162 protein-coding genes and 2 tRNA genes are annotated in these 167,056 nt (G+C 60.8%); 73 read left to right on the top strand and 91 right to left on the bottom strand.

Translation table 11 applies throughout. From position 1 onward, the window contains the following. Nucleotides 1-1,837, bottom strand: a 1,837-nt coding sequence (locus NW846_RS00820) for a DUF4347 domain-containing protein (RefSeq protein WP_414515109.1), incomplete at its 3' end; no start/stop codon positions are given. A gap of 1,121 nt (nt 1,838-2,958) precedes the next feature. Beyond that, complete coding sequence (locus NW846_RS00815) at nt 2,959-4,035, bottom strand: vWA domain-containing protein (protein WP_414515107.1); 1,077 nt, start codon at nt 4,033-4,035, stop codon at nt 2,959-2,961. Nucleotides 4,036-4,478: 443 nt separating this feature from the next. Between NW846_RS00815 and NW846_RS00810 the strand changes: the two genes are divergently transcribed. Next, nucleotides 4,479-5,180, top strand: a complete 702-nt coding sequence (locus NW846_RS00810; RefSeq protein ID WP_011430909.1) for a hypothetical protein — start codon at nt 4,479-4,481, stop codon at nt 5,178-5,180. Between the two features lie 67 nt (nt 5,181-5,247). Here the strand turns inward: NW846_RS00810 and tyrS are convergent, their stop codons facing one another. Together tyrS and psbU are read right to left on the bottom strand one after the other, a co-directional pair. Continuing rightward, nucleotides 5,248-6,501 (bottom strand): tyrosine--tRNA ligase, encoded by a 1,254-nt coding sequence (gene tyrS, locus NW846_RS00805; protein ID WP_414347016.1) that lies wholly within the window; start codon nt 6,499-6,501, stop codon nt 5,248-5,250. 408 nt (nt 6,502-6,909) lie between these two features. Further along, nucleotides 6,910-7,272, bottom strand: coding sequence for a photosystem II complex extrinsic protein PsbU (gene psbU / locus NW846_RS00800; protein ID WP_041438474.1), 363 nt, complete (start codon nt 7,270-7,272; stop codon nt 6,910-6,912). Nucleotides 7,273-7,486: 214 nt separating this feature from the next. Between psbU and gcvP the strand changes: the two genes are divergently transcribed. After that, the gene (gene gcvP, locus NW846_RS00795) at nt 7,487-10,417 is read left to right on the top strand and encodes an aminomethyl-transferring glycine dehydrogenase (RefSeq protein ID WP_414347015.1); all 2,931 of its coding nucleotides are present in this window, start codon (nt 7,487-7,489) and stop codon (nt 10,415-10,417) included. Nucleotides 10,418-10,425: 8 nt separating this feature from the next. Here the strand turns inward: gcvP and NW846_RS00790 are convergent, their stop codons facing one another. After that, the gene (locus tag NW846_RS00790; RefSeq protein WP_099834815.1) at nt 10,426-11,208 is read right to left on the bottom strand and encodes a hypothetical protein; all 783 of its coding nucleotides are present in this window, start codon (nt 11,206-11,208) and stop codon (nt 10,426-10,428) included. 283 nt (nt 11,209-11,491) lie between these two features. Here NW846_RS00790 and NW846_RS00785 point away from each other — a divergent pair, with 283 nt between their 5' ends. Next, nucleotides 11,492-11,674 (top strand): hypothetical protein, encoded by a 183-nt coding sequence (locus NW846_RS00785; RefSeq protein ID WP_168174230.1) that lies wholly within the window; start codon nt 11,492-11,494, stop codon nt 11,672-11,674. Here the strand turns inward: NW846_RS00785 and NW846_RS00780 are convergent. From NW846_RS00780 to NW846_RS00770, 3 genes are all read right to left on the bottom strand, one after another. Continuing rightward, on the bottom strand, nt 11,671-11,832 hold the full coding sequence (locus NW846_RS00780; protein WP_414347014.1) for an AtzG-like protein: 162 nt from the start codon (nt 11,830-11,832) through the stop codon (nt 11,671-11,673). The two genes, NW846_RS00785 and NW846_RS00780, sit on opposite strands and share 4 nt — an antisense overlap. A 139-nt stretch (nt 11,833-11,971) precedes the next feature. Next, nucleotides 11,972-12,535: a hemerythrin domain-containing protein gene (locus NW846_RS00775; RefSeq protein WP_414347013.1), complete on the bottom strand. Its 564-nt coding sequence runs from the start codon at nt 12,533-12,535 to the stop codon at nt 11,972-11,974. A gap of 146 nt (nt 12,536-12,681) precedes the next feature. Continuing rightward, nucleotides 12,682-13,554 carry a tRNA (5-methylaminomethyl-2-thiouridine)(34)-methyltransferase MnmD gene (locus tag NW846_RS00770; protein WP_041438476.1) on the bottom strand — a complete coding sequence of 291 codons (873 nt, stop codon included), beginning with the start codon at nt 13,552-13,554 and terminating at the stop codon, nt 12,682-12,684. Nucleotides 13,555-13,691: 137 nt separating this feature from the next. Here NW846_RS00770 and accD point away from each other — a divergent pair, with 137 nt between their 5' ends. The 3 genes from accD (at nt 13,692) to NW846_RS00755 (ending at nt 16,071) form a co-directional block, all read left to right on the top strand. Further along, nucleotides 13,692-14,636: an acetyl-CoA carboxylase, carboxyltransferase subunit beta gene (gene accD, locus NW846_RS00765; protein ID WP_011430918.1), complete on the top strand. Its 945-nt coding sequence runs from the start codon at nt 13,692-13,694 to the stop codon at nt 14,634-14,636. Between the two features lie 279 nt (nt 14,637-14,915). Then, complete coding sequence (locus NW846_RS00760) at nt 14,916-15,290, top strand: STAS domain-containing protein (RefSeq protein WP_011430919.1); 375 nt, start codon at nt 14,916-14,918, stop codon at nt 15,288-15,290. An 82-nt stretch (nt 15,291-15,372) separates the two neighbouring features. Beyond that, complete coding sequence (locus NW846_RS00755; RefSeq protein WP_099812983.1) at nt 15,373-16,071, top strand: class I SAM-dependent methyltransferase; 699 nt, start codon at nt 15,373-15,375, stop codon at nt 16,069-16,071. On the opposite strand, the gene NW846_RS00750 is transcribed toward NW846_RS00755, so the two are convergent. Further along, nucleotides 16,068-18,260, bottom strand: coding sequence for an NAD-binding protein (locus NW846_RS00750; RefSeq protein WP_011430921.1), 2,193 nt, complete (start codon nt 18,258-18,260; stop codon nt 16,068-16,070). The genes NW846_RS00755 and NW846_RS00750 overlap by 4 nt on opposite strands. Before the next feature lie 401 nt (nt 18,261-18,661). On the opposite strand from NW846_RS00750, the gene NW846_RS00745 reads away from it, so the two are divergent. The 3 genes from NW846_RS00745 (at nt 18,662) to NW846_RS00735 (ending at nt 22,068) form a co-directional block, all read left to right on the top strand. Continuing rightward, a complete protein-coding gene (locus NW846_RS00745) occupies nt 18,662-19,714 on the top strand; it encodes a Fe(3+) ABC transporter substrate-binding protein (protein WP_414515104.1) in 1,053 nt (350 codons plus the stop codon). Nucleotides 19,715-19,887: 173 nt separating this feature from the next. Beyond that, a complete protein-coding gene (locus NW846_RS00740; protein WP_414515103.1) occupies nt 19,888-20,253 on the top strand; it encodes a hypothetical protein in 366 nt (121 codons plus the stop codon). A 93-nt stretch (nt 20,254-20,346) separates the two neighbouring features. Further along, nucleotides 20,347-22,068 (top strand): ABC transporter permease, encoded by a 1,722-nt coding sequence (locus tag NW846_RS00735; RefSeq protein ID WP_414515102.1) that lies wholly within the window; start codon nt 20,347-20,349, stop codon nt 22,066-22,068. A 115-nt stretch (nt 22,069-22,183) separates the two neighbouring features. Here NW846_RS00735 and NW846_RS00730 read toward each other — a convergent pair whose 3' ends face one another. From NW846_RS00730 to NW846_RS00695, 8 genes are all read right to left on the bottom strand, one after another. Further along, nucleotides 22,184-23,128 (bottom strand): F0F1 ATP synthase subunit gamma, encoded by a 945-nt coding sequence (locus NW846_RS00730; RefSeq protein ID WP_011430926.1) that lies wholly within the window; start codon nt 23,126-23,128, stop codon nt 22,184-22,186. Nucleotides 23,129-23,173: 45 nt separating this feature from the next. After that, nucleotides 23,174-24,694, bottom strand: a complete 1,521-nt coding sequence (atpA, locus tag NW846_RS00725) for a F0F1 ATP synthase subunit alpha (RefSeq protein WP_414348066.1) — start codon at nt 24,692-24,694, stop codon at nt 23,174-23,176. A 59-nt stretch (nt 24,695-24,753) separates the two neighbouring features. Next, complete coding sequence (atpH, locus tag NW846_RS00720) at nt 24,754-25,302, bottom strand: ATP synthase F1 subunit delta (protein ID WP_011430928.1); 549 nt, start codon at nt 25,300-25,302, stop codon at nt 24,754-24,756. 16 nt (nt 25,303-25,318) lie between these two features. Next, complete coding sequence (locus NW846_RS00715; RefSeq protein WP_049749774.1) at nt 25,319-25,879, bottom strand: F0F1 ATP synthase subunit B; 561 nt, start codon at nt 25,877-25,879, stop codon at nt 25,319-25,321. A 35-nt stretch (nt 25,880-25,914) separates the two neighbouring features. After that, nucleotides 25,915-26,388, bottom strand: coding sequence for a F0F1 ATP synthase subunit B' (locus tag NW846_RS00710; RefSeq protein ID WP_011430930.1), 474 nt, complete (start codon nt 26,386-26,388; stop codon nt 25,915-25,917). A gap of 94 nt (nt 26,389-26,482) precedes the next feature. After that, complete coding sequence (atpE, locus tag NW846_RS00705; protein WP_011430931.1) at nt 26,483-26,728, bottom strand: ATP synthase F0 subunit C; 246 nt, start codon at nt 26,726-26,728, stop codon at nt 26,483-26,485. A 229-nt stretch (nt 26,729-26,957) separates the two neighbouring features. Then, a complete protein-coding gene (gene atpB / locus NW846_RS00700) occupies nt 26,958-27,704 on the bottom strand; it encodes a F0F1 ATP synthase subunit A (RefSeq protein WP_414515114.1) in 747 nt (248 codons plus the stop codon). Between the two features lie 5 nt (nt 27,705-27,709). Continuing rightward, nucleotides 27,710-28,261: an ATP synthase subunit I gene (locus tag NW846_RS00695; protein WP_228375272.1), complete on the bottom strand. Its 552-nt coding sequence runs from the start codon at nt 28,259-28,261 to the stop codon at nt 27,710-27,712. A gap of 345 nt (nt 28,262-28,606) precedes the next feature. On the opposite strand from NW846_RS00695, the gene NW846_RS00690 reads away from it, so the two are divergent. Both NW846_RS00690 and NW846_RS00685 read left to right on the top strand, forming a co-directional pair. Further along, complete coding sequence (locus NW846_RS00690) at nt 28,607-29,191, top strand: DUF3177 family protein (protein ID WP_099812974.1); 585 nt, start codon at nt 28,607-28,609, stop codon at nt 29,189-29,191. Continuing rightward, nucleotides 29,188-29,502, top strand: coding sequence for a hypothetical protein (locus NW846_RS00685; RefSeq protein WP_099812972.1), 315 nt, complete (start codon nt 29,188-29,190; stop codon nt 29,500-29,502). The genes NW846_RS00690 and NW846_RS00685 overlap by 4 nt, the downstream gene beginning before the upstream one ends. Before the next feature lie 13 nt (nt 29,503-29,515). Here the strand turns inward: NW846_RS00685 and gpmI are convergent, their stop codons facing one another. The 4 genes from gpmI to mnmE all read right to left on the bottom strand — a co-directional run bounded on the left by gpmI (nt 29,516) and on the right by mnmE (nt 33,880). Further along, nucleotides 29,516-31,108: a 2,3-bisphosphoglycerate-independent phosphoglycerate mutase gene (gene gpmI, locus NW846_RS00680; RefSeq protein WP_414515100.1), complete on the bottom strand. Its 1,593-nt coding sequence runs from the start codon at nt 31,106-31,108 to the stop codon at nt 29,516-29,518. A gap of 206 nt (nt 31,109-31,314) precedes the next feature. Further along, the gene (locus NW846_RS00675) at nt 31,315-31,839 is read right to left on the bottom strand and encodes a tetratricopeptide repeat protein (protein ID WP_011430938.1); all 525 of its coding nucleotides are present in this window, start codon (nt 31,837-31,839) and stop codon (nt 31,315-31,317) included. A 42-nt stretch (nt 31,840-31,881) separates the two neighbouring features. Then, entirely contained in the window at nt 31,882-32,382 is a 501-nt protein-coding gene (dps, locus tag NW846_RS00670; protein WP_011430939.1) for a DNA starvation/stationary phase protection protein Dps, read from the bottom strand. Nucleotides 32,383-32,500: 118 nt separating this feature from the next. Then, on the bottom strand, nt 32,501-33,880 hold the full coding sequence (mnmE, locus tag NW846_RS00665; protein WP_414515098.1) for a tRNA uridine-5-carboxymethylaminomethyl(34) synthesis GTPase MnmE: 1,380 nt from the start codon (nt 33,878-33,880) through the stop codon (nt 32,501-32,503). 153 nt (nt 33,881-34,033) lie between these two features. Here mnmE and glgP point away from each other — a divergent pair, with 153 nt between their 5' ends. The 4 genes from glgP (at nt 34,034) to NW846_RS00645 (ending at nt 39,186) form a co-directional block, all read left to right on the top strand. Then, complete coding sequence (glgP, locus tag NW846_RS00660) at nt 34,034-36,634, top strand: alpha-glucan family phosphorylase (RefSeq protein WP_414515096.1); 2,601 nt, start codon at nt 34,034-34,036, stop codon at nt 36,632-36,634. Between the two features lie 161 nt (nt 36,635-36,795). After that, nucleotides 36,796-37,857 carry a tetratricopeptide repeat protein gene (locus NW846_RS00655; protein WP_011430942.1) on the top strand — a complete coding sequence of 354 codons (1,062 nt, stop codon included), beginning with the start codon at nt 36,796-36,798 and terminating at the stop codon, nt 37,855-37,857. A gap of 117 nt (nt 37,858-37,974) precedes the next feature. Then, nucleotides 37,975-38,499, top strand: a complete 525-nt coding sequence (gene ilvN, locus NW846_RS00650) for an acetolactate synthase small subunit (protein WP_011430944.1) — start codon at nt 37,975-37,977, stop codon at nt 38,497-38,499. 45 nt (nt 38,500-38,544) lie between these two features. Continuing rightward, the gene (locus tag NW846_RS00645; protein ID WP_414348416.1) at nt 38,545-39,186 is read left to right on the top strand and encodes a hypothetical protein; all 642 of its coding nucleotides are present in this window, start codon (nt 38,545-38,547) and stop codon (nt 39,184-39,186) included. 188 nt (nt 39,187-39,374) lie between these two features. On the opposite strand, the gene NW846_RS00640 is transcribed toward NW846_RS00645, so the two are convergent. Next, nucleotides 39,375-40,121, bottom strand: a complete 747-nt coding sequence (locus NW846_RS00640; RefSeq protein WP_414515094.1) for a DUF3120 domain-containing protein — start codon at nt 40,119-40,121, stop codon at nt 39,375-39,377. Between the two features lie 138 nt (nt 40,122-40,259). On the opposite strand from NW846_RS00640, the gene NW846_RS00635 reads away from it, so the two are divergent. Then, nucleotides 40,260-41,306 (top strand): glucokinase, encoded by a 1,047-nt coding sequence (locus tag NW846_RS00635; protein ID WP_011430947.1) that lies wholly within the window; start codon nt 40,260-40,262, stop codon nt 41,304-41,306. An 85-nt stretch (nt 41,307-41,391) separates the two neighbouring features. On the opposite strand, the gene NW846_RS00630 is transcribed toward NW846_RS00635, so the two are convergent. Beyond that, nucleotides 41,392-41,967: an NUDIX hydrolase gene (locus NW846_RS00630; protein WP_011430949.1), complete on the bottom strand. Its 576-nt coding sequence runs from the start codon at nt 41,965-41,967 to the stop codon at nt 41,392-41,394. 104 nt (nt 41,968-42,071) lie between these two features. Between NW846_RS00630 and trpE the strand changes: the two genes are divergently transcribed. The 4 genes from trpE to NW846_RS00610 all read left to right on the top strand — a co-directional run bounded on the left by trpE (nt 42,072) and on the right by NW846_RS00610 (nt 46,141). Beyond that, on the top strand, nt 42,072-43,568 hold the full coding sequence (trpE, locus tag NW846_RS00625) for an anthranilate synthase component I (RefSeq protein ID WP_011430950.1): 1,497 nt from the start codon (nt 42,072-42,074) through the stop codon (nt 43,566-43,568). 6 nt (nt 43,569-43,574) lie between these two features. After that, entirely contained in the window at nt 43,575-44,381 is an 807-nt protein-coding gene (locus NW846_RS00620; RefSeq protein ID WP_414346701.1) for a phytanoyl-CoA dioxygenase family protein, read from the top strand. Nucleotides 44,382-44,515: 134 nt separating this feature from the next. Next, nucleotides 44,516-45,529 (top strand): chlorophyll synthase ChlG, encoded by a 1,014-nt coding sequence (chlG, locus tag NW846_RS00615; RefSeq protein ID WP_083759168.1) that lies wholly within the window; start codon nt 44,516-44,518, stop codon nt 45,527-45,529. A gap of 156 nt (nt 45,530-45,685) precedes the next feature. Beyond that, the gene (locus NW846_RS00610; RefSeq protein ID WP_011430954.1) at nt 45,686-46,141 is read left to right on the top strand and encodes a hypothetical protein; all 456 of its coding nucleotides are present in this window, start codon (nt 45,686-45,688) and stop codon (nt 46,139-46,141) included. A gap of 22 nt (nt 46,142-46,163) precedes the next feature. Here NW846_RS00610 and NW846_RS00605 read toward each other — a convergent pair whose 3' ends face one another. The 3 genes from NW846_RS00605 to NW846_RS00595 form a co-directional block, all read right to left on the bottom strand. Further along, nucleotides 46,164-47,546, bottom strand: coding sequence for an MFS transporter (locus tag NW846_RS00605; RefSeq protein ID WP_011430955.1), 1,383 nt, complete (start codon nt 47,544-47,546; stop codon nt 46,164-46,166). Nucleotides 47,547-47,629: 83 nt separating this feature from the next. Then, nucleotides 47,630-49,042 carry an aspartate ammonia-lyase gene (locus tag NW846_RS00600; protein ID WP_041438484.1) on the bottom strand — a complete coding sequence of 471 codons (1,413 nt, stop codon included), beginning with the start codon at nt 49,040-49,042 and terminating at the stop codon, nt 47,630-47,632. Between the two features lie 9 nt (nt 49,043-49,051). Next, a complete protein-coding gene (locus NW846_RS00595) occupies nt 49,052-49,318 on the bottom strand; it encodes a hypothetical protein (RefSeq protein WP_011430957.1) in 267 nt (88 codons plus the stop codon). A gap of 295 nt (nt 49,319-49,613) precedes the next feature. On the opposite strand from NW846_RS00595, the gene infC reads away from it, so the two are divergent. The 3 genes from infC to NW846_RS00580 all read left to right on the top strand — a co-directional run bounded on the left by infC (nt 49,614) and on the right by NW846_RS00580 (nt 52,682). Next, a complete protein-coding gene (gene infC / locus NW846_RS00590; protein ID WP_011430958.1) occupies nt 49,614-50,171 on the top strand; it encodes a translation initiation factor IF-3 in 558 nt (185 codons plus the stop codon). Between the two features lie 15 nt (nt 50,172-50,186). Further along, entirely contained in the window at nt 50,187-50,651 is a 465-nt protein-coding gene (gene bcp, locus NW846_RS00585) for a thioredoxin-dependent thiol peroxidase (protein ID WP_011430959.1), read from the top strand. Nucleotides 50,652-50,750: 99 nt separating this feature from the next. Continuing rightward, nucleotides 50,751-52,682, top strand: coding sequence for a serine/threonine-protein kinase (locus tag NW846_RS00580; RefSeq protein WP_414401724.1), 1,932 nt, complete (start codon nt 50,751-50,753; stop codon nt 52,680-52,682). Between the two features lie 51 nt (nt 52,683-52,733). Here NW846_RS00580 and NW846_RS00575 read toward each other — a convergent pair whose 3' ends face one another. The 3 genes from NW846_RS00575 to NW846_RS00565 form a co-directional block, all read right to left on the bottom strand. Next, a complete protein-coding gene (locus NW846_RS00575; protein ID WP_414511372.1) occupies nt 52,734-54,293 on the bottom strand; it encodes a YcjF family protein in 1,560 nt (519 codons plus the stop codon). Between the two features lie 244 nt (nt 54,294-54,537). Beyond that, nucleotides 54,538-54,714 (bottom strand): hypothetical protein, encoded by a 177-nt coding sequence (locus tag NW846_RS00570; RefSeq protein ID WP_011430963.1) that lies wholly within the window; start codon nt 54,712-54,714, stop codon nt 54,538-54,540. 57 nt (nt 54,715-54,771) lie between these two features. After that, the gene (locus tag NW846_RS00565; RefSeq protein WP_414346709.1) at nt 54,772-55,323 is read right to left on the bottom strand and encodes a fasciclin domain-containing protein; all 552 of its coding nucleotides are present in this window, start codon (nt 55,321-55,323) and stop codon (nt 54,772-54,774) included. 157 nt (nt 55,324-55,480) lie between these two features. Between NW846_RS00565 and NW846_RS00560 the strand changes: the two genes are divergently transcribed. Continuing rightward, nucleotides 55,481-57,244 carry a phospholipase D-like domain-containing protein gene (locus NW846_RS00560; RefSeq protein WP_414346710.1) on the top strand — a complete coding sequence of 588 codons (1,764 nt, stop codon included), beginning with the start codon at nt 55,481-55,483 and terminating at the stop codon, nt 57,242-57,244. A 9-nt stretch (nt 57,245-57,253) separates the two neighbouring features. On the opposite strand, the gene NW846_RS00555 is transcribed toward NW846_RS00560, so the two are convergent. Further along, complete coding sequence (locus NW846_RS00555; protein ID WP_414346712.1) at nt 57,254-58,237, bottom strand: acetyl-CoA carboxylase carboxyltransferase subunit alpha; 984 nt, start codon at nt 58,235-58,237, stop codon at nt 57,254-57,256. 147 nt (nt 58,238-58,384) lie between these two features. Here NW846_RS00555 and NW846_RS00550 point away from each other — a divergent pair, with 147 nt between their 5' ends. Continuing rightward, nucleotides 58,385-58,921, top strand: a complete 537-nt coding sequence (locus NW846_RS00550; RefSeq protein WP_414346714.1) for a hypothetical protein — start codon at nt 58,385-58,387, stop codon at nt 58,919-58,921. Nucleotides 58,922-58,944: 23 nt separating this feature from the next. On the opposite strand, the gene NW846_RS00545 is transcribed toward NW846_RS00550, so the two are convergent. The 7 genes from NW846_RS00545 to nrdJ form a co-directional block, all read right to left on the bottom strand. Next, nucleotides 58,945-59,424: a bis(5'-nucleosyl)-tetraphosphatase gene (locus NW846_RS00545; RefSeq protein WP_414346716.1), complete on the bottom strand. Its 480-nt coding sequence runs from the start codon at nt 59,422-59,424 to the stop codon at nt 58,945-58,947. Nucleotides 59,425-59,430: 6 nt separating this feature from the next. Beyond that, nucleotides 59,431-60,654, bottom strand: a complete 1,224-nt coding sequence (locus NW846_RS00540) for a hypothetical protein (RefSeq protein WP_414346717.1) — start codon at nt 60,652-60,654, stop codon at nt 59,431-59,433. Nucleotides 60,655-60,697: 43 nt separating this feature from the next. Next, nucleotides 60,698-60,889: a hypothetical protein gene (locus NW846_RS00535; protein WP_414346718.1), complete on the bottom strand. Its 192-nt coding sequence runs from the start codon at nt 60,887-60,889 to the stop codon at nt 60,698-60,700. 62 nt (nt 60,890-60,951) lie between these two features. Further along, nucleotides 60,952-62,961, bottom strand: coding sequence for an argonaute PAZ domain-containing protein (locus tag NW846_RS00530; protein ID WP_414346719.1), 2,010 nt, complete (start codon nt 62,959-62,961; stop codon nt 60,952-60,954). A gap of 245 nt (nt 62,962-63,206) precedes the next feature. Continuing rightward, entirely contained in the window at nt 63,207-63,674 is a 468-nt protein-coding gene (locus tag NW846_RS00525) for a hypothetical protein (protein WP_414346720.1), read from the bottom strand. Between the two features lie 47 nt (nt 63,675-63,721). Then, entirely contained in the window at nt 63,722-64,822 is a 1,101-nt protein-coding gene (locus NW846_RS00520; RefSeq protein WP_414346721.1) for a hypothetical protein, read from the bottom strand. Between the two features lie 157 nt (nt 64,823-64,979). Continuing rightward, the gene (nrdJ, locus tag NW846_RS00515; RefSeq protein ID WP_414515088.1) at nt 64,980-68,399 is read right to left on the bottom strand and encodes a ribonucleoside-triphosphate reductase, adenosylcobalamin-dependent; all 3,420 of its coding nucleotides are present in this window, start codon (nt 68,397-68,399) and stop codon (nt 64,980-64,982) included. Nucleotides 68,400-68,779: 380 nt separating this feature from the next. Here nrdJ and NW846_RS00510 point away from each other — a divergent pair, with 380 nt between their 5' ends. The 3 genes from NW846_RS00510 (at nt 68,780) to NW846_RS00500 (ending at nt 72,705) form a co-directional block, all read left to right on the top strand. Beyond that, nucleotides 68,780-69,970, top strand: a complete 1,191-nt coding sequence (locus tag NW846_RS00510; RefSeq protein WP_011430984.1) for a site-2 protease family protein — start codon at nt 68,780-68,782, stop codon at nt 69,968-69,970. Between the two features lie 114 nt (nt 69,971-70,084). Beyond that, nucleotides 70,085-71,392, top strand: a complete 1,308-nt coding sequence (locus NW846_RS00505; protein ID WP_414346221.1) for a M16 family metallopeptidase — start codon at nt 70,085-70,087, stop codon at nt 71,390-71,392. Next, on the top strand, nt 71,392-72,705 hold the full coding sequence (locus NW846_RS00500) for a M16 family metallopeptidase (RefSeq protein WP_011430986.1): 1,314 nt from the start codon (nt 71,392-71,394) through the stop codon (nt 72,703-72,705). Before NW846_RS00505 ends, NW846_RS00500 begins: the two co-directional genes overlap by 1 nt. A gap of 229 nt (nt 72,706-72,934) precedes the next feature. Here the strand turns inward: NW846_RS00500 and NW846_RS00495 are convergent, their stop codons facing one another. Beyond that, nucleotides 72,935-73,654 carry a DUF554 domain-containing protein gene (locus NW846_RS00495; RefSeq protein ID WP_011430987.1) on the bottom strand — a complete coding sequence of 240 codons (720 nt, stop codon included), beginning with the start codon at nt 73,652-73,654 and terminating at the stop codon, nt 72,935-72,937. Between the two features lie 174 nt (nt 73,655-73,828). Here NW846_RS00495 and NW846_RS00490 point away from each other — a divergent pair, with 174 nt between their 5' ends. Next, entirely contained in the window at nt 73,829-74,353 is a 525-nt protein-coding gene (locus tag NW846_RS00490) for a GNAT family N-acetyltransferase (protein WP_099812932.1), read from the top strand. A gap of 3 nt (nt 74,354-74,356) precedes the next feature. Continuing rightward, nucleotides 74,357-75,067: an esterase/lipase family protein gene (locus NW846_RS00485; protein ID WP_011430989.1), complete on the top strand. Its 711-nt coding sequence runs from the start codon at nt 74,357-74,359 to the stop codon at nt 75,065-75,067. 6 nt (nt 75,068-75,073) lie between these two features. Here NW846_RS00485 and psb29 read toward each other — a convergent pair whose 3' ends face one another. Beyond that, nucleotides 75,074-75,793, bottom strand: coding sequence for a photosystem II biogenesis protein Psp29 (gene psb29 / locus NW846_RS00480; protein ID WP_414346226.1), 720 nt, complete (start codon nt 75,791-75,793; stop codon nt 75,074-75,076). A 152-nt stretch (nt 75,794-75,945) separates the two neighbouring features. Between psb29 and proB the strand changes: the two genes are divergently transcribed. Beyond that, entirely contained in the window at nt 75,946-77,061 is a 1,116-nt protein-coding gene (gene proB, locus NW846_RS00475) for a glutamate 5-kinase (protein WP_414346230.1), read from the top strand. Between the two features lie 4 nt (nt 77,062-77,065). On the opposite strand, the gene arsJ is transcribed toward proB, so the two are convergent. From arsJ to NW846_RS00455, 4 genes are all read right to left on the bottom strand, one after another. Next, entirely contained in the window at nt 77,066-78,352 is a 1,287-nt protein-coding gene (arsJ, locus tag NW846_RS00470; protein WP_011430992.1) for an organoarsenical effux MFS transporter ArsJ, read from the bottom strand. 37 nt (nt 78,353-78,389) lie between these two features. Further along, nucleotides 78,390-79,400 carry an ArsJ-associated glyceraldehyde-3-phosphate dehydrogenase gene (locus tag NW846_RS00465; RefSeq protein WP_011430993.1) on the bottom strand — a complete coding sequence of 337 codons (1,011 nt, stop codon included), beginning with the start codon at nt 79,398-79,400 and terminating at the stop codon, nt 78,390-78,392. A 245-nt stretch (nt 79,401-79,645) separates the two neighbouring features. Continuing rightward, a complete protein-coding gene (gene murI / locus NW846_RS00460) occupies nt 79,646-80,524 on the bottom strand; it encodes a glutamate racemase (protein WP_011430994.1) in 879 nt (292 codons plus the stop codon). A 150-nt stretch (nt 80,525-80,674) separates the two neighbouring features. Then, the gene (locus tag NW846_RS00455; RefSeq protein WP_011430995.1) at nt 80,675-82,546 is read right to left on the bottom strand and encodes an N-acetylmuramoyl-L-alanine amidase; all 1,872 of its coding nucleotides are present in this window, start codon (nt 82,544-82,546) and stop codon (nt 80,675-80,677) included. 342 nt (nt 82,547-82,888) lie between these two features. On the opposite strand from NW846_RS00455, the gene NW846_RS00450 reads away from it, so the two are divergent. Beyond that, nucleotides 82,889-83,809, top strand: a complete 921-nt coding sequence (locus NW846_RS00450) for a hypothetical protein (protein ID WP_240527338.1) — start codon at nt 82,889-82,891, stop codon at nt 83,807-83,809. A 55-nt stretch (nt 83,810-83,864) separates the two neighbouring features. Here NW846_RS00450 and NW846_RS00445 read toward each other — a convergent pair whose 3' ends face one another. The 7 genes from NW846_RS00445 to sufR all read right to left on the bottom strand — a co-directional run bounded on the left by NW846_RS00445 (nt 83,865) and on the right by sufR (nt 92,547). Continuing rightward, nucleotides 83,865-86,156 (bottom strand): DUF1796 family putative cysteine peptidase, encoded by a 2,292-nt coding sequence (locus tag NW846_RS00445; RefSeq protein ID WP_414346236.1) that lies wholly within the window; start codon nt 86,154-86,156, stop codon nt 83,865-83,867. A 301-nt stretch (nt 86,157-86,457) separates the two neighbouring features. After that, the gene (locus tag NW846_RS00440; RefSeq protein ID WP_011430998.1) at nt 86,458-87,792 is read right to left on the bottom strand and encodes a sensor histidine kinase; all 1,335 of its coding nucleotides are present in this window, start codon (nt 87,790-87,792) and stop codon (nt 86,458-86,460) included. A 25-nt stretch (nt 87,793-87,817) separates the two neighbouring features. Beyond that, entirely contained in the window at nt 87,818-88,423 is a 606-nt protein-coding gene (locus tag NW846_RS00435; RefSeq protein WP_414346238.1) for a tRNA-(ms[2]io[6]A)-hydroxylase, read from the bottom strand. 201 nt (nt 88,424-88,624) lie between these two features. After that, nucleotides 88,625-89,695, bottom strand: a complete 1,071-nt coding sequence (locus NW846_RS00430) for a 3-deoxy-7-phosphoheptulonate synthase (protein WP_011431000.1) — start codon at nt 89,693-89,695, stop codon at nt 88,625-88,627. Between the two features lie 546 nt (nt 89,696-90,241). Then, nucleotides 90,242-91,555, bottom strand: coding sequence for an efflux RND transporter periplasmic adaptor subunit (locus tag NW846_RS00425; protein ID WP_414346241.1), 1,314 nt, complete (start codon nt 91,553-91,555; stop codon nt 90,242-90,244). Nucleotides 91,556-91,642: 87 nt separating this feature from the next. Continuing rightward, nucleotides 91,643-91,768 carry a hypothetical protein gene (locus NW846_RS00420; RefSeq protein WP_255322479.1) on the bottom strand — a complete coding sequence of 42 codons (126 nt, stop codon included), beginning with the start codon at nt 91,766-91,768 and terminating at the stop codon, nt 91,643-91,645. Between the two features lie 50 nt (nt 91,769-91,818). Continuing rightward, nucleotides 91,819-92,547: an iron-sulfur cluster biosynthesis transcriptional regulator SufR gene (gene sufR / locus NW846_RS00415; RefSeq protein WP_011431002.1), complete on the bottom strand. Its 729-nt coding sequence runs from the start codon at nt 92,545-92,547 to the stop codon at nt 91,819-91,821. Between the two features lie 162 nt (nt 92,548-92,709). On the opposite strand from sufR, the gene sufB reads away from it, so the two are divergent. The 5 genes from sufB (at nt 92,710) to NW846_RS00390 (ending at nt 98,992) form a co-directional block, all read left to right on the top strand. Then, the gene (sufB, locus tag NW846_RS00410; RefSeq protein WP_414346244.1) at nt 92,710-94,146 is read left to right on the top strand and encodes a Fe-S cluster assembly protein SufB; all 1,437 of its coding nucleotides are present in this window, start codon (nt 92,710-92,712) and stop codon (nt 94,144-94,146) included. A gap of 126 nt (nt 94,147-94,272) precedes the next feature. Next, nucleotides 94,273-95,046 (top strand): Fe-S cluster assembly ATPase SufC, encoded by a 774-nt coding sequence (gene sufC / locus NW846_RS00405; RefSeq protein WP_099812918.1) that lies wholly within the window; start codon nt 94,273-94,275, stop codon nt 95,044-95,046. Further along, entirely contained in the window at nt 95,043-96,329 is a 1,287-nt protein-coding gene (gene sufD / locus NW846_RS00400; protein WP_414346248.1) for a Fe-S cluster assembly protein SufD, read from the top strand. The genes sufC and sufD overlap by 4 nt, the downstream gene beginning before the upstream one ends. 673 nt (nt 96,330-97,002) lie before the next feature. After that, nucleotides 97,003-97,455, top strand: coding sequence for an AbrB family transcriptional regulator (locus NW846_RS00395; protein ID WP_011431008.1), 453 nt, complete (start codon nt 97,003-97,005; stop codon nt 97,453-97,455). A gap of 136 nt (nt 97,456-97,591) precedes the next feature. Continuing rightward, nucleotides 97,592-98,992: a 1-acyl-sn-glycerol-3-phosphate acyltransferase gene (locus NW846_RS00390; RefSeq protein WP_011431009.1), complete on the top strand. Its 1,401-nt coding sequence runs from the start codon at nt 97,592-97,594 to the stop codon at nt 98,990-98,992. A 321-nt stretch (nt 98,993-99,313) separates the two neighbouring features. Here NW846_RS00390 and NW846_RS00385 read toward each other — a convergent pair whose 3' ends face one another. Further along, nucleotides 99,314-99,739 carry an NfeD family protein gene (locus NW846_RS00385; protein WP_011431010.1) on the bottom strand — a complete coding sequence of 142 codons (426 nt, stop codon included), beginning with the start codon at nt 99,737-99,739 and terminating at the stop codon, nt 99,314-99,316. An 83-nt stretch (nt 99,740-99,822) separates the two neighbouring features. Continuing rightward, the gene (locus tag NW846_RS00380) at nt 99,823-100,062 is read right to left on the bottom strand and encodes a hypothetical protein (RefSeq protein WP_011431011.1); all 240 of its coding nucleotides are present in this window, start codon (nt 100,060-100,062) and stop codon (nt 99,823-99,825) included. A gap of 142 nt (nt 100,063-100,204) precedes the next feature. Between NW846_RS00380 and NW846_RS00375 the strand changes: the two genes are divergently transcribed. Beyond that, nucleotides 100,205-100,393: a hypothetical protein gene (locus tag NW846_RS00375; RefSeq protein WP_011431012.1), complete on the top strand. Its 189-nt coding sequence runs from the start codon at nt 100,205-100,207 to the stop codon at nt 100,391-100,393. On the opposite strand, the gene NW846_RS00370 is transcribed toward NW846_RS00375, so the two are convergent. From NW846_RS00370 to NW846_RS00360, 3 genes are all read right to left on the bottom strand, one after another. Continuing rightward, a complete protein-coding gene (locus tag NW846_RS00370; protein ID WP_011431013.1) occupies nt 100,375-101,445 on the bottom strand; it encodes an SAM-dependent methyltransferase in 1,071 nt (356 codons plus the stop codon). The two genes, NW846_RS00375 and NW846_RS00370, sit on opposite strands and share 19 nt — an antisense overlap. After that, nucleotides 101,442-102,044, bottom strand: coding sequence for a 3-isopropylmalate dehydratase small subunit (gene leuD / locus NW846_RS00365; RefSeq protein WP_414346734.1), 603 nt, complete (start codon nt 102,042-102,044; stop codon nt 101,442-101,444). Before leuD ends, NW846_RS00370 begins: the two co-directional genes overlap by 4 nt. A 138-nt stretch (nt 102,045-102,182) precedes the next feature. Then, nucleotides 102,183-102,509, bottom strand: coding sequence for a phasin family protein (locus NW846_RS00360; protein ID WP_011431016.1), 327 nt, complete (start codon nt 102,507-102,509; stop codon nt 102,183-102,185). Nucleotides 102,510-102,550: 41 nt separating this feature from the next. On the opposite strand from NW846_RS00360, the gene NW846_RS00355 reads away from it, so the two are divergent. The 7 genes from NW846_RS00355 (at nt 102,551) to NW846_RS00325 (ending at nt 107,814) form a co-directional block, all read left to right on the top strand. Next, nucleotides 102,551-102,898 (top strand): hypothetical protein, encoded by a 348-nt coding sequence (locus tag NW846_RS00355; RefSeq protein WP_011431017.1) that lies wholly within the window; start codon nt 102,551-102,553, stop codon nt 102,896-102,898. Then, nucleotides 102,895-103,053: a hypothetical protein gene (locus tag NW846_RS00350; protein WP_011431018.1), complete on the top strand. Its 159-nt coding sequence runs from the start codon at nt 102,895-102,897 to the stop codon at nt 103,051-103,053. Before NW846_RS00355 ends, NW846_RS00350 begins: the two co-directional genes overlap by 4 nt. 393 nt (nt 103,054-103,446) lie before the next feature. Then, the gene (gene pyk / locus NW846_RS00345; RefSeq protein ID WP_011431019.1) at nt 103,447-105,288 is read left to right on the top strand and encodes a pyruvate kinase; all 1,842 of its coding nucleotides are present in this window, start codon (nt 103,447-103,449) and stop codon (nt 105,286-105,288) included. A gap of 297 nt (nt 105,289-105,585) precedes the next feature. Continuing rightward, on the top strand, nt 105,586-106,122 hold the full coding sequence (locus tag NW846_RS00340; protein WP_011431021.1) for a VWA domain-containing protein: 537 nt from the start codon (nt 105,586-105,588) through the stop codon (nt 106,120-106,122). Nucleotides 106,123-106,338: 216 nt separating this feature from the next. Further along, entirely contained in the window at nt 106,339-106,623 is a 285-nt protein-coding gene (locus NW846_RS00335) for a hypothetical protein (protein ID WP_414346732.1), read from the top strand. A gap of 121 nt (nt 106,624-106,744) precedes the next feature. Then, the gene (locus NW846_RS00330) at nt 106,745-107,035 is read left to right on the top strand and encodes a phosphatase PAP2 family protein (protein WP_414346739.1); all 291 of its coding nucleotides are present in this window, start codon (nt 106,745-106,747) and stop codon (nt 107,033-107,035) included. Nucleotides 107,036-107,187: 152 nt separating this feature from the next. Continuing rightward, entirely contained in the window at nt 107,188-107,814 is a 627-nt protein-coding gene (locus tag NW846_RS00325) for a biotin transporter BioY (protein ID WP_414515082.1), read from the top strand. Between the two features lie 772 nt (nt 107,815-108,586). Here the strand turns inward: NW846_RS00325 and NW846_RS00320 are convergent. Together NW846_RS00320 and NW846_RS00315 are read right to left on the bottom strand one after the other, a co-directional pair. After that, nucleotides 108,587-108,763: an AI-2E family transporter gene (locus NW846_RS00320; RefSeq protein WP_011431023.1), complete on the bottom strand. Its 177-nt coding sequence runs from the start codon at nt 108,761-108,763 to the stop codon at nt 108,587-108,589. Between the two features lie 434 nt (nt 108,764-109,197). After that, nucleotides 109,198-110,304 (bottom strand): dockerin type I domain-containing protein, encoded by a 1,107-nt coding sequence (locus tag NW846_RS00315; RefSeq protein WP_099812909.1) that lies wholly within the window; start codon nt 110,302-110,304, stop codon nt 109,198-109,200. Nucleotides 110,305-110,491: 187 nt separating this feature from the next. On the opposite strand from NW846_RS00315, the gene NW846_RS00310 reads away from it, so the two are divergent. Then, nucleotides 110,492-110,854, top strand: coding sequence for a hypothetical protein (locus tag NW846_RS00310; RefSeq protein WP_011431025.1), 363 nt, complete (start codon nt 110,492-110,494; stop codon nt 110,852-110,854). Between the two features lie 24 nt (nt 110,855-110,878). Next, entirely contained in the window at nt 110,879-111,115 is a 237-nt protein-coding gene (gene rpmB, locus NW846_RS00305; RefSeq protein ID WP_011431026.1) for a 50S ribosomal protein L28, read from the top strand. A 73-nt stretch (nt 111,116-111,188) separates the two neighbouring features. On the opposite strand, the gene NW846_RS00300 is transcribed toward rpmB, so the two are convergent. Continuing rightward, on the bottom strand, nt 111,189-111,917 hold the full coding sequence (locus tag NW846_RS00300) for a pentapeptide repeat-containing protein (protein ID WP_414346727.1): 729 nt from the start codon (nt 111,915-111,917) through the stop codon (nt 111,189-111,191). A gap of 218 nt (nt 111,918-112,135) precedes the next feature. On the opposite strand from NW846_RS00300, the gene gshB reads away from it, so the two are divergent. Continuing rightward, nucleotides 112,136-113,083, top strand: coding sequence for a glutathione synthase (gene gshB, locus NW846_RS00295; RefSeq protein WP_011431028.1), 948 nt, complete (start codon nt 112,136-112,138; stop codon nt 113,081-113,083). 397 nt (nt 113,084-113,480) lie between these two features. Here gshB and NW846_RS00290 read toward each other — a convergent pair whose 3' ends face one another. Together NW846_RS00290 and NW846_RS00285 are read right to left on the bottom strand one after the other, a co-directional pair. Continuing rightward, a complete protein-coding gene (locus tag NW846_RS00290; protein ID WP_414346726.1) occupies nt 113,481-115,559 on the bottom strand; it encodes a CHASE2 domain-containing protein in 2,079 nt (692 codons plus the stop codon). A gap of 105 nt (nt 115,560-115,664) precedes the next feature. Next, on the bottom strand, nt 115,665-117,803 hold the full coding sequence (locus tag NW846_RS00285) for a polyribonucleotide nucleotidyltransferase (protein ID WP_414346725.1): 2,139 nt from the start codon (nt 117,801-117,803) through the stop codon (nt 115,665-115,667). Between the two features lie 180 nt (nt 117,804-117,983). Between NW846_RS00285 and NW846_RS00280 the strand changes: the two genes are divergently transcribed. Next, entirely contained in the window at nt 117,984-118,925 is a 942-nt protein-coding gene (locus NW846_RS00280) for an arylamine N-acetyltransferase family protein (RefSeq protein ID WP_414515112.1), read from the top strand. A 43-nt stretch (nt 118,926-118,968) separates the two neighbouring features. After that, entirely contained in the window at nt 118,969-120,609 is a 1,641-nt protein-coding gene (locus NW846_RS00275; RefSeq protein WP_011431034.1) for a 2-isopropylmalate synthase, read from the top strand. Nucleotides 120,610-120,633: 24 nt separating this feature from the next. Here NW846_RS00275 and NW846_RS00270 read toward each other — a convergent pair whose 3' ends face one another. The 5 genes from NW846_RS00270 to NW846_RS00250 form a co-directional block, all read right to left on the bottom strand. After that, nucleotides 120,634-121,665, bottom strand: a complete 1,032-nt coding sequence (locus NW846_RS00270) for an ATP-binding cassette domain-containing protein (protein ID WP_011431035.1) — start codon at nt 121,663-121,665, stop codon at nt 120,634-120,636. A gap of 132 nt (nt 121,666-121,797) precedes the next feature. After that, nucleotides 121,798-122,001, bottom strand: a complete 204-nt coding sequence (locus NW846_RS00265; RefSeq protein ID WP_011431036.1) for a phycobilisome linker polypeptide — start codon at nt 121,999-122,001, stop codon at nt 121,798-121,800. Nucleotides 122,002-122,141: 140 nt separating this feature from the next. Then, complete coding sequence (gene apcB / locus NW846_RS00260; RefSeq protein ID WP_011431037.1) at nt 122,142-122,627, bottom strand: allophycocyanin subunit beta; 486 nt, start codon at nt 122,625-122,627, stop codon at nt 122,142-122,144. Nucleotides 122,628-122,687: 60 nt separating this feature from the next. After that, nucleotides 122,688-123,173: an allophycocyanin subunit alpha gene (gene apcA / locus NW846_RS00255; RefSeq protein ID WP_011431038.1), complete on the bottom strand. Its 486-nt coding sequence runs from the start codon at nt 123,171-123,173 to the stop codon at nt 122,688-122,690. 321 nt (nt 123,174-123,494) lie between these two features. Then, nucleotides 123,495-124,202: a hypothetical protein gene (locus NW846_RS00250; RefSeq protein WP_414515080.1), complete on the bottom strand. Its 708-nt coding sequence runs from the start codon at nt 124,200-124,202 to the stop codon at nt 123,495-123,497. Nucleotides 124,203-124,487: 285 nt separating this feature from the next. On the opposite strand from NW846_RS00250, the gene NW846_RS00245 reads away from it, so the two are divergent. From NW846_RS00245 to NW846_RS00215, 7 genes are all read left to right on the top strand, one after another. Beyond that, nucleotides 124,488-125,732 carry an HhoA/HhoB/HtrA family serine endopeptidase gene (locus NW846_RS00245; RefSeq protein WP_414515078.1) on the top strand — a complete coding sequence of 415 codons (1,245 nt, stop codon included), beginning with the start codon at nt 124,488-124,490 and terminating at the stop codon, nt 125,730-125,732. A 151-nt stretch (nt 125,733-125,883) separates the two neighbouring features. Further along, nucleotides 125,884-126,783 carry a glycine betaine ABC transporter substrate-binding protein gene (locus NW846_RS00240; protein WP_011431041.1) on the top strand — a complete coding sequence of 300 codons (900 nt, stop codon included), beginning with the start codon at nt 125,884-125,886 and terminating at the stop codon, nt 126,781-126,783. Between the two features lie 21 nt (nt 126,784-126,804). After that, nucleotides 126,805-127,773, top strand: coding sequence for an ABC transporter ATP-binding protein (locus tag NW846_RS00235; RefSeq protein ID WP_414346764.1), 969 nt, complete (start codon nt 126,805-126,807; stop codon nt 127,771-127,773). Continuing rightward, nucleotides 127,770-128,387 carry an ABC transporter permease gene (locus NW846_RS00230; protein WP_011431043.1) on the top strand — a complete coding sequence of 206 codons (618 nt, stop codon included), beginning with the start codon at nt 127,770-127,772 and terminating at the stop codon, nt 128,385-128,387. The genes NW846_RS00235 and NW846_RS00230 overlap by 4 nt, the downstream gene beginning before the upstream one ends. A gap of 197 nt (nt 128,388-128,584) precedes the next feature. Beyond that, nucleotides 128,585-129,175, top strand: a complete 591-nt coding sequence (locus NW846_RS00225) for a sigma-70 family RNA polymerase sigma factor (RefSeq protein ID WP_414346762.1) — start codon at nt 128,585-128,587, stop codon at nt 129,173-129,175. 35 nt (nt 129,176-129,210) lie between these two features. Next, nucleotides 129,211-129,963 (top strand): anti-sigma factor domain-containing protein, encoded by a 753-nt coding sequence (locus tag NW846_RS00220; protein WP_168173337.1) that lies wholly within the window; start codon nt 129,211-129,213, stop codon nt 129,961-129,963. 5 nt (nt 129,964-129,968) lie between these two features. After that, nucleotides 129,969-130,628 carry a VanW family protein gene (locus NW846_RS00215; RefSeq protein ID WP_228375280.1) on the top strand — a complete coding sequence of 220 codons (660 nt, stop codon included), beginning with the start codon at nt 129,969-129,971 and terminating at the stop codon, nt 130,626-130,628. 93 nt (nt 130,629-130,721) lie between these two features. On the opposite strand, the gene ubiE is transcribed toward NW846_RS00215, so the two are convergent. Genes ubiE through NW846_RS00195 form a run of 4 tightly spaced genes read right to left on the bottom strand, consistent with a single transcriptional unit; the run spans nt 130,722 to nt 133,276 of the window. Beyond that, a complete protein-coding gene (ubiE, locus tag NW846_RS00210) occupies nt 130,722-131,432 on the bottom strand; it encodes a bifunctional demethylmenaquinone methyltransferase/2-methoxy-6-polyprenyl-1,4-benzoquinol methylase UbiE (protein ID WP_011431047.1) in 711 nt (236 codons plus the stop codon). Nucleotides 131,433-131,483: 51 nt separating this feature from the next. After that, nucleotides 131,484-132,269 carry a hypothetical protein gene (locus NW846_RS00205; protein ID WP_143597179.1) on the bottom strand — a complete coding sequence of 262 codons (786 nt, stop codon included), beginning with the start codon at nt 132,267-132,269 and terminating at the stop codon, nt 131,484-131,486. A 57-nt stretch (nt 132,270-132,326) separates the two neighbouring features. Then, complete coding sequence (locus tag NW846_RS00200; protein ID WP_414346758.1) at nt 132,327-132,605, bottom strand: hypothetical protein; 279 nt, start codon at nt 132,603-132,605, stop codon at nt 132,327-132,329. A 47-nt stretch (nt 132,606-132,652) separates the two neighbouring features. Next, complete coding sequence (locus NW846_RS00195) at nt 132,653-133,276, bottom strand: CatB-related O-acetyltransferase (protein ID WP_414346756.1); 624 nt, start codon at nt 133,274-133,276, stop codon at nt 132,653-132,655. A gap of 179 nt (nt 133,277-133,455) precedes the next feature. On the opposite strand from NW846_RS00195, the gene cobU reads away from it, so the two are divergent. From cobU to NW846_RS00180, 3 genes are all read left to right on the top strand, one after another. Then, nucleotides 133,456-134,019, top strand: a complete 564-nt coding sequence (gene cobU / locus NW846_RS00190) for a bifunctional adenosylcobinamide kinase/adenosylcobinamide-phosphate guanylyltransferase (RefSeq protein WP_414346754.1) — start codon at nt 133,456-133,458, stop codon at nt 134,017-134,019. An 85-nt stretch (nt 134,020-134,104) separates the two neighbouring features. Continuing rightward, nucleotides 134,105-134,593 carry a CRR6 family NdhI maturation factor gene (locus tag NW846_RS00185; RefSeq protein ID WP_011431052.1) on the top strand — a complete coding sequence of 163 codons (489 nt, stop codon included), beginning with the start codon at nt 134,105-134,107 and terminating at the stop codon, nt 134,591-134,593. Nucleotides 134,594-134,640: 47 nt separating this feature from the next. Next, nucleotides 134,641-135,135, top strand: a complete 495-nt coding sequence (locus tag NW846_RS00180) for a dethiobiotin synthase (RefSeq protein WP_240527832.1) — start codon at nt 134,641-134,643, stop codon at nt 135,133-135,135. A gap of 120 nt (nt 135,136-135,255) precedes the next feature. Here the strand turns inward: NW846_RS00180 and NW846_RS00175 are convergent, their stop codons facing one another. The 7 genes from NW846_RS00175 to NW846_RS00145 all read right to left on the bottom strand — a co-directional run bounded on the left by NW846_RS00175 (nt 135,256) and on the right by NW846_RS00145 (nt 140,958). Further along, a complete protein-coding gene (locus NW846_RS00175) occupies nt 135,256-135,741 on the bottom strand; it encodes a YbhB/YbcL family Raf kinase inhibitor-like protein (protein ID WP_240527831.1) in 486 nt (161 codons plus the stop codon). Between the two features lie 88 nt (nt 135,742-135,829). Then, nucleotides 135,830-135,914, bottom strand: a tRNA-Ser gene (locus NW846_RS00170). Between the two features lie 79 nt (nt 135,915-135,993). Then, nucleotides 135,994-136,410 (bottom strand): DUF2358 domain-containing protein, encoded by a 417-nt coding sequence (locus NW846_RS00165; RefSeq protein WP_011431055.1) that lies wholly within the window; start codon nt 136,408-136,410, stop codon nt 135,994-135,996. Continuing rightward, nucleotides 136,407-137,204 carry an MBL fold metallo-hydrolase gene (locus NW846_RS00160; protein WP_011431056.1) on the bottom strand — a complete coding sequence of 266 codons (798 nt, stop codon included), beginning with the start codon at nt 137,202-137,204 and terminating at the stop codon, nt 136,407-136,409. Before NW846_RS00160 ends, NW846_RS00165 begins: the two co-directional genes overlap by 4 nt. Nucleotides 137,205-137,208: 4 nt before the next feature. Further along, nucleotides 137,209-138,549, bottom strand: coding sequence for a TldD/PmbA family protein (locus NW846_RS00155; protein ID WP_011431057.1), 1,341 nt, complete (start codon nt 138,547-138,549; stop codon nt 137,209-137,211). Nucleotides 138,550-138,561: 12 nt separating this feature from the next. Next, complete coding sequence (locus NW846_RS00150; RefSeq protein WP_168174228.1) at nt 138,562-139,482, bottom strand: DUF4351 domain-containing protein; 921 nt, start codon at nt 139,480-139,482, stop codon at nt 138,562-138,564. Between the two features lie 15 nt (nt 139,483-139,497). Beyond that, entirely contained in the window at nt 139,498-140,958 is a 1,461-nt protein-coding gene (locus NW846_RS00145) for a TldD/PmbA family protein (RefSeq protein WP_011431062.1), read from the bottom strand. A gap of 290 nt (nt 140,959-141,248) precedes the next feature. Between NW846_RS00145 and NW846_RS00140 the strand changes: the two genes are divergently transcribed. Beyond that, nucleotides 141,249-141,869 carry a uracil-DNA glycosylase gene (locus tag NW846_RS00140; RefSeq protein WP_011431063.1) on the top strand — a complete coding sequence of 207 codons (621 nt, stop codon included), beginning with the start codon at nt 141,249-141,251 and terminating at the stop codon, nt 141,867-141,869. An 80-nt stretch (nt 141,870-141,949) separates the two neighbouring features. Here NW846_RS00140 and NW846_RS00135 read toward each other — a convergent pair whose 3' ends face one another. After that, nucleotides 141,950-142,798, bottom strand: a complete 849-nt coding sequence (locus tag NW846_RS00135; RefSeq protein WP_011431064.1) for a methyltransferase domain-containing protein — start codon at nt 142,796-142,798, stop codon at nt 141,950-141,952. A 122-nt stretch (nt 142,799-142,920) separates the two neighbouring features. Here NW846_RS00135 and NW846_RS00130 point away from each other — a divergent pair, with 122 nt between their 5' ends. Further along, nucleotides 142,921-144,528: a B12-binding domain-containing radical SAM protein gene (locus NW846_RS00130; RefSeq protein WP_414346749.1), complete on the top strand. Its 1,608-nt coding sequence runs from the start codon at nt 142,921-142,923 to the stop codon at nt 144,526-144,528. Nucleotides 144,529-144,543: 15 nt separating this feature from the next. On the opposite strand, the gene rbsK is transcribed toward NW846_RS00130, so the two are convergent. Beyond that, complete coding sequence (gene rbsK, locus NW846_RS00125; RefSeq protein ID WP_414346747.1) at nt 144,544-145,461, bottom strand: ribokinase; 918 nt, start codon at nt 145,459-145,461, stop codon at nt 144,544-144,546. Nucleotides 145,462-145,581: 120 nt separating this feature from the next. Here rbsK and NW846_RS00120 point away from each other — a divergent pair, with 120 nt between their 5' ends. Continuing rightward, nucleotides 145,582-145,893 (top strand): YbjQ family protein, encoded by a 312-nt coding sequence (locus NW846_RS00120; protein WP_011431068.1) that lies wholly within the window; start codon nt 145,582-145,584, stop codon nt 145,891-145,893. Between the two features lie 5 nt (nt 145,894-145,898). On the opposite strand, the gene NW846_RS00115 is transcribed toward NW846_RS00120, so the two are convergent. Then, nucleotides 145,899-146,648, bottom strand: coding sequence for a YebC/PmpR family DNA-binding transcriptional regulator (locus NW846_RS00115; RefSeq protein ID WP_414346746.1), 750 nt, complete (start codon nt 146,646-146,648; stop codon nt 145,899-145,901). A 95-nt stretch (nt 146,649-146,743) separates the two neighbouring features. Beyond that, on the bottom strand, nt 146,744-147,343 hold the full coding sequence (locus tag NW846_RS00110; protein ID WP_414515073.1) for a hypothetical protein: 600 nt from the start codon (nt 147,341-147,343) through the stop codon (nt 146,744-146,746). 400 nt (nt 147,344-147,743) lie between these two features. Between NW846_RS00110 and NW846_RS00105 the strand changes: the two genes are divergently transcribed. Next, complete coding sequence (locus tag NW846_RS00105; RefSeq protein WP_099812891.1) at nt 147,744-148,454, top strand: hypothetical protein; 711 nt, start codon at nt 147,744-147,746, stop codon at nt 148,452-148,454. Here the strand turns inward: NW846_RS00105 and NW846_RS00100 are convergent. Beyond that, on the bottom strand, nt 148,451-150,568 hold the full coding sequence (locus NW846_RS00100) for a serine/threonine protein kinase (protein ID WP_099883691.1): 2,118 nt from the start codon (nt 150,566-150,568) through the stop codon (nt 148,451-148,453). The genes NW846_RS00105 and NW846_RS00100 overlap by 4 nt on opposite strands. Nucleotides 150,569-150,995: 427 nt before the next feature. On the opposite strand from NW846_RS00100, the gene NW846_RS00095 reads away from it, so the two are divergent. Continuing rightward, nucleotides 150,996-151,955: an NAD(+) kinase gene (locus tag NW846_RS00095; protein WP_011431074.1), complete on the top strand. Its 960-nt coding sequence runs from the start codon at nt 150,996-150,998 to the stop codon at nt 151,953-151,955. Between the two features lie 186 nt (nt 151,956-152,141). Here NW846_RS00095 and NW846_RS00090 read toward each other — a convergent pair whose 3' ends face one another. Next, nucleotides 152,142-153,350: a DUF58 domain-containing protein gene (locus NW846_RS00090; protein WP_099812889.1), complete on the bottom strand. Its 1,209-nt coding sequence runs from the start codon at nt 153,348-153,350 to the stop codon at nt 152,142-152,144. Between the two features lie 95 nt (nt 153,351-153,445). Beyond that, nucleotides 153,446-154,606 (bottom strand): DegT/DnrJ/EryC1/StrS family aminotransferase, encoded by a 1,161-nt coding sequence (locus NW846_RS00085; RefSeq protein WP_011431076.1) that lies wholly within the window; start codon nt 154,604-154,606, stop codon nt 153,446-153,448. A gap of 499 nt (nt 154,607-155,105) precedes the next feature. Between NW846_RS00085 and NW846_RS00080 the strand changes: the two genes are divergently transcribed. Further along, complete coding sequence (locus NW846_RS00080) at nt 155,106-156,119, top strand: glycosyltransferase family 9 protein (protein WP_414346105.1); 1,014 nt, start codon at nt 155,106-155,108, stop codon at nt 156,117-156,119. Between the two features lie 231 nt (nt 156,120-156,350). Here the strand turns inward: NW846_RS00080 and NW846_RS00075 are convergent. From NW846_RS00075 to NW846_RS00055, 5 genes are all read right to left on the bottom strand, one after another. Then, nucleotides 156,351-156,431, bottom strand: a tRNA-Leu gene (locus tag NW846_RS00075). A gap of 74 nt (nt 156,432-156,505) precedes the next feature. Continuing rightward, the gene (locus tag NW846_RS00070) at nt 156,506-157,480 is read right to left on the bottom strand and encodes a M23 family metallopeptidase (protein WP_099812888.1); all 975 of its coding nucleotides are present in this window, start codon (nt 157,478-157,480) and stop codon (nt 156,506-156,508) included. A gap of 21 nt (nt 157,481-157,501) precedes the next feature. Beyond that, nucleotides 157,502-158,323 carry a biotin--[acetyl-CoA-carboxylase] ligase gene (locus NW846_RS00065; protein WP_099812887.1) on the bottom strand — a complete coding sequence of 274 codons (822 nt, stop codon included), beginning with the start codon at nt 158,321-158,323 and terminating at the stop codon, nt 157,502-157,504. Nucleotides 158,324-158,341: 18 nt separating this feature from the next. Continuing rightward, nucleotides 158,342-158,974 carry a DUF3318 domain-containing protein gene (locus NW846_RS00060; protein ID WP_011431080.1) on the bottom strand — a complete coding sequence of 211 codons (633 nt, stop codon included), beginning with the start codon at nt 158,972-158,974 and terminating at the stop codon, nt 158,342-158,344. Next, nucleotides 158,971-159,708, bottom strand: a complete 738-nt coding sequence (locus tag NW846_RS00055; RefSeq protein ID WP_011431081.1) for a pyridoxine 5'-phosphate synthase — start codon at nt 159,706-159,708, stop codon at nt 158,971-158,973. Before NW846_RS00055 ends, NW846_RS00060 begins: the two co-directional genes overlap by 4 nt. A gap of 168 nt (nt 159,709-159,876) precedes the next feature. Here NW846_RS00055 and NW846_RS00050 point away from each other — a divergent pair, with 168 nt between their 5' ends. Continuing rightward, nucleotides 159,877-160,944, top strand: coding sequence for a general secretion pathway protein (locus NW846_RS00050; RefSeq protein ID WP_011431082.1), 1,068 nt, complete (start codon nt 159,877-159,879; stop codon nt 160,942-160,944). A 129-nt stretch (nt 160,945-161,073) separates the two neighbouring features. Here the strand turns inward: NW846_RS00050 and NW846_RS00045 are convergent, their stop codons facing one another. After that, nucleotides 161,074-161,388 carry a hypothetical protein gene (locus NW846_RS00045; RefSeq protein WP_011431083.1) on the bottom strand — a complete coding sequence of 105 codons (315 nt, stop codon included), beginning with the start codon at nt 161,386-161,388 and terminating at the stop codon, nt 161,074-161,076. Nucleotides 161,389-161,548: 160 nt separating this feature from the next. On the opposite strand from NW846_RS00045, the gene lepB reads away from it, so the two are divergent. Beyond that, nucleotides 161,549-162,235 (top strand): signal peptidase I, encoded by a 687-nt coding sequence (lepB, locus tag NW846_RS00040; protein WP_414346106.1) that lies wholly within the window; start codon nt 161,549-161,551, stop codon nt 162,233-162,235. Between the two features lie 15 nt (nt 162,236-162,250). Here the strand turns inward: lepB and sds are convergent, their stop codons facing one another. After that, nucleotides 162,251-163,222: a solanesyl diphosphate synthase gene (sds, locus tag NW846_RS00035; RefSeq protein WP_011431085.1), complete on the bottom strand. Its 972-nt coding sequence runs from the start codon at nt 163,220-163,222 to the stop codon at nt 162,251-162,253. 89 nt (nt 163,223-163,311) lie between these two features. Between sds and NW846_RS00030 the strand changes: the two genes are divergently transcribed. After that, nucleotides 163,312-163,731 (top strand): metal-sensing transcriptional repressor, encoded by a 420-nt coding sequence (locus tag NW846_RS00030; RefSeq protein WP_228375284.1) that lies wholly within the window; start codon nt 163,312-163,314, stop codon nt 163,729-163,731. A 51-nt stretch (nt 163,732-163,782) separates the two neighbouring features. Here NW846_RS00030 and NW846_RS00025 read toward each other — a convergent pair whose 3' ends face one another. After that, nucleotides 163,783-164,220 carry a TerB family tellurite resistance protein gene (locus NW846_RS00025; protein WP_414346108.1) on the bottom strand — a complete coding sequence of 146 codons (438 nt, stop codon included), beginning with the start codon at nt 164,218-164,220 and terminating at the stop codon, nt 163,783-163,785. Between the two features lie 238 nt (nt 164,221-164,458). Between NW846_RS00025 and rpsP the strand changes: the two genes are divergently transcribed. From rpsP to hisF, 4 genes are all read left to right on the top strand, one after another. After that, entirely contained in the window at nt 164,459-164,926 is a 468-nt protein-coding gene (gene rpsP, locus NW846_RS00020) for a 30S ribosomal protein S16 (protein ID WP_011431088.1), read from the top strand. A gap of 63 nt (nt 164,927-164,989) precedes the next feature. Then, nucleotides 164,990-165,250, top strand: a complete 261-nt coding sequence (locus tag NW846_RS00015; protein WP_011431089.1) for a KH domain-containing protein — start codon at nt 164,990-164,992, stop codon at nt 165,248-165,250. Then, nucleotides 165,247-166,350, top strand: a complete 1,104-nt coding sequence (locus tag NW846_RS00010) for an ArsA family ATPase (protein WP_011431090.1) — start codon at nt 165,247-165,249, stop codon at nt 166,348-166,350. The genes NW846_RS00015 and NW846_RS00010 overlap by 4 nt, the downstream gene beginning before the upstream one ends. Nucleotides 166,351-166,377: 27 nt before the next feature. Further along, nucleotides 166,378-167,056: imidazole glycerol phosphate synthase subunit HisF (gene hisF / locus NW846_RS00005; RefSeq protein ID WP_414515071.1), on the top strand; the 679-nt coding region annotated here is incomplete at its 3' end.

Here is a 167,056-nt window from a genome sequence, read left to right as displayed (position 1 = left end):
GTGTCGGCGTTTCCGTCGGCGTCGGCGTGGGTGTCGGCGTTTCCGTCGGCGTCGGTGTTGGCGTCGGTGTCGGGGTAGAGGCAGGAGTGACTGTAATAGTGATGGTTGCTTGGTTAGAAATTAACCCTCCCGTGTCCTTTACTGTGTACTTGATTGGAGTTGTAGTACCTGTGAAACCTGGATCCGGAGTAAAAGTGACTTCCCCAGTGGATAGGTTAACGGTATATGTGCCTTCCCCAAGAACTGTCAGCATGGTTTGCTGTCCAGGAGCGGACGGGTCTAGGTCGATAGTATTGGGATCCAAGTTAAAAACGTAGGCTGTGTCATTGGACAGCACATTGATGGTGACCGGTGTATTGGCTGGGGTGGTGGCTGAGTCATTTTTAGCAACGGGGTTGTAAGCAACAATGCCCCCTCCTGCCGTCATGTCCCAACCGCCAGGGGAGCTACCTGTGTTCGTCGGAAATGTTGAAAATTGCTTGATAGATACCGTTACATCATTCCCGATTACTGAGTATCCATAGAATGTTTGACCAGCAGATATGCCTAGATCCTGATAACTTACAAAAACTCCTGCCAACTTTTGGCTGCCTGTAGAAGCCACTATGTTTGTATTCAGGACTTTAGTTCCACATTGGTCAGAGTGAACGTTCGTCTTAGCTATCGATGTCCCTCCTACCCAGATACCAGCACCAACTCCAACAACAGGGTTATAGGCATATTGTTCAGGATCGGAATCAAGTTTTGTAATAGCAGCAATCTTAAAAGGATCGTTTCCGCCTCTGTCTAGGAGTAAGAAGCCAATCTTATCAAGACCCATGCTCGGAGCGGTTATGCCACCTGGGGTAATGAAATCAACTCTTTCTATGTTGTTAAAAGCATTGGTACCATCAGGAAAGTTTACAAAAATGTTATCTGCACCTGCTTTGATAACTGGATTCAGAGGATTAATTAAAAGAGCTTGCTCCATGGCTGTAATTCCCAAGCCACTGGGAGTGTTTGGGTCAACAACCCAGACTACGTTGCAGGTGCCAGTCGCATTTTTGTTATTAACCCGCCTCAGAACAACCTGAGTGGTTGCATCGAAGAGAGAAAGCTTTTGACCACTGACATCAATATCTATAAGCTTGAAGCTGGCATCTAAGGTGGGCTTGGCTCCTACCTGCAGTGTGTGCGGATAGCTGTGATCAATTACTCCTTCGACCACAATCGTGGGAGCGGTAACGCTGCCAGCCGCGGCTTCTAAAATCCAATCTGCTCCAGCTTTGGCATGTCCTGTGAGGTTGGTAGAAGCAGCGATATCAGCTCCTGTCAGGCGGGCTATTTGCTCTATGAAAAGTCTGCCCTCCAGCCCTGCCGCCACCTCGCAGCCGTAGATTAAAATGTCCGCATCGTCCGCAAGGCTAGATTTCCACTTTGCCAGTAGGTCCGCGTACTCGGGCAAGTTTTCTCGGTTAAGAACTCTTCTGCCCAAGGAGAGTGAGCCTGCCTGCCCGTGAGACAGGATGTGCAGGGTTTTGATGCCTTTTCGTCCTCGCAGTGTCTCTGTGATCTGCTCAATCCCATCTCTATTGGGATCCAGAAAAACAACTTCTGCTCCAGGACGAATGCCTGCCAGCAAGATCGCCAAGTCCGGCAAGGCTTGATCGATAAAGACCAGCTCATCCTGCTTGGGGTGTTGTAGAGACGTTTCCCTAGACGCAGAGAAGCTAGCTTGCTCTACCCCCAAGAGAACCATTAGCAGGGCTGTGGAAACGGTGCCCAAGCTGCGACTAAAAAAGCAAAGCAATCTTTCCAGTTGACCAGGACGAAATGAAGACGGTTTTGAGGTCAGCATTCAACACTCCTCGGCTCTCTCAGCGCGTTCTCTTGAAACACAAAATCAGCTCACATCAAACTTGACTAAAACGAGGCAACCATCAGTTGTCTACCCTCACCGAAACCGTGTTGCTAAAGAGCAACGAGCCCGATGCTGAACGAACAACAGCTCTGTTGGTGATGATGGTGGGAAGAGCGGGAGCTTCAGGAGCAGGCACCCCTGTGGGCGGAGCAGTTGGAAGCTCTATCGGTGGGGTGGGTCGAGGTGTCGGAAAGTCCGTCGGTGCAGGAGGTAGGGGTATGGGAATGCGGAGGCGGCAGGGCTGATCCGATTGATTACCTTCTGGGGCATAGCAAACGCGAATGAGATCCTCCACAAAGCGGAGCTGATTAAGACTAAGTTGATCCGCTTGTCGAATGATGTCAGTGATGATCTCCTCCAAGTTTCGCGCTGTTCTGGAAAGAGGTACGCTGACAAACAGAATATTCTCCAGATCCCTAACTTCGGGGGGAGCTAAGTTGGAGAAAGGTACTCTATCCCGTTCCCGCAGCAAGATGCGATAAAGGGCTTCGCTCCAAGGGGAAACATCCACGGCTGCGCTGAAAACAAATCCCCGCAGGGGTGTAGGCTGGCCGGACTGACGCCCTTGGCCCAGGAGATTGGACTGAACCGATACCAATTTCCCCGGCGGCTGAGTAATCGATCCGGAAAAGGGGATGGTGAACCGCAAGTTGCCCTCCAAGGCAGTGGTTGACAGGGCAGGCAACAAAATGTCCCCTCTTGAGCTTAGGTTGAACAACTCAACCTTATTGCCTCTTGAAAAAAGCGGCCCTCCCGAACAAAGGGCGGCTGTTGAGCCTGAAGGGCAAAGCTGAGCAAAGGGATCCACCACCAATCCCAAAATGGCAGAGGTAGAGCCAGAGCCAGAGCCGGGATCCCTTGGCGGCGACCCCACGGTCGAGAGGCTGCTGGAGGTACCACCACCGCAACCTTTCAGGAAAACCGTTAGGGAACCTGTAAGCACTGCCGCCAGGACAAGCGCAGCCGGTTGCCAAAATCTTCTGAGTATACCGAGTCGTGGAAACATTTGCTTATCGCCTCGCTCTCGATTAGGGATGTTGTCAGCCTGCGGAATGACTCTAGCGGGATCCCACCGTGAGAACAGCGTCGCTGAATGGCGCCACAAAACGACTTCCCTCTCTCTCGACCCGCAGCTCCCCGCTGAGAAGATAAGAACCAGCAGATAGCGGAACGTTGCTTTGCACCCTCACCTGCAGGCGGTGCTCCCCAATGGCAGCAGGGAATAAGTTGGCAAAGGTAGCTTCCAGCCCTTCAGAAAACCGTGCCAGCACAAAAGTCCCCTCAGTAGCTGCAGCCAGATCCTGTAACTCCAGAAGATTCAAATCGACCCCCAATCCAACCACATACACGGTGAGTTTCTGTCCTCGCTCTCTGGCCAGGGCTGTCAGCTCCTGGGTAGTTTGGTTGATGGAGCGGGTGCTTTCGTTGTCGATACCATCGGTAAACACCACCAAACGGCGGTTGAAACGCTCGGTGGGCCGAAAGTCGCTTAAGAAACGCCCCGCTTCCACCGTGGCATCGTAGAGGGCAGTGTTCCCCCCCGGAACAGCGCGCAAAACGCCTCGTCTCAGCAGCTCTTTGTCGCCGGTGAAGTCCTGCAATAGCTGAGCTGTGCGCAGGGGCTGCCCCAAAGCTGTAAGGCCAAAACCTGCCCCCCGGTTGTCAAAGCGCAGAATAGCGCCCAGATCCAGGGGTGCAGGGCGAAATTGATCCAGGAGCCGAAAAACAGCCAGGAAGCGCCGAGATTGGGGATCCAAAACCAGCAAGCTGCCTGAGCCATCCATCAGCACTGCCATGAGCAAAGGCCGCTGAGCCAGATCCGACGGGGGGTTCTCGATCCGGGTGGGTGTCAGGGTCAAGGTTACCGGCTGCGGGATCCCTAGCAAATCGGTTACCCGGTTCACCTGCAAGCTGACCTGGCCGGCGGAGAGCTGGGTTACCGGTTGGGGCGGATCCCCGCCTTGCAGGAGGGCGATGTTGAACTCCATTTCCCCTTGTGTGCCAGAAAAGGAGCGGGTCAGAGCCCCATTGAATGTCAGGCGAGCTTGGGATCCCAAAGAAGCAGGGTCGATCCCCGTGCTACTGGAAGAGCCACAGCCGGCTATAGAGATCCCTAGCAGGATCAGGGCAATCACCCAGCTAGTTTCTCGGTTTTCTGGTCTATTAAGTCGCATTGTCAAGACCTGGCGGGAATTGACTGGAAGCACAGACAAGGTCGAGAGAAAAGGCAAAATCGCGATGTAACGCTACCATAGGGAGAGCCGAAAGAGTATCGTAGAAAGAAACACTTGCAAGTAAAAAAAGATACTAAAAACTTGTCGATCCTCAGGCGATGGCTTTCAGAGGTGACAGTTTTTTTAAAATAAGCGTCCTTGTTTAACTTTGGCTTTAGAAGCATGGCCTGTGGGGTTGGGGAGCTTCAAGAGGCTTGCCGGCCAGCCTAGAAAAAGCTTGGCAGTCCAGTTTTGCCCCCATCTCCTCTCCCGAAGGCGGGCAGACGCCGCCTGAGGTGCATGGGAACCCGTCCACAGGTGTAAGCTCTAATAGGGATCCCTCTGGGTGAGGAGGACGGTCAAACATGGCGGCCAAGCAACTGAAGTTCTACTGGAGCCCTCAGTACCAGATCTTTAGCTGTGACGGGGCCAAGCTGGAGGGGCACGGCTCCATCCAAACCAATCCCTCGCATGACCTGGTTCACTTGTTCATTGCCGCCAACGGCAAGATGCCTTGGCAGCCGGTAGAAAGCCGCGAGCAAACCTGCTTTGCCGAGTACAACGCTGTACTGCTGGAGCACCTTTTGGTCAACTGCTTCAACGCGGCAGCGCTGGGATCCATGGCCCCAGAGCAGATCGTTCCGGAGGCGCGAAAGTTTTTGCAGTGGTTTGTTTCCGAGCATTATGCGCCTTTTCCGGTTTCCGAAGAAGAAGCCTTTCGGCGCTTTGCCGAACACTTGGATATCGAGCGCATGGTGCGGCTATTCCCCTACTTCTACAGCCTGCGCGCCTGGGAGTGCTTCAGCCCCACTTACCGCAACGAGGTTTACGATTTGGAATTCACTTCCGAAGACGATCCGGTCAAAGAAGCCCCGGAATGGGCGGCGGATCCCAATATTTTGGAGACCCAAGAGCTGGTGCGGCAAAAGCTCGCCGAAGCTGTGGCGGAGGCAAGATCGATCCGGCCCCGGCCAGAGCCCGTGTTAGCTTCGCCGCTGTTTAACCCCTCAGCCAAGACCAAGCAGAAGAAAGCCGGGCTCGGCTTTAAGCCCATCCCCACCTGTTGAATAGTTGTGGAACCATCGAGCTCCCCTCATAGAGGGGTTGGGGGTGAGGGGAGAAAACCAAAGCTGACTAGTTTGTGCCGACCACCAAGCGGCAGAAGGCCTTCTTGCCCACCTGCAAAACCCGCCCGTCCAGCTCAGAGGCTTGGGCAAACTCCAGGTCGGGATCCTCCACCTTTTGCCCGTCCAGCCGCACGGCGCCCCCTTGGATTTGCCGACGGGCCTCGGCAGCGCTCTTGCAGAGGCCGGATTCGCGCAGGATGTAGCTCAGTTTTACCGGGTAAGACAAGCACTGGATGGCAAAAGTGGGGATGGATCCCGTTTCAACGAGATTGCCTTGTAACACCAGCGCTTGGGCGGTGCGCTGCGCCTCTTCTGCGGCTTCAGAAGAGTGAAATTGGGCCACGAGGGTCTTGGCCAAGAGGATCTGGCGCTGGCGGGGATCCGCCGGCAGCTCCGAAAGAGGCACTGAGGTGAGCAACTCGAAGTAGCGCTGCACCAGGTGATCCGGCACCTTCTCCAGCTTGGAGTACATGGTGAGGGGATCCTCGGTCAAGCCCACGTAGTTGTTCTTGGACTTGGACATTTTCTGGTAGCCATCTAAGCCCTCCAACAGGGGCACCGTCAGGCAAAATTGAGGGGTTTGGCCCTTCCACAGTTGCAGCTCCCGGCCAACCAGGAGGTTAAAGCGCTGGTCAGTCCCCCCTAGTTCCACGTCGGCTGCCAGGGCCACCGAATCATAGCCCTGCAGGAGGGGGTAGAGAAATTCGTGGAGATAAATTGGCGTCCCCGAGCGGTAGCGCTGGGCAAAGTCCTCTTTGGCCAACATCTGCCCCACCGTCATCTGAGCCTGCAGCTCGATTAGCTCGCTCAAGGTAAGGCGGGCCAGCCACTCGCTGTTGCGGCGCACCTCCAGCCGGCCAGGGGTGGCAAAGTCCAAAATCTTGGCAGCCTGCTCCAGATAGGTGCGGGCATTTTCCTCCACTTCTGCCGGCGTCAGACGGGGACGCGCCTCCGATTGGCCAGTGGGATCCCCGACCAGCGCCGTGAAGTCCCCGATGAGCAAAATAGCCACATGGCCAGCATCCTGGAACTGGCGCAACTTGCGCAAGACCACCGCATGGCCCAGGTGCAGATCCGGCCGCGTGGGATCGATGCCCAGCTTCACCCGCAAGGGGCGATCGGTGGTGGCCAGGCGCTCCGCCAAGGCTGCCGCTCCCCCTGGGAAGACCTCGGCCACTCCCCGCTGCGTGATCTCGGCGATGCGGGGATCTCCCTGGGCTGACGAGACAGCAGTTGGAAATGTTCTCGAAGTTGGCTCCATCCACTTGGCTCGATGAGCACCATGGGCTATTTTAAGCCCATCAAAACCTTCGGGGTACTCTGGCGACGGGGGATAGAGACTGAGGAGGGCAGCTCCCCTTGGGTCTCACAACTAGCGGGGGAATTCCCAAGGCCATTGGGGAACTACTGGGCCCCCCTTTCATCCCCCCGTGTACGAGGGGACAGAGGGGGGTTCGGGAACGCTTGGGGAGATCTGGCGTAGTGACAAGTAGGTGAAGAAGTTAGTGGCCCGTCACTAATTACTAACCACTAGCCACTAGTTAGTAAGTGCTGTCGTGGAACCAAGAACAAGAATCCCCGCCCTTTAGGGATGGGGGGTATGTCGACGCAGGCTTCATAAAAGCTGCAGAGAAGCAGAAAGCTTTCTCCCCTGCAGACCCTGCCAGGATCAGCCGTAGTATCCCTGGTTGATCCGGTTTTCCAGTTGGTTGGCTCCCTCTTGGTACTCCCCAAACACGAAGTTCTCCGCGTTCGCCTTGATCAAGGCCTTCTGTTGCTCCGTCAATTCTGGGATCTGCAGCATGTCCTCCAGGCTGTTGTAGGGAGCATTTTTTACTAGGATGCGGGCCAGGGTGGGATAGAAGCCGGGCAACTGGCGGTAGTTGCGCAGGATGGTGTTGTTCACGTCGATGGGAGTGTCAAGATGTTTCACCGGCGGCAGCTCCGCCGCCACCGCCGGGATCCCCAAGGGGACCAAGCACAGACAGAGCAGCAACAGGATAGACACCAAGGCGGACAGGAGCCGACGCATAGCACCACCTCTCCAGACAGAGTTGAAAGCAGTCATGACAACGCTCAGGGGATAGGTCGCTAACATTCTCCGACCATTTAGTGTCTCATCCCCGCTCCCCCGAATCGAGACCCAGATTCAAATTTGGATCCCGACAGAAACAATTTTTAACAACTATGATCGGGGAATAGCCTTTTGGCGGCTGACCGACTTTCCATCGCTTTTGTTTTGCCCCATGTCCGACTCCACCATCCTCCATCCCCTCAGCCCCTCTGGACGGGAGACGCCTCAACCCCTCTCTGCCGTCGATGCCGAGCTGGAGCTGCTAGAGCAGCGAGAACTCTTCCTCTGGCGGCACATCGGGCCGGACGCCCAGCAAATCCGTCAGATGTTGCACGCCTTAGGGCTGAGCTCTCTACGGGAATTAGTGGATAAGGCGGTACCGGCGGCCATCCGCAGCAGCCGACCCCTGGGCCTGGGATCCCCCTGCAGCGAGCAACAAGTATTGGCGGAGCTGAGGGCGATGGCGGCCCAGAACCAGGTGTGGCGCTCCTTTTTGGGTATGGGCTATTCCAACTGCCTGACGCCGCCGGTGATTCAGCGCAACATTCTGGAGAACCCCGGCTGGTACACCCAGTACACCCCCTACCAGGCGGAGATCGCCCAGGGGCGGCTAGAGGCCCTGCTCAATTTCCAGACGATGGTGATCGATCTAACAGGCATGGAGATCGCCAATGCCTCCCTGCTGGACGAAGCCACTGCCGCCGCCGAAGCGATGAGCCTGGCCTACACCTTAGCGGGCAAGCAATCCCCAGTTTTTTGGGTGGATCGCGGCTGCCATCCCCAGACCATTGCCGTCGTGCAGACGCGGGCAGAGCCCTTGGGGATCCAGGTGCGCGTGGCGGATCCTTCGCAGTTTGAGCTTGAGCATGGCTTTGGCGTGCTCTTACAGTATCCCAACACCTATGGGGAGATCCGGGATTACCGCGACCTAGTGGAGCGGGCCCACCAAAGAGAGATGGTGGTAACGGTAGCCGCCGACTTGCTTAGCCTAACTCTCTTGCAACCGCCAGGAGAGTGGGGGGCGGACGTTGTAGTGGGATCCACCCAGCGCTTTGGGGTGCCCCTGGGCTACGGCGGCCCCCATGCCGCCTACTTTGCCACTCGCGAGGCCCACAAACGGCTGCTGCCGGGGCGCCTGGTGGGGATCTCTCAGGATGCTCAGGGCAGGCCGGCCCTGCGCCTGGCTCTGCAAACCCGGGAGCAGCACATCCGCCGCGACAAGGCCACCAGCAACATCTGCACCGCCCAGGTGCTCTTGGCCGTGGTGGCCTCCATGTATGCCGTCTATCACGGCCCCCGAGGCCTGCGGCAAATCGCCGAACGCATCCACCGCCAGGCCCATCACCTAGCGGCCGCGATTCGCCAGCTGGGCTACAGGGTGGGGCCAGAGTATTTCTTCGACACGTTTTGGGTAAGGGCAGAGTCCCCCGCCCAGGTTGGGCAGATCCAAGAGCGGGCCGCCCAGCGGCGCATCAACCTGCGCCGGATCGACGAGATGACCCTGGGGATTAGCTTGGACGAGGCCACCACCGCTCAGGATCTGCGCGATCTCTGGCAGATCTTTGCCGGCTCTGAAGAGCCAGCCTGGGATGTCGAGGGCCTGGGTTTGGATGCCAACCAAAGCCTGCCCCCCCAGCTCTTGCGCACCACTCCCTACCTCACCCATCCGGTGTTCAACCGCTACCACTCGGAAACGGAGCTGCTGCGCTACATCCACCGCCTGCAGAGCCGGGATCTCTCCCTTGTCCACTCCATGATCCCCTTGGGCTCCTGCACCATGAAGCTGAACGCCACAGCCGAGATGCTGCCGATGACCTGGCCGGAGTTTGCCCAGCTCCATCCTTTTGTGCCCCTGGAACAAGCTCGCGGCTATCAAACCCTCTTTGCCCAGTTGGAGCAGATGCTGGCGGAGATCACGGGCTTTGCCGGCGTCTCCCTGCAGCCCAACGCCGGATCTCAGGGGGAATACGCCGGCTTGCTGGCCATTCGCCGCTACCACCAGGCGCGAGGGGAAAGCCAGCGGCAGGTGTGCCTGATCCCCACCTCTGCCCATGGCACCAACCCCGCCAGCGCTGTCATGGCTGGGATGCAGGTGGTGAGCGTGGCCTGCGACAGGGCCGGCAACATCGACCTCGAAGACCTGCGGGCCAAGGTGGAGCAGCACCGGGAACGCCTGGCTGCCCTGATGATTACCTACCCCTCCACCCATGGGGTGTTTGAGGAAGGGATCCGCCAGATTTGCCAGATGATCCACGAGGCCGGGGGGCAGGTGTACATGGATGGGGCCAACCTCAACGCCCAGGTGGGCCTCTGCCGCCCTGCGGAGCTGGGGGCCGATGTCTGCCACCTCAACCTGCACAAGACCTTCTGCATCCCCCACGGCGGCGGCGGGCCGGGGGTGGGGCCCATTGCCGTTGCCCGTCATCTGCTGCCGCATTTGCCCGGCCACCCCTTTTTGCCCGGCTGCAACGGCCCGGTCAGCGCCGCCCCCTGGGGCAGTGCCAGCATCCTGCCCATTGCCTGGGCCTACATCCGCCTCATGGGATCCGCTGGCCTCACCCTGGCCACCCAGGTGGCCATCCTCAACGCCAATTACATTGCCAAGCGGCTGGATCCCTACTACCCGGTGCTCTACAAAGGGCCGGGGGGATGGGTGGCCCACGAGTGCATCCTGGACCTGCGCCCCCTCAAGAAAAGCGCCGGCATTGAGGTGGAGGATGTAGCCAAGCGGCTAATGGACTACGGCTTCCACGCCCCCACCATCTCCTGGCCGGTGCCGGGGACAATGATGGTGGAGCCCACCGAGAGCGAATCCCTAGAAGAGCTGGATCGCTTCTGTGAGGCAATGATCGCCATTCGCCAGGAGATTGCTGCCATCGAGCGGGGCGAGATGGATCCCGTGCGCAATCCCCTTAAACTTGCCCCCCACACCGCCGAGGTAGTGGCCGCCGACCACTGGGATCGCCCCTACCCTCGCTCCCTAGCCGCCTATCCCCTCCCGTGGGTCAAGGAGCGCAAGTTCTGGCCCAGCGTCAGCCGCATTGACAACGCCTACGGGGATCGTCACCTGGTGTGCAGTTGTCAGCCCTGGCTGGAAGGCTAACCCTCAGATCAAGCCGCTTGTGGTTTCACTTGGACCAGCTCTGAGCAAGAGGAGAGGAGTTGCTCGGCCTCTTGCATAAGGCGCTCAGTCTCTGGCAGCGAGGCCAGCACCAGGGGCAGCACCTCCTCATCGGCCTTGACGGCATTCTCGGTTTCTTGCAGGAGATTGATCGAGTCCTCGGTAAGCAGGTCAGCCACCTGCGACAGTTGCGCCTTCAGCGAGGCGTTCTCTCGCTCCAATTGCGCCAGCCGCGCTTGCAGGCTATCCACTTGCCGATCTCGCTCTCCCAGGGCTGCTTCCAGCTCACGGTTGCGGGCCTCCAACGCTTGGCGGGCTGCCTCTGCTTGGTTCAGCCGTTCTGTCAAGCTTGCCAATTCCTCCTCCAAACTGGTGAGGCGACTCAACTGTTGCAAAAGTTGGGCATTCTCTGCTTCCAGTTTTTCAATCAACGCCTGAGCGCTCAACAGATCTGCTTTGGTGGACTCCAGCTCGTGACAGACTTGGTCATAGTTGGCAATCAGCTCGCCCAGCCGAGCTTCTCTCTCCCGAAGTTCTTCTCGCAGGGAACGGACCAAGCGATCCCTTTGTTCGACGCCCTGTTGTAACTGTTCGACGTCCTGCCGCAGGATAGGCAGTTCATCCAAAGCTTTCCGGGCCGTGACCAGAAGCCTCCTGAAGCTCTTCTGCAGGCGGCTGTGGGAGTGATCTAATTTGGCGAAGGCTTCGTTGAGCGAGAGATAAGCCTCGCACAGTTTCGTGTAGCGCTGGGCCAGAAAAGTAGGGTGATCCATAGTGCAGAGTCCAGGTGGGGGTGCCATGTCCATTTTATGCCGCTCATTCTATCGACCCAAGCCGGAAAAGAGGTTATTCGCTACAACAACCGTGGGATTAATTTTACTTTAAGATTTTCCTCTCTCTGGGCAAACAGCTCACGTCCTGCCCCGGCAAGATTCAAACTCTCTGGCAAAAACAAAGGGGCAAAAGCGGCCCTCAAGAGTGGCACATTTTTACCCCTATCGAGGAGATTATAAATTTAGCGTCTGGAGCAAAGGATTCAAAATTAAAACACTAGATATGGTTCAAACGCGCCTAGAGGGAGCATCTCCTGGCTCAGGCAGGCCGCGCATCCGGGATCCCCAGCGCTTCCAGATGGGCGGCGGCCCGCAACAGGTTGGCCTCTTGGTAGGGGGCAGCCACCAGTTGTACGCCAAAGGGCAGGGATGTTGGCAGGCCGACAAAGGAGAGGGGCTGGGTTAGAGGCTCATCTTCTCAACCGTCGGCAGCAACGGAAGCTCCAGCAGCTGTTGAGCAAGGGGCAAGAAGCGGGCGAAGTTTTCGATCACCTCCGCTCGATGGTCGGGATGCAGGAGTTGGGCCCTCTGATCGATGTAGGTTTCGGGATCCCAAGGTTGCATCGATGCAAGGGGTCGGCTGGGGAAAAAGTACCACAAGCCAGCTTGCCAAAACCAGCAGAAAGTTACCCAAGGCAAAATCCAAAGACAAGACCGTCCTTGGCTAAGGGGTGGCCATCGACGCCGTGCTACCTTGCGGAGGCTAAAGGCGTTCGTGGGGAAAGACAGGGCGAGTTACTGCCTGCCGCTCCCATTCCTCCAAGCTGGGGCGACGACCGGCAGCAGAACTGGAGGCGCTGGCCTGCAGGCGCTTGCGGAACAGGCGCAACTGCTGCTGCTCTGCAGCGGGGGAAACATGCTGGGCAAAGAGGGGATGCAAGAGCTTCTCTTCCTGCTCGAACTGGGCCCGCAACTGCCGATAGAAGTGAAGAGCAGAAGTGGGATCCAACTGCTGCGGGTCGCGCTCCGCCTGGTGCAAAAAGCGCGTCAGCTCCGGGATCTGATCCCGCAACTGCTGCTCCAGCCGGTCAATTTGGGCGCTGCGGTGGGGATCCGCCGCCAGAGCCGTCCTGAGCAGCGGGTAAAGGACATGGCGCTCCAGTTGAATGTGGCGGGAGAGGCGCTGCCGCAACCTTTGCACACAGAGACGCCGCTGCTCCAGATCTAACTCCGGAGCTCGAGAGAGGCGAGCCAAGAACTGCAGGGTAACACGGTGCTGTTCAGCACAAAGGACAACCAGTGTACCGGCAGAGGCCGAAGGAGACATAGCAGCTCACCGGAGAGAGGGCTTCACTTTAGCTTAACTTTGTCAAGACGCGGCAGCTTGCGTAAGGGTACGGGACTGGTGCAGGTGTCTTGGATACACTCAGACAGCAATTCCGGCAAAAGCTGCCCAGATCTGCACTCCGGTCGCTAGGCTTGCACAGGCCAGCGGCGTTTCCAGGCGGAAGTGGGCTCAAGGGGTGAAGTTTGCTGTTCTCGCTGGCGTTGCAGCCGAATCTGGGCTCTATCCCCTTGCAAGGTAGGATCCCGGTAGGGCACCGCGGCGCGGGTTCGCAGGTGCTCCCACTCCATGGGCGAGAGGGGCGGCAGGTGATGCGGTTGGGGCGAGGCCACCGTGCCCGGCCAGGGGCGGCCCACCGGCGGCGTCGAGCCAATGAATAGCCCCGCCTCCAGCAAGGCCGCCCGCACCGCCGCCGCACAGGAATAGGTGGCCAGGATCCCGCTAGGGCGCATTCGCTCGGCCACTGCCCGCAAGAAGTCCACCGTCCACAGCTCCGGGCAAACCGAAGGGGAGAAGGGATCCAAAAACACCGCATCCGCCCATCCCGGCGGCACCTGGAGCAGGGTTTGCCGGGCATCTCCCCACAGCAGGGTTCCCCGCCAGCGCGGCGATTGCCAGGATCCCTGCTCGATCAAGTGTTGCCACTCCTGGCCAAAGCTCCAGGTGGATCCCACCCCCACCTGCCAGGCCTGGCGGGGCACCTCTGGGGATCGCTCCAGGCCAATGACTTCCACAGGGCAATCGGGCCGCACCTGCCAAATCGTCTCCAAGGCCAGGCCGGAGTTGTAGCCGAGGCCAAAGCAAATATCCAAGAGGCGAATGGGATCGTCCGGATCCCGCTCCAACGGCAGGCGATCCAGCCGGCAAGGGCGGACAAACTTCTCCAGCGCTTCCTGGGCAGCGCCGCTGGTGTTATGGAAAGCCTGCCCGAACTCTTGGGAGAAAAAGGTCAGGGATCCATCCCCTGTGGTCAACACCTGCCACTGGGTTTCTGCGGTCATGGGCTATTGCAAGTCTCTATTTCCAGCTTGGCGATTCTTTGATAGCTTGAGAACGTTAAGATGAGTTTCGCAGCTCACCGGCAGGGCTTACAGATTCAGCTCTGGCCATCCCTAGCTAGGGGGGTACCTCAGCGGCTATGTCTTTACTGGATTGGTTTGCCGAGCGGCGCAAGCAGACTTCCCTTAACTTGACCGGCAGCAGCCCCTTCGACAAAGAGCGGCAAGTGCGGGAGATCGCCGACGGCCTGTGGCAGAAGTGTCCGGCTTGCGACGCCCTCACCTACACCAAGGATCTGCAGCAGAACTGGCAGGTTTGCCCGAGCTGCGGCTATCACCATCGCATCACGGCCCCGCAGCGGCTGCAGCAGCTTTTGGATCCCGGCTCCTGGCAGCCCCTTGACGAGCACCTGGCCCCCACCGATCCGCTGCACTTTTTCGACCAAAAGCCCTACGCCGAGCGACTGGCCTCTTATCAGGAGCGCACCCAACTTAAAGATGCCGTCTTGACCGGGCTGGGCAGCTTGGAAGGGATCCCAGTGGCGATGGGCGTGATGGACTTCCGCTTTATGGGCGGCAGCATGGGCTCGGTGGTGGGCGAGAAGATCACCCGTCTTACCGAACGAGCTACCCGCGATCACCTGCCCCTAGTCATCTTCTCCGCCTCGGGGGGAGCCCGCATGCAGGAAGGGATCCTCAGCTTGATGCAAATGGCCAAAACGGCAGCCGCTCTGCAAAGGCACCGCGAGGCCGGGCAATTGTTCATCTCTGTGCTCACCCATCCCACCTATGGGGGGGTGACTGCCAGCTTTGCCATGTTGGGGGATTTGATCCTGGCCGAACCCGGCGCCCAGGTGGGGTTTGCCGGGCCCAATGTTATTGAGCAAACCATCGGCAAGGGCAAGCTGCCGGAGGGCTTCCAGACGGCCGAATATCTGCTGGCCCACGGGCTCATCGACGCAATTGTGCCGCGAACCGAGCTGCGCAGGCGCCTGGCCCAGTTGCTGGCCATGCACCGTCCTCGCCTGCGTATGTCCCTTCCCGCCCTCGAGCCGACTTATGCGCTCGATCCGGCCAGGATCTGAGATGGGGAGCCAAGGTTGGATCCCTCTGCCTGCAGGCGGAGCGGCTAGCTCCCCTCTCCCAAAGGGAGAGGGGTAGGGGGTGAGGGATTGCTCCCCGTCTGAAGAGGAAGTGAGGGTAGCTGCCTCAACGCTGGGCCCCGCAGACAATCTCAACCAGTTGGAAATTGCCATGGCAAAGAGGGATACCCTCTCTTTCTGCATAAGAGGGATTTCCTGCCGAGGGGGTAATAGCAGCAACCGATGGTGCTAAGGTGGGTCATGAGGTCTTGACTGGAAACGATGGATTTTAAGCTGCGCATCCGTACTGCCGAAACCCCCCAGGGGCAAAAGCTGGCAATCGTGCCCTTAGAGGGTCGCTTTGACGCCAAAGCCGCTTCTGAAGTCCGGCAGTTGCTGCAGCAGGTTTTGGATTTTGGCTACCACAACCTGTTGATCGACATGTCGGCGGTTACCTTTATGGATAGCTCCGGCCTGGGAGTGCTGATCTCGGCCTTGCGCAAGTGCCGGGCTGCCGGCGGCAACCTCAGCCTCTGTTGCGTTCCCGAAAGTGTCTCCCTTGTCCTCAGCCTCACCTCCATGGAAAAGGTCTTGACCTGTTTTGACGACCTAGAGACGGGCATCGCCAACTTCTCCACCGCTTCTTCCGCTCGCTAGGCCGACATTCCTTTTTGATTTGCTTCGATGCCCTTCCTGCGCTGCTGACCTGGTTCCCAGGATTCGTTGAGAATGCTCAGCCATGCCCCAAACCGGCCTCGATACCTTTCAGCTTCTTTACCAGCACCACCGTGGCCCCAGCTTTTGCGAGCGCATGCTGGCCACGGCTCCTGGGCGCTTCAACGAGGCCTTTTGGCGGTTTTGGCAGCAGCACGTTGAGCCTTGCTTGCCTGCTGCGCCCTGCCTGCTGGATCTGGGAACGGGGCCGGGGTATGTCCTCCGGCAGTGGGCCCAGCGCTACCCCGGCGGACAGTTGATCGGCGTAGATCTGATGCCCTACATGTTGGAGCGGGCTAAAGCCGACCTCAAAGACATCCCCGGCATCCAACTGCTGCAAGCGGACCTCCACGATCCCCATTTGCCCCTGCCCGATAGCAGCGTTGACGCGGCCCAGGCGGTGGTGGTGATCCACGAGATGGTGCAGCCGGTGCGCCTGTTGCAAGCGGTGCGGCGTCTACTCAAGCCAGGGGGACGATTTTTGCTAGTGGACTGGGTGCGCGCCCCCCTCAGCCTCTACTTCGATGCCGCCACCGAGGCCCAACTGTTTCAGCCGGACACCCCCCTAGATACCTTGGTGGATCAATTTACCCACTTCTACGAGCACAACCGCTTCAGCGCCGAGGACTTGGCCTGGCTGTTGGAGAAGGTTGGTTTAAGAGTCGTGGCCCAGGAGCTCTACGGGCAAAATCGCTTTGTGCGTCTTGTGGCCGAAAAGCCCTAGAGGACTTCAAGGATCCGCCGCTCGCCGGACTGCACCTGGGCAAACACCTGCACCTCGGTGCTCATTTTGCGCAGTTGGCGGGCCAACTTAATCGCCTTGTCGCGGGGGAGAGGGGGGCTCACCACCGCCGGCAGACAGCGCAACAGCGGCTTCAGGGCCGTCTTGGGCAGCCGCGCATAAAACGCCAAGGTGGAGAGGATCTCGTCTTCAAAGTAGGGGTTGCGACATTCCAAAAGGCGCACTTGATACAGCTCCGGCGGCAGAGGGCGTCCCTGGGCCAGGCGAATCAGGGATCCCACCGTCCCCATCACATACAGGCGATCCCCCCGCTTCAACACCGTCTCGCCCTCTTTCTGCCAGATCTTGGGGAAAACACAGGGCCGGCCCGGTCGGGAGTGATGCAGCAAAATTGCCAGGTCGTAATCCTGGGCCAGTTGCCGCAGGGACAGCCCCAGGTAAGGGCTGGAAGGCGAAACCTCCAGCAGCGTCACCAGCAGCGTTTCCCCCTCCCAAGTTAAGGTGCCGTAAACGGATCCCACCAGCGCTGCCGTGGCAAAAGCGCGCGCCCCCAGGGCGGTGGTGCTGTAGCTGGTTCCCAGCGTCTGCAGATGCCGCTGCATCCGCGCCGCCACCTGGGGATCGGTAACCCGCAAGATGGTGCGGATCCCCGGTTGCAGGCTGTGGGCGGTCAGGGCGGTCTCGAGGTTGGTGAGATCGTCAGGCGTCGTGCAGATCAGGCAGCGGCTGCTTTGGATGCGAGCCTGTTGCAGCGTGCTGGCCAGAGCGTAGTTGCCCCGAATCACCACCGCCCCCTCCCGTTCCGCCGCTTCCACCAGAGGGTTGTCGCTGTCGGGCTCCACCACCACCACCTCATAGCCCATCTGCCGCAACAACTGCAGCACCAAGTAGCTTAGCCGCCCCAAACCGGCAATCACCACATGATCCGCTTTGGGCATACGGGCGGCTCGGCCCAAGCCAAAGCGGCTGCTCACCAACTTGTCGGTCACCAACCCGTAGATCAACCCCACCAGGGCAGCTCCCACCAAGGTCATGACCACCGCCACCACCTTCACCCCCAGCGGCGTCTCCGCCTGCTGAAAAGCCTCGATGTCGCCATACCCCCCTGTCAACACCACGATGGTCAGCAGCAGCCCGTCAACCACAGATTTGCCGATAATTCTGAAATTAATGACCCCCAGCACCAACATCGCCCCCAAGGTGAAGGTGAGGGTATGCACGATGGGCTTGACCTGCAGCAGTCCCTGCAGGCTTCTGCGCAGCCAAGATAGGAGGCCCCGCCCGAACGACTTGCCTCGCCGTTGTTGTCGCCTGTCTTGCGCCTGTCCGCTGGCCCAGCGTTGGGCCCGCGAAGAGCCGCGCCGCCCGTTGCGCTCCAACAGTTGCAGATAGGATCTGGGGTCGCAGATCACCAAAATGCGATCCCCCTCCAGCAGCTCTGCCTCGTGGTCGAAATCGTCGAAAACCCGAGACTCGGAAAAGTCGGACAGCCCGTCCACCGGGTAGTGGAACAGCACCCGCGCCCCAAAGGTTTCCTCCAGTTCCGCGAGGGGCATGTGCAGCAGACGGGAGTTGTAGCCGATGGTCAGCTCCACCACGTTCCAGAGGGTGGTCTCTTGGGGGGCGCCCAAATAAAGCGGATCGGCCAGCTCCGGCGGCAGCGTGGCCGGCTGAGCCTCCAACTGGGGCAGCTCGAAGTAGCCGACAAATTCGTCCGAGACAGCCTTGAGGGCAAAGGCCGGAGCCGCTAAGCCGGCAACCGATAGGGAAAAATGCTGCGGCAAAATCGAGTCCAGGTAGCGGGCAAGGCCGGTGTTAAACAGACGAGAGACAATGCGCGCCTGCGGGTTGAGATCTCGAATCAAGAGGGCCAGCTCGAAGTTGGCCTGGTCGTTGTCCTCCAGCAGCAGCGCCACCTTGATCCGCTCGATCCCAGCCCGGCGCAGCACCTCCGGCTGATGGGGATCCCCCTCTACGTATTGCCACGGTTCCTTTAACAAAGAAGGCCGCGGGCCAGGAGCCACCACCACCGCGCGCTGTCCAAAGTCTTCCAGAATCTGCAGCGTCAACGCTGCCAAGTCGTTGTAGCCACAGACTAGGAGGAAAGCACCTGGATCCCGGCCATTGTCTTGCAGTTGCTCATCCGGCCCTTGAGAAGGGGAGCCCACCATACTCCACCATCCACCCTGCTCCCTTTATACCCAAGGCAGCTCTAAAACCCCAACCTACCCAAAATATTCCAGTAAGGGATCCCCTTGCCCGGCCAGCCGCATGAGGAGCGACCTTGGCTCTTGTTTCCAGCGAGAGTTGGCGGATCTGAGGCCAAACGGTTCAAAGATGAGAACAACTCCCAACAGCTTGACTCGGTACTTAGGATCCTCTATCATTGCCCCAGAGCAAAGTTCTTGAATAAAAATCTCAATAAGCTTGGCCTAGACAAAGATCAAAAGGCCGGCATTTGGGAAAACTCCCCTGCTTTCAGGGGAGGGACTTTCAAGTGCTTTCTCGGGTAAAGGCATTGCTGACTGGGTCAATGCAGCAGCCTTTCTTGAAATGTTTTTGAGTTTAGGAGTTGGGTATGCGCTTATCGCGACGGCAATTTGTCAGTGGAGCCACGCTAGGTTCTGCGGCTCTGGCAGCAGGGTCTCTTCTGCGTCCGGCCCATGGCGCCAATCGGGAAGTGAACCTCTACACCTCGCGGCACTACGGCACAGACGAGAAATTGTACGAACTTTTCCAGCAGAAAACGGGCATTACCGTGAATTGGGTGGAGGGCAAAGCCGATGAGATCATCGAGCGCATCCGCAGCGAGGGATCCAACAGCCCCGCCGACATCTTCATGACGGTGGATGCTGCCCGGTTGTGGCGCGCTCAGAACGAGGGCTGGTTTCAACCCATCCAGTCGGAGACGCTCTCCAAAAATATTCCCGAGTCTCTGCGGGATCCAGAGGGCTACTGGTTTGGCCTGACCAAGCGGGCCAGGGTGATCATGTACAACAAGGACAAAGTGGATCCCAAGGAGCTCTCCACCTACGAAGATCTGGCCAACCCCAAGTGGCGGGGCAAGGTGCTCACCCGCTCCTCCAGCAATGTGTACAGCCAATCTCTGACGGCCTCGATCATCTTGGCGCATGGGATCCCGGAAACCGAAAAGTGGGCCCGCGGCCTAGTGGCCAACTTTGCCCGCCCGCCGGAAGGGGGAGACATCGATCAGATCAAAGCCGTAGCTGCTGGCGTGGGGGATGTAGCCTTAGCCAACACCTACTACCTGGCGCGCTTGATCAAATCCGACAATCCTGAAGATCGGGCCGTAGCGGAAAAGGTGGGCGTCTTCTTCCCCAACCAAGAAGATCGCGGCACGCACGTCAACATCAGCGGCGCCGGAATTTTGAAAACTGCTCCCAACAAAGAGGCGGCCATCCAGCTTCTGGAGTTCCTCTCCGGCCCAGAAGCGCAGGCTATCTTTGCCCAAAGCAACAACGAGTACCCGGTGCTGCCGGGGGCTGAGATCGACTCGGTGGTGGCCAGCTTTGGCACCTTCAAGGGAGACACGATCAACGCCGCCAGCATCGGTCGCGTGACCCCCGATGCCCTGATGGTTATGGATCGGGCCGGTTGGAAGTAGATCATGCCTCCAGGACAGGCCCTGAGTGCAGCCTTTCATTGCTTGACGCCGTGAACGTTAAGCAGCTTGATGGTTCTTGGCCAAGCGTCGATACTCCAGGACGGCGTTGCTTCCGTTCGAGGCCGCTCAGGCGTCCTGTCTTTCTTTTTCAAAAGCTTCTGGAGGTTTGCCAAATGAAACAACTGCGAACAGCAGGCTTGTTCTTGCTCCTGCTTTCTTTAGCTTCTTTCTACACCACTAGCCCGGCAAAGGCAATTGAAAACCTTCCCGAAAAGGCTCCTGTTCCAAAGCGGGATCTGCTTTTGAACACAGAAAACAAAGAAGAAGTATTTGACATTATGTCGATCCCCAATTATCCCCACGACAAGCCCGAGGGGTTGGCCATTCTCAACTCAACTACCCTAGCGATAGTTAACGACGACGACTTTGGCATCGTCTTGGAAAAGGGCGCGGTTCAAGAAAAAACTATGCCTTACCTTGGTAACAAGCAAGACGAGAACATCGTTTATTTCGTTAAGCTGCCCAAGAGCTTGTTTTGAGAGAAAACTTGGTTGGGGATCCCTGGAGGATCCCCTTTTCTTCCCCAGGAGTTGCTCAAGAGGTAGCTCCCGCCTGTTGAGATGGACAAAGAGATGAGGTTGAAGTTGTTGAGCAAATCTCTGCCGGGAAGTGGCTTCTTTCCTCTGAACGGCTGGGCGCTTCTGACTCTGACCCTCAGCGGTCTCATTCTCGTTCCTGTCCTTACGGTGTTGCTCAGCCTTTTTGCGGACGAGCGGCAGGTTTGGGAGCACCTGGCCGATACGGTCTTGGGGCTTTATGTGCGCAATAGCCTGGTGATGATGGCAGGGGTGGCGGCGGGGGTCATCCTGGTGGGCAGTGGCACTGCCTGGCTGGTGACCATGTGTCAGTTTTGGGGGCGGGCCTGGCTGGAGTGGATGCTGGTGTTGCCCCTGGCAGCTCCTACTTATGTGTTGGCCTACGCCTACACGGACTTTTTGCAAGTAACCGGCGGCTTCCAGATCTGGCTGCGGCGGGTCACCGGCTGGGGCATCGGCGACTACTGGTTCCCTAACATTCGCTCCTTGTGGGGGGCGATCCTGCTGCTCGTCCTCACTCTTTACCCCTATGTGTATCTCTCGGCGCGGCTGGCCTTCCAGGAACAGTCGGTGGCCTGTTTGGAGGTGAGCCGCTCCTTGGGCTATGGGCCGTGGGCCAGCTTTTTCCGAGTGGCCTTGCCGCTGGCGCGGCCGGGGATCGTGGCCGGCTGTCTGCTGGCTTTGATGGAGACCTTGAACGACTTTGGGACGGTCAGCTACTTTGGGGTCGATACCTTTACCACCGGCATCTACCGCACCTGGACGGCCTTGGGCAATCCGGTGGCTGCCGCCCAGCTCTCGGCGCCGCTGCTGCTGTTGGTGCTGCTGCTGATGGCCCTGGAGCAATTTTCCCGCCGGCGGGCGCGCTACTATCGCCAAGGGTTCAAGCCGTCCCTCACCCGCTACCGTCTGCAGGGGATGCGGGCGGTGGGGGCGTGGCTGGCCTGTGGGATCCCGATTGGGCTGGGCTTTGTCGTGCCGGCCCTGATCCTGCTCAACATGACTCTGCGCCAGGGAGAGTTGAGCCGCCGCTTTTGGAGCTACGCCCAGAACAGTTTTCTCCTCTCGACGATCACGGCGGTGATTGCCGTCTTGGTGGCGGTGGTGGTGCTGTACGGTTTGCGGCTGCAAGGGTTCGAGCAGGCGAGATCTGTCCGGGGCCTGCGGCTGGCGGTGCGGCTGTCTTCTCTGGGCTACGCGCTGCCCGGGGTGGTGATCGCGGTGGGGGTTCTGATTCCCCTAGGGCGGCTGGATCAACTGCTGAGCGACTTGCGGCAGGTGGTACTGCAACAGCCGCCCGGCTTGGTGATCAGCGGCACCATTGTGGCGTTGGTGTTTGGCTACCTGGTGCGCTTTTTGGCCGTTGCCCTGGCCACGGTCGAGGCGACGCTAGCGCGCATTCCTCCCAGCCTGGATGAAGCAGCCCGCAGCTTGGGGCAGGGATCCCTGGGCACCTTGCTACGGGTGCACCTGCCCCTGATGGGAGGCGGGATCCTGGCGGCGATGCTGCTGGTGTTTGTGGATGTAATGAAGGAGCTGCCGGCAACGATGGTGCTACGCCCCTTCAACTTCGATACCTTGGCCGTCCACACCTACCGCATGGCTGCCGACGAACGGCTGGCCGAGGCCGGCGCTCCTGCCTTGGCGATTGTCCTGGTGGGGATTTTGCCGGTGATCCTGCTCAACGCCCAGATAGCCCAGCGACGCAATCTAGGCTCCTCAAATGAAATGAAACGTCTCCCTACTCCCCTCTCCTAGAGGGAGAGGGGTTGGGGGTGAGGGTCGCGGCGCGAGGCGCTTGGCTTTTCTGGGCTAGAGAAGGCTGCCCTCTATGCGTCAGCTTGAGTGCAGGAGTGGGTCACTGGAGGGAAGTTTACAGGGCCTCAGCCCCGGCAACTACCTCCAGGATCTCCTGAGTGATGGCCGCCTGCCGAGCTTTGTTGTAGGCAAGGCCCAGTGTGCGGATAAGCTCGGTGGCGTTGTCGCTGGCGTTGCTCATGGCCGTCATGCGGGCCGCCAACTCGCTGGCCGCTGCTTCCTGCAAAGCCCGCAACAACTGGTTATTCAAGTACAGCGGCAGCAGCGCGTCCAAAATCTGCACCGGATCCTGCTCGAAGATCATGTCCGGCGGCGGAGCGGAAACAGCAGCCACGATCTTGCTGCGCTCGACGGTGAACTCTCCCCCGCGCACCAGAAGGTTAAAAATCTCGTCGTCGCGGGCAGCCAGGCGCGTGGGATCCAGAGGAAGCAGCGACTGCACCACTGGCCGCGAGCTAATCAGCGAGACAAAGCGAGTGTAGATGAGCTCCACCTTATCCACCTTCTCGGAGAGGAAAGCGGAGAGCAGCTCATCCCCAATTTGAGCAGCTTCAGCGGCAGTGGGGATCTGGGACAGATTCACGTAGGTCTTGGCGATGGGGGCAGAGCGGCGCTGAAAATACTGCACCGCCTTGCGGCCCACCAGGTAAAGCCGCACCTGCTGCCCCGTCTCCTGCAGCTCGCGCACCCGCTCCTCGGTGCGCTTGATAACGTTGGCATTGTAAGCGCCGCACAGGCCCCGATCCCCGGCCACCACCAATAGGCCCACGGTCTCAATGGGCCGCTGCTTCAGCAGGGGCAGGTCGACATCCTCCAGCCGCAACCGCGTCTGCAGGCGGTAGAAAACCTGGGCCAGGCGATCGGCAAAGGGACGGGTGGCCATCACCTGCTCCTGAGCCCGTCGCACCCGCGCCGCGGCCACCAGGCGCATGGCCTCTGTAATCTTGCGGGTGTTCTTCACCGCCTTGATGCGGTCGCGAATCCGCTTTAGGTTTGCCATAACCGATCCTCTCTGCTGTGGTCACTGGATGGGGATCCCCGGCAACTAGGCCGCCTTGGCCAGGAAGCTTTGCTTGAACTCCGCGATGGCGGTTTTCAAGATCTCTTCCGCCTCGTCGGTAAGCTGCTTGGTGGAGAAGACGATCTCGCCATACTTGGGATGGGCGGTGCCCAAGTAGGACAGCAGGCCCTGCTTAAAGCTGGAGACTTTCTCCACCGGAATGTCGTCCAAATACCCCCGCGTCCCGGCGTAGATGATGGCCACCTGCTGATCCAAAGACAGGGGCGAGTACTGCGGCTGCTTGAGGATCTCCTGCAGCCGTTGGCCGCGGGCCAGTTGCTTCTGGGTAGCTTCGTCCAGGTCGGAGGCAAATTGGGCAAAGGCTTCCAGGTCGCGATATTGCGCCAGTTCCACCTTGATCGAGCCGGCCACTTTCTTCATCGCCTTGGTCTGGGCTGCCGAGCCGACGCGGCTGACAGAGATGCCGACGTTGATGGCCGGGCGAATGCCGGCGTTGAACAGATCCGACTCCAGGAAGATCTGCCCATCGGTAATGGAGATAACGTTGGTGGGAATATAGGCCGACACGTCGTTGGCCTGGGTTTCCACAATCGGCAGCGCCGTCATGGATCCCTCGCCCAGCCGGCTGTTCAGCTTGGCGGCCCGCTCCAGCAGGCGCGAGTGCAGATAGAACACATCTCCTGGGTAGGCTTCCCGTCCAGGTGGGCGCCGCAACAGCAGCGACATCTGCCGGTAGGCCACCGCCTGCTTGGACAGATCGTCGTAGACCACCAGGGTATGCTTGCCCTGGTACATGAAGTACTCGGCGATGGTGGCGCCGCAATAGGGGGCCAGCCACTGCAGCGGGGCCGGGCTGTCGGCGCCGGCAGCCACCACAATGCTGTAGTCCATCGCCCCTCGCTCGCTCAGGATGTTCACCACCTGGGCGATATTGCTCTGCTTCTGGCCGATGGCCACATAGATGCAAATGACATCCTGTCCTTTTTGGTTGAGGATGGTGTCGACAGCAAGGGTGGTCTTGCCGGTTTGGCGGTCGCCGATGATCAGCTCCCGCTGGCCCCGCCCGATGGGGATCAGGGCATCGATGGCGGTGATGCCAGTCTGCAGGGGCTCGTAGACGGAGCGGCGATCGACGATGCCAGGGGCCGGCGACTCAATGAGGCGCGTCTCGGTGCAGTGAATCGGCCCTTTGCCATCGATGGGATTGCAGAGGGGATCCACCACGCGGCCCAGCAGGGCTTCTCCCACCGGGATGCTGGCAATTCTGCCCGTGGCTTTGACGATAGATCCTTCTTGGATGTTGCGCCCGGAGCCGATCAGCACCGCGCCGACGTTGTCTTCCTCCAGGTTGAGGGCAATGCCCACCGTGCCATCCTCGAACTCCAGTAGCTCGCTGGCCATCACCTTCTCCAAGCCGTAGATGCGGGCAATGCCGTCCCCCACCTGCAGGACGGTGCCGACATTGGAGATCTGCATCTCCTGGTTGTACTGTTCGATCTGTTGCTTGATGATGGTGCTGATCTCGTCTGGGCGAATTGTAGGCATGGCAGTCCTCTCGAGGGAATGGGAAGGGATCCAAAATTAAGGAAAAACGCTCGGCCAATCTAGGCTAACTGCAGCGCCAGCCGGCGCAACTGGCCGCGCAGGCTAAGGTCGATCACCTGGGATCCAATCTTAATGATCACTCCACCCAGCAACGTGGGATCTTGGCTGGTCTGGAGCTCCACGCCGCTGGCTTGTGTGAAGTCCCTCACCCGCTCGCGGATCGACTGCTGTTGCGCCTCGGTCAAAGGTACCGCTGTGGTCACCTCGGCCAGGACGATATTTTTGAGCTTCCGCTGCAGCTCCAAGAACCGCTGGCAGACGGCCCCGAGGAACATAATACGGCGACGGTCGCTCAACAGCTTGAGCGCGTTCAGCAGCAGCGGGTGGATCTGGTCGGCAAACACCTGCTGCAACAGGTTTTTCTTGGCTTCCGCCTTGACCAGGGGACTGGCGAGGAATTGGCCCAGCTCCGGCGTGGCCTGCACAACCGCGGCAATGAAACGGATGTCGGCCTCAAAGGTATCCAATAATCCCTGCGCAGAGGCCAGCGAAACAAGGGCTTCGGCGTAGGGATCCACCACTCTGGCGGCCATGGTGCTGCTGATCATAACTTCCCCTTTCCTCCTAGCGGGCAATCATCTGGATCCCCCGTTCAATCAGGCGCTGGTGCACCTGCTCGTTGAGGTGTTGCGGCAGCTCCTGCTCCACCTTGCTCAGGGCTTGGCGCACGATCTGGCGGCGCAGCTCCTGGAGAATTTGCTCTTGTTCGGCAGAGAGATCCCTTTCGGCGTTGGCGCGCAGCCGCTCGATCTCCCGCTCCGCCTGCTGCAACAGCTCCTGCCGGCGGGCTTCCGCATTGGCCTCCGCCTGTTTGCGAATGCGCTCCGCCTCCTGCTGAGCCTGCGCCAGCTTTTGCTGCTCCTCCGCCAGCCTCTCGATCGCCTCCTGCTTGCGCTGCTCCGCCTGGCGCAGCTCCTCGAGGATGCCTTCTCGCCGTTTGGCCAGAGCTTCCCCCACCACCCGGCGGCCCAAAATGTACAGCAGGCTGAGGATGATGGCGATGTTGATTAAGTTGCTTTCCAGAATCGCATCCAGGATCCCCTTTTCTGCAGAACCCTCAGTGGCTTCCGTCACCGGCTCGGCAACGGCCAAAAGCCAAGCGGGCACAAGGCTCCACACCAGCATCACGCGCTACTCCAAAGGAATGTTCAACTGGCCACTTAACGGGCGCTGCCCAACAGCTTCTCGGTGATCTGGGCGGCAATGGCATCCACTTGCTGCTGCAGTTGTTCGAGCGCCGTCTGCTTTTCCTGCTCGATTTGCCGCCGCGCCGCCTCCAGCTTAGCTTGGATCTCCGCCTGGGCCGCCGCCAGCTTCTCCGAACGGATACGGGCCGCAGCCGCTTCCGCCTCGGCGATCACCTGCTGCGCCTGGAGGCGGGCCTGGCCGATCTCAGCCTCGTACTGGCGGGTCAGGGCCATCGCCTTGTCCAGCCGCTCCTGGGCCTCCGCCTGGGTGGTGCGGATGTAGTCGTTGCGGCTGTCGATAACCCGAGTAACCGGCTCGTAGAAGAGGGAGTTGAGCACGGCCACCAGCAACAGAAATTGGACGGCAATGATGGGCAAGGTGGCGTCGAGATCGAAGAGGCCATTTTTCTCGGCAGCTTCAACGGCCAACAGGGTTGAACAGATCATGGGGCCGCACCAACAGAAACGGGATCCAACATCGAACAAGGCAGGGGGCGAACCGGCGCAACAGAGCTATTGATCCGGGCCGCCCCCAGAGACATCAGGCGAAGGGGTTGGCGAACAAGAGCACCAGCGCCACCACCAGGCCATAGATGGTCAGGGCTTCCATGAAGGCCAGGCTAACCAACAGGTTGCCGCGGATTTTGTCTTCTGCTTCCGGCTGACGGGCCAGCCCCTCCATGGCAGCGGCAGCAGCATTCCCCTGGCCCAGACCCGGGCCCAGGGATCCCAGGCCAATTGCCAGAGCGGCAGACAACACAGAAGCAGCAGAGGTTAACGGATCCATAGCAAGATGCTCCTTGTCGTTACAAAACAGATGTTGACACGAACGCAACAGCGTCTTGAGCTTGAGGTGATCTGACCGGAGTAGTCGAGCCGATCGCCTCTTTGTCGGCGGCCTCCAGGCTCAAGCCCTCGGCCCCAACAAACCTTACCAGAGAAGGGATCCCTTGCGACGACCTTTGAAGGAGAGGGGGCGTTGAACTGGGTAGAAGTCCCCACCTTCCCTCCGCAGGTCAATCGTGGTGATCCCCACCCCCATGACCTTCCAGCGCCTCTCCAATGTAAGCGGCCGAGAGGGTGGAGAAGATCAAAGCCTGAATGGCCCCCGTAAACAGAAATAGGATCATCACCGGCACCGGGATCAACAACGGCACCAGCAACACCAACACCGCAATCACCAGCTCTTCTGCCAAGATGTTGCCGAACAGACGGAAACTCAGGGAGAGGGGCTTGGTGAAGTCTTCCAGGACGTTGATGGGCAACAGAACTGGCGTGGGCTCGATGTACTTCTTAAAGTAAGACAGCCCTCGCTTGCTGATACCGGCCACGAAATACATGATGCTGGTGAGCAGCGCCAACCCGGCAGTGGTGTTGATGTCGTTGGTGGGAGAGGCCAGCTCTCCTTCCGGCAGGGGAATCAACTTCCAGGGGAAGAGATTGCCCATCCAGTTGGAGACAAAAATAAACAGGAACAAGGTGCCAACGTAGGGCACCCAGGGCCGGAAGTTTTTCTCACCAATCTGGGCACGGGCAATGCTTTGGACAAACTCCAGGGTGTACTCGATAAAGTTTTGCAGACCAGCGGGCTCCCGCTGCAGTTGACGAGTCCCCAACAGCACCACGGTCAAGATCAGGGCGATGGCAATCCAACTGGCAATCAAAACTTGCCCGTGAACCGTAAATTTGCCCAGGTGCCAGTAAAGGTGATGACCAACCTCAAGTTCTGCTACCAGAGGAGGAGCGGAGAAGAACAGGTTCATGAGCATCACGCAGAAGAAGATAAACGGGTCAAGGTCTGAACAAGATAAATCAGCAGGGTGACCTTGTAGGTCATGAACCCCAAGAAAATGGGCAAAATCTGCAAAGACTTCACCTGGGTGGCCAGGACGATTAGCCCGACAAACAAAGCCAAACGCGTTACCCCCAGTCGGCTGCGACTTTTGCCCAGTTCCGCGACGCCGCGGCCCAGCATGCGCAGATAGACTACGCCGACGATTGCCCCCAGCAAATAATTGGCAGCCACCGCCGGCGAGTAAACCAAAGCCACCCCCACCGCAATGGCCAGGCTCACCCCCAAGGTGACCAGCACCAACCATAGCTGCAGTGCTTCATAGCTCCTGCCAGCCGTTGTCGCCTTCTCCCGCAAATCCGCTTTGCCCGGGGCAAGCGACGGCTGCAACGCACTCTGGCAGCCCAGACCCGCCTCCTGCTGTGGCGGAGGCGCCGCCTCCTCCAGGGGCGGCAAAGGCTTAGGCTTCCACGGGGTCGCCTTCCAACGGGCAGGACTGTGGGAGAGGAGTCGGGAAGAACGTGCCATGGGAATGAGGTCACCACCTCTGAGGATCTGGCCTTAACCCAAAATAACACGACTAAGTAACAATACTTAACGAGTTGGGCGAGGCCAGGGCGGGATGGAACCTTGCAACTATCGCCTCGAAAGACGACTAGCCCTTCGACAGACGGAGATGTTCCTCTAAGAATTTACCACCTTCGTGGATCGGCAACGGCAAAAATGGAAAACTTTCTGAAAGACCGCGGATGTAAAGTTTTGCCTGGGGTGGCTGAGAAGCTGCAATCTTCTGTTACCTCCTGTTGTTTTGAGGTGGATCCCGCCGATTCTGTTGCTCTATATACTATGGGGCAGTGAGAAGAAAGGGCGAGGATGATCCCAGTGAGTTGGCTGGTCAAGGCGATCTGGGTGGACTACAGCTTGGCTGTAGCGCTGACGGTGGTGCTGCCGTTGGCTCTCCTAATTTGGGCCTTTGCGGTGGGGTTGCGTCCTCTGATTCAGCTCTTGATCGTCTACTGGCGGGTATCCAGCCTATTGGCGGTGACGGTGTATTTGATGATCGGCGGTCTGCCCATCAGTTTCTTGAGCGGGGCGATGGCGCGGCTGTTGATCCCAATGGGTCTGTGGTTCTGGCAGGATTGGAGCACTGCCCTTGAGCAGTCTAGAAGCGGGGCGGCGCGAGCTTTTTTGCTCTGGCGCTGGATCTTGACTGGCTACATGGGGATTGGGATCCTCTTTTCGGGGGCCTTTGTGCCCTGTGCCTTCCGGGCTTCCCTATCGGCAGAGTGTCGAGCTTGGTTTGAGCCGCCGCTGGGGTTTCGAGAAATTTTCCATCCCAATGTGCCGCCGGAGCTGCTGGGGAGCGTGGGGGCCTGGGGCTTGGTGGCCTACCTGCTCTACAGCGTCTACTTTGTCTGGCGGCTGCGGCCTGGCGCAGACAGGGGGGAGCTGGCATGAGTGCTCTGCCCTGGCCGCTGGCTCTGGAGCGCTACAGCCAGGCCCACCCCCAGGAGGTGCTGCGGGTGGAGGTGGAAAGCGAGGGGGAAGCTGATTTGGTGCTGATCTACCGTGGCTATAGCTGCTCCCTGCAGCGGGCTACGCCCCCCGATCCAGAAGTGGCGGTGATCCCTCCCCAGGCTCGCTTTTTGCAACTGGAGCGCCTGAGCGCTCCTTATCACCCTGAGCGCTCGCAGGTTTTGGCCCTCTACCGAACCTGGGAGGAGTTGAGGGCTTGGCTGATCCAAGAAGGGATCCCCGTGGCCGAGTGAGCAATTCCCGGTCTCAGCGCCCCACAGGCGCCGGCTGCCGCTGCAGGATGGTGTATTCTGCCGGCTGCAGAAGAGATTGCCCTGTCATCTCGGGGGGCTGAGGCAGGCCTAGGATCTCGAGCAGGGTGGGGCCGACATCGGCCAGGGTGCCGCCAGAGCGCAGCTTGACATCGCCACCGCGACCAGGGATCTTGCGCCTTTCCCCCTCCACCAGGATGCAGGGCACGGGGTTGGCGGTGTGGGCCGTCCAAGGGTTGCCCTGCTCGTCCCACATCAGCTCCGCATTGCCGTGATCCGCCACGATTAAGGTGGTTCCCCCCACGTCCACCACCGCCGCCAGCAGACGGCCCAGGCAGCGATCCACCGTCTCCAGCGCCCGCACCGTGGCCTTGAAGTTGCCGGTGTGGCCCACCATGTCGGGGTTGGCGTAGTTGAGCACCACCAGGCTGTATTCGCGGCGGGCGATAGCTTCGATGGCTTTGTCGGTCACCTCCACCGCTGACATCTCCGGCATTTGGTCGTAGGTGGCCACCAGCGGGCTTTGCACCAAGATGCGATCTTCGCCGGGAAAGGGCTGCTCAATGCCGCCGTTAAAAAAGTAGGTGACGTGGGCGTACTTTTCCGTCTCGGCAATGCGCAATTGCTTGAGGCCGGCCTCGCTCACCACTTGGCCCAGCAGGTGATCCAGGTTCTGCGGCTTAAAAAGCACCTGCACCGGCAAGGTCGGATCGTACTGGGTCATGGTGATGAAGGTGAGATCCGGAATCAGACGGCGCTGAAAACCGGAAAAGTCGGGACAGACAAAAGCTTGGGTAAGCTGGCGGGCGCGATCCGGGCGGAAATTGAAGAAGATGACCGCATCTCCCGACTGCACCGCCCCCGGAGCTAAGCGAGTGGGGGGAATAAACTCGTCGGTAATATCCTGGGCGTAAAAGTCTTCCATCACCTCGGCGGCGCTGCGGCCACAGCCAGGGCCGTCTTCCGTCAGGATCTCGTAGGCCTTCTGGGTGCGCTCCCAACGGCGATCCCGATCCATGGCGTAGTAGCGGCCGCTCAGGGTGGCGATGACGCCGCTGCCCAGCCATTGCAGCTCTTTTTCCAGAGCGGCCAGAACCCTGGCTCCATCGCGGGGCAAGGTATCGCGGCCATCGGTGATGGCGTGGACATAGGCAGGGATCCCCGCCTGGGCTGCCAGCTTCAGCAAGCCGTAGAGATGGTCGATGTGGGAGTGAACCCCCCCCTCAGAGCAGAGGCCAATGAAATGAAAACGGCCCCCCTGCTCCTTGAGCCGATGACAAACCTCCACCAAGAGGGGCTCGTGAAAAAGGGATCCCGTCTCGATGGCGTCGCTGATACGCACCAACTCCTGCGGCACCACCCGCCCCGCCCCCAGGGTCAGGTGGCCCACTTCTGAGTTGCCCATTTGCCCTGACGGCAGGCCCACGGCTCGCCCCGAAGCTTGCAGCAGGGTATGGGGGTAGGTAGCCCATAGGCTGTCCACGACAGGGGTTCGGGCGGCCAGCACCGCATTGCCCTCAGGGGCTTCGCGATAACCCCAGCCATCCAGGATTACCAGAACCACAGGTGCCACCGATTGTGCATCCATGAAATGGCCTCTCGTTTTTTAAGACATAATACCAGCCCAGGCAATACGATACCGAATCCTCCATTCCCTCTCAAGATTTCACCTTTCTTGTGAGGGGAAAAGAAGCAACTCCAATAGTCGGGATTGAGCAGCTACCGCCAATCATAGGCGAGCTGCCATAAGTATTTATACATATCTGCGCAGACATCTACCCAGATAGAACACGGTCAGCCGCGGGGGCTGGGCCGCAAACGTTTGCGCAGGGACTCGGCGCGGCGCTTGGCAATGGCATTCTTCGGATCCAGTTGCAGCACCGTCTCGTAGGCCTCGAGGCCAGGGCCGTAGAGATTTTTCTTCTCGTAGGCATGGGCCAGATTGTTCCAAGCGGTTACATAGCCGGGATCCGCTGCCACCGCGTCTTTGTAGTAGCGGATGGCCAAGTCGTATTGCCCCTGGCTGAAGTAGGCAAAGCCGAGGGCGTTGCAGACGGGGGGAATGTTCTCCCCAGCCACCTCTAGAGCTTTTTTAAGCTGGACGATGGCCTGGTCGTAGAGGCGCTTTTGCAGATAGACGCTGCCCAACTCGTAGTGCTCCTGCGGGGATCCCTTGCCTTTGCTCAGGCGGGGCTGGAGCTGCCGGATGACTCTTTCCTGGGCCCGTATCCGCAGCACCTCGCGCAGGACGAAGTAGCCCACCACGCTGAGGATACCGGCCAAAGCCACCAGGTACAGGAGGGGAGCGTTGACGCCCATTTTGCCTATCCCGCTTGCCTCTTCAGATTTGCCTTGCCAGCGTTACGCCTGCAGGTGAGCCTCGATCAACCAAAGATCTTTGTCGATCTGGCGCGAGATCTCGGTAAACAGGTCGGCGGTATCGGCGTCCCCCAGTTCGGTACTGCGGTCGATGTTGCGGCGCACCGAAGCGGCATACTGGCCGTAGCGGGCCGCCAAAGCCTGCAGGTGAGCCCGGCCGTCTTCAGCCGTCAGGTCGTACTCCGGCAAGGCTGAGGTTTGGGCGACGATGCGGGCCGTGCCGCGGGCAATGCCCCCCAAAGCTGTAACCCGCTCCGCCAGCATGTCCACGTAGTTCTCCAGAGTGCCGGCAAAGGTGTCGAACATCTCGTGCAGGGCGATGAAGTTCATGCCTTTGACGTTCCAGTGGGCCTGCTTCACCTGAGTTTTCAAATCCAGCGTGTCCGCCAAGGACTGGTTGAGCAGCTCCACCAGTTGCGCGCGGGCCTCCGCCGGCAAGTCGATCTGGGTGGGGTAGAGACGGGTTTTTGCGGCGGTAACCATAGCCAACCTCCTAAGTTGTGTTTCCATTATCTGGGATCCGCCTCGGCTCTGGGGCCTGCTGATTCCCGACTGAGTCCATACTAACACAAACTCGGAATGAGTATGAGTTAGCAAGCGCTTACTTGCCGATGCAGAAGCGGCTGAAGATCTGATCCAGCACCGCTTCGGAGATCTCCTCGCCGGTGATTTGGCCAAGGGCGTGCAGGGCGCCGCGCAGGTCGATGGTCCAAAAATCGAGGGGGAGCTGCGCCTGCATAGCCTGAACGACTTGTTCCAGGCTGGCTTGGGCCTGGCGGAGGGCGGCGGCCTGGCGTTGGTTGAGGCTCACCTCCAGGTTGGGCTGGGGCCGCCCCTGAGTCACAAGCTGCTCCAAGGCCTCTTCCAGCTCCGGGATCCCTTGGCCTTGGGCGGCGACGGCGGGGACGCGGTAGGCGATCTCGGGCGGGAGGCGGATCTTGTCGGCGGGGGCGAGGTCGGTTTTGTTGATCACCAGGATGAGGGGGCGGTGGCGGATGGACGCGTAGATGGCGGCGTCGGCATCCGTCCAGCCGGCCTGGGCGTCGATGACCAGCACCAGCACATCGGCAGCTTGAGCCAGCCGTTGGGAGCGCTCCACCCCTAGCCGTTCCACCGGATCGTCGGTGGCGCGAATGCCGGCGGTATCCAAAAGCTGGACAGGCATCCCTCTGACCACCAACTGGGATTCCACCACGTCGCGGGTGGTGCCGGGCAGGTCGGTGACGATGGCGCGATCCTGGCCTGACCAGGCGTTGAGCAGGCTGGACTTGCCCACATTGGGCCGCCCGACGATGGCCACCTTGACCCCGGTGCGCAGCAATTGCCCCCGCTCGGCGGTGGCCAGCAGGGCCTGCATCTGGGCCTGGATGGCTTGCAGCCGGGCCTGCCAAGCGGGGACGTCCAGGGGGGGCAGATCCTCTTCAAAGTCGAGGCGAGCCTCAATTTCTGCCAACAAACCCAGCAGCTCCTGGCGCAGGGCGCGAATGGATCCCCCTAACTTACCCTGCAAGCCTGCTAGGGCCATCCGGGCCGCCTGAGGGGAGCGGGCCGCCACCAGATCGGCCACGCTTTCGGCCTGGGTGAGGTCGATGCGGCCGTTCAAGAAAGCGCGCAGGCTGAACTCCCCCGGCTGCGCCAGCCGTGCCCCCTGGCGCAGGCATTGTTGCAACGTGGCCTGAACCACCATGATGCCACCGTGGCAATGCAGCTCTGCCACATCTTCGCGGGTGTAAGAACGGGGGGCCTGCATCCAAACGGCCAGCGCTTCGTCTAGAATTTGGCCTTTCTCATCGTGGATCCAGCCGTAGAGGAGCCGATGGCTCTCCCAGACTGCGTTGCGGCGGGCAGGGGTAAAGATGGCTTGGACAATGGGAAGGGCTCGTGACCCGGAAAGGCGCACAATCCCCACGCTGCCCTGTTCAGGCACCACCGCAGTGGCAATGGCAGCGATCGTATCGGCCAGGGGCGCAGTCGGATCCATCCTAAATAGAGCCCTGAGGGAGTTGGAGCAGCCGTTGGATTACAGCTCGGCATCCACTGGATTACAAATCGACATTCAAGTTAAAAAGCCACGCCCTCAGGCTGAGGGCAAGGTAGCCTGACAGTGGAAACAACGCTCTTCCCGGATTCTTTCATGAAGCCGCTACGCACGTTTAAGGTCACTCCCTACCTGCCTACTCCGCTGGAAAGTCTGCGCTTGTTGGCTTACAACCTGCATTTTAGTTGGAACGTAGAAACCCGCAGCCTATTCCGGCGCATGGATCCCGATCTGTGGGATGCCTGTGCCCACAACCCGGTGGCTCTTCTGGGCCGGATCCGGCAGGAACGGCTGGATGAATTGGCGGAGGATCCCGGCTTTTTGGCCCAGTTGGAACGGGCCAGCCAACAACTGCAGAGCTACCTGCAGGAAGACACTTGGTACCGCAAGTATCGTTCGGCCCAAGCGGTGGAAGGGGAGTGCTACGCCTATTTTTCGGCCGAGTTTGGTTTGGCCGATTGTCTGCCCATTTACTCAGGCGGCTTGGGGGTTTTGGCCGGGGATCACCTCAAGGCGGCCAGCGATCTGGGCTTGCCCTTGGTGGGTGTGGGCTTGCTCTACCAAAAGGGCTATTTTCGCCAGTACCTCAACCCCGACGGCTGGCAGCAGGAACGCTACCCAGTTAACGATTTCTTTAACATGCCCCTGGAGCTGCAAAAGGATGCGGAGGGCCGCGAAATTCGCATTGAGGTGGATTATCCCAACCGCAAGGTGTTCGCCCGCATTTGGAAGGTGATGGTGGGGCGGGTGCCCCTCTATCTTCTGGACACCAACATCGAGCCCAACAGCCAGTACGACCAAGACATCACCGATGAGCTGTACGGTGGCGACCAAGATCTGCGCATCCACCAGGAGATCATGTTGGGGATCGGCGGCGTGCGGGCTTTGCGCGCCCTCGGCATCCATCCCACCGTCTACCACATGAACGAGGGGCACTCGGCTTTTTTGGCGGTGGAGCGCATCCGCCTGTTGATGGTGGAGCAGGGGTTGAGCTTTGAAGAAGCCTGGCAGGTGGCCAAGTCCAGCCAGATGTTTACCACCCACACGCCGGTACCTGCCGGGATCGACCTGTTCCCGCCCGACAAAATCGATTACTACCTCGGCTTCTACTACAGCCAGATGGGCCTGAGCCGGGAGCGCTTTTTGGCCCTGGGCCGCGAAAACACCGGCGACTTTCAATCCCCCTTCAGCATGGCAGTGCTGGCCATCAACATGGCCTCGTTTGTCAACGGCGTCAGCAAGCTGCACGGGTCGGTCTCGCGCAAGATGTTCAGCCGCCTCTGGCCCGAGATCCCGCTGGAGGAAGTGCCGATTACCTCCATCACCAACGGGGTGCATGCCCGCACCTGGGTGGGGGAAGAGAACCAGGCCCTCTACGATCGCTACCTGGGGCCGGATTGGGCGGAGGCTCCCCCCTCGGATCCCCTGTGGCAGAAAGTGGATCGGATCCCGGATGGGGAGCTGTGGCGGGCCCACGAGCGCAGCCGCTCGCGCCTGATCAACTTCGTTCGCGAGCGCCTGGTGGAGCAGCTGCAAAAGCGGGCAGCCTCGACGGCTGAGATCCAACGGGCCTCAGAAGCCCTCAACCCAGAGGTGCTTACCATTGGGTTTGCCCGCCGCTTTGCCACCTACAAGCGGGCCACTCTCTTGCTCCACAACCTGGAGCGGCTCAAAGCCTTGATCAACCATCCCCAGTACCCGATGCAGTTTATCTTTGCCGGCAAGGCCCACCCTCGCGATACAGCCGGCAAGGAGCTGATCCGGCAAATTGTGCAAGTGTCGCGCCAGCCGGAGTTTCGCCAGCGGCTGGTGTTTATCGAAGACTACGACATGTACATCACCAGCCTGCTGGTAGCTGGGGTGGATGTGTGGCTAAACACCCCCCTGCGCCCCCGCGAGGCCAGCGGCACCAGTGGCATGAAGGCGGCGGCCAACGGCGGACAGAACCTGAGCATTTTGGATGGCTGGTGGGATGAGGCCGATTACTACCAGACCGGCTGGCCCATTGGCCGCGGCGAGGAATACGAGGATCGCGCCTACCAAGACGAGGTGGAGTCCAACGCCCTCTACGACCTGCTGGAACAGGAGGTTGCCCCTCTGTTTTACCAGCGCGGTAGCGATGGCCTGCCCCACGCCTGGATTCGGCGCATGAAGCAGGCCATTCAGCTCAACTGCCCCCGCTTTAGCACCCAGCGCATGGTACTGGAGTATGCCGAGCGGGCCTACATTCCCCTCAGCAACTACTTCGACCGCATGCGCCGCGATAACTTCGAGTCGGCTCGCCAGTTTACCCGCTGGCGCAGCCATCTGCAGGAGAACTGGTACAACATTCGGGTTGTCAATGTCCAGGTCGAACCCCCCAAGAAAGCTTCCGCCGCCGGCCTCCCCTCGGCGCAAAACGACCAAGTGGTGATGGCCCGCGATCCCCTCACGGTGACCGTTGAGGTGCGGCTGGGATCCCTGCAACCCCAGGATGTCATCGTCCAGGCCTACCAGGGGCCGGTGGACGACAACGGCCAGATCCGGAACGGCCAAGCAACCCCCCTGCGCTACGTGGAGACGGTGGAGGATCGGGCCATCTTCTCCGGCCAGATTCGCTACGAGGCCAGTGGCTTGCAGGGGCTGGCCATCCGCCTGCTGCCCTTTCATCCTGACATGCACGATCCCTATGAGCTGCGGCTGATGCTCTGGGCCTAGAATGTCCGTTCCACCCAAAAGGGAGAAGGAAGGGGAACAGCAGGGATCCCCTTCCTATGCGGATCCAGCCTGAACAAGAGAGACTCCCCAAATTCGTGCGGATGGGTGTTTCTCGCTGCCCAATCAGGCAGAATCAGAGAAACCAGCTCCGGGTTGATGCCATGCTCAAAGCCCACGACTCGGCCGGTTTGCGCCTGTTGCTCGCGGCTGCCCTGCTGTTGGGGGGCTTGGCCAGTTGGCGGCAGGATCGCCTCTCGGCAGTGATGGGTCTGGCCAGTGCGGCAGCCATTTCAGCCTTCACCCGCCCCGCCATCTTGGCTTACAACCGGGGTCGCGAACGGTGGCTGAACCGGGATCTGATAGGGGCTGTCGAGCAGCTCAACCTGGCGCTGCAGCAGGATCCCTGTCTGACCAACGCCCACCTTCTGCGCGGCCAGGTTTACCTCGAACTCGGCCAACTTCCCCAGGCGCTGGCGGACTTCGACCAAGCCACCCGGTTGGCCCCGCGCCGGCCAGAGTCCTATCTCTACCGCGGCCTCCTTCTTCAGTTGCAGGGGGATTTGCAGGGGGCAATAGCCGAGCTTGCCGAGGTAGTACGCCGGCATCCCAGCGCCCCCCACCACCTCCGCTTGGCCAACCTGCTCAGGCAACAGGGATCCCTGCCTTCAGCTCTAGCTCACCTGGACGAGGCCATTTGTCGGGATCCCACCTCGGCGCCTGCCTATGCCTGCCGCGCTACGGTGTACGGCTACCTGGGAGAATGGGAGGCGGCTGTGGCCGATTGGTCCCAGGCCATCCGCTGGGATCCCTGTCCGGCCCACCACTATGGGCGGGGCGTTGCCTATGCTTGGGCCGATTGCTATGACGAGGCCATTGCCGACCTCAGCCGCAGCCTCGAGGCAGAACCCTGCCAACCCCACGTTCTCTACATCAGGGGCAATCTTCTCTACGAGCTGGGGGAGATCAAAGCTGCCCTCGACGATTACGACCAGGCCTTTCGCTTGGAAGCCGACGGCAACCTCGGGGATCCCACCGACGAGTACGGCTTGTACGGTCGGGGGCTGGCTTACGGAAATATGGGAGATAGGGCAACGGCTATTTCCAGTTGGCAAGCCGCTTTGCAGGTCAGCCGCCAACACCACAACCTAGTTTTGCAGGAACAGGCGCATCGATCTTTGCGGCAGCTCCAGGATTTGGACGGAGATCCCGGAGCCTTTGGCTAGCGAGGTCGAAGGGATCCCCTCAGAACATTGCCGCGAAACTGGCGTAAAATTTGCTTATCGCCATCTCAATTCCCCTGATCTGCAGTTGGATTTTTCCCACCTCCTTCTGTGGCTGCCGTGAAACACACCCTCAGCGCTCTTGTGCAGGATCAGCCCGGGGTCTTAACCCGCATCGCCGGCATGTTTGCCCGCCGGGGCTTCAACATCGACAGCCTCACCGTTGGCCCCACCGAGCGGCCTGGCATCTCCCGCATCACCATGGTGGTGCAGGGGGATGAGCACGATGTGGAGCAGATGACCAAGCAGCTCTACAAGCTGATCGACGTGCTGAAAGTAACCGACATTACCCATGTCCCCTGTGTAGAACGGGAGCTGATGCTCGTCAAGGTCAACGCCAGCATCGAAACTCGCTCGGCCATCATGGACGTGGCGCAGATGTTCCGTGCCCGGATTGTGGATGTGGCGGAAGAGTCTTTAACTTTGGAAGTGACAGGGGATCCGGGCAAAATGGTGGCCATCATCAAGATGTTAACCAGCTTCGGCATTCGGGAGATTGCCCGCACCGGCCTGGTAGCTCTCACCCGCGAGTCGGGAGTCAATACCGAGTACTTGAAGCAGCACCCCACCGTGGCAGTCGTCTGAGGGGCTTGGCCACGATGCCAACAGAGATTGCTTAGGGAGGAGGCCATGGCAAAACCGGAGAGAAGCCGGCGCCATAGGGGGCAGGCCCTGCGCAATAGCCTGCGTTGCCTGATGAGCCTCCTGGCCATTGGGCTGTTGGGGTTACTGGGGGGCTGTGGCCCCCGACCTCCCAAGTCGGTTGTGCAGCAGGCTCTGGCCTACCAGATCTCCCACCCGGCTGAGCCGGTTGCCTCGCTGGTGGGCAGCGACCGCTTAGCAGGCCGTTTGGAAGTGCAGGATGTCCAAATTCGTCAGGATCGCCGTGAACCCCTGCTGTTGGCCTCAGGAGAGAAACTGGAAGGCCACCACCTCAGCGGCACCTATACCGTAATTGTCAAGCCACCGGGATCCCGCCGCCCCTACCGCCGCAAGGGGGATCCCTTCCAGCTCACCCTGGCCCACCAGAAGGCGCAAAGTTCCCCTTCCCCTGGGGGAGCGCAGCCCAAAACCCTGCCCGAACGGTGGCTACTGGCCCATCCCTCTCCCGATGCCAAGAGCTGGGAGGTCATCGACTTTTTCCCCCAGCCGGCACCGCTGCCGGAGCTGCCTCCTGCCGAACAGGCGTACCGACACCCGACTGACCTTGACGCTCTCCCCGCCCCTATAGCTGGCTTTCGCCCAGGGGTAAGCCAGAGAACTCTTTCCTAGGCTGGAGGACTGCTCCCACCGGAGAAGTCAGCTACCTTCCCTGGGGAGGAAGAGATCCTTCGCGGCTACCTGGCCACAACAAAGCGCTACGTAGAAACTCCAAACAACGGTAGGCAGGCTCCTCTGCAGACCTCAATGTTGTCCCTTGCGCCGCCATTTTCTGGGTCAGCACCGCAGAGGTGGTTGGCTCAGCGAAGCAAGGCCGCCCCCCACAGAAAGAGCCCATCCACCAACAGGGTATTCAGCACTGCTCCCGCAAAGGCCCAATGGTGCAAGCGGCGGGATCCCTGCACTCTCCACAATCCAACACCCAGCAACAGAAGGCCCAAGCCGATGCCCCAACCCAGGCCCCAGGGGGTAGCCATTTTGTCGAGGGCCGCCCTAAAAGGGACAACCGCCTGCTCCAACCGGTCAAACTGCATCGCCTGCCGCCACTCAGGCAGCAGCCCCACCGAGTGAATGTAGAGATCTGTAACCGCCGTACCCCACAGGGAGCCGAGATAAAACCAGGTACCGATGCGGGCAAACCGTCGCCGTGTCCCCCACCAGACAATCGGGATCCCCAAGGCTTCCACAGGCATGTGCCAAAGAGGCTCAAAGCGCAGCCATCCCCAATACAGGGATCCTGCCAGCCAAGTCAGCGTGAAGCCGTAGAGCAGATCCCCCCAGATGCGGGTGCGGGGCCGCGAGTAGAGCCGCCAGCTAAGGCCCAGCCAGCCTAGAGTCATCGCCAAGCTCAGCCAAGGGCTATAGCGCACCAGGGGCGCTGCCACAAAAACGGGTAGGCACACCAGCACAGCCGCCGCTCCCCCGATGGCGTGGTGAGAGGGAAACCGCCTTCGCAGAGAAGAACGGGGAATCTCCCGTCCGACTGGGCCCTGGGAGGCCAGGGAAGGCTCTTCTTGGAGAGGCGGCGAACAAGAGGTAGGAAACAAAACGCAATCTTAGAAACTTTTACATCAGTTAACATAGCATCTTCCCTGCCCTTTCCCGCCCCGGCCGAGAGGGGCCGGCGTTGCCAGGGTACTGCCGAAAATGTCAGGGTGAGAATAACGCGCTGCCCGGAAAACACTATGGAGTTGCTGTTGGCGGGAGATATCGGGGGCACCAAGACCAGCCTCAGCCTCTTCAATGCCCAAGATCCCGATCACAGCCTCTACCACTGCCGCTACGCCAGCCAGAGCTATCCCAACCTCACCCCGGTGGTGCTGGAGTTTCTGGCCCAGGCACGGCAGGAGCTGGGGCGAGATCCCCAACCGGTTGCCGCCTGCTTTGCTGTGGCCGGCCCCGTAGTGGAAGAAAAAAGCAGTCCAGGAGCCGGGGGACAGAGGGCCAAAATCACCAACCTGCCCTGGAGCCTGCACTCAAGCCAGTTGGCGGCGGAGCTGGGGATCCCCCGCCTAGCGTTGATCAACGACTTCAGCGCCGTAGGCTATGGGGTGCTGGCCCTGCGAGATCAGGATCTGGAAACGCTGCAGACAGGAGAGCGGCAGCCCCAGGCGCCCATCGGCGTCATCGGGGCGGGCACAGGGCTGGGGCAGGCCTACCTCACCTGGGGAGAAGGCGGCTACCAGGTTCATGCCAGCGAGGGGGGGCATGTGGATTTTTCTCCACGGACCCCTTTGGAATGGGAGCTGCTGCGGTATCTGCAACAACGACATGGGCGCGTCTCCACCGAGCGGGTGGTCTCGGGGCAGGGGATCGTGGCCATCTATCAATTTCTGCGGGATAGCCGCTGGGGCCAGGGAGAGGAGCAGTTGCTGGCCCAAATTGCCGCCTGGGAAAGGGGAGCCAGCCCCGTCGACCCAGCCGCCCAAATTGCCAATGCCGCCCTGGAGGGACGGGATCCCTTGGCGGTGGAGTGTTTGCGGCTGTTTACCAGCTTGTATGGGGCCGCTGTCGGCAATTTTGCCCTGCACCTGCTGCCCCGTGGGGGCCTGTTCATCGCCGGCGGGATCGCGCCCAAGCTCCTGCGCCTGTTGCGGGAGGGAGAGTTTTTGCCCTCCTTTTTGGATAAGGGACGGATGCGCACTCTGCTGGAGCAACTGTCAGTGCAGGTGGTGGTGAACGCCCAGGTGGGCTTGATAGGGGCTGCCCACTATGCCGCCACTTTGCTGTAGAGGTTAAGCCTGTTGGCGGCAGGGATCCCCCGCTCCCTTCTCCCAGGGGGAGAGGGGGGCTGGGCAAGGCGCAGGATGGCCATGCCTAGGGCTTGTTCCTGCTCGCAAAGGCCGCATTTTCCGCTGCCAAAAACAACTGGGCCCGCCAAAAGCAGGTGATGGATTTGCTGTCGAAATCCAGGCCAAAACGGGCCATTTCTGTCAGTTCGGCAGGCGAAAGCTCCACCACCGCAATGTCTTCATCTTCATCCTTGGCCGGTGGAGCATCCAGCACTTCCAGATCCCGCGCCAGGTAGGCGTACATGATCTCGCTGGAATAGCCGGGGCACAGATAAAATTGGCCGAGGGGATCCCAGCGGTGGGCGCGCAGGCCGGTTTCTTCTTCCAGCTCGCGGCGAATGGTTTCATCAGGATGTTCCCCTGGCTCGACGGTACCGGCGGGAAACTCGTAGAGGTAGGCGGCGACGGCAAAGCGATATTGGCGAATGCAGACGAACTTGCCTTCGGCAGTGACCGGCACGGCCACCACGCCGCCGGGGTGGAGGAGGTACTCCCGCTCCCCTTCGGTGCCGTTGGGAAAGCGCAAGCGCTGGCTGACAAAGGTGTACTTGTGGCCTTGAAAGCGCAGGCGCTCGCGAAGGATCTGCGATGGGGTGTGCATGGCAAGGTTGCTCAGAGAAAGGCCCCCCTCAGCTTAATCGGTGGCGGTGCTGTTGGAGCTCCCCCCTTAAGGTAAAGTCAGAGGGGCAAGCGAAGGTGCAGGCCATGATCTCCCCTTCTCTGAAGGAGTTCCTCGCCCTCAGCCAACAGGGCAATTTCATCCCGGTCTACCAAGAATGGGTGGCGGACTTGGAAACGCCTGTCTCTGCCTGGTACCGGGTCTGTGCCGGGCGGCCCTACAACTTTCTGCTGGAATCGGTGGAGGGAGGGGAACAGGTGGCCCGCTACAGCTTCCTCGGCTGCGACCCTTTGTGGGTTTTGCAGGTGCGCGGGGATCAGGCCTTGCAGATCCACCGCGATGGGCATCGAGAGCAGCACCAAGGGGATCCCTTTGCCGTTTTGGCCCGCTGCCTGCAGCCCTATGAGCCGGTGCACCTGCCGGAGTTGCCCAGCAGCATCGGCGGGCTCTTTGGCTACTGGGGCTATGAGCTGATTCGCTGGATCGAGCCCAAGGTGCCCATTCACCCCCTGCAGCCGGGGGATCCCCCCGACGCTATCCTCATGCAGGTGGACAGCATCCTGATCTTCGACCAGGTCAAGCGCAAGATCTGGGTGGTGGCCTTTGCCGACACACGCCAGCAGCCGGCGGAGCAGGCCTACGCCCAAGCCTGCCGGCGGGTGGAACAGTTGGTGCAACAGCTCAGCGCCCCCCTTTCTCTTGCCCACCTCAGCCTCGACTGGAAGCCGCAACTGCCCGATGCCATTCCCCCCAGCACCCTCAGCCGCGCCGCCTACTGCCAGGCGGTGGAGCAGGCCAAAGCCTACATCCGGGCTGGCGAGATCTTTCAGGTGGTGCTCTCGCAGCGCTTCACCACCCCTTTTGCTGGAGATCCTTTCCGGCTCTACCGCTCCCTGCGGCTGATTAACCCCTCCCCCTACATGGCGTTTTTCCAGTTTGGCGATCTCTGCCTTGTCGGCTCCAGCCCAGAAGTGATGGTCAAGCTCACTCGGATAGGGGAAGAGCGCATCGCCACCGTGCGTCCCATCGCCGGCACCCGCCCCCGCGGCGCCACCCCCGCCCAAGACCGCCAGTTGGAGCAGGAGCTGTTGGCGGATCCCAAGGAGCGGGCAGAGCATGTGATGCTGGTGGACTTGGCCCGCAACGACCTGGGGCGGGTCTGCCGCCTGGGATCCGTGCAGGTGGACGACCTGATGCAGATCGAGCGCTACAGCCACGTGATGCACATCGTCAGCAATGTGGTGGGGCAGTTGGATCCCCGCTACAGCGCCTGGGATCTGCTGCGGGCCACCTTTCCTGCCGGCACGGTTACTGGCGCTCCCAAGATCCGCGCCATGCAGATTATCCACGAGCTGGAAGGGTGTCGCCGCGGCCCCTACGCCGGCGCCTATGGCTACTACGACTTTGCCGGCCAACTGAACACCGCCATCACCATCCGCACCCTGCTGGTTCAGGGGGACCAGGTGAGCATCCAAGCCGGGGCGGGCATCGTGGCCGACTCGGATCCGGAGCGGGAGTACCAAGAATGCCTGAACAAAGCGCGGGGCATGCTCATGGCAGTGGCCAGCTTGCAGAAGGAGTAAAGGCTCGTGTTAGCCCAGGTGCACTTTAGCCATGCCGAGCGGGAGCGCCGGCAGCCGGATCCAGAGACCGTAGAGCAGGCGTTTTACCTGTTTTCCACCGAGGGCTACCTGGTGCTGCCGGAGATCTTCCCCACGGCGCTCATCGACAAGCTACACAGTAGCTTTCTGACCACCTACAGCCGCTACTGCACCCACGAAAACCACCCCGACGCCCTGTTGGTGGGCAATCGACGAGTGATGGTGACGGTGCGCCTGGAGGGGCCCTTTAACGATCCCCTGCTCTATGCCCATCCCTTAATCCTGCCTATCTTGCAGCGAATCTTGGGATCAAGCCTGATCCTGAGCGGGCTGGGGGTGGTAGTTTCTCTGCCGGGATCCGCCGACCAACAGGTTCACCGGGATCTCTCCCACCTCTTCGGCGACGCAATTCTAGAGGCCATCGTCCCCTGCTATGCCCTGAATTTGCTTATCCCGCTGGTGGAGGTCAACGAAGAGAACGGCATGACCCGCCTCTGGCCTGGCAGCCACGCTGTTTTCGAGGCCCACTACACCGAGCTGGCCCGGCAGATGCCCTTTGTCGATCCGCCGCTGGCCAAGGGATCCTGCCTGCTGTTCGACTACCGCTTGATTCACCTGGGCCGGGCCAATCGTTCTGCTGCTCCCCGGCCCCTCCTCTACAACACTTACAGCCGACCTTGGTTCCGGGATCCCGTCAACTATACCCGACAGCCCCCCCTGGTGATCCCGGCAGCCGAGAAAGAGCGGATCCCGGCCCAGCACCACTCCCTATTCGTGGCAGCGCAGATTGTGTAGAGGAAAGTTTTGAGGAATGTGGGAAGATGCCTCAGAATGGGGGTGGGTATCCCCGTTGTTGAAGTTTGATTGCGCACCCCACCATGAGCGAAAGCACCTCTCAAGAGCCATCTTGGGCGCCGACGGCAGACGAAATGGCCCCTGCTGTGGGTCCTGGCGCAGAAACCGCCCCGGCTCCTGAAGCCGACAAGGGATCCGCCGCCCGGCGTGTCCGCCAACTCTTGGGCATGAAAGGGGCAGAGGTGGAGTCTCGCTCCGTTTGGCAAGTCCACCTGCAACTGATGAAGCCCGTGACCTGGATCCCGCTGGTGTGGGGCCTGATTCCGGGAGCGGCCTCCTCCGGCCACTTCACCTGGACTTGGGAAAACGTGGCCCTCATCTTGGTGGGCATGATCCTGGCCGGCCCCTTGATGACGGGCTACACCCAGACCCTGAACGAATACTACGACCGCGACATCGACGCCATCAACGAGCCCTATCGCCCCATCCCTTCCGGGGCCATCTCCCTGCGGCGGGTGGTCATCCAAATCTGGGTGCTGCTGATCCTGGGGCTGGCGTTGGCCTATGCCCTGGATTGGTACACCGGCCACGACTTTCCGGTGATCACCTGCATTGCCCTGGCGGGAGCCCTAATTGCCTACATCTACTCGGCGCCGCCCCTGAAACTAAAGCGCAACGGCTGGCTGGGGAACTACGCCCTGGGGGCCAGCTACATCGCCCTGCCCTGGTGGACGGGACATGCCCTCTTTGGCGAGCTGAACTGGACAATCTGCATTCTGACCCTGATCTACAGCTTGGCCGGCCTGGGGATCGCCGTGGTCAACGATTTCAAAAGCATGGAGGGGGATAGACAATTTGGCCTCGCCTCCTTGCCGGTGATGTTTGGGGCGATGGGGGCGGCCTGGATCGCGGCGCTGATGATCGACCTGTTTCAGTTCGGCATGGCCTCGTTTTTGCTGGGAGCTGGCCTAAAGCTCTACGCCGCAATTTTGGTGCTGCTGATTATCCCGCAGATCACCTTCCAAGACATGTACCTGCTGCGGGATCCCCTCAACAACGACGTCAAATACCAGGCCAGCGCTCAGCCTTTTCTGGTGTTGGGGATGCTGGTGGTGGGGCTGGCGCTGGGCCGCTTGGGGCTGGGGTAGTCGAGCCGAGGCCAAAGTGCCCATCCTGGCAACCGAGGTGACGGCTTCCGCCCTGGGGTGCTCCCTCTGCCTGGGCCAAGATCAAGTCAGGATCCCATCGGGGATGGCCGATGGATCCCAAAAAGTGGGATGGCCCTGGGCCAAAGGAGATATCCGATGAAGCTGTCTATTCCCCTCCAACTCAGCCTGAGCCTGGCTCTGCTCTTGGGGGCGGTCGTCCCTGCACAAGCCCAGCGGATCGTCATCGACGGGCGCGGGATCCTGGTCGAACCCAGCACCGGTGGCTCGGTCATCCTCAACCCCGACCAGCCGCTCTTGGCTCCGATCCCGCCTGGGGGAGTTCCTTTTTCCCTCGATGCAGAGGGCCAAGTGGTCTCTGCCCCTGGCTACCGCTGCAGCGCCGCCACCGCTGCCGACAACTCTCCCATCATCTGCCGCTCCCAGTTCAACCCCAACGACGTGGTGGTCTACGAGCGGGATGGCCGCTCCAACACCTTCTTCGTCAATACTGACAACCCTGTGATCCAGCCTTCCGGCAGCGGCCTGCGGATTCTGCCCAACTCCGAGCCGGTGCAGCCCTCCGGCAGTGGCTTGCGCATCATCCTCAACTGACAGACGGGAAGCGGCCCCCTGTCTAAGGGGATCCCTCAGGAGCAGCTCCCGCTCGTCTTGCCTCCAATTCCCTTAGGATCTGCCGGTGGCGCTGCCGGGTGATGGGGTACAGCCACACCAGCAGGATCCCACCGATTAAAGCCACTGCCGGCAGGGGGCCGATGGCGAGGCGGATGGCCAGCAAGGCCAATTCTGGCTGGAGGGGTGGGGCTTCTCCGGCCACCGAAGGGATAAAGCCGGCCCAATCCAGAGCTTGTCCCACGAAAAACAGCCCTAGCGCCAGGCCCACCTTTTGCAAGAACACCATGAAGGCATAGAAGATCCCTTCCCGCCGCTCCCCAGTGTGCAGCTCGTCCAGGTCGATGACATCCGGCAGCATTGACCAAGGGCCAAGATACACTGTGGCGGAAACCCCGATCCCTGCCAACAGGGCTAGTGCAATCATGAGCCGCTCCTGGCCGGCCTGCAGGAAAAATAGGCCCGCCTGCGAGATGAGCCAAAACCCCGCCCCGATCAGGTACATGGCGCGCTTGCCCAGCCGAGCGCTCAGGCATGTCCAGGCAAACAGGGTCAGCACGGCAACACTCTGAACCGCCAACACCACCAGAGAAATCCACACCTCGGGCAGGCCCATCCAGAAGACGATGAAATAGGGGATGATCGTGGCTGTGAACTGAAAGGCCAGCCAAGAACACAGGTAGATGCCGCTGACAAACAGGTAGGGGCGGTTGCTGAAGGCCACCCGCAGTTGCTGCAGCAGAGGCAGCGGATCTCGTTGGGATTGAAAACGTTCTCGTACTCCCCAAAAGCAGAGCAGCAGGGGCACAGCCGAGATGGCCCCAAAACAAGCCCCCGCCAGCAGATGGCCGGCAGCCCGATCCGGCAGCAGGTTAAACAGCAGCGGAAAGGTAACCACGGCAACCATGCTGCCCCCCACCGAGAAGGCAAAGCGAAATTGGTTGAGCCGGGTGCGCTCGTCGTAATCCTGGGTTAGCTCCGCCGTCAGGGAGGCGTAGGGGATGTTGGCGGCAGAATAAAAGGTGTTGAACAGCAGGGACACCGCCAGGTAGTAGGCGAAAAGGGGGCCCATCTGACCGGGAAAAGGGATCCACCACTGAGCTGCAAAAGTCAGGCCAAAGGGGATGGCCGAAAACAGCAGCCAGGGGCGGCGACGGCCCCAACGGCTGCGGGTGCGGTCGCTGAGGATGCCGATGATGGGATCGTTGACGGCATCCCAAAAGCGGGTGATGGCGTAGATGCTGCCGGCCAAGCCTGCCGCCATGCCGACGGTATTGGTGAGAAAGGGCAGCAGGAAAAAGATGAGGATATTGGCCGTCATGCCCGTGCCCAGATCCCCCACCCCATAGGCCAGCTTCGTCCGCAAGCTCAGTCGTTCTCCGGTCATGGCCTGCCTTGGCAAAGGAGAGTCTTACTTAGTCTAGGGGGAAGGGGCAGGCGAGAGGGCTAATTGCCCTTTTCGCGGAGGGGCTAAGAGCGCATCTGGCTCATCGCCTCCAGATTCAACGCCTTGGCCACCTGTTCCGGGCTCATCAAGTTGCGCTCCAACACGATCTGGCGGATGGGCTTGCCGGTTTCCAGGGAGATCTTAGCCACCTCTGCCGCCTGCAGGTAGCCAATGTAGGGATTGAGGGCAGTCACCAAAGCCAGCGTCCCCTCAGCATAGCTGCGGCAGCGATCCGCCTGGGCGGTGATGCCGCGGACGCAGCGCTCGGTAAAGACGCGCAGGCTGTTGTTGAGGATCTGCAAGCTATGCAGGAGGTTATAGGCAATCAGCGGCATCATCGCGTTGAGCTCAAATTGGCCTGCCTGGGCGGCGAGGAGAATGGCGGTGTCCAGGCCGATCACCTGAAAGCAGACCATGTTCAGCATCTCGGCCATCACCGGGTTGTACTTGCCGGGCATGATGGAGGAGCCGGGCTGTACCGGCGGCAGTTGGATCTCTTTGAGGCCAGTCTTGGGGCCGGAATCCATCAGGCGTAGGTCGTTGGCCATTTTGATGGCATCTTGGGCCAGGTTGCGCAGGGATCCCGACAGGTGCACAAAGGGGGCCATGCTCTGCATCGCCGCCATGGGATGGGGGGCCGGGGTAAGGGGCAACTGGGTGTACTCTGCCAGCCGTTGCACCACCTTTTGCCGGTACTGGGGATGGGTATTGAGGCCGGTGCCGACGGCGCTGCCCCCCAGCCCCAAGCTGCCCAGAGCCTGGCTGGCCTCCTCGATCCAGCGGCGGTGCTGGGCAAAGATGGCCGCATAGGCGCCGAAGCTATCTCCCAGCCTTATGGGGACAGCATCCTGCAAATGGGTGCGGCCCGCCTTGAGAATGCCGTGGAACTCCTGTGCTTTCTGCTCCAGCGCCGCCACCAGGTTGTCCAGCGTGCCCAAAAGATCCCGCCGCACCCGCAGCAGGGCCGCCAGGCGAATGGCGGTGGGGATGACGTCGTTGGTGGATTGGCCGTAGTTGACATGGTCGTTGGGGCTGACCCGCTCGTAGCGCCCCTTGGGCTCTCCCAGGATCTCCAGGGCGCGGTTGGCCAACACCTCATTGACGTTCATGTGGTGGGAGGTGCCCGCCCCGGCCTGGTACACATCCACCACAAACTGATCCCGCAGGGATCCCTGGAGGATCTCGTCTGCCGCTTGGACAATGGCCTTGGCCACGTCGGGGGGAATGCAGCCCAGCTCGCCGTTGACCTCCGCCGCCGCTTTTTTGATGAGCACGCAGGCCTCCACGTACTCCGGCAGCGGCTTGAGGCCGCTGATGGGAAAATTCTCCAGGGCGCGGGCGGTTTGGATGCCGTAGTACACCGACTGCGGCAGTTGCCGCTCCCCCATCGCGTCCCGCTCGCTGCGCACTTGCAGTGGGTCTGTCTCTGGAACCATGGCACAGCTCTAGCTGGCAGGTTTTTGGGAAGGTTCCTGTAGAGGTAGGGATCCCTTTTCCTGGAGAGCAGCCAACTGCTGGCTAATCCGCTCGTTGTTTTCCGCCAAGACGAGCACCATGGCCGCGCAGGCCAGATGAACTCCTGCCCGGAATTCGGCCGAGGCTTTGTACTGAGCCAGCGCCTCGCTATCTCCTTCTCGCGGGCTCAGGATCAGTTGCACCGACTTTTGGGCCAACTCTTTCAGTTCCCGTTCCGTTAAACCGAGCTGCACCACTTTTGCCCTCCCTGCTAACCGGAAAACAAGCCCCCCCTGCCCTCTCACCGGCAGGAGCGCCACTTTGGTTATCCTACCGCGGTTGCTGCCCCAATCCAGCATCCTTCTTCCTTCCAGTGGGTCGGCGAACCCCTAGAAGAAAACAAAAAATGCCGGCTAGTATAGGTGCAGCATGCCTTGCCCTCCTGGCCGATAGACCACTTGGGGGTGCAAGTCCGTCGGCCAGCAACGGCGCAAAAGAGGCTGCTATTCTCTGAGTACTACCATCTAGGTTGTTGTTCACAGAGAGGAAAACTTGTCCGTAGAACGTCCACTTGACCGCTTGCCCCGCAAGCAGCGCGCAGAGCTGCCGGCCATCAACGAGCGCATCCGCTTCCCCAAAATTCGCCTCATCGACACCGATGGCACCCAGTTGGGGATCATGAGCCCGCGCGAAGCCCTGCGCCTGGCCGAAGAAAAAGATCTGGACTTGGTCTTGGTCAGCGACAAGGCGGATCCTCCCGTCTGCCGCATCATGGACTACGGCAAGTTCAAGTTTGAGAAGGAGAAAAAAGAACGGGAGGCCCGCAAAAAACAACACACCGCCGAGATCAAGGAAGTGAAGTTTCGCTACAACATCGGCGAGCACGACTACCACGTCCGCCTGCGCAGCGCTCAGCAGTTTTTGGGGGATGGAGACAAGGTAAAAGCCACGGTGATGTTTCGCGGTCGCGAGGCCCAGCACGCCGAGTTGGGGGAAGAGTTGCTGCAGCGCTTGTTCAAAGACCTAGAAGGCGTGGCGGAAATGCAGCAGCCCCCCCAAAAGGAAGGGCGAAACATCACGATGATCCTCTCCCCCAAAAAATCCACCTGAGGAGGGATCCCGTCTATGGCTCTTGCTGTTGGGGATCCGGCGCCGGAGTTTACCCTGCCCGATGCCGAGGGCAATTTGGTCAGCCTGAGCCAGCTGCGGGGCCGGCGGGTGGTGCTCTACTTCTACCCGCGGGACAACACTCCCGGCTGCACCCGAGAAGCCTGTGGCTTTCGCGATGCCTACGCCGAGTATCAGGCGCACGGGATCCACGTCTTGGGGGTGAGCGCCGACGACGCCCGTTCCCACCAAAAGTTTGCCCAAAAACTGCAGCTTCCCTTTCCGCTGCTGGTGGACGAGGGGGCCAAGGTGGCCAGCGCCTACGGCGTCTATGGCCCGAAAAAGTTCATGGGCAAAGTCTATAACGGCATTCACCGCACCACCTTTGTCATCGATCCGGAGGGGAAGATCGAGGCCATCATCACCAAGGTCAAGGTGGAGGCTCACGCGGCGGAGCTGCTCAAGCAGTTAACCGGCTCCTAAGCTCTCTGTTGGGGGGTGCAGGGGGAGCAGCCCTGTCGGCAAAGGTGCCTAGGTGTCCAGCGTTCCCGTGCCGAGATTAGGACAAGAAGAGAGCGGGCAATGGATTCCCCTGGGGCCGTGTCCCGACGCACCCGTACCACCAAGTCGATTCACGACAGCTACCAAATTTTGGGTTTGGCCGGCCAAGGGCAGTATGGGCGCGTGTTCTGTGCCCGGCCCCGCCACGGGGGGGATCTGGTGGCCCTCAAGGAGCTGCCGGCAGAGCGCTTTCCCACCCCCAACCTGCTGCGGGAGCTGCGCTACCTGCTGACATTGAACCACCCCAACATCACCCGCTGCTACGCCCTCGAACATGCCCGTGAGGGGCGCTATTTGGTGTTGGAGTACTGCGAAGGGGGCACGCTGCGGGAGCTGATCGACCAGGTGGAGCGGGGGCTGTGGCTGCCGGTCAAGCAGGTTTTGGGCTTTGTGGATCAGATCTTGGCCGGCTTGGATCATGCCCATCGACAGGGGGTAATCCACTGCGATGTCAAGCCAGAGAATATCTTGCTCAAGCCCACGCCCCAGGGTTGGCAACTGAAGCTGACGGACTTTGGCATCGCTCGTCACCCCCAGCCTGCTCCCGGCGAGATCTCTGCCACCGGCTCCCCCGCCTACATGGCGCCAGAGCGGTTCTACGGCCAGTTCAGCCCCGCTTCTGACCTCTACGCGGTGGGGATCATCCTCCTGGAGCTGTTGACGGGCCGGCGACCCTTTTCCGGCTCCCCCAGCCAGTTGATGCACGCCCACCTCAACCAGCCGTTTGTCTGTCCGGAAGGGATCCCGGCCCCGCTGCAGGAACTGCTGGAGATCACGTTGCGCAAGTTGCCCCTGCGGCGGTTTCGCACCGCGGCCCAGATGCGTTCGGCCCTGGCAACCTTTGCCCGGGAGTGGCAGGAGCCAGCCGGTTGTTGGGTCGGCCCTCGCCTGTCCAGGCGGTCACCTCCCGGCCTGCAGGTCTGGGATCTGCCGGATCCGGGTTTTGTTGGCGAGGGCGGGATGGAGTCCCTGCCTGAGCAAAAGTTCTGCATCTGTGAAGATCCGAGCGGCTCCCGATCCCCGCTGCTGCTGCGGGTAACCCCTCAGCGGCTGGAGTGGCTGGATCTGCAGACCCTTGCCTCAGGAGCGCCGCCTCTGGCCTGTTTCTCCTTGGCCGAACCGTTGCAGCAAGTGCTGCCCTTGCCGAGCTTCCCGGAGGCTTTGGCTTTTTCCAAAAGCAACCTTTTGCATCTGAGTCCCGCGCGCGTCCGTACCTTGCTGAGTTTTGCGGAGGATTGGCGAGCCACCTGGCTGGCGGAGCGGCAGGAGTTGGTCTGGGCCACTGCCAAAGAAATTGGGGCAGTGCAATGGCTGCCGGCTGGGCCAACCGTAGCTCAACCTTTTCCGGAGTTCCACTGCTACTTTCGCTGGCCTTGGCAGGTGCCAACGGGATCCCTGCTCCGCTTGCTGGCTCTCTCGGAGCATCTGGTGCTGTTGGCGGGATTGGGGCGGCAGTGGGTGGAAATGACTGTGTTGCCCTATCCGGCGGCCTGGCCTCCGCAGACGGGCTCCCAGCCGCTGCGCTATCGCCTACCCCTGGATCCCAGGGGGAGAGTGCTCAGCTTGGGGGAGCGGCTGCTTTTTGCCGGCGGGGATGGAGGAGGCCAGGGATGCTGCCCCCACCTTTGCTCGGTGCAGGTCAACCCGCTGCGGCTGCGCCGCTGGTTTTTGAAGGGGTGGCCCCTGCAAATGGCCAAGGCCCCTTGGGGCGTGCTGCTCCTGTGTCGCGAGGGGGAGGAGTTCTCTTCCCTCTGGCTGTATAGCGAGGGGGGGTATCCCTTGGCCCAGGTGGCCGTGCCCGTCGGATCCGAGGTGTTGCAGGTGGGGCAAAGGGGACTGGTCTGGCTGCAAGTGCCCAAGGCCGGGAAGCCGCAGCAATTTCAGCTTTGGCAGTTGGATCTCAACCAGTTGCCGGCGAATGGCCATGCCGCCGAGGGGGTTGCTTTGGGCTAGCGACGGGTTTTTTGCTTTTGAAATGGCCCTAGCTGAGCTTGGGCTGTTCGGCTAGCTGCTGGAGTGGGCTTGGCGAGCCAATTGCTTGAGAAAGGCCAGCGGATAACGGCTGTGAAGCTGCTGCTTGAGCCGCTCTTGCAGGAGCTCCTCTTGCCAGGGATCCCCCGATTGCAGCCACTCCAGGTAGCTCAGCCCCGCCACCCGCGTCAGATAGGCTCCGCTGGCCGCCTGCAGCGGGATCCCCATGAGCATCCAGGGACTGGCTTTGAGGGCAGAGCCCAGGGCCTGGGTGGCCAGCTCCAGTCCCCCAAGCTGCACGATCATTTGCGCCAGGCTGTGGGCCATTTGTTGAGCCTGCTGCAGGGTGATGGGGCGATCGAACACCTGATGCAGCTCCCCGATCATGCGCGCCTGGATGACCACCCCCGCCAGCATATCCAAAGCCGGAAGGGGGGTCACGGCCAGGGCAGCAGCGGTGGCCCACTGCATCCGCTCCACGATCTGGCGACCCTGGTGGTAGCGCTCTTCCCGCAGGGCCTGTTGGACGGCCTCGCTCAAGGTTTGGGTTTGCAACAGGGCGTTGGCCAGGCGCAGATGGGATCCCTTTTGCTGCAGCAGGCGGGCCATCTGCTGGACCAGGGCGCCTGTATCGGGGGGCTGCGGCTCCCAGGTTTCTTGTCTGGAGCCATCGGGGAAGCAGTAGCGAACCTTCAAGGGCTCCGGGTCGGCGGCAATGGCCACCACCTGCTCAGGGGGAATGACGCCGGCGGTGCGCTGGCGCAGGTGGGCCAAGATGATCTCCACCTCCTCCGGCAACATCTGATCCGTCTTGTTAAGGGCCAGGATGGTGGATTTCCCCAGCCGGGCCAGCTCGAGCAGCTCGGCATATTCTGAGGCCAGCAGATCCCCGGCCACCACCAAAATCAACAGATCCGCCTTCTGGGCCAGGGCGCGGGCCTCCGCCTCGCCGGCGCCGCCGATGGTCAGCAGGCCAGGGGTATCGGTGAGGGAGATGGGGCCACTCCAGCCCTCCAGTTGATAGGTGTGAATGGATCCCTGCTGGGTGGTGCCCAGGGTGGGAGCGGTTTCCCCCACAGGCTGCCCCAGCAGAGCGTTGATGAGAGAGGTTTTGCCGGCAGAAGCGGTGCCGAACACCACCAGGTGCAATTCTTCCTGGGCCAGCCGTCGATCGATCTCCCGCGCCTTGGCCTGCAAGGCGCGACGGCTAATGTCGTCCTGCAGCTTCTGGATAAGGCGATCGACATCCTGCAGATCTGCTTGCACCTGATCCCGCGTCAACTTAACCCGCCGCCGCGGCTTGGCCGCTGGGGTGGGATCCTGTTGCGGTCGGCGAACCTGTTGCCACCAATGGCGTGCCACCAGCCCTGCCGCCACTGTTCCGCCCAGGATGCCGGCCACCGCCAGATCCGCCAGCGGCACCGAATAGGGAGCCACAAAGCTGTAGATGCCCTCAACCCATTGCAGGTATTGGCTGAGAGCCGCCAAGCCCAGCCCCGTCAACAACCACAGCCAAGTGGAGCGCGACAACACCATGCCAACCCACAGCTTGCCCAAATGCCCAATCGGGAACAGATCCTGATCCCCAGGCAAACCCTGAAGATCTATAGATCTATCTAGTCTAGAGATCTGCAAAGGCGAGAGAAGCGTTCGCGAATTTAGGACGGCTGAACCCTCTCCGCTGGCAACCCCGGCGCAAGCGGGCTCCGCAGCCGCTTCTCTAGCATAGGGCTAGCTGTAGCTGGGCATACAGTTTTTGCAAGAAGCTTTGTTTAGGAACAGCTACCCACCGGCAAAACCAGAAGCTGAAGACAGAAAACGCCAATCGAGATCGCCCTCAGCCCAAGTGGCCAAAAAGGCCAGGGATCCCTGGCAAAACCGCCGGCGGCTCCAGCGGCGCTGGCAAAAACTCGCCCCCCCGGTAGTCCAATAGCTGCACCAACAACAAATAGCCCACCCCCAGGGCAATGGCCAAAGCTCCCGTCATAATGGCTACCCACTTGGGCCGTTCCACGCTGGGCCTCCCAATCACTGCCGGACTTGATCTTCTTTCTTAATAATGCCTGAAGCCTTAGCGAGGTGGGATCAAGACGGTGTCGATGACGTGGATGATGCCGTTGGCAGCTTGAATATCCGCGGTGATCACGTTGGCGTTGTTGATGCGAATCCGTCCGCCCTCAAGAAGGGTGACAGTGACAGGGGATCCCTGCAAAGTCGTCACCTGCTGGCCGGATCTGAGGGCGCTGGAGGGGGCCAAGCCGGGAACCACGTGGTAGGTGAGAATGCGCACCAGCTCTGCCCGGTTCTCAGGCCGCAGCAAGGCTTCCACCGTGCCAGGGGGCAAAGCGGCAAAGGCAGCATTGGTGGGAGCAAAGACCGTGAAGGGGCCTTCTTGCTGCAAAGCCCCCACCAAGCCCGCTGCCTGCAGGGCCGTCACCAAGGTACTGAAGTTAGGGTTAGCAGCGGCAACGGCGACGATATTGGGCAGCGGCGTAGGGCTGGGAGAGAGAGTCGGAGTGGGCGTCGGCAGGGCAATGGCTGTATCGTTGCTGGAACTGTCACAACCGACCAAGGCCAAGCAGGTGGCCGCCGTCAGTCCAAGGGTGAGGGCTTTGTGATTCATAACAAAAGTTAATAACTCAAAACATTCGTCTCCATCTTAGGGTCAAAAGCCGTTCTCGCACGGGTGGCCCTAGAGCAGAGCAGGGGTCACTTTTGCGTAGAAGTGGCTACGGTAAAGTTCGGTATTCTGGGTGTGGTTGCTGGAGGGGAGAAAGGGGATGAACGGGATCGGGATCCCATCTTGGCGGCGGCAACTGCGTCGTTGGCTGCCCTGGGCTGCCCTGCTGCTGCTCCTGGTGGCCATTGGCTACTGGGTGGGCCCCCGACCTCGGCCTTATCCCCAAGAGCCAGAGCTGCCCACCCTGGCCCCTCTGCCGCAGCACCCCCGCATCCGGGTGGCGTTCAACCAAAGCCGCGAGAGCACCTATCGGGATCCCTATCGCCAGGTCTATCGCTACGGCTACAACCTGGAGGAGCTGATCCTCTCCCAGATCCGCTCCGCCCAGCAGTCGCTGGATGTGGCGGTGCAAGAGTTGAACCTGCCCCTGATTGCCCAGGCCCTGGCCGAGCGGCGCCAGGCCGGGATCCCGGTGCGGGTGATTACCGAAAATACCTATGTGCGGGCCTGGCACCAGCTCACCCCTGCCGAAGTGCGGGCGTTGGACGAGCGCAGCCGCCGCAAGTACGAGGAGTACCGCAACTTGGTGGATGTGAACCGGGATGGGCGCCTCTCCCCAGAAGAGATCGCCACGCGGGATGTCTATGCCCTGCTCGATGGGGGGCAGGTGCCCTGGCTGGACGACACCGCCGACGGCTCCAAGGGCAGCGGCCTGATGCACCACAAGTTTGTGATTATCGACGGGCAGCGGGTGCTGACCGGATCGGCCAATTTTACCCTCTCCGATATCCACGGGGATTTCGATGCCCCCGGCAGTGTGGGCAACGCCAACCACCTGCTGCTGCTGGATAGCCCCGAGCTGGCTCGCCTCTACACCGAGGAGTTCAACCTCATGTGGGGAGATGGGCCGGGAGGGTTGCCCGACAGCCGCTTCGGGGTGCAAAAGCTCAAGCGTCCCCTGGAGACGGTTTACCTTGGCGATGCCATCGTGGGGGTACATTTTTCTCCCAGCAGCCGCTCCCTGCCCTACGAGGCCACTTCCAACGGCATCATCGCGGCCACCCTGGCCCAAGCGCAGCAGCAGGTGGATCTGGCCCTGTTCGTCTTTACGGACTCAGGCATTGCCAACCAGCTCAGGCAACTGCGCCAGGAGCGCAACGTGCTGATCCGCGGCGTGTTCGATCCCGGCTTTGCCTTTCGCGACTACAGCCGCACCCTGGAGATGTGGGGGCTGCTGCTCCCGGACGAAAACTGCCGGGTGGACGCGGCCCGCCTGCCTTGGACAGTGCCCGCTTCATCCGTGGGCGTGCCCAACCTCGCCCCGGGAGACAAGCTGCACCACAAGTTCGCCATCGTCGATCCCGGCACTCCTCAGGCCACGGTGATCACCGGATCCCACAACTGGTCAATGGCGGCCAACCACATCAACGACGAAAACCTTTTGATCATCCGTAATGAGCGGGTGGTGGATCACTTTGTGCGCGAGTTCGAGCGGCTCATTGCCGAGGCCCGCTTTGGCCCCAGCCGCCGCCTGCAGCAACAGGCGGAAGAGAGAGCCCGCCTCTGCCCCAGCCCTGTCCCCGTCGCCCTCTCCTCATCTGAAGCAGAGCCGGAGCTGCTGGAAGTCGAGGTGATCTCCGTTCCTGACAGGGGATCCCCTTCCCAGCCGGCTACCCCGCAAGCTTCCCGCGTGAACTTAAACACCGCCACCGCAGCAGAGCTGCAGCAGTTGCCCGGCATTGGCCCGGCCCTGGCGCAGCGCATCATCGAGGCCCGTCCCTTTTCCTCCTTGGAAGATCTACAGCGGGTCAAGGGCATCGGGCCGGCCCGGATTGAGCAACTGCGGGATCGGGTCACCTGGTAGGGATCCGGTCTAGCTCTCTTGAGCCAGCTCCAGAAAGGCCCCCATGCGGCGAAACTTCTGGTAGCGCTCCTCCCGCAGCTCCCGCCCGCTCAGAGCAGATAGCTCCTTGAGATGCCGCAGGAGAGCTTCTTTCAGCGTCTGGGCAGCTTCCAGGGGGGCGCGGTGGGCGCCGCCAACCGGCTCCGGCAAGATCTCGTCAATGACCTCTAGCTGCAGCAGGTCTTGGGCGGTAATGCGCAGGGCTGCCGCTGCTTGCGGCGCTTTCTTGGCATCTTTCCAAAGGATGGCCGCACAGCCTTCCGGCGAGATCACCGAATAGACGGCGTGCTCAAACATCAAGATGCGATCCCCAATGCCAATGGCCAAAGCCCCCCCGGATCCCCCTTCGCCGATGACGGTGCAGATGATGGGGATCTCCAGCCGAAACAGGGTCTGCAGGTTGGTGGCGATCGCTTCCCCCTGGCCCTCGGCTTCTGCCTTAACCCCTGGGTAGGCCCCCGGCGTGTCGATAAAGGTCAATAGGGGCAGGCCGAAGCGGTGGGCATGTTCCATCAGCCGCAGGGCTTTGCGGTAGCCGGCGGGGTTGGGCATGCCGAAGTTGCGGTGGATGTTGTCTTTGGTGTCGCGGCCTTTTTGGTGGCCGAGGATCATCACCGGCTGATCCCCCAGTTTGGCCAGGCCGCCGACGATGGCCGGATCGTCTTGGCCGTGGCGATCCCCGTGCAGCTCAAACCAGTCGTCGCAGATGGTCTGGACGTAGTCCAAGGTGGTGGGGCGGCGGGGATGGCGGGCCACCTGCAGCCGTTCTACGGGGGTGAGCTGGCTGAAGATCTCGCGGCGCAGCTCTTCGGCTTTGGCCTCTAGTTGGCGAATCTGCTCAGAGGCGTCGATGTCGTTTTCTTCGGCCAAGGCGCGAATTTCCTGGATGCGCTGTTCGAGGGCGGCAACAGGCTGCTCAAACTCCAGCAGCAGGCGATCGGTGGGCTTGGTCATACCGGTCGGCATTCGCGTTGGGATCTGGCGGCTGCGACAGCTTGCCCCAGCTTCTGGGGTGGCAGCCCGCTTAGGGCTGGAAGTTGATCTTCTCACATCCAGATTCTTTAAGCTAGAGAAGGCCCTTTTCTGGCTCTCCTTAAACCCGTGTCTTCCTCCTCCCACTCCTCCTCTGCCCCCCTTCCCCCCTGGCTGCGCTGGGGGCTAGTGGGATCCGTCGTCCTGGGCATCGCAAGGGGCGCCTTTTGGCACTACGCTCAGCCGGAGCGGCAAATCCGAGCCCACACCGAGAGGTTGCTGCAAGCCGTAGAACGGCGAGATTGGGCCCAAGTAGAAACCTTAGTGGCCGACACTTATCGCGACGGCTGGGGCCTGGACAAAGAGCAGGCGCTGGCCTACAGCCGCGAGATCTTCGGCCAGTTCTTGCGCCTGCGCATCCGGCCGCAGGAGATGCAGGTGCAGCTCGGCTCTGGGGATCAAGGCCAAGCCACCCTCTGGTTTATTATCGAGGGATCCGGCGGCCCTCTGGCCAACCTGACGCGGGATCAGGTAAACGCCCTGGAGCAGCCTTTCCGGCTGACTTGGCAGCGGCGGAAGCGTTATCGCTGGGAGCTGACCCGCCTGGAGAACCCGGCCCTGGAGTTGCCCCTTCTCCCCGGTCAAGGACAAGCGGGCCAGCGGTGAAGGAAACTCAAGCTGCCCGAAATTTAGAACTTTCCTGCCTGCCAAAGCTGCTCCAAATGGGCTTGGCAGCGGCGCAGGAGCTGGCGACTTTCTTCAAAGCTGATCTGCTCCAACGCCTCGGGGTAGGAGCACCAGCGGTAGGCGGCCACCTCTTCTGGCTGCACCTGCAGCTCAGGGGGAGGAAACTGGGGTGGCAGCAGAGCCACGTAGTAGGTGACGGTCTTGGCCACCGCGTTTCCCTCGGGATCTATAAAAGTGTAGGCCTCTTGCAGCGTCAAAGGGCCAGGCTGGCCGGGCAGGGTCAGGAGCTGGTAGTCGGTTAGGCCGGTTTCTTCCCGCAACTCCCGCTGGGCTGCCGCCAAGTCGCTTTCCCCCTCATCTTTGTGGCCTTTGGGAAAGGCCCAGTGCCCCTTCTGATGCTGGATGAGCAGGTAGAGATGGGATCCCTGGGCGGGCGGGAGGGGCAGGATCGGGATTACGCCGTAGGCGGCATCGGTCAGCATGGGGAGCTAGTCTCCAAAGAGTTTGATGGCGGGCGGCCTGGGATCGAAAACCCCGTTGGGATCCACCCGCGGGCGCTCCACCCCTTGCAGGGGATAGAGAGGGCGACCCGTGTCGAATTGAAAGAGATAAATGGGCAACTGACTGCTCCCCAAAGACAAAAAGGCCATGGTATCGATCTGGGTAAGGGCGTTGCGGCTGGCCGGTCGGGTGAGGTTAAAGGCGGCGATGCGGTCTTCCAAGGGGGTCTTGGCCTCGCTGCGTCGGCCTAGGCCAATGCTAAATTGCTGGTTTCCCTGCTCATCCACCCCCAAAACCTGCACATCTCCTAGCTCCACTGGGGGCGTGCTCTCCGGCAGGCCGGCCACCACCGGCGGCGCATCCACCGGCGGCTGCGAGGGCAAAAAGCGCAGCTGCACCCCCTCCGGCAGGATGCGGTAGTCCTGGTAGTCGTGCCGGATGGAAAGGGATCCCCTGAACAGGCGGCGGGTCAGGCCCTCCAGCGTCCAAAACCCGTAGGCCAAATTGATGCGGGTGCTCTCCGGCAGCCAGTAGCTAACCCCTGCCTGGGGATCCGGCACTGCCGCAAACCCTATCAGGGCATAGGCCTGTCCCCACACCCCCGACAAAAACAAGAGCACCTGCCGCGGCAGCCCCGACTCCGGATCCAGCCACAGCTCCCGCACCTGGCCCTCTTGGAGAGGCTCTAAACGCAGATGTTGGACAGGGGATCCCGCCAGAGTTACCCGTTCTGAGGAGAGGACGCGGTAGCGGCTGGGATCAGCCTCTAGATGAAAGCTCACCGAGGGCAGGAGCGCTTCGGGCCGGCTCACGTACACGGAATACAGCTTGAGCAAGTCCGATTGGTTCACCGCTTCCAGTTGCCGCGAATCCAACAGGCGAACACGATCCCCCTCGGCTACCCAAGCCTGCCAACTGCCGTCGCGGCAATAGAGCACATCCAAGGTGGCTGTAAAGGTTTGGGATCCCTCCACCCGCACCTGCTGGCGGTACTGCAGGTTGGGCGGAGGTGGCAGTTGGCGCAGAGCAGCGTTGTAGCGCTGCAGCCAAGCTTGGGGATCTTGCTCAGAGCTTGGGAGAGAAGCGGGATCCGACTGGGCCAAGGCCAGATCCGCCGCCTGGAGGGCAACCAGCCCTGCTAACAGGAGTACCGCCCCGCCGAGGGATCCCTGCCGTTGCCACCTTCTCGGGTCGGACTGTTTGGGGGACATCAGCTTACCTTACTCTTCAAAGGGATCCCTCCTGTCTGTCCGCCTACTCGATGGAAATAGACTGAGGGCCTTGGGTGGGGGCGGGCGGATCCTCTACCCTCAAGCCCTGGGACTCCAGCCAGCTCCGCAGCGGATCTTGCCTGATGTCCAAGCGCAGCAGGCCGCTTAGGAAGCCCCCGCAGAAGACAACAGGGTTGCTCAGAAAGGTCTTCCAGACCTCGTTGGGAGTAAACATAGTCGGCATCCCAAACCCTTCCCCATCCTAGCAGGGCCCTCAGGGGAGAGCCTCCTTCCTTGCTAGACGGCAATTAACTTCTGGCGATCTATGTTTTGCAGGATACTGAAGATGTTATCGCCAAGGCGCTGGAACTCCTTGCCGCTTTTGTCGGCAAAATGGAGCACCCAGGGCAGCCTACAGGCTTGGAAGCCACTGGCAGGATGAAGTTGAGAGAGGTGATAGGTTTGTAAAGCCAGAACTTCCAAGGGAGTCTTGCCGTGCTCGTGGATCGCTCGCAGAGGTCTTGCACTGCCGAGGGAGTTCCCACCTTTTCTAATGGGCTGGCTTGTTATTAGAGTAAACGACTTTCGCGAGTAGTCGAAAACAACAGTGCCTATTTTGGCATCTTTGTACTTACCTTTTCCTTCTTCTATCCCCATTCTTCCTGTACCGCTTTTGCGTATGCTAACAATATCCACAGCAATCTTTTCTTTTTCTAGCTCCTCAATTGTTCTACTAAATTCGCCTCCTTGAACTAAACCATCCCTCATCAAGAGAACCTTGCTTGGATATCGACTAAGCTTGTCATAAAACCTATTGACAAGTTTGGACACAGTTTGATAAATTGCGTCCCCGGAGAAGGTTTCTCCTCTCTGCACAGCAGGTAGCTCCCAACCTAAGCTCTGCCCATCAGCCAGAACAGCGAAAGCAGAGGCTCCGTAGTATAGCCGCCGATTGGTTCCCACATCGAAGCCGATGATCAGCTCAGGGCCTACAGGATCGTCGAGGGGTTCCAGGAGTACAGGCTGCCATGCTGCCTTGCACAGAAGCCCGAGGACGACGTTTAGAGCCTTGTAGGGATCAGCCTCAGGGATCATAAACTGAGTCGCTATCCCTGCTTCAAGGGCCTCCATGCGGATCCTTTGCTTGCGCTCATTGGGTGACCAAGGCATAACGACCAAAACCGTTTTGATCCCTTGCTCAGCCCAGGTTTGCCAGAACCTTTTTCGGGCGAGATCGCCCTTAGGCAAGTCTTGCTGAGTGGCATAGAAGTCTACTTCAATTTCCGCGCCGCTTTTTTGGGCTACCTCAAGCAAGCAGTTGAGCACTTCGCTAGGGTACTCTCGCTTGTCGTCATAGAGGTTTAGACATGCAAACTTGGTCTCGCCTACCTTCGCACATCCCCGGTATCTAACCCGAGCAGGATTTTCAACTGGTCTGCGACCCGATCCCAATAGCTTTGGCTTGGGCAGGATGTAGCCTTGGGTCTTTAGCGGCTTAATTTCCTCAGGGGAAAGTTTGTAGACTTCCTTTATAATGGTCCTCGCAGTCTCTTCGGACTTTTCGAATCGTTCTTTCAAACTTTTTCTGATGCACTCGATAACAGCGGCGCTAACTTTTCCGCCAGGGCTTCCGTTGTCTTCTAGACTGGCTAGCATCTCCAAGGTTAAAGCAGGCGATAACCTTCGGGAGAGATGGGGATAACGTCTTTCCTTTGATGCTACTTCGACTACCCAAGAGCTCTCAACTTCTTCTACAAGTGCATTGTACTTCTGCAAATGATACTCCGCCAGACTGATGTTCTGCTCTGGTAACCGAATCTCCCGTGGGGATTGGTTAGAAAGAATACCCAGATATTTCCAAGTCAAACGTTTGCCGTTCGCATCAAAGTATGTATTTCGCACAATCTCGATTGGAACGTCCGGATAGCTTTCCAACCATTCATGCAAAGTCCACGGCGTGTAGAAGCGGTAATGAATATCGACTTCTAAGTAAAGCTTTCCGTCTGGTTCGACGGCAACATCTATCATTCTCCCTCTGTGGATTTCCCAGCCTTCTCCGGAAAGTTCTACCCCTTTCTGAGCAGTCACCCACCAGAGCAGGCCGCCTCCTATCCATTCGACTTCAATTTTCTTGTACTGAGATTTAAGGCGCAACCCTATCCTCTTGCGCTCAAAGCTTTCGAGGGCGCTTCTTTCTTGAGCATTGGCACAGGTTAGAACCCTAAGCCCACGCTCTTCCAACTCCCACTCTGGTGTTTTGAGCTGGCTGGGCGAAACTCTTTCCTGCGTGATAATGCGACTTCCCAAACGAGCAGCTATTACATCTAGCCGATTGCAAACCCTAGCGATAGCTCTCTGCTCTTCTCCTAGCTCCGGGGGTGGGTTTGGCCTACAGTCGTACTCATAAAAGGTGAGGTCTTCCTGAGCTAGCTCCTTAACAAGAAAGCGATTGAGGATAACTGGAACTTCTTGCTGAAGCAGTCTCATTAGCAAACTTTGCGTTTAAGCTCCTCTCTAGGATAAGCCCTAATTGTCTCAATCGTGCCCCTAGGTCAGGGCTGAAACAACTCGGGCGGGGCCAGGTCATAGCTAAACGCCTCAGCTTCAAAGTGGCCGCTCATGCCCACCACTTGCCATTCGGCGCTGCGATTTCCCTGCTGGAAGCGCAACCGCTGCGCCCGCAGCGGTACTACCTGGAGGACCTCGGCTGGAAACGCCTGGTACTCTCCCAGGTACTGCCGGGGATCCGGCGGCAGGTCGGCACTGCTTTCGATTTGAATCCAAAACACTCGTCCCGCCTGGTTGCCGTAGGCCCGGATCTGCTCTTGGCCTTGGTAGTGCTCCACGCCGCGCAGCCGCTGCCGCCCCACTTGCATAGACTTAGCCCACTCCGGCAAGGGATCCCCCAAGCTAATCGGCCAGGCTGGTGCACCCAACCCCAGCCAACACAACAGCAGCAGAACCCAGACCCAGGGCCAGCGGCGTGTCCTTCGATGGGCAGGGATCCCTTGGGCAACCATCACTTTCCTCCGCAGTTAACTCGAGGCTTCAGAAGAGGGGATCGGCCTCAGCGCAGGCGAAAGCCGATCCGCCCCCTTTCAATATCAAAGGCAACGTCGGCGTTGAAAAACAGGGGCATGCCCAACAGTTGCACTCTCTGGTTGCCGTTAACAAAAATCCGATCCCGGCTGGGCGTTACCGGAAAGCCAACCCGAATGCGGTAGTCAAAGGCTCCCTCCAAGAGAGCCCGCCATTCCGAGCCTGGGGGTAGGGTTGAGGTGGGAAAGGGAGCTGCTCCCAACAGGCGAACGTTGAGGAAGATGTCGGAAGCGCCGCTATCAAATAGGGTGGGGCTGAGGACATTTTGAATAGAAGTGTTGCCAATGCTGTAGGCCACCTGCAGGGCCTCATCCCGCCAGATGGGTGTGCCATCGGGAAAGCTACCCACCTGGGGCAGTTGCCGGAAACTGAAGCCGGCGGTGTTGGCCTCCGTCAGGCCGACTGTGAAAAGGCCTTGAACAGAGTCGAACCCCCCTGTCTGAACAATGTACCCAGAGCGGAAATTGCCCGGCAGGCGGGTGAGGGGACTAAACAAGTTGCGATCGGGGCTGCGCTCGTCCAAAGAGGTGCCGAGGATCCCGGCAAAGGGGCGCCCTGGCCCAAACAGGTTGTCGGAGCAGGTAGCCACCAGGGGCTCCACACAGGTGATTTGGTCGATCAACTGAATCGTGACCGGCTCTCGACTCTGGATCCCGCCCAAGCTGAAGGGAGCGCGAGCCAGCACTCCGAGAAATTGCGTGCCATCGGCGAAGGTTACCGTGGAAGGGATCCCTGTCCGCTCCAGGCCAAAGCGCCCCGCCGCCGAGGACAGAATGCGCAGACCTGCCGAGCCGCTATCTAGCAAAACTTCAACCTCGCTCCCGGCCACCCCCACCCTCAAACCCAGCAACCTAAAGCGGCTGTTGCCCAGAGTGCGCACCGGCATGGGGAGCGACTGGCTGCCCGGCTCGGGCGGAGGGGGGATCAGTCCGGGAGGGGAGGTCACAGAGCCCTCGGGGCTAGAGCAGGCGATCCCCAGCAGCACCGCCAGCGCCAGCACCAGCCCCCTCAGCCTGCGCCAGGTTTCCCTTGTCCAGGCTTTCCTCGGGAGCTGCGCTCCTGTCTGCATCAGATCCTCCAGCCACCAAGCGCTCGAGCAGGGAAAACCGGACTGTGCCAACCCCCCCTGCCCCTAGCTTGCCGAGGGGGCTGCCAAGGCGCGCAGTGCTCGGATATGCCGGCCAAGAACAGTGTAGCCAGAGCCCGAGGCGGGATCCCCCCCTCTGCTAGCGGGACGGGTTCTCGCCCTGCGGGCTAGCCTCCGGCATCAGACAGCCGAGGGCATCACACCCTGCTGGCCCCTCTGCGGTTAGGGCGAGGTTGCGGTCATAGCGCGCCAGCGCCTCGTAAAAGTTGTCGGTCTTTCGTCTTTGCTTGACCTCGGCCATCAGCCGCTCGTAGGTGGCCTTGTCGATTTTCTCGAAGGGCAAGCGGGGGAAGGGAGCGTCGAAGCGGGCCAGCAGTGCTGCGCTAATGTACCCCTCGTCGTCGCGGATGGCCTCGTAAATGCGGGATCCCAGCGCCTCGATCTCGTCCTCCCGCAGCTCGAGGGTGGCCGAGGTGTTGTGGGTGGTGTAGTACTTTTGCACCTGCATGTAGAAGTCGAACTGGGCCAGGGCAGAAAAGCGCTCAATCTCAATCTCCTCAGCGCCGGGCAAGTTGGCCCACTCCACCTCCACCGGCAGCTCCACCAGCCACTCGGTGCAGCGGGGATCAAAGGGGTCGTTGAGCAGGTTGCCGTTTTCATCCTTATCAGACTGGGCGGGCACCACCGAGTAGCCGTAGTCCAGACAGGCGAGGGCCACGGGGTCGTTTTTGGCAAAGGTGATGCGGCGGATGTAGCGCTGGGCCTTGGGCGGGTGCCAGCCGGGGGAGGCGTTGGTGAGCAGGGACTTGGTGCCGGCGGGCTGAACAGTGGTGCAGCGGTTGGGACGGCGCAACCCGTGGCGGTCGCAGTAGTCCCAGACCACGCGGTGGACGACCTCCCTCCAAAAGCTGAGGTATTCCCGCTCCTGCTGCTTGAACTCCTGCCCCAGGGGCGTATCGGGCCTTCCTGCTTGCCACCAGCGCAGCCAGTCCACCCCAAAGGCTTTGACGCAAAAGTCAAACAGACCGGTAAACGAGACGCCCACGATGGGATCCCATTCCCTTGAGCGCTGGAAGCGGGGCTCAACAAAGCGGTGGTGCAATAGCGCCGCAGCCGACAGGGCCCCTGCCGTAAAGGCCTCCTCTTGCTCCTGGCGGTTGTGGGGATCTAGCCGGTTGAGGTGGATCTCGGCCAGATTGCAGTGGAAGTCGCATCCGATGATCTCACCGCAGTTGTGGACAACCAACCCATTGGCATCAAAGCAGCTTGGGCCGGGCACGGTGCAGTCATAGACCGGTTCCACGCCGTCAGGCTCCAGGGCTGCAACTGTAACCGTAAACCGCTCCCGGTTGAGCCGGCGCTGGTAGCTGCCGAGCAGTTCACCTAGCTTCTGAGCTTTGCGCGGTTCTCGAAAGCCCACCACTGCCTGAAACTGGTGCAGGTTGTCCCCGCTAATGACCAGCTCGTGCTGCACCTGGCAGGCGTAGGGGGCTGGCTGGCGCTTGCTATCAGGCAGCAGACGACACCCAGCGGGACGGCGATTCTCGTAGATGACCGAGACAATCCCTAGACGCGCCAGCATGCGCTGCACAGCTTTGAGGGTGTCCAGGTTGCTTTGGGAAAGCCGCACACTAACTCCCTTCTCTTGACCGCCCTGCACACTGCCGTCTGCGTCAAACAGGCCGCACAAAAAGCCGCGGTGGAAATCAAAGCTTGTGGCTTCCAGTGCCGCAGTCATTTGCTTCTGTCCTGGAGCCATGCCGAACTTAGCTGCCAGTTTCGCCAAGCCGGTGGAATGGATAACCCGGCACTTCAGCTTGGGGTGATAATAGGTCTCTGGCCGGCGAGGTTCGTACCCTACCGCAGCCTGCAACAACTGAGCCGCATGGAGGCTCATCTCCTGCTGCGTATCCTGCCAATAGCGCAGTACAGCCGTGTCATTCCACTGGGTTGTGGCAAGGCTGCCGTCGCCCAGCAAATTCCCCAAGAGCCAGCCTTCCTCCCAGGTTCCCTCACCATCCCAGGGGGTTAGGTCGCGATGGTTGTGCAGCAGAATGCGGTCGCCCGGGCGGAGCCCTTCTGCCGGCACCCATTCCGTGTATTGCGCCTTTGGAGTCTGGGCAATGACTTTGAGAACACGATGGTTGCCCGTCAGCCGAAGAGAAAATCCCTCCTGGGTCACCAGCTTGAGCACGGGCTTGGTGCCGGAGTAGAAAAACCCCTCTGGGGTCGTGCTGAATAGCTCGCCGTTGACGTAGGTGCTGTGCTGCTTGCCAATAAGGTCTTTCACCTGGCGCGGGCCGTCGCCCGTGTGGATCCAAGTGTCTGCGGTAACGCAGGGGTTCAGCCCATACCGTTGCACCCTATGCCACGTTGGCGGTTGGACAGACGGAGAGCTACTAGCTGCCTGCCGCTCCTCTATCCAGCGCCTAGCTCCCTCGGGTCCCTCCGAGGCATAGACGTTGAGGAACTCCCGCTTCAGCTCGGGGGTGTTGATTAGGTCGGCGTTGGCCCGCGCTACGGCTTCCCCAGCCCACTGGATAGCCCCCTCGCCGGAGTAAAACTGCTTGCGCACGGCAGCAATGCACTCTTCCCGCGTTGGCTTGCGGTGAAATACCCGGGTGTGGTTGGCCATGCGCAGGGCATCTCGCTCAGGGTCAATTCTCCAGTTGCCCTGCTCGTCCTGCTGCCAGAGATTGTCTTTGGCGCTAGATCCCAGCTCGTCGTCGGCGGCAAACTGGCGCATACCTGCACTACGGCGGATATTCCCCGCCACCACCGTTGCGGCCGCCTCATCAATGAGCAGGCAGCACTCCACCGAGTTCAGTTGCCTGCCCACGGCTTTGTTGAGGATGGCGGCACAGCGCTGGTACAAGCCGGGCAGCTTGATGGGGTTGGCCACGCCCCCAAACCCTTTTAGCCGCTCCCCAGCGGGGCGCACATGGCTGAGATCCACCGTCACCTCCACCTGACCCCCAAAACTGGGATCCGCCGCCAGCTCCAAGAGAGCTTGGTAAGACTCCACCCAGCCGCGGCGGCTATCGCCCACCTGGATGTGCACGTGAGAGCCCTGGCGCTGGATGCGGGTGTGTTCCTGCCGCGCTTCGGGGGGGGTGGCACCAATGGATCCTACTACCTGCACCTCTAGGCGGTTGAGGATGGGGGGCAACTGGCTGATGAACTGAGGCTCCAGCACCGCCCCCGTGCCGCAGCCCATCATGGCCAAATCCATCATCAGGCCAAAAGAGCGCCAGTCCACCACGGTGAGGCTGGTGCAGTTGTAGGCACCGGAGTAGTTTTCCGGCTTCTGGATCCAGTCGGTGCCCATCACCCACAGGGCCCGACCGGAGATCAAGGCCTTCAACTGCCGCTGCAGACGTTCCACCAGCTCCCGCTCTTGGGGAGTAAAACGCCCTAAGCGGGCAATGTCAGCCAGGGTGCGATCGCAGACGTCGCTCCAGGTCTCGCGGCTGCTATCTGGGCGACGCCGACTGTAGGTACGGTAGAACACGGGGGCAGCCGCCGGGGCCGTGGCTGGAAATTCGCCCAGGGAGCCCATACCAAGTCCCTGGATTGCCGGAGAATGTGCTTCCTTGCTCTGAACCATAGTTACACCCCTTCTGCAAAGCTGCCTTTGGGAAAGCTCCTTTGAGCGCCGGTTTACAACCCTGCCGAGCCAATGCCCAACCACGTTATCACAATCTTCAGAAGCCTGGTGTTGTAGGTGGTGGTGTTCTCTAGGCAACTCCTCAGGATCCCCTAGGGATAGGGCAAGCTCGGTTACCTCCCCCCGCTGTTCCCCTGGGCTGGCGGCGGCGGGTGGGGAAGGAAGACCAGGCAAAAGGGCTACAGTGGAAAAGAGGGATCCCACGTCAAGTCTGCAATGGCACCTTCCTGGGCCTTCTCCCAAGTAAGAGCTTTGTAAGGAGTTGCATCGCCATGACCAGTCGCCTGCGCATCGGTAGCCTGTGGGGGATCCCCCTCTTCCTTGACTACACCTGGTTTCCGGCGGCCCTGTTGCTGGTGCTCTCCTATGGCGTGGTGACGGCCCTGGGGCTGTTTCTCTCTTTGCTGGCTCACGAGCTGGCCCACAGCCTGGTGGCCCGCGCCTATGGGGTACGGGTGAGTTCCATCACCCTGTTCATCTTTGGCGGCATGGCGGCCATTGAGCGGGAAGTCCCCCGTCCCCTGGGCGCTTTTTGGGTGGCCCTGGCAGGGCCCCTTCTCAGTTTGGGCTTGTTTGTCCTCTTTAGCGTGGCCGGAGCTTGGGCTGGGCCGGGGTCGCCCCTGACCTCAACCCTCGCCAGCCTGGCTGCCATCAACCTAATGATTGCCCTGTTTAATCTGCTGCCGGGACTGCCCCTGGATGGGGGGCAGATGCTCAAAGCGGCGATCTGGGGTTGGACAGGGGATCGGCAAAAGGGCATGCTGTGGGCGGCTCGCGCTGGGCAAGGGGTAGGCTGGGGGTTGGTGGCCCTGGGGTTGTGGGTGGTGTTCTTAGGGAGCCTCAACGGCCTGTGGATAGGCCTGATTGGCCTATTTATCGTCAACAGCGCCCGCCGCTATGAGCAGTATGCGCAACTGCAGCAGGTGCTGGCCCGCCTAAAAGCTGCGGATGTGATGACCCGCCGGTTTCGGGTGGTGGATGCGGGCATGAGCCTGCGGGAGTTTGTCGATCGCTACCTGGTGCCTTCTTCCCTCAGGCCGGAAGCCCCAGCTCAGCCAGCGGACGTTTATTTTGCCGAAGAAGATGGCCGCTACCGCGGCCTGGTCAGGCCGGAACTGCTCAACGACATCGAGCGTAGCCAGTGGGATCACCTCACCCTCAAAGCCATTCTCAAGCCGATGGAGCAACTGCAGGGGGTGCAAGAGGAAACCCCCATCCCCCAGGTGATTCAGATGATGCGCCAGGCAGAGCCGCGCCGCATTCTGGTCTTCACCCCCAGCGGCGCCATTGCCGGCTTGATCGACCGCGGCGATGTGGTAGCGGTGGCGGCGCGGGAGTTGGGGGTGGTACTGCCCCAGGAGGTGGTGCAGAGGCTGCGCGACAGCGAAGAATGGCCCCCTGGCTTCCAGGTAGAAGAAAACCTCGCCGGCGAGGGATCCCCTAATCCACAGCAGCAAGCGTGACGAGAGAGGGGCTGTGGCAGGTTTTTGATGAAAGGTGACCTCACATACTGTCTTGAGCGGCTTTCGTCGTTAAGATTTAATAAGATTAAGGATGATCTCTATCGATTAAGAATTTTGAATCGCACACACCGTCTTTTGCCTGCCCATACCTATTGCCTGAGCAACGGGCTGGGCGTCATTCTTCACCCTATCCCAATTGCCGATTCTGCAACTGTCGATGTCTGGGTTCGGACAGGCGGGCGCAACGAGCCACCAGAGTGGCTAGGCATCTCCCATTTTCTGGAGCACATGGTCTTCAAGGGCAGCGAGCGACTGGCCCCCGGCGAGCTGGATCGGGCCATCGAGGGCCGGGGGGGAATTGCCAACGCTGCTACTGGCCAGGATTACACCCACTACTACATGACAGTAGCTGCCGCCGATCTGCCGGAGACTTTGCCCTATCTGGCGGAGGCAGTGTTGCGGGCCGGGATCCCCGATCAGGAGTTTGAGCAAGAGCAGCAGGTGATTTTGGAGGAGATTCGCCGCGCTGCTGACAACCTGGGCTACACCGCCTATCAGCTCCTCATGGAAACTGCCTTTGGGGTGGAGCACCCCTATGGGCGACCTGTGCTGGGCACGCCGGCAAGCCTGATGGGGTTGACCCCAGAGCTACTACGCGCCTACCACCGCGGCTGGTACCGACCCGAATTCATGACGGTGGTGGTGACGGGAGGCATTGATCCTGAGCGAGCTCTGGCCTTGGTGGAAAAGGAGTTTGGCGGCTCCGCCGGTGGCCCTGGTTGGATTGCCCCTCCGATCTTTCCTCAGCCCCGCCCGCAGGGGGTTCTGCGCCGCGAAAGCGCCCACGCCCGCGCAGAAGAGGCCCGCCTGAAATTAGCCTGGCCCACTGTCAGCCTCGACGCCTGGGAGCAGGTGTGCGGCCTAGAGCTGTTGGCCGTAGTGCTGGGGGAGGGCCGTAGTTCGCGGCTGGTGCATCTGTTGCGCGAGCAGCGGGGCTGGGTGAGGGCTATCGGCTGCTCTTCGCTGGTGCTGAAGGAGGGGGGGCTCTTTTGCATCAGCGCTCAACTGGAGGTAGAGGATTTGGCACAGGTGGAGTCAACCATCCTGCACGAGATCGAGAAGTTACAGCAGGACGGCATTGGCCAAGCGGAGCTGGATCGCGCCCGGCGCATGCTCACCCACGAGCTGCTCTTCTCCGCCGAGTCCCCCAGTCAACTGGCCAGCCTCTACGGCTACTACGAGACCCTGGTTGGGGTACAGCGCCTGCAGGAGTACCTGGAGCTGTTGCAAGCGTTTACTCCGGCGCAAATCCGCGAGCTGGCGCAGCAGTATCTCTCCCCTCAGGCTTACGTGGTCGCTCTGCTCAAGCCGGCTGCCTCTGACGCTGCCGCGGCTTCGGAGCTGCAACTGGCCTGCCGTTGATGGCCTTTCAGTCTTGGATCCCTTGCCCAATGCACCCCACCCTGTCCACCACCCAACGCGGCCATCTGCAGCGCCTCTGCTTGACCAACGGCATCACGCTGCTGGTGGGCCAGAACGCGGCGGTGGAGATCCTGGCTGCCCACTGTTTTTTTCGCGGCGGCAGCCGGGTAGAGCAACCGCAGCAGGCGGGCTTGAGCCAGTTGCTGGCCGCTGTCCTCACCAAGGGCACCCGGCAGCGCGACTCCCAAGCTATTGCCGCTTGGGTGGAATCGTTGGGAGCTTCCCTTTCGGTAGACAGCGCCGCCGATCATTTCGAGGTCGCCCTGCGCTGTGTAGCGGAGGATTTTCCGGAGCTGTTGCAGTTGCTGGCGGAGATCCTCCGCGATCCCAGCTTTCCCGAGGCAGAGGTGGCGCGGGAGCGGGACTTGATGCTGCAAGCCATTCGCGCCCGACAGGAACGGCCTTTCAGCTTGGCTTTTGATCAGGTGCGGCGGGCCCTCTATGGGGATCACCCCTACGCCCTGCCAGAGCTGGGAGGAGTGGAAACAGTGGGATCCCTGACCCGCGAGGATTTGCTGGCCTACCACGCCACCTACTGCCGCCCAGAGGGCATGGTGATGGCGGTGATCGGCCCAGAGCCGCCCGAGACAGTGGCGGCCCAAGTGGAAGCGGCTCTGGGAGATTGGGTGAGCGCCGGCCCGCCCGCCCCCGACCCAGCCCTGCCGCTGTCTCCCTTGGAGAGGCCGCAACTGCTGAAGCTGCCCCAGCCCACCCAGCAGACGACGATCTTGATGGGCTTCCGCGGCTCCCCTGCCGCTTCCGCCGACTATCCGGCCCTGAAGCTATTGGCCACCTACCTGGGCAGCGGCCTGTCCAGCCGCCTGTTTGTGGAGCTGCGCGAGCGCAGCGGCCTGGCCTATGAGGTCTCGGCCTTTTTTGCCACCCGCCGGGATCCCGCCCCTTTTGGGGCCTACCTGGGCACGGCACCGGAGAACACTTTGGTGGCCCTGGAGCGCCTGCAAGCGGAGATCCGTCGCCTCCACGACACCCTCCTGAGCGGCGAGGAAGTGGAGATGGCCCAGCGCAAGCTCTTGGGCCAATATGCCCTCAGCAAACAAACCAACGCCCAAGTGGCCCAACTGGCCGGTTGGTACGAGATTTTGGGCCTGGGCCTGGAGTTCGACCAGCAGTATTTGCAGCGAGTAAGGCAGCTCACCCCTGCCCATCTCCATCAGGCCGCAACAACCTACCTGGTCAACCCGGCCATTGCCCTGGTGGGGCCGGAAGAAGCTTTGGCAAAAGTTGAACTGTAGGTGGGTGCCACGAGGCAGGCTGCCGACTTCTGCGCAGCGGCACGACGGGGCTTGCCGCGCACCGGGTCAGTTTCCGGATCAGGCTTTTTCAAGACGCGACCCTTACTGCTGCTGGCCCCCAGCAGCTAGGACGGCGGTCAGGGTAGGGCTCAGAGGATAGAGAGGGAGGTTCCAGACGCTCTTGTGCTGGGTTCCCTTCTCCCCCAGGGCGAGAGCCCCCTCCAGTTCCCTAGAAGTCGAGATCCCAGAGGGGGAAAAATCCCACCAGCAGCTCCACAATCACCAAAGCGGGCAGCAGGTTGGCCACCCGCAGGCGGGCCAGGCCGAGCAGGTTAATGCCAATACCTAGGATGAGGATCCCGCCAGTGGCTTCCAAGGCGGCGAGCAGGTCTGGGCGCAACAGCGGCTGCAGTTGCCGCGCCAGCAGGGCCACGCCTCCCTGAACCAAGAGCACCGGCAGGGCGGAAAACAGCGTGCCCCAGCCGAGGCTGGCCGTAAAGGCAAGGGTGGCAATGCCATCCAAGGCGGCCTTGACCAAGAGCAGCGAGGGATCCCCCAGGCCATCCTGGATAGCTCCCAGCAGAGTCATGGGGCCGACCACAAACAGGATGGTGGTGGTCACGAAGGCGCGGGCGATAGGGCTGGGGCCCAGCCAGGGGCTCACCCGCTTTTCCAGGCCCTGTCCCAGCCGCTCAAAGGCGGCCTCGAGGTCGATCCCTTCCCCCAGCAAAGCCCCCCCGATCAGGGCCAGCAAAACCGTTACCGCCTGGGCAGCGCTGCTGAGGGTGAGAGCCATCTGGATCCCCAAGACCAACACCAGGGATCCCAGGGCTTGCAACAGGGTTTGGCTTATGCGTTCGGGCAGGCGACGGCCCGCCGCCCAACCGAGGCCGCTGCCCACTAGGATCGCGAGGGCATTGACAAGGGTGCCGGTGCCGGGAGGAGCCATACAACGTGCCCAGAGCTAAGCTTTCTCGATTATTTCTCAGTCTCGGATATAAGGTTCGTCCCAAGCCTGCGCGGAAACACCTGGGCAGATGCACCATTTCTGCTGCCGATCCTGGCTATACTGAGGACACGCCCGCCCAGGCTAGAGGTGGGCTTTTACTCGGCAAAAATTCAGATGAGCTTTTGGAAAGGCCTGTTTGGGGCAGCAGGGGCCGCTACAACCAAAGAGCCGGCGCAAACAGCCAAAGCCGACCGTCGCCAGGAAACGTTGGCGGTGGGGGGGGAGACTATTGTCTTTAGCCTGGATCCCAACTTGGATCTGTATGAGCTGGAGGAACTTTGCGATGCAGTAGGGTGGTCGCGTCGCCCCATCCACAAGGTTAGGAAAGCCCTGCAACACAGTTTTCTGGTGGTGTCGATGTGGCAGCAGCGGGGCAGCTACCGTCGCCTCATCGGCTTTGCCCGCGCCACCTCTGACCACGCCTTCAATGCCACCATCTGGGATGTGGTGGTGCATCCTGAGTTTCAGGGCCGGGGGCTGGGCAGGCGGCTGATGGAAAAGGTGATCCACGAGCTGCGCGCCCAAGACATCAGCAACATCACCCTCTTTGCCGACCGCGATGTGGTTAGCTTCTACGAGCGGCTGGGCTTTACGCCCGACCCGGAGGGGATCAAGGGCATGTTCTGGTACCCCCGCTAGCCCATGGCTGCTCTGCCCACGGTGATCTTGCCCGGTTATCTGGCGGGCGCCTCTGAGTATGAGCCTTTGCGTCGGGAGCTGGAGGCCCGCGGTTACCCGGCTCGGGTGGTGCCGCTGCAGGTGCGCAGTTGGCTGCCTACCCTGGGAGGAAGGCCCGTCACGCCCATCTTGCAGGCGCTGCAGGCCACGATTCGGCGTACCCAAGCCGAGTTTGAAGTGGACCGGGTTAACCTGGTGGCCCACTCCGCGGGCGGCTGGATTGCCCGCATCTACCTGGGATCCGTGCCCTACGGGGGGCAGGTCTGGCAGGGGCGGGAGCACGTTTCCACCCTAATTAGCCTGGGATCCCCGCACACCAGCCGGGAGCGCTGGACAAGGCGCAACCTGGACTTCGTTAACACCCACTACCCGGGAGCCTTCTGGCCACAGGTCAAATACGTCTGTGTGGCCGGCAAGGCCATCCAAGGGCGGCGCGTGGGCCTGGGATCGCTATGGCGGCAGGAGCATTATCTGGCTTGGCTGGCCTACAACAGCTACCGGCTTACCGCCGGCCAAGGGGAGCTGTGGGGAGATGGCATCACCCCCATCGAGGCCGCCCATCTGCCAGGGGCCATCAACCTCACCCTTCCCGACTGTCACCATTCTGGTCGAGGCGGGCGGCGCTGGTACGGCTCGCCTGAGGTGGTGGACAGGTGGGCCCCCTATTTGGTCTAGGGGGTTTTAGCCGCTGGACTCCCTGCGATCGGCGGCGGGAGTCTCGGGCAGCGAGGCGGTGGATTGGCGGCGCTCCTGTTGGCGCCGGGCCGCTTTCACCATCTCCTCGACGATGGCCCGCGCCTGCTTCAGGCGATCCAAGTTGCTGCGGTAAAGCTCCAGATCTTTTTTGACTCGCTCCGGCGAAAAGGGTAGGTTGCCGATCACATCCTCCAGAAAGTGGCGGGTGCGCTCTTCCGGCTCCTTGTAGAGCGAGGTGGCCACCGCTTCGTAGGCCGTGTAGAGGCCAACCGCCAAAACTCGGCTGTAGGCGTAGGGGGGCTGGGTCATGCGCTGCAAAATCGCCTTCAGCCCGCCCACATCTTCTGCCTCCGGCTTGAGACAGAGCAGGTTGTATCGCTGGACGAGATCCCCGCTGCGCATCAGCTCCAGCAGGTCGCGGGCGTTCTTGCGCAACACCTCCGGCTTCAGGTGCAGCGCCTTGCAGAGGGCGTTGAAGATGGCCTCGCGCTGCTCTGGGGGATGGTAGGCTTCCATCAGGCTGTCGTAGAGAGTAACCAGACCCAGGGCAAAAAAAGGATCGTAGACGAAGGCGCTGTTGACGGTGGTCAGGTGCAGCTCCACCAGCAACTCCTCCACCACTCGCCGGTAGGCGGCGTTGATCGGACGAGGGTAGGCGCTGAAAAAGGCCGCTTTGGTGGCGGAGAGGGTACGAACAGGGTTCACAGGCAGAGAAAGAGAGACCTTGAGGCAGATTTATTGCTTTCCTCTATTGTCCCCTGCAGCGACTCTGAGGGCAAGCAAGGGCCCCGGTTCCGCTATGGTGGGATACGGATGGGGAACCCTGGCTGGATCGAACAAGTGGATCGAATGAGAAGATGGCAGCAACAGAGAGAACAGTGGTGGTGAAGATCGGCACCTCCAGCTTGACAGACATGCAGACGGGCTCGCTGCGCCTTTCCGTGCTGGGGCCGCTGGTGGAGGTGCTGACTCGGCTGCGCAGCCAGGGCTATGCGGTAATCCTTGTCTCCTCCGGAGCGGTAGGGGTAGGCTGTGCCCGCCTGGGCCTGCGCCAACGACCCACGGCAATTGCAGAAAAACAGGCGGTGGCAGCAGTGGGGCAGGGACGGCTAATTCGCCTATACGATGATCTCTTCTCTGCTCTCAACCAACCCATTGCTCAGGTGCTGCTTACCCGCGGCGACTTTGTGGAGCGCAGCCGCTATGTCAATGCCAATCGCACCTTTGCCCAGCTGTTGCAGATGGGGGTTATCCCTATCGTCAACGAGAACGATACGGTGGCAGTGGAGGAGCTGAAGTTTGGTGACAATGATTCCCTCTCTGCCCTCGTGGCCAGCATGGTACAGGCCAAGTGGCTGATCCTGCTCACCGACGTGGACAGGCTCTATTCGGCGGATCCCCATCGGGACCCCTCCGCCGAGCCGATCGAACGGGTGTGGCGCGGGATGCCGCTGCAGATAAAGGCGGAAGCCCAAGGCAAAAGTGGCTGGGGCACGGGCGGCATGGCCACCAAGCTCACGGCGGCTCAAATCGCCACAGCCGCCGGCGTGACGGTGGTGATCACCAACGGCAAACGGCCCGATCAGATCCCGGCCATCTTGGCCGGAGAGCCCATCGGCACCCGCTTTGAGCCAGCTCCCCAGCCCGTTAGTGCTCGCAAGCGGTGGATTGCCTACGGCCTCATCCCCGAGGGATCCCTGACTCTGGATGAGGGAGCTGTAAGGGCAGTCTGTGAGCAGGGGCGCTCGCTGCTGCCGGCAGGGATCACCGACGTTTCTGGCGACTTTGAGGCAGGGGCAGCCGTGCGCCTGTGCGATCCCGGCGGACGGGAGGTGGGGCGGGGCCTGGTCAACTACAGCGCCGAGGAACTGCGGCGGATCAAAGGCAAGAAAACCGCCGAGATCCCCTACATCTTGGGCTACGAGGGAGTCGATACAGCGGTTCACCGGGATAACCTGGCCCTGCTTGACTAACACCTCAATCCCCCGGCTTAACCACCCACTCCACGGGGGTTTTGCTGGGATCGGGCAATTTCAGCGAAAACAGCCCTGCCATCAAAATCAACAGGGTGGAAAACCAGAGGCAGCCCTCCAAACCGTAAAGCTGGAAGAGGATCCCCGAAGTCACCGTCCCCAGCAGGCGCCCACCGGAGTTGGCCATGTAGTAAAAGCCCACGTTGAGGGCGACATCGTCATCCTCTGTGTAGGCCAGTACCAGATAGGAGTGCACCGCCGAGTTGAAGGCAAAGACGATCCCGAAGAGGATGAGGCCGCCGGTAACCACCCATTGCGGCGGCAGGCCGGCCATAAAAGCGGTAGCAATGAGTGCCGGCACCGCCGTCAAGGTGAACGTCCAGATCTGGATGGTGCGGGCCTTGGGGGCGCGACCCGGGCGACCTCCTCCCAGGAGCTGGGGCGCTAGGAACTGGATGATCCCATAGCCAATGACCCAGAGGGCCATGTAGCTGCCCACCTGCATAAAGCTCCAGCCTAGGCTGTCGTAGAGGAACACCGGCAGGGCCACCACAAACCACACATCGCGCGACCCAAAGAGGAAAAAGCGGGCGGCTGAGAGGAGGTTGATCTCGCGGCTTTTGGAAAACAGCCGCTTGAAGGGGATCTTGGCCTTGACCTTGCCCATGTCCGCCGGCAGCAGGATCCCGGAACAGAAGATCAAAGCCAGCGCCCCCGCCTGGACGAAATTGGCCATGCGGAAGCCCATGGGATCCCCGTAGATCTCAGTGAAGATCTGCAGCAGGGCCGCCCCGACGAAAAACCCTACCCCCTTGAGGGCGTTTTTGGATCCCGTCAGCATGGCCACCCAGCGGAAGAGGCGGGACTCGGCCTCCTTGGGCACCACCAGGCGGATGGCGCTTTTGGAGCTCATCTTGGTGAGATCTTTGGCGATCCCGGCCAGGGCTTGGGCCGTCATCACATAGGCCACCTGGCCCCAGACCGGCCATTGCAGGTTGATCACCCCCAGCATCACCAAGCCGAAGATCTGGATGGCGATGCCCCCGTACAGCGTCAGCCGCAGGCCAAACAGGGATCCAATCCAGCCGCCCAGAAAGTTGGTGATCACCCCAAAGATCTCGTAGAAGAGAAACAGCATGGCAATCTGAATCGGGGTGAAGCCCAACTTGTGGAAGTGGAGCAGCACCAACATGCGGATGGCGCCGTCGGTGAGGGTAAAGCCCCAGTAGGCAGCCGTTACCAGGGCATAGTTGCGCACGGCGGCAGCTTGGGCGCTCGAGACAGCAGTCATGGGCAGGCCTCCAAGGGTGATGCTTCAAAAAACGCTTCTATAAACTGAGGGCCACCTTGCGGGCCAATTCCGCCATGCGGTTGGCGTAGCCCCATTCGTTGTCGTACCAGGCCAGGATCTTCACCTGCGTGCCATCTACCACCATGGTGGAAGGGGCATCCACAATGCTGGAGCGGGGATCCCCCTTGAAATCCACCGAGACCAGCGGCAGCTCCTCATAGCCAAGGATGCCCTTGAGTTCCCCCTCGGCTGCCGTTTTTAAGAGATGATTCACCTCTTCCACCGTGGTGGGCCGCTTTACCTCGAACACCGCGTCGGTCAAAGAGGCATTGAGCAGGGGCACGCGCACGGCAAGGCCGTTGAGCTTTCCCTTCAGCTCAGGGTAGATGAGGCCGATGGCCTTGGCCGAGCCGGTGGTGGTGGGCACCAAAGACAGCAGAGCCGAGCGGGCCCGCCGCAGGTCTTTGTGGGGGGCATCCACCATACTTTGGGTATTGGTGACGTCGTGGACGGTGGTGATCACCCCGTGCAGGATGCCGATCCCCTCGTGGATGACCTTTACCAAGGGGGCCAGGCAGTTGGTGGTGCAGGAGGCGGCTGTGAGCAAATGGTGGCGAGCGGGGTCGTAGAGGTGGTCGTTGACGCCCATGACGATGTTGAGGGCCTCTTCATCCTGGACGGGGGCAGCCACAATGACTTTGCGCACCCCTGCTTTGAAGTAGGCATCCAGCTCTGCCGCCTTGACGAATTTGCCCGAGCACTCCAGCACCAGGTCGATCCCCAGATCCGCCCAAGGGACTTCGCCGGGAGATTTGAACTCGCTGAAGGTAAGGGTTTTGTCTTGGATGCGCAGCCGTTGCTCAGATGCCTCGATGTCGGTGTTCCAGCGGCCCTGCACTGAGTCGAACTTGAGCAGGTGAGCCGCAGTAGCAGGCCCACCTTTGATCTCGTTGATGTGGGCAAACTCCAGCTCCGGCCAACCCCAAGCCGCCCGCAGCACCAAACGCCCAATGCGGCCAAAACCGTTGATACCCACCCGTGCCGCCATAGATCCCCTCCCCCCAGCCGAATCTCGCCTAAAGCCTACCAGAGCTAACTCGGGGTTATCAAGTTAAGGAGAATCGGCCAGGCCCTGGGCAACCTTGCACTCTTCCAATTCCAAAGCCACCCAAAGGGCCTTTCCCTGTCCCTTGCTCCGTGTCGACCTGGCTGCAGGCAGGGAACCTGTGGGATCGCTGCAGCAACAGGGGGGCAAGTAGGGCCAATTTGCCTGGGCTGGCCTGCTGCTCTCGCCTAGGGCCGGCGGGAGTTGTTGACGTCCAAGGCCGGCCATTCCACCCGTTCCACCTGGGGTCGAAAGCCCAGCCAAGGAGTGGCCAACTGGGCAAACCGCTCCGGATCCCCACTCACATAGAAGCGGTGAGGTTCTGCCTGGCTAGCAGTTGAGGGTCGGCGCAGGCCCCAGAGGCTGAGTTCCCGGGCCAGGGATCCCACCAGCGCCACGCCGGGATCCACCCGTCTGACCGAAGAGGGCAGCAAGGACTTCAGGAGAGGATCCAGCAGCGGGTAGTGGGTGCAGCCGTAGACGAGGGTGTCGATCCCCTGTTGCAGGAGCGGCTGCAAATAGCGTTCAGCCGCTTGGCGCAGCTCGGGGCCGTCCAACTGGCCGGCTTCGATGAGGGGGACGAACTCCGGGCAGGCCTGCTCCCAGCACTGGACAGGTTGGGGAAAGCGCCGGGGATCCAGGGCGCTGTACTCTTGAATGGCCTTGGAGTAGGCGCGGCTTTTGACCGTGGCTGCCGTGGCAATGACCCCAATGCGGGATCCCTGGGCCAGGGCCGCCTGGGCGCCGGGCAGGATCAGCCCCAGAATGGGCAGGGCAAACTCCTGCTGCACCTGCTCCAGGGCCAGCGCCGAGCTGGTGTTGCAGGCCATCACCACCACCTTCACCGGCTGCGCCTGCATCCAGCGGAGGATCTGCCGCACAAAAGTCAAGATCTCCTCGGCGGAGCGATCCCCATAGGGCAGCCGCGCCGTGTCGGCAAAGTAGACAAGGCGCTCCTGGGGCAAGCGACGGCGCAGGGCCCGCCAGACGGTGAGCCCGCCCAAGCCACTGTCAAACACCCCAATTGGCCAACTGGGATCCGGATCTGATCCCCACTCCCAACGCATGCTCCGTTCTCCTCAACACCTTGGCTGAAGCTGCTGTATCCTACCCTGCTTCCGAGAGTCTCGGCGACAGCTTCCCTACCCTGGGACTTCGTCCCTTCACGGAGTGGGCCGTAGGGGCGAACGGCTCAAACCAAAGATCCGACCGAGTCCCTATCTTTGGCGGCTACGCAGAAAGGCCTCGATGCCCTCGGCAATGGCCCGCGCCAAAATGGCCTGGTATTCGGGGGTAGCCAACTTTCGCCCTTCGGTTGGGTTGGTTACATACCCCAGCTCCAGCAGCACCGAAGGCATGCCCACCGGCGTTTCCCGCACCATGAAGAAGCGGGCCCGTCGCACCCCCCGGTCGGCGGCGCCGCTGGCCCTCACCAAGCTGCGGTGCAAGACCACAGCCAGCTCGGCGCTGTCGGGCCGCAGGTAGTAGGTCTCAATGCCGTGGATGCTGGAGCGCTCTAGAGCATTGGCGTGGATGCTCACCAGCAGAGTGGCGTTGGCCTGCACGGCCATATCCACCCGCGGCTGCAGCAGCACTTCCCGGTCGTCGGTGCGGGTCATCACCACCTCATACCCCCGCTCTTGCAACAGGTGTCGTACCTGGTGGGAAACGGAGAGCACGATGTCCTTTTCCTGGATCCCACCCACCCCAATGGCACCGGGATCCCGTCCGCCGTGGCCTGGATCGATGGCGATGACCGTCCGGCCCCGGCGGGAAGGAAGGGAAGCTTGGGCAGGCGGTTGCGGCTGGGGTGCGGACGGCGGAGCGTGGAGGGGGCGCAGCTCCAGGGTGATGCGGCGGGATCCCTGGCCGGGATTGGGCTCAAAGACGTTGAACTCTTCGGCAGGTTGCACCAGAATGCTGACCGTGCGGGCATCTTCCTGCACAAAGCGGATCCGCTGCACCGGCCCTCCAATTGGCAAGCCGGGATCCGGCAAGGACTCGGGTAGGCGGGCCGGTGCCACGTTGATGCGGTAGCCGCCGCTTTCCGGATCCCAGCCGGCCCGGTAGAACATGAACCCATCGGCGCTGATGATGAGCTGATTCCCCCGCAGCTCCACAGAGCGCAAGGTAGCCAGGGGCCCTTGGGAGTCGGCAGAGCTGAGATCGGGCAGAAGGCTGGCCTGGGCAGCACCCCCGGCGGGCTGGATCCAGATTCCTCCCTGCTGCGGGTCGTAGCGGGCCTCCCAGTCGCCACTGGAAGGATCCACATCCAAGACCACGCGGGCGATGGTGGGCTCGAATTGCCCCACCCGCAGCCGCGAAACCCCCAGGCGGTTGACGGTATAGACCCGCTGGGTGAGGGCGGGGCTGAGGGTGGTGTTGAGAAAATCCACCACCACTCGATCCGGATCGAGGATGCGCCGCACCGTGGTGGAAGGGCTACCCTGAGTGCGGATGAAAAAGCCCTCCGCTTGCGGAGAAATGGCCAAGATCCGATGGCTGGAAGGGGAGGTTGCAGGAGGAGAGAGTGGGCTGGCTTCGGGGCGGCGGGGCAGCGGCGGGGACGGTGAGATGGGATCCCTGGGGCCGGCTGCCGAGGGAAATAGCGGTGCTGCTGCGGGCAAGGGCTGCTCGGGTTGGAGGAACTGGACAGCCCAGCGGGAGGGACCAGCCGTGAGCAGTTGCAGTTGGTCGAGGCTGAGAGGCTGATCCGGCTGCAGGTGCAGCACAAAGCGAGTGATCGTTGGGGTGAACTGTTTGATCTCCAACGAGGTAACCCGCCCCGGAAAGGTCTGGGTTTGGGGCTCCCGCCCAAAGAGAGTGTTGGGAAAATCCAGCACTACCCTAGGAGGGTTTTGCAGCACAAACAGAAAAGGACGCACCTCTCCCTGGGTGTTGACCTCTAGCCATCCCCGCTGCGGGTCGTAGTGCCAACTCTCGATGCGAGACAAGCCAGGAACGGCGGTCAGCTCTGCTTGAGCGGGCAAGGGGGAAAATAAACCTGCTCCGGCCAAGCCCAGCAGCAGCGTTGCCCCCCACAGAGAGCTCTGCCTAGACAGTTTGGGCTCCCGTTCCAATCCAGGCATGAATTGCACCCACTCCGGCACACCTGCTGCCCTCAACTATACCAAGCTCCCCCCAGAGCGGCCTGAGAGGGAGCGCAATTTCGCCGTTGCCAGTCGGCCCAGGCCACAATGGGTAGGGATCCTCGTCCTGCCTCTGGAGTGTGGATGTCCCCCCTACCTGATCCCCTCCCCCTGGCCCGCGCTGGGGACAGCCAAGCGATCCTGCGGGTGGTTCGGGCAGAGCTCCTGAAGTGGCGCTGGCCCGCGCAAGTGTATCTTGCCGACAACACCTTGCGCATCGACCTGCTGGGATCCCCGTCCCAAAGCCCCTCTCCGCCGGTTGTTGTGGCCCGGCTGTTTTTGATGGTGAAGCAACTGCGGATTCCACGCCTAGAGCAATTGGAAATCCGCGCTTTCTGTGGCTCTCAGTTGCTTTGGCAGCGCAGCCTGCGTTTGAGATCCCAAAAGCGATGGGATCGGTTTTCTTTTGATAGCTGGGCGATAAATATCTGGGCTTACCCAGTTGCATTTGTGGTAGCCCTGCTGGTAAACAGCATTGCCCTATTGGAGTTGTTACATTTGCCTTGGCACATTTGGATTCACGAGCTGGGCCATGCCAGCATTGCCTGGTGGAGCGGGCATCGAGCTTTGCCCTTACCTTTTGGCTGGACCAGCATCAGTCCGGAAAAGGATCCCTTTGTGTACTTTGGGATCCTCTTTTTGCTGAGCTTGCTATTCTGGTCGACCCGCAAGGAGCGGATTCGATGGCTACAGGCATTGGTTGTTGTTCTTGCGCTGCTGCAGTTTTATATGACCTGGCTAATGCCCAATCGCACCAAAGAAATGCTAATTACCTTTGGCGGCGTGGGCGGCGAGTTTTACATCAGCACCTTCTTGATGGCCTGCTTTTATCTTCGCTTGCCAGATCGCTGGCGGTGGGACTTTTGGCGATTCGTCGTTCTGGGAGTTGCAGCCAGCAGCCTCTGGAGAAGCTTTTGGCAATGGCACAGAATCCAAAAAGGGCTAGCTCCGATCCCGTGGGGAACTCTGCTGTGTGGCCAGGGGGATGCTGGTGGGGATATGAACCGCTTGGTTGATGATTTTGGCTGGAGTGCCGACCAAATTATCCAGACCTACAAATGGTTAGGGAACTTGTGCATTTTGTTTATATTGGGCTTGTATATCGTATTTTTATTGCGAATGAACGATGGGATTTGGCTAAACCTACAAGCAAGGCTGATCCTCTGGGCTGATGCTCTTTCTGTGCCAAGCAAACACCGCTGAGGTAGGGCAGAGCAGGATCCTACCGGCATCGCATTCTAGGTAGGATCTCAGGCAATTAAGCCGGCTGGGGAGGACACCAGAAAAGATTGCGGCTGGAAACTCCCAGAGAATGGAGGATCTCTCTCATGATCTCTGTGCAGTACCGCCAATGCTCGGGATCCGCACACATGCGGTCGGGGTTGAACTCCATATCGTAGTGGATGACATTGGGGATCCCGGCAAACTCCTCTGAAGGCTGAGGGGAAATGATAAGGAGTAGGAAGGGCTTGCCCTTTCGCTTAGCGGACAATTTATCCATCAAGTCGATCACCGCGCCCCGCTGACAGCCGCCTGTGCGCACGAACAAGATCTTGTCCGCCTTTTCCAAGACATATAGAAAGCGCTTGGCGCGAGCTGTATAACGAGTCCGCATCCGCTCATGGATTGGATTCATATTCTGCAGGGGGTCTTCCCCCTCTTCCACCTCATGGCCGAAAGAAAGACCTGTCCACTTGCTGTGATAAATTCGCCTGTCTTCAGGGCTGTAGTGCAAATATTGCGGATCCCACATGCCCTGAAACTCGTGGTGGATCATATCGGCTACATCCGCTAGGTTGCTGGTGCGGGTTAGATCAAACGGAAAGGCAGGCCCGTCGTATTCCAACTTGTAGAGCAGCATCCGCACCGCACAGCGATCCCCCAGGGGAACAACAGCAACGCGATGAATATCAGATAAGGCGCATGTGTATTCCAATAGCATGACCGAGTTGGGAGCAGCCTTGACCCGGCTTTCCAACCCCCCCTCTCCAATCATCAACGTGCGAAAGGGAGCATCGCGATAGAGGGGATCCTCATAAACGCCTGTTGGCAGAGCTTTGAGGGCAGCCCGCACTTCTTTCCACATAGGGTGGATGTTGTACTCATAGCTGCTTTGGTTAATCACACACAGGCGGGGCTTGGGATCCAAGCCGGCGGATGGGTAGCTAAGTTTGAGGAGTGTTAGAGTCCCGTCACTAAAGACTATTTCTGAGGATTCCGGAGAGAAAAAATCGGCTGCCGGAGAAAAGACAAGGTCGGCATCTGGGGGAATGGAAAGGGTTGTTTGAATCAAGCCATTCTCATGAATGGAGAGGGAGTACAAAGGTTGATCTTGCCCTTTCTCACCGCTTTTACCAATATATAAGCCTGGCTGTAGTCGAGCTTCTTGAAAAGCAGCTTGTAAAGATTGCCAAGTCGGTGTCAAGGTGTAATCATAAGGAGTAATATTAACAAGGCGGAATCGATTCTGACCCTCCAAGGCCGCCCAAAAGCCAGAGGGATCCTCAAAAATCAGCTTTTCTTTGGATGATGCCAGCTTTAGGGGGGCTGACTTCACAGTGTTGGGATCAAAAATCGAGAGGTCAATAGCCGCAAACATGAGTTGGTGCCCCTTGGTATTAGGGTGGGCCGCGTCAAAAGCCAGATCTGGCTTCCAGCGCCCCTGGCCATCGTCTAAGATGGGCAGCCAGTTGAACACGGGGCATCCCCAACTGAGCATCCTTTGCTGAGTTTCCTGCAAAAGCAGATGCTGTTCTAGGCCGTAGTCTGCATGGGGGTAAACCCCTCCCAAAACTGGCAAGGCTCCAATGTCTTGAATTCGCTGAATTAACCGCTGCAGGCCGTTTTCAAACCGCCTTTGGACGGCACGGCGATGCTCCGGCAGAGCCGTGGCCAAGCCTTCATTTCCCAAAGACAAGGCAACAATAACGACATCGGGATGTTCAGGGATCACCACCTGCTCAAATCGGGCCAGGGTTCGGCTGACGTTTGCCCCCAATTCGGAGAGGTTCCGCACTTGATGGCCATAGCGTTCTCGTAGAGCTTTCTGCAACAGCCAGGCCCATCCTCGCAACAGCCAGGCGCTGCACCCCAGGGCCACCGAACTGCCCAAGACGACTATCTTCAGTCCCGGACAATCTTCGGGCTCAGGCTCGCTCACCGGCAAGGCAAAATAGCCGTATGGATAGAAAGGGATCCGGCCAAACTCGCCATCTTCCACGATCAAAACTGCCGGCAAAGGTTCCGGCTCAAGCGGCACCCAGCGATTCCTATCGGCGGCTTCCCAAATAACTTCGCCATCGGCCTGAACGCGCAGGTACCGGTACTCCAGTCGAGGGGTTTCTTCGAGTCCCTCCCCAGAGGACAGTGGGCTAGAAGTGCCATCTGCCGGGCCTAATGGCAACTCCACCCACCAGAGCGGGTAGCGATCGGGATCCGTCTGCAGCCAAACACAGCGGCAGGGATCCCAGGCGCCCAGTTGAGGGCTGGATCCCACCAGGGCAATTCGATCGCCGGGCTGAGTGGTGGCGCGAACTTGAAAGCGATACATTTTCCGAAGGAGAGGGAGAGGAACCTATTCTGGATTTGCCGGTAGATAGACAGGCTTGATCAGTTGGCTTATTACCCTGCCGACAACTGGTAAGAGAAAACAAAAGCTGCGATCCAGTTCCGCCTTGTCTGGCCTATCCTGAGTTTTAAAAAAAAGAAGTTCTCAGATCCGCAAACAGAAAACACAGAAGGCCACAAAAAAGACCTAAAGCCCCAAAGTAAAGCTCTCTAAGTAAAGAACAATTGAACTTTAGCTTGAACTTAACATACTGTCCAAGAATTGTCTGTTTTCTGGAGCACTTTCAGAGGGTTTCTGGAGTGCAAGTTTCCAATTGTCGCTGGGGCAAAATCACCTCAAAGGTGGATCCCTGCCCCACCTCGCTCTCCACCTGCACCTGCCCCCGATGCTGCTCGGCGATGCTTTTGACAATGGCCAGCCCCAAACCCGATCCCGACCGCCGATTGGGATCCCCGCTGCGGGCCGGATCCACCCGGTAGAAACGGTCGAACAGGTGGGGCAGCGCCTGGGGTGGGATCCCCGGCCCGCTATCTTGCACCTGAAGCACCAGTTCTGGGGATCCGGAGCGCAGCCGCTGCCTAAGGCGCACCTGCACCTCGCCGCCAGAGGGAGTGTGGAGAAGGGCGTTTTCGATCAGGTTGGTGAACAGGCGGGCCAACAGGTCTTCATCTCCCCAAAAGGCGAAGGGATAGCCCTCTGCTTCCTCGTCGGGGGTGACAATGTCCAGCTTGAGGTGGATCCCTTTCTGGTTGGCCAGCCCTTGCAACTCCTCTACCACCTGCAGCAGCAGAGCATCCAGCGCACAGCAGCGGGGCTGGAAAGGCACCATGCCGCTGTCGTGGCGGGCCAGAAACAGCAGGTCGTCCACCAGGCGGCCCAGCCGCAAACACAGCCGCTCCACCATCTGCCAGCGCTGGCGGGTGTCGGCGTCCAGGTGCGGATCGGCCAAAGCCACCTGTACCGTGGTTTGAATGCTGGCCAAGGGGCTGCGCAGCTCGTGGGAGGCATCGGCGGTAAATTGCTTGAGCTGCTGGTAAGACTGGCGGATGGGCTGCATGGCCAAACCGGAGAGCAGCCAGCCGATTCCCCCCACACAGGCCAAACTGGCCACTACCCAGAGGCTGAGATCCCGAATGAGCTGGCGTGTCGGCTTGCTCACCTCAAACCAGGGGTGGCTGACCCGCAAATACCCCAGCAGCTTCCCACCGGCCAGGATCGGCTCGGTGAACTGGCGCAGCCAATACCCAGGCGCGATGCGGGCGGTGTGCAGGGATCCCTCGGTCAGCAGGGGGGCAGGGATGCCGCCGGGCACCGTGGACCAGATGAGGGATCCCTGGGGATCAAACCACTCCAGGTCGATGTGGTCGTCCTCCAGGGTGCTGGGATCATCCCGAAAGCTGGCCTCTAAGCTCTGGCGGGCCTGCTGTGGATCCAAGAGGCTCTCGTCCACCACCAGGGAGCGCTCGACAATTTCCACCACATGGCCCAGCGTGTCGTCCACCCGCTCGATCAGGGTTGACTGCACATACCAGTAGAAGCTGCCGGCAAACAGCAACAAAAACACCCCTGTTACCACGGTGTACCAGAGGGCCAACCACCGCCGCGTTGCCTGGAACATGGGGGTTGCGCGGGAAGGGGATGGGTTAGCTGTGGACACGAGGCTCAGGGTGAAGGGTCGATAAAATCTCCGCTTCCACCTGCAGCAGGGTGTCCAGCCGCTCCTGCACCTCGTCAGCGGGGAACTGCTCCAGCGCCAGGTCTAGATACAACTGCCAGTGCCGCTCTTCAGCCGCCGCCAGCCAGAGGTAAAACTGCCGCAGCTCCGGGTCGGGGGCGTGGATCCCCAGCAGGCCCAGGCGTTCGTGGCTGCGGGCCTCGATGATGGCGGCCACCAGCAAAGCGTCCAAAAGGTGCTCCGGCTCGGAGCGGCGCAGGTGCTGGTTGAGACGGCTGGCGTAGGGAGCAGCCGAGAGGGGCCTGATCGGGATCCCCAGCCGTTGCAGGTGGCGATGCACCCGCTCAAAGTGCTGCAGCTCCTCCCGCGCCAGCGGCGACAGCGCTTCCACCAGCCGCCCGTTGGCCGGGTAGCGAAACAGAAAACTAAGGGCGTTGCCCGCCGCTTTTTTCTCGCAGTTGGCGTGATCCAACAAGATAAGGTCGAGGTGACGAATGGCTTGGTCGATCCAGGCCGCAGAAGTCGGCGAGGCCAGTTGTAGCGTCGGCACAGGGTCAGAAGAGGTTTTAGGCATCAACAGCTTCCAGGTTGACCCACCCTGCCCGCTGCGGGAGCAGGGAACGGAACTGGGTTAATCGGATCTTAGCTTTGCCGGCGTACCCCTTTCTAAGTCTTGGATCCCGTCTGACGCTCTGGCAGCAGTTGTCCCTATCCCCGGCCCCTCTCCCAGAGGGAGAGGGGAGTTCGGGGATTTTTCAGAAGGCTGGCCCCCGCCTCAATGGCTCAGAGCCAAGGTTTTCCCTGCTACGACCGCCGCCATCTCCTGCAACAGGTCTTCGGTCTCTTCCCAGCCAATGCAGCCGTCGGTAATGGAAACGCCGTACTGGAGCGGCGCCCCTTCCTGCCAGGTTTGCTTGCCCGGGTTGAGGTTGCTCTCCAGCATCAGCCCCATCAAGGCCCGCTGCCCCGCTTGGTACTGCTGTAGCACCGCCCGACAGACGGATCCCTGCCGGCGGTAGTCCTTCTGTGAGTTGTCGTGGGAGCAGTCCACCATCACCGAGCGCGGGATCCCTTGATCCTTCATCAGCAACGCCGCCCGCGCCACATCTTCCGGGCCGTAGTTGGTTCTGCCGCCGCCGCCGCGCAACACGATGTGCCGATCCGGGTTGCCGGTGGTTTTCACCAAGGCCGTCATGCCGTCTTGGCCAATGCCCAGAAAACTGTGGGGGTGGCTGGCAGACAAGATGGCGTTGAGGGCAATTTCCAGCCGCCCGTCGGTGCCGTTTTTGAAGCCCACGGGCATGGAGAGGCCGCTGGCCATTTCCCGGTGGGTCTGGCTTTCGATGGTTCGGGCGCCGATGGCCGCCCAGCTCACCAGGTCTGCGGTGTATTGAGGGGTCACCGGATCCAGCATCTCGGTGGCACAGGGCAGGCCCAGCTCGTTGATCTGCAGCAGGATGGAGCGGGCCAGTTGCAAGCCGGTGGCAATGTCGCAGGAGCCATCCAGGTGGGGATCGTTGATCAACCCCTTCCAGCCCACGGTGGTGCGCGGCTTCTCAAAATAGGTGCGCATCACGATCACCAGGTGCTCGCGGGTTCGGTCGGCCACCCGCTTGAGGCGGTGGGCGTACTCCAAGGCCGCTTCCGGATCGTGGATGGAGCAGGGGCCGACGATCACCACCAGGCGATGGAGATCCCGTCCGTGGATGATGTCGCGAATGGCCTGCCGCGTGGAGAGCACCACTTGGGCTGCCGTTTCCGTCAGCGGCAGCTTGGCCTTGACAGCAGCAGGGGCAATCAAGGGAGTCACCTCTTGGATGTTGCAGTTGTCGGTTTGGGGGGGCATAGAACTGTCCTTCATTGTGTCCAAGGAATGGGCAAGTGAGGGATTGAGCTGTCGAGCCATCAAAAAAGCCCTGGCACTGGGCTCAGGGCTTCAGGACTGACTCAGGTAAACCTAGGCTTTATAGTTTACGCGCCACCCTTCCGCCCTGGTCGCTGCCAGGGAAAGGTAAAGTAGCCAAAAAAGGGAGCGCGCAAGATCATCTTCAGGGGAAGGAACTCGGAATCTGTACGAGATGAGTATAGCGGAAGTATACCCAAAAAGAAACTGGATTTGCCAAGACGGGCTCAGGTTCTGGGTCGCTCCCAGGGTTCCCCGGGCGCAGCCCAGAGGACGGCTTTCCCCCACCCAGCTCAAGAGGCTTGCCCGCCCCGTAGCCATCGCTCTGCGACGCTGTTGCAAGCGGTGCGAGGAGAAAAGCTTCAGGGCAACTAGGAACTTCCTGCCGCTGCCTCAGCCTGACAGGGCCGCAGCGGCGAAAGCCCCGCAAGCCCGGCGGAAACCAAGACAGTCAGCAGGACTCTGGGCTTCTGTCCCAGAAAACAGGCTTCAGAAGGATCCGGCCCGAACGGCAGCCGCTTCCTGGCTCACCTCGTCTCCAGGCTGCAGCCCGGCGTGGATCTCCACCAGATCCCCATAGCGGGATCCCACCGCCACCGGCGTAAACAGCGGCTTGCCGTCCGCCAGCCGATACACGCCCGTCAGGCCGAACTGTTCTACCAGGCTTGTCTGGGGCAGCAGCAGGGCTTGGCGGGTTTCTCCTGCCAACTTCAGACGGCCCAGCATGCCCGGCATGGCTCCGGGGAGCGGAGGGATCTCCGCCTTGACTTCCACGGTTCTCGAGCTGGGATCGGCGCTGGGGATGATTTGGCGAATGGCTCCCTCCACGGTTTGGTTGAGGCTGTCGATGCTGATGGGCACCCCTTGTCCCACCCGGATCTGGCCGGCCAGCGATTCGGGCACAGCCACGGAAAACCGCAGCCGCTCGCTGCTTTCTAGCTCCACTATCGGCTGGCCCGGCCCCGCCAAAGCCCCTACCTCCACATACTTGCGGGTGACGACGCCGGCAAAGGGGGCAACCAGGGTTCCGTAGGCCAGGTTGGCTTGGGCTTGTGCCACCCCCGCCTGCGCCTGGGCCATGGCCGCCTGCACCTCAGGGATCCGGCCTTTGGCCTGGGCAAGCTGGGCCCGCGCTTGGGTCAATCCCTGTTCGGCCTGCTGGATCCCGGCCTCGAGCTGGGCCAGCCGGCCCAAGAGCACGGCTACCCGCGTATTGGCCTGATCCACCTGGGCTTGGGCCACGGCCCCTTCGGCGTGCAGCTTCTGCATGCGTTCTTGGTGCAAACGGGCCTCCTGCAGCTCCGCTTCCGCCTGCTGCTTCTGGGCTTGCACCTGGCGCAAGGCTTCTTCCGCTCCCCTCACCCCTGCCTGGGCGGCCAGAAGGCCTGCTTGGGCCTGTTGCTGGGCGGCCTGCACATCGCTGACATCCAGACGGGCAATCAGGGATCCGGCCGCCACCTGCTGCCCCTCCTGAACCGGCAGCTCCAGAACTCGGCCCACAATGCGGCTGCTGAGGGAGGTGCGCTCCACAGCCTCTAGGCTGCCCACCAGAATCCGCTCTTGGCCGATTTCCCGAGGCTTGACCTCCATCGTGGCCAACGGGGCGGCCTTGGCGGTTTCCAAGGACTCCGTCTCGCTGACGGGAAGCTCCGAAGCGGCTACCCCTGGACCGGGCCGGCTTTGGGATCCCAGCAGCCAGCCGCCCAGCCCCCCTAGCGAGAGGAACAGCAGCGCCCAGCCCAGGTGGCCCCAGCTCCAGCCGGAAAACCTTTGTTGGTGCAACCTGCCGACTTGAGTTTCCATAGTGCAAGTGTCCAAGGCCTAACTTGAGAGTGACGAGAGAAAGAGGCTAAGGAAAGACCAAATCTCCCAATGGCTTGGAGATGGGCTCTATGAGAGCCCCACCCCCTGCAAACTGAGGCGCTCAAACCAAGGCACCGCCCACCCCCAGCGCATCTTGGCTAGGAAATACTGCTCAAAGGCGGACTTGAGCCAACTGACCCATGGCCCTTGCACGGCCAGAGCTATAGCTGCTCTTGCCTGTCTTCCGAAGCCGCCACCTACTGCTACTCGTGGCTGGGTCTAGGAGGGGATCCCATCCTGGCAATCCAGTAGCCGCACTGGTGTTCTCCGTTCACCTGCCAGGTGAGGCGCTCTACCCGGCAGTCGGGCAGGGCGGCGGCAAACATCTCCAGCTCGTGGCCGCAGACGCTGGGAAAACGCTGGGCAATTTGGGCGATGGCGCAGTGGTGCTCCACCAATACGTATTGCTCGGCATACTGCTCAGCGCCTTCTGTTGCCCTGGCCGCAGCCAGGTGGTTGGGGTAGGGGTAGTACTCCGCCATGTAGCCTTCTGCCTGGCGCAACTGCACCAAGCGCTCCAGCCGCTTGGCCAGGGATCCGCATCCCATCTGGGCTTGGTACTCTTGGGCTTTGCGCTGCCACTGCTGCTGGAGCAGGGATCCCATCTGTTCGGATCCCAGGGTTTCGGCCAGCGTATTGAGCAGGCCCAGGGCAAACTCGTCGTAGCTTGTGGGGAATTGCGCTTCCCCTTGGGGGCTAAGCTGATAGAAGTGCTGGGGGCGGCCCAGGCCACTGGCTTGAGCGACGTGGTGGATCAGCCCCTCCGCCTCTAGATCCTTGAGGTGGCGGCGAATGGCTTGGGGAGAAATGCCCAAGTGCTCTGCCAGAGTCTGGGCGGTGGCCTGCCCCGCCTTGCGCAAATAGACTAGGATGGCCTGCTTGCTGGAAAGGGGCTGCGTGAACCGCCCGGTGATCTTGTGCGCGCTCTCCACCCTCGCCCTCCTGGTTAGACTGGGTTCACTCGGCTGCCGCTGCCAGCACAGCTACTTTGACAAGGGGATCATTGCTACAGTAACCTGAGGGTTAGTTAAGCAACAACCGTGTTGTTTTAGTTGGCCGTCTGTCTTGACCCTGTCCCTAACCAAGAGCCATCCATGTCTACGAGCGTCCGCACCCTCATTAGCCAGCCCTACAAGTACGGCTTTGTTACCGACATCCCTTCTGAGTCCATCGGCAAAGGCCTAAACGAGGACATCATCCGGCAAATTTGGGCCAAGAAGGGGGAGCCGGACTTCATGCTGGAGTTTCGGCTGCGGGCCTACCGCCAGTGGCTGAAGATGAGCGAGCCCACCTGGCCAAACGTCACCTACCCCCCCATCGACTACCAGAACATCGTCTACTACTCGGCCCCCAAGGTGCAGCAGAAGAAGAAAAGCCTGGACGAAGTGGATCCGGTGCTGCTGGAAACCTTTGAGAAGTTGGGGATCCCTTTGTCAGAGCAGAAGCGGCTGGCCAACGTGGCGGTGGACGCCATTTTCGACAGCGTCTCGGTGGCCACCACCTTCCGGGAGAAGCTGGCCAAGGAAGGGATCATCTTCTGCTCCATGTCGGAGGCGCTGCGGGAGTACCCTGAGCTGGTGCGCAAGTACCTGGGCACGGTGGTGCCCATTGCCGACAACTACTACGCGGCGCTGAACTCGGCGGTGTTTAGCGATGGCTCCTTTGTCTATGTGCCCAAAGGGGTGCGTTGCCCGATGGAGCTCTCCACTTATTTTCGTATCAACAACGGCGAGTCGGGCCAGTTCGAGCGCACCCTGATCATTGCCGACGAGGGATCCTACGTTAGCTATCTGGAAGGCTGCACCGCCCCCATGTTCGACACCAACCAACTGCACGCGGCGGTGGTGGAGCTGATCGCCCTGGACAATGCCGAGATCAAGTACTCGACGGTGCAGAACTGGTATGCCGGCGACGAAAACGGCAAAGGCGGCATCTACAACTTTGTGACCAAGCGCGGCCTCTGTCAGGGGGCCAACTCCAAGATCTCTTGGACGCAGGTGGAGACCGGCTCGGCCATCACCTGGAAGTATCCAAGCTGTGTGTTGGTGGGGGAAAACTCGGTGGGCGAGTTCTACTCAGTGGCCCTCACCAACCACTACCAGCAGGCCGACACGGGCACCAAGATGATCCACATCGGCCGCAACACCCGCAGCAGAATTATCTCCAAAGGCATCTCGGCAGGGCACTCGAAAAACAGCTATCGCGGCCTGGTGAAAATTGGGCCCAAGGCAGAGGGCGCCCGCAACTTTTCCCAGTGTGATTCCCTGTTGATTGGGGATCAGTGCAGCGCCAACACCTTCCCCTACATTGAGGTGCAAAACCACACCGCCAAGGTCGAGCACGAGGCCTCAACTTCCAAGATCGGAGAAGAGCAACTGTTCTACTTCCAGTCGCGCGGTATCTCCACAGAAGACGCCGTGTCCATGATCATCAGCGGCTTCTGTCGCGAGGTGTTCAACCAACTGCCGATGGAGTTTGCCGTCGAGGCGGATCGGCTGCTGAGCCTGAAGCTAGAGGGATCCGTTGGCTAGATCCTTGGCAAGGGATCCTGCCTGTTGTCCATTGCCGAGGGGTCTGGCGCAGCTAGATTTTGGGGAGCGGCGCTGGGGGGAACTCCTAGGCGCCAAGCTGTCATCGATTCGAGAGCAACTGCTGACATGATCCGGGAAAACAGCCCTGTCATCCTCTCCGTTCGCGATCTCACGGCCGAGATCGACGGCACTCCTATCCTCAAGGGGGTAAACTTGGAAATCCGCGCCGGCGAGATCCACGCCATCATGGGGCCCAATGGCTCTGGGAAAAGCACCTTCTCCAAGATCTTGGCCGGTCACCCCGACTACCGGGTAACAGGGGGCGAGATCCTCTATTTGGGCAAGGATCTCTTGGCCATGGAGCCGGAGGAGCGGGCCTGGGCCGGGATCTTCTTGGCCTTTCAGTACCCCATTGAGATTGCGGGGGTGAGCAACTTGGATTTTCTGCGGGCTGCCTACAACGCCCGGCAGAAATACCGGGATCAGCCGGAAATGGATCCCCTCGAGTTTGACGACTTCGTGCGGGAAAAGCTGAGCATTGTCAAGATGGATCCCGCTTTTTTGGAGCGCTCCGTCAACGAAGGGTTTTCCGGCGGCGAGAAAAAGCGCAACGAGATCCTGCAGATGGCTGTGCTGGAGCCGACGCTGGCCATTTTGGACGAGACGGACTCCGGCCTGGACATCGACGCCCTGCGCGTCGTTGCCCAGGGCATCAACCAACTGGCCGGCCCTGAGAAGGCCATGCTCCTCATTACCCACTACCAGCGCCTGCTGGAGTATGTGACCCCCGACTATGTGCATGTGATGGAAGGCGGGCGCATCGTCCTCAGCGGCGATAAGACCTTGGCGCTGGAGCTGGAAGAGCGGGGCTACGACTGGCTCAAGGAGGAGGCGCGATGAGCAACCCCTCCGAGAGGGCTGAGCGCTTTGGCCACTCCTTTCTGGAGCACCTCCTCCGCCAAATCCCGGAGGTAGAAGATCCCCATACCACCCTGAGGCAGCAGGCCCGCGCCCAACTGGCGGAGCTGGGGATCCCCACCCCCCGCGAGGAAGACTGGAAATACAGCGACCTCTCGCCGCTAGTGGCCCATGCCTTTCGCCTGGCCGGCCCTGGGGATCTGGGTCTGGAGCGGGCCACCCTGGAGCCCTGGCTGTGGCCGGAGAGCCGTCACAGCTATGCGGTGTTCGTCAACGGCTACTTTGCCCCCCAGCTTTCTGACTTGAGCGGCCTGCCGTCGGCCCTGCGAATAGCTCCTCTGAGCCAGTCTGCCCCTGGATTGTTGCAAACCATCGCCAAGGTCGATGTCTTCAGCGCCCTCAACACCGCCCATCTGGCCGACGGGATCCAAATCGAGCTGCCACCCCAGCAGGAAGTTTTGCCGCCCTTGCACCTGCTCTGGGTGACGGTGGCCTCTGAAGGAGAGGCGGTTCTGGCCCAGCCCCGCTGTCTGGTGGCTTTGCAGGCCCACAGCTCCCTCACCCTCATCGAAGACCACGTCTCGTGGGGGGCAGGGATCCCCTTCGGCAACGCTGTTACCGAGATCGCCCTGGCCGAAGGATCCCGTCTACACCATGTGATCCTGCAGCGGCAGGGATCCCAGGCTTTTCACATCAACCAGACTGCCGTGCGCCAGGGCCGCGACAGCCACTACCGGCTGCAGGCCATCCAGTGGGGATCCCAGTTTTCCCGCCACAACCTGGAGCTTGTCCAGGTGGAGCCCCAGGCCCACACCCAGCTGCAGGGGCTGACCCTGGTGAAGGGATCCCAGCACAGCGACACCCACTCCCGCTTGCTCCATCAAGCGCCCCACGGCAGCAGCCGCCAACTGCACAAGTGCATCGTGGACGAGGCGGCCCGCGCGGTCTTCAGCGGGCGGATCCTGGTGAGCCAAGCAGCCCAACTGACAGACGCCGCCCAGACCAACCGCAACCTGCTGTTGAGCCTCAAGGCGCGGGTGGATACCCGGCCCCAACTGGAGATCTTTGCCGACAACGTCAAATGCGCCCACGGAGCCACCGTCAGCCAACTGGAGGCGGAAGAGATCTTCTATCTGCAAAGCCGCGGCATTCCCCAAGCCCAGGCCAGGCAACTCCTCACCTACGCCTTTGCGGCAGAGATCCTAGAGGGGATCCCGCTGGCCCAGCTTCCTTCCCAGGTGGCCAAGCGCTTGGGATCCGGCTGAGTTGTCCCTCCCATTTCGCTCCAGCCCTTACTGCCATCGGCCAGTCTTGAAATGGCTGCTAGCGGCCTGCGTCGCCCGCGCCCGTCGAACGGCGAAAAAAAAACGCCCGTGGCGTCGCCGGCTCCCGCCGAGAAGCCCGAAATCCCTTACTGGCCCTGTAGGTGATGGCATTGGGCCGCAGGCTTGCTTTGGCTATCTTTCCGACCCGTTGTGCAAAACAACTCCAGCCCCTTTTGCTGAAGTTCGGAGAAGCTGTCTTGGGGGTTTAGGGCGGCAGAGGGGTGGGAATCGGAGGAACAGATCTAGTCTGGTTGGCGCGACTTTATCATCGCCAATCCTGGCCTGGCCCACTTCTCTTCCCCCGATTCTGCGGATCCCTCTGGCCTCTCTGCCGAAGCACCCAGCGCGCCGAAGAGCCATACCGATTCTCTAGCCTTTGGCGCCATCAAAACAAAAGCTGCAGCCCCCCTCCGCGCTTGAGTCCCTGCTCCCCCCTCACCTTTTACCACGGCAAGAACACCGATTGAACGCCTATTGAGGAGAGCCTTTCTCCTTTAGAGAACCACTTCAAGTAGTAGGAGAAAAATGTGGCCTCGAAAAGAGTCCCCAACTTTTGGTTGCAGAAGTACGCCAGGAGGTTATGATCCTGGAGAGGACTGTAGGGCATTAGAAAATGTTGGACATACCACCACAACCTTTAACCGGAAAGGCTCTCCTGCAGAAGGTAGAAGCGTTGAGCCATCTTCCGCGCCGCGAGACGGCAAAGCGCTGTGGCTACGTAACCATGACCAAGACCAACAAGCTCCGCGTCAACTTAAATGAGTTTTATGATGCGGTGCTGGCGGCAAAAGGTCTGAGCCTCAGTCCAACTGCCAAGCGTGACAGGCGCGGTCGCGAGCCAACCTTTCGCGTGAGCGTTCACAAGAATGGTCAGATCATCATCGGGTCCGCTTACACCGAAAAAATGAATCTCAAGCCCGGCGATGAGTTTGAGATTCAGTTGGGCTATAAGCACATTCACCTCAAGCAAGTGCTCAACGGTCAGGTGATGGAGGACTCAACCTCGAACGAAGAAGCTGCCCCCAAAAAGACGCGGAGCCGCAGGAAAAAAACAACAGGAGCTTGAACCTCTTCTGGAGTTGGGCAAGGGAATCCAGTTGAGAAACTGTCACTGCAGGGCTTTCTCTCTTCCAAACCCTCCTTAAGATGGGATCCGAAGCTTGGGTTTATTGACTTCGCCAACCCTAGATCTGAAGATCCCTATGTACCAGACTGTTCAACCTCCTCTCAAGTTTCTGCCGCCGCGATTGACGCCTTGGGTAGTTCGTTTGGCGCAAGCGGGTTTGCCCTTGTGGTTGCGCTGGGCCAAGGGGATCCCGCGCGTTGAGGTGGAGGGGGGCGAGCGTTTGGCCCAGCTTTATCAGCAATTTGAGGCAGGCAAGATTCGCCTGTTGGTAGCCTTTCGCCACCCCACCCTCGACGATCCCCCCTGCTTGATGTACCTGTTTTCCCATCTTCTGCCTCAGGTAGCTCGACAACAGGGGATCCGCCTGCGGCAGCGTCCCCATGTTTTGTTTGTCTACGACCGCGGCCTGCCCCTATGGCTGGGCTTCATTGGCCGCTGGGGGCTTCCCCGGCTGGGCGGGATCCCGATTTTGCGGGGCCGTCTGGATCGGGCAGGGCTGAAGAGCTCTCGCGAGCAGTTTGTGTCAGGCCCGTACCCCCTGGCGGTGGCTCCCGAAGGGACAATCAACGGCATGAGTGGGCTGCTCAACCCGCTGGAGCCGGGGGTGGCCCAAATGAGTTTCTGGGCGGTGGAGGATCTGCACAAGGCGGGGCGCCCGGAGGAGGTGCTGATCTTGCCGGTGGGCCTCCGCTACTCCTACTTGAGGGATCCCAGCCTGGCGCTGGACAGGTTGCTCCGCCGCATGGAGGCGGATTGCAAGCTCCCGGCCACGCGCTCGGCCCATGTCGGCAAAGGGTTTTTGATGGCCCGCCTGCTCCGCCTGGCCGAGCATCTGATTCAGGTGATGGAGCGTTTTTACGAGCGCTTCTACGCCCCAGCTTTGCCCGACGCGGCGCGGGTCAGCCTGAAAGGGGGAGGGGATCTGTTGGCACGTCTGCAAAGCCTATCGGATCTGGCCCTGCGCGTGGCCGAGCAGCACTTTGGCCTGCAGCCCCAGGGAGACTTGATCGAGCGGCGGCATCGCATCGAACAGGCAGGCTGGGCCTGGATCTACCGGGAAGATATCCCTGATATTGCGGCGCTTTCGGCTGTGGAGAAGGGGTTGGCCAATCGCGTCGCCTCTGAGGCCAGCTTCCACCTCTGGCACATGCGCCTGGTGGAGACCCTGATGGTGTTTGCCGTGCGTCCCCTGCCGGAGCAACCCAGTTTGGAGGAACTGGCCGAAACCGCCCTGCGGCTGTGGAACCTGTTGGCCTGGATCAAAGGCAAAAACGCCGTCGGCGCTGCCCCCCCCAGGTTGGGGCCGCGGCTGGCCCGTTTCAGCATCGGCGATCCCCTCTCGGTTTCGGAGCGCTGGCCCGCCTACCAGGCCAACCGCCGGCAAGCCGTACAAGCTCTAACCCAGGATTTGCAGGCGGAGATGGAGCGGCTGCTGCAAGGGATCCCGCGCTCCCCTGCGAGCGTGGCCGTCGGCTGAGATCTGGGTTGGCTGGCCTTGTCGAGGGGAGCGGGAAGGCCTGGGCCGAAACCGATACCGGCCTGTTGTTGGGAATTGTTGCGCCGCCTGTAGGGAAGGCCTCCCCAGCGTTCAGCCAGAAACCGCGGGAGCCCCGCCCTCTATCCCCCCACCGCCAACGGCATCTTCTACTTAGAACCTGCTAGACCTGTTGGGATGGGTAGCCGAGTACGGTGGACTGAGGGCGAGCTTCTTGTTCGCCTTCGCAGAGATTCCCCGACTCCTCAGGTGTTTCTTCAAAAGAGCCTGTCCAGTGAGTCGCAGCCAAGCCTCTGATCCCCCTCAAGACTTGAGCATCTGCATCGGCATCACGATCAGGGTATTGCCTTGGCGATCGACCACGTAGAGCTCTTGCCCAGGCTGGATCTCCAGGTCGGGGACGCTGCACTTGGCATTCCAGGTGGAGCCGAGATAGGAGACCCGACCCCGCTTGCCCGGCGGAATGGCCGTAACTGCCCGCGCTTCTCGCGATTCCTTCAGGAGATCTTCCAGCTGAGTTGAAGTAGAGGGCAGCAGACGCCGGCTGAGAACGATCAACCCAAGGGAGAGCACAATCCAGGCCGAGAACTGGGCCCAAACTGGCCACCCCCAATAGGCCAAAAGAGCAGCCCCTAGGGCAGCCACACCCGCCGGCCCGGCCACCAACTCCGGCAAAAACAGCTCGGCAGCAATGAGAACCAAGCCGAAGACAACCCAGGGCCAAACCATACAACCCAGGCATTCGACCCCATTTAATTAGTATGGCTCAAAGCACCTGGATTCTGCACTGGGATTTGTTGCCGAGCTGTTAGCTAGCCGCCCAGGCGGTAGTTCTCCAAAAACTGCAGGGGATCCACCTCTGCTTGGGGGGGATCCTTGGGTAGGTTCCTGGATTCGGCGATCCGCATCAGCGTCTCCCAGTCGGTGTTCATGACGAAGGCCACTGCTTGACGAGCCGCCTCTCGGTGGGGGCAGGCGTCGCCCAAGACACAGCCATCTCGGCAAAGAGTGGCGCAGTCGTGCTCAGTGCTCTTGAGAGTTGGGCCAGCCATGAGGTCGTTTTCTCCTAGGCTTTTACATTTTCTTCAGAATACCTGACCTGAAGAGAATCTTGCGCCTGCCGGGGATCGGAATGGGCGCAGATAGCCTGGATGAAGTGAGAAGACCGGTTAAGCCCAGAGGAGCAGTGGTTTTATGGAGTTTTCCCAACTGCAGGTGCTGGTGGAGCAAGCTCTGGAAGATAAGAAGTTAACCCGCAGCGAGGTGGATCAAATCATCGCCGCCATCCGGGCCGATGGCAAAATCTCCCCGGAAGAGATGAGCTTGCTGGAGTCCATTCGCGAGAAGGTGCTGCGCCGGGAAATTCAGGTGGTGGAAGAGTGAGGGGCCGGGATCCCTTTTTGCAGGTAGAGGGTAATTTCGCTGCGGTTGTGAAACAGGTGGCGCGCCCTCACCACCGGGAAGGCGCTGCCCAAGATGTCTAGGGTCTGGCGGAGCACCCGCAGGCGATGCTGGTGGGGGAGCTTTAGGGTCATCACGGCTGCCCCCTGCGGCTCCAGATGAGGGGCAAAAGCCGCCATCAGATGGGCAGAGGCACGGCCATCCATGCGCATGTCGTTGAGGATGAGGTGAAACTGACCTGGACAGCGGGCCAGATAGGCTTGGGCGCTGAGGCGATGGTGACAAATGCCGGCATCGTGGCGGAGGCGCTCGTCCAGCTCCGCCGGATCCACAGCCGTCACCTGCTGGCCATGCAGGCGCAAAATGCGCGACCAGCCCCCCGGCGCCGCCCCCAGATCCAAGGCCCGTCCCCCTGGTTGCAAAGGGACGCGAAACACCTGGATGGCCTCCAGCAGCTTAAACTCCGCTCGGCTGATCTGGTCGGGATCGCGGCGAAAGCGGTGGACGCCGCCGGCCCAGGTGGAGAGGTTTTGCGCCGCCAGCGACAGGCCCAGCCAAGCCCGGAGCCCTGTCGAGCTGGCCAGGAGCACCACCGAGATCACCTGCTGGGGATCCTTGACCTGCAGAGGGGATCCCACCGTCGCCATCACCTGTTCGGCCAGGGCTGCGTTAACCTGGAAGGGCTTGACGTTGAGCTTGCCAAACCGGCGCGTCTGTACCGAAAAGCTGAGGGCAGGGTCGATGGCCGCCAAGAGGTTTTGATCGAGGCGCAGCAGGGAGATCTCGTCGAGCTGTCGCTCTTGGTGGATGGGGCAGATGTGGCGCAAAAAAATGGGCGGGTTAGCCTGCCAGGCCTGGGCAAGGTCGGCAAACGAGCGCTGGCTGCACACCCGCACTAGGCCAGGTGCCTCCGGCAAAGGCTGAAAGACGGCCTCGGGATCCGCTGCCGCAATTTCCCGCCTCGCCAGATCCAGAAAATCGGGGTCGGCGCTGCCCAGCCACAGGTGAGTAGTGGGGGGAAGAAACCTGCTCACCTGACCCGCTGCCATCGCAAATAGGGCAAGGAAGCAGCTACCTCTTGAATCCGCTCCCGGGCGGCCAGCAATTGTCCGGTGGCATCCCACGTCCCCTGCACCAGCATCTGCCAGGCCCCCTGTGGGATCTCGACAGCAGCGGTTCTATCCTCCCAGCACACCTGTTTGTTGAGCACATCCAGCGTCAACCGGAGCTGTGGATTCTCGGCCACCGCCCCTTGCAGGGCTTGGATCACGCTGGCGGGCGCCGTGACGCAGGGGATCCCCAAGGCCAGGCAGTTGCCGAAAAAGATCTCGGCAAAGCTTTCGCCGACGAGGGCGCGGATCCCCCACTTGGCCAGGGCTTGGGGGGCGTGCTCCCGGCTGGAGCCACAGCCAAAGTTGGCGTTGACCAGCAAGATCTCTGCCCCCTGGTACTGAGGCAGGTCAAAGGGATGCTGGCCGGGATTCTGGGCCCGGTCGTCGGCAAATACATGCTGGCCCAAGCCCTCAAAGGTAACGCACTTCAAGAAACGGGCCGGGATAATCCGGTCAGTGTCGATGTCGTTGCCCACCAGCGGGATCCCGCGGCCCGTGATGGTCAAAACTTCGCTTGGCATGGGAATTGCAGTGACCTTCTGGACTCAAAAGCTGGGAATTGGCTTCAGAGTTTTGCAGGGTATAGCCTGGGATCCCTTGCCCAACTCTGCTTGGCCGAGGGGGCAAGCCAAGCGCCAGAAACGAACCATCCAGCTCGGCTAGCGGCGGTAAACTTGGTTTTCCAGGTTGCGCACCTGCCGCTCCAGCCGATCCAGCCGCCCGCGCAGCTCGTCCATTTCCGATTGGCGAGGAACACCCAAATCCTGCAGGACGTTGCGCACCTGCCGCTGCACGTAAGACTCCAGGTTGCTCTGCTCGGATTTCACCTGGTTGAGCAGGTTGTTGATGACGTTGGAGGCCTCTTCTGGCTTGAGCTGACCTTTCTGCACCAGCTCGTCAGCAGCCTTTTTCAACTGCTCCGCGAGCAGAGCGGTGGTGCCCACGCCCATTAGTAAGAGCTGACGTAAGATACTGTTATTGTCCAACGCTGCCCTCCAGAGAATGCTTGCCGAAGGTACGGGCTTCTATGACTACCTATTCTCCTCAGTTTGCCCTCAACTTCGCAACCGGGTCGGCCAGCTTCCCGCTTTCGGCAGAGGGGGCGCGGGAGTGGCACAGGGCTTTGCAAACCCTTGTGGAGCGGCTCAAAGTGGGGGCAAGCGGCCCCCAACGCCAGCCCCAGGCGCCGATTGAGTTTCACCATGCCGCCCCAAACTTGTACCTGGAGATGTTCTGCAATCCCAATATCTGGCCCGGCCCCCACGCCGCCAAGGTGTTAGTAATGTTGAAAACAGGGGCATTGCGCCTTTCTATTGAAGTGGAGTTCTCCCGCCTGCAAGAAGACCTCAGCCAATATCTGGAGTCTCTGAGATGAGCGAAGGCCGACACGCTTTGGGCGAGGAGCCGGCGGTTATTGCAGTAACGGAGCTGCTGGTTGAGCCGCCAGGTGGGATCCCTGGCCAGATGGAGACCGTTTCTCTCACTTGGCACGATCGCCAGCACTCTCGGCAGCGGCTGGTGAGCGACTGAGGCAGGGAAATCCAGTTGATGCTGCCACCCATCTCCACGAGGAGGATCTGCTCTCCGCGGATGCGCAGCGACACATTCCAGTCGAGGCCCAAGATGGCATTTTCTGCCTAGAAGCGGTAAAAAAGGCTGGAAAAAGCAGGTAAGTGTGAGCTGTTTAGAACCCCAGAGGGTTGGCTCATCAACGCCGACGCCCATGCGGCGACGAATACGAAGTAACGGCAACCTTTGGACTTTGTCTGTGGAAAGTCAGCAGAGGCGCTTTGACAACGCCTTTAAGAGTCTGTTTCCGGGCTGCTTCCACTTAAGGCCGGAAGTGTCAAAACGGGTTATCGTATCAAGGGGATCCCTGTGTGGGGAAACAATCTGGGCTGCTCTCCCTTGGTAAAGATTGCCATGCATTCGAGCGAGTCTTTTCGACGCACCAAAATTGTTGCCACTATCGGCCCTGCCAGCTCCAACCCCGCCATCCTAAGGGAAATGATCCTGCAAGGGGCAACCACCCTTCGCCTCAACTTCTCCCATGGGGATCACGACCTGCACCGCCGCAACATCCGCCTCATCCGCCAAACCGCTATGGACCTCGGCATCCAGGTCGCCATTTTGCAAGACCTGCAGGGGCCCAAAATTCGCCTCGGCAAGTTCGCCGAAGGCTCGATCACCCTTAGGAGCGGGGATCCCTTCGTGTTGACCAGCAAGCCCATTTTGGGATCCCAGGAGCGCAGTTGGGTCACCTACGACAAGCTAGCCCAAGAGGTGCCGGAAGGGGCGACGATCCTCCTCGACGACGGTCGGGTGGAGATGCGGGTGGAGGCGGTGGATCCCGAGGCGGGGGAGCTCTTCTGCCGCACCATTGTCGGCGGCACCCTCTCCGACAACAAGGGGGTGAACTTCCCCGGCGTGCGCCTCAGCATCCGCGCCGTTACCGAAAAAGACAAAGAAGACCTCTACTTCGGCCTCAACCAAGGGGTGGACTGGGTGGCCCTCAGCTTTGTGCGGGATCCCTCGGATGTGCTGGAGCTGCGGGAACTGATGGCCGCTGTCGGCAAGCGGGTTCCTATCATTGTCAAGATCGAAAAACACGAGGCCATCCAACAACTGCCCCAGATCCTGGCCCTCAGCGACGGGGTAATGGTGGCGCGGGGAGATCTGGGCGTAGAGCTGCCGGCGGAAGAGGTGCCGATTTTGCAGAAGCGGATCATTGCCATGGCCAACTGCCTGGGGATCCCGGTGATCACCGCTACCCAAATGCTGGACAGCATGGCCCACAGCCCTCGTCCCACTCGGGCCGAGATCTCGGATGTGGCCAATGCTATTTTGGACGGCACCGATGCCGTCATGCTCTCCAACGAGACGGCGGTAGGCAAATATCCCGTCGAGGCGGTGGCGACCATGGCCCGCATTGCTGTGCGCATCGAACGGGATTACTTCAGCCCGATCTATGTCGATCGCCGCCAACACCTGCGCACCCTCACCCTGCAGGAGCTGAGTCAAAATAACGGCAGCCCCGGTGGCAATGGCTCGCCCCGGCCCAAAACCCTGGTCACCGACTCAATCAGCCGCGCCGTAGGGGAGATTGCCCAGGAGTTGGATGCGGTGGCGGTGATGACCCTGACCAAAACCGGGGCTACGGCTCGCAATGTCTCCCGGTTTCGCCCGCGCACCCCGATCTTGGCTGTAACTCCTCATGTAGAGGTGGCGCGGCAACTGCAGTTGGTGTGGGGGGTACGGCCCTTGTTGGTCATGGATTTGCCTACCACCCGCCAGACCTTTCAGGCCGCCATCAACGTGGCTCAGGAAGAAGGCTTGCTTAAGGATGGCGACTTGGTGGTGCTCAGCGCCGGCACTTTGCCAGGCGTATCCGGCTCCACCGATCTGATTAAGGTAGAGGTAGTCAAGGCAGTGGTGGCCAAAGGCAGAGGGTTTGGCAAAGGCACTGTCAGCGGCCCGGCCCGCATCCTCAGATCTAGCCTCGATGCCAGCAAGATCACTGCCGGCGACATCCTGGTTGCTCGCGCTACCGATGCCAACTATGTGGAGGCGATCAAACAGGCGGCCGGGGTGATCACCGAAGAAGATGGGGCCTCCTCCCATGCGGCGGTGATCGGTCTGCGGTTAGGGGTGCCGGTGCTGGTGGGAGTTAAGGATGCTACGCGCCTCATCCGCGACGGCGCCATCGTCACCCTAGACCCAGAAAAAGGCACGGTGACCTCAGGAGCAGATGGGCTGGGCTTTTAGAGGGTTTTGCGGTCATTTCAGACAAGTTTGAGACCGTCTCCCAGTTCCTCTCTCCCCGGGAAAGGGAAGGCAGGGATCCGCGCAATGAGCGGTTTCACTGCCGTTTGACGCTTCAAGATACTCTCTCAGGGCTCTGCGCCGACAAGGATTTATCAAAGCCCATCAAGCTGATAACCTTTGCAAATAGTTGCACAGAATCCTTCACAAACGGGTCGCTGGCAGAAGTCCCAAGTTAGATTTCCTACAGGAGGCCGGTGACCATAGCAAAGGGCAGAGCCAGGGTTTGCCACCCTCACTTTGGTTCAGTTTGACTCGCAGGATCCCTACGAAGTTATCCACCGTTTCAAGCCCATCGCCGAAGTTCCCGAGCTAACCCGCGAGACCTATGTGCCGCGGGCCTCTACCCCTTTGCTAGATGCCATGGGTCGCGGCATCACCGACTTGGAAAGCGGCCTCAGCCAACTCGCTGAAGCAGATCGCCCTGCGAGGGTGGTTATGGTGGTGGTAACCGATGGCCAAGAGAACGCCAGCCGCGAGTTCCGCAAAGAGCAAGTCGAGAAGATGATCAAAGAAAAAACAGAGAAAGACGGCTGGCAGTTTGTTTTCTTGAGCGCCGATCTGGCTGCCATCCGCGATGCCAAGGCCGTCGGCGTCGCTCCCGTCGCCTCCCTGTTGTACCAGAAGTCCGGCTTGGGCAGCAAATTAGCCTGGGCTTCCCTTGCGATGCGCCTCTCCGACTACCGCTCAGCTCGTCTTCACAGTTTGATGTTCCTCGAAGAAGATCGCCAGCATCCCGACGACCCGAACAAGAAGAAGAAGAATAACAAGAGCTGATCCCTTACCGGTGCAACTTGCCGAGATCCTGGCCACGCTCCAACCCCCCGTATACGGGGGCAGGGGGGCGGGGCTTCTGCGGTTTCTAGCTGAAAGGGATCCTCACCTTCAAAGCTTCCCGCATCTGGGTTGAGACGAACCCACCCCAGAAGGTGGTTGTCGACGGAGAAGTGGTGGGCACAACCCCCGTCCAGATCGAGGTGCATCGCGCCGCCTGTGCGGAAACCCAACTCCGCCGAAAAGCTCGCCATCTTCTGGGTGAGACGGGTTTCGCCGAGCCTGACCCTGCTGAGCGCAACCGTGGGCCTGGGCGGGATCCTCGGCTCGGCTCTGGTCCTCTGGGGACTGACTCTGGCTTTGCAAGGACTGGCGCCCTCCAGTCAAGCCATCGATGCATGGATTTTGCAATGGCTGCAGCGGGCCAGCCCTTGGCTGGATCCCTTGGCTTGGGTGGGGTGGGGGTTAGGGCATCCGATTGGGCTGGTGGGTTTGACCGCCTGAGGATGGGTTTTGCTCTGGCGCAGCCAACAAAGACGGACGGCTTGGGGACTGTTGGTTGCAGCCTTAGGAGCTGCCGTGATCGCCGGGATCCTGCAGCCTACCTTTTCTCGCCCCCGCCCAGATCTTTGGGATCCCATCCTGTCGGAGTGGACAGGTCATCGCAGCAACGGTAATCTACGGCCTTTTGGGCTATCTGGTGGCAAGCTATTATCCTGCTCAGCGGCGCTGGTTCGCTGGAGGAGTGCTGGGGATCCTATTCTTCATCGGTTTCAGCCGGGCCGACTGGGGGTTGAATTGGCCCAGCGATCTGCTGGCGGGGTATAGCCTGGGGGCTTTGTGGTTCATCTTTTGCCTCACCCTTCTGCGGATTCAGTGGATGCGCCAGACAAATGGCCGCGGCCAAGCAAGGTAGTGCATAGGTACAGAATCCTCCGGTTGCGATACACTACCCAGATAAGGCCCTTTGCCGGTTAGTTGCAGCCTCTGGCCAAAAGCTTTTGGGATGGGTCAGCGGATCTCGGCAAAGAGCTGTTATCTCTTGTATCTCAGCGCCCCAAATATCCTATGACTGCTACTTTTGTTCACACACCTTTGGCGCAAACCCTTCTGACCCGTCCTTCCTGGGTTCGGGATTCCATGCTGGTGTTGGGGGGAAGTTTGTTGGTAGCGGCCCTGGCGCAGGTGCGGATCCCTTTGCCCTTTACGCCAGTACCCCTCACCGGACAAACCTTCGGCGTGATGCTGGTGGGGGCAGGCTTTGGGTCGAGGTTGGGCTTTCTCGCCTTGCTGCTGTACCTGCTGGAGGGGCTTTTGGGGTTGCCCTTCTTCAACGGCGGCGGCTCCGGGCTCAGCCACCTAACCGGACCGACAGGGGGCTACTTGCTGGCCTTCCCGGCCGCAGGGCTGATGGGCTGGTTTGTGGAGCGCTGGGGGGTGGATCGCAGCCCTTGGAAGATGGCCGCGTCCATGCTCTCCTGCTCGGTTTTGATCTACGTCTTGGGAGCCACCTGGCTGGGGGTGTGGCTGAACGAGAATGTCGGCCCCACTTCCGTCTTGGCCGTGCTCACCAAAGGCGTGTTCCCCTTTATCCCCGGCGATCTGCTGAAGTGTGTGCTAGCAGCAGCCCTGCTGCCCACCACTTGGCGCTGGCTGGGGCGGGAGACAGCGGATCCCAAGTCGTCCTCAAGCTAGGGCTTGCCCAACAGCAGCCCGATCGGTGTAGGGCCAGCCTCCCGAAAATCTAAAAAAAAAATGATATCTGCCGCAGTTTGGCCTTTTTTCTGAGATTCTAGTGACTGTGATCAAAACGGTGTTTAAAGCAACAGATTCAATGGAGCGCTTCCCTATATTGCTCTAGAGTTTTATAAGTCGCTGAGCGACAAGCCCCTTTATGGGGCTTTTTTTATCGGCTTTATAAAAAAGGTGGGATAGGGCTGACCCTGACTTGCTATAGCCAATTTGGCTGAGGGTGGAACGCTGTTAGAGATAAGATGGCATGGAGCAGACTCCAAGAGGCAACTCCACGAGCCACAGCCCAGACTTAGGAGAGAGTTGTAGGGTATGTTAAGGAAGGGGACAGCTCGACAATAGCCGCATAGATTTACGAAGTCAGTCGTTAACGGTTTATCGCTGGCTGAGCCGAGAAAACCTAAGACCAACAGTTTTCAAGACACGGAAGTAAAAGATGGACTGCCCTAAAAGAACATGTGGAGCAGTAGATCAGAGGATAGAGCCAAGCTGTTCAACCCAGTGCTACAGCCTAATTAAGGGGTACAGTAGCAACACTTAGCAAGCCAACCCTATCAAAAGCCAGAAACTGGATCACCGTTTCCTGGGTGGCCTGGCCGTAGCGCTGGTAAAACAGCTCCTGATCCCCGGTGGTGTAGAGGAAAACCTGAAGGGCAATCTGGAAGCGCAGATCACCGTTTTGGATGCCCTTTTACTCAAGTAAGTTGATCAACACTCACGTCACCGGAATGGCCAAGAACACCGCCAACAAGCCGGCCACAGTACCGCTCACAAACAAAGAGAAAAACATGATCACAGGGTTGATATTGACGGATCCCTGCATCACGCGAAGCAGGAGTAAGCTCTCTTCTACTTGTTGTAGGGAGATACAAATTACTGGATAGAGAGCCATACGCTCTGTGATAAGACAATATGAGCAATTAGGCTAGTCCCAATAGTGGCTCCAATACCTGGAATTAAATCAAATAAACCTGTAATCATCGATGAGGTTAGAGCTGAAGGGATCCGAAGTACTAAAAACACTGGAAAAGCTGAAATAGCGAAGAAAAACGACAACACGGCTCAACCCCAGAAAAATCCCAAAAATTCCGCCGCACACTTTCAGTAATTCGAGCTTTCCACTCCTCTGGGAACGGCTTTAGAAATAAGCTCCACAGTCGCTTTCCATCCAGCAGGATAACAATTTAAAAACAGGTTTACTAAACCGAAGACCAAGCTGCGCAAAGTCAACACGTCAGGGCCCAGTAGGCCTGTCGAAAAGGCTTCGGGCAAGCTTCTGAGCAACAAAATCCCCGCGGCCTAGCCAGCGCAAGTTAGCCTGGGCATTTAGTTGGGGATCTCGATCGTGACATTGGCCAACTGCACATCGTCATAGTCCACCCAAGCCCCACCGTCCTGGCCGATTGTGTCAGTCCCCAGCGGCACAAAGATATCCAGGGATCCACCCAAAAGAGGGATACTGATCCGGGATCCGCCGGCGATCCTGCCAGGCTGGATCACCGTTTTGCCAGTGCGCAAGGTAACCGTATTCAGCCCCAGGCGCAGATGCTCTAGTGGCAGAGGGATGCGCAGGTCGTCTCCCCCCAAGTGGATTTGCTCCACCTCCACTCCGTTTAAAAGCACTCGCATGGGAGACATATTGGCGCCGGGAATGCGGGACTGGCCGGCCCGATAGGCAGCGGCAGTATCCAACCCAATCAGGGATCCAAGCCGCAAAACCGGTGGGCGAGGCGGCAGGCGGTCTAGGCTGAAGGAGCGGGTCATCTCCACCCCTTGGGCAGGCGCCAGAAATTGCCCGGCAGCCGCCGACTTTGGAGAATATTGGTTATCGCCCAGGCGGATGACATTGGCCTCCAGCACCAGCGTGGCGTTGGGATCCCAGCGCTCCAACTGCAACTGCCAAGGCCGATCCCCGCCGGTCTGTCCGTTGCCTGTGCTCTGGGAATAGGGCAAATAGTTCTCCAGCCGCGCCACCAAAATTTCTTCTGCCGGCAGCGGCCCCGGCAGGCGAAACCGCCCTTGGGCATCGGTGCGCACCGAAATCCCTGCCCCCGGAATGGCCACCTCCACCCCGGCCAAAGGCTGCCCTGTCAGGCGATCCACCACCTGCCCAGAGTAGGCCGAGTCCAACTGCACCTGGCCGGTGGGTGCATCTGTGGCCGCCTGAATGCGCTGCTGCAACACCTGCCAATCGGCTTCTGTAATCCGCCCATCCTGATCGACATCGGCAGCCCGGATCTGGTCGTCGGTCAACTCCCGTTCTCCCCGCAAATAGGCCCCCAACAGGTTGAGATCCTGCACCGTCAAACGACCATCCCCATCCAGATCGCCTGCTTGAAAGGGCTGCGCTTGGGCAGAAGACAGGTCTATCCAACCCAGAGCCAGGGATCCCAGCAACAAGAGAGAACGGGCTAAACAGGAGACCCTAGACATCACAACTCTCCTGGGGAAAGAGCCGAAAGGCACTCTTTATGTCCTTATGTTTTAACGCAATTACTCCCCCACAGCAGGGTTGGCCGAGCCGGTGCGAAGTACTCTTAAACGCAATTTTGCTCGCCCGCCTTTGGCTGCAGGAGCCGAAAACTTGGTGGTAGGATAACCGTGGTGACTTGCTTCTCCTATGGCTCGATACTCCTGCGTTACCCAGCTCATGGGCTCAGCCGAGCAGTTAAGCGAAGCGATTCGCGCTGTCTTGGAGCGTTGCCAGCTTACTGTCCTACACAACAGCCCTGACTACTGGGTGGCCGGCGAGCCGCCTGGAAAAAATCCCTACGCCAAACTGGTGACGGTAGAGGTGTTTGTGGATCGCACCCGCCAAGCCGCTGACGGATCTGTACAGGTCACCTGCATCGCCAAAAACGAAGAGCTGCCCCTGAGAAGCGTCAACCATTGCCAACAAACCTTTGACCAATTGAGGACAGAGCTAGCCCAGTTGCAAGCTCAGCTGCAGCTTGCTGCTCGACAAAAAGAGGCCATAGAATAGCGAAGCTGAGTTCCCTTGGATCTCATGGCACGTCGCTGCCAACTGACCAACAAAAAACGCAACAACGCTTTCGCCATCTCCCACTCCCACCGGCGTACCAAGCGTCTGCAGGAGGTTAACCTGCAGTGGAAACGCATCTGGTGGGAGGAAGGCAAGCGGTTTGTTCGTTTGCGCCTTTCCACCAAGGCACTGAAAACCCTCAAGGCCAAAGGGATAGGGGCCATGGCCCGCGAAGCTGGAATCGACCTCAACCAATTTTGAGGGATCATCCGCTGCCTTGACCTCTTGAAAACCGATCTGCTGGGGCTGGCGCAAGAGTGGCCCTGGCTACAGTTCACAGCAATCCAAACAGTTTGCGTGACTTGGGCTGGAGCCCCGCCAGCAGAGTGTTGAGGGTGTCCCGCTGAGTAAGCTCGTTGGTGCCGCTCGCGCGTTCGATCAAGAACTTGCGCATTTCGTCCGAGAGCTTGGCGTCGGTAAAGTCGGCGCCGACAAAGCTGGCCTCTTCAATTTGGGTCTCTTGGAGGTTGGCCCCCACCAGGAGGGCTTGGTCAAAGTTGGCATTCTGCAACTGGCAACTGGATAGGATGGCCTGGGAGAGGTTGCAGCGAAAGAGGTTGGCTTGGCGAAAGTCGGCGGCAAAAAAGTTGCCTTCCGTTAGGTTGGCAGCCACCAAGCTGGCCTCGCGAAAGATGGAATGGCTGAAGTGTCCCCCCTGAAAGCTGCTTTTGTCCAGCTTGGCAGCGGTGAAGTTGCTGTAGTCTCCCAGGGCTTGACTGAAGCTGGATCCCCGGAGATCGGAGGCAGCGAAGTTGGCCCGCTCCAGCTCGGCACGGCGAAAGTTGCATAACCGCAGATCTGCCTGCTGCATACTGAGCGAGCGCAGGTTGGCCCGCGTCAAGTTGGCCTTGGGCATCTGGATGCGGTCGAACAGGCCCCGCGAGAGGTAGGCGCCTTCGAGGTTGGCACCCAGCAGGGAGCGCCCTTCTCGCAGGGCTGCTAGCAAGTCCCGCGTGGTTTCAATGCGAACCGGCTCGGAGGGTTGGGGAGAAGGAACACTCACAGACAGACCATTCCTCACAGGCGAGCCAGAAACCTGGTCAACCTGGCCGAAACACTGAGGTCTAACAGGGATCTCATCTAACTAAGCTAACGTTTGCTTCGCTGGTCAGGGTTAAGGGGATGTTAAAGACGGCTCTGCATCGGTTTAACTTCCTGCCCGGAGCAATCCGCTCCAATTTGTTGCATACTCAGGGCAGCTTTTCGTTGCTCAAACCATTCATGCAGGTAGCTTTCATTGTCGATCCGTTGTCTCAGTTGCAGGTGGGCCACGACACCAGCGTTGCCCTAATGGAGGCGCTGCAGAAACGAGGCCACCGCATTTTTTGCCTTGGATTGGCCGACCTCTACTGGGATCAAGGGGAAACCTGGGGATCCGTTGAGGAGATTGTGTTGGATCTAGGAGCGGATCCCTGGTACGAAGTCAAAGAACGGCGTTTGTTGCCCTTGAGCCAGATGCAAGCCGTATGGATGCGCAAGGATCCGCCGGTGGACGCGGCCTATCTCTACGCCACCTACCTTCTGGATCATCTCTCCCCCCGCCGCACCCTAGTGCTCAACCATCCTGCCGGGATCCGCTCCGCCAACGAAAAGCTCTATGCTTTGCGGTTTAAAGAGTGGATCCCGCGTACCTGCGTCAGCAGCAGCAAGGCCTTGCTCCGCCAATTCGTCGAGCAGGTGGGGCAGGCGGTGCTCAAGCCCCTGGGCGGCAAGGGTGGGGAAGGGATCCTGCGGGTCAATGCCGGCGATCCAAACCTCAATTCCTTGATCGAGCTGAGCACTCAGTTTGGCCGGCTGCCCGTGATGGTGCAAGAGTATTTGCCGCAGGCAGCAGCGGGAGATAAGCGCATTTTGCTGCTGGAGGGCGAGCCTTTGGGCGCCGTCAATCGCATCCCTGGGGAGGGGGATTTCCGTGGCAATGTGGCCGCTGGGGGTCGGGTGGAGAAAACCGAGATTGCTGAAAAAGAACGGGCCCTCTGCGCGGCTTTGGCGCCAGTGCTGCGGCAGGAGAAACTCTATTTTGTTGGAATTGATGTCATCGGGGAACGGCTGACAGAGATTAACGTCACCAGCCCAACTATGCTGCGGGAGATCTGCCAGTTAGAAGGGGTTGATCTGGCCGATCAAGTGGCCCAGTGGCTGGAGAAGAAAGTGCCCATCAAAGCGTAAACTGCCCCACGCCCTCTTCCGAGGAATCTGGGCATTATCCAACAGATACCCTCTCCAGTCACTTTCCCCCTTTGAGCTCCCTCGCAAGAGCATCGATGCTACAGCCTGTTAAAAATAGGGTACAGGTATTCAAGAGGCAGGAGAGGAGGGGATGCCAACCCATTCTTTGGATTGACGGCAAAGAGTTGTGACAGCTTATCAGGCAGGTAAGACCTCTATCCGCTTCCGAAGTGGGTTTGCTAAGTGTTGCTACTGTACCTCTTGATTCTTTAGCAGGCTGTACCTCAAGCTCTGGGGGAAGTTACGCCTGGGGTCTGCCGGGGCTGGGCGACCAGCTAGGTAGGAGTCGCTGAAGCACAGACAAAAGTTCCCTTTTGCCCGCTGTTGTCTAAGTCTTTTAGAGCGGCATCTCCCAGTGCAGCTCGACGTAGGTATGGCCTTCCGGAGTGTGGGTGCGATGCCAGGAGCCCTTGGGCAGGTAGCGGGCAATGGTATTCATGGCTTTGCTGCCATAGCCGCCACCGGGGCTGGGGGCGTATTCTACGCCGTCATTGATGACCGACAAGCAGCAGTGGCGCTCCTTTTGCACCAAGGACACCTTGACGAAGGAGGCGTTGCCCTTGGGAGGTTGCACATGGGCGATGACATTGCCGATGGCCTCTCGCAAAAAGCGCAAGATGTCCTCCCGTTGGTCGAACCACTCGCCGGTATTGGGCTCCTCCAGAGGTTGTAGGTGGCGCTCCACAGGCAAGGTCAGGCTGCCCGTCCGAATCAGCTCGTCCAGATAGGTGTCGATGCCCCGGTGCAAGCCCTCCCGCAAGCTGGGGGAAATGCGCAGCTTGGTGGCCAGGGTGCGCACATCGTTAAGCTGCTCGCGAATGCCTCGCCCGATCCTTTCCAGTTGTTCCAGCAGACGATCGTAAATGGCAGGATCGGGATCCTTACCCTGCTGCTGTTGCCATTGCAAGCTCTCCAGCTCGTCCATGACCACCTTCAGCTCCTGCAGCTCGCGATCGTGGATGTCGGTGGCTACCCGGTAAAGGAGCTTACGGGCTTGGTCAATGGCTGCCTCCTGCTCAGCCCGGCGCAGGCGCTCCAGTTCCTGTTGCTGGGCCAAGAGCCGCTCCTGGTTCTCCAAGATCACCAGGGTCAGCAGCAAGCTCACCCCCGTCAGGCCAACGGCCAAAGCTGGCAAGGTCAGCGGCCAAATCCAACGCCCCAGCAAGAATTGGGCCACAGCCCAGCCCTCGTAAACGGCTAGCCCTAGCAGCGGCAAGAGGAGAGAGCGCGCCTGTTTCCAGCGGTTTTCGCGCGAAGAGGGTCGATAGAGAACCAAGAGCAAGCCCGTTGCCGCGCCTAGGAGGAAGACAACTCCCGCTGCTAGCTCTGCCGGCAGGGATCGGTAGACCTGGCCAGTAAGCAGGCTGGAGAGGATTTGCGCCTGGAGTTCTACTGCCGCAATCTGGGATCCATCCGCCGTCCGCACCGGGAAGGTCTCCGGGTAGCCGCCCACAAAGCCGACCAGGACAATTTTGTCTCGCAGTTGGTCGGCAACTTTGGGGTCGAGGGGCGGGATCCCTTCTTGGCCGCGGCAGGCTTGGCCGGGGCTGAGCGTCGGGGAGCCGGATCCCGTCTGGGAGATCAGCGGCGGACAGACCCGTTCGATGGGGATGATGGGGATGCTGTGCTGAGAGCCAAGGGGATTGAACTGAAACGGCTGTAAGCCCCGCTTGCGAAACCAGCGGCTAGCCTTCTCCGGGTCGTACTTGGCAAAAGCCAGAGCCTCCACCGAGGCGAACATCTGCTCCTCCTGGCTGTCGCGGCGTAGGTAGAGCCCCCGCAACTGGGCCTGGCGTAGGATCCCGGTTCTGTCGACTCGGTGTTGCACCACCCCCTGAACATGCTCTGGCGGCACCAAATACTCAAGGCGCAAGGACGAAAAAGGCAAGAAGTGGTTGTAGATGTTGATCTCGGAGCGTCCAAAGCTCTCGCTGCTGCGGGTGGCCAAAACCAAGCGATCCGGGTAGCGCTGCACCACCTGACGCAGGGGAGCATCTAGGTTCTCGTTGCCCAGATTCTGCGGCACCACAAAGCTGCTGGGCAGGTTCAGCACCACCACCCTGGCTTCGGCCTCTTCCAGAAGGCGCAAGGTCAGGCCGGCGTAGTTAGCCCGTTCCAAGAGAAAGTCAACATTATGCTGGCCATCACCACTTTCTCCCTGCCCATCAATGCGGCCATCGATGCCGAGGATCACCACCTCCGGGGAAGGTTGCTGAGGGCCGCGCCAAGCATAGAGCCATTCCTGGGCGTCGCTCTCCAGCCGCAGCAACAAAGGGTGCTGGGCAGAAAGGTTGAGCAAGGTGGCCCACCCCAGGCCCCAAGCCAAGGCCCAGCCCAGTCGCCGCCGGGAGGGAGACAGTCGCCTCTGAGGGCCACGCTCTTGGCCAGCAAGAAGGGGAGAAGCGAGATTCGGCATGTTGAGGCCAACAGGTTGAAGAGCGCCTCCTCTGCCATCTTGGCCGCTGACAACGGCTGGCGAGGGGATCCCTGCCCACCCAGTTGCTGGGGAAAAACCGCAGCTTCAGGGGTGATGGTTGCGCACCCGCGTCGCCTCCTCAGGACTAATGCCGAGACGGGTGAGGTTAACGCGGCCCTTGTGGTCGATGCTGCGCACCTTGACCACCACCTCATCTGCTACGGCAATTTCATCCTCCACCCTGCTGACGCGGTACTCCGCCAGTTGCGAGATGTGGATCATGCCCTCTTTGCCCGGCAAGAACTCCACAAAGGCGCCGATAGGAATGATGCGGGTCACCTTGCCCAGGTACACCTGCCCCTCTTCCACCCGCCGCACCAGGTTTTCGATCATCGCCCGAGCCGCTTCTGCCTGGCCGCCCACCGAGGAGGACACGGTGATCGTGCCATCGTCGCTGATGTCCACCTTGGCTCCTGTCGCTTCGGTGATGCTGCGCACCATCTTGCCGCCAGGGCCGATGATCTTGCCGATATCTTCCGGATCCACCTTGAACGTGAGCAGACGAGGGGCTGTTTTGGCCAACTGGGGCCGAGGCGCCGGGAGAACCTCCAGCATTTTGTCAAGGATGTAGTCCCGCCCGGCCTTGGCCTGCAGGAGGGCTTTCTCCACCACATCCACGGTGATGCCGGTAATTTTCATGTCCATCTGCAAAGCGGTGATCCCGGCCCGCGTGCCGGCCACCTTGAAGTCCATATCCCCCAAAAAGTCCTCGATGCCCTGGATGTCGGTGAGGATGCGCACCTCGTCCCCTTCCTTAATTAAGCCCATGGCTACGCCGCTGACCGGCGCTTTGATCGGCACCCCGGCATCCATCAAAGACAGGGTAGAGCCACAGACTGAGGCCATCGAGGTGGAGCCATTGGAGGAGAGCACCTCTGAGACCACCCGCACCACGTAGGGAAACTCCTCCTCCTTGGGCAGCACCGGCACCAAGGCCCGCTCCGCCAGCGCCCCATGGCCGATCTCCCGCCGTCCCGGCGAGCGCGAGGGCCGCACTTCTCCCACGGAAAAGCCGGGGAAGTTATAGTGGTGCATGTAACGCTTCTCGTCCACTGGGTGCAGATCGTCCAGCTCCTGGGCATCACCAGGGGTGCCGAGGGTGGTGATGGAAAGGACTTGGGTGAGGCCGCGGTTGAACAGAGCGCTGCCGTGTACCCGTGGGATCAAGCCCACCCGACAAGAGACTGGTCGCACCTCGTCCAGCTTGCGCCCATCCACCCGCACCCCCTCCTGCAAGATCTGCTGGCGCATCAGCTTCTTGGTCAAAGCCTTGAACTGGTTGTCCAATTCCTTGGGATTTTCCAGCAGATACAGCCGCAAGGGATCCCCCTCTGGCCGTGCCTGGATCTGGGCCTCTAGCTTGGCCTTGATCGCCTCCAGTTGTTGCTCGCGGCTGGTCTTATCCAGGAACTGCCTGAGGACGGAGCGAATCTCCTCCTGGGCGTGTTCTGCCACAAAGGCAACCAGCTCCTCATTTTGAGGGGGCGGGGGCAGCTCCACAGGGGTGATGTTGAGATCGGCGAAAACTTGCTGTTGGGCCTTGAGCAGCTCTTGAACGGCCTCGAAACCAAACTCAATGGCCTCGACCACGTCCTTTTCCGGCAGTTGGTTGGCGCCGGCCTCCACCATGATTACGCCGTCGGCACAGCCAGCCACCACCAAATCCAGATCGCCGGCCTCGATCTCGGCATAGGTGGGGTTGATGATGAACTCATCTTTAACCAAGCCGACCCGCACCGCCGCCACCGGGCCGTTGAAGGGGATGCGAGCGCTGTGGATGGCCAGCGAGGCCCCCAAAATACACAACACATCGGGCGGCACCTTGTCGTCCACCGAGAGGGTGGTGGCCACGATTTGCACATCGTCCCGCAGCCATTCTGGGAACAAAGGCCGCAGGGGCCGGTCTATAAGACGAGAGATCAGGGTGGCCCGCTCCGGTGGCCGACCTTCCCGCCGCAAGTAGCCTCCTGGGATCCGCCCGGCAGCGTAGAGCCGCTCCTCATAGTCCACCAGCAAAGGCAAGAAATCGACACCGGCACGACCGGCTTGTCGCGTAGCCGTGACCAAGACCGAAGTTTCCCCAGAAGTCAACCAGACTCCGCAACCTGCCTGGGGAGCCATCAACCCAATATTGATGTCAATTTCCCGCCCGTAAAAGGAAATCGACCGAGTATATTCCGCCATGTAACGCTTCGCCTTCTTTTTTCTTGCCGCTATCGTAGCATTCTCTTTTTGCTTTGTTCTCTGGTGGGAGAGAGTTGGGGCGTCGCCAAAAACTGTTCTTCTGGCTCTGGCCGGGGAGCTGCAGAAGGCTAGGGTAGGCCAGATGCTCGCTTGCCGCCAACCCAACCGCCTCCCGTGCTGATGCTAGAGCCGCTGACGCCTGCCCAAATCAGGGCCTACCTGGAGCGCATTGGCTACGTCGGCCCCACCCAGCTCACCCCGCAAACCCTGCGCCAGATCCACCTGGCCCACCTGCTGCGGGTGCCGTTTGAAAATCTGGATATTCACTGGGGTCGCCCCATTCGCCTGGAGCGGGATTTTTTGTTCCAAAAAATCGTCCGAGAGCGGCGGGGCGGCTTTTGCTTTGAGCTGAACAGCCTGCTGGCCGCTGCTCTGCAGGGGATGGGGTTTTTGGTCCATCTGCTCTCGGGACAGGTGAGCCGGGCCGTTCACGCTACTCGGACGGAGCCTGATGGCCACTTTGGCCCCGAATGCGACCATCTGGCCCTGCAGGTGAACTGCGGCAATGAGGCATGGCTGGTGGATGTGGGCTATGGAGATGCCTTTCGGGAGCCGTTGCGGCTGGGGGATCCCGGCATCCAAGCCCAGGCGGAAGGGCGCTACCGCCTCATCCCCTGGCCCGCAGCTCCCGCACGCTACTGGCGGGTTCAACAGGAACGACCGGATCGCACCTGGAAAACCCTCTTCCTGCTGGATCGGATCCCGCGTCAACTGCAGGAGTTCGAGCCCATGTGCCGCTTCCACCAAACGTCGCCGGCATCCAGGTTGACCCGCCTGCGCCTGTGCAGCCTGGCCACCCCCAGCGGACGGATCACCCTCACCGCCTCCGCCAATGGCTCCGTTTTTAAATGGATCGAAACTACCCCAGAAGGCCGCCGGGAACGCCTGCTCAAGGACGAGAAAGAATACGAACACCTGCTCGCTTGCGCCTTCGGGATCCGCCTTCCCACAACCTCTTCTGCCCCTGAGAGAAAGATGGCAAGACCTACAGCCGCTCCGACAGAAGCCCGCCAGCTCTCTTCCAAACCCGATCCAAAACCCTATCCAGCAGTGCCAGAATAAGATGTCAAAATAAAGAACACTGTCTCGTTGTCCGACAAAGATTATGGATGCTGCGGCGGTTTCCACATTTGATGGCCAAGCCCTGGATCACGTGCTCATTTTCGACACCACCCTGCGCGACGGGGAGCAGTGCCCCGGCGCCACCCTCAACACCGAAGAAAAGCTGGCCATCGCCCGGCAACTGGCCCGGCTGGGGGTCGATATCATTGAAGCTGGGTTTGCCTATGCCAGCCCCGGGGACTTCGAGGCGGTGCAGAAGGTGGCCGAACAGGTGGGCACCCCCGATGGCCCTGTGATTTGCAGCCTGGCCCGCGCCCTCAAGGCCGACATCGAAGCGGCAGCCGAAGCCCTCAAGCCCGCCGCCAAGCCCCGCATCCACACCTTTATCTCCACCTCCGACATTCACCTCAAGTACCAGTTGCGCAAGACCCGCGCCGAAGTGCTGCAAATTGCCGAGGAGATGGTGGCCTACGCCAAGTCCTTCGTGGACGATGTGGAGTTCTCCATGATGGACGCCACCCGTTCCGATCCGGAGTTTCTCTACCAGGTGATCGAGGCAGCCATTCGGGCGGGAGCCAAAACCATCAACATCCCCGACACCGTCGGCTACAGCATGCCGGAAGAATTCGGCCAACTGATCAAGGGCATCCGCGAGAATGTGCCCAACATCAAGCAGGCCATCATCTCCGTCCACGGCCACGACGACCTGGGGGTCTCGGTGGCCAACTTTCTGGAGGCCATCAAGCAGGGGGCGCGGCAAGTGGAAGTGACCATCAACGGCATCGGCGAGCGGGCCGGCAACGCGGCGCTGGAAGAGTTGGTGATGGCCCTGCATGTGCGCCGCAGCTACTTCAACCCCTACTTTGGCCTGCCGGTCGACTCGGAAAAACCCCTCACCCACATCAAAACCCAGGAGATCTACCGCACCTCCCGCCTAGTCTCCAACCTCACCGGCATGTTGGTTCAGCCCAACAAGGCCATTGTTGGTGCCAACGCCTTTGCCCACGAATCGGGCATCCACCAGGACGGCATGCTCAAGAACCGCCAGACCTACGAGATTATGGACGCTCAGACCATCGGCCTGCAATCGAGCACGCTGGTGCTGGGCAAACACTCGGGCCGCAACGCCTTCCGTACCCGCCTCCGGGAGTTGGGCTTCGAGCTCTCAGAGCAGGATCTGAACAAAGCCTTCCTGCGCTTCAAAGAGCTGGCAGACAAGAAGAAGGAGATCACCGACCTGGATCTGGAGGCAATCGTCAACGATGAGACCCGCCCCGTGCCCGATCTCTACCGTCTGGAGCACGTGCAAGTGGTGTGCGGCAACCACGAGACCCCCACGGCCACGGTGCGCCTGATCACCCCTGAGGGCGAAGAGCGGGTGGACGCCGCCGTGGGCACAGGCCCGGTGGACGCGGTGTACAAAGCCATCAACCGCATCGTCAACATCCCCAACAAGTTGATCGAGTTTTCCGTCCAGTCGGTTACCGCCGGCATCGACGCCATGGGGGAAGTCACCATCCGCCTGCGCCACGAGGATCGCGTCTTCTCTGGCCACGCCGCGAATACGGACATCATCGTCGCCTCGGCCCAAGCCTACATGAACGCCCTCAATAAGCTTTACGCCGCTCTGCACGCAGCCCGCTCGACGGCTGAGCAACGGCAGGCCGCCACCCAGAAGATCTGATGGGCTACCGACAGGAGCGCCCCTCTAGGACCCGGCCGCAGGGATCCCTTCCGCAAACACCCGCCTGATTACTTCCTCAATCGGCGGGTCTGTTACCGTCAAGTCCAGCACCTCCAGATCTGCCAGGAGCTGGGCAACCGTTTGGGTGAGGTGTTCCCGCCGCACCCACAGCCGCACCTCACAGCCGCTGCCGGGATCCCCCTCGCTGCGCAGCTCTCCATAGACTTGTAATTGGGCGAGGGGGCAGGGGCGGGCCAATTCCAGCTTCACCTCGCGATAGGGGGCAAAGCGCTGCCGCAGCTCCTCGAGGCCGCCATCGTAAATGAGTTGCCCGGCGCTGATCACCAGCACCCGTTCACAGAGCGCCGTAATGTCGGCCATGTAGTGGCTGGTCAACAAGACTGTCGCCCCGTAGCGGCGGTTGTAATCCCGCAGAAATTGCCGCACGGCGGCCTGAGCGTTGACATCCAACCCCAAGGTCGGCTCATCCAAGAACAAGATCTGCGGCCGGTGGATCAGGGCCGCCAGCAGTTCCGCCTTCATCCGCTCCCCCAGAGAAAGCTTGCGCACCGGCTGCTTCAGCTTGCCCTGCAGGTCGAGGAGCTCCGCCAACTCCCCCACCCGCTCCCGAAACTCCTTTTCCGGGATCTCATAAACGGCGGCGTTAATCCGCAGGGAGTCCATTGCTGGCAGATCCCAGATAAGCTGTTGCTTCTGCCCCATCACCAGGGTAATCTGCTGCAGAAAAGCCCGCTCCCGCCGGTAGGGCACATGGCCGACCACCTGCAGCGTGCCCCCGGAAGGATAGATGAGACCCGCCAGCATTTTGAGGGTAGTGGTCTTGCCTGCCCCGTTCGGCCCCAAAAAACCCACCACCTCCCCCGGCTGAATCTGGAAGCTCATCGATTGCACCGCTGGGATGTAGTGATAGGTACGGCGAAAAAAGTGGCGCAATGTACCGATCACTCCCGCTTCCTTAATGGCTACCGGGTAAACCTTGCTCAGGTCGCGGGCAACGATGATCGGCTCAGGTCGGATTGGCACGTCAGACAACATAGCTCCTCACCCCCCCTAAAAAATCAGATCCGCTAGCCCAACTTCAAGGGCAAGCCTCCTGAGGCTGGGCATGTCGGATCTGGCTGGGGGTATTCTCAGGATCGGAGGAGAAACAGCGAACAGGCAGGGGAACTACAGCAGTCCTACGTCTATCCCAGGCTTGCCGGCGACCAGCTCCACCTTCAGGATGCGGCCACCCGACTTTTGGATACGCTGCTGCTCCCGAAACCAGTTGTCGTAGGGCACCAGCTTCGTGAAGTAGGTATTTTGCAGCTCCCGCTGGGTGCGAATGCGGGTTTGGCTGGGCACACAGGCCGTGATCTTAAACATGCGCATGATAAAGGATCCCTGCTGACAGCAAAATGAACTGGCTTGACCAACAAAACAGGCGACTCACCTCAGAAAGCTCGCGTACCCCAGTTAGCACACCAGATCCCTGCGGCAAATCGCCTGTCATGCTCGCTAGACAATGAACCTTAGCTCAGGCCGGAGCAGATGTAGTCGAAGTACACACCCATTTCCTTGCCAGCTTCAGGCCCCACCAGGGCGGCGGTCACTTCTTTCATGGCTTGGATGGCCTGAATGGTGGCTCCAATCGGCACCCCCAGCGAATTGTAGGTCTCCTTGAGCCCGTTCAACACCCGCTCGTCGAGGATGGAGGGATCCCCGGCCAGCATGGCGTAGGTGGCGTAGCGCAGGTAGTAGTCCATGTCGCGGATGCAAGCAGCATAGCGACGGGTGGTGTACATGTTGCCACCGGGACGGGTGAGATCGGAGTAGAGCAACGCCTTGGCCGCCGCATCTTTGACAATGGTGGAGGCGTTGGCCGCGATGGTAGCAGCTGCCCGCACCCGCAGCTCGCCCGTGGCGAAGAAAGCCTTTAACTTCTCCATGGCCGAGCTGTCGAGATACTTGCCCTGGACGTCGTAGCTATTGATCACAGCGGTAATTGCGTCTTGCATGATGAGCTTCCTAAATCTCTAATGAACGTTAAACAGTTGCGCGGTCAGAACAATGAGGGATTAACTCATTGCCCCCACCACAAAGTCAAAGTAGTAGCCGGCCTCAGCCGCGTCCTCAGGAGACAACAGACCCATGGCCACCTGCTTCATTTGGCGGATGCTCTCGGCCACCGCCGGAATAGGCGTGCCCAAAGAGTTGTACATCTCCCGCACCCCCACCAAGCCGATCTCCTCGATCGGGGTGACATCGCCAGCAACGATCCCATAGGTGATGAGGCGCAGGTAGTAGTCCATATCCCGCAGGCAAGTTGCCGTCATCTCCTCTCCGTAAGCATTGCCACCTGGGGAGACGATGTCAGGACGCTTCTGGAAGAGTTGATCGGCAGCTTGCTTGACGATGCGCTCACGAGACTCGGTCAAGACTTGAGCGATGCGCAGCCGCTTCTCGCCGGAGGTAACAAAGGACTTGATTCGATCCAGCTCCCCCGGGCTGAGGTAGCGGGCCTCTGCATCTGCATTCACAATCGATTTCGTGACAACACTCATGGACATCCATCCTCAAGTCAATTTTTTAAAGAGTATGGCGAGCATACCCGCAAGCTATTTTCCGACATGCTTGCCGTCTGCCATCTCAGATCTTCACACTTCTTAAAATGTCTCCCAGGAAAGGAGCACTCCCTTCCCGCCAAGGGGGAGGTTGGTTAAGCGTAAAACAGCCCCCGATGGTCTGGCCGGAGTAGCCCCAGGCAGCCGCAGATTGACCAACCCCTGCTCAGCTTTTCGGAGTGGTCAACAGCTTGAGGATGGGCAGTGTGGCAAGGGATGGCGGTCGGCGCTGGGGAGTTAAGTTTTGCTTTTCAGGTGTCGCTAGGGCAGATAGGGCTGAAAGTCCTGAGTGACCGTCAGGGTCAAGTTGGCGTTGGGATCGATCACCGCCACCTCTGGCGCCGTCACATTGCCGATTACAGCCCCCGCTGCCGCTCCGCCCAGCACCTTCTCCGTCGAGATCACCCGGTCGCCAAACAGGCCGCCCAAGATCGCCCCTGCCGCCGCCCCGATCAGGGCATCCTGCACAACTGCCTCTGCAGAAGTGTGGCGGGGATCCTTGCGCAGCGGGATCACCTGGCTTTGGGCGTAGAGAGGATAGGATTGGCCGTTGAAAATCAAAGCTCGCGAGACAAACTGGGTGCCGCCGCTTACCGGTTGGAATTGGCCTTCTAGGATGGCTCCCGCCGGGACGACCATGTTGCCGTAGATGTCCCGCAGAGGGGTATCCAAGCTAAGGCTGACGGCGCGGGTTTCCCCAGGGGCAATCAAGAGGGCATCTGGGGAGCGATGAACTGCCTGGATCAGATCCCCGGAGCGCAGCAGCAGGGTGGTTTGCAGTTGAAAGGGCTGGCCAGGTTGCAGGGGTTGAGGGCCAGGGGGAAGGGGGCGAGGATTCACAGGACGCCATCCCTCACCGGCAGGCGGTGGTGGCAAGGGCCCCATTTGGGCCAAAACTGGGGCGGCCATCTGCGCTGAGAGCAATCCGCCAAGCAGAGGAGCCAACAGGCGGCTGGCTGGGTTGGTCATGGTCTTACCCCCATTCATCATTCCTACGCTAGCTGCAAACCGGACAAAACCGGGAGCCTTTCGGGCCTTACCTATCTTTTACCTATCTTGATCAAAGCCAACTGAATGGAAATGGGCTACCTCAGGTGAGCAGATTCCGCTGCTCTTCGCTCCAGACAGAAGTACGGAAAAACGCTAGGGTTGCCCACTCTGGGATCCCTGCTGTCCATGTTAGATTAGGCTCTAGGTTTCTTCCCCTGCGTGGGGCCGAAGTCTTTCACCAATCCCAACCCTCTTCTTGTAGCCATGAAGCGCAGCACATCCATGCCGGGCCAGCCCTCTCCCGGGTCAGAAGCTTCCGCCCAACCTGCTCAATCCTCTTTCCAGCCTTTTGCCATCTCCACTTGGAAGTCTCTTCTCTCGTCAGTGCTGCTGGTGCTGCTGGGCATTGGGCTGGGAGCGCCTCTGGTGGGAGGCAAGGGGGTATCTGCCCAAACGACGGCAACCCCGCCCCAACTGAACCTGAATTTTATTGCCGAGGTGGCGCAAAGGGTGGGGCCGGCGGTGGTGCGCATCGATTCCGAGCGGACGGTGAGCGTCCCGGGCGCCTTCCCAGAGGAGTTTTTCAGCGATCCCTTTTTCCGGGACTTCTTTGGCCAGGTGATCCCCCCCATTCCGCGGCAGCGACGACAGCAGGGCACCGGCTCCGGCTTCATCATCAGCCCGGATGGCCAGATCATCACCAATGCCCACGTGGTCGAGGGATCCGACAAGGTGACGGTGACGCTCAAGGATACCCGCAGCTTTGACGGCAAGGTAATCGGCACCGATCCGGTGACGGATATCGCCGTGGTGAAGATCGAGGCCCAGAACCTGCCGACGGTGAAGCTGGGTCGCTCCGAGCTCCTCGAGCCGGGCCAGTGGGCCATCGCCATCGGCAACCCGCTGGGGCTGGACAACACCGTAACCGCCGGGATCATCAGCGCTTTGGGCCGCTCCAGCGGCGAGATCCGCGTGCCCGACAAGCGGGTGTCCTTTATCCAGACGGATGCGGCCATCAACCCCGGCAACTCCGGCGGCCCCCTGCTCAACGCCCAAGGGGAGGTGATCGGGGTCAACACGGCCATCATCCAAGGGGCGCAGGGGCTGGGCTTTGCCATTCCCATCGAGACGGCCCAGCGGGTGGCCAACCAGTTGATCGCCCGCGGCAAGGTGGATCACCCCTACCTGGGCATTCGTATGCTCACCCTCACCCCCGACCTGAAGGAGCGCCTCAACCAGGATCCCAACAGCCGCATCTTCGTGACGGTGGATCAGGGGGTGCTCATCGGCGAGGTGATCCAGGGATCCCCGGCAGAGCGGGCGGGCCTGCGCGCCGGAGACATCATTCTCGCCATCAATGGTCGCGCCGTCACCACCGCCGACCAAGTACAACAAGAGGTAGAGCGCACCGAGGTGGGCAGCACCCTGGAGCTGGAGATCGAGCGAGCTGGGCGGCGGCAGAAGATCCGGGCCGTTACCGGCTCCTTCCCGGCCTCCGGCAGAAGCTAAGGGGATATTGCTGGGGGTGAGGGTTGGCAGTTCCAGCTCTGGGAAATTAATGGTTTAATGGTGGCCTAACAGTCGAAACTTCCTGGCCCAGGCCGGAACGCTCTCGGCGGGGCCGCTTGTCTTGAGTTGGGGATCCCTTCTCACCTTGCCTATGCTGAAAACCACCCGTCGCCTGGCTCTGCTGGCCCTGTCGGGGCTGGCAGCCCTTGTTCTCGCCCCTCAAGCGGGCTTTGGCAAGCCGATTGTCGTTGGCTCTAAGGACTTCACCGAGCAGTTTATCTTGGGGGAAATGTACGCCTTGGCCCTGGAGGCGGCGGGGTTGGCGGTGGAGCGCAAGCTCAACTTGGGGGGAACGCCGGTGGCCCATGCCGGCCTGTTGAGCGGCGAGATCGATCTCTACCCGGAGTACACCGGCACCGGTCTGCTGACGGTGCTCAAGCTGCCCACCAGCAGCGACCCGGCCCAGGTATACGCGACGGTGGCCCGCGAGTACGAGCGTCAGTTCCAACTGATTTGGCTGGATCCGGCCCCCATGAACAACACCCAGGCCCTGGCCATGACCCGCGCCAGAGCGGCAGAGTTGGGCATCGCTACCATCTCAGACATGGTGGCCAGAGCGAGCGAGCTGGTGATGATCGGGCCGCCGGAGTTCCAGGCCCGCGAAGATGGCCTGCCGGGGCTGCAAGCAGTCTACGGCAACTTTCGCCTCAAGGCCTACAAGGCGGTGGATCCCGGCCTGCGCTACCAGGGCTTGGTCAATGGGGAGGCGGATGTGGCGGTGGCCTTTGGCACCGATGGGGAAATTGCCGCCTTTGACCTGGTGGTGCTCAAGGACGACAAGCAGCTTTTCCCCCCTTACCAGGTGGCGCCGGTAGTGCGCAAAGATACCCTGGAAGCCAACCCCGGCATCGCCACCGCTTTGAACGCCCTTTCCCCCCTGTTGACGGACGAGGTGATGCAGCGGCTGAACTACGAGGTAAGCGGCAAGCGCAGGGAGCCGGCAGAGGTGGCGAGAGCCTTCTTGGTGGAGGCCGGCATCTTGAAAGAGTAGCCCGTTGCACGAGGCCCTGGCGTGAGCACTCTTGAGTTCGAGCGGGTATCGCTGCGCTTTCCCCACAATTCCCGTCCGGCCGTGGAGGAGTGCAGTTTTTCCGTGGCCTCGGGCCAGTTGGTGGTCATCCTCGGCCCTTCCGGCTGCGGCAAAACCACCCTTCTAAAAATGGTGAACCGGCTGCTGGAGCCCACCCAAGGACAGATTCGCCTGGATAGGCAGGATATCCGCCGCTTTCCGGTGACGGCGCTGCGCCAGCGCATCGGGTATGTCATCCAGCAGGTGGGGCTGTTTCCCCACATGACGGTGGCCCAGAATGTGGCGGTGGTGCCGCGACTTTTGGGCTGGCCAAGGGAGCGCATCCGCGAGCGGGTGGACGAGCTGCTCAGCTTGGTCAACCTGCCCCCCCAAGAATACCGACGTCGCTACCCAGCTCAACTCTCGGGCGGCCAACAGCAGCGGGTGGGGCTGGCGCGGGCGCTGGCCGGGGATCCGGATCTGCTGCTGATGGACGAGCCCTTTGGTGCCCTCGACGCCATCACTCGTGGCAAGCTGCAAGACGAGATCCTACACCTGCAACGGCAACTAAAAAAGACTATCCTCTTCGTCTCCCACGACGTGGAAGAGGCGCTGCGCCTGGCAGATCGCATCCTGGTGATGCAGCAGGGGCGGGTGGTACAGTTCGACACTCCCTTGCGGCTGCTCACCCAGCCGGCCACCCCCTTTGTCCGAGAGCTGCTGGGGGCAGACGACATGGTGCGTCAGTTGAGCGTGCTGCGGGTGGAAACGGCGATGGAGCGGATCCCGCACAACCACCAGATCCAGGAGGGGGCGGTGGTGAAACCCCAGGAAACCCTGCGGCGGGCCTTGTCGCTGCTGTTGCGCACGGGGGCAGCAGCTCTCACAGTGTGGGAAGACGGGCGGGCCATTGGCATCGTTACCCTGGATCACATCCGCCATCTGGCCATGCTGGAGGGGGGATCCGCATGAGCTATCTTCTCAGCAACCCCGGCCTGGTGTGGCAGCTTACCCAAGAGCACCTGGCGATGGTGGCAACAGCCTTGGGGATTGCCCTGGTGCTGGCGCTGCCGTTGGCTTTGCTGGTGCACCAGGTGCGCTGGCTGGCCCTGCCGGTGATGGGGATCCTCAGCATCCTGTACACAGTGCCCAGCCTGGCCCTAATCATCTTGTTGGTTCCCTACTTTGGCCTCAATGCCCGCTCGGTGGTGGTGGCGATGGTGCTCTACACGCAGGTGATCTTGGTGCGCCATTTTTACGTGGGCCTGCGCTCGGTGGAGCCTGCCATTCTGGAGGCGGCCAAGGGCTTGGGGATGAACTTCTGGCAGCGGTGGTGGCAGGTGCAGGTGCCCCTCATGCTGCCGGTTGCCCTGGCCGGCTTGCGGCTGGCGGCAATTGTGGCCATTGCCATCGCCACGGTGGGGGCTAAGTTTGGGGCGGGAGGGCTGGGCACCCTGCTTTTTGAGGGCATTGCCCAGGCCGGTCGCTACGACAAGATCTGGGCCGGATCTTTGGCCGTGGGATCCTTGGCCTTGCTGGTGAACACGGCCCTGTGGGGGCTGGAGTGGGCGGCCCGCCGCGGCTAAAGAGAGCCAGAGCCTTTTTCAAGTCGCTGGAGACAGCCCCCCTCGCAAGACGGAACAACGGTCTGCCCCTGCCATTTTACGAAGAGCTATAGCATGGACGAGAAGCCAAGTACTTCTCCAGGCGAGACGATTCCAGCCTCCTGCTATTCGGTGCCGCTTGGAAAGACCGTAGCTTTATAGAGTGGGCCTGACGCAACATGGGTGAGCAACCTCCGCTAAGGGATTGGCCTTCTCGCAGCGATGGGGAACTGATGGAGGCTATCCGACAGAGGCAAGGGGCAGCGCTGGGGGTGCTTTACGACCGCTATGCCGGCTTGGTCTATGGGCTGGCCCTCCAGATCCTGGGCCATGTGGCCGAGGCGGAAGATCTGACTCAGGCGGTGTTTGTCGAACTGTGGCGCAAAGCCAGCTATGATCCGCAGCGGGGATCGGTGAGCAGTTTTCTCTGTCTGTTGACCCGTTCGCGTGCCATCGACCGTCTGCGTTCCCAAGACAGCTCTCAACGTCTTTTGAAGCACTGGCAATCTCTGCTCGCCGCCGAGAACAGGGCGCCGGCCCCCTTTGAGCAGCTCTCCCTCGAGGAGCGACGGCAAGCCGTACAAGAGGCCCTCGGCCAACTGCCGGAAAGCCAACGGCAGGTTCTAGAGTTGATCTACTACCAGGGGCTGAGCCAGGCGGACGTTGCCCGACACCTGGGGATCCCGCCGGCAACCGTTAAAGCCCGCGCTCGCCAAGCCCTCTGCAAGTTGCGGGGATCCCTGCGCGCGCTCCTTGAGGTTTGGAGTTAGGTTCTGTTGTCGGCCTGGCCATGTTTGCATCCCATTTGCCCCTTGCATCGGAAGAACAGGAAGAACTGGCCGGCTATCTGCTGGGGGATTTATCTCCTGAGCAGGCAAGCGCCCTAGAGGCACGCCTAACCCAAGACCCACGGTTGCTGGCGGAATTGCAGGCTTTGCAAGAAACCCTGCACCTGTTGCCCTACGGCTTGCCGGGGGTGATCCCGCCGGCCAGCTTGCGGGGCAAGGTGATGGCAGAGGCGGGCATTGAGCAGGTGCCGACACCTCTTCAGCCGGCCCTGTCCTCTCTGGGGTTCGGTCGCCTCACCGCTGAGTGGCGCTGGCTGGGGGGGTTGGCGGCAGTGGTTTTGGCCCTGCTGGTTTTCGACAACTGGCGACTGCGGCAGGCGCTCCAACTGGCCCGCCTAGAATCGGTGCAGGCGCTGGCCCATTTGCTGCAACAGCCGGGATCCCGCCTGGTCAATTTGCAGGGAGAGGCGGCAGCGGCTAACCTCCTCTATCGCCCAGGAGAGTGGCAGGAGGTGGTCTTGGCGGCGAGGGATCTGCCCCAACCGGCCCCTGGGGAGCGTTACCATCTCTGGCTCAAGCTGGAGGACGGCGAGACCCTCCACTGCGGCAACTTTCAAGTGGATGCCCAGGGATCCGCGCTTGTCGCCTTACGTCCGCCGCGCCCGCTGCCAGAGGACGCTCGCCCCCAAGAGGTGCTGGTTACGGCCCAAGCCGCTGCCGTCCCTCGCAAACCCCAGGGCAAGGTTCTTCTCAAAGCCAGGGTGTTCTAGGAGAAGTGAGGGGAAAGCTAGCGCTGCGGGGATTGGCCTTATCGGTGGGGTTGGCCCTGGCCCTGCTGGCTTTGTGGTGGATGGATCCCACCCCAACCACCCTGAGCCAATACACCACTTCCTTACAGGAGCGCACTCTCCCACAGCTCCACAACATCCGCCAAGCAGTCCAAAGCCTGGATGGGGTTTACATTCAGCCGGGGGCGGTTTTTTCTTTCAACCAGGTGGTGGGGCCGCGCACCCTGGAGCGGGGCTATCTGCCTGCGCCGGTATTCATGGTGGCCGAAACCCTGGATTCGGTTGGCGGCGGGATCTGTCAAGTCTCCTCCAGCCTTTACAATGCGGCTCTGCTGGCGGGGCTGGAAGTGGTGGAAAGGCACCCCCATTACCGGCAGGTGGAGTCGGTGCCGCCAGGGCTAGATGCCACGGTTTGGTACGGCTTGGCCGATCTCAGGTTGCGCAATCCTTTCCCTTGGCCAGTACGCCTGCGCTTTCAGATCCGCGGCCAAACTCTAATCGTGTCGGTGCTGGGACGGGGATCCCACCCTGCTCCAGCCATTCCACCCATCCGCGTAGAGCAGCGGCGACTGGATCCCCAGCATTTGCAGGTAAGCGTCTATCGCGGTAACGAGCGCCTCTCCCAAGATCGCTACGTTGCTCCCTAGCTGCCAAAACCGTCTTGGCGAAGTCCGCTGCACCTTCTGGGGAACCGCATCCTAAGCTGCCTCTTTAAGGAGCAAGGGGACAAGCCGTTTGGATCATCTTCCAATCACCAGCACCCCCATCATGCCACCGGCTAGGGGATAAAACTTGGCAACAGAAAACCCTACCTGCAAGGCCATTTGCTGCTGCTCTTGGCCAGATGGGAAACCATCCAAACTGGGATCGATGTAGGCATATTCAGATGCCAATCCCAGAGCTTGCGCCCGGGCGACGACCTGGGTGTTCAGGTACCAGCGCTGGAAGTCCGCAAGGAAAGGGATCCCTGTGGGGCGATGAAAGTCCAAGAGAGCGGCGCGACAGCCGGGCTTGAGCACCCGGTAAATCTCCCGCAACGCTTGAGGGATATCGGTTACGTTGCGCAGACCGTAGCCCATTGTAACGGCATCAAAGCTGGCGTTGGGAAAAGGCAAGGCCAAAGCATCTCCCAATACCCACTCTAGGGAGTAGCCGGGGAAAAGACGGGAGCGCCGCCGAGCAATCTCCAGCATGGCCGGGGAGAAATCCAGGCCGACCACCTGTCCGCTTCGTCCCACCCGCCGGGCCAGTTGCAGCGCCAGGTCGCCGGTGCCGCAGCAGAGATCCAACACCTGCCCGCCAGGGCCGGCGCCCGACCAGCGCACAGCCATGCGCTTCCAAACCTGATGCAGGCCCAGGCTCAGGGTTTGGTTGAGGGCATCGTAGTGGGGGGCGATGCGGTCGAATAGCTCCCGAATCTGCTCAGGGCGCTCAAAGGTTGGGCTGGGCACCGCTTCTCAACTCCGCTTTGCATCAGTCGTGGCCGCAGTCACCAGACGGGACTACTGCGGCACCGGGATCCCGCTCACCCCGACTCGGTGGCGGCGGCTGGGATAATCGGCCAGGCTCAAGGACAAAGACCGGGATCCGGCCAAGCTGGAGGCGGGGATGCGAACAGTTCCCTGGAAGACTTGGCTGTTGGGAGGCAGCTCCCCAGGCAGGCCTTGGGTGAGGGCGTTGATCGACCGTCCGGTGTCGTCGGTAACGTTCAGGAAGCTGTAGAGAAAACGCACCGTCTCCGCCGAATTGTTCTGCATCGCCACGTTCAAAACCACCTGCCCTCCCTCGCGGCGAACCGAGAGCACCTGCATGGCAACCTGCCCGCCGGCAGCCACTTGCCGAGGTGGGGGAGGTGGTGTAAACACCGGTGGCGGCGAGGGGCGCGGCGGTTGGGGAGAGGGAGAAGCAGGCCGCGGGGTGGGGGATGGGGCTGCCGCCAACTCAGGAGACAAGCGGGGGGTGGGCGTCGGGGTAGGTCTAGCCACGGGAACGGATGTAGGAGTGGAGAGAGGGGCGGGGGTGGGGGGTGGGCGCAGGCTCGCTTCCGCTGCTGCAATCACCGCGGCCTCGTTCAAGAGGGGCACGGTGCGGGGATCGCGAACGCCACGGGAGGAGGAAGCATTGCCGGCTGTGGTGACGGGAGAGGAGACCCCCGATAGGGCGCGCTGGCCGAAGAGGTAGCCCAAACAGGCGCTCAACACGGCTGTGAAGAAAAACGCACCCAGCCAAAACAGCGCTCCCAAGAATGGGGAGGTGAACTCTTGCGCTGGCCTGACCGATCTTCGCAAAGGATGCTCACTCCTGCTACCGGCTTGCTCTACCTATGATACGAAAGCGACGAGGAGCTAGGGATTCTCCGCTGGCCCAGAATCTTTGCGCTCTTGCTGCTGGGCGCAGAGAGCAGCGCTATCTAGGTTGGGCAGCCGTTCCCCCAACCACCAGCCTGGATCCTCCCAGCTCAGGGATCGCAGCCACTTGGCGGCGCGATCCGCCAAGACCAGCCCCAACAAAACAGGAGCGGTGGTGATCCCCAGCGCTAGGCTTAGCCAAAGGGGAGGAAAGGTTGGCGAGGCAGCTGAAGCAGCACTTTGGCCAGGGGAAGATGCTGGCTTGGGATCCGTCATGTCTCTTGTAAAACTGCTCCTAATTGAGCTTTATCCTAGCTCCAAACTCACGGAGCCAGGAGCTTTTGCTTAAACTCAGCTAGTGCCGAAAGAGTTTCTTGGTTCAGGGGGCAACAAAGAAGAGGCGCTGCTTTACGTATGGCTTCAAGAGGCCAATCCCACCAAGCAAGCTGGTTGAGCTGCTCGATGACGTCGGGTGAAAAGCGGTAGCGAACGACTTTGGCTGGCACACCCGCAACAATCGCGTATGGTGGGACATCCCTAGTCACCACGGCACCCATTCCAACAACTGCTCCATTTCCAATTGTCACTCCTGAGCGAATCATGGCACCGTGGCCAATCCAAACGTCATGGCCAACCACAATGTCCCCGCGGGTCAGAGGGTGGCCTTCCAGGGCGCGCAGCTCGCTCCAACACTCAGGTAGATGAGTGAAGGGATAGGTAGTGGCCCAGTCAGTGTGGTGCTCATAGCCTGCAAAAAAATGCACCTCTCGCGCAATCGAGCTACAGCGGCCAATCTTTACCTGCGAAGGCTCTCCCATCCAATGGATAAAGAACTCATATCCATAGCTTAGGGAGCCAATAGTAACCAAGGGAAATCGTGCTAAGCCTCTGTAGGCAAAGTATGTTTTCTCCTCCAGTTGGGGACTATGTTCGATGCGGATGGGCATAGAACCTTAGGTCGCTAGATCGGGGCTTCACCTGCCAGAACGCAAGCCTCAGTAGAATGGGCTCAAAATCCGCCTAGGAGCTTCCAAATCTTAACCTAATTACGAACGAAGCCAGAAGAGGTAGAAGCTGCTAACCGCTAAGCTAACCTAGCGATAAACTTCTTCCTGACTGATGTCTAATGCCGATTGTACTTATCTGCGGCCCTGCCCGCTGCGGCAAAAGTCGGCTGGCGGAGAGCCTAGCTGCCGCTTCCGGACTGCCGGTCTTCTACCTGGCCACGGGGCCTAAGCCGGATCCTGAGGCTGACCCGGAGTGGGCGGAGCGGGTTCGACAGCATCGGCAGCGGCGTCCTCCCACCTGGCAAACCTGGGAAACGGGGCCTGACCTGGGCGCCGAACTGCAAAAGCTGTCTCAGCCCTGTTGTGCCCTGGTGGACTCTCTAGGCGGCTGGGTGGCGCAGGGTCTGGAGTGTTCCCCGGAGGAGTGGGATCCCTTGGTGGACGCTTTCTTGTCGGCCTTGCAGAGCTGGGCAGGAAAGGCGATCTTGGTCTCAGAAGAGGTAGGCTGGGGAGTGGTGCCCGCCTATCCGCTGGGGCGTCGGTTTCGCGATCGGATGGGAGAGCTCACCCAAAAGCTGGCCCCGCTGGCAGATCAGGTGTTCTTGGTGGCAGCAGGCTTTGTCCTCGACCTAGCTCGGCTGGGGATCCCGCTGGCAGGAGGGAATGGCCCAGAGCTGAGATAAGCTGCAAGGGGTTGACGGATGGGGTATCTTGCTTGCGGAAGCCCTCGCCTAGATCAAGACTGGGTTAAAGCGATTGCTTGTCGCCGTGCCAATTACCTTCCACCTACCTGCCAAAGCCATCCAGGCCTTGGATTTGACCCCGGGCCATGAATTGGTGAAAACCTTGATGGCGGATCCCGTTGGCGCCGCTCAGCAGGTACAGTGCGCCATCGATTGGCCGCGCAGCCCCGACGATCCGCGGGAGCTGTCGGAGATCCCAGAAGTGCGCCTGTGGTTCATCCGCTGGGATACGGTTTACCCCTGGATGCCCTACTTTCTCGATTGGCGCAGCGGCGAGCTGGCCCGCTACGCCGCTATGCTGGTGCCCCACCAATTCAACCCCCGCGAAGGGATCGTCTACAACCCGGAGGCGTTGGAGATCTTCGTCTACCAGAAGATTTTTGTGCTGATGCGCTGGTTTAAGCAGCAGAAACTGGGATCTGTCTCGATGCTGCGGGACATGGCCTTGGTGTTTGGCTTTGAGGTGCAACCCGAGTTTCTGAGCCTCTGGGAAGCCGAGACGGGGGAACCATGAGAGTGATGGTAGCAGACACCTGGCCTGGAACTCAGGCAGCACCAGGAGTGGCAGACTCCTGGCAGCAGGCGGTGCAACGCCCTTGGGGCCTGCTCGAAGTGGATCCCAGCCCTTCCGAAGCCCAGCTTAGAACCCTCTGGCAGCAGATTGCTGCCTGGAAGGGAGAGAAGGCCCCGCTGCTGGTGGTGCCTGGCAGCCTGGCCGATCCGATAGGGCCCGGCCAAACCTGGGCTGACCTAGCCCATGCCTGGGGGTTTGACGTGCTCTTGACGCTGCCCCAAGAGGCTGCTCTCAGCCAGGGAGCCGCTTTTGCAGCCTTGCTTCACCAAGCCAAGGCCCACTGCCTGGGATGGGTGTTGCTGGAATCTGAGTCGGCCTCCTCCCCAGAAGAAGAACCCGCTTTGATCTGGCAGTTGCAGGCCCACCTGGGGATCCCTGTCCTGGGTAGAAAAACGGCGGCGGGGCAAATTTTTTGGAGAGCGGAGATGTTGGATTTGCTTTCGGCAAGGCCCAGCTCCCGACTGGGGGCGCCCCTTGCTTGAGGTTCTCCCTTCCCAGCGAAGGGGATCCCCTTGCCCCTAGGACTCGTCGGCAGAAGGGAGCTGCCAAACCCTTGTCTGGCTTAGGCGCGGCGGCAAGCCGGGGCTTTAACCGCGGATCCCCTACCTTTTTCTTTGATAGGTGCCCATCAGTTGGGCCTGGGCAAGGAGGTGGCCTTCCATAGCCTGCAGCAGGGCTTCCTTCGTCGCCCCTGCAGCCAAAGACAGTTGCCGATCCAGGGCGTAGAGGGTGAAGAAGTAGCGGTGGGTGCCGCTGGGAGGGCAAGGGCCACCGTAGTCGTTACGCCCCCAACTGTTTTGCCCATGCACAGCCCCCTGGGGCAAATCGGCATCGCCGCGGATCCCTTCTGGCAGGCTGCTAACGCTGGTGGGCAAGTTGTAGACCACCCAGTGGACAAAGGTGCCCCTGGGCGCGTCTGGGTCATCCATGATTAGGGCAAAGCTCTGGGTTTCCGAAGGTGCCCCCGACCAGGCTAGGGGTGGAGAGAGATCTTCCCCATCACAGGTGTAGCGGGAGGGGATGGATTCTGAGTGGGAAAAAGCGGAGCTGGTGAGTTGCAAAGCCATAATTTCTTCAGGTTTCAGCAACTGGCCATATCCTGCCACACGAGGGGACTGGGGGGTGGAGGGATATAGGGGGTCTCCTGCAGCTTCTACCTGAGGCGGGCCTCGATGACGGAGAGAGTGGGATTCGAACCCACGGTGAGTTGCCCCACACAGCATTTCCAGTGCTGCGCCTTCGACCACTCGGCCATCTCTCCAGAGGAGAGAAAACGACTTTTTAGCGAGCCTAAAAAGTCAGCTTTGTAATCCTAGCAGAGGTGTGGACCGGCAGTCAGCTCATTTGGCAGCCCCGACTCCCAAAATCTGCAGCATCACCTCCCAGCGGGAGCAGCGCCAGTGGTCGATGTGGGATCCGATCAACCCTGCTTCGTTGATCTGGATTTCTGTCCAGCCGGGGACGCACAGGCGGGGACGCCAGGGCAAAAAAGCCAGGGATCCCCTCAGCGTCCACTCGCTGCGGATGTGGTTGCCGCTCTGGTGGATGTCGTGCAGCTCGAGGTGGATATCCTGCAGCCAGCGTCCCAGGCTTTCGACCATGGCCCGATAGCGATCCAGGCCGCGAAACTCGTTGAGGGGATCCCGAAAATAAACTTGGGGATCGTAGATGGAGTAGGTTTGATCGCAAGGAAAGCGGGCGTAATCGGCCCGCAGGATGGCCACGAGATCGGGGGCGGCCTGAGAAGGAGGGCTCACGTCTTAACCTCAGCGGGAAGGGATACCGTCTCCCCCGGGGCAGGGCAGCACAACTGGATGGATTGGCCGGTGGCAGCGTTCAGGGATCCCAGCTTTTCCCGGAACTCCTCTAGGCTCCCCAGGGGGCGGATCTGGGCGGCAAACCAGCCGTGGTAGTCCACCTCTCCCATAGCGGTGGGAATCACCTGCTGCGGGCGCAGGGCGGCCACCACCTGCAGGGCCCGCTGCGGCCCCATGATCACCTCGCCCAAGAAGGGAAAGATCTGCCCTACCACCGGGATCAGCAGGGTGTGGATGGGGGTGAACTCCTGCTGCAGCCGCGGGCGGACATCCGGTTGGGAAAGGTGGGGCTCGTAGTAAAGCCGCGTCTGGGTCGGCAGCTCCTCCAGCAAAAAGCCCAGTTCCCGCACCGGCCCCAGGGGGGCGCCAGGAACCGCTGTGATGCCTAGATCTCCCCACTGCACGGACTGCCAGGGATCCAGGGCCTGCACCCTCATAAAGCCAAGGCTCCGCGCCACCCTGGCGGCTGTTGGAGAAGCGAAAACCGGGATCTGCTTGTCCAGCCGCTGCAGGGTGGGGGGGTGGCAGTGGTCGGGTTGGCCTTGGCTGAGGAGGATACCGTCGATTTTGGGCAGGGTTTCCGGCGTGAACGGCGGCATCTGGCGGTGCTGCAGGCGGATGAACCAGGGCAGGCCAAAGAACACCAAGGGATCCACCAGCCACGGATCCAGCAGGAAAGTCTGGGTCTGGGTATGGACTAGCCAACTGTTGAGGTCGATGCGGGTGAGTTTCATGGGGCTATTGGCCGGTGATGGAAAGATCGGCTACCCAAATGCGGGGACACAGACCACTAGGAGTGATTTGTGGCTCCGGCTCGACGTAGAAAATGGACTGCAAGAGTGCTAGAAAATCCCCCGCTACTGTCGCCGCCTCGATGCTGATGCGCTCCCCCTGGCGCACCCACCAGCCCTGGAAGGGCAGGGAAAAGGATCCCTGCAGAGGCTTGACTCCGGCATGGAGAGCCTGCAGCTCGTCAATCCAGACCACATTCTCAGCCGTGGCCAGGTCGTAGGTGCTCTCTGGCGGAGCCCCGGCAAAGACGTGGTAGTAGTGGGCTGCCACCGTCACCTTGGCGCCGATATTGGCGTGCCCCGTGGGCTGGGCCCCCAGGCGTTTGGCGGTGCCAGCGCTGTGCAAAAAGTGGGTCAGAACTCCGTTGGTAATCAGGGAAACGCGGCGGGTGGGGGTGCCTTCGCCGTCAAAGCTAATCGCGCTTACGTTAGTCGGGTGCAAGGCATCGTCACACACCGAAAGCAGCGGCGAGGCAATCTGCTGGCCCAGCGAGTCGGGGGTGGACAGGCTTTGGTTGTCCAAGATGTTCTGGGCGTTGAAGAGATTGGAGAAAGCCCCCAACAGGCTTAAAAAAGCTTCCCCAGAAAAAACCACCGTATATTTCCCCGAAGGGATCTGCGCGTACTCCAGGTGGCTGATGAGCTTCTCGGCGGCTTCTTTTACGCACCCCTGGATATCCAGCTCCTCTAGGCTGCGGGCCACCCGCATGGCGCCGGCGCTGCGGGGCTTGCGGCCTTCTTGTTCTGCTTTGCCGTAGAGAAAGACCGAGGCCAGAGTGTGGCCCTCCTGGCGCAGAGCTTGGTCGCTGTTGAGGTAAAAGCGGTCGATCTGTCGCTGGGCCAGGCCGTTGTAGGGCACCCCCTGGATGGCGGGATGGGATCCCAGCAAAGCCTTCTCGGCAGCCACCAGCTGATCTAGGAGCTCGCTGGCCAGCGCCAGGGGCCTTTTGTCATTACAGGGCTGGAGAATGGGCAGCTTCGCTTCTGGACTGAATTGGGGCGCGTGTTCCCGCACGCCGAAGTGGCTGGCCTCAAAGGCCGTCTGCAGAGCTAGTTCCAGCCCTGCTTCGTCCACATCGGTGGTGGAGGTCACCCCTACCTGGCCCTGGTCGTTCCAGGCCCGCACCGTCACACTGCAGCGGTGAGAAGCTTTTACCTGACGGGGCTCCCCCTGCTCCACCTGCACGCTGGTCTCATCCACTGCGGCTCCGTAGAGATCAAACTGGGGGATCCCCAGGTGTTTGGCGCACCTTTGCGCCTGTTCGGCCAAGAGTTCAACTTGCAGCATGTCATTCCTTCTCTACCGACGGGCCAGCCAGGCGGTCAAGTCCTCCACGCTGTTGAAATCCAGCAGCGCTTCCCCCAGCGCCTCCAGTTGCGACGGGGGCAAGGCCCAAATCCTGTTTTCCAGGGCCGGGTCAAGGGATCCCAGCTTCCGCCGCAAAAGCCGCAAAACCAGCGTTGCTTCTCCATGCTGCAGTCCCTGTTGCAGTCCCTGTTGCAATCCCTGTTGCAATCCCTGTTGCAGCCCTTGCTGCAGGCCCAGTTGCAGACCTTCTTTGCGCCCTGCTTCCAGCCCCTCCCGCAAAGCTTCCGAGCGCCACTCCTGGTAGATCACCGATTCCCTCATATCCAAAGACCTCATGATTTGCCGAATCAAACCCCGATCCAATGCTAGTCCCGCCAAAACGGCTGTTGCTGCTGCCAGTTCTCGCTGCTTGCTGGGGTCTGGCAAGCGCTCCAGCTCGGCAACGACTTCTCGTAAGGTTTCTACAGGATCCTCCACCTGGCTTAAGACCCGAAAAGGCAGCAGGGCTGGCCAATCGACGTTGGTTGGCAAGTTGCATTCCCACAGGCGAATGACCTCAAACTCGTGGCTCAGCCGTTCTAGGCGAAAGGAAGTTTGGAAAACTCGCTCCGAGGTCGTTTTGCGCAGATAAATCACCACCTGATGCACAGGTAGCTGTGGATATTTCCGGTAAAGGCGCAGCCGATAGTCGGCCATGCGAAAGGGGATTTCAGGATCTGGATCTGTTTGAAATTCCAGGTGCAAAATGCCCTGCTGCAGCCCCAGCAAAATAACAGAATCTGCTCGAACAGGTTCCTCCGAAAGTTCTGTGGGCAACATTTGCACCGGCTCAGCCACTTCTCCCACTAGCCAACGGGCAAACTGCTCCGGGAAGCGCTCTGCCAGGTACTTGCAGACGTTGTCGTAAGCCATGGGGGATCCCTGGGCCTAGCGCCCGCCCACGGTGATGGCGTCCACCTTGATGTGGGGCTGGCCGACGGTGACGTAGATGCTGCCGCTGACAGAACCACAGAAGCCAGGGGCCAGGCGGAGATCCTTGGAGCACATGGAGATCTTGGTCAGGATATCCTTGGCTTCCCCGATTAAAGTGGCTCCCTTGAGGGGCTTGGTGATCTTGCCGTTTTGGATGAGATAGGCTTCTTCCACGGCAAAGTTAAATTGGCCGGTGGGGCCGACGCTGCCGCCCCCCATGCGCTTGCAGTAGATGCCTTTGTCGATAGAGGCAAACAGGTCGTCCAGTTCGGCGTCGCCGGGGGCGATGTAGGTGTTGCGCATGCGGCTGGCGGCGGCAAAGGTGTAGTTTTGCCGGCGACCGCTGCCGGTGCGGGGATGGCCGGTGCGCATCGAGCCGGCCCGGTCGGCCAGGAAGTTCTTCAAAATGCCCTTTTCAATGAGCAAAGTGCGCTGGACGGGCATGCCCTCGTCGTCCACATCCAAGCTGCCAAAGGCTCCCTCGGAAAGCCCCTCGTCCCAGGCGGTGAGGTTTTTGTGGGCAATCTTCTGGCCTTTTTTGTCGGCAAAGGGGGTGGTTTTGCGCTCGATCTGAGTGGTTTCCAAGAGATGCCCACAGGCTTCGTGGAAGATCACGCCGCCAAAGGCGTTGGACATGACGATGGGGTAGGTGCCCGATTCCACGTAGTCGGCATAGAGCATCTGGCCGGCAGCCTCTGCCAGCTCCTGGCTGTGGGCCACAAGATCCCAGCGGCGCAAAAAGTCGGGATCCCCGGTGCCCCCCGCGCGCTGGCTAACGGAAGCGCGATGATCCCCGTCGGCACAGAGCAGGGTAGAGCTGACCGACTGGGTAAGGCGGATGTCGCGCACAAAGGTGCCGTCGCTGCAGGCTACCAGGATCTCCTGCCAGTCGCGGAAGTAGTTGGTGCGGCGGGACTGGATGTGGTGAGCTTGCCGCTTGAGCTCTGCGTTGGCCCGCCCCAAGATCTCCCCCATCTCGGCAAGGGAGCTGCATTCTTTGAGCCAGCCGTCTTTGCGGCGGCGCTCGGCGTAGTCCTGCAAGATCCCCAAGTTGACAGGGGAGACCAAGGCGGCAGGGCCTGGGGGGGTAAGGCCCATCAAGAGCAGGCCTTTTTCCAGGGCGGCTTTGAGGCCGGCAAAGGAGAGATCGTTGGTGCTGACGTAGCAGTCGGCCAGGCCGCGGAACACCCGCACGCCGGCGCCAGTGGCAAGCCGAGGGGTGATGCTGGTGATGGCGTCGTCTTCGGCCAGGCAGCTGATGGAGTTAACCCGCTCCAGGAAGATCTCCACCAGGTCGGCGCCAGCAGCCCGCCCCCAGCCTAAGAGAGTTGCAAGGGGATCCCGCCAGTCTTCGTCGAAGCGCTGCAGGGTGGGACGATAGTCGAGGTTGGGCAGTTCTTTGGACAAAAGCAGCATAGGAGGCCGAGAGCACTCAAAAGAGGGAAAGGGCAGGCTGAGATGCCGCCACCTTTTGTTCCCTCAGTTTAACAAGACGTAAAGGCTGCCCTTTTGGGGAAAGAGACTCCAAGCTTGACAAGGGCAGAGGAGCAGCCGAAGATCGCTGCACAAGGATCCCTCACCTTGCAATGGCTGCCAAGAAAAGATCCTCGGAGCTTCAGCCCAGCCTATTTGACGATCCCCTAGAGCCACCTGCCCCTGCTGCGGAGACGCTTCCCCAATGGGATCAGATCCCGCTCTCGGCCCAGGTGCCCATTCCCCCCGGTACCTATCGAGAACTAGAACAACTGGAGCAGCACTGCCGGGTCTGCCAGCGCTGTGAATTGGCGGCCAACCGTACCCACGTGGTGGTGCACCGAGGCAACCCCAAGGCGAGGATTCTCATCATCGGCGAGGGGCCGGGGGAACAGGAAGATCTGCAAGGGCTGCCCTTCGTGGGCAAGTCGGGGCAGTTGCTCGATAAGATCTTGGCCTCCGTGGGGCTAGATTCCGAACGGGACACCTACATTTGCAATGTCGTCAAGTGCCGTCCCCCCAACAACCGCGTGCCCACCCAGGAGGAGATGGACGCCTGTCGGCCCTATCTGCTGGAGCAGATTCGCCTGGTGGATCCCTGGATCATTCTGTTGACGGGGGCCACTTCGGTGCGCTCTCTTTTGGGGGATAAGCGCGGCATCACCAAGATCCGCGGCGAGTGGATCCAGTGGCAGGGGCGCTGGTGCATGCCGATTTTTCACCCAGCCTATCTGCTGCGTAACCCCGACCGCACCCCCGGCAGCCCCAAGTGGCTGATGTGGCAGGATATTCAGGCGGTGAAGCAAAAGTACCTAGAACTTGCCGGCGCAACGCCGCCCCAGCCGGACTTCTGAGCTACTTTCCCTGGTATTTGGCCAGCGCCGCTACCCTCACCCCCAGCCCCTCTCCCAAGGGAGAGGGGGGTATGGGATCCCTAACTTGCAGGCTTGAAGCCGCTCAGCAGGCCGAAGCGCAGCAAGCCGCTGGCATAGGCCCGCCGCATCAGGCCCAGCCCCAGCGCCCCACGGACGGTGACCCAGCCGCTGCGCAGCAAAGCCGGGATCCACCGCCAATCGCGAGCCGAGGCGATCACCTCGTCCCAAAAGGGGGCCACCCGCTCCGACCAGTCGGCGGTGCGCAACCGCTCGAACCCCACCTGGTGGGCCAGCGCTTCATACTCCGACAAGCTGATGACATAGGGCAGGCAGTACACGTCGTAGATCTGCTGCAAAAGGCGCTCATCCTGGCGGCTCAGGGATCCCTCGCGGTGGCACCAGGTAACCACCATCATCTGCCCGCCCGGCTGCAAGACCCGCCAGCACTCGGCCAGAAACCGCCGCTTATCCGGCATGTGCTCGCCGCTTTCCAGAGCCCAGACCAGATCGAAGGTGTTGTCGGCAAAGGGCATGTCCAGGGCATCGGCCACCCAAAAGCGCACCCTGTTGCTCAGGCCGGCTGCTTGAGCGCGCTCCTCGGCCCGCTGGGCCTGGACAGGGCTGAGGGTAATGCCTGTTACCTCGGCGCCAAAGCGCCGCGCCAGCTCCAGGCTGCTCCCCCCAATGCCACAGCCGAGATCGAGGATGTGCCGGGGGGGCTTGGGATCCCCGATCTGGCCCCATTGAATGACTCGGTCGATGAGATCGATCTGGGCTTGGCGGCGATCCTTGCCGGTCTGGCCCGGCTCGTAGTAGCCGTGGTGCATGTGCTCTCCCCACACCTGCTCCCAAAGGCCAGAGGAAGCATCGTAGAAGCGGCGGATGCGTTGGTTGAGCGGAGAGGTCATCGGCAGGTGCAGGTCGGGATCCCTCTTATTCTGGACGATCTTGCCGTCCTTCCTGGCCCTGGGGGCGGGCTGGCAAAACCCCGATTAAGCTGGGAAAGTAGGCTCTTGTTGCCGCTGGGATCTTGGCCACCTCAGACTTTGCCCTCGAGCAGCTTCTCTTCACCCCGGCCACGCCCGAGCCCGACGCGGTGCGGCTGATCTACGCTTTCCCCAACACCTACTCGGTGGGGATCACCAGCCTCGGCTACCAGGTCATCTGGAGCCTGCTGGCCAGCCGCCGTGATGTGTCGGTCGCCCGCCTGTTTACCGACCTGGCCGAGCCGCTGCCGCGGGATCCTGAGCTGCTGGGCTTTTCCCTCTCCTGGGAGCTGGACTACGTCCACATCCTGGATCTGCTGGAACGACAGAGGATCCCCCTCCAGGCCGAGGCGCGGGAAGAAGCGCACCCCCTGGTTTTCGGCGGCGGCCCGGTGTTGACGGCCAACCCTGAGCCCTTTGCTGCGTTCTTTGACTTGATCCTGCTGGGGGACGGGGAGGGGCTGGTGGAGCAGATGATCCAGACCTATCGGCAGGTACGGCGGGGATCCCGCGCCGAAAAGCTGCAGGCGCTGGCCCAGGTGCCGGGGATCTACGTGCCCAGCCTCTACGAGGTGCGCTACCGCGGGCCCGACGGCCCAGTGGAGAAGGTGATCCCCAAGCTGGACGGGATCCCCAGCTCCATCCGCAAGCACACCTTCCGCGGCAACACCCTCTCGGTGTCCACCGTGGTTACCCCCAAGGCGGCCTGGGAGAGCATTTACATGGTGGAGGTGGTGCGCAGTTGTCCGGAGATGTGCCGCTTTTGCCTGGCCAGCTATCTAACATTGCCTTTTCGGGCAGCGGATGTGGAGGGACATCTGATCCCGGCGGTGGAGCGGGGGCTGCAGGTTACCCAGCGGATTGGCCTTTTGGGGGCCTCGGTAACCCAGCACCCCCAATTTGAGCAGCTGCTGGAGTACCTGGCCCAGGATCGCTTTGAGCAGGTGCGCCTCAGCCTGGCTTCGGTGCGCACGGGCACGGTCACGCCTCGCCTGGCGCAAGTTCTCTCCCGTCGCGGCAGCCAGTCCATCACCGTGGCCATCGAGAGCGGCTCGGAGCGGCTGCGCCAGGTCATTAACAAAAAGCTGGCCAACGAAGAGATCTTGGCGGCGGCAGCCCACGCCCAGGCTGGCGGCCTGAGGGGGATCAAGTTCTACGGCATGGTGGGGATCCCGGCGGAAACCCAGGCCGACCTGGAGGCCACGGTTGCTCTTTTCAAGGAGCTCAAGAAGGTGGCTCCCCGCCTGCGCTTCACCCTGGGCTGCAGCACCTTTGTGCCCAAGGCCCACACCCCCTTCCAGTGGCAGGGGGTGGATCCCCAGGCGGAGAAAAAGCTGCAGTGGTATCAAAAACACCTGCGCCCCCTGGGCGTGGAGTTCCGCCCGGAAAGCTACAGTTGGTCGGTCATCCAGGCCTTGATCTCAAGAGGGGATCGGCGGGTGGCCCAGGTTTTGCAGCTAGCACGGCAGTGGGGCGATTCCCTGGGCAGCTACCGCCGCGCCTTCAAAGAGCTCAAAGGGCAACTGCCGCCCCTGGACTTCTACGTGTACCACAACTGGGATCCGGCGGATCCCCTTCCCTGGCAACACCTTGAGGGCCCTCTTAGCCTGGAGCGGCTGCGGCAGCACCGCCAAGAGGCCTTTTCCGTGTAGCGCAGGAAGCTGTGCTTAAGGATGAGGGCCTGCAGCGGCCAGAAACGCCTCGATCTCAGCGCGGCGCGGCAAACTAGGCTGAGCCCCAGGGCGGGTTACGCACAAGGCCGCAGCGGCATTGGCAAAATGCAGGGCTTCCCTCAGGGATCTGCCAACAGCTAGGCAGGCGGCCAAAGCGCCGCAGAAGCTGTCGCCGGCAGCGGTGGTATCCACTGCCACCACGGGGTGAGCTGGCAGGTAGCCGCTTTCTCCGCCATCGGCCCAGACCAAGCCTGCTCCCCCCAACGTGACGATCACTGTCGGGATCCCCTGCCGTTGCAAGGCTTGGGCCACTTTTTCGGCTTGCGCGGGTGTCTCCACCGGCAACTGGGCAAGAGCAGCGGCTTCGCTTTCGTTGAGCACCAAGTAGCGCACCTGGCGCAACAGGGATCCCGGCAGGGGCACCACGGGGGCTGGATTGAGCAGGACGGGGATCCCTTGGGCAAAGGCTTGCTCTGCCACCGCCTGCACCGTGGCCAGGGGGATTTCCAGTTGCAGCAGAACCATCGCTGCCGGCGTCCAGGGAGGCAGCTGGTCAGGGGTGTAGCGACCGTTAGCGCCGGGGCTGACCACAATCCGGTTTTGCCCTGCTGGATCCACAGTGATCAGAGCGATGCCGCTGGGCCCTTCCAGCTCCCGCAGGTGGTGGGTATCGACGCCGTTCTGCTCCAGGTTCTCTTTCAGCAGGCGGCCAAAGCTGTCAGATCCCACTGCCCCCCACATCTCCACCTGGGCTCCCGCCCGTGCCGCTGCCACCGCTTGGTTGGCCCCCTTGCCGCCAGGGTAGGTGGCGTAGTCGGATCCCAGCACCGTTTCCCCAGGCCCAGGATGGCGTGGTACCTGCACCACCAAGTCCAGATTCAAGCTCCCCACTACGCGAACTAGGGCTGTCATTGGCTAGCTGAAAAACGGTGCCCTAGAGGTAGCTCATTCTAGCTCCCACCACTGGGTTGGAGAGCTTTACGCCTTGGAGAGGATTGGCTAGCTTGTGAGGGGGTGACGCGGAAACAAGCCATGCTGCTGACCACTACAGACGTGCTCCAAGGTAGAGAGGTTGAGCGTTACTTGGGCATTGTTACCGCCGAGGTCGTTTATGGCACCAATGTTCTACGGGACTTCCTTGCTAGCCTCCGCAACATCATCGGGGGACGCACAAGAACCTATGAAGAAGTTCTCGAGAATGCCCAGAAAAAGGTTTTGGAAGAGTTGGAGCAGCGAGCCAAACGTTTGGGAGCAAATGGCATCCTAGGCGTTAGCATTCATACCAACATGAGCGCGACCATGATCCTCGTTACCGCCGCCGGCACCGCCGTCAAGCTGCGCTAGAACCTTTAGGCCAGGCTCTCCATCAATGCCTCGTCGATCTCAAAGTTGGCGTAGACATTTTGCACATCATCCAAGTGGTCCAGCCGCTCCATGAGGGTCAGTACCAGCTTGGCTGTCTCGGGGTCCTCCACATGCACCTCCGTAGAGGGGATCCAGCGGATGGCCGCCTCTTGCACCTGGTAGCCTTCTTTTTTGAGGTAGGTGGCCACCTGCTCCAGCAGGGTGTAATCGCAGTAGACTTCTGCGTCGGTTCCCTCTACCTTGAGATCCTCCCCGCCTGCTTCGGCTACCGCTAGTAGCAGAGCTTCGGGATCTGTCACCCCCTCTAGGCTAATCACCCCTTTTTGCCGGAACAGCCAGCTCACGCAGCCACTTTCCCCCAGGCTGCCGCCGACTTTGCTGAAGGCCTCCCGCACCTCGGCAGCCGTGCGGTTACGGTTGTCGGTCATCGCCTCGATCAAGACAGCTACCCCCCCAGGGCCGTAGCCTTCGTAGCGAATTTCCTCCAGGGGGCTGTCGTCGGTCCAGTTGCCGGATCCCTTAGCGATGGCCCGTTCAATGTTCTCGGCAGGCATGCCTGCCGCTTTGGCTTTCTCCACCGCTGAGCGCAGCCGAAAATTGGCTTCCGGGTCTGGCAGGCCGCTGCGCGCTGCCACAATGATGGCTCGGGAAAGTTTGGTAAACAGGCTGCCTTTTCTAGCATCTACGCGGGCTTTTTGCCGTTTAATGTTGGCCCATTTACTGTGTCCTGCCATGCTGTGCCCACCAGTCAAGCAATCCACGGGGAGGGATCCCCTAACTTTGAAGCCTAGATCACCACTTGCTTAGGTCTCAACCCCAGAGGTGCAGGTCAAGGCTGGATGGGTTGCCGCTCGATTACACCCCCTGGTGGCGGTGGAGCTTCTGGCGTTGCTTGAGGTGTAGGCGTTGGTGTCTCTATAGGAGCTGGCGTGGGAGGCAAAGGAGGTACAGGCTCTTCAAGCACAGCCTCAGGCGGAGGGGTCGGGGTTGGCGGCTGAGTTAAAAAGGGCGTTACCTGTTCCAGCAGCTCGGCATAGAAGATTCCATCCTGCTCCGGCCCAAAGCGGCCCACCGCCCAGCGGTGACGGGGCACAAACAGGGTTTGCAGCAGCACTTCCCGACTGGCGAAAGAGGGGGTGCCCACAAAGACATAGCCATCGACGATGACACGGTTCAAGTCAGGCCGAGTTTGAAACACCCGATCCACCTCCCGCAGCATCTCCGTATCCAGCCGCCCCAGCAGAGTTTCCAGCGTATCCTCAGGCCTGACCAAAACTCGCACCTGAAAGCGATAGCCTTCGCAGCGATACTCTCCGCAGAGTTTAACCAGCTCGTTTCGCACCCGAATCTGCGCCGCCGGATCGATGTCCCTCACCGGCAGGAAGACTTCTGGCTCTGGCTGTTGTTCTGCTTCCTGTGCCCAGGTCAAGGGCTGGCTGCTCCACGCCCTCAACAGCAGGGATCCAAACAACAAGGCAAGTCCCCACCCTCCAAGGGGGAGGCTCCAGCCCAGGCTGCCCCGCTTAGGGCGTTGGGAAAAGAAGGGATCGCGATCCCGATTCGGGCTACTCAGCGGACTGTTCATAACCAATACGGCAGCGATGGCTACCGCCAACTCTACCCAACATCTGGCGAAGAGGCACTAAGCCGGAGAGAAAACGGAGTCGCTCTTGCTGGACATCGCTGCTCTAGGGATCCAGAAGCAGCTCAACAGAAAGACAGCACCCCAAATCAAGAGGAGAGCATCGTTGGCTGAGCTCTGTTCGCTGCAGCTTGCCGAGGTGGCTGTATTCTGGAGAAGCTAATGATCCTGTGGCAGAGGAGTGTCTATGCCATTGCCGGCATCGAAGGTTTTTGGATCCCAGGTGGGATTTTTCTGGGGTTTACTGGCCTCGACTGTACTCTTGGCAGGCTGTGGGGGAGGTGGGGGGACGGTGCCGCCTCCGGTCAATGTTTGCGAGCAAGCCTTTAGCCCAGAGTTTTTCGCAGCGATTGGCCTGCGCCGCCCAGGAGATAGCCGCAGCGGAACCTTGGGGCCGAATAGCCTTTTGGAGTTCTACTACGATAGCGCCGGCGAGATTCAAAATGCCCGGGAAGTTCCACCGCCGCCCGGCACCTTCACCTTTTACTCAGATGGATTTCTCTACTTTCCTTCTGCAGCCAACGTTACCGGAGTTACCATCCGGCTGACCAGCCCGGCTTTCGATCCGCTGTTGGTCATTGGTGCCTTTGATACCGGCAGAAACTTGGATCGGAATATCCTTTTTGTTAACGATGATGCCGCCCCTGGCAACTTTACCACCTCCCAGCTCACGATCCCGGTGCGGCAAGACCGCTGTTACTTGATCCAGGTGCAAAGTTACTGGGCGCAAAATGCTTCCCCAACCGCTGGGCCGGGCAGCCCTGGACGAGGGCCATATACCCTCCAGGTGGTGAGCGAAACGTTTGCCACCCCTCCCCCTCCCCCTGCCATCCAGCAGAAACCGGAGGATAGGGAATCGGGAGGCGGCGGTGACCGAGGTGGCGGCGTGGGTATTTAGCTCTGGCGTGTGAGCTTAATGGCAAAGCTGGCGCTGCCGCAGGTGGCCGTGCCGCGAATGGAGCGCCCGTCGGCGCTGACGGTGCCGCTCCACGTGATGGTTGGGGTACCGCTACCCCCTATCCTACCGCTAACAGAAAGTTGGTTGCCGATAAGCTGGCCGCCGCGCTCGGAAAAGCTGGGTGAGGAAATGGTGATCTGGTTGCCGTCTTGCCGAATGGAGACGGTTTCCTCAATGCCGGTTGCAACATTAACCTTACACAGGGATCCCTGCCAGACAAAGGATCCTCCCTCATAGAGCCACTGACCGCTCAAGGCAAACTCTGGCGCAGGCGTTGGTGTTGCTGGGGCTGGCGTCGAGGTGGGCGTCGGGATCGGGGTGGGGGTAGGGGTAGGAGTACGGGGGACGAGCGGGGTAAAGCGAGGGATAGGGGTAAGCGTTGGTGTTGGCACCGGGGTGGGAGTGGGTGTTGGTGCCGGAGTTGGAGTGGGTGGCGGTGTCGGAGTTGGAGTGGGTGGCGGTGTCGGAGTCGGGGTGGGTGGCGGTGTCGGAGTCGGGGTGGGTGGCGGTGTCGGAGTCGGGGCGGGCTCGGGGGTAGGTGTTGGGGTGACTTCAGCGGTAGAAATCGGCTCCGGCTCTTCCTGAGTATCGCGGATTGTTGGGCGCGGCCAGAGCCAAAAGGCGGCCAACAAAGCCACAGCGCCTCCCCCGGCCAAGACCCACTTTAGGCTGCTGCCGGAAGGCTGGAGAACCGTTGGGGGGGCGGCTTGCGGCAGGGGACGGGTAGGGGGAGTATCCGTTCGTGGTGGGACGGGGGGATCCTGAGGGGGAGCAGCCGGAAGCGTGTTGCTGGCCTGGATGACTGTAGAGGGCGTTTCGGCAGTTTCGCCTTCAACTTTGGGGGAGGGATCCGGCGCAGCTTCTGCCGAGGGATCTGAGGGGAGAGGTTCCCGCTCGGCGATGTAATAGGGGATCCCTGCACCTGCAGGCGGGATGGGCTCATCTTCGACAAGATCCAGATCTTCATCGCGGATGTCTTCAAAGGCTCCAGAAGCCGATCCTGTATTGCCGGTGGTTTTGATCGGCGGTCTGGGATCGGAAGAGGGTGGAGCCTCGTTTTGAGCCTTGGCACCGCCGGTGGGAAGAATCACGGTACTGGCCTGGCTGCTGGGGAGTTGAGTGGCCACCGTCAGCTCATAGGCCTGCAGCAGCCGCTCCCCCAGCTCCTGCATCGTCTGCGGGCGTTCGTCCGGGTTTTTCTTCAGGCAATCCATCACCACCGCTGCCAAGGCGGGCGGGATCGGCTGCGGAGTTGTCTCCGGGTTGATCTCAAGGGGGCTTTCGTAGCAATGGGCGTGGATCCAACTGTGCAACGAGTCGGTTTCCAATTGAAAGGGCATGGATCCCGTCAGCATCTCGTAGAGCACCACCCCAAACGAGTAGATATCCGAGCGGGCATCCAGAGACTTGCCCCGTATCTGTTCAGGAGAGGCGTAACGGGCCGTGCCGATAAATCCGCCCCCTTTGTGGGTGCCTAGGCTGAGGGTGTGATCCGCCAGGGTCTTGGCCACGCCGAAGTCGAGGATTTTCAGTTGAGACGTGAGTTGGCCCTCTTGCAAGACTTGCTCGAGAAACAGGTTGCTGGGCTTGATGTCGCGGTGAATCACGCCCCGAATCTCGCGGCCATCTACCTTGGCGCGGAACGTGTGGGCAAAGTGCAGCCCTTCACAAGCCTGCAGGGCCAACCGAATGACTTGCCGAAGCGGCAGAGCCCCTTTTTCCCGCATCAGCTTGCCCAGATCCTGCCCCTTGAGGTACTCCATCACCAGGTAGGCTTGCTCGCCCTCTTGGCCGTGATCCAAAACTTTGACGATGCGGGGATGCTGTCCCAGAAGGATGCTGATGCGGATCTCTTCGGCAAAGCGGCGGCGCAAATCGATCTGGGCGTCGCCCCGGCTCAGCAGCAAGGGCGCGTGCAGGATCTTGACTGCCACCTCTTGGTGGTTGTTGTGTAAGTCCAAGGCGCGAAAGACGGATCCCATGCCGCCACCACCGATTTCTTGAATTAGCCGGTAGCGACCGCCCAAAATGCGATTGGTGAGATCAAAAGACATAGGTTTGCAGGCGCAAGAAAAGGCAGCTCAGGCCAAGATGTCCATACGATAAACCAATTGCTGGAATTCATACCCGCCCATTGCTCAGTCCAACTTCAGGGATCCCAATCTTTGACTCTCTGGAGGCCCAAGCGCTCCGCGCCGCCGGCGCGACCACCTCCAGCCCCTCTCCCAGCCCCCCTCACCCCCAGCCCCTCTCCCAAAGGGAGAGGGGAGTTAGGGATAGCGCTTTGCGCCGCCAGCACGTGCGCGACAGCGTTGCGACAAGCCGTTTTTTATTACCATTTGGAATGACTATTTAGAGATTTTTTTAAGGATCTCCAGTAAATGTGAAAAAAGCGCAAGGGAATGCTGGGGGAAATTCAGCCTTCTGGGCAACCTTCAGCCCAAAGGGGGATGATCGGAAGGGATCCCTGCGCGAGGGCTTATGGACTTGGGCTTGGTGGTGATTGCCTACAAAGAGGGGGATCGGGAGAGCAAGGCCGCCTGTCAACTGTGTGCGGAGCAGTTGCGCCGGCGCGGCGTTACGGTGCTAACAGCCCCCACCGGCTTGCACCACAACCCCTACCCGGTCTTCCTGGAGGCCACTTCCGATCCCATCGACCTAGCTGTGGTACTGGGGGGAGATGGGTCGGTGTTGGCGGCGGCCCGCCACCTGGCCCCCCATGGGATCCCCATTTTGCCCATTCAGTCGGGGGGCAGGCTGGGGTTTTTGGCCCAGTCAGAGCGGGTGCTGCACCAGGATCCCTGGGATCGCATCCAGGCCGGAGACTTCGTCCTGCAAGCCCGGATGATGTTGCAGGCCCAGATTTGGGAGCAAGTGCAACTGGGGCAGGGGGCTATTCCTGGCGAGGGCAAGCGGCAGGGCCGCCCGGTCAGTGACGTGTACTACGCCCTCAACGAAATGTGCCTCAAGCCCATCAACCGGGAACGCCTGCCCGCCGCCATCCTGGAAATCGAAGTCAATGGCGAGATTTTGGATCAGTACCACGGGGATGGTGTGCTGGTGGCTACACCGACGGGATCCACCTCCTACACCCTGGCAGCCAACGGCCCCATTCTGGAGCCCAGCTTTGAGGCCATCATCATCACCCCCATCTGTCCCCTCAGCTTGTCCAGCCGTCCCATCGTCATCGGCGGCACGGCTACGGTGGAGATCTGGCCCCTTGCCGATCCGGAAGGGCTGACCCGCCTCTGGAGCGATGGCGTCTTGGCCCAATCGGTCAACCCCGGCCAGTGGGTACAAATTCAACGGGCTCACCTGCCGGCCAAGCTGCTGATCCTAGAAAAAGACCTCTCCTACTTCCGCACCCTGCGAGAAAAACTGCAGTGGGCCGGCAGCCGCATCTACATCCCCACCACCAACCACCGCCCGGAAGGGGGATAAAGGGATCCTAAAGTTGGGGAGCTAGAGTAGCGGAGTTTGACTCCCCTGGAATTCTCTCCCATGAGCCTCAGACTTTACCTACTCAGACACTTTTCCAGCAGTTCAACCTAAAGCTTTAAAGAGATCCGCGACTCAAGCTTTCCAAACGCTCCCCGACGGATTCCGCTATCAAAATGAGTCTGAGGTTCACTCAATTGGGATAAATTGCAGCAGGGATCCCGTGTGGATGAGATGGGCCGGGGCAGATTTTCCATCCTGGCCGGGATGGGCCAGCAGCACACAGCGATCTTGGGGGGTGAGGTTAAACCCGACAGAGGGATCAGGCTCTCTTTTCAGTTGAGAATTGAGTTGCGGATCCCCGACAAACGTCAGTTGAGCCAAGAGGGCCAATAGGCAATCTAGATGGGCCAAATCCGTTCCGAAAGGAGTCCGCTCCTGCAAGGTGGCCAACGCCACCGGGTGGCCTTCCCGGATGAGATAGGTGAGGATCCCGGCACAGCGCTCTACGGCCCGCTCCAGCTTGTTGCGATGCGCTTCAGGGCCTTCTCCCCGCGGCTGCCAGCGGTTTTCAAAACAGAGGACAATGGCCTGGGAACGGGGACGCTCCAGCTCGCGCACGACCAGTTGATCCCGTTTGGCCGAGATCTTCCAGTGCACCGAGCGCACATCATCTTGGGGACGATAAGGCCGCAAGCTGAGATAGTCCCCCTCCTGGCCCGGCTGAGGGCGCAACCGGCTGCCGCCGCTGAACTGATCCGGCAGCAGCAAACCCTGCACAGGGGCAGGCCGAGGAAACACGATCACCGTCTGCGCATCCTCAATTTCCACTGCCTTGCGGAAGAGTTCAAAGGGAAAGCTGGTGGCAATTTCAAAGCCCTGCAGCCGCCACGCCCCTCGCCGTGAAAAAGTGTGCTGATAGAAGGTATCTAGCTTGGCGCCGGGATCCAAGCGCAAAACGTAGCTGGAAGGCCAATCGGCCCGCCTGAGCCCCTCAATGCGCTCGCTGACCTGTAGGGAAAAACTGGGCAGGCGCCGTTTGCGGTTGACCAGCGTCAGCCCCACCAAGACCGGCTGGCCGGCAAAAATGCGGCTGGGCAACTGCCGGCTCACCTCCAGATCTTTGAGGGTAAGCTCGGAGAGCATGCCGCTGAGGAGAATGAGGCTGAGCAGCATCCCCAGCACCAAGTAAAGGGGATTGTTGCCGGTGTTGAAGGCGGCAATGCTTACCAAGAGGGTGATCCCAACAAACCGCCCCCCGATGCGGGTAAAGCGGAAGCGGCGCAGAAAACGAACCCGCTGCCTTGAGGACAACTGGGGAGGGCGGATCCCCAACTTCCGCGGCCACTGCAACGATTGCAGGAGTTGAAGTGCCGTTTGGCTAAGTTTCAATAACATTTGCCTGCCTCCTCTGCAGCCCTGTACCGCTAATTCTTGCTCCCCAACCCTCCGCGCAAGAATACCCGTATCTTGCAGCGTAAAGGGATCAGGCACTAGGAGCAGGTTTGTTCGGTGAGGATTTGGGCAATGGCCGCAGCCACCCGCTCCTGTTGTTGGAGAGTCAACTCAGGAAAACAGGGCAAGGACAACACTTGAGCAGCACAGAGCTCAGCATTGGGCAGATCCCCAGGTTTGTACCCCAACTTTTTGCGGTACACCGGCTGCAGATGCAGCGGGATGGGGTAGTAAACGCGGCTGGCAATGCCCCGCTCCTGCAACTGCTTTTGCAACCGGTCGCGCCGCCGCGAGTCCGTCGAGTCGGAACCAGGCACCCGCACCGTGTACTGGTGCCACACCGAGTTGCCCCCCACCGCCACCTGGGGCAGGATCAGCCCAGGGATCCCCTGCAACAGGCGGTGATAGGACTCGGCAATCCCCTGCCGCCGCCAGTTCCACTCCCGCAGGTGGGTCAACTTAACCGACAGGATCACGGCTTGCAGCGCGTCGAGGCGGCTGTTGAGGCCGATGTGCTCGTGCTGGTATTGGCGAGTCTGGCCGTGTTCTTTAAGAATGCGAACCTTGCGGGCCAATTGTGGATCCCGGGTCACCACCGCCCCACCATCCCCTGCTGCCCCCAAGTTTTTGGTGGGAAAAAAGCTGAAGCAGCCGATATCTCCCCAGGTTCCCACCGGCCTGCCCCCCCAGCAGGCCCCCACCGCCTGGGCGCAATCTTCTATCACGGCCAACCCATGTCGCCGCGCGATGGCCAGAATCTCGGTCATGTTGGCCGCCTGGCCGAACAGATGCACCGGGATCACCGCCTTGGTGCGGGGGGAAATGCTCTTTTCCAGAAGCTGGGGATCCAGGTTAAAAGTGCAGGGATCCACATCCACAAACACCGGCCGTGCCCCCACCAAGTCGATAGCCTCGGCGGAGGCAAAAAAGCTAAAGGCAGTGGTGATCACCTCGTCACCTGCTTGGATCCCAAGGGCGCGCAAGGCCAGCACCAAAGCATCGGTGCCGGAATTGCAGCCAACAGCCTCCAGGTCCCCGCCGCCAAGAAACCGGGAGAATAGCTCCTCAAAACGCCGCACCGCCTCTCCCCCGATGTACTGGCCTGAGGCCAGCAACGCCTCCACCTCGGGCAGAAGGGTTTCAGCCAGAGCGCGGTATTGCAAGGTCAAGTCCAGCAGCGGAATAGGCTCATCCGTCACGGTGCTGCCTTTTGGGAAGGTAGCGGCCACAGCCCATTATCGAGGATGAGAGCTTTCGACACTCCCACCAACTAAAGAAAGCTGGAGAATTCTTACCCAGTCCGTTGCTGGACTCGTAAAGGCGTTGTCAAGCCGCCTCTAGACAGCTCTCACAGCCCTGTCCCGCTAGCGCAAGCAAGGACATAATGCCAAGGCTCTGCTTGGTTTGTCTTGCTTAGCTGCCGGCTAGGTTTTTCACGAAGGTAGGTCAGTATGTACAGTGTAGCAGAGAGAGAAATCAGCGATTAAAATCGCCTATGCCTCTTCCCTGAGGCGGAAAAGCTGATTTTCGGCGTCCACAACGCTCTGGCCCCAAGTGATTCTTCCCTTATCTTCGCTACAAGTGGACTGCTGGGATCCCAGCCCACTCCGAATCTATCCCAATCTGAGATAGAGTAAACGCGGTACGTCCCTGGCCAGGGATTCCCTAGGTCGGCTACAGCTATCGACAGGATGTTCTATGCAGGTTGCTTCTCAAGCAGTTCTCGGCAAAGCCCCTTTGGCCCCCCGAATTCTAGCTTTGGTGCCGGGAGGGATTGGCGACCAAATTCTTTTTTTTCCCACCCTGGCAAGTTTGCGGCAGCGCTTTCCAGAAGCGGAGCTAGAGGTGTTGGTGGAGCCGCGGGCGGCAGCTGCCTACGAGGTTTGTCCCTCGGTGAATCGGGTGCTAACCTTTCCGTTTAAAGAGCAGCTCTCGTTGGGAGATATCAGCGATCTGCTGGGGCGAATCCGGGAACGGCAGTACGATGCGGTGCTGAGCCTGGGCAGAAGCTTAGGGGTCAAGCTGCTGCTTTGGCTAACTGGGATCCCGAAGCGGGTTGGCTATGCTCCACCAGGGCCTGGGCGACCTTGGCTGACCGACCCGGTGCCCCTGAAGCCGGCCCAATATGCAGCGAGCATGTATCACGACCTGCTGCAGGGGTTTGGCATCACTGCGACGGCAGGCCTGCCTCAGGTTCGCCTAAAGAAGACAGACCTGGAGTGGGCCGAGCAGGAACGCAAGCGCCTGCTGGGGGACGCTGCCCAAGATTACGTGCTGTTACATCCCGGCGCCAGCCAACTGTCCCAGGAGAAGGGAATTCAGAAAATCTACCCCCCCGCCAGCTGGGTCAAGGTCATCAAGGGCTTCCGGGAAAAGCGGCCGGAGCTGCCGCTGGTGCTGCTGCTGGGGCCAGAAGATGAGCAGCTGGCGGAGGGCTTTCTGTCGCAACTGCCGGATCTGCCGGTGAGCCGCCCTCCCCACCTGGGCCAACTGGCGGCCTTGATTGCTGGCTCCACCCTGCTGTTGTGTACCGACAGCGCCCCCATGCACCTAGCAGTAGCCACCCAAACTCCCCTGGTGGCTGTGTTTGGCCCCACTGAGCCGGAGCGGCTGCTGCCTTCCGAAGAGCCGTTCCGCGCCGTTAAGGCTGCCAACGGGGTGATCGACTCGATTGCTCCTGAGCAAATCCTGCAAGTGATCTTCCCCGGCTAGCGGCAGAAGACTTTCCCCAAGACCAGCCCAAAAGGTTATGGGATCCTGCAGCCACTTCGGACAAGTTTGAAACCATTCCCTCACCCCAACTCCTCTCCCAGGACACTGCGCTCCTCGCCCCAGGGAGAGCTTGTCCCGCTATACCGGCTGTCCCAGCCTGGAAAGGGAGTAGCACAGTTTTCTCCTTCTCCCTCTAGGAAAAAGGCCGGGAATGAGGAGCTTGTTTGGCCATGCGGACGAAGGGACTTGAACCCTTACGCCTTGCGGCACTAGATCCTAAGTCTAGCGCGTCTGCCATTCCGCCACGTCCGCAAAAGCTGGCCCCGTAGGCCGGTTGTCAGCCGACTCGGATCCCGCTCAATTATGCTAACCCAAGCCGGCTCTGGCTAACCCGGCAACTGGGCAACGGCGACCTTCAGCTCCTCTGTGGCGTCCAAAACCACCCAGCCTTGCCCCCCTGCCCGCTTCCACAGCTCAAAGTGCAGGTGTGGCCCGGTTACCGCCCCGGTTGCCCCCACATAGCCGATCACGGATCCCTGTTCCACCACTTCCCCGGCTCTTACCGCGACTTCGGACATGTGGCCGTAGCGGGTGCGCCGACTGCCGCCATGGTCCAGCACAACCGTAATTCCCAGGCCTCCCAAGGATCCCGCGCTCACCACCTTGCCGCTCAACGCAGCCAGGATTGGCGTGCCCAGGCTGGCCCCCAGATCCACGCCGGCATGGAACTCTGGCTGGCCGCGGATGGGGTGAATTCGCATGCCAAACCCAGAGGTAATCGGCACGGGGTGGGGCAAAGGATAGAGCAACTGTTCTTCACCTGTCGCCAATTCGGGCAATGCCGGCGCTGGCGGCTTAGGCGTTTGGGGTTGGCTGGGATCCTCAATACGAATCTCTTCGCCTGGCATGAGGATGATGCGGCGACCGGAGCTGCGCTCCATCAGCACCACCGGCACCCCACTTTCCGGCTGAGCATCGACGGCCAAGTTCTGGGTTGCTGGCGGCTCCATAATAATTTCCCGCCCCACCACCGTCTCTGCGCGGGTTTCTGCCTCCAGGGTTGGAGAGCTGCCAGGTTTGGACGCCAAGCCTGGAGACTCTGGGCTGCCCGCCGGCAGGGGAATGGCACCATCCAACAGCAGGGCTTCTGCTCCAGGGGTGTCCAGAGCCGGGCCTATTGAGGGAGGAGGGGGCAGAGGATGGAGTTGCGTCTGCGCCAGCAGAGCGGTGGAAGAGAAGCAGAGCAGCAGGCCCAGTCCCAACCCTAAGCCCAGGCCCAGCCGCCGCAGCAGCCGCGCCCTTCTCGCCAACCGGCTGCCTGGCCGGGAGAGAAGACGCAGCCAAAAAGACTTTGCCGACATGCGCAAGGGATCCAACACGGGTCACTCAGGAGGAAACGAAGGGCCACTGGCAAGAGACGCTTGATAGCTCAGGCGCACCTGGTCGGGAGAAAGGACGAGGATCTGTCCTCCTGGAGTTTGTACCCGCAGCCTGCCATCCTCGGCAAGGCCCAAAACCGTAGCCGACGCCTCACCAGGGAGCCATTGGACTTGCGGCTTCACCGTCCAGGCTTCGTACCTGGAGCGCACAGGGGCAAACCCCTCCTGCAGCCAGATCTGAAACCCGCGCTCCATCCCCTGCAAAACCCAGGCGGCAACTGCGGTGCTGTCCTGCCGGGATCCCAGAATTTCTGCCAAGGCAATCCCGCCAGCGGGCACGGGATTGTTGACATTGACCCCAACGCCGGCCACCAGCCCCAGCAGTTGCCCTCTCTCCCCAAAGCGGCTCTGCACCAAGAGGCCACCCAGCTTGCGCAGAGAACCCGGACACTGCTCATCCACCACCACCAGGTCGTTGGGCCATTTCAGCCGCAGCGGGATCCCCAGTTTCTGTCGTAGGCTATCCACAACACCCCAGGCCAGCGTCAGGGTCAACTCCAGCAGCGAATGCCGCAGAGGCGGGGATCCCAGCCAGACCGACAGATACAGCCCCCCCGGCTCCGAGTGCCACACCCGCCCGTGCTGGCCCTGTCCTGCCCGTTGGCGGGTGCTGACCAAAACCGTGCCCGGCGGCAGGGGCTGAGGAAACTGGCGCCCCCACTGCAAAAGCAGCCGGTTGGTGGAGTCGGTTGTCACCACCTGCAAGAGGTGGTGGCCCCATGCCCCCTGGCCCACCAGGGATCCCAGCCGCGAGGGGGAGAGCATGGCTAAGTCCCCCCAGCCCTAGCTCAACACGATATCTTCTGCCGGGCGTTGGGCCAACCGCTTCAGATTTTGATAGCGCAACATGTCCAGCAGGTCGTTGCCGGAGCGCCCCTCCAGACGGGCCTCCACGTGCAGCGCCTGCCCCAGCGCCTCCACCGCCTGCAGCCGTGGGATCCCGCGCAACACCAGGCGATCCACGGCGTAGGCATCGGCAGCCAGAAGACGGCGGTCGTTGGTCTGGTCGCGGCGCAACTGCCAAAGCGCCAAGCCGCTCAACCCTCCCGAAACCGTCGCCCCCACCGGGTCTTGCTGCACGACCTCGAAGATCAGGCTCAGCCCTCCCAGAGCCGCTATGGCCAGGTAAAAGTCGATCTGCCGCGAGGCTGCCCGGCTGTAGTAGCCCACCTTGTGGAGAAACAGCCCTGCCCGCTGCAGGGGAGTGAACTGTCGCCACTCGTAGGGTTTGATGAACAGCCGCATCTGCCGTTCCCAGGGCATCTGTCGGCGGCCCTTGATCACCACCGTCTGCCGCTCCGAGGCCGGCAAGATCTTCACGCTCTCCCGCATGCTGGCGGGCAGCAGATCCAGCAGGCGATCGATCTCAGCCTGGTCGAGAACGTAGTTGTCGTAGCTGTAGTACTCCGAGTTCATGCCGGGCCTACTCCTGAGCTTAATCCCATCGCCTGACGCATCTCTCGCACTGCCCGCTCCAATCCCACCAGCACCGCTCGACTGATGATGCTATGGCCGATGTTCAGCTCTTCCATGCCAGGGATCCGGGCCACCGGGCCGACGTTCCAGTAGGTGAGGCCGTGTCCGGCGTTCACCCGCAAGCCCAGTTGAATCGCCTGTTGGCTGGCCTGCCGCAGTTGGGCCAACTCCGCCTCTTGCTGCGCCTCCGAGGATGCCTCCGCATAGCGTCCCGTGTGCAGTTCCACCCAGCGGGCCCCCACCTGGGCAGCGGCGGCAATTTGGATGGGATCGGGATCGACAAACAAGCTGACGGGAATGCCGGATCCCTGCAGTTGGCTTACCACCTCGCTAAGACGCGACACCTGCCCGGCCACATCCAGACCGCCCTCGGTGGTGACCTCTTCTCGCCGCTCGGGCACTAGGGTGACATAATCGGGCTTGATCTCCAGGGCGATGGCCACCATCTCGTCGGTGGCGGCCATCTCCAAGTTGAGGTGGGTGCGCACCGTCTGGCGCAGTAGCCGCACATCCCGCTCCTGGATATGGCGGCGATCCTCGCGCAAATGCACCGTGATCCCATCTGCCCCTGCCAACTCGGCGATCACCGCCGCGGCCACCGGATCCGGCTCTACGGTGCGGCGAGCCTGGCGCAGGGTGGCGACGTGGTCGATGTTAACTCCCAGACTTAACAAGGCTCAACTTCTTTCACTGTAGCTGGTGATGAATGCTCCTAGTATTACATTATTCATTACTTGTGCCGGTCAGACGAGTCAGGGTATTGCGGGGCGCAGAGCTAAGGGGCACAGGCTTTATGATCGAGAACGACACCTCGCCCCTCCGGGATCCACTGCGGGCTTGCCATGACCAATCCAGATACCTCTTTGGCGGTGGGACAACACTCCATTGTTGACCGGGCGCGGGTGCCGGTCCTGATTGCCCAATACCTGCCGGTAGAAATCTGCATCTACTACCAGGTTGTGCCCCTCGCTCTGGACACCGACAGCTTGATCTTGGGCATGGTGGATCCCCAGGATTTGGCGGCGTTGGACTACGTGAGCAAGATGCTCGCCTATTCCCAGATCTCCGTTGAGCCGATCCCGATTACTTTTGAGCAGCAGCAGGATTTAATTGCCTACTACTTCAGCCATCCGCCGAGCCCGGCAGAGGTGGAGCAGCTACGCCTCCAGGCCCAAGCCAGCCGCGTCACCCGGGAAGTTCCTGCTCCCGTGGCCGAGCCGCCCAGCCGACTGACCCCCACCCAGCCGCTGCCGGCACGGCCAACTGCTCCGCCCCTTCCTGTTGACGAATCGGAAGAGACGGCGCAGCAGTTGCTGAACTCGATGCTGCGGCGAGCTTTGGAGGAGAAAGCGGAGCAAATTTTTGTTGAACCCCAGGAGGGGTTGGTGTGTCGGGTGCGCTACCGCCAGCAGGGGATTTTGCGGGATCTATTTAAGGATCTCTCGGAGTCGATACGGGCAAAGTTGATCGCCGCCATGAAGCGGATGATGGCCCTGGATGCAGGGCTGATCGGGGAGCCCCAGCAGGCGGAAGCAGAGCGGATGTATCGGGGGGAGCCGCTGGTGCTGCAATTGCGCATCATTCCCCAGCGCTCCAAGAGTGGCCAGGTTTCCTCCTCCAGGGAAGGCGCCATCCTCAGCATTCTGCGAGGGGAGACCCTCCACAAGTATCAGCAAGGCCAAAACCGCCTCCGCGTCTCCGAGACTGTGGCTTTGGCCCAGCAGGCCCATCAACTGCTGCAACAACTGCAAGCTGCCCTCAGCACCACAATCGAGAAGCTGAAGCAATACCCCACCCCCCCCGGCAGCGACTGGCCCCTGATGACAGAAATGCTGGCGGCCATTCAGGCCCAAGCCCAGATGATCGCCATCCGCCAGCAGGACTGGGAAAAACTCAATTCCGGCAGTTGATCTCCTATGGGCATTTGGATACAGGCCGGGCCACTGCTCTCCTGCCCCAATCCCTGCCCGTAGGAATCCAGAAGCCTCTCCTCCTCGCTCCAGGCGTCCCATTCCCACGACAACCTGAGCGGCTTCTTCCTAGCGGGATCCCTCCCGCAACAGCACCAAAATCACCCCGGCAATAATGCTGATGGTGGCCCCGGCAATCAGGCTGGTGGCCAGACGTTCCAGCCGTTCCCCAATGGTTTGGGCGGTGTCGAACTTAAAAGTGAGCTTTTCGACGTCACCCGAGAGCTTCTCGACCCGCTCCGAGAGCTTTTGGGTATCTCCTGAGAGCCGATCGATCCGATCCAGAATCTCCCCTTGTTGTTGGGTGAGGCGAGCTATTGCTTGGCTGTTGGTTTCAACCAGCCGCTCGACCCGCTCTAGGCGCTCTTCTGTCGAAATCGTCATGGGGCTTGGAAGTCACGAGCAGGGTATCTCCGCCTATCGATCCTAGGCTACTCCCGGCCTTTTGTCTCTCTAGCGTCGGCTTGACCGGACAGCCTCTGCTCCTACTGCCTCGGTTGAGTGCGATAATCTGGAGATCGTGCAGTCTTGTGCGCTAGCCGCCATGTCGTCAAAAGATCCGACGTCTTTGCCCCAGCCCAAGCTGCCGCCAGGAGAAACCTCCGCTGGCTCCAGATCCCGCGCTTGGTGGCAGGCTCAGCGGGAGAACTTGCTGACAGTGGTGCTGGCGCTGCTGTTGGCCTTCGGCATTCGCACCTTTGTGGCGGAAGCACGTTGGATCCCCTCCGATTCGATGCTGCCCACCCTAGAAGAAGGAGATCGGCTGGTGGTGGAAAAGATCAGCTACCGCTTCAGCTCCCCCAGACGGGGCGACATCATCGTCTTCTACCCGCCTGCCAAGCTGAACTTCGACGGTGCCTACATCAAGCGGGTGATCGGCCTGCCGGGGGATCGCATCCGCATTGCCGATGGCAAGGTGATCATCAACGGCATCCCGCTCCAGGAGGACTATATCTACGCTCCCCCCAATTACTCCTGTCCGGGCGAGCGCTGCCCCGGCGTGCCCAACCAGGGATCCGAATTTCTCGTCCCCCCCGGCTCCTATTTTGTGATGGGGGACAACCGCAACGACAGCCAAGACTCCCATGTGTGGGGATTTTTGCCGGAAGAGAACATCATCGGCAACACCATCTTCCGCTTTTGGCCCCCCAATCGCCTGCACTTTTTCACCCCGCCAGAGTATCCGGAGCTCTCTTCTGAAGGGGCGCAGGCCTCGGGGAGTCGAACCTAAACCTGGGAAAACCTCTCAGCGGGCCCGCTCCAGCACATAGTCCACCATCTGAAACAAAGCTCGGCGGGCTACCGAATCGGGGAGAACTTCCAACGCCTCAGCAGCCCGACGGGCATAGTCTCGCGCCAACTCGCGGGAGCGCGGGATCCCATTGCTCTGGTAAACCCACTCCAGGGCCTGCTGGAGATCCTGGGGTTCGGCCAGCTCTCGGAGGATCAGCTCTCGCATCTGGGGAAACTCCTCCAGGGCGAACAAAACCGGTGCCGTCAAGTTGCCCTGGATGAGGTCAGATCCCACCGGCTTACCGAGCATCTCTGCCGAAGCGGTGAAATCCAGCAGGTCGTCCACGATTTGGAAGGCAATGCCCAGGTCGCGGCCAAAGTCGAAGAGGCGATCGGCCACCTCAGGACTGACCCCGCTCAGCAGCCCGGCGGCCTTAGAACTGCCGGATATGAGGGAGGCGGTTTTGTAGAAGCTCTTGGCCAGGTACTCTTCCAAGGACACATCCGGGTCGAAGCGGGTGAGGCTCTGGCGCACCTCGCCCTCCGGCAGATCCATGATCACCTTGGACAGGAGCTTCACCACTTCCAGATTGTCCAGGTTAGCCAAATACCAGGCAGCTTGGCCGAAGAGGTAGTCCCCCGCCAGCACCGCTACGCGGTTGTCGAAAAGGGTATTTACTGTGTCGATGCCCCGCCGCACATCGGCAGTGTCGATGACATCGTCGTGCACCAAGCTGGCCGTGTGGATCATCTCGGTAATTTCCGCCAGGCGCCAATGCTGCGGGGTAATCTCCCCATCCGGCGTAGTAGCCCGCGCAATCAACAGCACAATCGCCGGTCGGATCCCTTTCCCCCCCGCCGAAAACAGATGTTCGGCAGCCATGGCCAGAATTGGGTGTTTGGCGCTAACCAGCCGCGACAGGTTCTGGCGTAAACGCTCCAGATCCGCTTCTACAGGGCCAAAGGGGGAGAGCACAGAGGTCATGGAGCCAAAGTATGAGAGGTTTTACAAAATTTCATATCTCCCCTTATTGTAGAGCACCCCAACGTTCTCGGGGAAAAGCGAGCGGTATCATGCAAACAGTCCTCTGCTTTTTTATGTCGGATCCCGTTCCCCCAGTGCCAACCGGCTCTGTCCCCCCCCTCCCTGCAGAACCCGATTGGGAGGAGGAGTGGGAGCTTGCACTGGAGCGGCCACCTCTATCGGGGCGAGCCCAGCCTCACCACCATGACCCGCAGTCGCGGCGCAAGCTGATCCATCGTCTGGCTCGCATCGAGGGGCATGTGCGCGGGATCCGCTCCATGATCGAGCAGGATCAGCCCTGTCCGGATGTGCTGCTGCAGATTGCCGCTGTCAAGGGGGCACTGGATCGGGTGGCGCGCCTTATTCTTGATGATCACATCCGTCACTGCATCCGCCACGCCATCGAAAGTGGCAACATCGAGGTGGAACTGGAAGAGCTGCAGCGGGCCCTGGATCGCTACATCAGCTAGTGGATACAAGCCTTTCCCATGGGGGTGGGCTGGGCTTTGCTCAAGCCAAGGCTAGCTGTTGCCGTCGGCAGCGTAGCGCTCCAGCAGAGCGGCGCTTTTCAGTTGCCATTGCAGGCCCATGAAGGCCCAGTCCAAGAACTCGTTGATCTCCTCCTGGCTGAACTGCATGGCTTTGCCGATCTCGAAAATCAGGGCCTCTTCTTTTTCCGCCAGCTCGTTGTTGACCACCGCCATCGCCGCCAAATCTCTCAGGATCAAGGCTCCGGCTGCATTGTGTAGAGGAGGGATCCGGCTGAGGTCTAGGGTTGCGCCTGTCTCGTCGGCCAGATAGCTTTGGGCCACCTGTTTTTCGACGCCCATCCCTTCTGCAATTTGCAGGAAAAAGTTGCTCTCCTCTTCGTCCAACTGGCCGTCCACGCGGGCCACCGCGATCAAGGCTTTGAGGTAGAGCTGGCGCTGCTCATCTGTCAAGTCGGCGTAGTTGACCATAGGGGTTGCTGCTGAGCTTGGGTTTCCTCTTCAACTTTGCCACGAAGATGCCACCTGGTGTCGATTCGACCCTTTTTCAGCCGAGGAAAAATCGATTACAATAGAGGGCCTGTGTCATAGCTAGCCGCCAAGACTTCCGCTGGGATGTGGGAAGGGGCGGCAACTTGGCTTGATTCATCTTTTTTTCTCTTGGTAACCCTTTACAGCTTGCGGAGCACCCCCGAGGAGCAGACACCCCATGGTTAAATTGCGGCTCAAGCGCTACGGAAAAAGACGGCAACCCACTTATCGCATCGTCGCCATCGAAAGTAAGGCCCGCCGCGAGGGTCGTCCGCTGGAGGAGTTGGGCTACTACAACCCGCGCACCAAGGAGACGGTTCTGGAGACGGCAGGCCTGCTCAAGTGGTTGCGTTGTGGCGCTCAGCCTACAGATACGGTGGACAGCCTCCTCAGGAAGGCCGGCATCTACGAGATGCTCAAAGCCGGCGAGGGCGGAGTGGTTGCCGCGATTCGCATCCCGGCTATCGCCAAGCCGGAGGCTGGGATCCCTGATCCGGCGCCGTCCACAGAGGAGCCTGCCGCTGTTTGCGAGGCCTCTGCCGAGATGGCAGGGCAACCGGGGGAAGTCGAGCCGGCTGGGGCGGCAGCGGAACCGAACTCCCAGGAGCCGGAGCCTGAGGAGGAAAAGCCTCAGGTTGAGGCCTAGGGTCGGCTACGCTTTCGGTTAAGCTTGGCTCGGCAGTTGTTCTTCCCTGTCGTCTAGCTTCCCATGCCGGATTACGAGGCCCTTGTCCATCTCCTGATCGAGCCGTTGCTCAGCGGTGGCCCGCCGCAAATGGATGTGGAAACCACTTGTGGCGGGCGCAAGGTATGGCTGCGGCTGGCTTTTGACCCCAAGGATCGCGGGCGGGTGTTGGGGCGAGGCGGGCGCACCCTGCAGGCCATTCGGCAGGTAATGATGGCGGCAGCTCAGTTGGCGGGGCAATCGCTGTACATCGACATCTACGGAGAGTCTGGAGAGCGGGAATGAGCCAGATCCTCACCTTCTTGGGCAAAGGGGGCACAGGCCGGAGCACCCTGGCCGTGGCAGCGGCCCGGGCAGCAGCCCAGCAGGGGCGGCGGGTGCTGTTGGTGGGCCATCAGCCGGGGTCGGGGCTGGAGATGCTCTTGGGCGGGATCCCGCTTTCCGGCGAGCCGGTAACCATTGCCGCCAATTTAAGTGTGGTGCAGTTGCGCACAACTCAGCTCCTGGAGCAACACTGGACGGCGGCCAAGGAGCTGGAAGCCCAATACGTGCGCACTCCCTTTTTCCGGGAGATCTACGGCCAGGAGCTGGGGGTGTTGCCGGGGATGGATCAGGCCCTGGCTCTGGAAGCCCTGCGTCGCTACGATGCCAGCGGCCAGTACGACTGTATTCTCTACGATGGGCCGGGGGATCTGACCACCTTGCGGGCTTTTGGGATCCCGGAGGTGGCCAGTTGGTACTGGCGGCGGGCTTCTAAAGCTTTTTTGGGCTCCGACTTGGCCAAAACCCTGCGCCCTTTCGTCGAGCCCCTGCTGCGATCGGTCAGCACAGTGGAGTTCTCGTCTTTAGAGGATCTGTCGAATCGGCTGGGGGGGATGACCAACATTTTCGAGGAGGGACGCCAGGCCATCGCCGATCCTCGTCGCGTGTTGGCCCACCTGGTAACCACCCCGGATCCGATGGCCGTGCAGACTGCCCGCTACCTCTGGGGCAGCGCCCAGATGGTGGGGCTGACGGTGGGTGGCCTCTGGGTCATGCCGCTGGTTCCTGGGGAAGTGTCGGCTGCCGATTTTTCTCCGCTGCCTGTGCGCATCCTGCCGCGGCGCCAGGGATCCGATTGGTCGGCTTTGGAAGAGGCGGTAGGAGGGATTTTCGCGGTGCCGCAGGTGCCGCCGCCGGTGGCCATCGACGAGGGAGCCCGTACCGTCAAGCTGTTTATTCCCGGCTTCAGCAAGGCCCAGATCGAGCTGAGCCAGTCGGGGCCGGAACTGACCATCACCGCCGGGGATCAGCGGCGCAACTTGTTCTTGCCCCCCAGCTTGGCAGGCCGGCAGGTAACCGGGGCCAAGTTTCAGGAGCCTTTCTTAGTCATCACCTTTGGCTAGGCCATCGCGCCAGCGGAGGAGAAGGCGATGTTGGCCAAGCGGATCATTCCCTGCCTGGATGTGGCGGCGGGGCGGGTGGTCAAAGGGATCCGGTTTGTGCAGTTGCGCGATGCCGGGGATCCGGTGGAGCTGGCCCAGGCCTACGACCAGGCGGGAGCTGACGAGCTGGTTTTTCTAGACATCACCGCCACTCACGAAGAGCGGGAAATCTTGCTGGAGGTGGTGCGGCGCACGGCGGAGCAGGTGTTTATCCCCCTCACGGTGGGAGGTGGGATCCGCGATCTGGAAGGGATCCGGCAACTGTTGCGGGCCGGGGCCGACAAGGTGAGCCTCAATTCGGCGGCAGTCCGGGATCCGGATCTGGTCACCCAGGCCAGCCGTCGGTTTGGATCCCAGTGCATCGTGGTGGCCATCGACGCCCGTGCCAAACCTCAGGGTGGCGGTTGGGAAGTGTACGTGCGCGGGGGGAGGGAGCCGACGGGCCTGGACGCGGTGGAGTGGGCCAAAACCGTGGCCGAGCGGGGGGCGGGGGAGATCTTGTTGACCAGCATGGACGCCGACGGCACCCAAGCGGGCTACGACTTGGAGCTGACCCGCCGCGTGGCCGAGGCGGTGGCGGTGCCGGTGATCGCCTCAGGGGGGGCAGGGGAATGTGCCCACATCCGCCAGGCTCTGCAGGAAGCGGGAGCAGAAGCAGCGCTGTTGG

The sequence above is a fragment of the Synechococcus sp. W60.3 genome (genome assembly GCF_047502615.1).
Lineage (GTDB): Bacteria > Cyanobacteriota > Cyanobacteriia > Thermostichales > Thermostichaceae > Thermostichus.
Note: the sequence above shows the minus strand (reverse complement) of the source record. Positions and strands in the feature narration are given on the sequence as shown.

Coding starts and splice junctions, on each gene's coding strand:
- NW846_RS00685 (WP_099812972.1), top strand. CDS start 29,188: ATGAGTGCTCTGCCCTGGCCGCTGGCTCTGGAGCGCTACAGCCAGGCC.
- NW846_RS00490 (WP_099812932.1), top strand. CDS start 73,829: ATGAGCTTTTGGAAAGGCCTGTTTGGGGCAGCAGGGGCCGCTACAACC.
- NW846_RS00735 (WP_414515102.1), top strand. CDS start 20,347: ATGAGGTTGAAGTTGTTGAGCAAATCTCTGCCGGGAAGTGGCTTCTTT.
- NW846_RS00605 (WP_011430955.1), bottom strand. CDS start 47,546: ATGACCGGAGAACGACTGAGCTTGCGGACGAAGCTGGCCTATGGGGTG.
- NW846_RS00350 (WP_011431018.1), top strand. CDS start 102,895: ATGAGCGAAGGCCGACACGCTTTGGGCGAGGAGCCGGCGGTTATTGCA.
- NW846_RS00690 (WP_099812974.1), top strand. CDS start 28,607: ATGATCCCAGTGAGTTGGCTGGTCAAGGCGATCTGGGTGGACTACAGC.
- NW846_RS00755 (WP_099812983.1), top strand. CDS start 15,373: ATGCCCCAAACCGGCCTCGATACCTTTCAGCTTCTTTACCAGCACCAC.
- trpE (WP_011430950.1), top strand. CDS start 42,072: ATGATCTCCCCTTCTCTGAAGGAGTTCCTCGCCCTCAGCCAACAGGGC.
- NW846_RS00430 (WP_011431000.1), bottom strand. CDS start 89,695: ATGCCCCCCCAAACCGACAACTGCAACATCCAAGAGGTGACTCCCTTG.
- NW846_RS00425 (WP_414346241.1), bottom strand. CDS start 91,555: ATGGAAACTCAAGTCGGCAGGTTGCACCAACAAAGGTTTTCCGGCTGG.
- NW846_RS00635 (WP_011430947.1), top strand. CDS start 40,260: ATGGAGTTGCTGTTGGCGGGAGATATCGGGGGCACCAAGACCAGCCTC.
- NW846_RS00250 (WP_414515080.1), bottom strand. CDS start 124,202: ATGACCAACCCAGCCAGCCGCCTGTTGGCTCCTCTGCTTGGCGGATTG.
- glgP (WP_414515096.1), top strand. CDS start 34,034: ATGAAGCCGCTACGCACGTTTAAGGTCACTCCCTACCTGCCTACTCCG.
- NW846_RS00120 (WP_011431068.1), top strand. CDS start 145,582: ATGCTGCTGACCACTACAGACGTGCTCCAAGGTAGAGAGGTTGAGCGT.
- NW846_RS00150 (WP_168174228.1), bottom strand. CDS start 139,482: ATGGCTTACGACAACGTCTGCAAGTACCTGGCAGAGCGCTTCCCGGAG.
- NW846_RS00290 (WP_414346726.1), bottom strand. CDS start 115,559: ATGCCGAATCTCGCTTCTCCCCTTCTTGCTGGCCAAGAGCGTGGCCCT.
- mnmE (WP_414515098.1), bottom strand. CDS start 33,880: ATGGATCCGACTGCGCCCCTGGCCGATACGATCGCTGCCATTGCCACT.
- rpsP (WP_011431088.1), top strand. CDS start 164,459: ATGGTTAAATTGCGGCTCAAGCGCTACGGAAAAAGACGGCAACCCACT.
- gcvP (WP_414347015.1), top strand. CDS start 7,487: ATGTCCGACTCCACCATCCTCCATCCCCTCAGCCCCTCTGGACGGGAG.
- NW846_RS00240 (WP_011431041.1), top strand. CDS start 125,884: ATGCTGAAAACCACCCGTCGCCTGGCTCTGCTGGCCCTGTCGGGGCTG.
- NW846_RS00675 (WP_011430938.1), bottom strand. CDS start 31,839: ATGGGCGTCAACGCTCCCCTCCTGTACCTGGTGGCTTTGGCCGGTATC.
- NW846_RS00645 (WP_414348416.1), top strand. CDS start 38,545: ATGGCAAAACCGGAGAGAAGCCGGCGCCATAGGGGGCAGGCCCTGCGC.
- murI (WP_011430994.1), bottom strand. CDS start 80,524: ATGCGTTGGGAGTGGGGATCAGATCCGGATCCCAGTTGGCCAATTGGG.
- NW846_RS00105 (WP_099812891.1), top strand. CDS start 147,744: ATGCCATTGCCGGCATCGAAGGTTTTTGGATCCCAGGTGGGATTTTTC.
- lepB (WP_414346106.1), top strand. CDS start 161,549: ATGTCGTCAAAAGATCCGACGTCTTTGCCCCAGCCCAAGCTGCCGCCA.
- apcB (WP_011431037.1), bottom strand. CDS start 122,627: ATGCAAGACGCAATTACCGCTGTGATCAATAGCTACGACGTCCAGGGC.
- NW846_RS00070 (WP_099812888.1), bottom strand. CDS start 157,480: ATGTCGGCAAAGTCTTTTTGGCTGCGTCTTCTCTCCCGGCCAGGCAGC.
- NW846_RS00780 (WP_414347014.1), bottom strand. CDS start 11,832: ATGCAACCTTGGGATCCCGAAACCTACATCGATCAGAGGGCCCAACTC.
- NW846_RS00455 (WP_011430995.1), bottom strand. CDS start 82,546: ATGCCTGGATTGGAACGGGAGCCCAAACTGTCTAGGCAGAGCTCTCTG.
- NW846_RS00750 (WP_011430921.1), bottom strand. CDS start 18,260: ATGGTGGGCTCCCCTTCTCAAGGGCCGGATGAGCAACTGCAAGACAAT.
- NW846_RS00730 (WP_011430926.1), bottom strand. CDS start 23,128: ATGGCAAACCTAAAGCGGATTCGCGACCGCATCAAGGCGGTGAAGAAC.
- NW846_RS00390 (WP_011431009.1), top strand. CDS start 97,592: ATGTACCAGACTGTTCAACCTCCTCTCAAGTTTCTGCCGCCGCGATTG.
- NW846_RS00710 (WP_011430930.1), bottom strand. CDS start 26,388: ATGATCTGTTCAACCCTGTTGGCCGTTGAAGCTGCCGAGAAAAATGGC.
- NW846_RS00280 (WP_414515112.1), top strand. CDS start 117,984: ATGCTAGAGCCGCTGACGCCTGCCCAAATCAGGGCCTACCTGGAGCGC.
- chlG (WP_083759168.1), top strand. CDS start 44,516: ATGGCCCCTGCTGTGGGTCCTGGCGCAGAAACCGCCCCGGCTCCTGAA.
- NW846_RS00790 (WP_099834815.1), bottom strand. CDS start 11,208: ATGGATCACCCTACTTTTCTGGCCCAGCGCTACACGAAACTGTGCGAG.
- NW846_RS00500 (WP_011430986.1), top strand. CDS start 71,392: ATGGCCTTTCAGTCTTGGATCCCTTGCCCAATGCACCCCACCCTGTCC.
- NW846_RS00510 (WP_011430984.1), top strand. CDS start 68,780: ATGACCAGTCGCCTGCGCATCGGTAGCCTGTGGGGGATCCCCCTCTTC.
- apcA (WP_011431038.1), bottom strand. CDS start 123,173: ATGAGTGTTGTCACGAAATCGATTGTGAATGCAGATGCAGAGGCCCGC.
- NW846_RS00580 (WP_414401724.1), top strand. CDS start 50,751: ATGGATTCCCCTGGGGCCGTGTCCCGACGCACCCGTACCACCAAGTCG.
- NW846_RS00060 (WP_011431080.1), bottom strand. CDS start 158,974: ATGAACTCGGAGTACTACAGCTACGACAACTACGTTCTCGACCAGGCT.
- NW846_RS00030 (WP_228375284.1), top strand. CDS start 163,312: ATGCAAACAGTCCTCTGCTTTTTTATGTCGGATCCCGTTCCCCCAGTG.
- NW846_RS00540 (WP_414346717.1), bottom strand. CDS start 60,654: ATGTCCCCCAAACAGTCCGACCCGAGAAGGTGGCAACGGCAGGGATCC.
- NW846_RS00785 (WP_168174230.1), top strand. CDS start 11,492: ATGGTTCAAACGCGCCTAGAGGGAGCATCTCCTGGCTCAGGCAGGCCG.
- sufD (WP_414346248.1), top strand. CDS start 95,043: ATGAGCAACCCCTCCGAGAGGGCTGAGCGCTTTGGCCACTCCTTTCTG.
- sds (WP_011431085.1), bottom strand. CDS start 163,222: ATGACCTCTGTGCTCTCCCCCTTTGGCCCTGTAGAAGCGGATCTGGAG.
- NW846_RS00195 (WP_414346756.1), bottom strand. CDS start 133,276: ATGCCCATCCGCATCGAACATAGTCCCCAACTGGAGGAGAAAACATAC.
- NW846_RS00450 (WP_240527338.1), top strand. CDS start 82,889: ATGGTGAAGCAACTGCGGATTCCACGCCTAGAGCAATTGGAAATCCGC.
- NW846_RS00230 (WP_011431043.1), top strand. CDS start 127,770: ATGAGCTATCTTCTCAGCAACCCCGGCCTGGTGTGGCAGCTTACCCAA.
- rbsK (WP_414346747.1), bottom strand. CDS start 145,461: ATGACAGCCCTAGTTCGCGTAGTGGGGAGCTTGAATCTGGACTTGGTG.
- NW846_RS00275 (WP_011431034.1), top strand. CDS start 118,969: ATGGATGCTGCGGCGGTTTCCACATTTGATGGCCAAGCCCTGGATCAC.
- atpE (WP_011430931.1), bottom strand. CDS start 26,728: ATGGATCCGTTAACCTCTGCTGCTTCTGTGTTGTCTGCCGCTCTGGCA.
- NW846_RS00270 (WP_011431035.1), bottom strand. CDS start 121,665: ATGTTGTCTGACGTGCCAATCCGACCTGAGCCGATCATCGTTGCCCGC.
- atpH (WP_011430928.1), bottom strand. CDS start 25,302: ATGATCAGCAGCACCATGGCCGCCAGAGTGGTGGATCCCTACGCCGAA.
- NW846_RS00395 (WP_011431008.1), top strand. CDS start 97,003: ATGTTGGACATACCACCACAACCTTTAACCGGAAAGGCTCTCCTGCAG.
- arsJ (WP_011430992.1), bottom strand. CDS start 78,352: ATGACTGCTGTCTCGAGCGCCCAAGCTGCCGCCGTGCGCAACTATGCC.
- sufC (WP_099812918.1), top strand. CDS start 94,273: ATGATCCGGGAAAACAGCCCTGTCATCCTCTCCGTTCGCGATCTCACG.
- NW846_RS00600 (WP_041438484.1), bottom strand. CDS start 49,042: ATGGTTCCAGAGACAGACCCACTGCAAGTGCGCAGCGAGCGGGACGCG.
- sufB (WP_414346244.1), top strand. CDS start 92,710: ATGTCTACGAGCGTCCGCACCCTCATTAGCCAGCCCTACAAGTACGGC.
- NW846_RS00315 (WP_099812909.1), bottom strand. CDS start 110,304: ATGTCTAGGGTCTCCTGTTTAGCCCGTTCTCTCTTGTTGCTGGGATCC.
- NW846_RS00630 (WP_011430949.1), bottom strand. CDS start 41,967: ATGCACACCCCATCGCAGATCCTTCGCGAGCGCCTGCGCTTTCAAGGC.
- NW846_RS00025 (WP_414346108.1), bottom strand. CDS start 164,220: ATGGTCAACTACGCCGACTTGACAGATGAGCAGCGCCAGCTCTACCTC.
- NW846_RS00200 (WP_414346758.1), bottom strand. CDS start 132,605: ATGACGGATCCCAAGCCAGCATCTTCCCCTGGCCAAAGTGCTGCTTCA.
- NW846_RS00740 (WP_414515103.1), top strand. CDS start 19,888: ATGAAACAACTGCGAACAGCAGGCTTGTTCTTGCTCCTGCTTTCTTTA.
- rpmB (WP_011431026.1), top strand. CDS start 110,879: ATGGCACGTCGCTGCCAACTGACCAACAAAAAACGCAACAACGCTTTC.
- NW846_RS00380 (WP_011431011.1), bottom strand. CDS start 100,062: ATGGCTGGCCCAACTCTCAAGAGCACTGAGCACGACTGCGCCACTCTT.
- NW846_RS00715 (WP_049749774.1), bottom strand. CDS start 25,879: ATGCTGGTGTGGAGCCTTGTGCCCGCTTGGCTTTTGGCCGTTGCCGAG.
- pyk (WP_011431019.1), top strand. CDS start 103,447: ATGCATTCGAGCGAGTCTTTTCGACGCACCAAAATTGTTGCCACTATC.
- NW846_RS00610 (WP_011430954.1), top strand. CDS start 45,686: ATGAAGCTGTCTATTCCCCTCCAACTCAGCCTGAGCCTGGCTCTGCTC.
- NW846_RS00045 (WP_011431083.1), bottom strand. CDS start 161,388: ATGACGATTTCGACAGAAGAGCGCCTAGAGCGGGTCGAGCGGCTGGTT.
- leuD (WP_414346734.1), bottom strand. CDS start 102,044: ATGCCAAGCGAAGTTTTGACCATCACGGGCCGCGGGATCCCGCTGGTG.
- NW846_RS00775 (WP_414347013.1), bottom strand. CDS start 12,535: ATGTCTCCTTCGGCCTCTGCCGGTACACTGGTTGTCCTTTGTGCTGAA.
- gpmI (WP_414515100.1), bottom strand. CDS start 31,108: ATGGATGCACAATCGGTGGCACCTGTGGTTCTGGTAATCCTGGATGGC.
- NW846_RS00495 (WP_011430987.1), bottom strand. CDS start 73,654: ATGGCTCCTCCCGGCACCGGCACCCTTGTCAATGCCCTCGCGATCCTA.
- NW846_RS00225 (WP_414346762.1), top strand. CDS start 128,585: ATGGGTGAGCAACCTCCGCTAAGGGATTGGCCTTCTCGCAGCGATGGG.
- NW846_RS00050 (WP_011431082.1), top strand. CDS start 159,877: ATGACCAATCCAGATACCTCTTTGGCGGTGGGACAACACTCCATTGTT.
- NW846_RS00325 (WP_414515082.1), top strand. CDS start 107,188: ATGACTGCTACTTTTGTTCACACACCTTTGGCGCAAACCCTTCTGACC.
- NW846_RS00155 (WP_011431057.1), bottom strand. CDS start 138,549: ATGCTGCAAGTTGAACTCTTGGCCGAACAGGCGCAAAGGTGCGCCAAA.
- NW846_RS00160 (WP_011431056.1), bottom strand. CDS start 137,204: ATGAAACTCACCCGCATCGACCTCAACAGTTGGCTAGTCCATACCCAG.
- NW846_RS00435 (WP_414346238.1), bottom strand. CDS start 88,423: ATGCCTAAAACCTCTTCTGACCCTGTGCCGACGCTACAACTGGCCTCG.
- NW846_RS00375 (WP_011431012.1), top strand. CDS start 100,205: ATGGAGTTTTCCCAACTGCAGGTGCTGGTGGAGCAAGCTCTGGAAGAT.
- NW846_RS00555 (WP_414346712.1), bottom strand. CDS start 58,237: ATGACCAAGCCCACCGATCGCCTGCTGCTGGAGTTTGAGCAGCCTGTT.
- NW846_RS00135 (WP_011431064.1), bottom strand. CDS start 142,798: ATGACCTCTCCGCTCAACCAACGCATCCGCCGCTTCTACGATGCTTCC.
- atpB (WP_414515114.1), bottom strand. CDS start 27,704: ATGAACCTGTTCTTCTCCGCTCCTCCTCTGGTAGCAGAACTTGAGGTT.
- NW846_RS00655 (WP_011430942.1), top strand. CDS start 36,796: ATGCTCAAAGCCCACGACTCGGCCGGTTTGCGCCTGTTGCTCGCGGCT.
- cobU (WP_414346754.1), top strand. CDS start 133,456: ATGCCGATTGTACTTATCTGCGGCCCTGCCCGCTGCGGCAAAAGTCGG.
- NW846_RS00065 (WP_099812887.1), bottom strand. CDS start 158,323: ATGCTCTCCCCCTCGCGGCTGGGATCCCTGGTGGGCCAGGGGGCATGG.
- NW846_RS00695 (WP_228375272.1), bottom strand. CDS start 28,261: ATGGCACGTTCTTCCCGACTCCTCTCCCACAGTCCTGCCCGTTGGAAG.
- NW846_RS00010 (WP_011431090.1), top strand. CDS start 165,247: ATGAGCCAGATCCTCACCTTCTTGGGCAAAGGGGGCACAGGCCGGAGC.
- dps (WP_011430939.1), bottom strand. CDS start 32,382: ATGGTTACCGCCGCAAAAACCCGTCTCTACCCCACCCAGATCGACTTG.
- NW846_RS00760 (WP_011430919.1), top strand. CDS start 14,916: ATGGATTTTAAGCTGCGCATCCGTACTGCCGAAACCCCCCAGGGGCAA.
- nrdJ (WP_414515088.1), bottom strand. CDS start 68,399: ATGGGCTCCCTGGGCGAATTTCCAGCCACGGCCCCGGCGGCTGCCCCC.
- NW846_RS00015 (WP_011431089.1), top strand. CDS start 164,990: ATGCCGGATTACGAGGCCCTTGTCCATCTCCTGATCGAGCCGTTGCTC.
- NW846_RS00445 (WP_414346236.1), bottom strand. CDS start 86,156: ATGTATCGCTTTCAAGTTCGCGCCACCACTCAGCCCGGCGATCGAATT.
- NW846_RS00090 (WP_099812889.1), bottom strand. CDS start 153,350: ATGTTATTGAAACTTAGCCAAACGGCACTTCAACTCCTGCAATCGTTG.
- NW846_RS00465 (WP_011430993.1), bottom strand. CDS start 79,400: ATGGCGGCACGGGTGGGTATCAACGGTTTTGGCCGCATTGGGCGTTTG.
- NW846_RS00080 (WP_414346105.1), top strand. CDS start 155,106: ATGCAGGTTGCTTCTCAAGCAGTTCTCGGCAAAGCCCCTTTGGCCCCC.
- NW846_RS00810 (WP_011430909.1), top strand. CDS start 4,479: ATGGCGGCCAAGCAACTGAAGTTCTACTGGAGCCCTCAGTACCAGATC.
- NW846_RS00535 (WP_414346718.1), bottom strand. CDS start 60,889: ATGTTTACTCCCAACGAGGTCTGGAAGACCTTTCTGAGCAACCCTGTT.
- NW846_RS00440 (WP_011430998.1), bottom strand. CDS start 87,792: ATGTTCCAGGCAACGCGGCGGTGGTTGGCCCTCTGGTACACCGTGGTA.
- NW846_RS00265 (WP_011431036.1), bottom strand. CDS start 122,001: ATGCGCATGTTTAAGATCACGGCCTGTGTGCCCAGCCAAACCCGCATT.
- NW846_RS00245 (WP_414515078.1), top strand. CDS start 124,488: ATGAAGCGCAGCACATCCATGCCGGGCCAGCCCTCTCCCGGGTCAGAA.
- accD (WP_011430918.1), top strand. CDS start 13,692: ATGTCTTTACTGGATTGGTTTGCCGAGCGGCGCAAGCAGACTTCCCTT.
- NW846_RS00545 (WP_414346716.1), bottom strand. CDS start 59,424: ATGCTGACCGATGCCGCCTACGGCGTAATCCCGATCCTGCCCCTCCCG.
- NW846_RS00525 (WP_414346720.1), bottom strand. CDS start 63,674: ATGGTTGCCCAAGGGATCCCTGCCCATCGAAGGACACGCCGCTGGCCC.
- psbU (WP_041438474.1), bottom strand. CDS start 7,272: ATGCGTCGGCTCCTGTCCGCCTTGGTGTCTATCCTGTTGCTGCTCTGT.
- NW846_RS00565 (WP_414346709.1), bottom strand. CDS start 55,323: ATGAATCACAAAGCCCTCACCCTTGGACTGACGGCGGCCACCTGCTTG.
- NW846_RS00560 (WP_414346710.1), top strand. CDS start 55,481: ATGAACGGGATCGGGATCCCATCTTGGCGGCGGCAACTGCGTCGTTGG.
- NW846_RS00355 (WP_011431017.1), top strand. CDS start 102,551: ATGACTACCTATTCTCCTCAGTTTGCCCTCAACTTCGCAACCGGGTCG.
- NW846_RS00285 (WP_414346725.1), bottom strand. CDS start 117,803: ATGGCGGAATATACTCGGTCGATTTCCTTTTACGGGCGGGAAATTGAC.
- bcp (WP_011430959.1), top strand. CDS start 50,187: ATGGCTCTTGCTGTTGGGGATCCGGCGCCGGAGTTTACCCTGCCCGAT.
- NW846_RS00145 (WP_011431062.1), bottom strand. CDS start 140,958: ATGCTGCTTTTGTCCAAAGAACTGCCCAACCTCGACTATCGTCCCACC.
- atpA (WP_414348066.1), bottom strand. CDS start 24,694: ATGCCTACAATTCGCCCAGACGAGATCAGCACCATCATCAAGCAACAG.
- NW846_RS00385 (WP_011431010.1), bottom strand. CDS start 99,739: ATGGTTTGGCCCTGGGTTGTCTTCGGCTTGGTTCTCATTGCTGCCGAG.
- NW846_RS00485 (WP_011430989.1), top strand. CDS start 74,357: ATGGCTGCTCTGCCCACGGTGATCTTGCCCGGTTATCTGGCGGGCGCC.
- NW846_RS00310 (WP_011431025.1), top strand. CDS start 110,492: ATGGCTCGATACTCCTGCGTTACCCAGCTCATGGGCTCAGCCGAGCAG.
- NW846_RS00770 (WP_041438476.1), bottom strand. CDS start 13,554: ATGACCGCAGAAACCCAGTGGCAGGTGTTGACCACAGGGGATGGATCC.
- tyrS (WP_414347016.1), bottom strand. CDS start 6,501: ATGGAGCCAACTTCGAGAACATTTCCAACTGCTGTCTCGTCAGCCCAG.
- NW846_RS00115 (WP_414346746.1), bottom strand. CDS start 146,648: ATGGCAGGACACAGTAAATGGGCCAACATTAAACGGCAAAAAGCCCGC.
- NW846_RS00520 (WP_414346721.1), bottom strand. CDS start 64,822: ATGCAGACAGGAGCGCAGCTCCCGAGGAAAGCCTGGACAAGGGAAACC.
- gshB (WP_011431028.1), top strand. CDS start 112,136: ATGCAGGTAGCTTTCATTGTCGATCCGTTGTCTCAGTTGCAGGTGGGC.
- proB (WP_414346230.1), top strand. CDS start 75,946: ATGGCAGCAACAGAGAGAACAGTGGTGGTGAAGATCGGCACCTCCAGC.
- NW846_RS00320 (WP_011431023.1), bottom strand. CDS start 108,763: ATGGCTCTCTATCCAGTAATTTGTATCTCCCTACAACAAGTAGAAGAG.
- NW846_RS00095 (WP_011431074.1), top strand. CDS start 150,996: ATGGACTTGGGCTTGGTGGTGATTGCCTACAAAGAGGGGGATCGGGAG.
- NW846_RS00100 (WP_099883691.1), bottom strand. CDS start 150,568: ATGTCTTTTGATCTCACCAATCGCATTTTGGGCGGTCGCTACCGGCTA.